This window comes from Streptomyces sp. NPDC093795 (genome assembly GCF_044764665.1).
Lineage (GTDB): Bacteria > Actinomycetota > Actinomycetes > Streptomycetales > Streptomycetaceae > Streptomyces.
The window spans coordinates 397,123-619,497 of sequence record NZ_JBIWIO010000004.1; the positions used below are offsets into that span (position 1 = coordinate 397,123).

General features: G+C 72.2%; 203 protein-coding genes and 6 pseudogenes (1 of these 209 only partly in view). 96 read left to right on the forward strand and 113 right to left on the reverse strand.

The window, feature by feature from the left end; all coding sequences use genetic code 11:
* Positions 1–95 precede the first annotated feature (95 nt).
* The 3 genes from ACIRB7_RS13940 (at position 96) to ACIRB7_RS13950 (ending at position 3,235) form a co-directional block, all read left to right on the forward strand.
* Positions 96–968 carry a LysR family transcriptional regulator gene (locus tag ACIRB7_RS13940; protein ID WP_403597046.1) on the forward strand — a complete coding sequence of 291 codons (873 nt, stop codon included), beginning with the start codon at positions 96–98 and terminating at the stop codon, positions 966–968.
* On the forward strand, positions 965–1,879 hold the full coding sequence (locus tag ACIRB7_RS13945) for a serine hydrolase (protein ID WP_403597048.1): 915 nt from the start codon (positions 965–967) through the stop codon (positions 1,877–1,879). The genes ACIRB7_RS13940 and ACIRB7_RS13945 overlap by 4 nt, the downstream gene beginning before the upstream one ends.
* An 807-nt stretch (positions 1,880–2,686) precedes the next feature.
* Entirely contained in the window at positions 2,687–3,235 is a 549-nt protein-coding gene (locus tag ACIRB7_RS13950) for a tellurite resistance TerB family protein (RefSeq protein ID WP_403597051.1), read from the forward strand.
* A gap of 243 nt (positions 3,236–3,478) precedes the next feature.
* On the opposite strand, the gene mscL is transcribed toward ACIRB7_RS13950, so the two are convergent.
* The 3 genes from mscL to ACIRB7_RS13965 all read right to left on the reverse strand — a co-directional run bounded on the left by mscL (position 3,479) and on the right by ACIRB7_RS13965 (position 5,508).
* Positions 3,479–3,919 carry a large conductance mechanosensitive channel protein MscL gene (mscL, locus tag ACIRB7_RS13955; protein WP_403597054.1) on the reverse strand — a complete coding sequence of 147 codons (441 nt, stop codon included), beginning with the start codon at positions 3,917–3,919 and terminating at the stop codon, positions 3,479–3,481.
* 64 nt (positions 3,920–3,983) lie between these two features.
* Entirely contained in the window at positions 3,984–5,069 is a 1,086-nt protein-coding gene (locus tag ACIRB7_RS13960) for an aromatic acid exporter family protein (RefSeq protein ID WP_403597056.1), read from the reverse strand.
* Between the two features lie 82 nt (positions 5,070–5,151).
* A complete protein-coding gene (locus tag ACIRB7_RS13965; protein WP_403597059.1) occupies positions 5,152–5,508 on the reverse strand; it encodes an N-acetyltransferase in 357 nt (118 codons plus the stop codon).
* Positions 5,509–6,215: 707 nt separating this feature from the next.
* Between ACIRB7_RS13965 and ACIRB7_RS13970 the strand changes: the two genes are divergently transcribed.
* The gene (locus ACIRB7_RS13970) at positions 6,216–6,524 is read left to right on the forward strand and encodes a hypothetical protein (RefSeq protein ID WP_403597062.1); all 309 of its coding nucleotides are present in this window, start codon (positions 6,216–6,218) and stop codon (positions 6,522–6,524) included.
* 147 nt (positions 6,525–6,671) lie between these two features.
* A pseudogene (locus ACIRB7_RS13975) lies at positions 6,672–7,122 on the forward strand (amino acid permease); the annotation flags it as partial.
* Between the two features lie 7 nt (positions 7,123–7,129).
* Here ACIRB7_RS13975 and ACIRB7_RS13980 read toward each other — a convergent pair.
* On the reverse strand, positions 7,130–8,095 hold the full coding sequence (locus ACIRB7_RS13980) for a pirin family protein (protein WP_403597065.1): 966 nt from the start codon (positions 8,093–8,095) through the stop codon (positions 7,130–7,132).
* A gap of 154 nt (positions 8,096–8,249) precedes the next feature.
* Between ACIRB7_RS13980 and ACIRB7_RS13985 the strand changes: the two genes are divergently transcribed.
* From ACIRB7_RS13985 to ACIRB7_RS13995, 3 genes are all read left to right on the forward strand, one after another.
* A complete protein-coding gene (locus ACIRB7_RS13985) occupies positions 8,250–8,597 on the forward strand; it encodes a tetratricopeptide repeat protein (RefSeq protein ID WP_403597067.1) in 348 nt (115 codons plus the stop codon).
* A 377-nt stretch (positions 8,598–8,974) separates the two neighbouring features.
* Positions 8,975–9,157, forward strand: coding sequence for a hypothetical protein (locus tag ACIRB7_RS13990; protein WP_403597070.1), 183 nt, complete (start codon positions 8,975–8,977; stop codon positions 9,155–9,157).
* Between the two features lie 94 nt (positions 9,158–9,251).
* Complete coding sequence (locus tag ACIRB7_RS13995) at positions 9,252–9,869, forward strand: DUF305 domain-containing protein (protein WP_403597073.1); 618 nt, start codon at positions 9,252–9,254, stop codon at positions 9,867–9,869.
* Positions 9,870–9,984: 115 nt separating this feature from the next.
* Here the strand turns inward: ACIRB7_RS13995 and ACIRB7_RS14000 are convergent, their stop codons facing one another.
* A complete protein-coding gene (locus ACIRB7_RS14000) occupies positions 9,985–11,661 on the reverse strand; it encodes an amidohydrolase (protein ID WP_403597076.1) in 1,677 nt (558 codons plus the stop codon).
* Between the two features lie 70 nt (positions 11,662–11,731).
* On the reverse strand, positions 11,732–13,138 hold the full coding sequence (locus ACIRB7_RS14005) for a purine-cytosine permease family protein (RefSeq protein WP_403597079.1): 1,407 nt from the start codon (positions 13,136–13,138) through the stop codon (positions 11,732–11,734).
* Positions 13,139–13,285: 147 nt separating this feature from the next.
* Here ACIRB7_RS14005 and ACIRB7_RS14010 point away from each other — a divergent pair, with 147 nt between their 5' ends.
* Positions 13,286–13,930, forward strand: coding sequence for a TetR/AcrR family transcriptional regulator (locus tag ACIRB7_RS14010; protein ID WP_403597082.1), 645 nt, complete (start codon positions 13,286–13,288; stop codon positions 13,928–13,930).
* 7 nt (positions 13,931–13,937) lie between these two features.
* Here ACIRB7_RS14010 and ACIRB7_RS14015 read toward each other — a convergent pair whose 3' ends face one another.
* Positions 13,938–15,380, reverse strand: a complete 1,443-nt coding sequence (locus ACIRB7_RS14015) for a dihydrolipoyl dehydrogenase family protein (protein ID WP_403597084.1) — start codon at positions 15,378–15,380, stop codon at positions 13,938–13,940.
* A 116-nt stretch (positions 15,381–15,496) separates the two neighbouring features.
* Here ACIRB7_RS14015 and trxA point away from each other — a divergent pair, with 116 nt between their 5' ends.
* Positions 15,497–15,862 carry a thioredoxin gene (gene trxA / locus ACIRB7_RS14020; RefSeq protein WP_403597087.1) on the forward strand — a complete coding sequence of 122 codons (366 nt, stop codon included), beginning with the start codon at positions 15,497–15,499 and terminating at the stop codon, positions 15,860–15,862.
* Positions 15,863–15,911: 49 nt separating this feature from the next.
* On the opposite strand, the gene ACIRB7_RS14025 is transcribed toward trxA, so the two are convergent.
* Together ACIRB7_RS14025 and ACIRB7_RS14030 are read right to left on the reverse strand one after the other, a co-directional pair.
* On the reverse strand, positions 15,912–16,181 hold the full coding sequence (locus ACIRB7_RS14025) for a hypothetical protein (RefSeq protein ID WP_403597090.1): 270 nt from the start codon (positions 16,179–16,181) through the stop codon (positions 15,912–15,914).
* A gap of 17 nt (positions 16,182–16,198) precedes the next feature.
* The gene (locus ACIRB7_RS14030) at positions 16,199–17,233 is read right to left on the reverse strand and encodes a LacI family DNA-binding transcriptional regulator (protein ID WP_403597093.1); all 1,035 of its coding nucleotides are present in this window, start codon (positions 17,231–17,233) and stop codon (positions 16,199–16,201) included.
* 155 nt (positions 17,234–17,388) lie between these two features.
* Here ACIRB7_RS14030 and ACIRB7_RS14035 point away from each other — a divergent pair, with 155 nt between their 5' ends.
* The 4 genes from ACIRB7_RS14035 (at position 17,389) to ACIRB7_RS14050 (ending at position 21,165) form a co-directional block, all read left to right on the forward strand.
* Positions 17,389–18,675 (forward strand): MFS transporter, encoded by a 1,287-nt coding sequence (locus ACIRB7_RS14035; protein WP_403597096.1) that lies wholly within the window; start codon positions 17,389–17,391, stop codon positions 18,673–18,675.
* A 41-nt stretch (positions 18,676–18,716) separates the two neighbouring features.
* Complete coding sequence (locus ACIRB7_RS14040) at positions 18,717–19,424, forward strand: alpha/beta fold hydrolase (protein WP_403597099.1); 708 nt, start codon at positions 18,717–18,719, stop codon at positions 19,422–19,424.
* Positions 19,425–19,438: 14 nt separating this feature from the next.
* Positions 19,439–19,669, forward strand: a complete 231-nt coding sequence (locus ACIRB7_RS14045) for a hypothetical protein (RefSeq protein WP_403597102.1) — start codon at positions 19,439–19,441, stop codon at positions 19,667–19,669.
* A gap of 83 nt (positions 19,670–19,752) precedes the next feature.
* Positions 19,753–21,165 (forward strand): flotillin family protein, encoded by a 1,413-nt coding sequence (locus ACIRB7_RS14050; RefSeq protein ID WP_403597105.1) that lies wholly within the window; start codon positions 19,753–19,755, stop codon positions 21,163–21,165.
* 127 nt (positions 21,166–21,292) lie between these two features.
* Here ACIRB7_RS14050 and ACIRB7_RS14055 read toward each other — a convergent pair whose 3' ends face one another.
* Positions 21,293–21,463: a hypothetical protein gene (locus tag ACIRB7_RS14055; protein ID WP_403597108.1), complete on the reverse strand. Its 171-nt coding sequence runs from the start codon at positions 21,461–21,463 to the stop codon at positions 21,293–21,295.
* Between the two features lie 77 nt (positions 21,464–21,540).
* The gene (locus ACIRB7_RS14060) at positions 21,541–22,371 is read right to left on the reverse strand and encodes a TIGR02452 family protein (RefSeq protein WP_403597111.1); all 831 of its coding nucleotides are present in this window, start codon (positions 22,369–22,371) and stop codon (positions 21,541–21,543) included.
* Positions 22,372–22,609: 238 nt separating this feature from the next.
* On the opposite strand from ACIRB7_RS14060, the gene egtA reads away from it, so the two are divergent.
* From egtA to egtD, 4 genes are read left to right on the forward strand one after another with little or no spacing between them, the layout of a single operon-like run.
* Positions 22,610–23,869 carry an ergothioneine biosynthesis glutamate--cysteine ligase EgtA gene (egtA, locus tag ACIRB7_RS14065; RefSeq protein WP_403597114.1) on the forward strand — a complete coding sequence of 420 codons (1,260 nt, stop codon included), beginning with the start codon at positions 22,610–22,612 and terminating at the stop codon, positions 23,867–23,869.
* On the forward strand, positions 23,866–25,209 hold the full coding sequence (gene egtB / locus ACIRB7_RS14070; RefSeq protein WP_403597117.1) for an ergothioneine biosynthesis protein EgtB: 1,344 nt from the start codon (positions 23,866–23,868) through the stop codon (positions 25,207–25,209). Before egtA ends, egtB begins: the two co-directional genes overlap by 4 nt.
* Positions 25,209–25,961, forward strand: a complete 753-nt coding sequence (gene egtC, locus ACIRB7_RS14075; protein ID WP_403597120.1) for an ergothioneine biosynthesis protein EgtC — start codon at positions 25,209–25,211, stop codon at positions 25,959–25,961. The genes egtB and egtC overlap by 1 nt, the downstream gene beginning before the upstream one ends.
* Entirely contained in the window at positions 25,958–26,923 is a 966-nt protein-coding gene (egtD, locus tag ACIRB7_RS14080; protein WP_403597122.1) for an L-histidine N(alpha)-methyltransferase, read from the forward strand. The genes egtC and egtD overlap by 4 nt, the downstream gene beginning before the upstream one ends.
* Here the strand turns inward: egtD and ACIRB7_RS14085 are convergent.
* The 3 genes from ACIRB7_RS14085 to ACIRB7_RS14095 all read right to left on the reverse strand — a co-directional run bounded on the left by ACIRB7_RS14085 (position 26,818) and on the right by ACIRB7_RS14095 (position 30,119).
* Entirely contained in the window at positions 26,818–27,849 is a 1,032-nt protein-coding gene (locus tag ACIRB7_RS14085) for a lysophospholipid acyltransferase family protein (protein WP_403597125.1), read from the reverse strand. The two genes, egtD and ACIRB7_RS14085, sit on opposite strands and share 106 nt — an antisense overlap.
* The gene (locus ACIRB7_RS14090) at positions 27,846–28,733 is read right to left on the reverse strand and encodes a GNAT family N-acetyltransferase (RefSeq protein WP_403597127.1); all 888 of its coding nucleotides are present in this window, start codon (positions 28,731–28,733) and stop codon (positions 27,846–27,848) included. The genes ACIRB7_RS14085 and ACIRB7_RS14090 overlap by 4 nt, the downstream gene beginning before the upstream one ends.
* 135 nt (positions 28,734–28,868) lie before the next feature.
* The gene (locus ACIRB7_RS14095; RefSeq protein WP_403597130.1) at positions 28,869–30,119 is read right to left on the reverse strand and encodes an extracellular solute-binding protein; all 1,251 of its coding nucleotides are present in this window, start codon (positions 30,117–30,119) and stop codon (positions 28,869–28,871) included.
* 304 nt (positions 30,120–30,423) lie between these two features.
* Here ACIRB7_RS14095 and ACIRB7_RS14100 point away from each other — a divergent pair, with 304 nt between their 5' ends.
* Positions 30,424–30,639 carry a dodecin gene (locus tag ACIRB7_RS14100; protein WP_189833900.1) on the forward strand — a complete coding sequence of 72 codons (216 nt, stop codon included), beginning with the start codon at positions 30,424–30,426 and terminating at the stop codon, positions 30,637–30,639.
* Positions 30,640–30,678: 39 nt separating this feature from the next.
* On the opposite strand, the gene ACIRB7_RS14105 is transcribed toward ACIRB7_RS14100, so the two are convergent.
* The gene (locus ACIRB7_RS14105) at positions 30,679–31,167 is read right to left on the reverse strand and encodes a hypothetical protein (RefSeq protein WP_403597133.1); all 489 of its coding nucleotides are present in this window, start codon (positions 31,165–31,167) and stop codon (positions 30,679–30,681) included.
* 303 nt (positions 31,168–31,470) lie between these two features.
* On the opposite strand from ACIRB7_RS14105, the gene ACIRB7_RS14110 reads away from it, so the two are divergent.
* Positions 31,471–32,490, forward strand: coding sequence for an MsnO8 family LLM class oxidoreductase (locus ACIRB7_RS14110; RefSeq protein WP_403597136.1), 1,020 nt, complete (start codon positions 31,471–31,473; stop codon positions 32,488–32,490).
* A gap of 69 nt (positions 32,491–32,559) precedes the next feature.
* Positions 32,560–34,926, forward strand: a complete 2,367-nt coding sequence (locus ACIRB7_RS14115; RefSeq protein WP_403597139.1) for an ATP-binding cassette domain-containing protein — start codon at positions 32,560–32,562, stop codon at positions 34,924–34,926.
* Positions 34,927–34,947: 21 nt separating this feature from the next.
* On the opposite strand, the gene ACIRB7_RS14120 is transcribed toward ACIRB7_RS14115, so the two are convergent.
* Both ACIRB7_RS14120 and ACIRB7_RS14125 read right to left on the reverse strand, forming a co-directional pair.
* A complete protein-coding gene (locus ACIRB7_RS14120) occupies positions 34,948–35,775 on the reverse strand; it encodes a tyrosinase family protein (protein ID WP_403597141.1) in 828 nt (275 codons plus the stop codon).
* Positions 35,776–35,798: 23 nt separating this feature from the next.
* Positions 35,799–36,203 carry a tyrosinase cofactor gene (locus ACIRB7_RS14125; protein WP_403597144.1) on the reverse strand — a complete coding sequence of 135 codons (405 nt, stop codon included), beginning with the start codon at positions 36,201–36,203 and terminating at the stop codon, positions 35,799–35,801.
* A gap of 347 nt (positions 36,204–36,550) precedes the next feature.
* Here ACIRB7_RS14125 and ACIRB7_RS14130 point away from each other — a divergent pair.
* Positions 36,551–38,221, forward strand: a pseudogene (locus ACIRB7_RS14130) (protein kinase); the annotation flags it as partial.
* A 238-nt stretch (positions 38,222–38,459) separates the two neighbouring features.
* Positions 38,460–38,744, forward strand: a complete 285-nt coding sequence (locus ACIRB7_RS14135) for a hypothetical protein (protein WP_403597147.1) — start codon at positions 38,460–38,462, stop codon at positions 38,742–38,744.
* Between the two features lie 11 nt (positions 38,745–38,755).
* On the opposite strand, the gene ACIRB7_RS14140 is transcribed toward ACIRB7_RS14135, so the two are convergent.
* Genes ACIRB7_RS14140 through ACIRB7_RS14150 form a run of 3 tightly spaced genes read right to left on the reverse strand, consistent with a single transcriptional unit; the run spans position 38,756 to position 42,172 of the window.
* Positions 38,756–39,502 carry a succinate dehydrogenase/fumarate reductase iron-sulfur subunit gene (locus ACIRB7_RS14140; RefSeq protein WP_403597150.1) on the reverse strand — a complete coding sequence of 249 codons (747 nt, stop codon included), beginning with the start codon at positions 39,500–39,502 and terminating at the stop codon, positions 38,756–38,758.
* Positions 39,499–41,445 carry a fumarate reductase/succinate dehydrogenase flavoprotein subunit gene (locus tag ACIRB7_RS14145; RefSeq protein ID WP_403597152.1) on the reverse strand — a complete coding sequence of 649 codons (1,947 nt, stop codon included), beginning with the start codon at positions 41,443–41,445 and terminating at the stop codon, positions 39,499–39,501. Before ACIRB7_RS14145 ends, ACIRB7_RS14140 begins: the two co-directional genes overlap by 4 nt.
* Before the next feature lies 1 nt (position 41,446).
* Positions 41,447–42,172, reverse strand: coding sequence for a succinate dehydrogenase (locus tag ACIRB7_RS14150; protein ID WP_403597155.1), 726 nt, complete (start codon positions 42,170–42,172; stop codon positions 41,447–41,449).
* 96 nt (positions 42,173–42,268) lie between these two features.
* Between ACIRB7_RS14150 and ACIRB7_RS14155 the strand changes: the two genes are divergently transcribed.
* Together ACIRB7_RS14155 and ACIRB7_RS14160 are read left to right on the forward strand one after the other, a co-directional pair.
* The gene (locus tag ACIRB7_RS14155) at positions 42,269–43,225 is read left to right on the forward strand and encodes a LysR family transcriptional regulator (RefSeq protein WP_403597158.1); all 957 of its coding nucleotides are present in this window, start codon (positions 42,269–42,271) and stop codon (positions 43,223–43,225) included.
* Positions 43,226–43,277: 52 nt separating this feature from the next.
* Positions 43,278–45,455, forward strand: coding sequence for a hypothetical protein (locus ACIRB7_RS14160; RefSeq protein WP_403597161.1), 2,178 nt, complete (start codon positions 43,278–43,280; stop codon positions 45,453–45,455).
* A 139-nt stretch (positions 45,456–45,594) separates the two neighbouring features.
* Here the strand turns inward: ACIRB7_RS14160 and ACIRB7_RS14165 are convergent, their stop codons facing one another.
* Entirely contained in the window at positions 45,595–47,808 is a 2,214-nt protein-coding gene (locus ACIRB7_RS14165; RefSeq protein WP_403597164.1) for a putative bifunctional diguanylate cyclase/phosphodiesterase, read from the reverse strand.
* Positions 47,805–48,617: an SAM-dependent methyltransferase gene (locus ACIRB7_RS14170; RefSeq protein WP_403597167.1), complete on the reverse strand. Its 813-nt coding sequence runs from the start codon at positions 48,615–48,617 to the stop codon at positions 47,805–47,807. The genes ACIRB7_RS14165 and ACIRB7_RS14170 overlap by 4 nt, the downstream gene beginning before the upstream one ends.
* A gap of 540 nt (positions 48,618–49,157) precedes the next feature.
* On the opposite strand from ACIRB7_RS14170, the gene ACIRB7_RS14175 reads away from it, so the two are divergent.
* The 3 genes from ACIRB7_RS14175 (at position 49,158) to ACIRB7_RS14185 (ending at position 51,251) form a co-directional block, all read left to right on the forward strand.
* On the forward strand, positions 49,158–49,745 hold the full coding sequence (locus ACIRB7_RS14175; protein WP_403597170.1) for a hypothetical protein: 588 nt from the start codon (positions 49,158–49,160) through the stop codon (positions 49,743–49,745).
* 18 nt (positions 49,746–49,763) lie between these two features.
* A complete protein-coding gene (locus tag ACIRB7_RS14180; protein WP_403597173.1) occupies positions 49,764–50,528 on the forward strand; it encodes a hypothetical protein in 765 nt (254 codons plus the stop codon).
* Between the two features lie 168 nt (positions 50,529–50,696).
* On the forward strand, positions 50,697–51,251 hold the full coding sequence (locus ACIRB7_RS14185) for a hypothetical protein (protein WP_351213891.1): 555 nt from the start codon (positions 50,697–50,699) through the stop codon (positions 51,249–51,251).
* Between the two features lie 127 nt (positions 51,252–51,378).
* Here the strand turns inward: ACIRB7_RS14185 and ACIRB7_RS14190 are convergent, their stop codons facing one another.
* Positions 51,379–51,864, reverse strand: coding sequence for a hypothetical protein (locus tag ACIRB7_RS14190; protein WP_351213893.1), 486 nt, complete (start codon positions 51,862–51,864; stop codon positions 51,379–51,381).
* Between the two features lie 425 nt (positions 51,865–52,289).
* Between ACIRB7_RS14190 and ACIRB7_RS14195 the strand changes: the two genes are divergently transcribed.
* Entirely contained in the window at positions 52,290–52,952 is a 663-nt protein-coding gene (locus ACIRB7_RS14195) for a class F sortase (protein ID WP_403597177.1), read from the forward strand.
* Between the two features lie 63 nt (positions 52,953–53,015).
* Here the strand turns inward: ACIRB7_RS14195 and ACIRB7_RS14200 are convergent, their stop codons facing one another.
* The gene (locus ACIRB7_RS14200) at positions 53,016–53,942 is read right to left on the reverse strand and encodes a polysaccharide deacetylase family protein (RefSeq protein WP_403597697.1); all 927 of its coding nucleotides are present in this window, start codon (positions 53,940–53,942) and stop codon (positions 53,016–53,018) included.
* A 67-nt stretch (positions 53,943–54,009) separates the two neighbouring features.
* Complete coding sequence (locus ACIRB7_RS14205; RefSeq protein WP_403597179.1) at positions 54,010–55,227, reverse strand: CapA family protein; 1,218 nt, start codon at positions 55,225–55,227, stop codon at positions 54,010–54,012.
* A gap of 270 nt (positions 55,228–55,497) precedes the next feature.
* Between ACIRB7_RS14205 and ACIRB7_RS14210 the strand changes: the two genes are divergently transcribed.
* The 3 genes from ACIRB7_RS14210 to ACIRB7_RS14220 all read left to right on the forward strand — a co-directional run bounded on the left by ACIRB7_RS14210 (position 55,498) and on the right by ACIRB7_RS14220 (position 57,233).
* On the forward strand, positions 55,498–56,058 hold the full coding sequence (locus ACIRB7_RS14210) for a sigma-70 family RNA polymerase sigma factor (RefSeq protein ID WP_403597182.1): 561 nt from the start codon (positions 55,498–55,500) through the stop codon (positions 56,056–56,058).
* Between the two features lie 4 nt (positions 56,059–56,062).
* Positions 56,063–56,494, forward strand: coding sequence for a PaaI family thioesterase (locus ACIRB7_RS14215; protein WP_403597185.1), 432 nt, complete (start codon positions 56,063–56,065; stop codon positions 56,492–56,494).
* A 232-nt stretch (positions 56,495–56,726) separates the two neighbouring features.
* Positions 56,727–57,233 carry a hypothetical protein gene (locus ACIRB7_RS14220; RefSeq protein ID WP_403597188.1) on the forward strand — a complete coding sequence of 169 codons (507 nt, stop codon included), beginning with the start codon at positions 56,727–56,729 and terminating at the stop codon, positions 57,231–57,233.
* A 17-nt stretch (positions 57,234–57,250) separates the two neighbouring features.
* Here the strand turns inward: ACIRB7_RS14220 and ACIRB7_RS14225 are convergent, their stop codons facing one another.
* The 5 genes from ACIRB7_RS14225 to ACIRB7_RS14245 all read right to left on the reverse strand — a co-directional run bounded on the left by ACIRB7_RS14225 (position 57,251) and on the right by ACIRB7_RS14245 (position 62,668).
* Positions 57,251–58,459 carry a histidine kinase gene (locus ACIRB7_RS14225; RefSeq protein ID WP_403597191.1) on the reverse strand — a complete coding sequence of 403 codons (1,209 nt, stop codon included), beginning with the start codon at positions 58,457–58,459 and terminating at the stop codon, positions 57,251–57,253.
* Between the two features lie 204 nt (positions 58,460–58,663).
* Positions 58,664–60,397 carry a cation acetate symporter gene (locus ACIRB7_RS14230; RefSeq protein ID WP_403597194.1) on the reverse strand — a complete coding sequence of 578 codons (1,734 nt, stop codon included), beginning with the start codon at positions 60,395–60,397 and terminating at the stop codon, positions 58,664–58,666.
* Positions 60,398–60,434: 37 nt separating this feature from the next.
* Positions 60,435–60,848: a hypothetical protein gene (locus tag ACIRB7_RS14235; protein WP_403597700.1), complete on the reverse strand. Its 414-nt coding sequence runs from the start codon at positions 60,846–60,848 to the stop codon at positions 60,435–60,437.
* Between the two features lie 147 nt (positions 60,849–60,995).
* On the reverse strand, positions 60,996–61,775 hold the full coding sequence (locus ACIRB7_RS14240) for a LytR/AlgR family response regulator transcription factor (RefSeq protein ID WP_403597196.1): 780 nt from the start codon (positions 61,773–61,775) through the stop codon (positions 60,996–60,998).
* A 20-nt stretch (positions 61,776–61,795) separates the two neighbouring features.
* On the reverse strand, positions 61,796–62,668 hold the full coding sequence (locus tag ACIRB7_RS14245) for an Fpg/Nei family DNA glycosylase (RefSeq protein WP_403597199.1): 873 nt from the start codon (positions 62,666–62,668) through the stop codon (positions 61,796–61,798).
* Positions 62,669–63,297: 629 nt separating this feature from the next.
* Here ACIRB7_RS14245 and ACIRB7_RS14250 point away from each other — a divergent pair.
* Both ACIRB7_RS14250 and ACIRB7_RS14255 read left to right on the forward strand, forming a co-directional pair.
* Positions 63,298–63,477: pseudogene (locus tag ACIRB7_RS14250) on the forward strand (histidine kinase dimerization/phospho-acceptor domain-containing protein); the annotation flags it as partial.
* A gap of 314 nt (positions 63,478–63,791) precedes the next feature.
* A pseudogene (locus ACIRB7_RS14255) lies at positions 63,792–64,013 on the forward strand (alpha/beta hydrolase); the annotation flags it as partial.
* A 24-nt stretch (positions 64,014–64,037) separates the two neighbouring features.
* Here the strand turns inward: ACIRB7_RS14255 and ACIRB7_RS14260 are convergent.
* The 3 genes from ACIRB7_RS14260 to ACIRB7_RS14270 all read right to left on the reverse strand — a co-directional run bounded on the left by ACIRB7_RS14260 (position 64,038) and on the right by ACIRB7_RS14270 (position 68,916).
* Positions 64,038–65,429 carry a wax ester/triacylglycerol synthase family O-acyltransferase gene (locus ACIRB7_RS14260; RefSeq protein ID WP_403597202.1) on the reverse strand — a complete coding sequence of 464 codons (1,392 nt, stop codon included), beginning with the start codon at positions 65,427–65,429 and terminating at the stop codon, positions 64,038–64,040.
* Positions 65,430–65,528: 99 nt separating this feature from the next.
* Positions 65,529–67,628, reverse strand: a complete 2,100-nt coding sequence (locus ACIRB7_RS14265) for a SpoIIE family protein phosphatase (RefSeq protein WP_403597205.1) — start codon at positions 67,626–67,628, stop codon at positions 65,529–65,531.
* A 49-nt stretch (positions 67,629–67,677) separates the two neighbouring features.
* On the reverse strand, positions 67,678–68,916 hold the full coding sequence (locus ACIRB7_RS14270; RefSeq protein WP_403597208.1) for a DUF6777 domain-containing protein: 1,239 nt from the start codon (positions 68,914–68,916) through the stop codon (positions 67,678–67,680).
* A 363-nt stretch (positions 68,917–69,279) separates the two neighbouring features.
* Here ACIRB7_RS14270 and ACIRB7_RS14275 point away from each other — a divergent pair, with 363 nt between their 5' ends.
* Genes ACIRB7_RS14275 through ACIRB7_RS14285 form a run of 3 tightly spaced genes read left to right on the forward strand, consistent with a single transcriptional unit; the run spans position 69,280 to position 72,156 of the window.
* Positions 69,280–70,158 carry a YndJ family protein gene (locus tag ACIRB7_RS14275; RefSeq protein WP_403597703.1) on the forward strand — a complete coding sequence of 293 codons (879 nt, stop codon included), beginning with the start codon at positions 69,280–69,282 and terminating at the stop codon, positions 70,156–70,158.
* A complete protein-coding gene (locus tag ACIRB7_RS14280; protein WP_403597211.1) occupies positions 70,155–70,706 on the forward strand; it encodes a DUF1990 family protein in 552 nt (183 codons plus the stop codon). The genes ACIRB7_RS14275 and ACIRB7_RS14280 overlap by 4 nt, the downstream gene beginning before the upstream one ends.
* A 22-nt stretch (positions 70,707–70,728) precedes the next feature.
* Positions 70,729–72,156, forward strand: a complete 1,428-nt coding sequence (locus tag ACIRB7_RS14285) for a lipase maturation factor family protein (RefSeq protein ID WP_403597214.1) — start codon at positions 70,729–70,731, stop codon at positions 72,154–72,156.
* Positions 72,157–72,213: 57 nt separating this feature from the next.
* On the opposite strand, the gene ACIRB7_RS14290 is transcribed toward ACIRB7_RS14285, so the two are convergent.
* The 3 genes from ACIRB7_RS14290 to ACIRB7_RS14300 all read right to left on the reverse strand — a co-directional run bounded on the left by ACIRB7_RS14290 (position 72,214) and on the right by ACIRB7_RS14300 (position 74,939).
* Entirely contained in the window at positions 72,214–72,384 is a 171-nt protein-coding gene (locus ACIRB7_RS14290; RefSeq protein WP_198942251.1) for a hypothetical protein, read from the reverse strand.
* A 278-nt stretch (positions 72,385–72,662) separates the two neighbouring features.
* Positions 72,663–74,147 carry an SDR family NAD(P)-dependent oxidoreductase gene (locus ACIRB7_RS14295; RefSeq protein WP_403597217.1) on the reverse strand — a complete coding sequence of 495 codons (1,485 nt, stop codon included), beginning with the start codon at positions 74,145–74,147 and terminating at the stop codon, positions 72,663–72,665.
* A 78-nt stretch (positions 74,148–74,225) separates the two neighbouring features.
* Positions 74,226–74,939 carry a (2Fe-2S)-binding protein gene (locus tag ACIRB7_RS14300; protein WP_403597220.1) on the reverse strand — a complete coding sequence of 238 codons (714 nt, stop codon included), beginning with the start codon at positions 74,937–74,939 and terminating at the stop codon, positions 74,226–74,228.
* 389 nt (positions 74,940–75,328) lie between these two features.
* On the opposite strand from ACIRB7_RS14300, the gene ACIRB7_RS14305 reads away from it, so the two are divergent.
* Positions 75,329–76,312 (forward strand): DMT family transporter, encoded by a 984-nt coding sequence (locus ACIRB7_RS14305; RefSeq protein ID WP_403597222.1) that lies wholly within the window; start codon positions 75,329–75,331, stop codon positions 76,310–76,312.
* Here ACIRB7_RS14305 and ACIRB7_RS14310 read toward each other — a convergent pair.
* From ACIRB7_RS14310 to panD, 4 genes are all read right to left on the reverse strand, one after another.
* A complete protein-coding gene (locus tag ACIRB7_RS14310) occupies positions 76,193–77,662 on the reverse strand; it encodes a transglycosylase family protein (protein WP_403597225.1) in 1,470 nt (489 codons plus the stop codon). The two genes, ACIRB7_RS14305 and ACIRB7_RS14310, sit on opposite strands and share 120 nt — an antisense overlap.
* 393 nt (positions 77,663–78,055) lie before the next feature.
* Entirely contained in the window at positions 78,056–78,748 is a 693-nt protein-coding gene (locus tag ACIRB7_RS14315) for an arylsulfatase (protein ID WP_403597228.1), read from the reverse strand.
* Positions 78,742–79,086, reverse strand: coding sequence for a GNAT family N-acetyltransferase (locus ACIRB7_RS14320; protein WP_403597231.1), 345 nt, complete (start codon positions 79,084–79,086; stop codon positions 78,742–78,744). Before ACIRB7_RS14320 ends, ACIRB7_RS14315 begins: the two co-directional genes overlap by 7 nt.
* A gap of 28 nt (positions 79,087–79,114) precedes the next feature.
* A complete protein-coding gene (panD, locus tag ACIRB7_RS14325) occupies positions 79,115–79,552 on the reverse strand; it encodes an aspartate 1-decarboxylase (RefSeq protein WP_403597234.1) in 438 nt (145 codons plus the stop codon).
* 379 nt (positions 79,553–79,931) lie between these two features.
* On the opposite strand from panD, the gene ACIRB7_RS14330 reads away from it, so the two are divergent.
* Positions 79,932–80,808 (forward strand): IS5 family transposase gene (locus ACIRB7_RS14330; protein ID WP_403597237.1). Its coding sequence is split into 2 segments (ribosomal slippage): positions 79,932–80,513 and positions 80,515–80,808, totalling 876 coding nucleotides; the frame shifts between segments, so codons are not numbered across the junction.
* A gap of 132 nt (positions 80,809–80,940) precedes the next feature.
* On the opposite strand, the gene ACIRB7_RS14335 is transcribed toward ACIRB7_RS14330, so the two are convergent.
* The 3 genes from ACIRB7_RS14335 to ACIRB7_RS14345 form a co-directional block, all read right to left on the reverse strand.
* Entirely contained in the window at positions 80,941–81,273 is a 333-nt protein-coding gene (locus ACIRB7_RS14335) for a DUF4288 domain-containing protein (RefSeq protein WP_403597239.1), read from the reverse strand.
* Entirely contained in the window at positions 81,270–81,662 is a 393-nt protein-coding gene (locus ACIRB7_RS14340) for a helix-turn-helix domain-containing protein (RefSeq protein WP_403597241.1), read from the reverse strand. Before ACIRB7_RS14340 ends, ACIRB7_RS14335 begins: the two co-directional genes overlap by 4 nt.
* 159 nt (positions 81,663–81,821) lie before the next feature.
* Complete coding sequence (locus ACIRB7_RS14345; RefSeq protein WP_403597706.1) at positions 81,822–82,619, reverse strand: restriction endonuclease; 798 nt, start codon at positions 82,617–82,619, stop codon at positions 81,822–81,824.
* A gap of 1,600 nt (positions 82,620–84,219) precedes the next feature.
* Between ACIRB7_RS14345 and ACIRB7_RS14350 the strand changes: the two are divergent.
* Both ACIRB7_RS14350 and ACIRB7_RS14355 read left to right on the forward strand, forming a co-directional pair.
* Positions 84,220–84,375 (forward strand): annotated as a pseudogene (locus ACIRB7_RS14350) (ATP-binding protein); the annotation flags it as partial.
* Positions 84,376–84,792: 417 nt separating this feature from the next.
* Complete coding sequence (locus tag ACIRB7_RS14355) at positions 84,793–85,743, forward strand: alpha/beta hydrolase (protein ID WP_403597244.1); 951 nt, start codon at positions 84,793–84,795, stop codon at positions 85,741–85,743.
* A 165-nt stretch (positions 85,744–85,908) separates the two neighbouring features.
* Here the strand turns inward: ACIRB7_RS14355 and ACIRB7_RS14360 are convergent, their stop codons facing one another.
* Entirely contained in the window at positions 85,909–86,535 is a 627-nt protein-coding gene (locus ACIRB7_RS14360; protein WP_403597246.1) for an HAD family hydrolase, read from the reverse strand.
* 6 nt (positions 86,536–86,541) lie between these two features.
* Positions 86,542–87,300 carry a DeoR/GlpR family DNA-binding transcription regulator gene (locus ACIRB7_RS14365; protein WP_403597249.1) on the reverse strand — a complete coding sequence of 253 codons (759 nt, stop codon included), beginning with the start codon at positions 87,298–87,300 and terminating at the stop codon, positions 86,542–86,544.
* Between the two features lie 73 nt (positions 87,301–87,373).
* On the opposite strand from ACIRB7_RS14365, the gene ACIRB7_RS14370 reads away from it, so the two are divergent.
* The 3 genes and pseudogenes from ACIRB7_RS14370 (at position 87,374) to ACIRB7_RS14380 (ending at position 90,091) form a co-directional block, all read left to right on the forward strand.
* Complete coding sequence (locus ACIRB7_RS14370) at positions 87,374–88,657, forward strand: MFS transporter (RefSeq protein ID WP_403597251.1); 1,284 nt, start codon at positions 87,374–87,376, stop codon at positions 88,655–88,657.
* Positions 88,658–88,979: 322 nt separating this feature from the next.
* Positions 88,980–89,168, forward strand: a complete 189-nt coding sequence (locus ACIRB7_RS14375; protein WP_403597254.1) for a hypothetical protein — start codon at positions 88,980–88,982, stop codon at positions 89,166–89,168.
* 46 nt (positions 89,169–89,214) lie between these two features.
* Positions 89,215–90,091, forward strand: a pseudogene (locus ACIRB7_RS14380) (IS5 family transposase).
* Positions 90,092–90,116: 25 nt separating this feature from the next.
* On the opposite strand, the gene ACIRB7_RS14385 reads toward ACIRB7_RS14380, so the two are convergent.
* On the reverse strand, positions 90,117–90,458 hold the full coding sequence (locus ACIRB7_RS14385; RefSeq protein WP_403597257.1) for a DUF5713 family protein: 342 nt from the start codon (positions 90,456–90,458) through the stop codon (positions 90,117–90,119).
* 233 nt (positions 90,459–90,691) lie between these two features.
* Here ACIRB7_RS14385 and ACIRB7_RS14390 point away from each other — a divergent pair, with 233 nt between their 5' ends.
* From ACIRB7_RS14390 to ACIRB7_RS14405, 4 genes are all read left to right on the forward strand, one after another.
* Positions 90,692–91,021: a WD40 repeat domain-containing protein gene (locus tag ACIRB7_RS14390; protein ID WP_403597260.1), complete on the forward strand. Its 330-nt coding sequence runs from the start codon at positions 90,692–90,694 to the stop codon at positions 91,019–91,021.
* Between the two features lie 473 nt (positions 91,022–91,494).
* Positions 91,495–92,397 carry a PP2C family protein-serine/threonine phosphatase gene (locus tag ACIRB7_RS14395; protein ID WP_403597263.1) on the forward strand — a complete coding sequence of 301 codons (903 nt, stop codon included), beginning with the start codon at positions 91,495–91,497 and terminating at the stop codon, positions 92,395–92,397.
* Between the two features lie 57 nt (positions 92,398–92,454).
* Positions 92,455–93,474, forward strand: coding sequence for an MASE1 domain-containing protein (locus tag ACIRB7_RS14400; RefSeq protein ID WP_403597267.1), 1,020 nt, complete (start codon positions 92,455–92,457; stop codon positions 93,472–93,474).
* A 190-nt stretch (positions 93,475–93,664) separates the two neighbouring features.
* On the forward strand, positions 93,665–93,787 hold the full coding sequence (locus tag ACIRB7_RS14405) for a transposase (RefSeq protein WP_403597709.1): 123 nt from the start codon (positions 93,665–93,667) through the stop codon (positions 93,785–93,787).
* A gap of 150 nt (positions 93,788–93,937) precedes the next feature.
* On the opposite strand, the gene ACIRB7_RS14410 is transcribed toward ACIRB7_RS14405, so the two are convergent.
* Positions 93,938–94,927 (reverse strand): LysR family transcriptional regulator, encoded by a 990-nt coding sequence (locus ACIRB7_RS14410; RefSeq protein ID WP_403597270.1) that lies wholly within the window; start codon positions 94,925–94,927, stop codon positions 93,938–93,940.
* Positions 94,928–95,087: 160 nt separating this feature from the next.
* Between ACIRB7_RS14410 and ACIRB7_RS14415 the strand changes: the two genes are divergently transcribed.
* The 7 genes from ACIRB7_RS14415 to ACIRB7_RS14445 all read left to right on the forward strand — a co-directional run bounded on the left by ACIRB7_RS14415 (position 95,088) and on the right by ACIRB7_RS14445 (position 102,603).
* Entirely contained in the window at positions 95,088–95,588 is a 501-nt protein-coding gene (locus ACIRB7_RS14415) for a hypothetical protein (RefSeq protein ID WP_403597273.1), read from the forward strand.
* Positions 95,589–95,738: 150 nt separating this feature from the next.
* A complete protein-coding gene (locus tag ACIRB7_RS14420) occupies positions 95,739–96,965 on the forward strand; it encodes a hypothetical protein (protein ID WP_403597276.1) in 1,227 nt (408 codons plus the stop codon).
* A 29-nt stretch (positions 96,966–96,994) separates the two neighbouring features.
* Positions 96,995–97,492, forward strand: a complete 498-nt coding sequence (locus tag ACIRB7_RS14425; RefSeq protein ID WP_073813181.1) for a hypothetical protein — start codon at positions 96,995–96,997, stop codon at positions 97,490–97,492.
* Positions 97,493–98,657: 1,165 nt separating this feature from the next.
* A complete protein-coding gene (locus tag ACIRB7_RS14430) occupies positions 98,658–100,187 on the forward strand; it encodes a Re/Si-specific NAD(P)(+) transhydrogenase subunit alpha (RefSeq protein WP_403597279.1) in 1,530 nt (509 codons plus the stop codon).
* A gap of 1 nt (position 100,188) precedes the next feature.
* Entirely contained in the window at positions 100,189–101,607 is a 1,419-nt protein-coding gene (gene pntB / locus ACIRB7_RS14435) for a Re/Si-specific NAD(P)(+) transhydrogenase subunit beta (RefSeq protein ID WP_403597282.1), read from the forward strand.
* A gap of 69 nt (positions 101,608–101,676) precedes the next feature.
* Positions 101,677–101,967, forward strand: a complete 291-nt coding sequence (locus ACIRB7_RS14440; protein ID WP_403597284.1) for a hypothetical protein — start codon at positions 101,677–101,679, stop codon at positions 101,965–101,967.
* A 225-nt stretch (positions 101,968–102,192) separates the two neighbouring features.
* Positions 102,193–102,603 (forward strand): FAD-binding protein, encoded by a 411-nt coding sequence (locus ACIRB7_RS14445; protein WP_403597287.1) that lies wholly within the window; start codon positions 102,193–102,195, stop codon positions 102,601–102,603.
* On the opposite strand, the gene ACIRB7_RS14450 is transcribed toward ACIRB7_RS14445, so the two are convergent.
* The 3 genes from ACIRB7_RS14450 to ACIRB7_RS14460 are packed head-to-tail and all read right to left on the reverse strand — an operon-like array spanning position 102,548 to position 105,756.
* Entirely contained in the window at positions 102,548–103,738 is a 1,191-nt protein-coding gene (locus ACIRB7_RS14450) for an acetyl-CoA C-acetyltransferase (RefSeq protein WP_403597290.1), read from the reverse strand. The genes ACIRB7_RS14445 and ACIRB7_RS14450 overlap by 56 nt on opposite strands.
* Positions 103,739–103,786: 48 nt before the next feature.
* A complete protein-coding gene (locus ACIRB7_RS14455) occupies positions 103,787–104,590 on the reverse strand; it encodes an SDR family oxidoreductase (protein ID WP_403597292.1) in 804 nt (267 codons plus the stop codon).
* On the reverse strand, positions 104,587–105,756 hold the full coding sequence (locus tag ACIRB7_RS14460) for an acyl-CoA dehydrogenase family protein (RefSeq protein ID WP_403597295.1): 1,170 nt from the start codon (positions 105,754–105,756) through the stop codon (positions 104,587–104,589). The genes ACIRB7_RS14455 and ACIRB7_RS14460 overlap by 4 nt, the downstream gene beginning before the upstream one ends.
* Positions 105,757–105,896: 140 nt before the next feature.
* Between ACIRB7_RS14460 and ACIRB7_RS14465 the strand changes: the two genes are divergently transcribed.
* The 4 genes from ACIRB7_RS14465 to ACIRB7_RS14480 are packed head-to-tail and all read left to right on the forward strand — an operon-like array spanning position 105,897 to position 109,651.
* Positions 105,897–106,760 carry an enoyl-CoA hydratase gene (locus ACIRB7_RS14465; RefSeq protein ID WP_403597298.1) on the forward strand — a complete coding sequence of 288 codons (864 nt, stop codon included), beginning with the start codon at positions 105,897–105,899 and terminating at the stop codon, positions 106,758–106,760.
* 29 nt (positions 106,761–106,789) lie between these two features.
* On the forward strand, positions 106,790–107,971 hold the full coding sequence (locus tag ACIRB7_RS14470; protein WP_403597301.1) for an acyl-CoA dehydrogenase family protein: 1,182 nt from the start codon (positions 106,790–106,792) through the stop codon (positions 107,969–107,971).
* A gap of 37 nt (positions 107,972–108,008) precedes the next feature.
* A complete protein-coding gene (locus ACIRB7_RS14475; RefSeq protein WP_403597304.1) occupies positions 108,009–108,887 on the forward strand; it encodes a CoA transferase subunit A in 879 nt (292 codons plus the stop codon).
* Between the two features lie 2 nt (positions 108,888–108,889).
* Positions 108,890–109,651, forward strand: a complete 762-nt coding sequence (locus tag ACIRB7_RS14480) for a CoA-transferase subunit beta (protein WP_403597307.1) — start codon at positions 108,890–108,892, stop codon at positions 109,649–109,651.
* A gap of 48 nt (positions 109,652–109,699) precedes the next feature.
* Here ACIRB7_RS14480 and ACIRB7_RS14485 read toward each other — a convergent pair whose 3' ends face one another.
* The 13 genes from ACIRB7_RS14485 to rhaI form a co-directional block, all read right to left on the reverse strand.
* Positions 109,700–110,335 carry a TetR/AcrR family transcriptional regulator gene (locus ACIRB7_RS14485; RefSeq protein WP_403597310.1) on the reverse strand — a complete coding sequence of 212 codons (636 nt, stop codon included), beginning with the start codon at positions 110,333–110,335 and terminating at the stop codon, positions 109,700–109,702.
* Positions 110,336–110,539: 204 nt separating this feature from the next.
* Positions 110,540–111,331 (reverse strand): SDR family oxidoreductase, encoded by a 792-nt coding sequence (locus ACIRB7_RS14490; protein WP_403597313.1) that lies wholly within the window; start codon positions 111,329–111,331, stop codon positions 110,540–110,542.
* 90 nt (positions 111,332–111,421) lie between these two features.
* Entirely contained in the window at positions 111,422–112,306 is an 885-nt protein-coding gene (locus ACIRB7_RS14495; RefSeq protein WP_403597316.1) for an SDR family oxidoreductase, read from the reverse strand.
* A gap of 21 nt (positions 112,307–112,327) precedes the next feature.
* Positions 112,328–113,356, reverse strand: coding sequence for an acyl-CoA dehydrogenase family protein (locus ACIRB7_RS14500; RefSeq protein WP_403597318.1), 1,029 nt, complete (start codon positions 113,354–113,356; stop codon positions 112,328–112,330).
* A 4-nt stretch (positions 113,357–113,360) separates the two neighbouring features.
* Positions 113,361–114,497: an acyl-CoA dehydrogenase family protein gene (locus ACIRB7_RS14505; RefSeq protein WP_403597321.1), complete on the reverse strand. Its 1,137-nt coding sequence runs from the start codon at positions 114,495–114,497 to the stop codon at positions 113,361–113,363.
* Between the two features lies 1 nt (position 114,498).
* A complete protein-coding gene (locus ACIRB7_RS14510) occupies positions 114,499–115,272 on the reverse strand; it encodes an enoyl-CoA hydratase family protein (RefSeq protein WP_403597324.1) in 774 nt (257 codons plus the stop codon).
* A gap of 52 nt (positions 115,273–115,324) precedes the next feature.
* Positions 115,325–116,440 carry an NAD(P)H-dependent flavin oxidoreductase gene (locus ACIRB7_RS14515; protein ID WP_403597327.1) on the reverse strand — a complete coding sequence of 372 codons (1,116 nt, stop codon included), beginning with the start codon at positions 116,438–116,440 and terminating at the stop codon, positions 115,325–115,327.
* Positions 116,441–116,645: 205 nt separating this feature from the next.
* Complete coding sequence (locus ACIRB7_RS14520) at positions 116,646–117,308, reverse strand: lactate utilization protein C (protein ID WP_403597330.1); 663 nt, start codon at positions 117,306–117,308, stop codon at positions 116,646–116,648.
* Entirely contained in the window at positions 117,305–118,783 is a 1,479-nt protein-coding gene (locus tag ACIRB7_RS14525) for a lactate utilization protein B (protein WP_403597333.1), read from the reverse strand. The genes ACIRB7_RS14520 and ACIRB7_RS14525 overlap by 4 nt, the downstream gene beginning before the upstream one ends.
* Entirely contained in the window at positions 118,780–119,535 is a 756-nt protein-coding gene (locus ACIRB7_RS14530; protein WP_403597336.1) for a (Fe-S)-binding protein, read from the reverse strand. Before ACIRB7_RS14530 ends, ACIRB7_RS14525 begins: the two co-directional genes overlap by 4 nt.
* Before the next feature lie 85 nt (positions 119,536–119,620).
* Complete coding sequence (locus ACIRB7_RS14535; protein WP_403597339.1) at positions 119,621–121,066, reverse strand: rhamnulokinase family protein; 1,446 nt, start codon at positions 121,064–121,066, stop codon at positions 119,621–119,623.
* On the reverse strand, positions 121,063–123,108 hold the full coding sequence (locus ACIRB7_RS14540; protein ID WP_403597342.1) for a bifunctional aldolase/short-chain dehydrogenase: 2,046 nt from the start codon (positions 123,106–123,108) through the stop codon (positions 121,063–121,065). Before ACIRB7_RS14540 ends, ACIRB7_RS14535 begins: the two co-directional genes overlap by 4 nt.
* 51 nt (positions 123,109–123,159) lie before the next feature.
* A complete protein-coding gene (gene rhaI, locus ACIRB7_RS14545) occupies positions 123,160–124,320 on the reverse strand; it encodes an L-rhamnose isomerase (RefSeq protein ID WP_403597344.1) in 1,161 nt (386 codons plus the stop codon).
* Positions 124,321–124,570: 250 nt separating this feature from the next.
* Here rhaI and ACIRB7_RS14550 point away from each other — a divergent pair, with 250 nt between their 5' ends.
* On the forward strand, positions 124,571–124,891 hold the full coding sequence (locus tag ACIRB7_RS14550; RefSeq protein WP_403597347.1) for an L-rhamnose mutarotase: 321 nt from the start codon (positions 124,571–124,573) through the stop codon (positions 124,889–124,891).
* A gap of 99 nt (positions 124,892–124,990) precedes the next feature.
* Entirely contained in the window at positions 124,991–126,016 is a 1,026-nt protein-coding gene (locus ACIRB7_RS14555) for a LacI family DNA-binding transcriptional regulator (RefSeq protein WP_403597350.1), read from the forward strand.
* 76 nt (positions 126,017–126,092) lie between these two features.
* Here ACIRB7_RS14555 and ACIRB7_RS14560 read toward each other — a convergent pair whose 3' ends face one another.
* The 5 genes from ACIRB7_RS14560 to ACIRB7_RS14580 form a co-directional block, all read right to left on the reverse strand.
* Positions 126,093–126,773: a class I SAM-dependent methyltransferase gene (locus tag ACIRB7_RS14560; RefSeq protein ID WP_403597353.1), complete on the reverse strand. Its 681-nt coding sequence runs from the start codon at positions 126,771–126,773 to the stop codon at positions 126,093–126,095.
* Between the two features lie 83 nt (positions 126,774–126,856).
* Positions 126,857–127,210: a PRC-barrel domain-containing protein gene (locus tag ACIRB7_RS14565; protein WP_403597356.1), complete on the reverse strand. Its 354-nt coding sequence runs from the start codon at positions 127,208–127,210 to the stop codon at positions 126,857–126,859.
* Between the two features lie 205 nt (positions 127,211–127,415).
* Positions 127,416–127,697 carry a hypothetical protein gene (locus ACIRB7_RS14570; protein WP_351214052.1) on the reverse strand — a complete coding sequence of 94 codons (282 nt, stop codon included), beginning with the start codon at positions 127,695–127,697 and terminating at the stop codon, positions 127,416–127,418.
* 157 nt (positions 127,698–127,854) lie between these two features.
* A complete protein-coding gene (locus ACIRB7_RS14575) occupies positions 127,855–128,739 on the reverse strand; it encodes an alpha/beta fold hydrolase (RefSeq protein WP_403597360.1) in 885 nt (294 codons plus the stop codon).
* Between the two features lie 98 nt (positions 128,740–128,837).
* A complete protein-coding gene (locus ACIRB7_RS14580) occupies positions 128,838–129,842 on the reverse strand; it encodes an NADP-dependent oxidoreductase (protein ID WP_403597363.1) in 1,005 nt (334 codons plus the stop codon).
* A gap of 148 nt (positions 129,843–129,990) precedes the next feature.
* On the opposite strand from ACIRB7_RS14580, the gene ACIRB7_RS14585 reads away from it, so the two are divergent.
* On the forward strand, positions 129,991–130,551 hold the full coding sequence (locus ACIRB7_RS14585) for a TetR/AcrR family transcriptional regulator (RefSeq protein ID WP_403597366.1): 561 nt from the start codon (positions 129,991–129,993) through the stop codon (positions 130,549–130,551).
* A gap of 182 nt (positions 130,552–130,733) precedes the next feature.
* Positions 130,734–131,705, forward strand: coding sequence for an acetylxylan esterase (locus ACIRB7_RS14590; protein ID WP_403597369.1), 972 nt, complete (start codon positions 130,734–130,736; stop codon positions 131,703–131,705).
* 71 nt (positions 131,706–131,776) lie between these two features.
* Here the strand turns inward: ACIRB7_RS14590 and opcA are convergent, their stop codons facing one another.
* A complete protein-coding gene (gene opcA, locus ACIRB7_RS14595; protein ID WP_403597372.1) occupies positions 131,777–132,688 on the reverse strand; it encodes a glucose-6-phosphate dehydrogenase assembly protein OpcA in 912 nt (303 codons plus the stop codon).
* A gap of 83 nt (positions 132,689–132,771) precedes the next feature.
* On the reverse strand, positions 132,772–133,305 hold the full coding sequence (locus ACIRB7_RS14600) for a DoxX family protein (RefSeq protein ID WP_403597374.1): 534 nt from the start codon (positions 133,303–133,305) through the stop codon (positions 132,772–132,774).
* Between the two features lie 194 nt (positions 133,306–133,499).
* Here ACIRB7_RS14600 and ACIRB7_RS14605 point away from each other — a divergent pair, with 194 nt between their 5' ends.
* Entirely contained in the window at positions 133,500–134,102 is a 603-nt protein-coding gene (locus tag ACIRB7_RS14605; protein WP_403597377.1) for an HdeD family acid-resistance protein, read from the forward strand.
* Positions 134,103–134,247: 145 nt separating this feature from the next.
* The gene (locus ACIRB7_RS14610) at positions 134,248–134,670 is read left to right on the forward strand and encodes a DUF350 domain-containing protein (RefSeq protein ID WP_403597380.1); all 423 of its coding nucleotides are present in this window, start codon (positions 134,248–134,250) and stop codon (positions 134,668–134,670) included.
* 60 nt (positions 134,671–134,730) lie between these two features.
* Here the strand turns inward: ACIRB7_RS14610 and ACIRB7_RS14615 are convergent, their stop codons facing one another.
* The 4 genes from ACIRB7_RS14615 to ACIRB7_RS14630 are packed head-to-tail and all read right to left on the reverse strand — an operon-like array spanning position 134,731 to position 138,966.
* Entirely contained in the window at positions 134,731–135,210 is a 480-nt protein-coding gene (locus ACIRB7_RS14615; protein ID WP_403597383.1) for a hypothetical protein, read from the reverse strand.
* On the reverse strand, positions 135,207–136,643 hold the full coding sequence (locus ACIRB7_RS14620) for a WGR domain-containing protein (RefSeq protein WP_403597386.1): 1,437 nt from the start codon (positions 136,641–136,643) through the stop codon (positions 135,207–135,209). Before ACIRB7_RS14620 ends, ACIRB7_RS14615 begins: the two co-directional genes overlap by 4 nt.
* A 53-nt stretch (positions 136,644–136,696) precedes the next feature.
* Entirely contained in the window at positions 136,697–137,449 is a 753-nt protein-coding gene (locus ACIRB7_RS14625; RefSeq protein WP_403597389.1) for an ABC transporter ATP-binding protein, read from the reverse strand.
* Between the two features lie 44 nt (positions 137,450–137,493).
* Positions 137,494–138,966: an ABC transporter permease gene (locus ACIRB7_RS14630; protein WP_403597392.1), complete on the reverse strand. Its 1,473-nt coding sequence runs from the start codon at positions 138,964–138,966 to the stop codon at positions 137,494–137,496.
* Positions 138,967–139,167: 201 nt separating this feature from the next.
* Between ACIRB7_RS14630 and ACIRB7_RS14635 the strand changes: the two genes are divergently transcribed.
* Both ACIRB7_RS14635 and ACIRB7_RS14640 read left to right on the forward strand, forming a co-directional pair.
* The gene (locus tag ACIRB7_RS14635) at positions 139,168–139,503 is read left to right on the forward strand and encodes an MBL fold metallo-hydrolase (protein ID WP_403597711.1); all 336 of its coding nucleotides are present in this window, start codon (positions 139,168–139,170) and stop codon (positions 139,501–139,503) included.
* Positions 139,504–139,664: 161 nt separating this feature from the next.
* Positions 139,665–140,261, forward strand: a complete 597-nt coding sequence (locus ACIRB7_RS14640; RefSeq protein WP_403597394.1) for a DUF1349 domain-containing protein — start codon at positions 139,665–139,667, stop codon at positions 140,259–140,261.
* A 51-nt stretch (positions 140,262–140,312) separates the two neighbouring features.
* Here the strand turns inward: ACIRB7_RS14640 and ACIRB7_RS14645 are convergent, their stop codons facing one another.
* The 4 genes from ACIRB7_RS14645 to ACIRB7_RS14660 are packed head-to-tail and all read right to left on the reverse strand — an operon-like array spanning position 140,313 to position 144,521.
* On the reverse strand, positions 140,313–141,338 hold the full coding sequence (locus tag ACIRB7_RS14645; protein WP_403597397.1) for a LacI family DNA-binding transcriptional regulator: 1,026 nt from the start codon (positions 141,336–141,338) through the stop codon (positions 140,313–140,315).
* A 29-nt stretch (positions 141,339–141,367) separates the two neighbouring features.
* Positions 141,368–142,282 (reverse strand): carbohydrate ABC transporter permease, encoded by a 915-nt coding sequence (locus ACIRB7_RS14650; RefSeq protein ID WP_403597399.1) that lies wholly within the window; start codon positions 142,280–142,282, stop codon positions 141,368–141,370.
* Positions 142,279–143,211: a carbohydrate ABC transporter permease gene (locus ACIRB7_RS14655; protein ID WP_403597402.1), complete on the reverse strand. Its 933-nt coding sequence runs from the start codon at positions 143,209–143,211 to the stop codon at positions 142,279–142,281. Before ACIRB7_RS14655 ends, ACIRB7_RS14650 begins: the two co-directional genes overlap by 4 nt.
* Positions 143,208–144,521, reverse strand: coding sequence for an ABC transporter substrate-binding protein (locus ACIRB7_RS14660; RefSeq protein WP_403597405.1), 1,314 nt, complete (start codon positions 144,519–144,521; stop codon positions 143,208–143,210). The genes ACIRB7_RS14655 and ACIRB7_RS14660 overlap by 4 nt, the downstream gene beginning before the upstream one ends.
* A 206-nt stretch (positions 144,522–144,727) precedes the next feature.
* On the opposite strand from ACIRB7_RS14660, the gene ACIRB7_RS14665 reads away from it, so the two are divergent.
* Together ACIRB7_RS14665 and ACIRB7_RS14670 are read left to right on the forward strand one after the other, a co-directional pair.
* Positions 144,728–146,755 (forward strand): beta-galactosidase, encoded by a 2,028-nt coding sequence (locus ACIRB7_RS14665; protein WP_403597408.1) that lies wholly within the window; start codon positions 144,728–144,730, stop codon positions 146,753–146,755.
* A gap of 262 nt (positions 146,756–147,017) precedes the next feature.
* Entirely contained in the window at positions 147,018–148,616 is a 1,599-nt protein-coding gene (locus ACIRB7_RS14670; protein WP_403597411.1) for an arabinogalactan endo-beta-1,4-galactanase, read from the forward strand.
* Positions 148,617–148,720: 104 nt separating this feature from the next.
* Here ACIRB7_RS14670 and dgoD read toward each other — a convergent pair whose 3' ends face one another.
* The 5 genes from dgoD to ACIRB7_RS14695 form a co-directional block, all read right to left on the reverse strand.
* Entirely contained in the window at positions 148,721–149,866 is a 1,146-nt protein-coding gene (dgoD, locus tag ACIRB7_RS14675; protein ID WP_403597413.1) for a galactonate dehydratase, read from the reverse strand.
* A complete protein-coding gene (locus ACIRB7_RS14680; RefSeq protein WP_403597416.1) occupies positions 149,863–150,615 on the reverse strand; it encodes an SDR family NAD(P)-dependent oxidoreductase in 753 nt (250 codons plus the stop codon). The genes dgoD and ACIRB7_RS14680 overlap by 4 nt, the downstream gene beginning before the upstream one ends.
* Before the next feature lie 169 nt (positions 150,616–150,784).
* Complete coding sequence (locus tag ACIRB7_RS14685; protein WP_403597419.1) at positions 150,785–151,744, reverse strand: sugar kinase; 960 nt, start codon at positions 151,742–151,744, stop codon at positions 150,785–150,787.
* Positions 151,741–152,415, reverse strand: a complete 675-nt coding sequence (locus ACIRB7_RS14690; RefSeq protein ID WP_403597422.1) for a bifunctional 4-hydroxy-2-oxoglutarate aldolase/2-dehydro-3-deoxy-phosphogluconate aldolase — start codon at positions 152,413–152,415, stop codon at positions 151,741–151,743. The genes ACIRB7_RS14685 and ACIRB7_RS14690 overlap by 4 nt, the downstream gene beginning before the upstream one ends.
* Positions 152,416–152,556: 141 nt before the next feature.
* The gene (locus ACIRB7_RS14695) at positions 152,557–153,462 is read right to left on the reverse strand and encodes an SMP-30/gluconolactonase/LRE family protein (protein WP_403597425.1); all 906 of its coding nucleotides are present in this window, start codon (positions 153,460–153,462) and stop codon (positions 152,557–152,559) included.
* Between the two features lie 157 nt (positions 153,463–153,619).
* On the opposite strand from ACIRB7_RS14695, the gene ACIRB7_RS14700 reads away from it, so the two are divergent.
* Positions 153,620–154,882, forward strand: a complete 1,263-nt coding sequence (locus ACIRB7_RS14700) for an ROK family protein (RefSeq protein WP_403597428.1) — start codon at positions 153,620–153,622, stop codon at positions 154,880–154,882.
* A gap of 160 nt (positions 154,883–155,042) precedes the next feature.
* Here ACIRB7_RS14700 and ACIRB7_RS14705 read toward each other — a convergent pair whose 3' ends face one another.
* Complete coding sequence (locus ACIRB7_RS14705; RefSeq protein ID WP_403597431.1) at positions 155,043–155,813, reverse strand: IclR family transcriptional regulator; 771 nt, start codon at positions 155,811–155,813, stop codon at positions 155,043–155,045.
* A 254-nt stretch (positions 155,814–156,067) separates the two neighbouring features.
* Between ACIRB7_RS14705 and ACIRB7_RS14710 the strand changes: the two genes are divergently transcribed.
* Complete coding sequence (locus ACIRB7_RS14710; RefSeq protein ID WP_403597434.1) at positions 156,068–157,096, forward strand: LacI family DNA-binding transcriptional regulator; 1,029 nt, start codon at positions 156,068–156,070, stop codon at positions 157,094–157,096.
* 29 nt (positions 157,097–157,125) lie between these two features.
* Here the strand turns inward: ACIRB7_RS14710 and ACIRB7_RS14715 are convergent, their stop codons facing one another.
* From ACIRB7_RS14715 to ACIRB7_RS14740, 6 genes are all read right to left on the reverse strand, one after another.
* The gene (locus ACIRB7_RS14715) at positions 157,126–159,471 is read right to left on the reverse strand and encodes a glycosyl hydrolase family 95 catalytic domain-containing protein (RefSeq protein ID WP_403597437.1); all 2,346 of its coding nucleotides are present in this window, start codon (positions 159,469–159,471) and stop codon (positions 157,126–157,128) included.
* A gap of 38 nt (positions 159,472–159,509) precedes the next feature.
* Positions 159,510–160,427, reverse strand: coding sequence for a carbohydrate ABC transporter permease (locus tag ACIRB7_RS14720; protein ID WP_403597440.1), 918 nt, complete (start codon positions 160,425–160,427; stop codon positions 159,510–159,512).
* Positions 160,424–161,470 (reverse strand): ABC transporter permease, encoded by a 1,047-nt coding sequence (locus tag ACIRB7_RS14725; protein ID WP_403597443.1) that lies wholly within the window; start codon positions 161,468–161,470, stop codon positions 160,424–160,426. Before ACIRB7_RS14725 ends, ACIRB7_RS14720 begins: the two co-directional genes overlap by 4 nt.
* 2 nt (positions 161,471–161,472) lie before the next feature.
* Positions 161,473–163,173, reverse strand: coding sequence for a Tat pathway signal sequence domain protein (locus ACIRB7_RS14730; protein WP_403597446.1), 1,701 nt, complete (start codon positions 163,171–163,173; stop codon positions 161,473–161,475).
* A 470-nt stretch (positions 163,174–163,643) separates the two neighbouring features.
* Positions 163,644–164,840: a Cmx/CmrA family chloramphenicol efflux MFS transporter gene (locus ACIRB7_RS14735; RefSeq protein WP_403597448.1), complete on the reverse strand. Its 1,197-nt coding sequence runs from the start codon at positions 164,838–164,840 to the stop codon at positions 163,644–163,646.
* A 342-nt stretch (positions 164,841–165,182) separates the two neighbouring features.
* Positions 165,183–165,641 (reverse strand): pyridoxamine 5'-phosphate oxidase family protein, encoded by a 459-nt coding sequence (locus ACIRB7_RS14740; protein WP_403597451.1) that lies wholly within the window; start codon positions 165,639–165,641, stop codon positions 165,183–165,185.
* 131 nt (positions 165,642–165,772) lie between these two features.
* On the opposite strand from ACIRB7_RS14740, the gene ACIRB7_RS14745 reads away from it, so the two are divergent.
* The 12 genes from ACIRB7_RS14745 to ACIRB7_RS14800 all read left to right on the forward strand — a co-directional run bounded on the left by ACIRB7_RS14745 (position 165,773) and on the right by ACIRB7_RS14800 (position 179,382).
* Entirely contained in the window at positions 165,773–166,423 is a 651-nt protein-coding gene (locus ACIRB7_RS14745; RefSeq protein ID WP_403597453.1) for a GntR family transcriptional regulator, read from the forward strand.
* Between the two features lie 11 nt (positions 166,424–166,434).
* Positions 166,435–167,343 (forward strand): dihydrodipicolinate synthase family protein, encoded by a 909-nt coding sequence (locus ACIRB7_RS14750; RefSeq protein WP_403597456.1) that lies wholly within the window; start codon positions 166,435–166,437, stop codon positions 167,341–167,343.
* Complete coding sequence (gene araD / locus ACIRB7_RS14755) at positions 167,340–169,088, forward strand: L-arabinonate dehydratase (protein WP_403597459.1); 1,749 nt, start codon at positions 167,340–167,342, stop codon at positions 169,086–169,088. The genes ACIRB7_RS14750 and araD overlap by 4 nt, the downstream gene beginning before the upstream one ends.
* 158 nt (positions 169,089–169,246) lie before the next feature.
* Positions 169,247–170,185: a sugar ABC transporter permease gene (locus ACIRB7_RS14760; RefSeq protein ID WP_351214116.1), complete on the forward strand. Its 939-nt coding sequence runs from the start codon at positions 169,247–169,249 to the stop codon at positions 170,183–170,185.
* A 35-nt stretch (positions 170,186–170,220) separates the two neighbouring features.
* Positions 170,221–171,102, forward strand: coding sequence for a carbohydrate ABC transporter permease (locus ACIRB7_RS14765; RefSeq protein WP_403597713.1), 882 nt, complete (start codon positions 170,221–170,223; stop codon positions 171,100–171,102).
* 26 nt (positions 171,103–171,128) lie between these two features.
* Positions 171,129–172,292, forward strand: coding sequence for a Gfo/Idh/MocA family protein (locus ACIRB7_RS14770; protein WP_403597463.1), 1,164 nt, complete (start codon positions 171,129–171,131; stop codon positions 172,290–172,292).
* The gene (locus tag ACIRB7_RS14775) at positions 172,289–173,134 is read left to right on the forward strand and encodes a PmoA family protein (RefSeq protein WP_403597466.1); all 846 of its coding nucleotides are present in this window, start codon (positions 172,289–172,291) and stop codon (positions 173,132–173,134) included. The genes ACIRB7_RS14770 and ACIRB7_RS14775 overlap by 4 nt, the downstream gene beginning before the upstream one ends.
* Complete coding sequence (locus ACIRB7_RS14780; protein WP_403597469.1) at positions 173,131–174,672, forward strand: family 43 glycosylhydrolase; 1,542 nt, start codon at positions 173,131–173,133, stop codon at positions 174,670–174,672. Before ACIRB7_RS14775 ends, ACIRB7_RS14780 begins: the two co-directional genes overlap by 4 nt.
* An 85-nt stretch (positions 174,673–174,757) precedes the next feature.
* Positions 174,758–176,095 (forward strand): ABC transporter substrate-binding protein, encoded by a 1,338-nt coding sequence (locus ACIRB7_RS14785; protein WP_403597472.1) that lies wholly within the window; start codon positions 174,758–174,760, stop codon positions 176,093–176,095.
* Entirely contained in the window at positions 176,092–176,898 is an 807-nt protein-coding gene (locus tag ACIRB7_RS14790) for a rhamnogalacturonan acetylesterase (RefSeq protein WP_403597475.1), read from the forward strand. Before ACIRB7_RS14785 ends, ACIRB7_RS14790 begins: the two co-directional genes overlap by 4 nt.
* Entirely contained in the window at positions 176,895–178,220 is a 1,326-nt protein-coding gene (locus ACIRB7_RS14795) for a polysaccharide lyase family 1 protein (RefSeq protein WP_403597478.1), read from the forward strand. Before ACIRB7_RS14790 ends, ACIRB7_RS14795 begins: the two co-directional genes overlap by 4 nt.
* A gap of 25 nt (positions 178,221–178,245) precedes the next feature.
* A complete protein-coding gene (locus ACIRB7_RS14800) occupies positions 178,246–179,382 on the forward strand; it encodes a pectinesterase family protein (protein WP_403597481.1) in 1,137 nt (378 codons plus the stop codon).
* Between the two features lie 68 nt (positions 179,383–179,450).
* On the opposite strand, the gene ACIRB7_RS14805 is transcribed toward ACIRB7_RS14800, so the two are convergent.
* From ACIRB7_RS14805 to ACIRB7_RS14820, 4 genes are all read right to left on the reverse strand, one after another.
* Positions 179,451–180,971: a carboxylesterase/lipase family protein gene (locus tag ACIRB7_RS14805; protein WP_403597484.1), complete on the reverse strand. Its 1,521-nt coding sequence runs from the start codon at positions 180,969–180,971 to the stop codon at positions 179,451–179,453.
* Positions 180,972–181,077: 106 nt separating this feature from the next.
* Positions 181,078–182,793, reverse strand: a complete 1,716-nt coding sequence (locus ACIRB7_RS14810; protein ID WP_403597486.1) for a rhamnogalacturonan lyase B N-terminal domain-containing protein — start codon at positions 182,791–182,793, stop codon at positions 181,078–181,080.
* A gap of 98 nt (positions 182,794–182,891) precedes the next feature.
* Complete coding sequence (locus tag ACIRB7_RS14815; RefSeq protein ID WP_403597489.1) at positions 182,892–183,566, reverse strand: permease prefix domain 1-containing protein; 675 nt, start codon at positions 183,564–183,566, stop codon at positions 182,892–182,894.
* Positions 183,563–183,907, reverse strand: a complete 345-nt coding sequence (locus ACIRB7_RS14820) for a PadR family transcriptional regulator (RefSeq protein ID WP_403597491.1) — start codon at positions 183,905–183,907, stop codon at positions 183,563–183,565. The genes ACIRB7_RS14815 and ACIRB7_RS14820 overlap by 4 nt, the downstream gene beginning before the upstream one ends.
* Positions 183,908–184,004: 97 nt before the next feature.
* On the opposite strand from ACIRB7_RS14820, the gene ACIRB7_RS14825 reads away from it, so the two are divergent.
* Entirely contained in the window at positions 184,005–184,484 is a 480-nt protein-coding gene (locus tag ACIRB7_RS14825; protein ID WP_403597494.1) for a DUF2269 family protein, read from the forward strand.
* A gap of 27 nt (positions 184,485–184,511) precedes the next feature.
* Here ACIRB7_RS14825 and ACIRB7_RS14830 read toward each other — a convergent pair whose 3' ends face one another.
* The 3 genes from ACIRB7_RS14830 to ACIRB7_RS14840 are packed head-to-tail and all read right to left on the reverse strand — an operon-like array spanning position 184,512 to position 186,845.
* Positions 184,512–185,183 carry a hypothetical protein gene (locus ACIRB7_RS14830; RefSeq protein WP_403597497.1) on the reverse strand — a complete coding sequence of 224 codons (672 nt, stop codon included), beginning with the start codon at positions 185,181–185,183 and terminating at the stop codon, positions 184,512–184,514.
* Positions 185,183–185,722, reverse strand: coding sequence for a SigE family RNA polymerase sigma factor (locus ACIRB7_RS14835; RefSeq protein ID WP_403597499.1), 540 nt, complete (start codon positions 185,720–185,722; stop codon positions 185,183–185,185). The genes ACIRB7_RS14830 and ACIRB7_RS14835 overlap by 1 nt, the downstream gene beginning before the upstream one ends.
* Positions 185,703–186,845 carry a LacI family DNA-binding transcriptional regulator gene (locus ACIRB7_RS14840; protein ID WP_403597502.1) on the reverse strand — a complete coding sequence of 381 codons (1,143 nt, stop codon included), beginning with the start codon at positions 186,843–186,845 and terminating at the stop codon, positions 185,703–185,705. The genes ACIRB7_RS14835 and ACIRB7_RS14840 overlap by 20 nt, the downstream gene beginning before the upstream one ends.
* Before the next feature lie 246 nt (positions 186,846–187,091).
* Between ACIRB7_RS14840 and ACIRB7_RS14845 the strand changes: the two genes are divergently transcribed.
* Positions 187,092–189,962 (forward strand): glycoside hydrolase family 2 TIM barrel-domain containing protein, encoded by a 2,871-nt coding sequence (locus ACIRB7_RS14845; protein ID WP_403597505.1) that lies wholly within the window; start codon positions 187,092–187,094, stop codon positions 189,960–189,962.
* Between the two features lie 43 nt (positions 189,963–190,005).
* On the opposite strand, the gene ACIRB7_RS14850 is transcribed toward ACIRB7_RS14845, so the two are convergent.
* From ACIRB7_RS14850 to ACIRB7_RS14885, 8 genes are all read right to left on the reverse strand, one after another.
* On the reverse strand, positions 190,006–191,064 hold the full coding sequence (locus ACIRB7_RS14850; RefSeq protein ID WP_403597508.1) for a rhamnogalacturonan acetylesterase: 1,059 nt from the start codon (positions 191,062–191,064) through the stop codon (positions 190,006–190,008).
* Between the two features lie 17 nt (positions 191,065–191,081).
* Positions 191,082–193,814 (reverse strand): Tat pathway signal sequence domain protein, encoded by a 2,733-nt coding sequence (locus ACIRB7_RS14855; protein ID WP_403597511.1) that lies wholly within the window; start codon positions 193,812–193,814, stop codon positions 191,082–191,084.
* A 149-nt stretch (positions 193,815–193,963) separates the two neighbouring features.
* Positions 193,964–194,554 (reverse strand): hypothetical protein, encoded by a 591-nt coding sequence (locus ACIRB7_RS14860; protein ID WP_403597514.1) that lies wholly within the window; start codon positions 194,552–194,554, stop codon positions 193,964–193,966.
* The gene (locus ACIRB7_RS14865) at positions 194,551–195,480 is read right to left on the reverse strand and encodes a carbohydrate ABC transporter permease (RefSeq protein WP_403597517.1); all 930 of its coding nucleotides are present in this window, start codon (positions 195,478–195,480) and stop codon (positions 194,551–194,553) included. The genes ACIRB7_RS14860 and ACIRB7_RS14865 overlap by 4 nt, the downstream gene beginning before the upstream one ends.
* Entirely contained in the window at positions 195,477–196,508 is a 1,032-nt protein-coding gene (locus tag ACIRB7_RS14870) for an ABC transporter permease subunit (RefSeq protein WP_403597520.1), read from the reverse strand. The genes ACIRB7_RS14865 and ACIRB7_RS14870 overlap by 4 nt, the downstream gene beginning before the upstream one ends.
* Entirely contained in the window at positions 196,508–197,758 is a 1,251-nt protein-coding gene (locus ACIRB7_RS14875; protein ID WP_403597523.1) for an ABC transporter substrate-binding protein, read from the reverse strand. Before ACIRB7_RS14875 ends, ACIRB7_RS14870 begins: the two co-directional genes overlap by 1 nt.
* Positions 197,759–197,951: 193 nt before the next feature.
* The gene (locus ACIRB7_RS14880; protein ID WP_403597716.1) at positions 197,952–199,454 is read right to left on the reverse strand and encodes an alpha-N-arabinofuranosidase; all 1,503 of its coding nucleotides are present in this window, start codon (positions 199,452–199,454) and stop codon (positions 197,952–197,954) included.
* A gap of 237 nt (positions 199,455–199,691) precedes the next feature.
* The gene (locus ACIRB7_RS14885; protein WP_403597526.1) at positions 199,692–202,616 is read right to left on the reverse strand and encodes a glycoside hydrolase family 48 protein; all 2,925 of its coding nucleotides are present in this window, start codon (positions 202,614–202,616) and stop codon (positions 199,692–199,694) included.
* Between the two features lie 275 nt (positions 202,617–202,891).
* Here ACIRB7_RS14885 and ACIRB7_RS14890 point away from each other — a divergent pair, with 275 nt between their 5' ends.
* The 3 genes from ACIRB7_RS14890 (at position 202,892) to ACIRB7_RS14900 (ending at position 207,163) form a co-directional block, all read left to right on the forward strand.
* Positions 202,892–204,457: a cellulase family glycosylhydrolase gene (locus ACIRB7_RS14890; RefSeq protein ID WP_403597529.1), complete on the forward strand. Its 1,566-nt coding sequence runs from the start codon at positions 202,892–202,894 to the stop codon at positions 204,455–204,457.
* A 17-nt stretch (positions 204,458–204,474) separates the two neighbouring features.
* The gene (locus ACIRB7_RS14895; RefSeq protein WP_403597532.1) at positions 204,475–206,223 is read left to right on the forward strand and encodes a glycoside hydrolase family 6 protein; all 1,749 of its coding nucleotides are present in this window, start codon (positions 204,475–204,477) and stop codon (positions 206,221–206,223) included.
* 190 nt (positions 206,224–206,413) lie between these two features.
* Positions 206,414–207,163, forward strand: coding sequence for a D-Ala-D-Ala carboxypeptidase family metallohydrolase (locus ACIRB7_RS14900; protein WP_403597535.1), 750 nt, complete (start codon positions 206,414–206,416; stop codon positions 207,161–207,163).
* 112 nt (positions 207,164–207,275) lie between these two features.
* On the opposite strand, the gene ACIRB7_RS14905 is transcribed toward ACIRB7_RS14900, so the two are convergent.
* Positions 207,276–208,316 carry a LacI family DNA-binding transcriptional regulator gene (locus tag ACIRB7_RS14905; protein WP_403597538.1) on the reverse strand — a complete coding sequence of 347 codons (1,041 nt, stop codon included), beginning with the start codon at positions 208,314–208,316 and terminating at the stop codon, positions 207,276–207,278.
* 370 nt (positions 208,317–208,686) lie between these two features.
* On the opposite strand from ACIRB7_RS14905, the gene ACIRB7_RS14910 reads away from it, so the two are divergent.
* From ACIRB7_RS14910 to ACIRB7_RS14925, 4 genes are all read left to right on the forward strand, one after another.
* Positions 208,687–210,036 (forward strand): ABC transporter substrate-binding protein, encoded by a 1,350-nt coding sequence (locus ACIRB7_RS14910; protein WP_403597541.1) that lies wholly within the window; start codon positions 208,687–208,689, stop codon positions 210,034–210,036.
* A gap of 98 nt (positions 210,037–210,134) precedes the next feature.
* Entirely contained in the window at positions 210,135–211,136 is a 1,002-nt protein-coding gene (locus tag ACIRB7_RS14915; protein ID WP_403597544.1) for a carbohydrate ABC transporter permease, read from the forward strand.
* A 4-nt stretch (positions 211,137–211,140) separates the two neighbouring features.
* Entirely contained in the window at positions 211,141–212,067 is a 927-nt protein-coding gene (locus tag ACIRB7_RS14920) for a carbohydrate ABC transporter permease (RefSeq protein ID WP_403597547.1), read from the forward strand.
* 106 nt (positions 212,068–212,173) lie between these two features.
* The gene (locus tag ACIRB7_RS14925; RefSeq protein ID WP_403597550.1) at positions 212,174–213,607 is read left to right on the forward strand and encodes a GH1 family beta-glucosidase; all 1,434 of its coding nucleotides are present in this window, start codon (positions 212,174–212,176) and stop codon (positions 213,605–213,607) included.
* A 67-nt stretch (positions 213,608–213,674) separates the two neighbouring features.
* On the opposite strand, the gene ACIRB7_RS14930 is transcribed toward ACIRB7_RS14925, so the two are convergent.
* The gene (locus tag ACIRB7_RS14930) at positions 213,675–214,145 is read right to left on the reverse strand and encodes a hypothetical protein (RefSeq protein ID WP_403597553.1); all 471 of its coding nucleotides are present in this window, start codon (positions 214,143–214,145) and stop codon (positions 213,675–213,677) included.
* A 166-nt stretch (positions 214,146–214,311) separates the two neighbouring features.
* On the reverse strand, positions 214,312–214,977 hold the full coding sequence (locus ACIRB7_RS14935; RefSeq protein WP_403597555.1) for an IclR family transcriptional regulator: 666 nt from the start codon (positions 214,975–214,977) through the stop codon (positions 214,312–214,314).
* A 215-nt stretch (positions 214,978–215,192) separates the two neighbouring features.
* Here ACIRB7_RS14935 and ACIRB7_RS14940 point away from each other — a divergent pair, with 215 nt between their 5' ends.
* The gene (locus tag ACIRB7_RS14940; protein ID WP_403597558.1) at positions 215,193–216,140 is read left to right on the forward strand and encodes a glycerophosphodiester phosphodiesterase; all 948 of its coding nucleotides are present in this window, start codon (positions 215,193–215,195) and stop codon (positions 216,138–216,140) included.
* Between the two features lie 39 nt (positions 216,141–216,179).
* Here ACIRB7_RS14940 and ACIRB7_RS14945 read toward each other — a convergent pair whose 3' ends face one another.
* From ACIRB7_RS14945 to ACIRB7_RS14960, 4 genes are read right to left on the reverse strand one after another with little or no spacing between them, the layout of a single operon-like run.
* The gene (locus ACIRB7_RS14945) at positions 216,180–217,238 is read right to left on the reverse strand and encodes a CU044_5270 family protein (RefSeq protein ID WP_403597561.1); all 1,059 of its coding nucleotides are present in this window, start codon (positions 217,236–217,238) and stop codon (positions 216,180–216,182) included.
* Positions 217,235–217,921, reverse strand: a complete 687-nt coding sequence (locus ACIRB7_RS14950) for an RNA polymerase sigma factor (RefSeq protein ID WP_403597564.1) — start codon at positions 217,919–217,921, stop codon at positions 217,235–217,237. The genes ACIRB7_RS14945 and ACIRB7_RS14950 overlap by 4 nt, the downstream gene beginning before the upstream one ends.
* A 45-nt stretch (positions 217,922–217,966) precedes the next feature.
* On the reverse strand, positions 217,967–218,470 hold the full coding sequence (locus ACIRB7_RS14955; RefSeq protein ID WP_403597567.1) for an HD domain-containing protein: 504 nt from the start codon (positions 218,468–218,470) through the stop codon (positions 217,967–217,969).
* Positions 218,471–218,502: 32 nt separating this feature from the next.
* Positions 218,503–219,207: a DUF2470 domain-containing protein gene (locus tag ACIRB7_RS14960; protein ID WP_403597570.1), complete on the reverse strand. Its 705-nt coding sequence runs from the start codon at positions 219,205–219,207 to the stop codon at positions 218,503–218,505.
* A 178-nt stretch (positions 219,208–219,385) separates the two neighbouring features.
* Between ACIRB7_RS14960 and ACIRB7_RS14965 the strand changes: the two genes are divergently transcribed.
* Both ACIRB7_RS14965 and ACIRB7_RS14970 read left to right on the forward strand, forming a co-directional pair.
* Positions 219,386–220,717, forward strand: a complete 1,332-nt coding sequence (locus ACIRB7_RS14965; RefSeq protein ID WP_403597573.1) for a hypothetical protein — start codon at positions 219,386–219,388, stop codon at positions 220,715–220,717.
* A gap of 92 nt (positions 220,718–220,809) precedes the next feature.
* Positions 220,810–221,277, forward strand: a complete 468-nt coding sequence (locus ACIRB7_RS14970; RefSeq protein WP_403597576.1) for a hypothetical protein — start codon at positions 220,810–220,812, stop codon at positions 221,275–221,277.
* A 6-nt stretch (positions 221,278–221,283) separates the two neighbouring features.
* On the opposite strand, the gene ACIRB7_RS14975 is transcribed toward ACIRB7_RS14970, so the two are convergent.
* Positions 221,284–221,559 (reverse strand): hypothetical protein, encoded by a 276-nt coding sequence (locus ACIRB7_RS14975; RefSeq protein WP_403597719.1) that lies wholly within the window; start codon positions 221,557–221,559, stop codon positions 221,284–221,286.
* A 140-nt stretch (positions 221,560–221,699) separates the two neighbouring features.
* Here ACIRB7_RS14975 and ACIRB7_RS14980 point away from each other — a divergent pair, with 140 nt between their 5' ends.
* Positions 221,700–222,375, forward strand: the 5' portion of a protein-coding gene (locus tag ACIRB7_RS14980; RefSeq protein WP_403597578.1) for a methylmalonyl-CoA mutase family protein. 1,136 nt of this gene lie beyond the right edge of the window; the window shows 676 of its 1,812 coding nt (coding positions 1–676); the start codon lies at positions 221,700–221,702; its stop codon lies off the right edge, out of view.

Below are 222,375 nucleotides of genomic sequence, written 5' to 3' on the forward strand. Positions count from 1 at the left end.
GCCAGGAGTCAAGCCCGCGGCTGACCGCATGTCGAATACGATCTCGGCATCCGCATGATTCGGAAGTCGTATCAGTGCACGCCAGGAGGTACCGAGTGCTGACGGAACGGCATCTGGAAATCTTCATCGCACTGGCGGAGGAGGAACATTTCGGGGCCGCGGCCCAGCGGGTCGGCATCACCCAGCCGCCTCTGTCACAGGGCCTGCGCCGACTGGAGACCCTGCTCGGTGTACGTCTGTTCGATCGCGACAGAGGAGTGTCCCTCACCGAGGAGGGAAACCAGCTGCTTCCGCACGCCCGCAGGGCACTGGCCGCGCTCGCAGAACTCCGTGAGACCGGGGCCCGCGAACAGGCCGACGGACGTCGGCTGCGGCTCGGGCTGGCTCCCGAAGTGCCCACGACCCTCGCGGCCGACGTGGCAGCAGCGCCGGTCCGGGCAGGCGAACGGACGCGGATCGGCATGGTGACGGCGTCGACAGCCGCGCTGCTCAGCGACGTCGCTGCCGGGCGGCTGGACATCGCCGTGATCCGGCATCCCTCCGTACTGCACGGTCTCGCCGCCGGCCGTGTGATCCTTCTGCCGACCTGGATCCTCGCCCCCGCCGATCGGGGGGAGGCACGTGACGCACCGGCGTCACGCCTGCCCGTGGCCGTACGTCCCCGCGCCGAAGCCCCCGCGGCCCACGACCTGTTCATCGACACCCTGGCCAGCCGCGGCCGACGGGTGGAAACCGTGGTGGTCTCCGATGAGCGTGCCGCACTCGCACTCGTCGCGGCAGGTCAGGCAGTCCTCGTCACAGCGGACGACGCGCTCGCGGCCTCCGGCGTCGAGCGGCGAACGGCGACGGACCCACCGCTTCCCCTACGCCTGCGAGTGACCTGGGACCCGCGTCGGCCGGGGGCGGAGGAGACGGCCAGGACAGCGCAACTGCTGGAGGACGCGCTGACCCGGACGGTGACACCGTGAGCGCGGCGCGCCGCGGCAGCGGCGTGGAACGCGGCATCCGCAGCATGTTCGACGACGCGGGCGTCCGCGGCTGGCTGCACGTGGCAGATCTACACCGTCCGTCGGCCCAGGTGACCATCGACGCCGACGAACAGCTGCCCATGGGCTCGGTCTACAAGGTGCCTGTGATGGTCGCCTTCTGCCGGCTTGCGGACGCGGGCCTGATCGACCCGCGTCGCAGACTGACACTGGAGCCCGACGAGCGCGTACCCGGCCCGACCGGCATCTCCGTCCTGCACGACGCCGTCACCATGTCGCTGCGCGACATGGTGGTGCTGATGATGACCATCTCCGACAACACCTCGGCCGACGCCGTTCTCCAAGCGGTCGGCCCGGACGTCGTCGACGCAGTGTGCCGCGACCTGGGCATGCCCGACACCCATATCCACGGGGGCGTCGTCAACACGTTCAACCGGCTGATCGCCGAGACAGGAACCCGCTCGCTGGACGCGGCTCTGGCGCACGTGGCGAGCAACAACACCGCCGTCCCACCGGGCGTGTACGACCCCGCGTTCAAGGCCTCCTCCACACCGGCGGACATGGCACGGCTCCTGCGAGCGATCTGGACCGGTCAGGCCGCCTCCGACGACCGCTGCGCGTTCATGCGGAAGGTGATGCGCCAACAGCCGTGGACACACCGACTCGGCTCCGGATTCCCCTACGACGACGTCACCGTCTACGGGAAGACCGGCACCTACGGTGCACTGCGTCATGAGGCGGGCGTCGTCGAACTCGCTGACGGCAGCGCCTACACGGCCGTCGTCTTCACCCAGGCTGCCCGGTCCGACAGCAAGCTCCCGCGCGCCGACGCGGTGATCGGGGCCGCGGCCCGGGCGGCCGTGGAGGAACTGCGGGGCCGCCAGGACACCTGACGGGAACCCCAGCCGTACGAACCGCGGCAAGGGCTCGAAGCGTCCGGCCGACACGGTTGCCGTAGGAGCGACGTTCGGCCATCGGCGGGGTGACGAGCGGTCGATCCGGGCCACTTCTGGGTGCGAATGCGCGGGCACCAGCGGCTGAGTCGAGGTGACGCGACCGCCGGGTACGCCCGTGGGAAGTACCACGGCCTACAACCCCCCTCCTGTACGTGTTCCGTCTGGAGTGGGAAGGCGGAACGCAGGGCGGCGGTTCGCGAGGGCGCCTCGTCCCGTCGCACTCACCCGAGCCTGACGGCTGCTCGGACAGAGACGGACGGGGGCACACCGGCGGGCGGGAACCCGTCGGCGGGTTGGGAGACCTCGGCGGCGGGCTCGATGACCTTCTTCACCCCGAGCGCCGCGCGCAGCCCTCGTCGCGAAAACCGGGCGCATTCGGACATCCAGCACAGCCACGTCCGGGCGGCGGGCAAGCGGCACGGGCACGATCTCGGGCTCGGTCCGACGCTGGCCACAGCCCCGTGACCCGCCGAGGTGAACAGTCCCCAGGCCGTACCGCAGCAGGGCGTTGTCGTCGGCGATCACCACACGCACGGCAGCTCCACATCCGTCGCGGTCGGACTCTCGGTGGAGTCGACCTGGCAGCGGTTCCCAGGAAACGACAGTGATCCCCTACTGCCTTGAAGCCCGCAGGGGATGGGCCAGCTCATTTTGCGGAACCTTTGCCTGGAGGCAGCCGTTGGTCAGGTGAACGCGCGAGCGGGATCTCGACCGATGACTCAGAGGAATACCGAGGTGGCCTCAATGGCTATGTGGGACCGACTCAAGGACCAGGCCAAGAATCTGCAGCAGGCCCAGCGCGGGGGCGGTGCAACCCACGGGCCGAGCCGCGCCGCAGGGTCCGGCGGTGGTGCACGCGCCCAGCTGGTGAGCGCACTGAAGGCGCAGCTCGGCTCCCTCAAGACCGAGCTGAAGAGCGGCGCGTACCGGGACGCGAGCATGGCGATGTGCGCGCTGGTCGCGGCCGCGGACGGGCATGTGGATCCGGCCGAGCGGCAGCACGTCGAGTCGATGATCCTCAACAACGAGGTGCTGCAGAACTTCCCGCCGGAGCAGTTGCGCCAGCGCTTCAACAAGCATGTCGACCAGCTGACTCACAACTTCCAGCAGGGAAAGGCCGAGGCGATGCAGGACATCGCCAAGACCGCCAAAAAGCCGACCGAAGCGAGGGCGGTGATCCAGACCGGCATCGTCATCGCCGGGGCCGACGGCGACTTCTCCCAGGCCGAGCAAATGATCATCCAGGATGCCTGCACAGCGCTGGGGTTGTCTCCCTCCGAGTTCCAGCTCTGATCCGCCCTCGGTCCGGACCCCAGGAGGCTGACGCAGGGTCACATCAGGAGGCCGGACGGCCGGCATGCCGTCCGGTGGCCAGAAGGGCGACCGTCGCCTGAATCGCCATGTCGGACGTCAAAGCTGCCGCGCTGCCCCGCGGTGACCAGTGGCCATCGCCGTGATGGTCGGCGCGTGCATCCCGCTCCGCAGGCTCTTCCGCCGCGACGGGTGGCTACGGCTCCGAACCTTGAGACGCTGCTGTCACGCACCGGTCCTGGTTGCCGCGGTCTGTGCGGGCAGGGTCGGGAGCGTGCTGGTGCAGGATGCGCAGCGGCGTGCCTGCGTGGGTACGGGGCTGAGGCATTCGGGGCATTCGCGCTTGGGTGCCTGGACGTCGTGGTTGGGGGCGAAGCGCTCGTGCAGCTTGTTCACCGGCAGCACCACGAGAAAGTACAGGGCGACGGCGACGAGGACGAAGCTGATCGTGGCGTTGATGAACGCCCCGTAGGCGAAGTCTGTCCCTCCGACGGTGAACGCCTTGCGGCCGAGGTCGCCGGTGGCCCCGGAGGCCAGTCCGACCAGTGGGGTCAAGAATGCCCGTACGAAGCCGTTCACCACGGCTGTGAAGGCTGCGCCGATGACGATGCCGACCGCCAGGTCGACGACATTGCCACGCAGGATGAAACTGCGGAAACCTTTCACTTGCCACTCCTCCGTCTTACGTCACTCACCTGGCAGTTCGCCCGAGGGCCTTGCCGGTGACGTCCTACCGTCTGGGGCAGTTGATCTCGTCCAGGATGCGGATGGCCTCGGTGAGTGCCGTGCCGTAGACCGGCCACTCGCCAGGAGCATCAAGCCGGCCCTTCCGCACCACCGCCGTCGCGTCCTGGTAGCGGCGTCTGGCATCCTCGACGCAGTCGCGAAGCCTGTCGGCATCCTCCGGGCCCCGGGGCGGATCGAGACACTCCAGTGCGGCGGCGGCACCGTGCAGCAGCTCCGCGTAGATAGCCGGGACCTTGTCCGCCGCCGGGGCACGTTGGGCGTGGGCCAGGGCGCGGGCGATGGACCGGATATGTGTAGCGAGGCGCTCGATCATGCTGATCGCCTCATGACAGCGCTGCAGCGATTCCTCGGCGCTGCTCCACGGGCGGCGGGGGTTGAGCCTGGTGTTCTCCTGCTCCTTGTCCACAGCCGCGCGTACCCGCACCGCTCGGGCGGCCAGCTCGTCGCACCGGCCGGCCCAGTCCCCCGGCGAGTCCCCCTCGTCCGTTCGTCCTTCCGCCGTGCGGGCCAGGGCCCTCAGAAGCCTCTGGGCACGAGCGGCCAGGTCTTGGGTCACGTCCTGAGCCGTGTCCGGGTGGGGCGAGGGAGCAACGGCGAAATGAGCAGCCAATCCACAGCACACGCCGATGGCCGCAGCCGCCACCAGGTCTCCGATGTAGTCGATTTCGCCACCGCCGCCCGCGAAGGCGAACAGGGCTACCACAGGGACCTGGGCTCCCTGGCGGCCCAGAAGCTGAAGCCGTGCTCCTATCAGGCCGATGAAGGTGAGCACCCCCACGCTCCAGGCATGAACGCCGACCGTGCTGCCGAAGGCCGCCGCACCCGCGGTCCCCAGCGCCATGGCAGCCAGGTACTGCGCCGAGTCCCACAGGGACCGGTAGACCGTGGACTGCAACGCCAGCAATGCGGTGAACGTGGCGAAAGCCGTGACCGTCAACGGCAGCAGCCACGCCGACACCCACCAAGCGGCCGCGGCGGCAGCGGCTCCTTTGACTTGCAGCAGCAGCCCGTCCCGCTTCTCACCGGGCTCCCGCACCGCGCGGCACACGGACCGCCACCGGGTGTCCACCTGACGCCGACTCCATACAACGGCCGCACCGGCCCAGCGCAGGACTCCGTCCCCGTTCCGCCCCCGAGCAGGCCGCCCCTGCTCAACCTCCGGCATGGGCAACGTCGGCGGGCAACCCGTGGGGGCAGTTCCCCCCGGCGGACGCCTCGCGGACACGCATCCGCCGCAGCAGATCACGAGTGAGGCGACGGTCGACCGTGGTGCGCCAGGTGACGCCGGGATACCGGGAGCGCAGATGCGAAAGAGCTCTGGTCCCCAGCCCGCTGTCGCGGAAGGATTCGTCGAGGTCCACATGGGTGATCACGCCCTCGCCGCAGCGTCCGCAGGCCTGATAGGTCACCCGCCCGACCACCTTGCGGATGTGTACCAGCAGCAAACAGTCCTGCCCCGCCCCCTCCGGTGCGGGAGAGGGCAGCAGTTCGATGTCGCGATAGGCCATGAGCCGACGATGCCACCTCCCCCAGCGCCGTCCAGGGCGCCGGTGCCTTCCCTCGGCCCGCCGGTGCGACGGGCCGGCCCTCAGTCCGGGCGACCTGCCGTGCGCCGTACTCATGACAAACGTTCGGATTGCCTGCATGCATGAGCACGTGCCCCGATACCAGCGACCAATTCCGCCCTGCCGAGAACGCTGCGTCAGGTCAGGCCCTCAGAGGGAAGAACAGGGCGGGACATCCCACGCCCCACCACGCCGGACAACAAGGCCGGCCCACCCCGAACACGAGGGGTGGGCCGGAGCTGTTCCGGTTCCCCGACGCTGCGTCGAATCCGCCGCTGACGGGAGCGTCACGTATGCGGTCGTCCTGGGCGGCGCATCTGCTCGCCCAGCTCATCGGTGGCGTCCTGGCCCACCTCGCGTAGCCCCTGCGCGAGGTCCTGTCCGGCGCTCGAGGCCTGATCCTTGGTGGTCTGGGCCGCGTCCTGTGCCGTGGAGTCGACCGCCTCCACTGCTTCGGCGGCCGGCTCGCGCAGCTCTCCTCCCTATCCGTCGCACACCCCCCGACCCACGGGCGATGCCCGCACAACCAAGGGTGTCAGCGGAACATCGGTGGGCGGAGCGAGCCGGAATCGTGCTCATTCAAAGGGGGAACGCTTCGACGTCAACAGATCGGGCACCCGTTCGACTGACCGAGCAACGGGAGGTACGCCATGGCACGCGCCAGGCAGTACGCCGTCGCCGCTTCCGGGCAGTGGACGGACGAGGAGGAAGGCAGGCGCCGCCTGCCCGCCGGAGAGGTGCATGCCTGGGAGCCCGGCATGAACCAGACCGTGTGCGGTCTCTCCCTCAGCCGCTCTCAGCTCGGACGCTTCCCGCACATCACCTGGACGGACACCTTCCCGGAGTCCGGCGGTGCGGCGGATCGCGTCCAGCGCCAGTGTCCGCGCTGCGCCTCCGTCGCCGGGCGTCGCGGCAGCGATGCCCGCCCTCGGTGGCACCGCATCGACCCCAGACCCTGAGCCCCTCGCGCAGAGGCGGGTGTCCACGACGAAACGGTGCCTCCTCCACGCGGATCGCGCCTCCCGGCTCCCGGACGGTGTACCGCTTGAAGAGTGACGTGCTGGTGGGAGGGTGTGCTTCCAGCTACCCAAGGGATATGAGTCGACATGTCGACAAGTAGAGCCGCACCCCCGATGGCCGTGACGGAGGCTTCTCTTCCACGAGCCCTCACCACTCCCCTGCTCTCTTTCTTCATCTTGGGGAGACGTCCTCGGCGCCGGCGTCTACGTCTTGGTCGGCCAGGTCGCCGCTGATGCGGGCGGCGCCGTGTGGGTGCCGCTCGTCGTCGCCCTCCTGTTGGCTCTGCTGACCGCCGCCTCCTACGCCGAGCCGGCGACGAAGCACCCCAGGGTGGGCGGAGCTTCCCACTACGCCACACGGGCGTTCGGTCCGGTCGTCGGCTTCGTCGCCGGATTCCGCATGCTCGCCGCGGAGATCGTCTCGGTCGCGGCACTCGCCCGAGGCTTCGGCGGCGCCTACCTTTCGGCGCTCGTCACGCTTCCCGTGGGACTGGTCGCCGTGGCTTTCCTCATCGCTCTCGCCCTGGTCAACGGAAAACCCCAGCTCAGCGCACCCTCCCCCGCGCCTTCAGCTGGGCGGTGGGGACCTCCGGGGCTTCCAGCCGGTCGCCGTCGTACCCCTTCACCTCGCCGAAGCGGTCGCCCCGCGTCCACTGCTCGCGGGCCTCGCGGATCTCCTCGTCCGTGCGGCCCACGAAGTTCCACCACATGACGATCTCCTCCTCGAACGGCTCGCCGCCGAGGAGCATCAGGCCGGCGTCCGAGGCCGCGCGGAGGGGGAGTTCGGTGCGGCCGCAGCCGAGGTAGAGCATCGAGCCGGGGAGGACCGGGACGCCGTCGACGTGGGCCTCGCCGGACATCGCCAGGACCGCGTACTCGAAGTCGGGGTCCAGGGGAAGACTCGTCTCCGTGCCGGCCGTGAGGGCGAGGTCGGCTCCGACCAGCGGGGTGTACGTGGTGCCCGGCGAGGCGGCCCCGTCGAGTGCGCCGAGGATCACCGTGGCCGTGAGGCCCGGGGCCGTGACCCGGGGCAGGTCGGCGTGGTGCTGGAAGTGCGGCTCCACGTGACGGTGGGCGTCGGGGAGGGCGACCCAGAGCTGGGCCCCGTGCAGAAGGCGGGCGTGCTCCTTGGGGCTCTCCTCCGAGTGGGAGATGGCCCGTCCCGAGGTCATCAGGCCCAGTTCGCGCGGCCGGATGGTCTGGAGACTGCCGGTGGAGTCCCGGTGCAGGACCTCGCCCTCATGGAGCCAGCTGACGGTCTGGAGCCCCATGTGCGGATGCGGCGGGACCTGCATCCCCGGTTCGTCGGCGATGTCGTCGGGGCCGTAGTGGTCGACGAAGGCCCAGGCTCCGACCATCCGCCGGCCCAGGTTGGGAAGCAGGCGACGAACCTCGGTCGACTCTCCGAGCCGGACGCGCCGGGGACTGAGGAGTTCCCGTACCGGCTCGGCGACGACGAAGCCGCGGCCGCCGCACGCGGTCAGCGTGGCCTGACGATCAAGATTGCTCATGTCGCTCAACCTATTCCTGTCCGGGTTCCGGGGTGCGTGGCGCCTCCCGGGGAGACGAGGCCGATTGTAGTGGAATGCTCAACTACCTTGTCTTGTTGACCTGGTCGGCCACCCCACAGGGTGGCAGATCCAGGGCTCCGGAAGGGGAGAGCAAGTGAGCGACACGTACTACGAGTTCGGAACGGCCGGGGAGCGCTGGGACCGCGCGCGGTTCTTCTTCGACGCGAAGGAGTACGGAACCGCCGTCCGCATCTTGCGCGGCCTGGTCGCCGAGCACCCGGAGCAGACGGCCCAGCGGCTCCTCCTCGCCCGGGCCTACTACCACTCCGCCCAGCTCTCCCGGGCCGAGACCGAACTGCGGGCCGTCCTGGAGCGCGACCCTGTCGAGCACTACGCCCGGCTGATGCTCGGCCGCACGCTGGAACGCCTCGGACGCGCGGACGAGGCCGCGCCGCATCTGCGGATGGCCGCAGCCATGGCCGGCGAGACACCGCCGTCCTGAGACCGCCGCCCTGACGCGGCCGCCCTGACGCGGAGCTGATACCCCTGGGCGGTATATTGCTCCGTCAGGAGGTCCTGGCTGTGCGTAACCATCGAGCAGAACGCGGCAGACGAGCGGAAGGCGCCCTTGCGCACCTTCTGCTCGTCGTCGTGCTCGCGCTCGGTGTGTTCCTGATGCACTCCGTCGGCCATCCCGAGGGTTCCGGCGGGAGCGGGGGCCGGAGCGGGGGTCGGGGTGGGGAGACGAACGCCCCCGCCTTCAACGCCTCCGCGCACGACGCCCATGACGCCCGTGACGCCCGTGATGCCCACCGCCCCCCTGGCGCTCCCGGTGGCGGGAGTTCCGATTCCCCGCACGAACCCGGCACCGGGATGGACATGACCACCCTGTGCGTGGCCGTCCTCGCCGGCCTGCTGCTCGCGGGGCTCGTGCGGGCCGCACTGCGGCGCCGTCCCCACTGGCTCGCCCTCCTCCTCGCCCGGCTCGCGCCCGCGCTGGGTCCGCACGCGCCCCCGCCACGCCCTCCCGACCTCGCCCGACTGTCCGTCCTGCGGATCTAGGCCGTTCCGCCGCCGCGGGCGCTTCGCGCTGCCCGTGGACGCCTTCGGCCTGCCCTTTTCCGTACGTACGAACATCACACGAGGTACCACGCTCATGCATGCCTTCACCCGTCGCACCACCCGCACGTCCACCCTCGTCGGCGCCGCCGTCGCAGCCGGGCTCCTTCTCTCCGCCTGCGGCTCGGACCCCAGCGGTACGTCCGCCTCCGCCTCCGGGTCCCCCAGCGCCACCGCCGCCGCCCCCGGCGCCTTCAACGACGCGGACGTCATGTTCGCGCAGATGATGATCCCCCACCACGAGCAGGCCCTGGAGATGGCGAAGCTCGCCGAGGGCCGGGCCCAGGACCCGGAGGTCAAGAAGCTGGTCACCGCGATCGAACAGGCCCAGGACCCGGAGATCCAGAAGATGAGGGCCTGGCTGAAGGGCTGGGGCAAGCCCGAGTCGGCCGGTCACGGCGGTTCCGGTGGCGGACACGGCATGGCCGGGATGATGTCCGACCAGGACATGAAGGACCTGGCCGCCGCCAAGGGCCGGGACTTCGACCGCACGTTCGCCGAGCTGATGATCGCCCATCACGACGGCGCCGTCGCCATGGCGAAGGACGAGCAGAAGAACGGCCGCAACGTCATGGCCAAGTCGCTCGCCGATGACGTCGTACGGAGCCAGTCCGCCGAGGTCACCGCCCTGCGGAAGATCCTCGACCGGCTCTGATCCGGCGCCGCCCTGCGGTGGAGCCGGGGCGGACCTGCGGTGGAGCCGGGGCGGGCCTGCGGCGGACCCGGAACAGCCCCGGGGCGGTCCCGCCGCCCCGGGATCACCGCCCCGCTCAGCGCTCCACCACCACCTCCCCACCCACCACGACCGTCTCCGCCACCGTCCCCGGGATCTCCTCGGGGGCGATGCGGAGGATGTCGCGGGAGAGGACGACGAAGTCCGCCAGCTTGCCGACCGTCAGCGAACCCCGTTCGTGCTCCAGGAAGTTGGCGTACGCCGAGCCCATCGTGTAGCCCTCGACGGCCGTGGCGACATCGATCGTCTCGCCCGCCGTCCAGGCCTCCCCTCCCCCGGGCGGTCGGCGGGTCACCGCGGCGTGGATGCCGACCATCGGGTCCATCTCGGCGACGTTCCAGTCGCTGGAGAGGGCCAGGACCGCGCCGGCCGCGCGCAGGCTGCGCAGGGGCCAGGCCTTGTGCCAGCGGTCGGGGCCGACGTTCTCCGCCCAGTCCTGGCCGGGGCCCGCGATGTCCGGGGCCGCGTGCCTCGGCTGCATGCACGCCACGACGCCCAGCGCGGCGAAGCGCGGGGTGTCGGCCGGGTCGAGGCACTCGACGTGCACGATCTGGTGGCGCGCGTCGCGCGGTCCGTTGGCGGCACGGGCCCGCTCGACGGCGTCGAGCACGGTACGGATGCCCCGGTCGCCGGTGGCGTGGACGAAGCACTGGAAGCCCCGCGCGTCGAGGCGCGTGAGCAGTTCGGCGAACTCCTCGGGCGGGTAGAAGGTGTCACCGCGGTGGTGGGAGCAGCCCGCGTACGGCTCCAGGAGAGCGGCGGTACGGGGTTCCACGACATCGTCGATGTACAGCTTGAGCGGGCCGACCCGCAGCCGGTCGTCGGCGTACGCGCCGGCCGCCGCCTCGAAGTCGTCCAGGTCCGCGTCGGTCGTGCCGCGCGGGTGGAAGAGCGCGGCGACGATCCGGGAGCGCAGGCGGCCCTCGGCCCGGGCGCGGTCGAAGAGGGCGAGGTCGTCGAGGGAGTTCTGGGGTTCGACGACGGTGGTGATGCCGAAACCGATGGCGTCGTCGAGGCTCTTGGCGAACCGGCCGTACTGGCGGTCCTGCGACGCCCAGGGGAGGCCGAGTTCGCGCAGGGCCCGGTGGCCGTCTCGGGAGAGGCCCTTGATGGCGAAGTCCTTGACGAATCCGGTCGGTTCGCCGGTCGCCGGGTCGGCGACCGCCCGGCCGAAGGGGAGGTCCGTGTGGTCGCGGTCGACGCCGAGGCGCTTGAGGGCGGCGGTGTTGAGCCAGGCGGTGTGGACGTCGTAGCTGAGGACGAGGGCGGGGGTGTCACCGGTGGCCGGATCGAGGTCGGCGGCGGAGGGCATGCGCCCGCCGGGGACGGCGGAGTAGTCGAAGGCCTCGGCCTCGATCCACTCGGCGTCCGGGTGCGCGGTGTGCCAGGCGCGGATACGGGCGTGGATCTCGTCGAGGCTGCGCGCGCCGGCGAGCTGGACGCAGGCGTCGTCCGAGCCGAGGCGGACGTGGTTGTGGGCGTCGACGAAGCCGGGGAGGACGAGCCGGCCGCCGGCGTCGAGGACCCGGGTGCCGGGGCCGGTCCAGGCCGCGGCCCCGGCGTCGGAGCCGATCCAGACGATGCGCCCGGCACGGACAGCGAGCGCCTGCGCCTCGGGGAGCGCGGGATCGACAGTGTGGATCCGGGCTCCGATGAGGACCAGCTCGGCGGGAGCGGGAGCAGTAGGGGCGGCGGCGGGGGTTGCGCTGTTCATGCGAGGTGGCTCCGTGACGTACGTACGAGGGTGATGGGGGCGGGCAGCATCCCGGGGGCGGAGTGGGGGCTCAGGCGCCCACCGGCCTGACCCGGCCCCGTGCGAGGAGCACGTACACCAGCGCCGAGACCACCGCGCCGAGCAGCGTCAGGTCCGCGCCGCCCAGTGGGGCGACCAGTGGGCCCGTCCACAGTTCGGAGTCGCAGGTGAGGGCCGAGAAGAGGAGGCCGGAGAGGAGCGCCGTCAGGCCGGCCGGGTGCCAGCCGGAGCGGTACCCGTAGGCCCCGCCGGTGCTCGCGTGCAGTGCGGCGGAGTCGTACGTACAGCGGCGGAGCACCATGTCGGCGAGGAAGACCCCGCCCCAGGGGGCGAAGACGATGATCAGGAGGGAGAGGAAGGAGAGGAGCGAGGTGGTGAAGTCGGTGAGGAAGAGGGCGCCGAGGGAGCCGGCGGCGGTCACGGCGGCGCTGATGACGATGGCGCGGGCCCGGCTCCAGGGGATGCCGAGCACCTGGAGGTTCAGGCTCGACGAGTAGAGCGTGATGATCGAGTTGGTGACGGAGCCGCCGAGGACCAGGGCGAGGAAGAGCGGCTGGAACCAGCCGGGCAGCAGGCTCTCGGTGCCCGCGACGGCGTCGGTCATGTCGGTCTGGGTCGCGGCGGCCACTCCCGCGATGCCGAGGGCGACGGAGGAGACGAAGCCCCCGAGGGCTCCGCTCCAGGTCACGGCCTTGAGGGAGGTGGTACGTGGCAGGTAGCGGGTGTAGTCGGCGGGCATCGGGAGGTACGAGAAGGGGCCCGCGAGCATGACGACGAAGGCGAGGCTCCAGCCGGAGGCGCCGGGCGCGGCGGCGGGGGCGGAGGTGTCGGCGCCGGGCAGGACGAGGACGAGCAGCGCGGCGAAGCCGGCGGCGAGGACGTAGGCCATCCAGCGTTCGGCGAACTGGACGGTCGCGTGGCCCCACAGGGCGACGGCGAAGGTCAGCGCGAGGGTGACGGCGAGGGCGAGGGCCCGGGAGGCGTGCCCGCCGTTCCAGCCGAGGTCGGCGAAGAACGCTTCGAGGGCGAGGGTGCCGACCACCGTGTTGACGATGGTGTAGCCGATGCTGACGATCCAGTTCAGCAGCCCGGCGGGCCAGTTGCCGCGCCGGCCGAAGGCGGCTCGGGAGATGACGAGGGTGGCGGTGCCGGTGCGCACGCCGCTGAGTCCCGCCGCGCCGATGGCGAGGAAGGAGAGGCCGCTGATGACGACGACGGCGGTGGCCTGCCAGAAGGAGAGCCCGAAGGCGACGGCGAGGGCGCCGTTGATGACGTAGGTGAAGGTGAGGTTGGAGCCGAACCAGAGCCAGAAGACGTCCTTGGCGCTTCCGTGCCGTTCGGCGTCGGGGATGGGGTCGATGCCGTGCTCCTCGACCTGGAACACCTCGTCCCGCCCTGTAGTCCCGCTGGTCACGGGCGTCGTCTCGTGTCCGAGCACACCGCACTCCTGTCTTGAATGCTGTTCTAAGTGTTAGAACGGCATTCAAGATGTGCGATAGGTTCAGGCCACGTCAAGACCTGCGAAGGTTGCGATTAAGGTCGACCTGTCGGTGATGGCGGAGCGAGCAGGACGGGGACAGCGGCGGTGGCAGGGGTGGCACGACGGCGGGACGGGCACGTCACCCAGGAACGGATGCTGGAGGAGGCCATGGCGGCGATCGCCGAGAACGGCCTCGCCTCCCTCACCATGTCGGCGCTCGCGGAGCGACTCGGCACGAGCGGCGGCCACATCCTGTACTACTTCGGCAGCAAGGACCTGCTGCTGCTCGCCGCCCTGCGGTGGAGCGAGGCGGCGCTCGCCGAGGAGCGCCGCGCGCTGCTCGCCCGGCGGATCACGGCCGAGCGCAAGCTCGACCAGTTCCTCCGGCTCTATCTGCCGCGCGGCCCGCGCGATCCGCGCTGGACCCTGTGGATCGAGCTCTGGGCCCGCACCCCCGGCAACGGCGCGCTGCGCGAGGCCCAGGAGGAGCTCGACCGGGGCTGGCAGGAGGACCTGGAGGCACTGTTCGCGGCGGGCGTCGCACGACGCCGGTTCGCCCCGCTCGAAGCGGGCGCCCGCGCCTCCGAACTCCTGGCCCTGCTCGACGGGTTGAGCACCCGGGTCGTCCTGGGCCAGGAGTCCGGCCGCGATCCGCGGCCCGCCCTGGAGGTGGCGCGCTCGGCCGCACGGGCGCTCGTCCCCCCGTACGCCTCCGAGGACCTCGACAGCCCTTCAGGCATGGCGATGTGACGGTACGTCAGCCCCGGTAGGCCTCAAGGAGGCGCAACCACGCCTCGCTCAGCGTCGGGTACGAGGGGACGGCGTGCCACAGGCGGGCGATCGGGACCTCGCTGACGACCGCGACCGTCGCCGAGTGGATCAGCTCCCCGATGCCGGGACCGACGAAGGACACCCCCAGGACGACCTCCCGGTCCAGGTCGACGACCATCCGGGCGTGCCCGCGGTACCCCTGGGCGTAGAGCCCGGCTCCGGCCACCTGCCCCATGTCCAGGTCCACGGCCCGGACCCGGTACCCGGCCTGTTCGGCCTCGGCCAGGCTGAGGCCGACGGCGGCCGCCTCGGGGTCGCTGAACACCACCTGCGGTACGGCGGCGTGGTCGGCGGTGGCGGCGTGCGCGCCCCAACTCCCGTCGTCCAACGGCTCGGTGCCCCGCGCGCGGGCGGCGATCGCGGCCCCGGCGATCCGGGCCTGGTACTTGCCCTGGTGGGTCAGGAGCGCCCGGTGGTTGACGTCCCCGACGGCGTAGAGCCAGTCGCTGCCGGTGACCTTGAGGCTGTCGTCGACGTCGAGCCAGGAGCCCGGCTTCAGGCCGATCGCCTCCAGGCCGATGTCCTCGGTGCGCGGGGCCCGGCCGGTCGCGAAGAGGACCTCGTCGGCCTCGACGTGGTCGCCGCCCTCCAGGACCACGGTGACCGGTCCCGTACCCCCGTCGCGTACCACCGCGCTGACCGCGGCGCCGGTACGGATGTCCGCGCCGCGCGTGGTGAGGGCGGCGGCGACGTGCTCGCCGACGAAGGGTTCCATCCGGGGCAGCAGGCCTCCGCCCCGTACGAGCATCGTGACCTTCGCGCCGAGGGCCTGCCAGGCGGTGGCCATCTCCACGCCCACCACTCCCCCGCCGACGACGGCGAGGCGCTCGGGCACCCGGTCGGCGCTGGTCGCCTCACGGCTGGTCCAGGGCCTGGCGCCGGGCAGGCCGGGCAGCTCGGGGAGGACGGCGCGGCTGCCGGTGCAGACGGCGACCGCGTGCCGGGCGGCGAGGACGTGCCGCTCCCCCTCGGGCCCGGCGACCTCGATCCTGCGCGGGCCGAGGAGTCGGCCGTGGCCCCGGAAGACCCGTACGCCGATGGAGTCGAGCCAGTCCACCTGGCCGTCGTCCTTCCAGTGGCCGACGACCTCGTCCCGGTGCGCGAGGACCTCAAGGGCGTCCAGCGGGCCGTAGACCGACTCGCGCAGTCCGGCGACCTTCCGGGCGTCGGAGCGGGCGATGGCGGGGCGGAGGAGCGCCTTGCTGGGCATGCAGGCCCAGTACGAGCACTCGCCGCCGATCAGCTCGCTCTCGACGATCGCGGCGCTGAGGCCGGCGGCCCGCACCCGGTCGACGACGTTCTCCCCCACCGGGCCCGCGCCGAGGACCACCACGTCGTACTCGTGCTCGTCTTCCACCGTTCGCGTCATGGGTCCCAGTCTGGCGCAGCGGGCCGGAATAGCGCGGCTCGATACGCCGTTGTGCCGGGCGAGTCCCCAGGGGACCGTGAGGACACCGCCAGGAGACCCCCGAGAGGCAGGAAAGCATGAGCACCGTAGCGCTCACCAAGGACAACTTCGACGAGATCGTCAGTGGCAACGAATTCGTCCTGATCGACTTCTGGGCTTCGTGGTGCGGTCCCTGCCGTCAGTTCGGCCCGGTCTTCGAGGCGGCCTCGGAGCGCCACCAGGACCTGGTCTTCGCGAAGGTGGACACCGAGGCGCAGCAGGAGCTGGCCGCCGCGTTCGAGATCCGCTCGATCCCGACGCTGATGATCGTGCGCGACAACGTGGCCGTGTTCGCGCAGCCGGGCGCGCTGCCGGAGGCCGCCCTCGAGGACGTCATCGGGCAGGCGCGCAAGCTGGACATGGACGAGGTCCGCAAGTCCGTCGAGGACGCCAAGGGGAAGTGACCCCTCACGAGGGGGTACGGGAGAGTCTCCCGTACCCCCCTCTCGCGGGTCAGTCGCGGGCCGGGGGGCGTACGAGCGCCGTCAGGCCGTAGTCGAGTTCGCGTCCGTCGACGAGCAGCGCCTCGACCGTCCGCGTCTCGGGGTCGATGTCGGCCATGACGCCGTGCCCTTCGTAGATCGGATAGCCCGACTCGCCGCGCCGTCCGGTCGCCTCGACGACGGCCGAGCGGATGGCGCTGTCCGTCACGGAGGCGTCGCCCCGGTCCTCGACGTGCGCGGGTACAAGGAGGATCTCGAATCGCTTCGGAACTGTGCTCATGAATCGACGCTAAGCGTTCAGCTGGACTCCCGCCGGACGACCCGCGAGGCCAGCAGGGCCCGGCTGAGGGGCGGGGCCGCCGGTTCGCGTACGGCACGGTCGACCAGCTCGGCCAGCTCGCGCCCCAGCACCATGTCGATCTGTACGGTGCTGAGCCGGGGCCGGAGGAGTCGGCCGAGGAGCAGGTCGTCGGCGCCGATGACGGCGGTCTCGGAGGGTACGGCGACGCCCGCGTCCTGGAGCGCCCGCATCAGGAGCATCGCGTACTCGTCGTTGTAGGCGAAGACGCCGTCGAGGCCCAGCTCGCGCCAGCGCCCGGCGAGCGCGTCCGCCGACTCCTCCTCGTACCGCAGCGGCAGGGGTACGACGGAGGCGTCCGTGCCCGCGACGGCGCGCCGGGCGCCTTCGAGGCGGGGGCCGGCGAACATCGCGAGTCCCGGCTCCTCGGGCATGACGACGCCGATCCTGCGGCGGCCGGTCTCCACCAGGTGGGCGGTGGCGACCTCGCCGACGCGCCCCTGGTCCATGACGAGGGCGTGGGTGCCCTCGACGCCCTCGGTGCCGAGCGTGATGACCGCCCGCGCGCCGGAGCGTTTCAGGATCTCGACGCCCTGGCCGGTGAGCTGGATCTCGCCGAGCGAGACGACGGCCACCGGCCGGAGTTCGGCCCAGGCGCGGGCGGCCTCCTCGGCCTCCAGGCCGACGCTGCCGTACTGGACGACGGTGTAGTCGAGGCGCCGCAGCGCCCACTGGAAGTCGTTGAAGAACTGGCTGTACAGCGGCCCTACGGGGACGTGGGAGGTCGGCAGCAGCACCATCCGGCTGTGGCCGGCGCGCAGACTGCGGGCGGCGGCGTGCGGGACGTACCCCAGCTCCTCGGCCGCCTCGCGCACCCGGCGGCGGGTGGGTTCGCTGATGCGGACGGCCGAGGTGTTGTTCAGGACGTACGAGACGGTGGCCCGGGAGACGCCCGCGAGGCGGGCGACATCGGCGCTGGTGGGGACCGCGCGCCCGGCGGGGCGTCCGGAGGAGTGTTCGGTTGGCTGGCTCATCGCTCCGGCATCTTTCCAGAACGATCCGGCACGAGGTCTGGCGGATGGCCGGAATCGAGTGTTAGACAGTGCTCACACGCGTCACTGACACGTGTAACTCTACCGCTCGATCCGCTTCTCGCCCCTTCGTGGGGCGATCTCCCCAGGAGGGCACCGTGGCCCTTTCCTCCCCCGGCACCGACGCGTCCGGCCCCGACGCGTCCGGCGCCGACGCCTCCGGCACCCGCCCCACCGGATCGCCCGCGGCGGCCCGGCCCACACGCGGACTGCTCCCGCTGCTCCTCGCCGGGAACACCGCGATGTACGCCCTGTACGTCGGCGTCCCCGGCATGCTCCTCGCGCTCCAGATCGAGGACATCGACCCCGCCGACAAGGTGGCCAACTTCGGCCTCGTCTCCGGCATATCCGCGATCTTCGCCACCGTCTTCAACCCCGTCGCGGGCGCCCTCTCCGACCGTTCGGGCCGCCGCAATCCGTGGATCCTCGCCGGCGGACTCCTCGCTCTTCCCGTGATGCTGCTCCTCGGCAGCGTGGACACGGTCCTGCTCGTCACCATCGCCTGGTGTCTCGGCCAGGCCGTCATGAACGTCTACCAGGCCGCCCTGACCTCCGTGGTGCCCGACCGGGTGCCCCTGGCCGCCCGGGGCAAAGCCTCCGCGGCCGTCGGCCTCGGGCTCCCCGTCGGCTCGACGATCGGCGCCCTCGTCGGCGCGGCCTTCTCCGAGGACTACCGCACCGGCTACCTCGTCCTCGGCGCGGTCGTCGCGGCCACCGCCGTGCTCTTCACGACCTGCGCCCGTGAGCAGCGGATGCCGGCCAAGGCCCCGCTGCCGGTGAGGGAGCAGCTCGCGGCCTTCGGCAGCGCCCTCAAGGACCACGACTTCCGGTGGGCGTTCATCGGCCGCGCCCTCCTCGTCCTCGGCTACTTCGCGGTGGCCGGATTCCAGCTGTACATCCTCAAGGACCACACCGACCTGCCCGCCGGGCTCGGCGCCGAGGAGGCCGTGGCGGTCCTCATGCCGCTCAACGCGGTCGCCATGGTGGTCTCCACCGTGCTCGGCGGCTGGCTCTCGGACCGGTACGACCGCCGCAAGCTCTTCGTGGGCGCCTCCGCGGCGCTCGCCGCCGTGGCCCTGCTCATCCCGGCCGTCTCGACGAGCTGGACGGCGATGCTGGCGTTCTCCGTCGTCAACGGGCTCGGCTTCGGCTGCTACATGGCCGTCGACACCGCCCTGGTGACCATGGTCCTGCCGAAGGCCGAGGACGCGGCCCGTGACATGGGTGTCCTCAACGTCGCCAACGCGGGCCCGCAGATCGTCGCCCCCTTCGTGGCCTCGCTCGTCGTCTCGCTCAGTGGCGGGTACACGGCGCTGTTCCTGGTCGCGGCCGTACTGTCGGTACTCGGCGCGCTCGCCGTGCGCCCCATCCGCAGCGTGCGCTGACCCCGTCGGCGTCCGCAGAGAACCGTCAGAAGGGCGGCGCCGTGCGTCTGCACACGACCACCTGGGGGTCCGGCGACCGGATCGCCCTCCTCGTCCACGGCATCATGTCCGACCACCGCACCTGGCGGCGGGTCGGACCGGCGCTCGCGGAGCGCGGCTACCGGGTGATCGCGGTGGATCTGCGGGGGCACGGGAGGAGCGGGCGGGCCGCGGGGCCGGAGGAGTACGGGCCGGACGACTACGCCGACGATCTCGTCGAAAACCTTCCGGTCGGAGCCGAGTTGGCCGTCGGACACTCGCTCGGCGGGCTCGTCCTGGCCCGCGCCCTCGAACGGCTGAAGCCGGACCGCGCGGTCTACTCCGACCCCGCCTGGCACCTCGGCGAGGGCCCCGACGGCTACCGGGCCGAGCTCTTCGTCCGGGGCAAGTCGATGACCAGGGAGCAGATCCGGGGGTTCAACCCGCACTGGTCGGACGAGGACCTCGACACCGAGATGGCGTCGGTACGGGACTGGGACGAGCGGTCGGCGTACGGCCTGGTCGACTTCGTGGGGGCCGACCTGTGGCCGGCCCGCGCCGGGGTTCCCTCGCTCGTCGCCCTCGCCGACCCGAGCATGCTGGTCTCCCCCGCCTCGGCCCGGATGCTGGAGGGCCGCGGCTTCACCGTCCGCACGGTGGCGAAGTCGGGGCACACCATCCACCGGGACGACTTCGACGGGTTCATGTCCGCGCTGAGCGACTGGATCTGACGTACCGTTCAGGCATGGAAGACGCGTCGATGGACTCCTCGATGGTGGGACTGCTCGGCCGGGTGACCGGCACGATCGGGCCCGGTCTCGTCGGTGAGGTGATCGTCCGGATCCGGGGCGGTGCCGAGCACTTCCTCGCCCATCCGGCGGCCCCGAAGGAGCGGATCGATGTCGGAACGGTCGTGATGGTCATGGAACATCTCCCTCCGCGCACCGTCTATGTCACAGCCGCGTACGACAGTTGACCAAACCGTTGAGTGGCGCCCGTCACAGGCGCACACTCCCTTCACCGGGTCCGTGTCGGCTCCGGTGAAGGGGGACCCAGTCCATGGGCATCGGCATTCTGGCGGGCGTCGTCGTCGGCGCCTTCGCCGTTCTCATCGGTGTGTTCAAAATGATGTGGCGCGTCGCTGAACCCAACGAGGCGCTGATCATCTCCGGTTCCAACCACAAGAACGAGGGCCTCGGCGCGGGTATGGGGTTCCGTATCGTCACCGGCCGCGGCACGCTCGTCATGCCCGGAGTGCAGGCGGTGCGCAAGCTCTCGCTCGACCTCAACGAGACACAGCTGTCCGTCGAATGCGTCACCCACCAGGGCATTCCGCTCAAGGTCCGCGGTGTGGTGATCTTCAAGGTCGGTGACGACTTCGTGTCGATCGCCAACGCCGCACGCCGCTTCCTCGATCAGCAGAAGCTGATGTCGGAGCGGGTGCACATCGTCTTCGCCGGTCATCTCCGCGCCATCGTCGGCGGATTGACCGTGGAGGACATGATCCGTGACCGGGAGAAGCTGACCGGGCAGGCCCGTTCGGCCTGTGGCACGGAGATGGAGAAGCTCGGTCTGATCGTCGACTCGCTGCAGATCCACGAGATCGAGGACCCGACCGGGTACATCAAGAACCTGGCCGCCCCGCACGCGGCCGCCGTCCAGCGGGACGCGCGGATCGCGCAGGCCGAGGCGAACCGGCGGGCCACCGAGGCCGAGCAGCAGGCCGCGGCGCGCATGTCGGAGGCGACCCGCGACAGCGAGATCCTCCAGGCGGGTTACCAGGCCGAGCGGGACCAGGCGTCCGCGAAGGCCCGGCAGGCCGGACCGCTGGCCGAGGCCGCCTCGCGCCAGGAGGTCGTCGTCCAGGAGACCCGGGTCGCCGAGCTGGAGGGGCACCGCAAGGAGCAGCAGCTCCAGGCGGAGGTCCGCAAGCCCGCCGACGCGATGGCGTACGAGACCCGGACGCTGGCCGAGGCCGAGCGTGACGCCCGGATCTCGGCGGCCGAGGCCGAGGCGAAGGAGACGGAGCTGGCGAGCGCGGCCCTGGCCACCGCGACCCGGTTGACGGGTGAGGCCGAGGCGGCGGCGCAGCACGCCAAGGGGCTCGCGGCCGCCGAGGCGACGCGGGCGCACGGCCTGGCGGAGGCCGAGGCGATCAAGGCGCGTGCGGCGGCGCTCGCGGAGAACCAGGAGGCCGTGGTCGCCCAGCAGTTGGCCGAGAAGTGGCCGGAGATCGTCTCCGCGGGCGCGTCGGCGTTCGGGAACGTGGACCAGATGGTGCTGCTCAACGGCGCCGACGGGATGGCGGACGTGTTCGCCAAGGCGCTGACCATGGGCGGCACCGGGCTCGGTCTGGCCCGGCAGCTGCTCACCACGATGAACCCGGGCGCTCAGGAGCGGTTGGGGGCGGTGCCGTCACCACGCGCGTCGGAGGAGAGCGTGGAGATCACGGTCTCCTCCGACGAGAAGTAGTCGCGCCACCCAGCGCGCCCAGCACGGCTCGTAAGTCCAGCACTCGCCGCACGTCCAGCGCGTCCCTACAGGCCGGGCCCGGTGCCGTCACGACGGCGCCGGGCCCCGGTCGTGCGCTCAGGTGGCCTCAGTTGTGGCCGAACTTGCGTTCCTTGCGGTGCGACGTGTGCTCGACGAGGGGCATCGACGGCTCTCTCGCGGGGGCCGTCGCGGACTTCTCCTTCGTGGCCGCGTCGATGCGGTGTTCATGGCCGCCGGTACGGGCTCCCCGGTTCGTCCGGGTCTGTTTCTTGCCCACGATCGTGCCTCCCGTGACGGGTCTCGGACTGCGGTCCGTATCCCTTCAGCGTGGCACGGGGGCAGGTGGGCCGCATGTCAGAGCGGGCGGCCGAGGACGCGGGCGAAGGCGGCGAGCGTCGGCGCGCCCGACGCCCGGTCCAGTACGGCGAAGACGGCCTCCTCGAAGTGGCCGGCGAAGCGTCCGTCCCCGGTGAGCAGCGCCTTGAACGCGCCGGCGACCTGCTCCGGGTCGTTCTGGAAGACCCCGCAGCCCCAGGCGCCGAGCACGAGCCGCCGGTAGCCCGCCGCGGCCGCCGTCTCCAGGACGCGCTCGGCGCGGGACGCGAGGGCGGCGGGCAGGCGGTGGGCGAGTTCGGGGGTGCGGCGGCGGACGACGCCCGCGTTGGGGGCGGGCGAGGTGAGGAAGCCGACGGTGAAGGGTTCGGCGAGGAGGGCCCCGCGGTCGTCGCGGAAGACCGGCACCCGGGGCGAGTGGATGACCCGGTCGGTGTAGAAGACGTCCCTTTCCTCGCGGTGGTGGGCGTAGTAGGCGGGGGCGCGCAGCAGTGTGGCGTGGAGGGCGGAGGAGCGGCAGAGCGCCTCCTCCTGGGCCTGGGCGCCGTTGAGGTAGCCGCCGCCGGGGTTCCGAGCGGAGGCGAAGTTCAGGACGGCGACGGGGCGGGTGGCGTCGGCGCCGGTCATCCTGCGGGCGGCCACCAGGCTGCTCTCGCCGGTGACGTCGATGACAGGGGTGCGGTCGGTGTCGGGGGCGACGGTGACGGGTCCGGGGCCGTGGAGGCGGGTCCCGGCCAGCGCGGCGGTCAGGTCGTCGGTGAGGGAGACGGTCCGGCCGTCGGGAGCCTGGTATCGACCGGCGGCCACGATCTCCTCGGTCTGCCGCGCGATCGCGCGCAGTCGTGCACTCATGCCGCCCAGCTTGATCGTTTCGCCCCGTTCGGCACAACGGGATTTCCCGGATCGGGAGCGCGTCTCCCGGCACGCCGTGGGGCAGGCGGTTTCGGACGGGCGGGGTCCGACGGGCCGGGGGCGCTCTTGCACGCCGCTCGGCGGTGGCTTTAGGTGGAGACAGCGAGGAGACAGGACGAGACAGCGACTCTCCGGGACCGGCCCCGTCGACCGGTCCCGATGACCAGGAGGTGTACGGATGTCGTCGAGCGGCATACCGCGCGGTGGGCCCCCTCTCACCGAGCGTGAGGCGGAGGATCTGCTGCGATGTATCTGCTTCAAGACCGGCCCGCCCCGCACCGTGGGGGTGGAGCTGGAATGGCTCGTGCACGAGCTGCGTGACCCCCGGCTTCCGGTACGGCCGCCGAGGCTCGCGGCGGCGATCGACAGCCTGCGGTCCCTGCCGCTGGTGTCGTCGCTCACCTTCGAACCCGGCGGGCAGCTGGAGCTCAGCTCGCGCCCGGCCGGATCGCTCATGGAATGTCTCGACTCCCTCGCCTCGGACCTGCGCGCGGTGCGGTCGGCCCTCGAACCGCTCGGTCTGACCCTCAGCGGCTACGGGGTGGACCCGTGGCACGCGCCGCGCGGCCGGGTGCTCCACGAGCCGCGGTACGACGCCATGGAGGCCGTCCTCGACCGGACGGGTCCGGCCGGGCGGGCGATGATGTGCGAATCGGCGTCGGTGCAGATCTGTCTGGACGCCGGCGTCGAGGAGCCGGGCCCGCTGGGCTACCACCGGAGATGGCAGCTCGCGCATCTCGTGGGCGCGGTGCTCGTGGCCGCGTTCGCCAACTCCCCCGTACACGGCGGCCGTCGTACCGGATGGCGCTCGACGCGACAGGCGCTGTGGACGGACCTCGACCCGCTGCGGGCGCTCGCGCCCCCGCCGGACGGGGAACCGCGCGCGGAGTGGGCCGCGCACGTCCTGGACACGCCGGTGATGTGCGTACGGGCCGACGAGGGGCCGTGGACGGTGCCGGAGGGGCTGACCTTCCGTGACTGGCTGCGCACGGGCCTGCCCCGGCCGGCCGACGCCGACGACCTGCGCTATCACATGACGACGCTCTTCCCGCCGGTGCGGCCTCGCGGTCATCTGGAGCTGCGGATGGTCGACGCGCAGCCGGGACGGGACGGCTGGATGGTGCCGGTGGCGGTGACGACGGCGGTGTTCGACGACCCGGAGGCGGCGGAGAGCGTGTACCGGGCGGTGAAGCCGCTCGCGGAGCGGGCCGGTGCCGGTCCCGCCCCGCGCAATCCGCTCTGGCTGGCGGCCGCCCGCGACGGTCTCGCCGATCCCGAGCTGCACGCCGCCGCCCGCGCGGTGTTCTCGGCCGCCCTGGAGGCGCTGCCCCGGATCGGGGCGAACGAGGAGCTGCGGCGGCAGGTCGCCGCCTTCCACGAGCGGTACGTGATCCCCGGGAGCTGCCCGGCCGACGACTTCGAGGTGGTGGCGTCATGACGGTCACGGGTACGGGGACGGGGACGGGGACGGATCTCGATCCGGAGGCCCTGCGGCGGCGGGCACTCGGCGCCCTGACGGCCGCGCGGGAGCGCACGGCGCTGCTCACCTCCTGTGTCGGGGACGGTGACCTCACCGCCCAGCACTCGCCGTTGATGTCTCCGCTGGTCTGGGACCTGGCGCACATCGGCAACCAGGAGGAGCAGTGGCTGTGGCGGGCGGTGGCGGGCCGTGAGGCGCTGCGGCCCGAGATCGACTCGCTGTACGACGCCTTCGAGCATCCGCGCGCCACCCGTCCTTCGCTGCCGCTGCTCTCGCCGGGCGAGGCCCGCGCCTACGCGGCGGACGTACGGCTCCGGGTCCTCGACGTCCTTGAGCGCACCCCGTTCGAGGGGCGGCCGCTGCTCGACGCCGCGTTCGCCTTCGGGATGGTCGCCCAGCACGAACAGCAGCACGACGAGACGATGCTGATCACCCATCAGCTGCGGAAGGGACCTGTCGCCCTGACCGCTCCCCCGCCGCCGGTCCGGACGGCCGGCCCGCTGCCCCCCGAAGTCCTCGTCCCCGGCGGCCCGTTCACCATGGGTACGTCGGACGAGCCGTGGGCCCTGGACAACGAACGTCCGGCGCACCCCCGGTCCGTGGCCGCCTTCCACATCGACACGACACCCGTCACCATCGGCGCCTATCTGGCGTTCATGGCCGACGGCGGGTACACGGACGCGCGCTGGTGGCGGGCCGAGGGGTGGGTGCAGATCCGGGAGCACGGCATCGTGGCGCCGCTGTTCTGGCGCCAGGACGGCGGGCAGTGGCTGCGCCGCCGGTTCGGGGTGACGGAGCCGGTGCCGGAGGAGGAGCCCGTCCTGCATGTGAGCTGGTACGAGGCGGACGCCTACGCGCGCTGGGCGGGGCGGCGGCTGCCGACCGAGGCCGAGTGGGAGAAGGCCGCCCGGTGGGACCCGGTCTCCGGGCGTTCGCGCCGCTACCCGTGGGGGGACGCGGACCCGGGCCCCGAGCACGCCAACCTCGGGCAGCGGCATCTGCGGCCGGCGGCGGCGGGCAGCTACCCGGAGGGCGCCTCGCCGCTCGGCGTACGGCAGCTGATCGGTGACGTGTGGGAGTGGACGGCGAGCGACTTCCTGCCGTACCCGGGCTTCACGGCCTTCCCGTACAAGGAGTACTCGGAGGTGTTCTTCGGGCCGGAGCACAAGGTGCTGCGCGGCGGTTCGTTCGCCGTGGACCCGGTCGCCTGCCGGGGCACCTTCCGCAACTGGGACCTGCCGGTGCGGCGCCAGATCTTCTCCGGTTTCCGTACGGCACGCAGCGCGGAGCTCGACTGATGTGCCGTCATGTCGCCTACCTGGGCGAGCCGGTGGCGCTCGGCGAGCTGCTCGTCCGGCCGGAGCACGCCCTGCTGCGCCAGTCGTGGGAGCCCCGTACCCAGAGCAGCGGTGTGGTGAACGCCGACGGCTTCGGGGTGGGCTGGTACGCCGAGGGGGATCCGGTGCCCGCCCGGTACCGGCGGGCGGCCCCCATCTGGGGCGACCTGTCGTTCGCGGACCTCGCCCGGGTGGTGCGCTCAGGGGCACTGCTCGGGGCGGTCCGGGGGGCGACACTGCCGGGCGCGGACGGGGAGGCCGCGGCGGCGCCGTTCGGCGCCGGGCCCTGGCTGTTCAGCCACAACGGCGCCGTCGAGGGCTGGCCCGACTCCCTTGTGGGGCTCGCCGGTTCGCTGTCGGCCGGTGAACTGCTCCGGGTCGAGGCGCGCACCGACTCGGCGCTGCTCTGGGCGCTCGTACTGCACCGGCTGCGGGCCGGTGACGCGCCGGGTCCCGCCCTGGCGGACACGGTCCGGGAGGCCGCCGCGGCGGCCCCGGGATCCCGGCTGAACCTCCTGGTCACCGACGGTGTCCAGATCGCCGCGACCACCTGGGGGAACGGCCTCTGGTACCTGAAGGGCCCCGACCGGGTGGTCGTGGCCTCCGAACCGTACGACGACGACGCCCGGTGGCGGGAGGTGCCCGAGCACACGCTCGTGACCGCCACCCGCGCCGATGTCACCCTCACCCCGCTCAAGGAGCCGTCCGCGTGAGCCCGTTCCAGCTGACCCGTACCCTCGCCCCCGACGCCGCCGGCGCCGATCTGCGTGCCGACGTCCTCCACGGCCTGACCCGCTCCGTCAAGGAGCTGCCGCCGAAGTGGTTCTACGACGCCAGGGGCAGCGAGCTCTTCGAGGAGATCACGCGGCTGCCCGAGTACTACCCGACGCGGGCCGAGCGGGAGATCCTGAAGGAGCGGGCGCCGGAGATCGCCGCCGCCACCGGGGCCAGGACCCTGGTGGAGCTGGGTTCCGGTTCCTCCGAGAAGACACGGTTCCTGATCGACGCGCTGCTGCCCGGCCTCGACGACTACGTACCCGTGGACGTGAGCGAGTCTGCGCTGACCGGGGCGGCCGAGTCCTTGCTGGCCGAGCGGCCGGAGCTGAAGGTGCACGCTCTGGTCGCGGACTTCACCAGAGGTCTCGCCCTGCCCGGGTCGCCGGGGCCACGCCTGGTGGCCTTCCTCGGCGGCACCATCGGCAACCTGCTGCCGAGCGAGCGGCGGACGTTCCTGCGTTCGGTGCGGGCGATGCTCACGCCGGGCGACGCGCTGCTGCTCGGCACGGACCTGGTGAAGGACGAGGCGACGCTCGTGGCCGCGTACGACGACTCGGCGGGAGTGACGGCCGCGTTCAACAAGAACGTCCTCTCGGTGATCGACCGTGAGCTGGGCGCGGACTTCGACCCGGACGCCTTCGACCACGTGGCGGTGTGGGACGGCGAGCGGGAGTGGATCGAGATGCGGCTGCGGGCCCGCCGCGCGCTCACCGTGAAGATCCCCGAACTGGACCTCGTGGTGCCCTTCGCGGCGGGCGAGGAGATGCGGACGGAGGTGTCCGCGAAGTTCCGTCAGGCGGGTGTACGGGCCGAGCTGGCGGAGGAGGGCCTCGACCTGGAGCGCTGGTGGACCGACAGTGAGGGCAGGTTCGCGCTGTCGTTGGCGACGGCGCGCTGAGAGACGACCTGCTGAGCCGCGGCCCGCCGAGTGACGGGCTGAGGAGTGGCGGGCCGTTGAGTGACGGGCTGATGAGCGAGGGCGCGCTGGGTGACGGGCAGCGGAGTAACGGCCCGCTGCGTGACGGTCTGCTCGGCGGCGGCCGCCAGGGCGCGGCGGTCCGGGTGCCGGAGAACCGGGAGGGGCTCCGGCATCCGGACGACGGCGGTGAGGTGGCGGGTCGTGACGACCCGCCACAGGGAGGCGCCGAGCAGGTCGTCCCCGACGTACGCGGCGGAGTCCGTGGGCCGGTAGTCGATCCGTACCGGCTGCACGGCGCATCCGGCGTCCAGGGCGGCCTGGAACGCGGCCGGCCGGAAGCGTCCGCCGGCCCGCCCGCACCAGGTGGAGCCCTCGGGGAAGACGATCACCCGGCCGCCGCCCGCGAGCACCACGGTCATGGCGTGGACGGTGCCGGGCAGGGCCCTGAGGCCGTCCCGGTCGATGAAGAGGGTGCCGCCGAGCGCGGCCAGCGTGCCGAGGACGGGCCAGCGGCGCACCTCCGCCTTGGCGACCATGCGGCCGGGGAGTACGGCCGCGATCAGCGGGATGTCGAGCCAGGAGACGTGGTTGGCGACGACGAGGAGCGGGCCGGTGGCGGCGGGCGCTCCCTCGTACCGGACGCGCACGCCGAAGGCGCGGACCACCGCCCGCAGCCAGTGCCGGACGAGGGCGAGCCGGTGGGCGGCGGGGAGGAGGCCGGTGGCGGGGGCGAGCAGGAGACCGAGGAGGACGGTGACGAGGCCGGCGGCCAGCCGGACCGAGGCCCGGACGGCCCCGGCGGCGGCCGCCCCGGCCCGGTGGAAGGTCTCCGGGTGGGCGGCGCAGTGGCCCGGGGTGCAGGGCGCCGTGGGGAGCCACGGCGAGAGGGCCGTGGTCCCGTTCACCGTGCCGGGGCGAGCGAGAGGAAGTGCTTGAGGTAGCGCGGGTTGGTCCGGCGCAGGGACAGCAGGACGTAGAGGTCGGCGACGCCGAAGGCGGGGTCGTGCGCGGGGGCGCCGCACACCCAGGCGCCGAGCCGGATGTAGCCGCGAAGCAGCGGCGGGAGCTCGGTGCGGCCCTCGGGGCGGGTGATGCCGTCGGGGCTCCAGAGCTTGTGCGGGGTGACCCAGTACTCCTCGGGGGCGAGGTGCTTGGCCTTGACGGTGTCCCAGGTGGCGGCGGCGAGGGTGCCGCCGTCGGCGATCGGGAGGGAGCAGCAGCCGGCGAGCCAGTTGTGGCCGGTGCGGGTCATGTAGCGGGCGAGGCCGGCCCAGATGAGGGCGATGACGGCGCCGTTGCGGTGGGCGGGGTGGACGCAGGAACGGCCGACCTCCACCAGGTCGTGCCGGAGGGGGGCGAGCCGGGTGAGGTCGAACTCGCTCTCGGAGTAGAGGCGTCCGGCGACGGCGGCCCGGTCGGGCGGCAGGATGCGGTAGGTGCCGACGACCTCGCCGGTGCCCTCCTCCCGTACGAGGAGGTGGTCGCAGTACGCGTCGAACGCGTCGGTGTCGAGGCCGGGCTCGGGGCCGTCGAGCTGCGCGCCGAGTTCGCCGGCGAACACCTGGTGGCGCAGCCGCTGGGCGGCGCGCACGTCCTCCTGGCGCGTGGCGATCTCGACGACGTACCGGGGCGTGGGCTCCTCGGCGAGGGAGGCGGGCTGCTCGGCGACGGGCTGCGGCTGGGCGGGGAGGTGAAGCTGGGCGGGGGCCTGCGGCTGGGCGGGGACCTGAAGCCGGGCGTCGGGTTGCGGCTGGGTGGGGACGGCGAGCGTGGGGGTCAGTGCGGCCATGTCGGGCTCCTCCGGCGTACGGAAGGGGAAGGGGCGGAGCGGGCCGTGAGCGGTGGCCCGGCTCCTTACTTCTTCCGTGACCGGCTGGATTCGACGTGACCGTCCGGAGGACCGCGGGTGTGGACACGCTGAATGCTATTCGGCGAGGGTGTCCGTGATCGCGGCCGAGGCCCGCTTCGCCGCCTGCGCCGGGTCCTCGCCCTGGAGGACGGCCGTCATGTACGGCTTGATGGGGTTGTCGGCCTCGACGTTCGCCCACTGCGGGGAGTTGGGGGTGGCGCGGCCGCGCGCGGCGCCCTCGGCCATGACGGAGGTGGCCTCCTGGCCCGCGACGACGGAGGCGAGCCCCTTCTTGTTGGGCACGTAGCCCATGGTCCTGGCGAGTTCGGTCTGCCACTTCTCGCCGGCCAGCGCCTTGACGACGTCGATGGCGGCACCTCGGTCGGGGGCGTTCTCCGGGATGATGAGGTCGGAGCCGCCGGTGAAGACGGCACAGGGCTGACCGGCCTTCTTGCCCGGGATCGGGAAGTAGCCCAGCTTGCCGTCGAGCTCCGGGTTGGCCTTGAGGATCGCGGCGACGGCGCTGGGCGTGGCGATGACCTGGGCCACGTCGCCCCGGGCGAAGACCTCGGCCTGCGGCGGGTTCTGCTCGTCGGCGTTCTTGGGGCCCTCGCCGAGGGACTGGAGCTCCTTGTAGAAGGCCATTCCGCGCTGGGCCTCGGGGCTGCCGAGGGCTCCGGTCCACTCGCCGCCCTTGTCGACGGCGAGTTCGCCACCTTCCTCCCAGATGAAGCCGGAGAGGGTGTACCAGTCCTGGCCTGCGAGGTAGATGCCCTGGGAGCGGCCGCGGTCGAGCTTCTCGGTGGCGGCGAGCCATTCGGCGCGGTCGGCCGGCGGCCCGCTGATCCCGGCCTCCCGGAAGAGGCTCTTGTTGTAGATGACGATGCGGTTCGCCGCGTACCAGGGAACGCCGTACTGGGATCCGCCGATCCTGCCGGGCTCGGCGAGGCCGGGCAGCCAGTCCTCGCTGCCGAGGTCGCGGACGGACTCCAGGGTGAGGTCGAACAGCTTCTCGGTGTCGGCGTACTGGGCGACCTGGGTGTTGCCGACCTCGATGACGTCGGGTCCGCCCCCGCCCTGGATCGCCTCGGTGACCTTCTTCCCGATGCCGGTCCACTCCTGGATGGTGACCTCGAGTTCGACGCCGTCGTGCTCCTCCTCGTACGCCTCGGTGAAGCGGGTGAGGAAGTCCTCGCTGACGCTGTCCCGCATGAGCCAGATGTCGACGGTCTTCGTCCGGCCGCCGCTGCCGGGCAGCATCCCGCAGCCGGCGAGGGCGAGCGCGGTGACGGCTGCCAGGGGGCAGGCGAGATGGCGGTTCTTCACGTGGGTCACCTTCTGCGGTTCAGCACAGGGTCGTGCGGCATGGGGGCTGACCCGGCATGGGGGGACCGAACGGGTTGTTCGCGCGGGTATGTGGCCTGGATTCTGGTCTGGACCAACGGGATGGTCAAGTCCTTGACCATCCCGTTCCGCACCTCCGTCGACCCATCTATTCCCTTACCGTCGGTAAGTACCGGTCGGTCACCTCGCGTCGACGGATCCGTCGGCCGCCCGGCCCCCGCCGTGTCGCGCGGCGACGCGGCCTGGGGCACGGTGGAGGGAACGCAGCGAGAGGAGTCCGGCCCCCATGTCGAACCACACGTACCGCGTCACCGAGATCGTCGGCACGTCCACCGAGGGCGTCGACGAGGCCATCCGCAACGGCATCAACCGCGCGTCCCAGACGCTGAGGGGCCTCGACTGGTTCGAGGTGACACAGGTCCGCGGCCATATCGTCGACGGCGCGATCGAGCACTACCAGGTCGGGCTGAAGGTCGGGTTCCGCCTGGAGGACGAGGCCTGAGCGCGAGGCCTGAGAGGCCGGGCCGGCGTACGCCTCCGATCAGGTCCGGCCCTCCTTCTCCTGGGCGTCCCTCAGCTCCTGCGACGGGGTCGCCCACAGGGCGCGTACGACACGGAACCCGGCCGTCTCGGCCGCGTCGCAGACCAGCGGGTCGTCGTCGACGAGCATCCTGACCGGGCGGTCGGCGCCGAGCCGGCGCAGGATCTCCACCTTGGTCACCCGGGCGGGACGGAAGTCGCGGTGACGACGCATGTGCAACGGCCCCTCCGGGAGCGCGTGCGCGGCCAGCCAGTCCAGAGTGTCCCGGCGGCAGCGCTCCGGGCGTCCGGTGAGGTAGACGATGTCGCACTCCTCCGCCGCCTCGCGGCACAGCGCGATGCCGGCGTCGAGCGGCGGATCGTCGGGCGCCGCCGCGAAGAAGGCGTCCCAGTCCTTGGGGCGCCGCTCCAGGAAGTGCTGGCGGTGCGCGGTGGCGGCGAGCGTGTTGTCGAGGTCGAAGACGGCCAGGGGCCGGTGGTCGGCTGTCACGGCCCCAGCGTAGGAGCCGCGGCGACGGAGGCGCGTCGGCGGTCCCACGGGGCTCGCGCGGTGCGGTCCCGTGACGCACGCGCGGTGCGGCCCCGGCGCGCCCGAGCAGCGTGGTCCGTGGCGCCCGCACGGTGCGGTCCCGTGGCATCCCGCGCGAGGCGGCTCCGTGGCGCACGCGCGGTTCGGTCCCGCGGGCGCACGCCCGGTGCGGCCCCGTCGCCCACCCCCGGTGCGCCCCGTGGCCCACGCGCGCCGCACGTCCCGCTTCGGGAATCCCTCCCCGCCCCCGGCGTTGAACCCCTTGTGAACACCTTTCCCGACGGCATCCGCTTCTCCGTCCTCGACCGCTCCCGCACCCGGGAGGGCGAGGGCGTCCCCCAGGCGCTGCGCGACACCGTGCGCCTCGCGCGGGAGGTCGAGGCCCTCGGCTACCACCGCTTCTGGGTGTCGGAGCACCACAGCGTGCCCGGGGTCGCCGGCTCCGCGCCGACGGTCCTCGCCGCCGCCGTGGCCGCCGCCACCTCCGGCATCCGCGTCGGCACGGGCGGGGTGATGCTCCCCAACCACCAGCCCCTCGTCGTGGCCGAGCAGTTCGGCGTCCTGGAGTCCCTCTTCCCCGGCCGGATCGACATGGGCGTCGGCCGCTCGGTCGGCTTCACCGACGGCATCCGCCGGGCCCTCGGGCGGGACAAGGACGACGCGGACCGTTTCGGGGAGCAGCTGACGGAACTCCTCGGCTGGTTCACCGGCGAGCAGACCGCGCATCCGCAGGTGCACGCCCGGCCCGCGGAGGGCCTGCGGGTGCCGCCCTTCGTCCTGGCGACCGGCGAGGGCGCGGCGATCGCCGCGGCGGCGGGGCTGCCGCTGGTCATCGGCGACCTGCGGGGGCGCGACCGGCTGCTCGCCGCCGTCGACACGTACCGTTCCGGTTTCCGCCCCTCCCCGTGGGCCGCCGAGCCGTACGTGATCGTCGCCGGGACGGTCGCGGTGGCCGCGACGGAGGCGGAGGCCCGGCGGCTGCTGGTCCCGGAGGCCTGGTCCCTCGCGTACTCCCGCACCCAGGGGGTCTTCCCGCCGCTCGTCCCACCCGAGCGGGTCGAGGGGCTGACGATGACGAAGAAGCAGCGCGGCTTCTACGAGTCGGGGCTGCGCGGCCATGTGCACGGCACGGAGGAGCAGGTGGCGGAGGCGCTGGGCCAGGCCGTGAGGGAGACCGGGGCACAGGAGGTCCTCGTCACCACGAGCACGTACGACCGGGCGGCGCTGAGCGAGTCGTACCGGAGACTGGCCCACGCGGTGGGCCTGGAGCTCCGGGCGGCCTGACCACAGCACCGCCCGCCCCCACCCGCCCCCCGATCAGGGCAAACCTGCCCCATTGGATAAAATCATCCCATGCAGGAGACCCTCCACGATCCGTACGTCCGTGTCCGCGGTGCCCGTGAGCACAATCTCGCCGGGGTCGACGTCGACATCCCCCGTGACGCGCTCGTCGTCTTCACCGGTGTCTCCGGCTCCGGCAAGTCGTCCCTGGCCTTCGGAACGATCTACGCGGAGGCGCAGCGGCGCTACTTCGAGTCGGTGGCCCCGTACGCGCGGCGGCTGATCCACCAGGTGGGGGCGCCGGCGGTCGGGGAGATCACCGGGCTGCCTCCGGCCGTCTCCCTCGAACAGCGCAGGTCCTCGCCGAACGCCCGCTCCTCCGTCGGCACCGTGACCACCCTCTCCAACTCGCTGCGCATGCTGTTCTCGCGGGCCGGTCACTACCCGGAGGGCGCCGAGCGGCTCGACTCCGACGCCTTCTCCCCCAACACGGCGGCGGGCGCCTGCCCTTCGTGCCAGGGTCTCGGCCGCGTCCATGACACGAGCGAGGAACTCCTCGTGCCCGACCCCGATCTGTCGATCCGTCAGGGCGCCATCGCCGCCTGGCCGGGCGCCTGGCAGGGCAAGAACCTACGGGACGTCCTCGACACCCTCGGATACGACGTCGACCGGCCGTGGCGCGAACTCGACGCGAAGGACCGGGAGTGGATCCTCTTCACGGACGAGCAGCCGGTCGTCACCGTCCATCCGGTACGGGACGCCGACCGTATCCAACGCCCTTACCAGGGCACGTACATGAGCGCACGGCGCTACGTCCTGCGGACCTTCTCCGACTCGAAGAGCCCGACCCTGCGCACCAAGGCGGAGCGTTTCCTCACCAGCTCCCCCTGCCCGGCCTGCGGCGGCGGCCGGCTGCGTCCCGAGGCGCTCGCGGTGACCTTCGCGGGCCGGACCATCGCCGATCTCGCCTCCCTGCCGCTGACCGCCCTGTCCGAGCTCCTCACGAAAACGGCCACGGAGGACGCCACGGAGGGTACGGCAACCGCGCGCGTCCTCACCGACGATCTCGTCGCCCGGATCGCGACGGTGACCGAACTCGGCCTGGGCTACCTCAGTCCGGACCGTGCCACCCCCACCCTCTCCAACGGCGAACTCCAGCGGCTGCGCCTCGCCACCCAGCTGCGCTCGGGGCTCTTCGGTGTCGTGTACGTCCTCGACGAGCCGTCGGCGGGACTGCACCCGGCCGACACCGAGGCCCTGCTCGTGGTCCTCGACCGGCTCAAGGCCTCCGGGAACTCCGTCTTCGTCGTCGAGCACCACCTCGATGTCATCCGGCACGCCGACTGGCTGGTGGACGTCGGTCCGCACGCCGGGGTCCACGGCGGACGGGTGCTGCACAGCGGCCCGCCGGACGGGCTCGCGGACGTCGAGGCGTCCGCGACCCGGCGTTACCTCTTCGACCGGGCGCCCGCACCGGCTCGGGAGGTGCGGGAGCCGGCCGGGTGGCTGCGCACGGGGCCGGTCACCCGGCACAACCTGCGGGCGGTCGACGCGGCCTTCCCGGTCGGCGTCCTGACCGCCGTCACGGGCGTCTCCGGCTCCGGGAAGTCCACGCTCGTCGGCGCGCTGACCGAGGAACTCTCCGGCGTGGAGAGGCTCGTGACGGTCGATCAGCGTCCGATCGGCCGGACTCCGCGCTCCAACCTCGCCACGTACACGGGTCTCTTCGACGTCGTGCGCAAGCTGTTCACGGAGACCGAGGAGGCGCGGGCGCGCGGCTACAAGGCGGGGCGCTTCTCCTTCAACGTGCCGGGCGGCCGCTGCGAGACCTGTCAGGGCGAGGGCTTCGTGTCGGTGGAGCTGCTCTTCCTGCCCAGTACGTACGCGCCCTGTCCCGACTGCCACGGCGCCCGCTACAACCCCGAGACCCTGGAGGTGCGGCTGCGGGGGCTCACCATCGCCGAGGTCCTTGACCTGACCGTCGAGTCCGCCGCCGCGTTCTTCGACGACACCCCGGCCGCCGCCCGGAGCCTGCGCACCCTGCTCGACGTGGGCCTCGGGTACCTGCGGCTCGGACAGCCGGCGACCGAGCTGTCCGGCGGCGAGGCGCAGCGCATCAAGCTCGCCTCGGAGCTCCAGCGGCCGCACCGCTCCCCCACCCTGTACGTGCTCGACGAGCCGACGACCGGGCTGCACCCGGCGGACGTCGAGGTCCTGATGCGCCAGCTCCACGGCCTCGTGGACGCCGGGCACTCGGTCATCGTCGTCGAGCACGACATGGACGTCGTCGCCACCGCCGACTGGGTCGTCGACCTCGGGCCGGGCGGCGGCGACGAGGGTGGCCGGATCGTGGCGGCGGGGCCCCCGGACCGGGTGGCGCGGGCGGCGGACAGCCGCACCGCGCCGTATCTGGCCCGGTCACTGGAGGGCGCCTCGTAGTTCAGGCCGGGTCAGGCCGGATCAGGCCGCCGTGTCGAAGGTGTAGTGGCGGGTGTGGTCCAGCATGTCCGCCGGGGTCACGTCGTTCCACGGGCGCATGGTGTCGCCGAGGTCGACGACGTTCGCGGTGCCCGCTGCCGGCAGGTACGTGGACCGGGGGTGGAGGGCCTGCCAGTCGGCCCACAGCTTGTCGACGAAGGCGTGGTGCAGCCAGAACACGGGGTCGTTGGGGGAGACTCCGGTGCCCATCTGGCCGCCGACCCAGACGTGGACGCGGTTGTGGAGGTTCACTCCGCGCCAGCCTTCCAGGTGGTTGCGGAAGCCGTCGGACGAGCTGTTCCAGGGGGCGGTGTCGTACGTCTCCATGGCGAGGACGGAGTCGACCTCCGCGCGGGTGGGGAGCCGTCGGCCGCCGGCGCCGAGGTCGCGCCGGAGGTAGTCGCGCCCGTCGACCCGGACGCTGATCGTCCAGCGGTTGCCGCTCCGGGCGAACGGGCCGTCCGTGACCTGGCCGTCGCGGACGCGCCCGGTGCCGCCGAGGAAGTCGGGCGCCCAGAGCGAGGAGCGGGCGGTGCGGTCGGCCGTCCAGTCCCAGTAGGGCAGGGTGACGGTCGGGTCGACGGACCGCAGCGCCTCCTCGAACTCGATGAGGAAGCGCCGGTGCCAGGGCAGGAACGACGGCGACCGGTGGCCGACGCGGTCGCCGGTGTCGGTGTCGCTCATGATGAAGGCGTTGTGCGTGGTGACGAAGGTGTCGTACCGCCCGGAGCGCTTGAGCTCCAGGAGGGCATCGACGAAGCGCCGCTTCTCGTCGGCGGTGAGGGTGGCCTGGTTCTTGCGTACGGTCATGACGGTGTGCTGCTCCTGGTCGGTCAGGCGAGGGTGAGGGGTACGAGCGGGGCGCCCTGGAGTTCGCGGACGGCCGCGCGGGCCAGCGCCTTGGGCGTGGTGACCGGCTCGTAGTGGTTGATCACGCTGATCCAGGTGCCGTCGGCGTTCCGCATGACGTGCAGTTCCTGACCGTCGATCGTCACGGCGTAGCCGCCTCCGTGGTGTCCCCCTTCCTGTCCCCCGTGGTGACCGCCCCCGTGCGAGGGTCCGCCCTTGATGCGGCGGCCCTGGTAGACCTCGTCGAAGGAGGCGGGGTCGGGACCGGCCGCCGGGGCGGCGGCGCGGGGAGCGGCGGCCGCGGCCGGCCCTGTCCGGGCGAGGACGGCGACGGCGCCCGCGGCGCCTGCCGCGACGCCGAGAGCCCGGCGGCGGGTGATGCTGGACATGGAACCCCCAAGTGGTCTGTGCGACCGGGGGTTTGGTCATATGCCCCCGGCAGGGGTCATCAGTACCCGGGGGTATCGGCGCGGCGGAAATCGCTGGCGGCCGGTTGGCTGCGAAGTGGTCAACTTGCCACGTAAAGTACAGATTTGAACGGAGTTGATCTTCCCGTCCGGCCGGACCACGGCACCTCGGAGCGAAGATTCTACGGAGAAGATGATCTTTTCGTGGAGGATCTTTCGAACCGGGGTGCGAAGTGTGGCGGCGCCCACGTGGGAATTCTGTCCTGATCCGCACTCCGCCGCGCGCCCGGTACGCTCTCTCGCACACGAGACCGGGGGACGGGGACGACGTGGCACTGCGGGACAGCGATCCACGCCGGATCGGCGGTTACGAGCTCCTCGACCGGCTGGGAGCCGGCGGCATGGGCACGGTCTTCCTGGCGCAGGCCGAATCGGGGCGGGCCGTGGCGCTGAAGATCGTGCACGAACAGTTCGCCGCCGACGCGGAGTTCCGTACCCGCTTCCGGCAGGAGGTACGGGCGGCCCGCCGGGTCAGCGGAGCCTTCACCGCCCCCGTGGTCGACGCGGACCCCGACGCGGAGCGGCCGTGGATGGCGACGGCCTACGTCCCCGGGCACACCCTGCGCGACCGGGTCGAGTCCGAAGGGCCGCTCTCCGGGGCGGAGTTGCGTCTCGTCGCGGTGGGACTCGTCGAAGCTCTCCGGGAGCTGCACCAGGTGCGGGTGATCCACCGCGACCTCAAGCCCGACAACGTCCTCCTGACGGAGGACGGGCCCCGCGTCATCGACTTCGGTATCTCCCGCGCGCCCGACCACCAGACCCTGACCGTCACCGGCCGCATCCTCGGCACGCCGCCCTTCATGTCCCCTGAACAGCTCTCGGCCCCGCACCGGGTGACGGCGGCGTCGGACGTCTTCTCGCTGGGCGCGGTGCTGGTGTACGCGACGACGGGCCGGGGCCCGTTCGACGGCGGCAGCCCGTACATGACGGCGTACAACGTGGTCCACGAGCCACCGGACGTGGCGGAACTCTCGGGGACGGTACGGGAGATCGTGCAGTGGTGCCTGGCGAAGGAACCGGCGGAGAGGCCGGGGCCCGAGGACCTGCTTGCGGCGTTCCGGTCGGCGCCGGAGGAGGAGTGGGGGGCGCGTCCGGGGCGGCGTGCCACCGTGGAACCCCCTGTGCCCACGGAGGCCCCGCGCACCCGTCGGCGGATCCCCCGACGCCCCTTACTGGTGGCCCTGGCCACGGCGGTGGCGCTGGTGGCGGGCGCCGGAGCATACGTGCTGTGGCCGGACGGGACACGCCCCAGGTCTCCGGAGGGCGCCGGCGCGTCCGCGTCGGCCTCCACGCCGCCGGGGACGGGCACGGTGCCGAACGCCGCCGTGCTGGCGGACGCGACCTCGTACAGCCCCGTGTACGGCGGGGATTCCGGCAATGCGCACACCTACGCCGACTCGCCCGACCGCCGGCCGCAGGGCTGGCGGCCGTGGGCCGCCGGCTCGGACGGAGGGGCGTGCGTCTTCGCGGCCGCCTCGCTGATCTGTGTGGCCCCGGGTGACACGTCGGGGCGCTCGGACGTGTCCCGGATCGACGCCGCCACCGGGCGGACCCTTTGGTCGAAGCAGGCCGATGTGGAGCACGACGGCGCACCCGCGGTCGTCGGGGAGACGATCGCCGTCTCGTCCGTCGGCGGGGTGCTGGCCTTCGCGCTGTCCGACGGGCGCACCGTGTGGGAGCGGGAGGACGAGGACACCATCGGTCAACTCACCACCGACGGCCGGAACATCTACGGTACGGGCCAGGACGGAACGGTCATCGCCCTCGACGCCTCGACCGGAGAGCCGCGCTGGCGGCGGCCCGGAGTCTCCCGCGGGACCGGCTACCCGCGTGTCCGGGTCTCGGGCGACCTGGTGCACGTGCTCTCCGTCGAGGAGGGCCGGGGAGACGCCTGGCACGTCTTGAGCCTCCGCACGACCGACGGCGGGACCGCCGCCACGACGAAGCTCACCCGTCCCTGCGCGCCCTGGAGCCTCTCTGTCGTGCCGTCGGACGCCGGGGACGGCTTCGGTCTCCTCGTCTGCCGTACCTCCCGCGGCGACGGATACCTCATGCAGTGGGCCAGGGCCGACGCCGCCTACCTGGATCTCGCGGTACCGCACATCGCCTCGTTGACGGCCTCCACCCGGGGCGTGTACGGGGTGATCTCGACCCCCGGGGCGGTCGACCGAGTTCGACGTGCAGCGGGAAGGCGGCGTCCCCTGGCAGGTGCCGTTGGGCTTCGCCTGCGACGCCGTGGCCCTGCCACCGATCGTGACCGGCCGCCGAGCCTATGTGGTCTGCGACGACTCAGGCGTCGTGGTCGACCTGACCCGTCACCTGGTGGTGAGCCGGTTCGGATTGCCCTCCCCGGCCTCCCAGGCGGGCAGCATGAACGCAGGGGCGATCGTGGCGGGTGGCCTGCTCTACGTCCAGACGCAGCAGGGCTGGGTATCCGTCGACCCGTACGCCGGACCTGTCTGACCGCCCCGCCCCTACCCCTTCACCTTCCTCCGCGCCCGCAGCCACTCCCTGTTCATCGCCGTGATCGACGGCAGCGGGATCCCCTTCGGGCAGGCCGTCGCGCACTCCCCCGTCAGGGTGCAGCCGCCGAAGCCCTCCGCGTCCATCTGGGCGACCATGTCGAGGACCCTGGTCTCGCGTTCGGGGGAGCCCTGGGGCAGCACGTTCAGGTGGTTGATCTTGGCCGACGTGAAGAGCATCGCCGAGCCGTTGGGGCAGGCCGCCACGCACGCGCCGCAGCCGATGCACTCCGCGTGCTCGAAGGCGGAGTCCGCGTCCGCCTTGGGGACCGGGGTGGCGTGGGCCTCGGGGGCCGCGCCCGTGGGCGCGGTGATGTAGCCGCCGGCCTGGATGACCCGGTCGAAGGCGGAGCGGTCGACGACCAGGTCCTTGACGACGGGGAAGGCGGAGGCGCGCCAGGGCTCGACGTCGATGGTGTCGCCGTCGCGGAAGGAACGCATGTGGAGCTGGCAGGTGGTGGTGCGTTCGGGGCCGTGGGCCTCGCCGTCGATGACGAGGCTGCACGCGCCGCAGATGCCCTCGCGGCAGTCGTGGTCGAAGGCCACGGGGTCCTCGCCGCGCAGGATGAGGTCCTCGTTGAGGGTGTCGAGCATCTCGAGGAACGACATGTCGGCGGAGATGCCGTCCACGTCGTAGGTGGACATGGCGCCGGGGGTGGCGGCGTCGCGCTGGCGCCAGACGCGCAGGGTGAGCCTCATGCGTAGCTCCGCTGGGTGGGGTGGACGTACTCGAAGGTGAGGTCCTCCTTGTGGAGGACGGGTGCGTCGTCGGTGCCCCGGAACTCCCAGGCCGCCGCGTATGCGAACTCCTCGTCTCGGCGGGCGGCTTCGCCGTCCGGCGTCCGGTGCTCCTCGCGGAAGTGGCCGCCGCACGACTCGGCCCGGTGGAGCGCGTCGAGGCACATCAGCTCGGCGAGTTCGAGGTAGTCGACGATGCGGTTGGCCTTCTCCAGGGACTGGTTGAACTCCGTGCCCGTCCCGGGGACCTTGATACGGCTCCAGAACTCCTCGCGGATCTCGGGGATGCGTCGCAGGGCTTTCCTGAGGCCCTCGTCCGTGCGGGCCATCCCGCAGTACTCCCACATGAGTTCGCCGAGTTCGCGGTGGAAGGAGTCGGGGGTCCGGTCGCCGTTCACGGAGAGGAGGAGGTGGAGCCGGTCCTCGGTCTCGGCGAGCACCTCCCGTACCGCCGGGTGGTCGTCGGTGACCGGTTCGGCGTGCGGGTGGCGGGCGAGGTAGTCGTTGATGGTGGCGGGAAGGACGAAGTAGCCGTCGGCGAGGCCCTGCATGAGGGCGGAGGCGCCGAGCCGGTTGGCCCCGTGGTCGGAGAAGTTGGCCTCGCCGATGGCGAAGAGGCCGGGAACGGTGGTCTGGAGGTCGTAGTCGACCCAGAGTCCGCCCATCGTGTAGTGGACGGCGGGGTAGATCCGCATGGGGACCTCGTACGGGTTCTCCGCGGTGATCCGCTCGTACATGTCGAAGAGGTTGCCGTACTTCTCCTCGACCGCCGTCCGGCCCATGCGGCGGATCGCGTCGGCGAAGTCGAGGTAGACGCCCTGGCCGCCGGGGCCGACGCCACGGCCCTCGTCGCAGACGTTCTTCGCGGCGCGGGAGGCGATGTCACGGGGGACGAGGTTGCCGAAGGAGGGGTAGATCCGCTCCAGGTAGTAGTCGCGCTCGTCCTCGGGGATGTCGGCGGCGGGGCGGGTGTCGCCCTTGGCCTTGGGGACCCAGATGCGGCCGTCGTTGCGCAGCGACTCGCTCATCAGGGTCAGCTTGGACTGGTGGTCGCCGGTGCGCGGGATGCAGGTGGGGTGGATCTGGGTGAAGCAGGGGTTGGCGAAGTACGCGCCGCGCCGGTGGGCCCGCCAGACGGCGGTGGCGTTGGAGTTCATCGCGTTGGTGGAGAGGTAGAAGACGTTGCCGTAGCCGCCGCTGGCGAGGACGACGGCGTCCGCGTAGTGGGTGGAGATCTCGCCGGTGATCAGGTCGCGGGCGACGATGCCGCGGGCCCGCCCGTCGACGACGACCAGGTCGAGCATCTCCGTACGGGCGTGCATCTCGACGTTTCCGGCGGCGATCTGCCGGGACAGTGCCTGGTAGGCGCCGAGAAGGAGCTGCTGGCCGGTCTGGCCCCGGGCGTAGAACGTACGGGACACCTGGACGCCGCCGAAGGAACGGGTGTCGAGGAGTCCGCCGTACTCGCGGGCGAAGGGAACGCCCTGGGCGACGCACTGGTCGATGATCTCGACGGAGATCTGCGCGAGGCGGTGGACGTTCGACTCGCGGGCGCGGAAGTCGCCGCCCTTGACGGTGTCGTAGAAGAGGCGGTGGATGGAGTCGCCGTCGTTGCGGTAGTTCTTGGCGGCGTTGATGCCGCCCTGGGCGGCGATGGAGTGGGCGCGGCGCGGGGAGTCCTGGAAGCAGAACTGGACGACGTGGTAGCCCTGTTCGGCGAGGGTGGCGCCGGCGGAGCCGCCGGCGAGGCCGGTGCCGACGACGATGATCCGGTGCTTGCGGCGGTTGGCGGGGTTGACCAGCTTGGCCTGGAAGCGGCGGGTGTCCCAGCGTTCGGCGACGGGTCCCGCGGGGGCCTTGTGGTCGACGACCGGCTCACCGGTCGAATAGTCGAGGAAGCTCATGTCAGCCCACCACTCCGGTCATGACGGCTACGGGTACGGAGATGAAGCCCACGGTCAGGCCGAGCGCGAGGCCGTTCGCGAGGACCCTGAGAAGGCGTTCGCGGCGGGCGCTGCCGACGCCGAGGGTCTGGGCGGCGCTCCAGAAGCCGTGGCGGACGTGGAGGCCGACGGCGAGCATGGCGACGATGTAGATGACGTTGCCGTACCAGGTGGAGAAGGTGTCGACGACGTTCTGGTACGGCTTGCCCTCCTCGAAGCCGCCGGGGTGGACGGTGCCGGTGGTCAGGTCGAGGACGTGCCAGACGATGAAGAGGGCGAGGATGATCCCGCCCCAGCGCATGGTGCGGGTGGCGTAGGAGGCGCGCCGGCGGCGGTGGACGTACGCGGTGGGGCGGGCCTTCAGGTCGCGGCGGCTGAGCTGGTACGCGCAGACGGCGTGGGCCACGACGGCGGTGAGGAGCACGATCCGGACGAGCCAGAGCGCCCACTCGTGGTGCAGGACGGGAGCGCCCATGACCCGCAGCCAGTGGCCGTAGGCGTTGAACTCCTCGGGACCGAAGAAGACCTTGAGGTTGCCTGCGACGTGCGCGACGAGGTAGCCGAGCATGAGCAGCCCGCTGACTGCCATGACCGTCTTCTTGCCGAGGGTCGATGACAGGAATCCGCGTGACGGGGTGGGGGACGGCGGGCGGCCCGTCGTCCGGTCCCTCGGGGGTGCCAGAGCCATGCCCATGACGCTAGGGCCGGAGGGCCCGAGAGGTCCAAGACATGGTCCGGCTGATCTCGATAGGCGCTGCCTATTCATCTCGCCTACGCTGGGCTCATGCAGTTCCAGCAGCTCCTCTACTTCGTGGCCGTCGCCGAGACCCGTCACTTCACCCGGGCCGCCGAGCGCGTCCATGTCTCGCAGCCCTCGCTCTCCCAGCAGATCAAGTCCCTGGAACAGGAGTTGGGCGCCGAGCTGTTCAGCCGCGCCCGGGGCAACATCACGCTCACCGACGCGGGTGAGGCCCTGCTGCCGCTCGCGCGCCGGATCCTCGCCGACACCGAGACGGCGCGGATCGAGGTGCAGGAGCTGGCCCAGCTGAAGCGGGGCCGGGTGCGGCTCGGCGCGACCCCGAGCCTGTGCACCGGGCTCCTTCCGGACGTACTGCGGGCCTTCCACGACCTGCACCCCGGGATCGAGCTCCTGATCGAGGAGGGCGGCTCGCACGATCTCGTACGGGAGCTGGCACGCGGGGCGCTCGACCTGGCGCTCGTGGTGCTGCCGCTGCCGACCCCGTCGCCGGCCCTGACGACGGTCGAGCTGCTCCGGGAGGACCTGGTGGTCGTCTCATCCGCCTCGGCTCCGGCGCCGCGCCGCCCGGTGCGGGTCACGGACCTCAGGGACCAGCCGCTCGTGATGTTCCGGCACGGCTACGACCTGCGGGAACTGACCGTGGCGGCCTGCCGGGCGGAGGGGTTCGAGCCGACGTTCACGGTCGAGGGCGGCGAGCTGGACGCGGTGCTCGGTTTCGTACGGGCCGGGCTCGGGCTCGCGGTCGTCCCCGCGATGGTGGCGGCGCGGGCGGGCCGGGACCTGAGGGTGACCGCACTCGCCCGGCCGGGCCTGCGCCGGACGATCGCCCTGGCCCACCGCAGCGACGTGGCTCCCCCGAGGGCGGCGCGGGAACTCCAGCGGATGCTGCTCGCCTCGCGTCGGGGCGGCCCGGACCGGGCGGTGGACGTCGACCGAGCCGGTCGTAGCCCCGGCCCGTCCGCTCCTCCTGACTGCTCCTGAATCCCGGTAAATCCGCGTGCGACATGTCGTCGGCGGCTGCGAGCATGCACCCATGGTCCACGCTCTCGAACGCCTGGTCGTCCGGCACACCTACCGTCTCCCCTCCCCCACCGGTCCGGCCGGTGACGGGGCCGCCGCCGCGCGCCGGTTCGACGCCGCACTGATGACGGCCGGGTTCAAGCTCTCGGCCGGGCTTCTGGAGCGTCTGTCGGGGCTCGCCGAGGCGACCGTCGTCGGGACCGCCGTCCGTACCCTCGCCACCGTCCGCGAACTCGTCGGCGACCACGTACGGCACAACGTCTACTTCGTCGACTTCCCGGCCAACGTGCCGGACACGCTCGACTTCTGGCGGGAGTGCGTGGCCGAGGCGCTCGCCGACGATGGCACCCGCGCCGGCGTGGTCGACCAGCTGCGCGCCGACGTCCTCGACCTGCTGACCCTCCCCTCGTACGGCACCTACCGCCACACGTACGATGAGATGCTCGCCGCGCACGACGAGCTGATCGCGGCGGCCGGCGACCGGCTGACCGTGCTGCACCTCGGCGCGGACGCGGACGCCGAGGTCACCGCGCTCTATCTGGCCCTGGCCGGCGGCACGACCCCGCTCGGCGAGGAGCACCTGCGCGATCTGGCGGAGCTGGCCGAGCACGCCGCGGACGGCCCCCAGCCCGAGGAGATCCCGGTCCGGGAGAACCGCGCCGTCGTCAACCAGGCCCGGCTGCGGGTGGGCGCCACGCCGCTGTTCGACACCGTGACCGACGTCCTGCGGCTGGCCTGCGCCCTCGCGGACGGCGATGTCACCCTGCGCGAGCCCACCCGGTTCCGCGCGCTCTCCCGCCCCCACCGCCGTGCCCTGCTCGCGGGACTCGACGCGGTCGTGGCCGCGACCCCGGCGAAGCTGTCGGACGTGTCCGCGCACGGGGAGATGTGGAAGCGGCTCGGTGAGCGGCTGCACCCCCACGAGTACCCGCACTGGCCGCACGCCGCCGAGGTGTTCGCCGTGGCGCGCGGCGAGCGGAAGGTGCCGTCGTTCGACAGCCGCGTGGAGGAGCTGCTCGCCCGGGGCGAGGTCGCGGGCGCGGCGGAGCTGCTGGCCTCCCACGCTCCGGGGCGCCTGTTCCGGGCCCTGGACCGGCTTCTGCGCGGCGCGAGCGGGGGCAAGGAGCGGGAGGCGGTCCTCGCGGCCGTCGAGCGGGCCGCGCCCGAGGTGTCGGGCCGGGTCGTCCTGTCGGTGCGCGAGCACGTCCAGAACCGCGCCGGCGTGAGCGGCGGGGAGCGCCGGGTGTTCGTGAACCGGGAGGCCAAGGCGTGGGTCGCCGACGACACGCGTCCGCCGCTTGAGGACGCCGACCGGGAGCGGCTCATCGCGGTCCTCGATGCCGAGACCCGGCGCCGACTCCCGCTTCCGGGAAGCCTGTTGATCGACCCCGACGTCCTGGACGTGGCGCTGCCGCTGAGCGGCCGCGCGGCCTCGGCGGGGCTCGGCGTGCTACCGCGCGGATCGGTCTCGCCGGTCGAGGGGGAACTGCTGCGCTTCTTCACGTACTGGCGCCAGGCGCAGCGGACGACGGACCTCGATCTGTCGGCACTGGTCCTGGACGAGGCCTACGCGACGGTGACGTGGCTGTCGTACACGGCCCTGACCGACGTCGAGGGCCGGCACTCGGGTGACATCACCGAAGCGCCGGACGGGGCCTCGGAGTTCATCGACCTGCGGCTCGGCGCGGTACGGGGCACGTACATCGTCCCGCAGGTGCACGTCTTCTCGGGTGAGGGCTTCGACGAGGTGGCGGAGGGCTTCTTCGGCTTCATGCTCCGCGAGGGCGAGCAGCGGGGCCGGCCTTTCGAGCCGCGTACCGTGCGGATGAAGTCGGACCTGCGGGGCCCCGGCCGGGTGGCGCTGCCGCTCGCCTTCCGGCGGGACGCCGAGGGCCGCTGGCACGCGCACCGGCTGCACCTGTACCTGAGGGGAGCACCCTCGGCGAACCAGGTCGAGGGGCACCGGGTGACGATCGCGGTCGTGATGCGTGGTCTGATGGCACGCACCCATCTGACGGTCCGTCACTTGGTGGCGCTGATGGAGCAGTCGGGGGCCGAGACGACGTGGTGGGACGGCCGGACGGTGCCGGACGCCCCGGTCACGTACATCGGTCTGGAGCAGCCGGAGGGACTCGCCCCCGGTTCGCGGGTGTTCACCCCGGAAAATCTCCGCGACCTGCTGCCCGCCTGAATGCTACGGTCGTTCCGGGGCGAGGCCATGGAGAGGCTTCCTTCTACCACTCCTTGAAATAGCCTCTCCGCTTTCCTCCCCCGAACCTCTTCCCGGCCTCCCCGTTCCCGCGGGGAGGCCGGTTTCGTCGGTCCGGATCTCAGACCGCGTCCGCGAGGAGCAGCGAGTGGATGCGGTCCGGGGCGCCGGGGCGGGCGTAGTACCAGCCCTGGGCCGTGTCGCAGCCGAGGTCGCGGAGCTGGCGGGCCTGGGTGCCGGTCTCCACGCCCTCGACGGTGACGGCGAGTTCCAGGCTGTGGGCCAGGGAGACGATCCCCTCGACGATCTTGATGTCGACCGGGTCCACCGGGTGCTGCTGCATGCCCCGGGTGAAGGAACGGTCGAGCTTGAGGACGCTCACGGGCAGCCGGCGCAGGTTGGCGAGGTTCGAGTAGCCGGTGCCGAAGTCGTCGAGGGCTATGTCCACGCCCATCTCGGCGAGCTGCCGCAGCGGCTTGAGCAGGTCCTCGTCGGCGCCGATGAGCGCCGATTCGGTCACCTCCAGGCAGAGTGCGCCCGGGTCGAGGCCGGACCGTTCCAGGACGTCGACGGTGTCGGCGACCAGGCGCGGGTGGTGCAGCTGGGTCGGGGAGAGATTGACGTTGATCCGCAGCGGGCCGCCGTCGGCGTGCCGGGTCTGCCAGAACCGGGCCTGGCGGACGGCCTCCTGGAGCACCCAGCGGCCGAGCGGCACGATGAGGCCGGTGTCCTCGGCGAGCGGTATGAAGCGGTCGGGGCCGAGTACTCCGTGCTGCGGGTGGCACCAGCGTACGAGCGCTTCGGCGCCGTGCACGCTGCCGTCGTCGAGGTGGACGAGCGGCTGGTACTCGATGAAGAACTCGCCGCGTTCCAGGGCGGTCGGCAGGGCCGTGGTGAGGCCGTGCCGGGTGATGGCGCGGGCGTCGGCCTCCGGGTCGGCGAGTTCGAAACGGTTGCCGCCCGCCGACTTGGCCCGGTACATGGTGATGTCGGCGCTCCGCAGCACCTCGGCGGGGGTGCGCTCGCCCGACGGGCCCTCGACGACGCCGAGGCTGCCACGGACGGTCAGTTCGCGGCCGTCGATGCGGAGCGGGGTGGAGAGGGCCGTGAGGATGCGGTCGGCGAGTTCGGTGACGTCCCGTTCGCCGACGCCGCCGGTGGTGAGGGCGACGAACTCGTCCCCGCCGAGCCGGGCCACCATCTCGCCGGAGCCGGTGACGCAGCTCTGGAGCCGGTCGGCGACCTCGACGAGGAGCCGGTCGCCGGTGGAGTGGCCGAGGCTGTCGTTGATGACCTTGAAGCCGTCGAGGTCCAGGTAGCAGAGGCCGAAGCGGGCGTTGTCGCCGGGCGCGAGGGCCTTCTCCAGGCGCTCGAAGAACAGGGTCCGGTTGGGCAGCCCCGTGAGCGCGTCGTGGGTGGCCTCGTACCGCAGCCGCAGATGGAGCAGGCGCCGCTCGGTGGTGTCCTCCATGAGGGCCAGCTGGTACTGGGGCTCGCCCTCGGCGTCCCGGAGGAGGGAGACGGTGAGGTTGGTCCACAGAACCGTTCCGTCACCGCGGTAGTACGGCTTCTCGACCCGGTAGTGCTCCCGGTCGCCGCGGACCAGCTCGTCGTACAGCTTCCAGACGTGGGGTCCGTCCTCGGGGTGGACCCACTCGCTGACGTTCCGGCTGCGCACCTGGCCCTCCATGCCGCCGAACATGCGGGTGAGGGTCTCGTTCACCTCCAGGACGTTGCCGTCGAGGTCGGCGATGCCGATCCCTATGGCCGCCCCGTCGAAGACCGCGCGGAAGCGGCTCTCGGTGGCGTGCAGGGCGATCTCGGCGGCGCTGCGGGCGGCGAGGGCGGAGCGGGCGATGGCCTCCTGCTCGGCGCGGGTCCGCTCGCGCAGGGCCCCCGCGTAGCCGGTGGCCATGGCGTGCTGGAGGCGGGCGCAGCGGGCCCGGAGCTCCTCGGTCGGCAGGGCCGCCTCCGTACCCGTACCCGTGCCCGGACCCGGACCCGTCCCTGTCCCCGTCCCCGTACCGCAGTAGAGCACCAGGTACGAGTCGACGACGCCGAGGCTGCGGCCGAGCGCGTCCGGGTCGGTGCAGTGGGCGGCGACGAGGGCGGCGCCGGCGCGCTGGGCCGGGGTCGTGTCGAAGGGCCGGGCGTGCAGTGCGTCGCACAGGGTGCGGGCCAGCGGCAGCAGGTGCCCCTCGAACTCGGCGCGGGTCAGGGAGGTGGCGGTCACCGGGAAGATCGCGCGGCTCCAGATGGTGACGAACCGCCTGAGTCTGTCCTCCGGGCCGTCGGCTTCCGCGACGGCGCCGGACGGCTGCGACGGGACCTTCACGCCTTGCGCCCCACCCCTGCGAAACCGGAGAAGGCGTAGGGATCCTCCTCCTCGACCGGGCTGTCCGGTCGCCAGTGGGGCATCGGGACGAGGCCGGGCTCGATCAGTTCGGTGCCCTCGAAGAAGCGGTTGATGTCGTCGCGCGACCGCATCACCAGGGGGCTGCGGATGTTCCGGTAGACGCCGACGGTGCCGCCCGCCTGTTCCTCGGAGAGCGGGATGCCCTCGTACGAGGCGTGGGTGAGGACGACGAGGCTGCCGGGCGCGAGGGCGCCGAGCAGTTCGGTGACGGCCTCGTACGGCCGGTCCTCGTCCTCCAGGAAGTGCAGGACGGCGACGAGGAGCAGCGCCACCGGCCGGTCCAGGTCGAGGAGTCGGGTCACCTCGGGGCTGTACAGGATGTCGGCCGGCTTGCGCAGGTCGGCGGCGACGACCGCGGCGCCCTCGTCGCCCTCCAGGACGGCGCGGCTGTGGGCCACGGCGACGGGGTCGTGGTCGACGTAGACGACACGGGCGGCGGGGTCGGCGGCCCGGGCGACCTCGTGGACGTTGCCGAAGGTGGGTATGCCGGAGCCGATGTCCAGGAACTGGGTGACGTCGTTGTCAACGGCGTGGCGGACGGCGCGCCGCATGAAGGCACGGTTCGCCTGCATCACCTTGGGCAGGCCAGGCATGAACTCCATGGCCTTGCGCGCCGCTTCCCGGTCCACTTCGAAATTGTGCGAGCCGCCCAGATAGAAGTCATACATACGGGACACGCTCGGCACCGAAATGTCGATACCCGGCGGAGCCCAGGCGGGACGCTCCATCAATGTCTCCAACAAGTCGCCATGGGGGATGCGGCCATGTGTTCGCGGCCGGTGTTCGAGGTGAGGCTACTGATCGCCCGCCGGGAGAGCGAGTAGAAACGGAAATTCGCGGTCCGTTCTTGGTCACACGCCATCGGCACGCGCTCTCGGAACGGAGAGTTCACGCCTTCAGACCGTGCATATTCACGTGCATCTGACTGTGCGTCGGCTCTCCGGGCGGCGGTGGTTCTCTCTGCTGGGCGCTCAGGTCCCGCCCGTACCTCGGTCGTTGTCGCCGTCGGGGCCCGCCGCCGGTGCAGGATGCCCCCTTCATCGTCCCCAGCGACAGGGCGACAACCGGACAGATATCGCTCCGGCGGCCGGAACGCCGGAAGTCGGCCGACTTCCGGCTGCGCGGCGCGCGTCGCCACCCGGGTTACGCGCCGCATCGGCCTCCCGGGTGGCGAAACGTCAAAGCGGCGCCTCTCGGGATGCCCACCATCCGGCGAATCCCGCCGGATTCCGCCCCGGCGCGGCGCGTCAGTGATCAAGCTCGACGGTGTGTCTCTGTACGGATCACTCCTCGCGCGGCCGCTGGCGGCCCTGGCACTCGTGTGGCTGCTCGCCACACCCGTGCCGGCCGCCGCCGACTCCTGCGCCTATGCCACCACCGGCCCCGACGGGTCGAACACCTCGGTGGCGGTCATCGGGCCGGGCGCCTGCTCGCCCAAGCCCACCCCGCCCCCACCACCGCCACCCTCACCGCGGCCCACCACACCCGCGCCCCGGCCGACGGCCGAGCCGCCGCCCCCGCCGGTCCCGGCGCCGCCCCCGCCTCCCGTACGGACGACGACTCCGCCGACTCCCCCGGTCACCACGCCGGCGCCGCGCCCCGAGCCGGCGTCGCCCGTACCGCCCGTCACGGAGCGGCCGGAGCGCCCTCCGGCGTCCACGCCGCCACCGCCCGCGCCCGCTCCCCCGCCCACCGTGCGGCCGCGGCCGCCGGCCGCGGGGCCGGTCGCGCTGCCCCACTACCGCCGCACCGCGCGGCCCCAGCCGAAGGGCAGCACGTCCGTCGTCACCATGACGCTGGTGATCATCGCCCCCGCGGTCCTCGCGACCGCCATCCTGCGCCCCCGCTCCCGCTGACCCCCGCCGGAGGAATCCATGTCTGAATGGCTTGTTCTCGCCCTTGCGATGGCCGCCGCGTGCGCCGTCGTCCTCACGATCGTCGTCATCAACAACCGCCGGATCACCGATGACGACGATCCCAGCGAAACCCCTGACGTCATCGAGTACATGACGATGATGATCGGCGTGATCTACGCGATCGTCCTCGGTCTGGCCATCGCCGGCGTCTGGGAGGCCCGCGGGGCCGCCCAGGAGACGGTGCGGCAGGAGGCGCAGGCGATGCACGAGATCTCGGCCCGTGTCGAGGTGTACCCGGAGGACGTCCGGGCCCGTATCCGGGCCGACGTCGACGCGTACGTCAGTTACGTGGTCCAGGACGAGTGGACCTACATGGCCGAGGAGGGCTCCCTGAGCGAGAAGGGCACCGCGCTCCTGGACCGGGTCCGGCGCAGCGTCACCGACTACCAGCCGGCCAACGACTTCGAGGGGCAGGCCTACCAGCCCCTGGTGGACCAGGTGGCGGTGGCCGACGACGCCCGGGGGGCCCGGGGCCAGAGCGCGGGGGCGACCATGCCGGGGGTGGTGTGGTTCGGCCTGATCATCGGAGCCCTGGTGACGGTCGGCCTGATCTTCACGCTGCAGATCCGCAGGACCGGGCGGGAACTGCTGCTCGCCGGGCTCTTCAGTGTCCTGATCGCGTTCCTGCTGTTCCTCATCTGGGACTTCGACGCGCCGTTCGGCCGCGGCATCTCGGCCACCGCCGCGCCGTTCACCGACCTGTTCCCGCAGCTCACACCATGAGGCGAGGGGTCGGCGTGGGGCCACACGGGGGACACGCGTGCCCCATTCGCACGTCTGGGATCGCGGTTGTGGTAGTGCGCTTCTAGCGTTTCGGACATCGAGGTGTACGCACGGTCTTCTGCGGAAACCCCCTTCCGCGGCTGCTCCTCGGGACCCGGAGGATTCACCATGCGCGCGATACGTGCCGCGTCCACTGCCTTGCTGGGGGCGGCCGCCCTCGCCCTGGCCGCCCCCACCGCCGTCGCGGCGGACGGTGCCCCCGCAAGCGACCCGCGGGCACTGCGGGCCAAGGCACCGGGCGATTTCGTCGTGTCGCCCACGCTCGTCGCCCCCGGCGGCCGGGTGACGCTGAGCGCCCCCGGCTGCGCCAGTACGGCGACGGCCTCGGCCGGCATCTTCGACACCGTGACCATCGCGCCGAACTCCGCCGCGACCGCCGTCGTGGACTGGGACGCCCGGCGCGGCGCCGTGTACACGGTGTCGTTCAACTGCACCGGCGGAGTACAGGACACCGTCGATCTGACGATCAGCGGCATCCCCACCGCCACCCCGACCATCAGCTCCACCGTGCTCACTCCCCCTCGCGGGGTGCAGGGCGGTCTCGGCGGCTCGCAGGGCGGGCTCGAACCGGTCGAGCTGGCCGGCGGAGCGGCGCTCGTCCTGGCCGCGACCGCGGGTGGCGTGTACGTGTTCCGTCGCCGCGCCGCCGCCCGTCGCCACTGAGCGGGTGTCGTGGACCGGACCGGAGCGGTGCCCGGCGTCCCCGGACGCCCGTCGCCCCCGGGTCCCGGCAGGGACTCGGGGGCGACGGCGTGGCGGGTGTGGCGGGCCGACCGGGAGGTTCGGCCGGTCAGACCCCCGCACCGGTCATACGGCGACGGCGGGCGATGAACAGTCCGCCGCCGAGGGCGGCCGCGGCGACCAGGCTGCCGCCGACGGCCATCTCGGTGGAGCTGGGCGCCAGCGAGCCGCCGAGGCCACCCGCCGCGCCGCGGCCCGCGAGGACGCGGAACGGGTGCGTGACCACCCTGGAGTTGTCGCTGCACTTGACGGCGAGGTTGTAGCTGCCGGGCGTGGCGTTGTTGTGGACGCGGGCGATGGCGCTGGAGAGCCCGTTGGAGTTCACCGAGAGGTTGGTCGTGGGGAAGGCGTTGGACGTGACGGTGCCACCGTGACCGCAGCCCTTGGCGGTGATCGTGATCGTCGACCCCGCGTGGACGTCGTAGGGGTTGACCTGGACATTGCTCGGCCCGTTGGTGGCGACGGCGAGGGGAGCCGCGAGCCCGACCGCAGCGATTGCGGTGGCGGTCACCGCCAGAGTGCGTGCAGCACGCATGGTTGAACCTCCAGTGGAAGACGCCCCAAAGCGGTGCTCCGGGAGTTTCGACGAGTACGCCTTCCATGACGAACCATCACAAAAGCTGTCCAACCGTGCATTTCGGCACTGGTCCACCTCGGTGAGGCGACACGCCCGGGATCGGCCCCCTGGACGTGACAGAACCGCAGGTCAGAGCTGACCGGGGTGCTTATCTGACGATTACTCGGATGGGTCAGCCGCTTGTCACCCGCCTGTCGCCCGTCCGCCGCCCCGGGCTCGCTCGGGCGCGCTCCGTCGCGCCCTCTGCCCGAGGGGTCCCGGGGGTGCCCGGTCCACCCCGCTCCGGCACCCGTCCGGCGGCGGCCCCCACCCGTTCGCACCGTCCGGGGCGACGGCTCGGCCGGCCGCCCTTACCGTTTCGACGACGCCACGAAGGGAGAACCATGCCCCCGAAGGACTTCCGCGTCTTCGAGCGCAGGAGACGCCAACCCTGGGGCGTCCTGGCCCTCGCCATGCTGTCCGGGATCGCGATGATGCGCAACGGAGTGGACGTCGCGCTCGGGCCTCCGCAACCCGCCGCCGCGGCGCGGCCGGTGGCGCGTCCCGTCGTACCGCCGCCGCCCGGCGCGAGTGAGGGACTTGAGCCGCTGACCTTCGCCCCGGCCTCCCGGATCAAGATCCCGGCGATCCGGGTGGCGGCGCCCATCATGGACGTGGGCCTGGAGCCGAACGGCTGGGTCGCGGCACCGCCGCCCGAGGACGCCAACCTCGCCGGCTGGTACCAGAACGGCATCTCCCCCGGCCAGCGCGGCACCGCGGTGGTCGTCGGCCACGTCGACAACGCGCAGGGCCCCGCGGTCTTCTACGGCCTGGGGTCGCTGGAGAAGGGCCAGCACATCGAGGTCGAGCGGTACGACGGCCGGGTGGCGGTCTTCGAGATCTACGGCGTCGAGGTGTACGCGAAGGACGACTTCCCGGGCGTGCAGGTCTACTCCGACACCGGCGAGCCCGAGCTGCGGGTGATCACCTGCGGCGGCGGCTACACGCGCGCGCGTGGCTACGACGGGAACGTCGTGGTGTACGCCCGTATGGTCGGCTCCCGCTAGCCGGCCCACGGGGAAGGGCCCCGGCACCCCGAGGTGCCGGGGCCCTTCCCCGTGCCGTGCCGGTCAGCGCCGGGGCACGGTGATGTGGTAGCCGGCGTCGAGGAGTTCGGGCAGATAGCGGCGGAGCGCGGCCACGCTCTGGGCCCGGTCGCCACCGGCGTCGTGGGAGAGGACGATCGCGCCGGGGGCGGCGCCGTCGAGGACCCGGCGGACGATGGTGTCGGCGCCGGGTTCCTTCCAGTCCAGGGTGTCGACGGTCCAGGCGAGCGGCTCCATGCCGAGTTCGGCGCCGATCTCGAAGGAGTGCCGGTTCCAGGCCCCGTAGGGCGCGCGGTACCAGAGCGGGGCCGTGCCGAGGGTCCGTTCGACGACCTCGCTCGTGGAGCCGAGCTCGTCGCGGATCCGGGAGGGCCGCAGCTTGGGGATGAGGGGGTGGGACCAGGAGTGGTTGCCGATGACGTGCCCGTCCTCGGCCATCTCCCGCAGCAGATCGGGGTTCTCGACGGCCATCTCGCCGCAGACGAAGAACATCGCCCGGCAGTCGTACATGCGCAGGGTCCGCAGGATGCCGGGGGTGTAGCGGGGGTCCGGGCCGTCGTCGAAGCTCAGGACCATCGAGCGGCCGACCCCGGACATGCTGAGGAAGGGCCGCTGGCGCACCGGCGGCACCGCGCGCCGGAAGGACGGGGGCGCGTACGCGGTCATCGGCTGGAGCCGGTACGCGCTGGGGCGCAGCTGGGCGGCCTGGGCCTGCGGCCCCGCGGCGGGTCCCGCTCCGGCGCCTCCCCGGCCCGCCCGGCCCGCGTGCGGGGCCGGGGGTGCGGCGCGGGTGGTCCGCTGGGGCGCGGCGAGCCGGTCCGCGGCGAGGACCCCGACGGTGGCGGTGGCCCCGAGGGCGGCGGCGAGCCGCAGCACCGCACGCCGCCCATTGGGCATCTGATCCTTTTTCATGACTAATGGTTCGTACGGATGAGGGCCCGCGCGGCTCATCGACACCGGTCGCCCGCCGGAAAACACCCGATGAGCCGATCGTCGCGCGGGCCCACGGCCGTACGGGTTACTTCCCCATCACCAGGCCGTCCTGCTCGGCGCCGCGGCTCAGCACCACCTGCCGGATCGTGTCGCGGACGCCGGTGCGGTGCGGGTCGGAGCCGTCCGCGGCGCCGAGGTTGACCACCCGGCCGCGCCCGGTGTCGAACCACTGCGGGACGAACTCGGCCCTGGTGACCTCCCAGCGTCCGCCGGGGGTCCTGGGCGGCGCGAAGGTGAAGCGGCCGATGCTGCCCTGGTTGCCCCGGGGGTCGTAGGCGCCCTGGTGGTTGATCATGTCACCGGCGATCTGGTCGCCCATCCCGTAGACGATCCAGGTGCCGTTGACCTTCTCGTACGCCTGCGGGACGTGTGCGTGTGTGCCGATGACGAGATCGATGTCGGGGCGGCCGCCGGTCCGGGAGGCGGTGAGCGCGCGGCCGAGGGAGAGCTGCCGCTGGTCGGGTTCGGTCTGCCACTCGGTGCCCCAATGGACGCTGACCACGACCACGTCGGCGCCGGCCGCGCGGGCGGCGCGGGCGTCGGCGATCACCTTCCGCTCGTCGAGCAGGTTGACCGCCCAGGGCTGCCCCTCGGGCAGGGGGTAGCCGTTGGTGTCGTAGGTGTAGGCCAACTGGGCGACGGTGGCACCGCCCGCCTTCAGCAGGGTGGGCCGGGACGCCTCCTCGGCGGTACGGGCCGATCCGGCGTGCCGGACGCCCGCCTTGTCGAGGGCGTCGAGGGTGCGGCCGAGGCCCGCCGCGCCGTCGTCGAGGGTGTGGTTGGAGGCGGTGGAGCAGGAGTCGTACCCGGTGGCCGCGAGCGCGGTGGCGACCTCGGGCGGCGACTTGAAGGCGGGGTACCCGGTGTAGGGGCCGCCGTCCTTCCCGTACACCGTCTCCATGTGGCAGATGGCGAGGTCGGCCTTGGAGACGACGGACTTCACCCCGGAGAGCATGGGCGCGAAGTCGTAGCCGGCGCCGCCCGCGTCCTGGGCCGCGCGGCGGATGATCGAGGCGTGCGGGAGGACGTCACCGGAGGCGACGAGGGTGAATCCGGCGGGTGCGGAGGCACCACCGGGTGCGGCGGAGGGGACGGCGGGCCGTACGTTCCCCGGTCGTCCGGCCGTCGCCTCGGGGGTGGCGGCGCCGTCGGCCGGGCCGCTCCCGTCGGTGCAGCCGGTCGCCGCCGCGAGCAGGGCGGCGGCGAGCGCCACCACCCCCGCGGGCCTGGTGCGTGAGGTCATGACGGCACTCCACCCAATTCGTCAGATGAACAGCTGTTCTGACGAATTGATCTCGCGGGAAAGCCGCAGTCAAGGGTCAAGGCCGCATCAGGGCAGGAACCCCGCTGAAACGGACGCAGCGCCTCCGGTCGATCGCCGTCCGACCGTTCGCCGTGCCATTCACCGCTCGGTGCGACCGTTCGTCGCACACCGGTGTCCGTTCTCTGTCCCTCGTCGCCCGGATGCGTTCGTATACGCCCCGGACGACGAGCCGCGGGAGAGGCGGGCAGCATGACGACGGCGACCACCGACGAACGAACCCTTGAGGAGCTCCAGCGGGACCACGGACCCGCGCTGCTCTCCTTCCTGCTCGGCCTCACCTACGGGGACCGCCAGCGGGCCGAGGACCTCGCCCAGGAGACCCTGGTACGGGCCTGGCTCCACCCCGAGGCCTTCGACGGCCCCTACGAGTCGATGCGCCCCTGGCTCTTCACCGTGGCCCGTCGCCTCGCCATCGACGCCCGGCGCTCACGCCTCGCCCGGCCCGCCGAGATCGGCGACGGCGTCCTCGCGGTGACGCCGGACCCCGCCGACGCCACCGCGTCGGCCGAGGCCGCGCTCGACGTACGGGCGGCCGTGCGCGGGTTGAGCCCCGAGCACCGCGCGGTGCTCGTCCGGCTCTACTTCCACGGACTCACCGTCAACGAGGCCGCCGTGGACCTCGGCATCCCCGCCGGGACCGTCAAGTCCCGCTCCCACTACGCGCTCCGGCAGCTCGGCCGGTCGCTGCCCGGCTACCGGCCCCACCACCGCACGGCCGTTGCCCGGCCCCGCGCCGGGGCCTCACAATGACGCCGTGACACTGACACTCGCCGCCGCCGAACAGATCCTCGCCGACAACTTCGCCCCCTGGGTGCTCGATCTGGGACTCACCGTCGAATCCGTGACCTCCGACGGAACCGGCGGCACCGACGGGGCCGTCCTCCGGCTCCCGTGGTCGGACCGGCTCGCCCGGGAGGGCGGCGGGCTCTCCGGCCAGGCCCTGATGGCCGCGGCCGACACGGCGACGGTGATCGCGGTCGCCGCGGCCCGGGGCGGGTTCGTGCCGATGACCACCGTCCAGCAGTCCATCAGCTTCCAGCGGGCGGTCGTCGGCTCCGACGTCCTGGTGCGGGCCCGGCTCACCAAGGCGGGGAAGCGGATGGCCTTCGCCGACATCACCATGACGGCCGAGGGCACGGAGGAGACAGCGGCCCACGCGACGGCGGTGTACGCGCTCCTCGGCTGAGCCGCCCCCGCCCCCGGCCGTCCCCCCTTCTCGCCCGCCCCGCGACACCTCTCCCGTCCCGTACGCCTCCCGAGGCATCGGAAATCCCACCGGTACCGATCCGGCCGGAAAACGTATCCGAAACCACACGGGCGAGTTGAGCAAAGCGGGACCCGCGGGCGCCCTTCGCGGAGGAAGCTCTCCCCGGGCCCCGCACATCCGGGTCCCCCATGTCCGGGAGAAGGTGGGAGCGTTGCTGCCCGAGAGCACGAACGGCGCCGGTGGCACGAGTGGCGGCGGCCTCGCCGTCCCGATGGCCTGGCTGTGCGCCGAGTACCTGGCCGACGAGGTGCTGAGGGCCGCCGCACTCGTGGCCCCCGGCTCACTGGAGTACCGGGCGGGCCTCCAGGCGCTCGCCCTCACCGTCCACCTCTCGGAGGAGCCGGACGGACCGGCGGGCGCGTGGGGCGCCGGCCGGATCGACGAATGGCTGCGCCACACGGCGTACGACCGGCCGTGGCCGCCCTGGGTCGAGGAGCGGCTCGCCGCGCGGCGCGCGGGCGGCGGCGACGGCCCCGACCTGGCGCTCGCGGAGTCCGCCTGGCGGCGGCTGCGGGACACCTGGGTGCGCGCCGCCGACCTCGACGGCCGGACCGGCGGCGACCCCGGGGAGCACCCGGTCGACGAGGACGCTCAGATCTGGCTGCCCGCCTGGAAGCTGGGCCTGCCGCTGGCCCACCTCTCGCTGCACCTGCACTGATCGGGGGCGGAACCCGGTCAGAGTGCCGAACGGTGCACCCCCGGGCGGTACTTGGGGATGCGTACCGTCACCTTCATCCCGGCGCCGACGCCGGTCTCGATGACGAGCCCGTACTCCGTCCCGTACACCTGGCGCAGCCGCTCGTCCACGTTCGAGAGACCGATGCCGGAGCCGGCCGGGTGCTCTCCGCGCAGGACCGCGCGCAGCAGCTCCGGGTCCATGCCGATGCCGTCGTCCTCTACGGTCACCACGGCCTCCGCGCCCGCGTCCCGGGCGGCGATGGTGACCCGGCAGCCCCGCTCCCGGTCCTGGAGGCCGTGCTTCACCGCGTTCTCGACCAGCGGCTGGAGACAGAGGAACGGCAGGGTCACCGGCAGCACCTCCGGGGCGATCTGCAGCGTGACCTTGAGCCGGTTCCCGAAGCGCGCCCCGGCGAGGGCCAAGTACTGCTCGATGGACCGCAGTTCGTCGGCCAGCTGGGCGAACTCGCCGTGCTTGCGGAAGGAGTAACGGGTGAAGTCGGCGAACTCGAGGAGGAGTTCCCTGGCGCGCTCGGGATCGGTGCGGACGAACGAGGCGATGGCCGCGAGGGAGTTGAAGATGAAGTGCGGGGAGATCTGGGCGCGCAGCGCGCGGATCTCGGCCTCCACGATCCGGGTCCGTGAGCGGTCGAGTTCGGCCAGCTCCAGCTGGACGGAGGCCCAGCGGGCCACCTCGGTCGCCGCCCGCACCAGGACGGCCGACTCCCGCGAGCCGTAGGCGACGAGCGCGCCGAGCACCCCGTCCTCCCCGGTGAGCGGGGCGATCACCGCCCAGCGCAGCGGGCAGGCAGGGTCGGCGCAGCCGGTGTGCACGGACCGGCTGCGGCCGGACTCCAGGGTCTCGGCGGCCTGTTCCGGGACGTGGGCGCGGTGGTGGTCCTCGCCCGGGCCGTCCCAGGCGAGGACGGCGCCGCGGTCGGTGAGGCAGAGCGCCTCCGTGCCGAGCAGCGAGCGGAGGGTGCCCGCCGCCTTGCGGGCGGTCTCCTCGGTGAGTCCGGCGCGCAGCGGCGGGGCGGCGAGCGAGGCGGTGTGCAGGGTGTGGAAGGTGGCCCGCTCGACGGGCGTGCCCAGATCGGGGTCGGCGGCGCGGCCGCCGCGCCGGGCGGTGAACCGCCCGAGGACGAAGCCCGCGGCGAGCAGGACAGCTCCAGCGGCGGCCGCGGCGGCGAGGGCGAAACCGGTCATCGGGGTGCCTTCGGGACGGGGACGGTGACGGTCATCGGCGAGCCTCCCGAACGGGATCGGTGACGCTCATCGGCGGGCCTCCCGACGGCAACGGTGACGGTCATCGGCGAGCCTCCCGAACGGGATCGGTGGCGCTCATCGGCGGGCCTCCCGACGGCAACGGTGACGGTCATCGGCGAGCCTCCCGAGCGGGATCGGTGGCGCTCATCGGCGGGCCTCCTGGCCGGGGACGGTGCCGGTGAACTCCTCCGGCAGGTGGAGCCGCGCCAGGATCGCCGGGGTCCCGGGCGGCACCCGGCGGGGTGTCGCGAGCGAGACGAGGATCATGCTGAGGAAGCCGAGCGGCACCGACCAGACGGCCGGCCAGGCCATCAGGGTGTGCGGCCAGCCCTCGGGGGCGAGTCCGGCGCGGGTCGCCATCACGGCCGCGAGGGCGGAGCCGCCGCCGAGCAGCAGCCCGGCCATGGCACCGGGCGGGGTGAGCCGCCGCCACCAGATGCCGAGGACGAGCAGGGGGCAGAAGGAGGAGGCGGAGACGGCGAAGGCGAGGCCGACCGCGTCGGCGACCGGCACCTTCGACGCGACCACCCCGACGGCCAGCGGGACGGCGGTGGCGAGCAGGGTCGCGAGGCGGAAGTGCCGTACGCCTCGGGAGGGCAGCACGTCCTGGGTGAGGACCCCTGCGACGGACATGGTGAGACCGGAGGCGGTGGAGAGGAAGGCCGCGAAGGCGCCGCCCGCCAGGAGCGCCCCGAGGAGGTCGCCGAGGAGACCGCCGAGGATCCGGTCGGGCAGGACGAGCAGGGCGGCGTCGGCGGAGCCGGTGAGGGCGAGTTCGGGGGCGTAGATCCGGCCGAGTGCCCCGTACAGCGGCGGCAGCAGGTAGAAGGCGCCGACGAGACCGAGGACGACGAGGGTGGTGCGGCGGGCGGCCCGGCCGTGGGGGCTGGTGTAGAAGCGGACGGCGACGTGCGGAAGGCCCATGGTGCCGAGGAAGGTCGCGAGGATCAGTCCGTACGTGGCGTACAGCTGGTGCCCGTCGCGTCCGCCGGCCAGGGGCTGCGACCAGCCGAGGGGGTCGCTGCCGCTCGCGACCCTCTCCGGCAGGGGCGCGCCCGGCGGGAAGGCGAGGGTGGTGCCGCCGAGGACGTGGTGGGTGCCGGCGGTGAGGGTCACGGTCCGCTGCTCGTACGGGACGGAGTCGACGCGTCCTGTGACGGTGAGGGTGAGCGGGGCGTCGAGGTCGATGCGTACCGTGTCGGCGACCGTGACGACGGTGTGGTCCCGGAGGACGGCGGGGGCGTCGAAGCGGGCCCTGGGCGCCCCGTCGCCGTACCAGGCGGCGAGCAGGAAGAGGACGGGCACGAGGAGGGCGGTGAGCTTCAGCCAGTACTGGAAGGCCTGGACGAAGGTGATGCTGCGCATCCCGCCCGCGGCGACCGCCCCCGTGACGACGAGCGCGACGAGCAGCCCGCCGACCCAGTCGGGGGCTCCGGTGAGGATCTCCAGGGTGAGTCCGGCGCCTTGGAGCTGCGGCAGCAGGTAGAGCCAGCCGATACCGACGACGAAGAGGCTGGCGAGCCGGCGGGCCTGGGGTGATTCGAGACGGGCCTCGGCGAAGTCGGACAGGGTGTACGCCCCCGAGCGGCGGAGCGGGGCGGCGACGAGGACGAGCAGGACGAGGTATCCGGCGGTGTAGCCGACGGGGTACCAGAGCATGGCGGGGCCCTGGACGAGGACGAGGCCCGCGATGCCGAGGAAGGAGGCGGCGGAGAGGTACTCGCCGCTGATCGCGGCGGCGTTGAGGCCCGGCCGTACGGTGCGCGAGGCGACGTAGAAGTCGGAGGTGGTGCGGGAGATCCGCAGGCCGAGGGCGCCGATGAGGACGGTGGCGAGGACGACGGCGGTGACGGCCGCGACGGCGTAGGTCTGGTTCACGCGGGGTGCTGCGCCATTCCCGGAGTGCTCACTGGCTTCACCGTTCGACGAGGCCGGTGAAGTCGCGCTCGTTGCGTTCGGCGCGCCGCACGTACCAGTGGGCGATCCCCCAGACGACGGGGTACACCCCGACGCCGAGGGCGACCCAGACGAAGGCCTCGGGCGCGGGCAGCGCGAGCAGCAGCGGCAGCGAGCCGACGAGCAGGGCGAGGGCCCCGAGGGCGGTGAGGGCGGCGCGCAGCTGGCTGCGCATCAGGGAGCGGACGTAGGTGTAGCCGAGGGTGGTCTGTTCGTCGATCTCGGAGCGGGCCGGGGGATGGACGGGCCGCCGCCTCGCGGGGCCGGGGACGGCCCCGGCGCCGTGGGCGGAGGCGTACGTGACGGTCTCGCGGCGAGGTCTGCGCTGGGAGTCCCCCCGGCCGGAGGCCGGGGGAGGTCGGTGCTCGGACATCGGGGGCCGCTCCGGCATCGGGGTCCGCTCAGGCATCGGGATCCCCTCCGGCCTCTCTCGACGACTTCCGACAGCTTGTCCGGGCGGTGGGCCCGGGACGCGTGGAGTCTACGCAGCGCTCTCCGACCGCGACAGGTGTACGGAGGCTCAGCCTCCGGCTCGCCTCATCAGCAGGTCCCGCAGGTCGCGGGCGTGCCGACGGCTGACCGCCAGGTCGGTGTCGCCGACCCGCACGGAGGTGGCGCCGCCGTCGAGCCGGAGCTCGTCGATCCGGGCGAGGGCCACCAGATGGCTGCGGTGGATACGGACGAATCCCCGGGCCGCCCAGCGTTCCTCGAGGGTGGAGATCGGGATACGGACGAGGTGGCTGCCGTGGTCGGTGTGGAGGCGGGCGTAGTCGCCGTGCGCCTCGACGTACGCGATGTCGTCGACGGAGACGAAGCGGGTGATCCCGCCCAGTTCGACGGGGATCTGCTCGGGCACGGCGGAGGCGGCGGGCGCGGCCTGGGAGACGGGGGTGGCGGGTGCGACGGTGGCGTGCACCAGGTCGTGGACCCGGCGGACGGCCTCGGCGAGCCGCTCGCGGCGGACGGGCTTGAGGGCGTAGTCGACGGCCTTCAGGTCGAAGGCCTGCAACGCGAAACCCTCATGGGCGGTGACGAAGACGACGAGCGGCGGCCGGGCGAAGCCGGCGAGCAGCCGGGCCACGTCGAGCCCGGTGAGGCCGGGCATGTGGATGTCGAGGAAGACGACGTCGACGGCGTCGTCGCCGTCGGGCCCGGTCTCCAGGGCGCGGCCGATCCTCCGGAGGGCGGCGGTGGCGTCGCCCGCTCCTTCGGCGCTCCGCACGCGGGGGTCGGCGCGCAGCAGGTAGAGCAGTTCCCCGAGGGCGGGTTCCTCGTCGTCGACGGCCAGTACGCGCAGCATGCGGCGGAGTGTAACTCCCGCTATTTGAGGAACTTCGACAGGCGGCGGTCGGCGAGCGGCTTGCCGCCGGTCTGGCACGTCGGGCAGTACTGGAGGGAGGAGTCGCTGAAGGAGACCTCGCGGATGGTGTCCCCGCACACCGGGCAGGGCTCGCCCGTGCGGCCGTGGACGCGCAGACCGCTCTTCTTCTCGGCCTTGAGCTTGCCGGCGGCGAGGCCGTGGGAGCGTTCGACGGCCTCGAGGAGCGTGGTCCGCATCGCCGTGTACAGGGAGGCCGTCTCCTCAGGTCCGAGGTTCTGGACGGGTTTGAAGGGGGACATCTTCGCGGCGTGGAGGATCTCGTCGCTGTACGCGTTGCCGATGCCCGCGATGAGGCTCTGGTCACGCAGGGCGCCCTTGATCTGGCGGCGTTCGCCGGCGAGCAGCGCGGCGAACTCCTCCTGACCGAAGTCGTCGGCGAGCGGATCCGGGCCGAGCCGTGCGACGCCCGGCACCTGCTGGGGGTCGTGGACCAGGTGGACGGCGAGCCGTTTGGTCGTGCCGGCCTCGGTGAGGTCGAAGCCGTCGCCGCCGGTGAGCGCGGTCCGCAGGGCCAGCGGGCCCTTGCCGGGCTTGGGCGGCCCCGAGGGCAGCGGGTCCTGCCAGCGGAGCCAGCCCGCGCGGGCCAGGTGGAAGAGGAGGTGGAGTTCGCCCGCCGGGCCCTCGGTGGTGAGGTCGAGGAACTTCCCGTGCCGTCCGATCGCGGTGACCTCGGCACCCTCGACGGCGCCGAGGGGAGGAGCGTACGTCTTGAGGACGCTGATCGCGACGGGCAGCACGCGGGCGATCTCCTTGCCCACCAGGTGGGTGTCGAGGAAGCCGCGCAGCGCTTCCACCTCGGGGAGTTCGGGCATGGCTCCAGCCTGCCGCACGGCCGGTGGGGTCGCGCGCCGGGCGTCGTGGGGGGCCGGGAGGCGGGGTCGCGCGCCGGGCGTCGCGGGGGGGGGGCCCGGTCGGCGGGGACGCGCGCCGGGCGTCGCGGGCATGGCCCCGGTCGGCGTTCTCCGGAAGCTCGACCACTCGATGGGCGTGGACGCCGGTTGGGCCCTCGGTCTCCTGGAGACCGACGAGAACGGGCGGCTGGCCACCGACGTCCTGGCGGACACGGTGAACACCGGCTGCCCGCCGCTGACCGTGCTGCTCGTGACCAGCACCGGCCCTGGCGAGCCGGGCGGCCTGACCGTCCAGCACGCACCGGCCGCGCCGTGCCTGACGGTGAGCCCCGACGTCGTCCTGGAGGCCGGGCGCGCGGCGGCGCGGACCGAGGAGGCCCGGGGCTTCGACCGGCGCACGACGGCCGGTGAGGCGGTGCGGGTGTTCGCGCTGCCGTTCTACCCGCCGGAGGCCGCCGAGGACGACGGGCCGCAGGGCGTCCTGGTGACCATGGCCGACGCGACGGCCCAGCGGGACGACCACCGGCGGCTCGTGTGGGTGGTGACGGTCGGCTGCGCGGTGCTCGTGCTGCTGTCCGCCGCCGTCGGGCATGTCCTGTTTTTCGGGACGGGCGGTCCGGCCCGCGCTCACCGCGTTCGGCCAGCAGGAGGCGTTTCTCGCGGACGCGGCGCACGATCTGCGCACCCCGGCCGCCTCGCTCCGGACGCTCGCGGAGACGGCCCTGCGCGGCGAGACGGACAGCACGGACGTGCACCGGCGCACCCTGCGTCTGGCGGAGGGCATGGGCCGGCTCGTCGACGGGCTGCTCACCCGGGCCAGGCTCATGTCCGGTACGGCCACGGTGGCGCGCCAGCCGCTGCGTCTGGACCAGTTGGTGGAGGCCGTCGTCCACGAGGCCGACGAGGCCGCTCCCGCGGAGGGCCATCGCGTCCGGGTCGAGGCCGAGGACACGGTCGTGGTCGCCGACCCCGACCTGGTGCGCCGGGCCGTCGGCAACCTGCTGGGCAACGCGCTCGCGCACGGCCATGCCCCGGGCGTCCCTGCGGACGTACGGATCACGGTGACCCGGGACGGCGCGCTACCCCCGGTGTCCCGCCGGTCCTCGTCGTGGGCACGGCGGGCGACCCGGCGACGCCGTACGGGGAGGCGGTCGGTCTGGCCCGTCAGTTCCCCGGCGGCATGCTGCTGTCCTTCGACTCCCCCGGCCACACCGGCTACGGCCGCAACGCCTGCGTCGACGAGAAGGTCGAGGAGTATCTGATCGCCCTCACGAAGGTGCGTCCCGGCACCACCTGCACGGCCTGACGGGCGAGCGTGACCGGCAGAGCCCTAGACCGGCGGGTCCAGGAGGTCGAGTTCGGCCGTGAGCGCGGCGGCGAGGGCGTCGAGGTCGGGGACGGCCTCGCCGTCGGCGACGAGGCCGATGTGGACCTGGCCGCCGTACGGGGACATGGCGACGGCGAGGGACTGGCCGCGGGCGAGCGGGGCCATGGGGAAGAGGGCCCGCAGCGGGGCGCCGCCGAGCGAGAGCGCCGAGCGGGGCAGCGGCACCTGGGTCACCAGGACGTCGAAGAGGAGTCGGGCGGCCCCTGAGGCGAGGGGCGCGCCGAAGCGGTGGGCGAGCGGGTGCAGCTGGTCGGCGAGGAGGGCGACGGCGCCGGCGCCCCTGAAGGGTCCGGCGGCCTTGTTGCGGTCCATGGCGCGGCGGACGGCGGCGAGTCGGGCGGCCGGGTCGGCTTCGGTGACGGGCAGGTCGACGAGGTAGCCGGAGAGGCTGTTGCCGGGTCCGGGCGGGGCTCCGGGGCGGCGCCGGGAGACGGGGACGAGGGCCCGGGGGTCGGCTTCGGGTAGGGGCAGGTCGCGTCCGTCGAACCAGCGGCGGAGGGCTCCGGCGACGACGGCGAGGAGGACGTCGTTGGCGGTGCCGCCCGTGCCGCGGCGGACCCGGTGGACGCGGTCGAGGGCCAGGGTCACGGTGGCGACGCGGCGGGTCCCGCTGGACTCGGCGGCGAGCGCGGCCGTGGGACGGCCGTCGAGGAGGCCGGCGCGGACGACGGAGGAGCCGACGACCGAGGCGCCGACCTCGACGGCCCGGCCGAGGTCGCCGAGCCGGTCCCTGGCCATGCCGAGGAGCCGTCCGGGGCCGGGGAGCCAGGAGCGCGGCGGTACGGGACGGGGGCGGCGCGCGGGGCGGCCGCCCGCGGCGATCTCGTCGAAGATCCCGGCGCCGATGGCGACGGCCCGCATGCCGTCGGCGAGGGCGTGGTGGAGTTTGACGAGGACGGCGAAGGAGCCGTCGGGGGCGCCGCTGAGCAGGTACATCTCCCACGGCGGCAGGCCGCGGGCGACGGGGCGTTCCATGAGTTCGGCGGCGAGCCGGGCGGTCTCGGCGGGGAAGTCGGCGCCGGGGACGGTGAGCTCGTGGACGTGGTGGCGGACGTCGAAGTCGGGGTCGGCGCTCCAGGCGGCGCCGCCGACGGGGATCAGGACGTCGCGGACGCGCATGCGGAGCCGGGGGATCGCGGCGGCGCGGCGGGCGAGGAGGTCCAGGACGTCCAGGGGCTCCCGGCCGGGGCTCCCGTCCGAAGGCCCTGGGACGGTGCGGCCGGCTTCCGGGGGCACGGGGCCGAAGTGGGCGAGGGCCCCGAGGTGCAGGGGGTGGGCGGTGGATTCCAGGTGCCAGAAGGCCAGGTCAAGCGGTGCCAGTAGCTCGCTGCTCACGGGTGTCCTCATGTCCTGCGCGGAGAGGCGGGAGAGCGAAGTCAATCGCGTACCGACAGTTACGGTCAAGTACGATCAGTTCACGCTCGGTTAACAGTCTCAGTCCTCCAAGGCGAACTCGCACCACACACACTTGCCGCCGCCCCGCGACTCCACCCCCCAGACGTCGGAGAGCTGGTCGACCAGGAAGAGGCCGCGCCCGGACACGCCCGCCTCCCCCGCCTCGCGGCGCCGGGGCAGCGCGCTCGAACGGTCCTCCACCTCCACCCGGAGCCGTCGCCCGGGTCCGCCGAGGACCCGCAGGGTCACGATCGCCCCGCCGTCGGTGTGCATCAGCGCGTTGGTCATCAACTCGTCGGCGACCAGCTCGATCTCGTCCGCGCGCTCCCCCGCCCCCCAGGCCCGTACGGCGGCCCTGATCATGTGCCGGGCCGAGCTCAGCGCCTCCGGGTCGTTCTGGGCCACGTGCTGCCGGAACCGGCCGGCTCCCTGGGCGCCGGCCGCGCCGTGGCGCCGGAGCAGCAGGATCGCGACGTCGTCCTCGCCACCCCGGTCGGCGACCACCTCGCACAGGTGATCGGCGAGTTCCTGGAGGTCGGCGGGCCCGCGCCGGACGAGCGAGGAGAGCCACTGGAGGCCCTCGTCGAGGTCGGCGCCTGGCTTCTCGACCAGGCCGTCGGTGTAGAGCATCAGGGTCTGTCCGGGGTCCAGTTCCAGGGCGGTCACGGGATAGTCGAGCCGGCCGAACTCCGCGGACAGGCCGAGCGGCAGCCCGCCCTCCACCGGGAGCCTGCGGCTGCTGCCGTCGATCTCCCTGAGCAGCGGGTCGACATGGCCGGCGCGGACCACCTGGACGACCCCGGTGCCGAGGTCGACCTCCGCGTACGTGCAGGTCGCGAAGCGATCGGTGTCCAGCTCGTGCAGGAAGACGGAGGCGCGGGCCATCACCGTCGCCGGGGTGTGTCCCTCGGCGGCGTACGCGCGCAGCACGATCCGCAGCTGGCCCATGACGGCCGCCGCGTGGGTGTCGTGCCCCTGTACGTCTCCGATGACGGCGCCGACCCGCCCGCCGGGCAGCGGGATGATGTCGTACCAGTCGCCGCCGATGTCCCGGCCGAGGCGGGCCGAACGGTAGCGGACCGCGGTCTGGGCGCCGGGCACCTCGGGGATCCGGCGCGGCAGCATCGCCTGCTGGAGGCCCTCGGCGAGGTCGTGCTCCTGCTCGTAGAGCATGGCCCGCTGGAGGCTCTGGGCGATGCTGCTGCCGAGGGCGACGAGCAGGGTCCGCTCGTCCTCGCTGAAGCCGGTCTTGTCGCTGTAGAGCAGCCCGAGCGCGCCGATGGGCCGGGCCTGGGCGATGAGCGGCAGATAGGCGGCGGCGGTGATGCCGAGTCCGCTGATGTGGGGCCAGAGCACCGGGAAGGAGCGGGCGAAGTCCCCTGCGGAGTCGATGAACCGGGGGCGCAGGGTGCGGATCACCTCGCTCATCGGGTACGGCTCGTCCACCCGGGTGAAGCGGGTGCCCGGCACGAAGGCGCCGTCGGGTCCTTCGGCGACGAGATGGATGCGGCCGGATTCGAGGAGGCCCATGACGAGGCTCGCGGCGCCGAAGTGTTCGAGCGCGTGGGAGTCGTTGAGCAGGTCGATGACGTCCTGCACGGTCCGCGCGTAGGCGAGGGCCGCGGTGGTGCCCTCCACGACGCCGGCACGTCGGCGCCGTCCCTCGTCGAGCCCGAGCCGGGCGGCGGACTCGGTGAGTTCGTGGGTGGCGTCGCGGACGACGCCGACGATGCGCACGGGGCGGCCGGTGTCGTCGCGGTGGACGAGTCCCTGGGTGTGGGTCCACTGGTGGCCGCCGTCGCGGCGGCGGATGCGGAAGTACGCGCCGTACTGCTCGCTGCCGTCCTTGAGCGCCTGGGCGACCAGGGTGTCGAGTCGGCGGCCCTCGTCCGGCAGGACCCGTGAGCCGAGCGTCTCGGGGCGGTCGTCGTAGTCGGCGCGGTCCATGTCGAAGACGTCGAGGGCCGCCTCGTCCATGACCATCGTGCCGGCGACGAGGTCCCAGTCGAAGCCGCCCATGCGGAAGGCCGAGCCGTAGGCGGCCAGGATGTCGGCTCCGGCGGTAGCCCCGGCGGTCCGCCCCTCCTCCGCACGGCGGAGCCGCTCGACCGCCTCCCCGCCCCCGCTGACCGCGTTCATGGGGCCACGCTAGGCGCAGCCCCGCCCGTGCGCACCATGAAGATCCGTTTCACCCTTCGTAGGTCTCCGGCTGCTCCGGGACCGGGTCGGTCGGGAAGAGGTCCTCGGGCGGCAGCTCGCCGTCGGGAAGCTCGCCGTCGGGCACGGGGGGCGGCTCGCCCGGCGGCTCGGCGTTCGGGTCGGGGAAGGGTTCCGTGTCGGGGTCGGTGTACGGGTCGGGGTAGGGCTGCGCGTCGGGCTCGGCGTTCGGGTCGGGGTACGGCTCCGTGTCGGGTACGGGGTACGGGTCGGGGTCCGCGGGGCTCGGCGCCGTGTCCGTACCACCGGTTCCCGAGGCGTCGGGGCTGGCGGGGCTCTCCGGAGCCGGAGGGACGGCCTCCCGGGAAGGAGCCTCAGGGGATGCCGGGTCCGGGGCGCTGGGGTCGGGGGTGGCCGGGTCGGGCGCGCCGGAGTCGGTCAGGCGGCACTCGTCGGGGTCGCAGTCCGGTTCCACGGCGGGCTTGCGGTCCGCGTCCCCGTCACTGCCGGTGCGCCGCTCGATCCAGCTGCGGTCGGCTGCGTTGACGATGACCAGACTGGTGACGACGGTGGTCGTCGGCCGGACGACGATCACGCGGTCGGGGTCGAAGCCGTCCCAGGGGTCGCCCTTGTGGACGCCGCCGGTGGCCTTGGTCGGCGTGCGCAGCGGGTTGCCGCAGGCGCAGCGGACGCGCGGTGCGCCGTACTGGTCGACGAGGACCGCGGTGCCGGTCTGCAGGACGGACTGGTAGGCGTCGGCCTTGCCCTGGCGGTAGCCGTGGTTGGTGACCCGGGTGTCCGCGCGGAGTACGACCGGGGTGAGCCCGCGCAGCCAGTCGCCGACGTTGGTCTCGGGGATGCCGGCGGCTTCGGCGAAGGCGCGTGTCCTGTTCTGGTCGGCGGCGAGGTGGGAGACCTGCTGTTCGACGTCGCAGCTGCCCTCCGCGCGCGTGCCGCCGTAGAGCCCGGGGGTGGAGCCGGTGACCTCGCGGACCCGTTCGGCCCCGGGGTCGGGCTCCGGGCCCCGGGAGGACGACCGCGCGGTGACCCGGGCGGTCGACGCGGTGAAGGGGTCGGGGCCCTGCGCGGCGAGCGGCTGGAGGAAGACGTCGTGCGCCGAACCGGCGGCGGCAGGTTCGGCTCCGCCGCGCGCGCCTTCCCATGCCGCGGAGCAGCCGGTGAGGAGCAGGGAGGCGACGACTGCGGCGAGGGCCGGGGTCGCGGCGGCCCGGGGCGTCATGGCGCGGGGGGTCGCGGCGGTCTGGGGCACGGCGCTCCGGGGCGCGGCGGCCCGGGAGGTCGCGGCGCCCGGGGACGCGGCGGCGGGGGGCGCAGCCCCCAGCGTCGCAGCGCCCGGGGTCGCCGCCTCGGGGGTCGCCTGGGGAGCTGTGGGGGTCCGCCACGTCCGGCAGGGGGCTGAGCGCACCTGGTTCTCCCGCTTTCTCTCCCCCGGGCCACGGCGCCCGGTTCCGGCCAGTCCCTCATGTCTGTCGCAGTGCACGGACCGCCGCAAGCGGAGGGCGGCCGACCGGGTCTCCCGCCACGACCACCCACTTGAACGTGTTCAAGAAAGGCTCTACGCTCGGACTCGCCAGTTGAACACGTTCAAGTCGGGTGGTGGCACATGACCGCACTGTCGGTCCTCGTGGGTACGGTCGTGACCATCGGCATGCTCTGGGTGGTCCCGACCGGGCTCGCCCTCCTCGACGGCCCCCGGCCCCCGGGGTGGGACCCGCTCCGGCGCGCCTGGCCGCTGTTCGCGGTCCCCGGGGCGCTCTCCCTGTGGCTGCCCCGCTCCGGACTCGCGACCGCGCTCGCCGCCGTCTACGCCCTCGCCACCCTGGCGCTCGCGCTCCAGGCCCCGGCCCGCCTGTTCCTGACCCGCTCCCTGCGGCCCGGCGAGGTCGCCGTCCTCACCGCCCTGGTCGCCCCGTCCGTCGCCGGTCTCGCGCTCGTCGCCGAGCGGGCCTCGTACCCGCTGTTCGGCTTCGGCCTGGACATCCTCGCGCTGACCGTCCCGCACTTCCATTTCGCGGGCTTCGCCGCCGCCCTGGTCGCCGGGCTCCTCTGCCGCGTCTGCGACGGCCCCGCCGCCCGCTTCGCCGCGCTCAGCGTCCCCGCCGGCACCCTGCTCGTCCTGCTCGGCTACTTCATCGACGACTGGGCCGAACTCGCCGGGGCCGTCGTCCTGACGGCCGGCATGACCACGGTCGCCGTACTGACCCTGCGCGAGCGCCGCGAGACCGCGGCCGACCGCCTCACCCGCGCGCTGCTCGCCGTCTCCGCCCTGGTCCTCTTCGTCACCATGCTGCTCGCCCTGAGCTGGGCCGTCGGCGAGGCCACCGGACTGCCTCACCTCGACCTGACCTGGACGGCCGCGACCCACGGCCTGGGCAACGCTCTCGGCTTCACCGTCTGCGCGCTGCTCGCCCGCCGCCGCCTCACCCCGGACCGCGGCGCCCCCTCCGCCCCCTCCCCCACGACCCGCCCGCGAACGGAGCTTCCGGCATGACCCGCCTCCTGAACAGCCTGTCCCGGCGCGAGCGCCCCCGCCCGGCCCTCACCTACCCCGAGGTCGGCGCCACCCGCACCCCGGCGGCGCTCCCCGAGGGCTACCACCACCTCCGGCACACCGAGGCCGTCGGACACGGCCGCGCGGCCTTCGAGGCCGCGGGCGCCGCCGTCACCACCTGGCGGATGCACCGCGCCACCGGCGCGCGTGTCGTCGCCGACGCCGACCGCGCCGGACCGGGCACCGCCGTCGAGGTGTCGGCGGGCATCGGTCCTTTGCGCATCCGCGTCCCTTGCACGGTGATCTGGACGGCGTACGAGAAGGACCGCATCGGCTTCGCCTACGGCACCCTCACCGGGCATCCGGAATGCGGCGAGGAGTCCTTCATGGTCGACCTCGACCCCGACGGCACGGTCCGGTTCACTGTCACCGCCTTCAGCCGCCCCGCCGCCTGGTACACCCGGCTCGGCGGCCCGCTGGTCCCACCGCTCCAGCACGCGTACGCGCGTCACCTGGGCCGGACCCTCCGGCGTCTCGTCAGGACGTGATCCGGGGCCGATACTGGAAGCGATGGAGTGGTTCACCGCACCCGAGCACTGGCTGAGCCGGATCGTCTTCCAGCGGGGCCTCGCCGGGCTGTACTGCGTCGCGTTCCTGTCGGCCGCCCTCCAGTTCCGGGCGCTGATCGGGGAGCGCGGCATGCTCCCCGTACCGGAGTACGTGCGCGCGACCCGGCCCCGGCAGACCCCCTCGCTCTTCCACTGGCGCTACTCCGACCGTCTCTTCGCGACCGTCGCCTGGACCGGCGCCGCGCTCGCCCTCGCGCTCGTGGCGGGCGCCGGGGACGCGGTGCCCCTGCCGGTGTCGATGCTGCTGTGGCTGCTGCTCTGGGGCCTCTACCTGTCGATCGTGAACGTGGGCCAGACCTGGTACTCCTTCGGCTGGGAGTCGCTCCTCCTGGAGACCGGGTTCCTGGCTGTCTTCCTCGGCAACGACGACACGGGACCACCCGTCCTCGTCCTGTTCCTGCTGCTCTGGCTGCTCTTCCGGGTCGAGTTCGGCGCCGGGCTCATCAAGATCCGCGGCGACCGCTGCTGGCGCGACCTGACCTGCCTCTACCACCACCACGAGACCCAGCCGATGCCCGGCCCGCTGAGCTGGTTCTTCCACCATCTGCCGCGCCCCCTGCACCGGGTCGAGGTGGCGGCCAACCACGTCGTCCAGCTGTTCGTGCCGTTCCTGCTCTTCACCCCGCAGCCGGTCGCCACGATCGCGGCCGGCCTGATGATCGCGACCCAGCTGTGGCTGGTGCTCTCCGGCAACTTCGCCTGGCTGAACTGGATCACCATCGTGATCGCCCTCTCCGCCGTGGATGCCTCCCCGCTCACCGGCGACCACCCGCAGCCGGATCCGCCGCTCTGGTACGTGGTGCTGGTCGTCGCGGTGACCGTCTTCGTCCTGGTACGGAGCTACCGCCCGGCGCGGAACCTGCTCTCCCGGCACCAGGCGATGAACCGCTCGTACGACCCGTTCCACCTGGTCAACACGTACGGAGCGTTCGGCACGGTCGGCCGGGTCCGGGACGAGATCGTCGTCGAGGGCACCGACGACCCGGCACCGCACCCGGGCACGGAGTGGCGGGAGTACGGCTTCAAGGGCAAGCCCGGTGATCCGCGCCGGCTGCCCCGGCAGTTCGCCCCGTACCACCTGCGGCTCGACTGGCTGATGTGGTTCGCGGCGCTCAGCCCCGGGTACGCGCGCGCGTGGTTCGGTCCGTTCGTGGAACGGCTGCTCGACGGCGACCGGGACACCCTGCGGCTGCTGGCCCACAACCCCTTCCCCGAGGCCCCGCCGGCCTTCGTCCGCGCCCGGCTGTACCGCTACCGCTACACGACCTGGCGCGAGCTCCGTGAGACCGGGGCCTGGTGGCACCGGACGCTCGTACGGGAGTACCTGCCGCCGACCCGGCTGCGGGAGCGGGCACACAGGCCCGGGTGAACGCGCCGGTGCCCCCGGCCGCGAACGGCCGGGGGCACCGGGAGGTGAAGCAGGGGCTCAGTCGATGCCGGGCAGGATGTGGGGCTCCGCGAGGTCGTCCTCGTAGCCCGCGAGTCGGATCGGGGCCGCGTGGGCCCACACTTCGAGGCTCCCCAGCTCGCCGTTCTTGCGTGGCCGGTCGTTGCGTTCGGCCGGTCGCGGTTCCTGCTTCGTCAGTTCGGGTGTCACCGCGCACTCCTCTGTGTCGCGTACCTGTAGGACAAGTGCCGGTCGGTCGCGGTGGCGCCGTTCGTCGGGCGGGACCGCGGCCTTGGTGGAAGGCCTGTCCCTGGTCGACCGTGAGGATGGTGTGTATCCCCGGTGGCCGACCGTGAACATCAGAGTAACCAAATGAGCGCGTCCGCGCTCTACCGGGCTCCAAAGTGTGACGCGATCGGGTGAAGTGAACCGAAAGAGCGCCCCACCGGCCGGTGGGGCGCTCTTGTCAGGACGGCGGGAACCGCTTCCTACCAGTTGGCGCGGGCGTAGTCCTTGAGGAAGCAGCCGTAGAGGTCCTCGCCCTCCTCGCCGCGCACGATCGGGTCGTACACGCGGGCCGCGCCGTCGACCAGGTCCAGCGGGGCGTGGAAGCCCTCCTCGGCGAGGCGCAGCTTGTCGAAGTGCGGGCGCTCGTCGGTGATCCAACCGGTGTCGACGGAGGTCATGAGGATGCCGTCGGTCTCGAACATCTCCTGACCGCTGGTCCGCGTCACCATGTTCATCGCGGCCTTCGCGGCATTGGTGTTCGGGTGTCCCGCGCCCTTGTAGCCGCGGCTGAAGACACCCTCCATCGCGGACACGTTCACCACGTAGGAACGACCGCTGGCCGCCTTCTTCGCGGCCTCTGCCATCACCGGCCGCAACGCGCTGATCAGGATGAACGGCGCCGTGTAGTTGCACAGCTGCGTTTCGAGCAGCTCCACGGGGGAGATCTGCTCGATGCTCTGCACCCAGGTGTTGCTCTCGACGACGTCCGGCACCAGGCCACCCGCGTCGATGGCGGTGCCGTCGAGATGCCGGGCGATGCTGGCGTTGCCCGCGACGAGCGCGAGGTCCGCGACCTGCTGCGCGTCGAGGCCGCTCACCCCCGCGGGCAGCGACGCGCCGCCCACCAGCTCGCCGACCGCGCCGGAGTTGAACGCGCCGATGACGTGATGGGCGGGAAGCTCACCGGCCGGCAGCGGCGCGCTCTCGCCGTCGACCAGGGCGGCGTACGCGGACGGCAGTCGGCGCACGGTCTGCGTCGCGTTGTTGATGAGGATGTCCAGCGGCCCGGCCGCGGCCATCTGGTCGGCGAGGGCCACCGCCTGGGCGGGGTCGCGCAGGTCGATGCCGACGACCTCCAGACGGTGCATCCAGTCCGCGGAGTCGTCCATCGCCTTGAAGCGGCGGATGGCGTCCTTGGGGAAGCGGGTGGTGATGGTGGTGTGGGCGCCGTCGCGCAGCAGCCGCAGCGCGATGTACATGCCGATCTTGGCCCGGCCGCCGGTGAGCAGGGCGCGCTTGCCGGAGAGGTCGGCGCGGGCCTCGCGCTTGGCCCGGTTCTGGGCGGCGCATCCCTGGCAGAGCTGGTGGTAGAAGTAGTCGACCTCGACGAAGCGCGTCTTGCACACGTAGCAGGAGCGCGGGCGCTGGAGTATCCCGGCGATCCGGCCCTCCTCGGTGACGGAGGAGGGCAGGATGCCCTCGGTCTCGTCGTCGATGCGCTGCGCGGAACCCGTCGCGGTCGCCTCGGTGACCGCCTTGTCGTTGGCGGTCTTGGCGGCCCTGCGCTCCTGGCGGCGGCGCTGCTTCACGGTCCGGTAGATCCCGGCGGTGGCGCGCCGGACGAGGATCGCGTCCGGGTGGTCGACGTCCAGCTTGTCGAGCTCGTCGAGGACGCTGAGGCAGACGGCCAGGCGCTCGGGGTCGACGCCCGGCCCGTAGTCCTGGGTTTCTTCGGTCACCGTCATGGCCTTCGGGTTCCTCGTTCGCTCGTGCGTCGCCGTTCGCGGGCGTGCCGCCGTTCGTGGGCTTTCGAAAGGGCAACTTTACGGAGCGGGGGGCCGCGCCTCCAAACCCGTTCGGGGGGCGTGGTCGAAGACACAGTCGCCGCACAGTCCCGCGCCGGGGCAGCGGTAGTAGAGACAGCAACTGGCGCGGCGCAGCCGGGGGCCGCGGACCGTGCCGTCGAGGTCGGGGTGGTCGAGGAGCCCGGAGACCAGTGCGGCGGCCCGTTCGGCCACGTCCGGGCGGCCGCGGGCGGCCGCCCAGCGGGTCAGTTCGCGCAGGGCCCCGGCGAGGGCGGAGCCCGCGTTGCCCCAGAGCAGGCGCGGCGAGACGCGCCCGTCGCGGCGCAGTGCCGCGTGCAGCGGCACCAGGTGGGCCTCCTGGACGGCCGCCCTGAGCTCGTCCACGGTGGCGGGGCGGGTCGCGGAGCCGGCCCACCACAGGTCGTCGGGGGAGGTCAGTGCCCCGTCCCAGTACAGCTCGGCGGGGGCGAGGTCCGGGAAGCGGCCGTGGAGGGCGGCAGGGCCGAGGGCGGTGGACCAGAGCCGGGCCGCGAGCCCGAGGTGGGCGACGGAGGCCCCGACGCGCCGCTCGGGGGCGCCGAGCCGGGCGGCGACCCGGTCCACGCGCGCGTGGAGGGGGCCGTCCTCCCCCGCGTACAGCAGGGCGAGCGGGCGGTGCGCGCCGCCGCTCTCCGGCGGGGAGGTTCGCAGGGCGAAGAATCCGCCCACCGATCCGCTCTCGACTAGATCCATCCGAGGTCCCCCCTGGTTCGGTTCCGGCGCGGTCCGGTCTGGTCCGGCCTCCGGTCGGTCTGGTCCGGCCGGCCCGGTCGGTCCGGTCCGGTCGGCCCGGTCGGTCCGGTCCCGCCGGTCCGGTACGGTCCCGCCGGCCCGGTCGGTCCGGTCCCGCCGGTCTGGTCCGGGCCCGTCGGCTCGGTTCCGGCGTGACGATTCACGCCCACCGTAACCGCCCTCGGACAGACGCCCGACACGGCTCGAAAAGGACCCTTTGCACCCGTTCCGACCTGCGGTGGCGTACGTCTCCAGGCGTACGCGGCGGCCTCGTACTGCGTCGGCGGTATCCCCGAAGACGTCCCCTGGTACGACGACGCGATCGGCCGGGAAGGAGGATCGTGGAAGGCATGAGTCCCCTCCTGCTGTCCGTCCTCCTGGCCCTGGTCTCGGCGGTCGCCTACGCGGCCGCGGCGATCGTGCAGGAGCGGGTCGCGGCCTCCGCCACCGGGCCGCGCTACGCGCCGCTGCGCAGCCGCGCCTGGTGGGGGTCCGTCCTGCTCAACGGCGTCGGCGCGACTCTGCACGTCGCGGCCCTCGCGTACGGACCGCTCAGCCTGGTGCAGCCGCTGGGGGCCCTCACGATCGTGTTCGCGCTGCCCATGGCGGCCCTCTTCGTCGGCCGCAGGGCCGGCCGGCGGGCCTGGCGCGGCGCCCTGATGGCGACGGTGGGCCTGGCCGGGCTGCTCAGCCTCACCAGCGGCGCCGAGGCACGGTCCCTGGCCGACGGGGACCGGTGGCTGCTCACGGTCTGCACCCTCGGCCTGGTGGGCCTCCTGTTCATGGCCGCGCACCTGGTGGGCAGGTCGGTGCTGCGCAGTGTGGTCCTCGCCGCGGCGGCGGGTGTCTCCTTCGGTATGGCCTCGGTCTTCACGAAGGCGGTCGCGGAGGTGTGGACCTCCGGCGCGCCGCTCGCCGAATGGACCGGTCTGCTGGTCCTCTCGGCCTTCGCGGTGACGGGCCTGCTCCTCTCCCAGGCCTCGTACCGGGGCGCCGGGCTCGCCGCCCCGCTGGCCACCGTCACGGTGGTCAACCCGGTGGTCGCCGCCGCCGTGGGCCTGACGCTGTTCGGCGAGAGCTTCCGCTACGGCACGGCGGGCACCGTCGCCGCGCTGATCTGCGGCGCGGTCGCCGCGAGCGGCCTGGTCCAGCTCACGCTGGACCGGATGACGGTGCCGGCCGATTCGCCGACGGAGTCAGAGGGTTCGAAGGGTTCAGAGGGTGACGCCCCGGGCCCTGAGGTAGGCCAGGGGGTCGATGTCGGAGCCGTACCCGGGACCCGTCCGCACCTCGAAGTGGAGGTGCGGTCCCGAGCTGTTGCCGGTCGATCCTGAGCGCCCGATGCGCTGACCCGCGTGGACCCGCTGGCCCTCGCGGACGGTGAGCGCGGAGAGGTGGGCGTACTGGCTGTAGCGGCCGTCGTCGTGGCGGAGCACGATCTGGTAGCCGTACGCGCCACCCCACCCGGCGGAGACGATCCGTCCGGCGGCCACGGCCTTGACCGAGGTGCCGGTGGGCACGGGGAAGTCGACACCGGTGTGGTAGCCGCTGGACCAGGAGGAGCCGCGGGTGCCGTAGCGGGTGCCGATACCGGCGGAGATCGGGGCGGAGTAGCGGTCCTCCTGCGCCGCGGGGGGCCGCGGCCGGGAGGCGGGCTTCGCGCTGGGCTTGGCACTCGGCTTCGCGGCGGGCCTGGTGACGGGCTTCGCCGCGGGCCTGGCGCTGGGCTTCACACTCGGCTTGGCCGCGGGCTTGGCACTCGGCTTCGCGGTCGGTCCCGACGCAGGCTTCGCGGCGGGCCTGGTCACGGGCTTCGCGACCGGCTTCGTGACCGGCTTCGTCGCCGACTGGGCGACGGGCCGGGTGCGGGGTACCGGGACCTGCGTGGCGGGCTTCGCCGGCGGCGTCGTGGCCGCGGGGGGCTTCGGAGCCGCGGACTTCCTCGGGGGCGTGGTCCGAGGCAGGGTCGGGGCCTGCGGCGCGGCGGTCCTCGGCGCGGCGATGCGCAGCGTCAGACGCTGGCCCGGGTGGATGAGGTCGGGGTCGTCGCCGACGACGGGCCGGTTGGTCGCGTACAGCCGCTGCCAGCCGCCCTGGAGCCGCTCCTCGCGGGCGATCTTCGACAGGGAGTCGCCGGGTGTGACCGTGTACATCTCGCGGACGGTCGGCACGGCGGTGGGGCCGACGTTCCTCGCGGGCTGCTCGGGTAAGGCGCGCTGGCCCGGCAGGGAGGCGGTCCTCACCTCGTTCCCGCCGCCCGCCGCCTTCGTGGTCGTAGCGCCGGGGGTGAGGTCCGGCGCGTCCCCGCCGCGGGCGAGGCCCGCGCGGGGCGCGCAGGACGGCCAGGCCCCGGGCCCCTGGCCCTTCAGAACGCGCTCGGCGATGGCGATCTGCTGGTCCTTGGAGGCGAGGTCGGCGCGCGGCGCGTAGTGCGTGCCGCCGTACCGCTCCCAGGTGGACTGGCTGAACTGGAGCCCGCCGAAGTAGCCGTTGCCCGTGTTGATCCGCCAGTTGGAGCTGGACTCGCAGGCCGCGACCTTCTCCCAGACATCGAGCGAGGCGGCCTGCACCGCGCCCGCCCCGATGAGCGGCAGCGCCATTCCGGCGCCTCCCGCGGTAACGGTGAGCGAGGCACGGTTGATCCGGCTCGGCTGGTGGCGGCGGTGACGTCCGCGTACGGCCATGGGCCCCCCTTGAACACAGCAGCAGCCGCCCAAGTTAGGGGTGGCGCACGCTCCGTGACAAGGGATACGCGAAAGCTCAAGCTCCTTTCGTCACCTTCGTGTTGACGCCGGACGCCGGCCGGCGGGGCCCGGCTGGGGCTGAGGCTCCGGTTCCGGTACGGGTCCGCCGGGCTGAGGAGCCGGGCCGGGCTCGGGGCTCGGAGGCACCGGGACCGGGTTCGGCGGGGGCACGGGCGGCGGTACCGGCGGGGGCACGGGCGGCGGGACCGGAGAGGGGGGCGGGCCGCCGGGGTAGGGGGGATGGGTCATGACGGGCCTCTCTGTCGACGGGTTCGTCCGTCTCCAGGGTGGCCCGACCGGCCCCGCCACGCCCGCCGGGTCCCCTCCTTCGGGTCAGCGCGCGTCGCGGTCCCCGGCTGTGGCGGTCCGCGCGGCGGCCACCGCCGCGGCCGCCGCGGCAAGGCCCGGACGAGGGCTGGCCAGGACGGGCCGCCGGGTGGTCATCCGATCGACGGCGTCCGCCATGGACGCCTGGGCGAGCACGACGACACTGTCGTCCGTCCCGGTCCACGGCGCGCGGTCCACGGCCGCCGCCACGGCGTCGAGGTAGCCGTCCCGGTCCCCCGCCTCGAACAACTCCCAGGCCTCGTCGACCACCGCGGTGGCGATGAGCGAGGCCTTCGGTCCGGACTCCTCCGCGATGAGGGCGACGGTGGGCTCCACGGTGGAGCGCAGGGCGGCCACCACGATGATCCGGGGGAAGCGGGCGGCCTCGGCGGCCATCGGCCGGTCCACGCGGAGCACGGGCACGCCGAGGCGGCCCGCCTGCCGCTCGGCGACCGCACCGATCGTGGAGCAGGTGCAGAGGACGGCGTCGGCGCCGTCCTCGACGGCCGCCGCGAGCACGGCCGCCACGGACCCGGCGACCGCCTCGGGCCCCGCCTCCCGGGCCCGTACGAGCAACTCCTCGTCGACGAGGTGGCGCAGGGCGAGCCCGGGGTGGTGCAGGTCCCGCAGCCCGTCGAAGACGGGGACGTGGACCGGCGAGGTGTGCAGCAGGGCCAGGGTGCCGGCCGGGGTCACCACAGCTCCGGGGTGGCCTTCAGCTGGAGCTTCGCCGCGCGGACCACCTCGGCCGGAGGGACCGGGGCCTCGTCGGGGTGCCGCTCGGCCCACTTGGCGGCGTACGGGCAGAGCGGCACGACGGGAACGCCCTCGTCGGCGGCGATCGTGTAGAACTCGCGCACGAGCGCTCCCGCGATCCCCTTGCCCTCGTTGCCCTCCTCGACGACCGTGTGCACGGCCACGAGGGCGTGGGGTTCGGCGTCCAGGACGAAGTAGACGACGACCCCGACGAAGGCATCGCCCTCGAACGCCTCCAGGCGCCCGTTCGCCCGGTCGTCACGGATCTTCAGCTCGGCCACGCGGCGGCTCTCCCTCGACTCGGACGGATCAGCTCTGTACGGATACGGGCGCGGGGACGGCGTGCGGCGCGCGCACCGTGTCGCTACCGGGGACCGGGGCGGACGCGTCGGCCCCGAGCTCGACGATGCGGTTGTCGCCGTCGACGTGCACGACGCGCGGAACGAACGTCCGGGCCTCCGCGTCCTCGACCTGCGCGTAACTGATGAGGATGACGAGGTCACCGGGGTGCACGAGGTGCGCGGCGGCGCCGTTGATCCCGATGACTCCGGAGCCGCGCTCGCCCTCGATGACGTAGGTCTCGAGCCGGGCCCCGTTGTCGATGTCGACGATGTGCACCAGCTCACCGGGAAGGAGGTCGGCCGCCTCCATCAGATCCGCGTCGACGGTGACCGAACCCACGTAGTGCAGGTCCGCCTGGGTCACGGTCGCGCGGTGGATCTTGGACTTGAATATCGTTCGTAGCATCGAAGTACTCCTGGACATAGGCTCCCTGCCTGCGTTTTTGCAGGTCAAGGGCTGTTTCCACACCTTACAACGAGTCGCAAGTCCAGGCAGCTGTCCCCAGGTTTTTCAGGACTCATGCTGACCACTTGCTGACTTCCCTGACGCATCATCAGGCAGTGCCGGGGAGCTTCACCCGCCCTCAGGACCCACCACGACGACTTCACAAGCCTACGCAGCTATCGCCCACGAGCCCCCGTGATCACCGTCACCCCGACGGATCGGCGACGACTCCCGCTCCCTGCACCCGCCAGGGCCCCGCCATCGCAGGGACCCTCGAAACGGCGCGGCGACCTAGGCCGTGTATCGAAAGTGGATCTTGGGTTGCGGATGATCACGGTCCATGGGTCGGGGAGATCTCACGAACGAGCAGTGGGCGGTGTCGGAGCCGCTGTTGCCGAAGGGCACCAAGATGGGGAGGCCGCCTGTCTGGTCTCGGCGGCAGTTGATCGACGGCATACGATTTCGGGTCCGGACCGGTGTTCCGTGGCGGGACGTGCCCGTCGAGTACGGGCCGGGGGGCCGGGTCTACGACCTGTTCCGCCGGTGGCAGCGAAACGGCACCTGGCACCGGATCCTGACCCGGCTCCAGTCCCTGGCCGACGCGAGAGGCGCGATCACGTGGGACCTGAGCGTCGACTCCACGGTCTGTCGTGCCCATCAGCATGCGGCCGGGGCCCGCATGCGAGGTGACCTTCAGAAGGAACCACCGGGCGGCATCTTCACCGAGCCGGAGGACCACGGGTTGGGCCGGTCGCGCGGCGGGTTCACCACCAAGCTGCACCTGACTGTCGAGCAGGGCCAGAAACCCATGTCGATCGCGGTGACCGCCGGACAGCGCGGGGACTCACCGCAGTTCGAACCGGTGCTGGAGAAGGTCCGTGTGCCCCGCCTCGGGCCGGGCCGACCACGTGTTCGTCCCGAAACACGTGCGGGCGGACAAGGCGTACGCCTCCCGCAGAATCCGCGCCTACCTGCGTCACCGTGGGATCCGCTGCACCATCCCGGACAAGGCCGATCAGGCGCGCAACCGCCAGAAGCTCGGCTCCCGCGGTGGCCGGCCACCGCGTTTCGACCCAGTCGACTACCGCGAGCGTCACGCGGTCGAGTGCGGGACCAACCGCCTCAAGAGGCACCGTACTGTCGCCACGCGATACGACAAGCTCGCCGTCCGATACGAGGCGACCGTCCTCGTCGCAGCCGTCAACGAGTGGCTGTGACCCTCCCCGTCGCATGGTGGATCCACGTTCCACATCTCCGACAGATCGCTGCCGTAGAGGACAAAGACGAAAGGTGGGCAGTCGAACGGCGGCGACCATGCCCTGTTGCCGGGCCGAGCACCATGAACGACATCACTCACTGATCTGAGTGTGTGCTGGTCCCGAGTCGTAGCGGTTGAGAAACTCCTCCGCCGGGAGATCGAGCGCATGCAGTTTGGAGAACACCTCCGTACCTGCGACCACCTCCTCGTCGCCGTCGGCGATCCTGTACGCCTGCACAAAGTCGAAGACTTCGAGGTCGTTCTCCTCGGTATACTCGGCCGACTCTCGCTCGGCCAGTTCGATGGCCTCCTCGAGGGACCGTGCCCGGAACAGCACGACACGCTCCTCGTAGGGCCGATTTTCCCAGGTCAGCCACCTGTAGAAAGTTCTGGCGCTGTACCACGCCTTCGGCTCTTGCTTCATTGCCGGTTCGTCATCCCCTCGCGCCAAAAGGTGATCGTCACAAAGAAAGATCTACTTTCGCAACAGGCCCTGCTGATCTTTTCGTTAGTTTCGTGGGGTTGGCGGGTGGATGGCCAGGCCCGTGTGGGTGAGGAAGGACCAGGGCAATTGCGGGTCGCATGTTTCCACCGCCGCACGCTCTCCTCGCTGACGTCCAGCATCCGCGCGATCTCGGCACCCGAGCGCCCCTGCTCGAACAACTCGGCCGCCCGCACACGCCGGGCCTCGGCCAACTGCGGCCGCGTCAAAGGAGGAACAACAGACGAAGGGTTGAAAGACCAACATTGCATCACTCCCGCCCTCAAGGGGGCCTGGAGCCCTGTCAGCTGGCCCACGGCGGTGCCACGCATTCCGCTCGCCGACCTTCCGCCTACTGTGAAGCCGGCCCCGGGACTGGCGAGCTCGCGTATTGAGACCCCCTGCGCTCCACCGGACAGGTCCCCTGGTCGGTCGCGCTGAGCAGCGAGTCCGGCGTTCCTGAACTGGCCCGGCCGGGCTGTCCGGGCTGTTCAGTCGGATGGCTGGGTGTGGGTGGTGGATTCGGGGGCATGCGGGGATCGAGCGCATGGGACCGCTCTGGATATGCAGAGCCTGCCGTACTCCCCCCCTTCCGGCGGGCTCTTGGGTGGATGAACGGCCCGTACCGGATGACGGTGCGGGCCGTTCGGCGTGCGGGCCCGTGGCGCCGGGCGAAAGAAGGCCATGTGCCGGGCGGCGCCGGATCGCGGAGCGGCTGACCCCGCCCGCCGCCACGGCCCACCGCCTTCCCCGCATACTCTGCCGTTGGGAACGAGGACGACGACGTCGCCCTTGTGCACCGGCCGGCCGGTGCCGTTGAGCACCTGCAGATCCGGCGTACCCACCGCGGAGCCGGCCAGGCCGGCCTTGCGGTGCTTGCACTGAATCACCCAACGCCGCCCGTACGGGTCGGTCGCCTTCACGTCCGCGCCGTTGTCCCCGGCACCGCCGACCTGCACGGCATCCGCGCACCCATCGCGCCGCATCAGATCCCGCACCGCGTGCTCGAACTGCCGGTGATGCAAAGTGTCCAGCTGCGCCAGCGCATAGCGCAGCCCCTGAGACCTCACTCGTTCCCACCGAGCCGCACGCCGCCGCTGAACCGTCCAGGCCGCCACGGCCCCGCCCACCAGCAGCACCAGAACGACCGGAACCCACGGGTGAGCGGCCACGAAACGCACCACACCCATAAGCAGCATCCACGCCAGAATCAGTCCACCGACCACCAGGACCAACTGCTCGCCGCCGGACGTCTTGCGTGAGCGCCGCCTGCTCGTACGGCGCCGCACGGGCCGACGCCGGCTCACCTTCCGCTCCCGTCGCGCTCCCACTTGATCGGGTAGGAGACCGTTGGCTGGGGACGGGGAGCGGGCTTGTCCCACCCGGGCCACCGGATCGGATAGGAGACCGTCGGTGCCGGAGAAGGCGCCGGCCTGTCCCAGCCGGGGAACTTGATCGGATAGGCCACCCCCGAGGTTGGCCGGGGCGCGGGTAACCGCTCCGTCCCCGCTCCACCACCGGCAGAAGTACCCGACGAACCCCCGAACACGAACACGGCCGCCACGATCCCGATGGCCAGCGCGGTCTGCCTACTCGTCCCCGCCGGCGCCCGCCAATGAGACCGTACCGACGTCCCGTCCCGCCTGAGATACCCCTTGATGAACGGCAAAACCGACACCCCTCCCCGATCGACAACGCGCTCTCCCGCGCGACCGACCAATGTAGAGCGCCCCACTGACAGTGCGTTACTTGATTCAAACCGAAAGTGATCTTGTCGCCTGTGGCCTTGACTCGGTTGGCTTCCCAAGGGTGGCGGCGAACTGGGTGCGCGGAGAAGTTGATGCCGACCGCTTCTGTGCGATTCTGAGGGTCTCCTCTTCCCGGCGAGGCCGCACCCCTGTGGGCTTCAGTGGCTTGGTATGCCGGTCTGAAGATTGGCCTGTTCGGGCTACCCGTGATGACTTGGTCGCACTAAGCTACGTGGGCTCCGGTCGGCACGAAACGGGTGCGAGCGTTGGCCACGCCCACGTGGTGGGTCGGCGGTACCCCGTCGTCTTCGCCCCGCGGAACATCAAGCGCGTGTACCTGGGGACGAAGGTTGCGGTCCGCAGAGGGCGCAAGCGCAGGCAGGGCTACGTGCGCAACGCGCAGCGGATGGCGGTCCTGGCCTTCGCGGCTGGCGCCCTGGCGACGGCGGGGCTGGTCATTAGCCCCTGACGGCCGTCAGCGTTCGCATGCGGGAGCCCTCCGCCTTCTTGCGCTCCCGCTGCGCCAGGCTCCGTGTCGCCGGGCCCCGCTCCGCCGCCGAGAACCTCCCTTCTGGACCCTCCACATGCCCGTGCACACCTGCCCGGTTACCCGGATTGTCCTGGTGGAGCCCAGGTTCACCATCCCGCGCAGCCGGTAACCCCGCGCACCTTCGGGCCCCGGAGTAGGGCTCCGGGAACAACCCGTCCCCGGGGCCCCTCCTCCCGGCCACCCTTCGACGCTTGGCTCTTCGGGGCTCAGTGCTTTTCGGTACTGACCGGGCTCGCGGGGAGGTTCTCCGAGACCGGGCAGCCCCAGGCCGCGCCCGGCCAAGGAGAGGGCGGCTTCGCGGTTCCCGGGTGACCGCTCCTTTTCCTGCTTCGGTGCTGGTGGGTGTTCAGTACAGGGTGGGCTGTTCGTGCTCGGATAGATTGAGATGCGCGATCTGGCCGGTGGGAAGGACGTCGGCGAGTTCGCGTGCTTCCTGGGCGCTGCAGGTCGGGACCCCTCAGCCAGTGCTCAACCACGGGAGCCGCCCACGCGCAGCGGTGTCGCTCTTGTCGGTCCGGTCCTCTCCCCGGAGGGGGCGTGTGAGAGGCGCGGCGTGAGCCGCCACAGGGCCTATTCGGCAACTCCCGCATCGACGAGTCCCACATGCTCATCGCCTTGGACACCGAGGCTGCCATGAAGGGCTACCGGGTCCGCTACACGCTGGCCACAAAGCTGGTGAACGAACTGGTCGAAGCCGCTGACGAGAATCAGCTGAACAAGACGATCGTCCGTTCCGGCCACGTCGACCGGTACGAGGACGCGTGCGCCGTCGGCACCGTCCCGCGCCGAGGTGGGGTGACCGATCAACCTGGCGGCTGTCTTGCCGGTGGCCGCGTTCCACAGCACACGATCCCGTTGTCAGTTCCCGTGGCGAGGGTGCGGCTGTCGGGGCACCTCTGCCGTGTGCTCGGTGTGGGTGGCGCTCACTGTGCCGGTTGCGACGTCCCACAGACCCGACGGCCACTCCCTCCCGCGGATCTGCCTCCCTCCGTGCGACCACCGCCTCGGGGATGCCGTCGCGTAGGCTCGGGCCAGGGACCAAGCAGGGCAGCCGGTGGACATCGCCGGTCCTCAACGCGCCTGCGGCTGAACGGTGTCGACGCGCCGCACCGCCGAGCGCCGTGCCTGGGTCTCCCATTGTGAGCCGACCGGACGGGAGAGACCGTGGTTTTCGATCCGCAGTTGCAAGCCCAGTACGACCGGCGTGCCGCCGAAGGAGCCAGGCCGCTGTACGAGATGACATTGGCCGAGGCGAGGGCGGCCGACCTGGCCGCCGTCCGGTCGGGCGCGGGCACCCCCGAGCCCGTGCGGGAGGTGTTCGACGAGCTGATACCGGGTCCCGCCGGGACACTGCCGGTCCGCTTCTACCGGCCCGGGGCGGGCCGCGGGCCCCTCCCGGTGCTGGTCTACTTCTTCGGTGGCGGCTGGAGCCTGGGCAGCATCGAGACGAGTGACGCCATCTGCCGCAGCCTGGCTAACGCCGCCGGCTGCCTCACCGTCGCGGTGGGGTACCGCCTGGCACCGGAGAACAAGTTCCCCGCTGCGGTCCACGACTGCTTCGCGGGCCTGCGCTGGGCCGCGGAGAACGCCGTACGCCTCGGCGGCGACCCCACGCGCATCGCCGTCGGCGGTGACAGCGCAGGTGGCAACCTCGCCGCCGCGACGACCCTCATGGCGCGGGACGCGGGCGGCCCCGCCATCCGGGCCCAACTGCTCGTCTACCCCAACACGGACTACTTCGCGGACACGCCGTCACGCCGCGAGAACACCGATCCGCTGCTGTTCAACGACAAGTCCGTGCAGTGGTACTGGGACAATTACCTGACCTTGTCGGAGGAGGGCAACGACCCTCTCGCGTCACCGCTCCGCGCGCCCAGCCACGCGGGCCTGCCCCGGGCGCTCGTCATCACCGCCGAGTACGACCCGCTGCGCGACGAGGGCGAGCAGTACGCCCGACGCCTGAGTGACAGCGGCGTCGAGGCCGAGTGCGTGCGCTACCCGGGTGTGACGCACGGTTTCTTCGCCATGGCGGGCACCCTCGATGCGGGGAGCCGCGCGGTGGAACAGGCAGCGGCGTTCCTGTGCACCGCGTTCGACGGCGCCGCCACGACATGAAGACCCTGCGCGTCCCCGAACCGAGCACTCGGGCGCGACGGGCTGGTCGGTGGGCAGCGCCGCGGGCAGCGCCAGGGGGAAGCGGACACGTGCCCCCGGTGATCCGTGGCCGGTCACGTCGGCCGCCGATGGCCGGTGGCCGGTCGTCTCCGGCAGGGCGACCGGCTACGCGGCCGCGCTGACCCCGTGCTCCCGTAGCGCCGTGCGCAGGTCGGCCGCGCCGGTGAACAGCACGCCGTGCAGCCCGGCGGCGTGTGCCGCGGCCACATTCTCCTCCCTGTCGTCCACGAAGAGGACGTCCCGCGGTGGTGCGGCGAGTGCCCGCAGGCACCACGCGTAGGCGGCAGGATCCGGTTTGGCGTGACCGGTCCGGCAGGAGAACGCACGTACGTCGAAGTGCTGTAGCCAGGCGGCGTGATGTTGTTCGTAGTGGTTGGCCAGTTCGGGCGGGATGTTGGAGAGCAGGGCGAGGCGCGGTCCGGTTGCGGCGAGTTCGCCGACGAGCGCCACCATCTCCTCGTCGACCGCGCTCCAGCTCGCCAGGTCGGCGTCGATGAGCGCCCCGACGCGTGTGGCGTCGAAGCGTGTGCCCAGCACGGTGCCCACCTCGCGCCAGTAGGCCGGACCGGTCAGGTCGCCCCGGTCGTACGGTGGGCGCAGCCTCCAGTACGCGTCCCAGAAGGGCGGCGCGGGCGTGCCCGCCGTGGCGACGAGAGCCGCTTGCGCCTCCAGGGGCTGGGGCAGCGCGATGACGCCGAACAGGTCGAACAGGACGGTTCCGCGAGACGTCATGGCGGGTCACACCTTCCGTACGGTGACGCCGGCCGCGGCCAGCGCGTCGGTCGCTGCGGCCGGTGCCGTCACGTCGGTGACGACGGCGTGGAGCGCGGTGGGCGGCGCGACGAACGCCAGCGCCGTGCGGGAGAACTTGGCCGCCTCGGCGACCGCGACGGTGCGCCGTGCCGACGCCATCGCCGCCCGTTTCACAGCCGCGTCGGCGAGGTCGTAGGCGGTCAGGCCATCGTCGGCGGTGAGGCCGCAGCAGCCGATGACGGCCGTGTCGAAGCGGACCGCCGCGAGTGACGCCTCCGTGAGGGGCCCGGTCAGTGCCAGCTCGCCAGGCCTCGGCTCACCGCCCGGCACGAGCAGCCGCACGGACGGGACGCCCGTCAGCGCGTTGGCGGCGTGTAGCGACAGCGGCATCACGGTGACACGACGGCCGCGAAGCGCCTTCGCGACCTCCAGGCACGTCGTCCCGCTGTCGAGGACGACGGATTCCCCGTCGGCGATGAGGGCGGCGACGTCGGCGGCGATCCGGCGCTTGACCTCCTCGCCCTCCTGCGCCCGCAGTCCGAACGGCGGCTCCTCGCCCCGCAGCAGCAGACTGCGCGCACCGCCGCGGAACCGTTCGAGCACTCCCTGATCGGCCAGGATCTCCAGATCGCGCCGCACCGTCATCTCGGAGCAACCGGTGAGCCCGGCCAGCTCCGCCACGCTCAGCTCGTGCGCCTCCCGCAGGGCATCGGCGATCCGGCGGTGTCGTTCTGTGGTTCCCATGCGCACATTGCACACAAATCGAGTGCGATAGTCAATATATCAAACATAGTTATTGTTCATTATGCTCGCAGCCATGAACAGAACCCTGCGGGCCGCCCGCCTCGCCACGTTCGCTTTCTTCGCCTTGAACGGCTTCGTGATGGGCATGTGGATCGTGCACATCCCCGCGGTCGAGTCCCACACCGGGATCAGCCACGCCGTCCTGGGATGGCTGCTGTTGCTGCTGGGCGGCGGCGCGTTCGCCGGGATGCAATTATGCGGCCGTCTCACTGACCGCCTCGGCGCCCGCAGGGTGGTTCCAGCGGGCGCAGCGCTGTGCAGCGCTGCGGTGGTGGCGCCCGCCCTGGCGGCCGACGCGCCCGGGCTCGGGGTCGCGCTGTTCCTGCTGGGCTTCGGCAACGGCTGCCTCGACGTCAGCATGAACACCCACGCCGTCCAGGTGGAGCGCGCCTACGGCCGGCCGGTCATGTCCGCGTTCCACGCGATGTTCTCGCTGGGCGGCGTGCTCGCCGCACTCGTCGGCGCCCGGCTGATCACCTGGGGCTGGGACCTCGGCGCGACCCTGGCCGCCGCCGCCGCGACCGGCCTCCTGGTGACCCTCGTCGCCACACCCGCACTGCTCGGCCCGCCCCGGGGCGCCGGGAAGGACACCGGCACCACGGGGGAGCAGGACACCGCCGCCGAGAGAGCGGCGGTCGGCGGCCGCACGACGGGCCGGGGCGCACGCCCGGCCGGCCGGCGGCGGACGCCCCGGCGGGTGTGGGCCCTGGCCACACTGGCCCTCCTGCTGATGCTCTGCGAGGGCGTCGCCAACGACTGGAGCGTGCTGCACCTGGAGGACGTGCTGGGCGCGCCCCCCGCCACCGCCGCCCTCGCCTACGGCGCCTTCGCCACCGCCATGACGGTGGGCCGCCTGCTCACCGACCGGGTCGCTGCCCGTACTGGCCCGGTGTTCGTCGTCCGCTACGGCGCCGCCGCCGCGGGCGCCGGGCTGACCGTCGCTGCGCTGTCCCCGTGGGTGGCGCCCGCGCTTGTGGGCTGGGCCGTGTTCGGGCTGGGACTGTCCGGCTGCGTACCCCAGCTCTTCAGCGCCGCAGGCCACACCGACGAGGACGCGGCCGGCGCCCACGTCTCCCGCGTGGCGGGCCTGGGCTACCTCGGCATGCTGGCAGGGCCCGCCGTCATCGGCCCGCTGACCCACCTCGTACCGCTGAATCTCGCACTGCTGCTCCCGGTGGCGCTCTGCGCGGTGGCCGCCGTGGCGGCGGGCGTGCTCCGCCCCGACCCGCGACCCGGGGCCGGGGCGACCACCCGGCCGGCGTCCGACGGGCCGACGGTCGGCACGAGTACGGCCTGAAACCGGCATTGCAGGCCTCTCTCGACCGTCACATCCACCAAAGGCGTCCTCGTGTCGTCGTACACGCGAACGTGGCTCTGGCAAGATTTTCGTAGCCGGAGATCATCTCGGTGACACGGTCAACCGGTCCGCAGCGCGGGCAGCCTATGGCTGTGCTCTGTTGAAATGACCTCACTTCTACCGCAGTTGGCTGATGTGCTGGTCGTGTCGGTTGATGCCTCTGACGCTGGTGTGGTGGTTCGCGCCCGGAACCGGCAGAGTTGGAAGGCTTGACGCCGACCGTGCGATGCAGTGCCATGAACGTGGAGGTAGGGGGTGCAGGGTGACCGACGAGGACAGCGACGCTGAGGGCCGGGGTGACGATCGTCCGCAGGGCCAGCGTCATTCAGATCTGCCTGACCGATTCTGGCTGTGGCTGCTCGTCCTGATCGTGCTGGTTCTCTTCGTCATCGGTTTCGCGTGCGAGGGCACCGGGCCTGGCACCCCGGACGGCTACACCGGCTGGCATTAGGCCGTGTGTCGAAAGTGGATCTTGGGGCTATGAATGATCACGGTTCATGGGTCGGGGAGATCTCACGGACGAGCAGTGGGCGGTGCTGGAACCGCTGTTGCCGAAGGGGGCCAGGTCGGGGCGGCCGCCTGTCTGGCCTCGGCGACAGTTGATCGACGGCATACGGTTCCGGGTCCGGACCGGTGTTCCGTGGCGGGACGTCCCGGTCGAGTACGGGCCATGGAACCGGGTCTATGACCTGTTCCGCCGGTGACAGCGGGACGGCACCTGGCAGCGGATCCTCACCCGGCTCCAGTCCCTGGCCGACGCGAAGGGGGCGATCACGTGGGTCCTGAGCGTCGACTCCACGGTGTGCCGCGCCCATCAGCACGCGGCCGGGGCCCGCAAGGAGAGCCACCTGCAGAAGGAACCACCGGGCGGCGTCTTCACCGAGCCCCGTGATCACGGGGCTGGGACGCTCGCGCGGCGGGTTCACCACCAAGCTCAACCTGGCCGTCGAGCAAGGTCAGAAGCCCATGTCGATCGTGATCACGGCAGGACAGCGCGGAGACTCGCCGCAGTTCGAACCCGTGCTGGAGAAGGTCCGCGTACCCCGCATCGGGCCGGGCCGGCCACGCGTCCGGCCCGACCGGGTGCGGGCCGACAAGGCGTGCGCCTCCCGCAGGAACCGCGCCTACCTGCGCCGACGCGGGATGCGCTGCACCGTCCCGGACAAGGCCGACCAGGCGCGCAACCGCCGGAAGCTCGGTTCCCGCGGCGGCCGGCCGCCGTACTTCGACCCGGTCGACTACCGCGAACGCCATGCGGTCGAGTGCGGGATCAACCGCCTCAAGAGACATCGCGCCGTCGCCACCCGGTATGACAAGCTCGCCGTCCGCTACGAGGCAACCGCGCTCGTCGCGTCCATCAACGAGTGGCTTTGAACGGAGGTAACCCTCCCGTCCTGGTTCACCAGTCCCGGCCGGCGGTCAGCTCCTCTGCATCCGCTTCCGTGAACCCGTATGCCGACGCGACGAAGCAGAACTCGTCACAGATCCACTCCCGCGCCACCGTCTCGATCTCACTCCCGGCCGCCACGAACTCCCTGTCCAGCAGGTTGAACTCCTCCGTCGAAGCCTGGGTGAGTGCATACAAGCTCTGCAGGTCCGACGGCCGCTCGGCCTCGATGCGCTCGCACAGCCGCAGCAGGATCGCCTTCCCCTGGTCAACTACGTGATCAGGGAAGTACGAGTCGTCGTACATCTGCCGCAGGAACGCGTGTCCCGTTACCTGCTGGTTTGTGATCGGCATGGCACCTCTCTACCTCCGTGAAGAGCTGACGGGCTGATCATGCACAGCACCACTGACAACGGCGCCCCCCCATGGACGCCAGACCTCCGACACTGCGCGTGCCGCACCGTCTCCAGCCGCGCCGGTGACCGCGCCGCCGTGATCGGCTCGGGGGCGGCATCACGCTGTGGGACGGGCGGCTGCGCACGCCGCTCGGGCTGCTGTCCGACGGCCTGTCCAAGGGGATGCCGGGCGTGCCGGAGGAGACCACCGCCGTGGCCTTCTCGCCCGATGGCTCCGTCCTCGCCGCGGCCGGGTCGTACGGCACCGTGCGGCTGTGGGACGTGGCCTCCCAGCAGCCACTGGGCACCGCTCTGCCCGGTGCGGGGGACGCCGTCCTGTCGCTCGCGTTCGGCGCGGACGGCCACACCCTGCACGCGGCGGGGGCGCGCGTCCCCGCCCAGACGTACGACATCGACCCGGCTCGGGCGGCCACCGAGGTGTGCCGCCGCGCCAGAGGGACGCTCTCGCCCGCCGAGTGGCGGACGTACCTGTCCGGCATCCCCTACCGGAAGGTGTGCTGAGCGGCGCCCGCGAGACCGGCCGGCGTGCCCGGCAGCGCGCCGAGCAGGCCGACGGCCGCGCCGGCTGCGAGAAGGACCGGCGCAGAACGCTTCGCGCCCGGGGGACGAGGGTGTGGTTCGTGGTCATGCCCGGCCTCCTTGGGGCCGCCCGGTGCCTTGCCGCCAGGTCAGGCAGGCACCGGGCGGCGGGGCGGCGGGGACCGCCCGGCGAGTCGCGCGGCGCCGGCCTGCTCGGTCCGGACGGAGGTCAGGGGCGGGGCGATGCCTTCGATCTCGCCGAACCGCTGTTCGTTTCCGGCGGTGTGGGGTGGCCCCGCTGGGATCCGCCGCATTCTCCGCCGATGAGATGCGGACGCCGCCCCCTCCGGGCAGAGTGGGGAAGGACCTGTTCGTACCGAGGTGGTCCCCTGTGGTCCCGCGTGCTGGAGACGGGACGGACTGATGCGAGGATTGTCGTGACGTCGGAGTGATCGATGTTCCGCAGACGGCCGGCCGACAGCAGCGAGGACCTTCTGGTCCGGCTCGGGTCGCTGACCGCCAGGGCGCGGGAGTTGGCCGAGACGCAGCGTTCCCGTGTCGAGTTCGCCGTGGCCCTGCAGCGCGACATGCTGCCATCGGACCTGCCCAGTTTTCCGGGCGCCCGGCTGGCCGTCCGCTATGAGCCCGCCAACCACGGGCTCAACGTCGGCGGTGACTGGTACGACGCCTTCTCCCTGCCCGGCGGGCAGATCGGCATGTCCATCGGTGACGTGCAGGGGCACAACATCGAGGCCGCCGCCTTCATGGGACAGGTCCGCGTGGCACTGCGCGCGCTGGCCTCCGTCACCGGAGACCCGGGAGAGCTGCTCGGGCTCACCAACGACCTGCTGATCTCTCTGGGCGCCGACCTCTTCGCCACCTGCACCTTCCTGCGGCTCGACCCCGCTGCCGGCACCCTGGAGTGCGCCCGGGCCGGTCACATCCCCCACATCTGGGCCACCTCCGACGGCCGCTCCGGCATCGACGACAGCGAGGGCGGGCCTCCGCTCGGTGTGCTCCGGGGCGTCGACTACCCGGCCACGCGCCACCGGCTCACCGCCGACGGTGTCTTCGTCCTCCTGACCGACGGGGTGGTGGAGGGGCCCTCGCTCCACGTGGACGAGGGTCTGGACCGGGTGACGAGGCTCGCCGGGATCACCGCCGTCGCCGGGTTGGACGTCGACGCGCTCGCCACCGCCGTCATGAAGCTGGCGGCCACGGTGGGGCACGAGGACGACGCGGCCGTCCTGGTCGTCGGCCATGACGGCGGTCCGGCCCGGTCGGCGGCGGAGGAGCGGGGAGAGGGTGCTCGCCTCGGGCCGGGTCGGTCCTCGGACCTGCCCGGGCCCGTGCCGTAAGGCGGCGCCCGACACGCAGGGGTCCTTGCGCCGTCGTGGCGGCCCGGCCGGTGTCTGATGGCTGACGTGTTGGATACTCGGCAGTTCCGGCCCTCTACGGAGGCGGCTCTGATGTCGCTGGCCGTGACGGTTTGCTACTACGCGGCCGGACGACTCGGCCTGATGGGCCGCCTCGTCGTCGAAGGCGTGGTGTTCACCCCCATCTGGCCGCCCACCGGCGTCGCCGTCGCCGCCCTGCTGCTGCTCGGCGCGCGGGTCTGGCCCGGGATCGCCCTCGGCTCCTTCCTCGTCATCGCCTCGCTCACCGCTCCGGGGCCCACCACAGTGGTCACCGTGGTGAGCAACACCGTCGCGCCGCTCTGCGCCTTCCTGCTGCTGAGACGGGCGGGCTTCCGGCGCGACATGGCGCGGCTGCGGGACGGACTCTCCCTGGTCTTCCTCGGCGGGTTCGGCGCCATGCTGATCAGTGCGACCGCGGGGGTCGGGCTGCAGGTGGTGAAGGGCTCCCTGGACAAGAGCGAGTTCTGGCCCGTCTGGCTGGCCTGGTGGGTGGGCGACACGATGGGGGTGCTGCTCGTCGCCCCGCTCCTGCTCGTCCTCGCGGGGCCGGCCGGACGGTTCCGGGTACGGCGCTGGAAGGAGGCGGCCTTTCTGGGGCTGACGACCCTGGTCCTCATGCCCATGGCCGTGCTCAGCCCGATGAGCATGCTCTTCCTCGTCTTCCCCCTGCTGATCTGGGCAGCGCTCCGCTTCCAGCTCGCCGGAAGCATGCTGTGCGCGCTCTTCGCCTCCGTGCTCACCACCTTCGAGGCGACCTCCGGGCGGGGCGCGTTCCTCCACCTGACGGACGTCGAGATCATGGCCAAGCTCCAGGCCTTCAACGGTTCCGCCGCCCTGACCGCCCTGCTTCTCGCCTCCGTCATCACCGAGCAGCATGCGACCCGCCGGTCGGTACGCCGCGCCTGCCAGGAACTGGCGGAGGTCCTGGAGCACCTCGCGGCGGGCGAGCCCTCACCGGGTCCACACGGCACCCCCGAGAGCCGGGCAGCCCCACCCGGCGGCCACCGGGATCCGTGACACCCGCGCCGGAGCCGTCAGGTGGTGGTGTGGCGGTCGGAGACGAGACCGGCGATGGCCCGGTAGATGTCGGACAGAACTTCGCGCCGGTGGGTCCAGCGAGTCAGCTGTTTCCAGCATGTGTGGTCGGCGAGCGCCTGCTCGACGGTGATGCACCCGGCAGCGGGCCGACCAGCGCCTGGCCGCGAGAATCCGCGAGGTCCATACGGAGTCCGGCGGCGCTTACGGCTCCCCGCGGGTCACCGCCGAGTTCAAGGACACCGGCCTGCACGTCAACGAGAAGCGCGCCCTCACCGCCACCCGGAACACCTGAACAGCCACGTCGGACCAGCCTGGGGGCCACAGCCTGCTCGGCCGTGGCCCCACCCGCCCCGAGACCTCGTCGGCCGACCCGCCGACGACCGGCCACACACGGGGGGGCCGGGACCCCGCGCCCGGAGTAGCCGCGACCTGTGACGTGAAGTCAGTCCTCGGCCTGGCTCCTGCCCCGGACAGCCCCCCGGCCCCGCGCCGAGGCCACGTGTCCAGCAGCTGCGACTACGGCCTCGATGAGCGGTTCCGTGCGGTTTTCCCTCAGCCAGGCGAGGCCCGCCGTCGACGGGGGCAGATCCGTGACCTCGACGTAGCGGATGCCGGGGCGTGGGAAGAGGTCGCGCGCGGCGGCCGGCAGGAAACACATGCCCTTGCCCTGGGCCACGAGGTGCAGAAGGCCCTCCAGATCCGAGGCGACGGGTCCGTAGCGGACCGGGGTGCCGTCGGGTCGCGGGTCGACGGCCCAGAAGTCCCACCAGAGCCGTGGCACCTGCGGCGGAACGTCGATCACCGGGTGGCGCGCCAGCTCGGCGAGGGTGATCCGGTCGCGGTCCGCGAGCGGGTCGCTCGCAGAGAGACAGGCCAACCGCGGTTCCGTGGCCAGGTGTTGCACCTCGACGCCGGGCGGGACCGGTGGACGGAGGAAGGCAACGTCGATGTCATGGCGGAACAGTGCGTCGAAGTGGTCGGCGAAGTGGAGGCTGCGCACGTCGACCTGGACCAACGGGTGCCGTTCGTGGAGCAGACGCAGCACGGCATGCGTATAGGGCATCGCCGCTTCCGCGCCGATGGTGCCGACGACGAGCCGTCCGGAGAGCCTGCGCGCCTGGGTCGAAGCGCTGCGGCTCAGTCGGTCCATGGCCGCCACCACGCTGCGCGCGTCCGCCAACAGCACCCGGCCCTGCGGGGTAAGCGTCACGGCCCGGCTCGAACGGTCGAACAGCCGCACCCCGAGGCGTCTTTCCAGGTCTCTGATCTGCTGGCTCAGCGCCGACTGCGTGATGAACAGCCGGGCGGCGGCGCGCGAGAAGTGGAGTTCCTCCGCGAGGACGACGAACAGCCGGAGTTGATGGGCGCTCGGCGTCCGCGGGTCGGGGCCCGTCGGCGCGGCGCCACCAGCGGCCGTTTCGCCAGTAACCATGATGAATCCCTTATCGATCCTCTTTCATGTCGCATGGCCACAAGCGATGACATGAACAGAGTGCGAGTGGAAGGCTCGGCTCTCAAGCGACGCCCCGCGACAACTCCATGGTTCCGCAGGGCTGTCCGACCATTGCTTTCTCGACAACGGGGGCCGAAACATGTCTGTGAGACGAGCGGTGGCGATGCTCGCCGCCCTCCTGGCCGTGCTGTTCAGCGCCGGCGCCGTTCAGGCGTCGTCGCCGCAGGCCGGCACGACCACCGGCGCGGTGCGGAGCGCGCCGCCTGCTGCCGAGGCCGCGCCCCTCGCGGCCCAGGCGTCGTGCACCGCCCGCAACGTCAGCCACTACGACGCGTACACGGGCCGCACCTGGACGCGTGACTGGGTGTGCGGCAATCGTGCCGGAGCCCCGCTGCGCGGGTGCGGCAGCTTCATCCCCGCGTGCCCGGTGATCGGCTGGATCGACACCTCGACGAGCTGGTTCGTGTGCTGGGCCAGCGGCCCCGCGCACAGCGGCGGCAACAACATCTGGTACTACACCATGGGTGACCGCATCGCTCCCGGTCAGGAGGGCAATCACGGGTGGGGCTTCATCCCCGCCGTCGACGTGTGGACGTCGATAGATCCCTGGCCCGGCATGACGGAGTGCAACATCCCGTAGGCCGCCGGGAGTCGTCCGCCCGGCCCGCTCCGGTGGAGCCCCTCGCGTCCCGCCAGGGGCTCCGCGCCGGGGTCCCGCCGCCCTCCCGTCCGCCGCCCCTCTCCGAGACCGGGCAGCGCGCCCTCACACCGAGCGAGGACCCCTCACGTCATGCTCCGCATCGCCAGGCACTCCCGCACCACCGCTCGCCGTACACCTCGGCGCCTGCTCGCCGCGACCGCGGCCTTCCTCTCCCTCTCCTTCACCGGCGCGGCGCTCCCGCACTCCGTCGCGGCCGCGACGGAACCGACGGGTGACACCGTGTCGGCCACGCCCGCGAGCCCCCAGGTGCCCGCGGGGGTCACGGCAGGCGTGGCCGTGTTCGACCGGCAGACCGGGACGTTCACCGAACAGCTCGCCCCGGCCGCCACGTTCCGGTCCGCGTCGGTCGTCAAGCTCCTGCTCGCCCTCGACTTCCTGTGGAACCGCAGCCCCGACACCATCCCGGCCGCCGACCGCACGCGGCTGGACGTCATGCTCCGCAGCAGTCAGGACGCCGCCGCCAATTACTACTGGTCGGCCTACGGCGGGCCGGCGATCGTCGAGCGCATGGTCACGCGGCTCGGGCTCGCCGACACCGCTCCCCCACCGGCAGGCTACGAGGGGTACTGGGGCTACACGGCCATGTCGGCCCGCGACACCGTGAAGACCTACCGGCACATCCTGGAGTCCGCTCCCGCGCCGGTTCGTGACTTCATCATGGAGCGTCTGCGCCGGTCGACCCGGTGCGCCTCGGACTCCTTCGACCAGCATTTCGGCATCGCCGCCGCGTTCGACCGCCCGTGGGCCGTGAAACAGGGCTGGTCGGGGAAGTACGCGAAGGGGAACTGCGGCTCCGTAAGCGCCACTGCGGCTGGTGGCGTCGACGCCTCGGCCCCCGCGTCCGCCGGTGCGGGGGACGCCGGCGTCGACCTGAGCCGACCGGCGCTGCACACGACCGGCACCGTCGGAGCCGGTGACCGTTCGATCGTGGCCGTCCTCACACTGCACCAGGACGGCACGTCGTACGGAAAGGCGTACACCGACCTCGGCCGGCTGACCCGTTCCCTGAACGTTCCCGGCGGCACCGCGCCGAAGGGGAAGTGGTACGGGACGTGGGGTCAGGACGTCGCCGTCCGGTCGGAACCGGCCGTCGGGGACAACCTGCTGACCCGGCTCCCGGCCGGCGTGGAGGTGCTGGTGGGCTGCCAGAAGAAGGGGCAGCTCGTCTCCGTCCCGCCGTACACGAACGACTGGTGGGCGTATCTGCCGCAGTACGGGGGCTACGTCACCAACATCTACATCAGCCATCCGGACGACCAGTTGCCGGACGTACCGCTGTGCACGAGTCAGAAGTGAGCCCGGGGATTCCCGGAGAAGGAGTGACGATGTCGCGTACCTGGCGTTCCACCCTCGGTGTGGTCGGTGCCCTCCTGTGGGTGCTGGTGTCCGCCTTCGCGGCGGGCCCGGCCCATGCGGCGGCCTCGGACGGGCCTCGCGAGGGCGGCGGCCACACCATGGTCATGCCGCCGGCGCCCCGGGGCGAGGGGCCGTCCTCGCGTGCCGTGGCGGCCGTATCACCGACGGTCTCGCCCTGGGCGGACTACGTGCACACGACGTCGGGCAGCCCCGTCACGTGCGCGTCGGGGAATCTCTGCACCGGGGTCTGGGACCCGGTGGTGGGCAAGTACAAGGTCTTCTTCCTCTACCGCTGCCACCAGTACTCCCTGTCCCACTGGAACGGCGTGGGCCAGGTGGTGAACAACCAGGTCGGCGCCGCCGCGTTCTTCTACGGCCAGAACGGCCAGGTGCTGGACGTCGTCCTGCCGGAGCCCACGCCCTTCACGTACGACTGGACGCCCGTGTGGTCCATCCGGAACTGCTGAGCGGCGCGCGTCGACACCGTCCGGGAACCGGGCGGCTCCGCCCGGTGGTCGTGGTCGCCTTCGGCGGCCTCGGTCACCGGGCGGCCTGCGTGACCACCCGGGACGGACCGGCCCAGGCCGACGGCGGGGCGGTCCGGCTCCGGGGCGCGCACGGCGTGCATGGAGGAGTTCGAACGGAAGGGGCGGGGCGATCCCGCCTTCCTCCGCTCCCGCCTCGCCCGGCGGACCGACGCCGACAACGGCACGCGAGGCGTCTACGCCTTGATCACCGAGGACACGAAGGTGCGGCCCGCCCAAGGGCGCCGAAGCGGTCGGCGGCGGCCCGCTGCCGGTGTGGGCGAGCCCCACCGAGGCGGTGGCCCAGCTCCCGGCCGGGCGCCCGACACGCCTCGGCTCGACCGCTCCGTACACCGCAGGGCCGAGGGCCGGTCGGTGGAGGCACCCATCTGGACCGGACCCGGCGCCGTCACTCGAGGGAGGCGTATGGCGACGTCCTCACCTTCGGGATGTTCGGACCGGGAGAGCGCGATGCGGGGGACATCCACCGCCTCCTTCGGAAGCCGCACTCGGCACTGGGCGCCGCTCGTGATCGGGTGGCGGAACGCCATGCCGCCGCCTACCGCGGTGGGAAGGCCCAGGAAGACTGCTCCTGATCGGGGCGGCGGCACTCCTCGACTCCGACTTTCGACGCCGTCGGCCCGGGCGGTTCCGGCTCCCCTGGCAGGAGACCTGGGAAGAGCTCTGCGAGGAAGCCCTGGACGCACAGGAGGGGAAGGACTCCCTCTCGGGCACGGCACGTTACAACTACCGGTCCGGCTTCGACCGGTGGTGCGAGAGGTGGCTCCATACCCTGATGCGTCTCACTCCTGCCGAGCAGAACGACCACGCCTCTCCGGTAGCGGCACGATGGGCGCGTGCATACGACGCCCTGGAGCGGGCGATCAAGCGCGATCTGGTGAAACAACTCGTGCGCTGGGCTCGTCACACGATCCTTCCAGCCGTCCGCCGCAGTTACATCCGGTGTATGGCATGAGTCACAACTGGCGCGCTTCCGATCGGGGTCGCCGCCGACGATTCTGAGGGACGACAGAACTCACCTCGGCGTCCAGATCCATGACGGCCGTGACGGGCCGTGACGGCCCGCGCAGTGAAACGGAGAACGTTCGTGATTGTCGGAGTCCTCAAGGAAGCGCGGGCGGGTGAGAGTCGCGTCGCGGCCACGCCGGCCACGATCGAACGGATCCGCACACTGGGATACGACGTGGTGGTCGACCCGGGCGCGGGGGTCGCGGCCGGGTTCACCGACAGCGCCTACGAGGCCGCCGGCGCGACCGTCGGTGACGCGGTGGCGGCGGACGTGGTGCTCGGGGTCAACGCCCCGACCCCGGCGCAGCTGGACCGGGTCCGGCCGGAGGCGACGGTGATCGCTCTGTTCGCGCCGGCCTTCGACCCGGCGATGGTCGAGGACCTCGGCCGGCGTCCGTTCACGGCGCTTTCGATGGACGCCGTGCCGCGCATCAGCCGGGCCCAGTCGATGGACGTGCTGTCGTCGATGGCGAACATCGCCGGCTACCGGGCCGTCATCGAGGCCGCGCACGAGTTCGGGCGCTTCTTCACCGGCCAGGTGACCGCGGCCGGCAAGGTGCCCCCGGCGAAGGTGCTCGTCGCGGGCGCCGGCGTCGCCGGTCTGGCGGCGATCGGCGCGTCCGGCTCGCTCGGCGCGATCGTACGGGCGACCGACCCGCGGCCGGAGGTGGCCGACCAGGTCCGCTCCCTGGGCGGCGAGTACCTGTCGATCGAGTCCCCGGAGGTCGAGGTCTCCAAGACGGGCTACGCCAAGGAGATGGGGGAGGACTACAAGGCGCGCGAGGTCGAGCTGTACGCCGCGCAGTGCCGCGAGGTGGACATCGTCATCACCACCGCGCTGATCCCGGGCCGTCCCGCGCCGACGCTGATCACCGCGGAGATGGTGGCGAGCATGAGGCCGGGGTCGGTGATCGTCGACATGGCGGCCGCCAACGGCGGCAACGTCGAGGGCACCGTGAAGGGTGAGAAGACCGTCACGGAGAACGGTGTGACGATCATCGGCTACACCGACCTCGCGGGCCGGCTGGCGGCCCAGGCCTCGCAGCTGTACGGCACGAACCTGGTGAACCTGCTGAAGCTGATGACGCCCGGCAAGGACGGGACGCTGGTCCTGGACTGGGACGACCCGGTGCAGCGCTCGATCACCGTCGTACGCGCCGGTGAGTCGGCGTGGCCTCCCCCGCCGGTCCAGGTCTCCGCGGCCCCGGCCCCCGCGCCCGCGGCGGCCGCGACGGCGCAGGCGAAGCCGAAGAAGGCCCCGGCGACGGCGAAGCAGAGGTTCGGCGGCGTGGCCCTCGGCGCGCTGGCACTGTTCCTCGCCGCCGCTTTCGCCCCGGCGGCGCTGCTGCCCCACGTGACGGTCTTCGTGCTCGCGATCGTGATCGGCTACTACGTGATCGGACACGTGCACCACGCGCTGCACACGCCGCTGATGTCGGTGACGAACGCGATCTCCGGGATCATCGTCGTCGGCGCACTCCTCCAGATCGGCCACACGAGCACGGCGGTCACGGTGCTGTCGTCCGTGGCGATCCTTCTGGCCAGTATCAACGTCTTCGGCGGCTTCGCGGTGACGCGTCGCATGCTCGCCATGTTCAATCGGAGCTGACATGTCTGCGACCATCGCCGCCCAGGCGGCCTACCTCGTTGCCGCGCTGCTGTTCATCCTCGCGCTGGCAGGACTCTCCAAGCACGAAACGGCGCGGCTCGGCAACGCCTTCGGCATGCTCGGCATGGGCGTCGCGCTCGTCGCGACCATCGTGCTCGCGTGGGACGGCGACATCAGCACCGCCGGCCTCGGTCTGATGGCCGTCGCGATGCTGATCGGAGCGCTGATCGGTCTGCAGCGGGCCCGCGGCGTCGAGATGACCGGCATGCCCGAACTCATCGCGCTGCTGCACTCCTTCGTCGGTCTGGCCGCCGTCCTCGTCAGCTGGAACGGCTTCCTGAACGTCGAGTACGACCCGGACGGCCACGAGGCGAAGGGCCTGGACGCGCTCGGCACACTGGGCATCCACCACGCCGAGGTGTTCATCGGCCTGTTCATCGGCGCGGTCACCTTCACCGGCTCGGTCGTGGCCTACCTGAAGCTCGCCGCGAAGATGGACTCCAAGCCGCTCGTGCTGCCGGGCAAGAACGCCCTGAACCTCGGCTCGCTGGTCCTGTTCCTCGCCCTGACCGTGTGGTTCGTCATCACGCCGGAGCTGTGGCTGCTCATCGCCGTGACGGTTCTGGCCCTCGCCCTCGGCTGGCACCTGGTGGCGTCGATCGGCGGCGGCGACATGCCGGTCGTCGTCTCGATGCTCAACAGCTACTCCGGCTGGGCGGCCGCGGCCTCGGGCTTCCTGCTCGGCAACGATCTGCTGATCATCACCGGCGCGCTCGTCGGCTCCTCGGGTGCCTACCTCAGCTACATCATGTGCAAGGCGATGAACCGCTCGTTCCTCTCCGTGATCGCCGGCGGCTTCGGCATCGAAGCGCCGTCGGGATCGGACGTCGACTACGGCGAGCACCAGGAGACCACCGCCCAGAGCGCCGCCGAACTCCTGAGCTCGGCCCGCTCGGTGATCATCACTCCCGGATACGGGATGGCCGTCGCCCAGGCCCAGTACCCGGTCGCGGAACTCACCTCGAAGCTGCGCGCCAAGGGCGTCGACGTACGGTTCGGCATCCACCCCGTCGCCGGCCGCCTGCCCGGTCACATGAACGTCCTGCTGGCCGAGGCGAAGGTGCCGTACGACATCGTCCTGGAGATGGACGAGATCAACGACGACTTCGCCACGACCGACGTCGTCCTCGTGATCGGCGCCAACGACACGGTCAACCCGGCCGGAGCGGAGGACCCCGCCAGCCCGCTCGCCGGCATGCCGGTGCTCACCGTCTGGAACGCCGGCAAGGTCATCGTCTTCAAGCGCTCGATGGCCTCCGGATACGCCGGCGTGCAGAACCCGCTGTTCTTCCGTGAGAACACCGCGATGCTCTTCGGCGACGCGAAGACCCGGGTCGAGGACATCGTCGGCGCCCTTTGAGAAAGGCCGCTCGCGGACCCGGCCGCCCGGACGGGCGGGCGACCGGGTCCTTGGATACGTTCCGAGCCCGTGATCACGGCCTGCATCGAATTGAAGGTGCCGTACCTCGACTTCGACGACGACGTCGAGAGCACCCAGCACGCCCTCGGCCTCGCCGACAAGGCCCAGGAAGCGGGCATTCCGCTCTGCATCGGCTGCGGCGCCTCGCCGGGCATGAGCAACGTCCTGGCCGTCGACGCCGCGAACGAACTCGACACCGTCGAGGACATCGAGATGTTCTGGACGGTCGGCGACGAGCGGCCGGCGTCGGTCGGGCGGTGCTCCAGCACCTCATGCACATCGCCGCCGGCGAGTGTCTGACGTGGGAGAACGGCGGACCGGTCGTCCACGAGTCGAACGTCGAGACCGGTTCGGCGCCGATGGACGGCGGTCTGGGCGAGACCCTGCTGTACGAGACGGCCCACCCGGAGCCCGTCACCATGGCCCGCCGTATCCCGAGGCGCAGCGGATCCGCTGCCTCGGCGGCATGGACCCGGCCCCCGTCAACGGGCTCGTCAAGGGCCTCGGACAGGCCATCGAGTCGGGGTGGCGCCGCCGGCACCCAGTGCGGAGCACGTCGCGCCCGCGGGGCCCGCACTCCGTCATCGCTCAAGTCCCGTCATCGGCGGCGGCATCGGTGGCCTGGCCGCTGCCCTCGCGGTCGCCCGGGTCGGCCACCGGGTGAGGCTGGTGGAGCGTGCCGTCCGCTTCGGCGAGATCGGGGCTGGTCTGCAGCTGGCTCCGAACGCCTCGACGGCCCTGGAAGAGCTCGGCGTCCTCGACGCCGTGCGGCGCTCCGCCGTCGACCTGCGCGGCGACGCCTGCCGCAGCCGCTTCGAGCACCCGTACTCGAGCGGATCGGTCGGCTCGAGGTGGGTGCGGACGGCTCCCGGGCCACTCCCTACGACTCCCGGCCGGGGCGCCGCCGTAGCTGAGTGCTTCCGAGGCGTTCGATGATCGTGACGTTGGCCTGGCCGCCGCCCTCGCACATGGTCTGGAGCCCGAAGCGGCCGCCGGTACGCTCCAGTTCGTTCAGGAGTGTGGTCATCAGCCGGGTGCCGGTGGCGCCGATCGGATGGCCCAGGGCGATGGCCCCGCCGTTGACGTTGACCTTGGCCGGGTCCACGTCGATCTCCTTCGCCCAGGCGAGGACCACGGAGGCGAAGGCCTCGTTCATCTCGAACAGGTCGATGTCGTCGAGGGTCAGGCCGGACTTGCGCAGTGCATGGCGGGTTGCCTCGATCGGCCCGGTCAGCATCCACACCGGGTCGTCGGCGCGCACCGAGAGGTGGTGGATCCGGGCGCGCGGGGTCAGGCCGTGGTCGCGTACGGCCTGCGCGGAGGCGATCAGCATCGCCGAGGCCGCGTCGGAGTTCTGGGCGGCGAGCGCGGCGGTGATCCGGCCGCCTTCGGTGAGGGGCTTGAGCGCGGCCATCTTCTCCGGTGACGTGTCGCGGCGCGGGCACTCGTCGGTGTCGACGTCCCCGTACGGCGTGATCTCGTTCTTGAACCGTCCGGCGTCGATCGCGGCGGCGGCCCGCAGGTGGCTGCGGTAGGCGTACTCCTCCATCTCCTCGCGGGTGAGCCGCCACTTCTCTGCGATCATCTCGGCGGCTCGGAACTGCGACACCTCCTGCGTGCCGTACCGCCGGATCCAGCCCGGCGACTCGGCGAACGGCGTGCTGAATCCGTACGCCTGGCCCACGGTCATCGCGGCCGATATCGGGATCGCCGACATGTTCTGCACCCCGCCGGCGACGATGAGTTCTGCGGTGCCCGACATGACGCCCTGGGCCGCGAAGTGCACCGCCTGCTGGCTGGATCCGCACTGCCGGTCGATGGACACACCGGGCACGTGGTCGGGCAGTCCGGCGACGAGCCACGCGGTGCGCGCGATGTCTCCGGCCTGCGAGCCGATCGTGTCGCAGCAGCCCAGGATGACGTCGTCGACGGCGCCGGGGTCGAGGTCCGTACGGCGGATCAGGGCGCCGACGGCGTGCGCCGCGAGGTCCGCAGAGTGCACGGCGGACAGGGAACCGCCGCGCCGCCCGACCGGGGTGCGTACGGCGTCGACGATGTAGGCCTCGGCCATGCCGGTCCTCTTCTTCCTGGTCGTCCGGTGGTCACTGAGCTGCACTGCTCACGGGTGCCTGCTGCTCACCGACACCACCTCGCCGGTCATGTACGAGGAGTAGTCGGCGGCCAGGAAGACCATCACGTTGGCCACCTCCCAGGGTTCGGCGGCCCGGCCGAAGGCTTCCTGGTTCTTGAGTCCGTCGAGGAACTCCTCGGTGGTCACCTTGGCGAGGAAGGGGTGCATGGCCAGGCTCGGGGCCACCGCGTTGACACGGATCCCGTGCGGGGCGAGGTCCATCGCTGCGCAGCGGGTCAGCGCCATCACTCCGGCCTTGGCCGCCGCGTAGTGCGCCTGGCCCTCCTGCGCGCGCCAGCCGACCACCGAGGCGTTGTTCACGATGACGCCCTCGCGGCCGGCGGCGACCATTCTGTTCCCGGCGGCGCGGACACAGCGGAAGGTGCCGGTGAGGGTGATGTCGAGGACCCGGGACCATTCCTCGTCCGTCAGCTCCAGGACCGAGCGGGTGCCGCCGAGGCCGGCGTTGTTGATCATCACGTCGACGCCGCCGAACGGTTCGGCCGCGTCGAGGAGCGCCCCCACCTGTTCCTCCTTCGTCACGTCGCAGACCACCGACGCCACCCGCTCCGGCCCGAACTCCTTGGCGAGGGTCTCGTGGGCCTCGGCGAGGCGCCGCTCGTGTACGTCGCCGAGGACCACGGCGCGCGCCTGCTCCTCCAGGCAGCGCCGCACCACCGCGGCGCCGATGCCGGCTCCCGCCGCGGCGGTCACCACCACGGTCCGGTCCTTCAGCAGTCCGTGTCCGGGCACATAGGCCGGCGGCCGCGCCGCCCTGGCGTTCGGGTTCACGGCTTGGGCTCCTTCGGCAGGCCGAGTACGCGCTCGGCGATGATGTTGCGCTGGATCTCGTCCGAGCCGCCGTAGATCGTGTCGGCCCGGCTGAACAGGAACAGGCGCTGGAAGTCGTCGAGGTCGTACGGTGCTCCGGCGGCCACCAGGGAGGAGGCGCCTGCCACCTCCATCGCCAGCTCGCCCAGTGAGCGGTGCCACGTCCCCCGGAGGAGCTTGGCGATGGATGCCCGCGGCCCCTGGGTGCCCGCACCGTCGAGCATGCGGAGGGCGTTGAGCCGGATCACCTCAAGACCCATGTGCGCCCGGGTGATGCGGTCCTGGATCTCGGGGTCCTCGATGGCGCCGTTGCGGCGGGCGAGGGCGACCACCGCCTCCAGTTCCCGGGCGAAGCCGATCTGCTGCCCGAGCGTGGAGACGCCGCGCTCGAAGCCGAGGGTGGCCATGGCGACCTTCCAGCCGTCCCCGGGTGCGCCGACGACCAGGTCTGCGTCGGTCCTGGCTCCGTCGAAGTACACCTCGTTGAACTCCGAGGTGCCGGTGAGCTGGGTGATGGGCCGCACCTCGACTCCCTCCTGCCGCATGGGGACCAGGAGGTAGGACAGCCCGGCGTGCCGCGCCGAGCCCGGTTCGGTGCGGGCGAGGACGAAGCACCAGTCGGCCAGGTGTGCCAGCGAGGTCCACACCTTCTGCCCGTCGATCACCCACCGGCCGTCCTCCGCCGGGCGCGCCCTGGTGGACACGGCGGCGAGGTCGGAGCCGGCGCCCGGCTCCGAGTAGCCCTGGCACCAGAGTTCCTCGACCGCGCGGATCCTGGGCAGGAACCGGGCCTTCTGTTCCGGGGTGCCGAAGGCGATCAGGGTGGGGCCGAGGAGTTCCTCGCCGAGGTGGTTGACCCGGGCGGGGCCGCCGGCCCGTGCGTACTCCTCGTGGAAGATCACCTGCCGGGCGAGGCCGAGTCCGCGGCCTCCGTGCTCCTCGGGCCAGCCGACGCACGTCCAGCCGTGGGCGGCCAGATGCCGGTCCCAGGCGAGGCGTTCGTCGTACGCCTCGTGTTCACGGCCGGCCCCTCCCAGGCCCCGGAGGGCGGCGAAGTCGCCGTGGAGGTGCGTCTCCAGCCAGTCCCGCACCTCCCGGCGGAACACCTCGTCCTTCGTCGATCGCATCTGATCCACGGTCACCTCTCGAAGGATCCGCCGGCAGTCCGGTGCTGGTCGGGAGACGGGGCATGGCCTAGAGTAACCCACCAAGCACTTGTTTGGGTACGGTGTGTGTCGGACCGTGACGTGATCGCGAAGGAGCTGGCATGTCCCCTGTCGAGATGGACGAGGAGTCCGTCGTCACGTACGAAGTACGCGGCTCCGTCGCGGTCGTGACACTGAACCGGCCCCGGTACCGCAACGCGCAGAACTCGAAGATGACGTACGCGCTTGACGCCGCGTTCAGTCGCGCGGTCGACGACGACGACGTGAAGGTCATCGTCCTGGCCGGCAACGGCGAGCACTTCAGCGGCGGTCACGACATCGGTACGCCCGGCCGTGACATCGACCAGACCTTCGAGCGCAAGGCCGTCATCTGGTGGGACCACACCGACAAGCAGGGCGTCGACGCGCGCATCGCCCGCGAGTCCGAGGTGTACCTGGGCATGTGCCGGCGCTGGCGGGAGATCCCGAAGCCGGTCATCGCGATGGTGCAGGGCGCGTGCATCGCGGGCGGTCTCATGCTCGCCTGGTGCTGTGACTTCATCGTCGCCGCCGAGGACGCGTTCTTCGCCGACCCCGTCGTACGCATGGGCATCCCGGGCGTCGAGTACTTCGCCCACCCGTGGGTGATGAATCCGCGCGCGGCGAAGGAGTTCCTGTACACCGGGGACCGTTTCGACGCGGAGCGCGCGCTGCGGCTCGGGATGGTCAACCACGTCGTGCCGCGCGAGGACCTGGAGTCGGCGACCTTCGCGCTGGCGGAGCGGATCAGCGCGATGCCCCGCTTCGGCCTCGCGCTCACCAAGAAGGCGGTCAACCAGGCCGAGGACCTGCAGGGCATGCGCTCGGGCATGGACTCGGTCTTCGGCCTGCACCACGCCGCCCACTCCCACAACGCGGAGGTCGGCGCCGACTCCCTGGCCGGGATGGACGCCCGCGCCATGCGCGACGCCGCCGCGAAGGCCTGAGGCCCGGTCCGCCGGGGGAAGGAGATCCGATGACGTTCACGGCTCGACCGAGCGAGGAGCAGCACGAACTCTCCTCGACCGTACGGAACCTCCTCGCGCGGCGCAGCGACAGCGCCGCGGTCCGCGCGGCGGCCGAGTCGGAGCTCGGGTACGACCCGGAGCTGTGGCGGACCGTGTGCGAGCAGGTCGGCGCGGCGGCCCTGGCCATTCCCGAGGAGTACGGCGGCGCGGGCTTCACACTCGTCGAAACCCATGTCGTCCTGGAGGAGTTGGGGGCGGCGCTGACCCCGAGTCCGCTGCTCGGATCGGGTGTGCTGGCCGCGCAGGCGCTGCTCCTCTCGGGCGACGAGGCCGCCTGCCGCCGTCTGCTTCCGGGCCTGGCGGAGGGCACGCGCACGGCGGCCGTGTGCTGGGCGGGCGAGGACGGCCGCTGGCACACCGACCGCGCGGCGGTACGCGCCGACGCCGACGACACCGACGCCGACGCCCTCGACGCCGCGGGCGGGACCGAGGCCGGCTGGGCCCTGTCCGGTACGGCCACCCTGGTCCTCGACGGCGTCGGCGCGGACACGCTCCTGGCCGTCGCGACCCACGGGACAGGGCAGGTCGGCCTGTTCGAGGTGGACCCGGCCCACGCTGGCGTCCACCGCGCCGCCACCCCCGCCATGGACACCACGCTGCGCTTCGCCCGAGTGGAGTTCGCGGGCGCACGGGCCGTTCCCGTCACGCTCGACGCGAGCGCGCTGCTCCCCGCCCTTCACGACATCGCCGCCGTCGCCGTGACGGCGCTCCAGGTCGGCGCGGCCCGGCGCGGCCTGGACATGACCGTCGCGTACGCGGGGCAGCGCGAGCAGTTCGGGCGTCCGATCGGCTCGTTCCAGGCGCTGAAGCACCGCATGGCCGACATGCTGGTCGCCGTGGAGACGGCCCGCTCGGCGTCCTGGGCGGCGGCCCACTCGGCGGCCCACCGCACACCCCGACTCCCCCACGACGCCGCTCTGGCGAAGGCCTGGTGCTCCGAGGCGCTCCACCTCGTCGCCTCGGAGACCGTCCAGTTGCACGGCGGCATCGCGATCACCTGGGAGCACGACGCCCAGATGGTGTTCAAGCGCGCCCACGCCACGTCCCAGTTGTTCGGCCAGCCCCATGAACACCGGCGCCGGCTCTTCCGCCTGCTGGAACAGGCGGCCGACGGCCACCCGGCCTCCTGACGGCGCCCGACCGAACCACTCGTGAGAGGAAGACCGTATGGGCGACAAGTCGATGCGCGTGGAGGACTTCGCCGCGACGATCGAATCCGGCATGACGATCGGGATCGGCGGCTGGGGCTCGCGGCGCAAGCCGATGGCCCTCGTGCGCGCGCTGCTGCGCAGCGACGTCACGGATCTGACCGTCGTCTCGTTCGGCGGCCCGGACGTCGGGCTGCTGTGCGCCGCGGGGAAGGTCCGCAAGCTCGTCTACGGATTCGTGTCGCTCGACAGCATCGCGCTCGACCCGCACTTCCGCGCCGTGCGGGAGCGCGGCGGCGTGGAGACCGCGGAGTACGACGAGGGCATGTTCGTGACGGGGCTGCGGGCGGCGGCCCAGCGACTGGCCTTCCTGCCGACGCGCGCCGGGCTCGGCTCCGACGTCCTCACCATGAACCCGGACCTGGTGACGATTCCCTCCCCGTACAGCGACGAGGAGTACGTCGCCATGAAGGCGCTGCGGCTCGATGTCGCTCTGGTGCACGTGAACCGTGCCGACGCCGCCGGCAACGCCCAGTACCTGGGCCCCGACCCGTACTTCGACGACCTGTACGCGATGGCCGCCGACCGCTGCTACGTCAGCTGCGAGCGGATCGTGCCCACCGAGGACCTGCTCGGCGGAGGGCCGGCCCAGTCACTGCTGATCAGCCGGCTCTTCGTCGACGGCGTCATCGAGACCCCGCGCGGCGCCCACTTCACGTCCTGCGCTCCGGACTACGGCCGGGACGAGGCGTTCCAGCGGTACTACGCGTCCACGGCCGCGGACGCCGACGCGTGGGAGCTCTTCCGCAAGCAGTACCTGGCGGGTGGCGAGGACGAGTACCTGGCGGCCGTGGACCGGTTCCACGCGTCGCGCGACGGCGAGCGGGAGGGAAAGTGACCATGGAGATCACCAGGGCCGAAGTGTGTGCGGCGGCCTGCGCCGACGTCTGGCGCGACGCCGGCGAGGTACTCGCGCACGCGGTGGGCACGATTCCCGCGATCGGGGCCAGGCTCGCCCGGCTGACGACGAGCCCGGACCTCGTCCTCTCCGACGGGGAGGCGTACTTCGTCAGCGAGCCGCCGCCGCTGGGGCGGAGCGCCGCCGACGGGGGAAGCGCCGTGGTGGAGAGCTGGGTGCCGTACCGGCGGGTGTTCGACATCGTCGGGAGCGGCCGCCGCCAGAGCATGATGGGCGCCAGCCAGATCGACCGGTACGGCAACCAGAACATCTCGCTCATCGGCGACTGGCGCCGCCCCGCGCGGCAGCTCATCGGCGTCCGCGGCGCGCCGGGCAACACGGCCAACCACCGCACCGACTACTGGGTGGCCCGGCACTCCCCGAAGGTCTTCGTCGAGAAGGTCGACGTGGTGTGCGGGGTGGGTAACGACCGGGCCCGCGCCCAGCGCGGCCAGGCACTGCGCTTCCACCACCTGGGCGTGGTCGTCACCAACCTGGCCGTACTGGACTACGGGCAGGACGGCCGGCTCCGCATCCGCTCGACGCACCCCGGCGTCACCGTCGACGAGGTCCGGCAGAGCACCGGCTTCGACCTCGACGCGACCGGAGCGACGGAGACCCGGCTGCCGAGCGAGGAGGAGCTGCGCCTCGTCCGCGAGGTCATCGACCCGCACGGCACCCGTGACCGGGAGGTACCCGCCTGAGAACCGGCACCTGAGCAGCCGGTCCCGATCACCCGCCGACCGGGGCCGCTACGTGGCGAGCAGACCGGTGTGCAGCACCCTGAGGTACTGCGCCGCCAGGGTCTCGGGGCGGTACTTTCCGCCGGGCCGGTACCAGCGCACCGCCGACCAGACGGTGTCGCGGATGAACAGGTAGTTCAGCTTCACGTCGATGTCGTCCGGGAAGACGCCGGACTTCTGCCCGGCGGTGAGGGCGCCCAGCCAGATCCGCTCGATCTTCTTGCTGAACTCGTCGACGTACTCGAAGCCGGGCAGTCCGCTCAGCGACCCCGACTCGTTCTGGTACAGGGCGACGGCTTCGGGCCTCTCGTGGATCGTGGTGAAGGAGTGCTGGATGAGGCCGTCGAGGACCTCCCTGGGCCCCTCCCCCTCCTTCTCGATCTCCTGGAACCGTTCGAAGAGGCTGCCGAGGAAGTCCCGCAGGATCTCGTCGAGCATCTCCTCCTTGGAGCGGAAGTGGTGGTACAGGCTGCCGGAGAGGATGCCCGCCTCGTCGGCGATGTCCCGGACGGTGGTCGCGGCGAATCCGTGCGAGGCGAACTGGCCCGCGGCGATCCTGAGCAGCTCGGCACGTCGGCCCGAGGCGGCGTTCCCACGCGCTCGGGGTGTGCGGACCTCTGCCCGGCCGAGCCGTCGTGTCGCCATGTCGTCCGTCCCTTCGGGTGGGGCCGGCGCCCCTCACAAGCAAGTGCTTGATCGATCTTGCCACAGCGCACGGCCGGCGGCGTCAAGGGCCGGCTCCCCGCGCCTCGAGGGTCAGCCGAGCCGTTCGCCTCGAGGGTCAGCCGAGCCGTTCGATGATGACTGCTTCGGGCACGACGGGCTCCGTTTCCTCGGTGACGCGCGGGTTCATCGCTGACGCGTGGGAACCCGCAACGACGCGCTGTTCGGGGTGTGTTGGAGAAAGGCCGGCCACTCGCCGCCGCCGTCGACGTTCAGGACGGCGCCGGTGACGTGGGAGGCGAGCGGTGAGGCGAGCAGGACGCAGGCCGAGCCGATCTCCTCGGGCCGGGCGAGGACGCCACGCGGGATGGTGGCCGCGACCCGGGCGACCTGTTCTGCGTCGCCGTAGTGGTCCTCCGATCCCGGGGTCGCCACCAGGCCGCAGCTGACCGCGTTGACCCGCACCCGCGGGGCCCATTCGACGGCGAGGCTGGTGGTGAGGCTCTCCAGGGCCGCCTTCGCCGCGCCGTACACGGCTGTTCCGGGGCTCGGCCTGCGCGCGCTGATGGAGGTGATGTTGAGGACCACTCCCCCGTCGTCCTGGGCGTTCATGACCGGGTGGACCGCGCCGCACACGTGCACCGGCCCCAGGAAGTTGAGCTCGGTGATCCTGCGGTGGAAGTTCGCGGAGGCGTCCACGAACCCGACGAACGGCGCGCCGCCCGCGTTGTTCACGGCGACGTCGATCCGCCCGTGCCGGTCCACCACGTCGCCGACCCAGCGGGCGACCTGGTCCGCGTCGCGGACGTCGACCTGACTGAAGCGAGCGGCCCCACCACCCGGCGGCGGGGCGGTGCGACCGCAGATCTCCACCTGGGCCCCTGCCCGCAGGAACATCTCCACGATCCCGGCGCCGACGCCGCGAGCGCCTCCCGTGACCAGGACGACCTTCCCTGACATGTCTATCCGCAGCGACATGCCGCTCCTTCCGTGTCGTCGTGCCGGAGCCCTCACTGTAGCCACCGAAAACAAGCAAGCGCTGGGTTGAATCACGGAGGCGCGTCCCGGTCAGGCGCCGTAGACCGGCGCCGGCACCGGGGCCTTGGCCAGGAGGTCGCGTACCGCGGGGCCGACCTCGCGCGGGTCCCAGCGGCGCTCACGCACCGCCCTCGGACCGTGCTGCCAGCCGTCGGCGACGGAGATCGTGCCGCCCTCGGACTCGAAGACCCGGCCGGTGACGTCGCCGGACTCGGCGGAGACCAGCCAGACCACGAGCGGCGAGACGTTGCCGGGATGCATGGCGTCGAAGCCGGACTCGGGGACGCGCATCTTGTCGGCGAACGCCTCGACCGCCTCCGTCATGGGCGTGCGGGCGGAGGGCGCGATGGCGTTCACGGTGACGCCGTACCGTGCCGTCTCCGAGGCGGCGATGACGGTCAGGGCGACGATGCCGGCCTTGGCGGCGCCGTAGTTCCCCTGCCCGACACTGCCCATGAGGCCGGCCCCGGAACTGGTGTTGACGACGCGGGCGGCGACCGGGCTCCCCTGCTTGGCCCGCTCACGCCAGTAGGCGAGGGCGTGGCGCAGCGGCGCCGCGTGCCCCTTGAGGTCCACCTTCATGACCAGGTCCCACTCGGCCTCGGTCATGGAGACCAGCATCCGGTCGCGGTTCAGACCCGCGTTGTTCACCAGGGCGTCCAGCGTGCCGTACACCGCGACGGCACGTCCGACGAGTCCTTCGGCGTACGCCCAGTCGCTGACGTCGCCCGGGTCGGCGACGGCGGTGCCGCCGACCGCCCGGATCTCCTCGGCGACGGCACGGGCCGCCGCCTCCCCGAGGTCGTTGACGACGACCCTCGCTCCCTCGGCGGCCAGCGCCAGGGCGTGCTCGCGGCCGAGGCCCTGACCCGCGCCGGTCACGACGACGACCCGGCCCTCGCAGATTCCCGTCACTTCCACGGTCCTTTCGTTTCGTCACGGAGTCGGAGTCAGGCCGAGCCGGCGCGCTATCCGTTCGCGGTGGTACGCGGGGCCGCCCCAGTCGGCGGCGAGCGCCCAGGCCCGCTTGGCGTACAGGTGGAGGTCGTACTCGGTGGTGTATCCGATGGCGCCGTGGCACTGGATCGCCGTCCGGGCGACCTGGCGGGCGGCATCGGAGGCGAGCACCTTCGCCATCGACGTACGGAGCTCCGCGTCGGGGGCACCGGTCGCCTGCGCCCAGCCGGCGGCGAGGACGGCGGGGCGGGCGAAGCGCACCGCCGTCCCGGCATCGGCGAGGGCGTGCTTGACCGCCTGGAACGAGCCCACCGGCACCCCGAACTGATGCCGCTCCCGCACGTACCCGACGGTCAGTTCGAGCATCCGTCCGGCGAGTCCCACGAGGAGGCCGGAGGTGGCCAGGACACCGCGCCGCCAGGGGACGTCCAGAGCCTCCTCCCCCGCGAGGACCAGGCCGCCGGCGGGCGGGGCGGTGACGCGGCCCAGATGGCGTGAACCGTCGACGGCGGCGAGCGGCTCGACGCGCACCTCGCCTCGCTCGTACAGGCGCGCCTGACCTCCGACGCGTACGACGATCAGGTCGGCGCGGGCGGCGAAGGGCACGGCCGCGCCTTCGGTGAGGCCGACGGCGAGGAGCGCTGTTCCGTCCACGACGGCATCGAGGTACGAGGTGGCCCCCGCGGCGGCGAGCAACGGAGCCCCGACGGCGACCACCTCCGCGGCCGGCACCGGCAGGCCACTGCGGCCCAGGGTCTCCATCAGCGGCGGCAGGGCCCGCTCGTCGAGGCCGAGGCCGAAGCCGTCGATGGTCTGGGGAACGAGCGCGCCGGTGATCCCGACCTGGGCGAGGGTGCGCCACACCGCGCCGACCCGGTCGCCCGGACCCCCGTGCGGCGCGGCGCCCGGCCAGCCGGCCCGGACCACCTCCGCGTCCACCTCGCGGTCCAGCACCTCCCCGGCCGCCTCGGCCAGCGCGGTGTCCTGCTCCGCTACGGCGAACCGCATCGCGTCACCTCCTGGGCAGGCCGAGCAGCCGCTCGGCGACGATGTTGCGCTGGATCTCGTTGGTGCCGGCGTAGAGGGGGCCGGCGAGGGAGAACAGGAAGCCCCTGCTCCAGCCGTCCTCCAACTCCATTTCGGATCCGAGCAGTTCGATGGCCGTCTCGTGCAGACGGATGTCCATGCCCGACCAGAAGAGCTTGTTGAGGCTGGACTCGGCTCCGACCGCGCGGCCCTCGGTGATCGCGGTGACCTGCTCCAGGGTGAACAGCTCGTACGCCTGGGCGTCGATCCACGCCTGTACGAGGCGGTCCCGGTGCGCGGCGGCGGCGCCGGGGGTGCTGCGGGCCAGGTCCAGGAGCCGGTCGGCGGTGTGCAGGAAGCGGCCGGGCGAGCGCAGGGTGAGGCCGCGTTCGGAACCGGTGGTGGCCATGGCCACCCGCCAGCCCTGACCGACGCCGCCGAGTACGTCCGCGTCCGGTACGAAGACCTCGTCGAGGAAGACCTCGGCGAACCCCTCGTCGCCGTCGAGGCGTTCGAAGCCGCGGACGGTGACGCCGGGGGCGTCCAGCGGAAGCAGGAAGTACGTCAGTCCGTGGTGGCGTCCGGCCTCGGGATCCGTGCGGAACAGCCCGAACAGGTGCGTGCAGAAGGCGCCGCGGGTGGTCCACGTCTTCTGCCCGCTGAGCCGCCAGCCGCCCGCGGCCTCGTCGCGGACCGCGCGGCTGCGAATGCCGGCGAGGTCGCTGCCCGCGCCCGGCTCGGACCAGCCCTGCGCCCACAGGTCCTGGGCGGCGGCCATGCGCGGCAGAAGTCTCTTCTGCTGTTCGGGGGTTCCGTACGTGAAGAGGGTCGGGGCGAGCAGGAAGATGCCGTTCTGGGTGACGCGGGCGGGCGCCCCGGCCCGGTAGTACTCCTCCTCGAAGATCAGCCACTGCCACAGGGTGGCGTTCCGGCCGCCGAACTCCTCGGGCCAGGAGACCACCGACCACCGGGCGTCGAACAGCTTCCGCTCCCACTCCAGACAGGCGGCGAAGCCCGCGCGGGTGTCGCCGGAGGGCAGGGGCTCGCGCGGCACGTGCGCCGCGAGCCACTGCCGGGCCTCCTGCCGGAACGCCTCCTCCTCGGGGCTCCAGGTCAGGTCCACGTCACTCCCCGTCCCCTACGCGCTCCCCCGTACGTCCGAAGGCGCCGCGGACCTCGCGGGCGACTCCGGAGAGGGCGATCTCGAAGGTGAAGCCCTGCTCGTACCGGTAGCTGCGCTTCACGTCCCACGGGTCGATGCCGTTGAAGGCCTCCTTGGCGGCCCGCATCACCTTCGGGTTCTTCGCCGCGATGCCGGCCGCGATCTCGAGGGCCCGGTCGCGCAGCCGCTCGCCGGGGACGACCTCCAGGACCGAGCCGAAGGCGTGGAGTTCGGCGGCGCTCGCGGTCGCGCAGGTGTACATCATGGCCCGCGCCTTGTGCTGCGGGACGAGACGGGAGAGGTGGGTGGCGGCGCCCAGGGCGCCCCGGTCGATCTCGGGCAGTCCGAACTTGGCGTCCTCGGCGGCGATCACGATGTCCGCGTTGCCGACGAGGCCGATGCCGCCGCCCAGGCAGAAACCGTGGACCGCGACCACGACGGGTACGGGGCAGTCGTAGACGGCGGCGAAGGCGGCGAAGCAGGCCCGGTTGACCCCGACGAGCGCGGCGTGGGTGGCGTCGGCCTGGAGTTCCTTGAGGTCGGCCCCGGCGTTGAAGCCCCGTCCTCCGGCGCGGAGTACGACAACCCGGACATCCGGATCGCGACCCAGCCGTGCGATCTTCTCGGCGAGTCGGAACCAGTCCTCGACCGGGAGTGCGTTGACGGGCGGGCGGTCGACGACGATCTCGGCGATGCCGCGCCCGTCGACGGTGGTCGTGAGCGTGTCTGTGCCCATGCGTTCTCCCTAGGGTGTCGTGGACGGAGCCCAGGAGGACTCGAAGCGCCGGTCAGGCGGGCTTCGCCGCCGCCCGGGGCGCGGCGAGTCGGGTGAGTACGGCGCCGGCTTCGGCCACGATGCGCTCGATCAGTTCCTGGCAGCTGGGCAGGTCGTCGATGACGCCGACGACCTGGCCGGAGGCCAGCGTGCCGACGTCCGTGCGGCCCTCGGTCATGCTGGCGCGCAGCAGCATCGGGGTGTTGGCCGCCATGAGCACCTGGGACCACCCGAGGTCGTGCCGGCGGCGCATGGCGAGGCCCTCGCGCACCATGTCCCGCCAGGAGATGCCGGAGACCCGCTGGAAGGCGACGGCGTGCTTGAGGGAGCGGCCCGCGCGGCCGAGTGCCTTCTGTCGCAGCAGCCGCTCCACCGGGTCGGTGCGCAGCAGCCGCTGCGGGATGCCGTCGAGGACGGTGGTGACGACGGTGCCGTCGACACCGCGCCGCAGGTACTCGGCCTTCACCGCGTCCGGCACCGTGCTGTCGCTGGTGAGGAGGAACCGCGTACCCATCGCGATGCCGACGGCACCCTGCGCGAGCGCCGCGACGAGGCCCCGGCCGTCATGGAAGCCGCCGGCCGCGATGACCGGGATGTCGACGGCGTCGACCACCTGCGGCAACAGGATCGACGTGGGCACCGGGCCGGTGTGGCCGCCCCCCTCGCCTCCCTGGACGACGACCGCGTCCACGCCCCACGCCTGGACCTTCTCGGCGTGGCGACGAGCGCCGACGGAGGGGATGACGACAAGCCCGGCGTCCTTCAGGCGGCGGATCACCCGCTCGTTCGGGGCGAGGGCGAAGGACGCGATCCGGACGCCCTCCTGGACGAGGAGTTCGCCCCGCTCCAGTACGTCGGAGGCGTCGCCGCGCATGTTGACGCCGAACGGCGCGTCGGTGCGCTCCTTGACGGCGCGGACGGCGGTACGGGTCTGCTCCAGGGTCAGGGTGGCACCGGCCAGGATGCCGAGCCCGCCCGCGGCCGCCGTGGCCGCCGTCAGTTCGGGCCCGGACACGTAGCCCATACCGGTCTGCACGATCGGGTACCTGACCCCGACCAGGTCGCACAGCGCGGTGCGCAGGGCCGGGTGGGTCGCGGGGTGGGCCGCGGGCTGGGTCATCGCAGTCATGCCGGGATCCTCCGGAGGCTCGACGGTCCGGGGCTCGACTGCGACTGCTGCCGGGCCCGGCACCTCGGCACACTACCAAGCACTTGCTTGGTTCTCAATGGCGTGTCGGCACCTGCCCGTCGCAGTCGCCTCACGGCCGTACGACAGGACGCCGGAGGAAGGCCTCGGCGCCGGTGCGTTCAGTCCTGCCGGATCCGCCCTGCGGTCACGCGGCCGTGGAGCGTGGACCGGTCACCAGGACGACCTCCAGGGTGCGCGGCCCGTGGACGCCTTCGACGCGGTCGAGTTCGATGTCGCTGGTGGCCGACGGGCCGGAGATCCAGGTCGAAGGGCGGGTCGGGTCGAGGCGTTCGAGGGCCTCGGGGAGGGAGGACACCACCTGGTCCGGGACGCGCACCACGCAGATGTGGTGGTCGGGGACCAGCGTGATGCGACGGCGGCCCTGACCGGGGCCGGCGTCGAGCACGAGGGTGCCCGTCTCGGCGACGGCCACTGCACAGGCGGTGATCACGCTGTCGATCCGGTCGAGTTCGTGCGGCGTGGTGTCCGCCCGGTCCTGGACCCGCACGACGTCGGTCGCCGAGAGCCAGCCGGGATCCAGGCCCGGCGGGACGAGCACCGTCGTCGCGCCCCGGGCGGCCAGCGTCACGGCGACCGTCCTCGGCAGCTCGTCGGCCGTGCAACGGTGCACGATCGCCCGGTAGTCCGCCAGGTTCTCCGCGAGGAGATCCACCGTCTGCCCGACGTCCAGGTCACCGTGGACGCGTAGATAGGAACGGTCGACGGCCTGCTCGTACGGCGTGTCGTCGGGCGGTACGTCGGCGAGCGCGCTCCGCACCCGGCCGAGGATCAGATCCCTGCTGCTCATTTCCCGTCCTTCTTTCCGCCGTCGGTGCGCTGCCACCAGTCACGGAACGGCTCCGCCGGCACCGGCGGCAGGTCCCGCGTCGCGCTCCACGCCTTGCCGGGACCCGGCAGCGTCCGTGGATGCAGCTTCCGCGTGCGTGAGGCGAGCCGCTGTCCGGCCCGCAGCACACCCGGTCGGCCGAGCGCCCAGCGCGCCGCCCGCATGGCCGCACGCTCGGCCGCGTGCCCCTTGGCCGGCTTCAGGACGACCGTGTCGCCCTCGCGGGTCACCGGTCCGCCCTGGGCGATCCGCTCCCGGAGATGCACCAGGACCTCGGGGATGTCGATGGCGACGGGGCAGACGTCGTAGCAGGCGCCGCAGAGGGAGGAGGCGTACGGCAGCGAGGCGTCGACCTCGCTCTGCGTGCCCCGGAGCTGGGGGCTCAGGATCGCGCCGATGGGGCCCGGGTAGACCGAGCCGTACGCGTGACCTCCGGCCCGCTCGTACACCGGGCAGACGTTGAGACAGGCCGAGCAGCGGATGCAGCGCAGGGCCTGGCGGCCCACCTCGTCCGCGAGGGTGTCGGTGCGGCCGTTGTCGAGGAGGACGAGGTGGAAGTCGCCGGGGCCGTCGCCCTCGCTCGTCCCCGTCCACATGCTCGTGTACGGGTTCATCCGCTCGGCGGTCGAGGAGCGGGGCAGGGTCTGGAGGAACACCTCCAGGTCGCGCCAGGTCGGGACGATCTTCTCGATGCCGACGACCGAGATCAGCGTCTCGGGGAGCGTCAGGCACATCCGCCCGTTGCCCTCGGACTCCACGACGACGAGCGTGCCGGTCTCGGCGACCATGAAGTTGGCGCCCGACACGGCGACCTTGGCCCGGAGGAACTTGTCCCGCAGGTGCAGTCGCGCGGCGTCGGCGAGCTCGGCGGGGCTGTCGGTGAGGCCTGCGGGTGCGGGCCGGCCCCACTCGCTCATCTCGCGGGCGAAGATGTCGCGGATCTCTCCGCGGTTGCGGTGGATCGCGGGGACGAGGATGTGCGAGGGCCGGTCCTTGCCCAACTGGACGATGAGCTCGGCGAGGTCGGTCTCGTAGGCGGCGATGCCCTCGGCTTCGAGAGCCTCGTTGAGGCCGATCTCCTGGGTGGCCATGGACTTGACCTTGACGACCTCGGTCTCGCCGGTGGCCTTGACCAGGTCGGCGACGATCCTGTTGGCCTCGTCCGCGTCCGCCGCCCAGTGCACGGTGCCGCCCGCGGCCGTCACCGACCCCTCCAACTGGACCAGATAGCGGTCGAGATGGCGGAGGGTGTGGTCCTTGATCTGCTTGCCGGCGTCGCGCAGCTGAGCCCAGTCGTCGAGCTCGGCGACGGCGACCGCGCGCTTGTCGCGGATGGTGTGGGTCGCGTGGCGGAGGTTGCCCCGCAGGGTGGGGTTGTCGACCGCGTCGTGCGCCGCCTTCGGGAAGGCCGGCATCCCGACGAACGTACCGCTCACAGCAGGGGCTCCTTCTCCGTGCTCGCCAGGATCTCCGCGATGTGGACGGGCCGCATGCCCACCTTCAGCCGCGACATCGTTCCACCGATGTGCATCAGGCACGAGTTGTCGGCGGCGCACAGCACCTCGGCACCCGTCGACTCGGCACTGCGCACCTTGTCCGCGCCCATGGCGGCCGAGACGTCGGGGTTCTTCACCGCGAAGGTCCCGCCGAAGCCGCAGCACTCCTCCGCTCCGGGCAGTTCCGCCAGTTCGAGGCCCTTGACGGCCTGGAGCAGCCGGTACGGCCGGTCGGCGAGCCCCAGGCCGCGCAGGCCGTGGCAGGTCGGGTGATAGGTGACCTTGTGCGGGTAGTACGCGCCGACGTCCGTCACACCGAGCACGTCCACCAGGAACTCGGTGAGCTCGTACGTCTTCGGCACGACCGGCGCGAGGGTGCGGGCGAGCCTGTCGCCGCGGCCTTCCGCGCGGGCGCGCTCGCCCATGCGGGGGTACAGCTCGCGGACCATGGCGCCGCAGGACCCGGACGGGGTCACGATCGCGTCGTAGCCGGCGAAGACCTCGGCGTAGCGCAGCGCGAGGGGTTCGGCCTGGTGCCGGTAGCCGGTGTTGTAGTGGGCCTGTCCGCAGCAGGTCTGGCCCGCGGGGAAGTCGACGTCCACGCCCAGACGGGACAGGAGCCTCACCACGGCCCGGCCGGTGTCCGGATAGAGCGTGTCGTTGACACAGGTCAGGAACAGAGCGACACGCATCGCGGCTCCTTCTTCTCGTTGTGCGGGGACCGGGTGGGCACGGTTGTCAGGTTCCGTGCCCACCCGGGGTTTCGGGGAGTGGCCGTCAGCCGGCGATCCGTCGGGCCGCCGCGTCCCACTCTGCCCGGTCGCCCCGGGGTTCGTAGACGGTCAGCGGCTGCGTGCGGGCCAGCAGGCCGCGCATCGAGGCGAGGTCCCCGACCACGCCGTGGGCGCGGGCCTGGACCAGGACGTTGCCGAGGACCGCGGATTCGGCCGGTCCGGCGACGACCGGCAGCCCGCAGGCGTCGGCGGTCAGCCGGCACAACAGCTCGTTGCGGGCTCCGCCTCCCACCACATGGACGACGTCGACGGACCGTCCGGACAGCCGCTGCGCGTCCTCGATCGCCTCGCGGTGGGCGAGGGCGAGGGAGTCGAGGATGCACCGGGCGATCTCGGCCGGCGTGTCCGGAACGGGCTGACCGGTGGCGCGGCACGCCGCCTGGATGCGCCGGGGCATCCCGCCGGGGGCCAGGAACGCCGGGTCGGCCGCGTCCACCACCGAACGCAGGCCCGGCACCCGGGCGGCTTCGCGCAGCAGCGGGACGACCTCCGCCAGGTCCCAGTCACGCATGCACTCCTGGAGCAGCCACAGACCCATGATGTTGCGCAGGTAGCGGACCGTGCCGTCGATGCCCAGCTCGTTGGTGAAGTTGGCGGCGCGGCTCGCCTCGGTGAGCACGGGTGCGTCCAGCTCCAGGCCGGCCAGGGACCAGGTGCCCGTGCAGATGTACGCGAAGTTCCGCTGGGTCGCGGGGACCGCGGCCACCGCGGAGGCCGTGTCGTGCGACCCCACTGCGGTCACCGGTACGTGACCCTGGAGCCCCGTCTGATCCAGCACCTCCGGGCTCAGCAGCCCCGCCGGATCGCCCGGCTGCCGCAGCGGGGCGAACAGCTCCAGGTCGATGCCGAGGCGAGCGGCCGTGTCGTGGGACCAGTCGCGCGTCCGGGGGTCGACGAGCTGGGTGGTGGAGGCGTTGGTCAGCTCGGTGCCCTGCTCACCGGTGAGCCAGTACGAGATCAGGTCGGGAATCAGCAACAGCCGCTCGGCGCAGGCAAGTTGATGTGACTCACGGGCCGCCGTGAGCTGGTACAGGGTGTTGAACGGGGCGTACTGGATGCCGGTCGCCGCGTACAGCTCGGCGGCCGGCACGGTCGTCCACACCTTCTCCGCGACGCCCTCCGTGCGGGTGTCCCGGTAGTGCACCGGGTTGCCGAGCAGCGCCCCGTCGGCGTCGAGAAGCCCGTAGTCGACGGCCCAGCTGTCGATGCCGACGGAGTCGACCTGGCCGGCCGCGCGCAGGCCGTCGAGCACACCCGCGTAAAGCCCGAGGATGTCCCACCGCAGGCCCTCGGGCAGGCGGACCGGCCGGTTGGGGAAGCGGTGCGCAACGGAGAGGTGGAGGGTGTCGGGGCCGACGTGGCCGACCATGACGCGTCCGCTGGACGCGCCCAGGTCGACCGCGGCGAACCCCTTCGTACGATCGTTCATCGCAGGAAGGCGGCGGCGACACCGGCGTCCACCGGGATGTGCAGGCCGGTGGTGTGGGTCAGCTCGCCGCCGGTCAGCGCGAACACGGCGTTGGCGACGTGCTGGGGCAGCACCTCGCGCTTGAGGATGGTGCGCTGGGCGTAGAACTCACCGAGCTTCTCCTCCTCGATGCCGTACGTCGCCGCCCGCTGCGCGCCCCAGCCGGCGGCGAAGATGCCCGAGCCGCGCACGACCCCGTCCGGGTTGACGCCGTTGACGCGGATGCCGTGCCCGCCCAGCTCGGCGGCGAGGAGCCGCACCTGGTGGGCCTGGTCGGCCTTGGTCGCGGAGTAGGCGATGTTGTTCGGTCCTGCGAACACCGCGTTCTTCGACGCGATGTAGACGATGTCGCCGCCGAGCCCCTGCTCGATCATGACGCGGGCCGCTTCGCGGGAGACGAGGAACGAGCCGCGGGCCATGATGTCGTGCTGGAGGTCCCAGTCGCGCGCCGAGGTCTCCAGGAGCGGCTTGGAGATGGAGATGCCCGCGTTGTTCACGACCAGGTCGACACCGCCGAAGGCCAGCGCGGCCGCCTTGAACGCGTCGGCGATCTGCTCCTCCGAGGTGACGTCCACGGTCACGGCCACGGCCTTGTCGGGCCCGCCGAGCTCCTCCGCGACGGCCGCCGCGTTCTCTGCATGGAGGTCGGCGACGACGACACAGGCGCCCTCGGCGACGAGCCGCTGGGCGATGGCCTTGCCGATACCGCTTCCGGCACCGGTCACAAGCGCGACACGGGTCGCGAGCGCCTTGGGCTTCGGCATCCGCTGGAGCTTGGCCTCCTCAAGGGCCCAGTACTCGATGCGGAACTTCTCCGACTCCTCGATCGGCGCGTACGTCGACACCGCCTCGGCGCCCCGCATCACGTTGATCGCGTTGAGGTAGAACTCACCCGCCACGCGCGCGGTCTGCTTGTCCTTGCCGAAGGAGAACATGCCCACGCCGGGGACGAGGACGACGGCCGGGTCGGCGCCGCGGATCGCGGGCGAGTCGGCGTCCGCGTGCCGGTCGTAGTACGCCTGGTACTCCTCGCGGTATTCGGCGTGCAGCACGTGCAGCCGCGCGACGACCTCGTCGACCGGGACGGTCGGCGGAAGGTCGAGCACTAGCGGCCTGACCTTGGTCCGCAGGAAGTGGTCGGGGCAGGAGGTGCCGAGGGCGGCGAGCCGGGGGTGCTCCGCGCGGGCCACGAAGTCGAGGACGGCGACGGAGTCGTCGAAGTGACCCACCTGCGGCCGGTCCTGCGAGGCGATGGCGCGGATGTGGGGCGCGAGGGCGGCGGCCCGCTCACGCCGCTCGGCCTCGGGCAGCGCCTCGTACCCGTCGAGGAGGGGACCGAAGGGCTCGGGGCGGCCGCGCTCGGCGAGGAAGCTCTCCGCGGTCCGGATGATGAGCAGCGAGTTGCGCTCGCACTCCTCGGCCGTGTCGCCCCAGGCGGTGACGCCGTGTCCGCCGAGGATGCAGCCGATGGCCTGCGGGTTGTCCTTCTTCACGGCCGCGATGTCGAGGCCGAGCTGGAACCCGGGGCGCCGCCACGGCACCCACACGACGGTGTCGCCGAAGCACTCGGCGGTCAGCTTCTCCCCGTCGGCCGCGCAGGCGAGCGCGATCCCGGAGTCGGGGTGCAGATGATCCACGTGGGCGGCGTCGACCAGGCCGTGCATGGCGGTGTCGATGGACGGAGCGGCCCCGCCCCTGCCGTGCAGGCAGTAGTCGAACGCCGCGACCATCTCGTCCTCGCGCTCGACGCCCGGATAGACGTCGGCGAGGGAACGCAGCCGGTCGAGGCGGAGCACGGCGAGGCCGGCCTCCGTGAGGGTGCCGAGGTCGCCGCCCGAGCCCTTGACCCACATCAGCTCGACGTCTCCGCCGGTCACGGGGTCGGGCTCGGTGCCCTTGGCGGACGTGTTGCCGCCGGCGTAGTTGGTGTTGCGGGGATCGGCGCCGAGGCGGTGGGAGCGGGCGAGCAGAGCGGCCGCTTCGGGGTGGAGAGAGGGAGACATGTGCGTGTCCTTGCGGGTCGGTGAGGAGGGGCGTCTCGTACGGTCCGGGGCTCAGGCACCCCAGCCGGCCTGGTCACCGCCGACCCGCTCGGCGGCGATCCGCTCCTGCCATCCGGAGCGGCGGTACGCGGCGATCGGGTCCGCGTCGATGCCCATCTCTTCGCGGACCTCGGCGAGCAGGGGCCGTACGTCGGTGTTGTAGGCGTCCATGAGCACGGCGTTCGCGGCCAGTACGTCACCCTCCCGCTGCGCCGCGGAGAGCGCGTCCCGGTCGACGAGCAGGGCCTTGGCCGTCGCCTCCTGCACGTTCATCACCGACCGGATGATCGCCGGGATCTTGGCCTCGATGTTGTGGCACTGGTCGAGCATGAACGCGACGTCGGAGCCGAGTCCGCCGCCCCGGATCACCTCGTACATGATCCGGAACAGCTGGAACGGGTCGGCGGAGCCCACCATCAGGTCGTCGTCGGCGTAGAACCGCGAGTTGAAGTCGAACGCGCCGAGCTTGTTCTCCCGCAGCAGCGTGGCGACGATGAACTCGATGTTGGTGCCGGGCGCGTGGTGGCCGGTGTCGACGACGACCTGAGCCTTGTCACCGAGCTTGAGGCAGTGGGCGTAGGCCGTGCCCCAGTCCGGCACGTCGGTGGTGTAGAAGGCCGGCTCGAAGAACTTGTACTCGAGCAGCATCCGCTGGTCGTCACCGAGACGCTCGTAGACCTCGGCGAGGCCCTCGGCGAGCCGGTCCTGCCGCTCGCGGATGTCGTCCTGGCCGGGGTAGTTCGTACCGTCGGCGAACCAGAGCTTCAGGTCCCGCGAGCCGGTCGCGTCCAGGATGTCGACGCACTCGAGCAGGTGATCGACGGCCTTGCGGCGCACCGCCGTGTCGGGGTGGCAGATGCTGCCCAGCTTGTAGGCGTCGTCCTGGAAGGTGTTGGAGTTGATCGCTCCCAGCTTCACCCCGCGATCGACGGCGTACTTCGCGAGCGCCGTGTAGTCGTCGACCTTGTCCCAGGGGATGTGCAGGGAGACGGTCGGGGCCACGCCTGTGAGCTCGTGCACCGTGCCGGCGTCGGCCAGCTTCTCCTGGGGGGTGCGGGGCACGCCCTCCTGGGCGAAGACCTTGAAACGGGTCCCCGAGTTCCCGTACGCCCACGACGGCGTCTCGACGGCCTGGGTCTTGAGCGCGGTCTTCACCGCGGCGAGGTCGGTCACTTCGGGGCTCCTACGGCTTCGGCACGGCGATCGGCTGTTCTGAAACGATTCAGCAGGAACCTAGGAGCCTTGCCTCGGAGTGTCAACCCGGCCAACGCCGTCGACCGACGGTGATGCCACGGTGACTGCGATCAGTTGAGAACCGCGTCAAGCAGACCATTGACGGGATGCGACCTCCACGCTTAATGTCCCGGGAACTGCTTTGAAACCTTTCATGATGCTCATGCGGCTTTCCCGGAGAGACGGTTCCGTGCAGCGTGTCTGCTTCCTGCTCAAGGTCCGCCAGGACCGGCTCGCCGAATACCGCGAGCGCCACGCCGCCGTCTGGCCCGAGATGCTCGACGCCCTCTCGGCGAGCGGCTGGCACAACTACTCGCTCTTCCTCAGCGAGGACGGCCTGCTCGTCGGCTATCTGGAGACGGAGGACTTCGCCGCGGCCGTGGCCGCCATGGAGGCCACCGAGGTCAACGCCCGCTGGCAGGCCGAGATGGCAGGCCTCTTCGAAGCCCTGGACGGGCAGCGGCCCGACGAGGCCATGAAACCCCTGACAGAGGTGTTCCACCTCTCCTGACCTCAGCACCACGCGTGCCCCGGCGTCGCGGCGGAGGGGACGGACACCGCGGGTAACCTGAAGACACCGTGGCTCTACATACCGGGAGGTCCCCGTCCGATGACCCAGTCAGTGGGTATCAAGGACATCGCACGCGCCGCCGGCGTGTCCGTGGGCACGGTCTCCAATGTGATCAACCGGCCGGAATCGGTCTCCCCCCGGACCCTGGCCCGTGTCCGGGCGGAGATAGACCGGCTCGGATACGTCCGCAGCGAGTCCGCCCGGCAGTTGCGTGCCGGCAGCAGCCGCATGGTGGGGCTGCTCGTCCACGACATGGGCAACCCGTTCTTCGTGGACATCGCGCGCGGCGCGGAGCGCGCGGCACGCGCCGCGGGGCTCGGCGTCATGGTGTGCAACACCGCCCAGAGCCCGGCCGAGGAGGCCGAGTACCTGGGGCTCTTCGCCGAGCAGCGCGTACGCGGGGTGCTTCTCACCCCGGCCGACGCCAGCGGCCGCACCATCGAGGACTTCCGCCGCCACAAGATCCCCTTCGTCCTCGTGGACCGCGTGGCCGCTGGCAGCTCCGAGTGCTCGGTCTCCGTCGACGACGTCGCCGGTGGGGCCCTCGCCGTGCACCACCTGATCGACGCCGGACACCGCTCGATCGCCTACATCAGCGGCCCGCCCGACCTCAACCAGGTGCGTGACCGGCGCAGCGGCGCCCTCACGGCCCTCACCGCGGCCGGACTCGGCCACGACGTCCTCCGCGAGCTCCCCACCGAGCGCCTCGACGTCTCCGCAGGCCGCGACGCCGGCGCCCGGCTGCTCGGCCTCGCCGACCGGCCGACCGCCGTGTTCTGCGCCAACGACCTGCTCGCCCTCGGGGTCCTGCAAGCCATGTACGACGCCGGGATGAACGTCCCCGACGACATGGCGATCGTCGGCTACGACGACATCGAGTTCGCCGCCGCCGCGACCGTCCCCCTCACCTCGGTCCGCCAGCCCGCCGTCACCATGGGCGCCCTGGCGGCCGAGCTTCTCCTGAGAGAGATCGAGGCGGAAGGCGACGCGACCGCGCACGAACACCGCCGGGTCGTACTCCAGCCCGAGCTGGTGGTACGGCGCTCCAGCCTGCCGACACGGTGAACGGGCGCCGCTCCTGACCGTCTCCGCGTCCCCGCCGAGGGCATGACAGCGACCCGGTACGCCTCCACGGGAGGGTTCAGCGCAGTCGGCGGGCGCGGAGTACGACGTCGTCGGTGTGGTGGGCGCCGGCGCCTCCGTCGGGTGCCACCCGGGGCCGCTGCTCGTCCACCTCCACCACCCAGTCGTCGTCGAGGAGCGCCGTGACCATCGAGGGCCAGACGTAGTCCGCGGGGTCGAAGCCGCTCTCGTCCGCCTGGTGGGTGTCCATGCCCGCGTGGTGGACGAGCAGCAGGACGCCGCCGACGGCGACGGCAGCGAGCAGCGCACGCTCGGCCGCTGCGTCGGGGGTGCGCAGCAGCGCCGGGTACTGCGCGGAGACCAGGTCGAAGGAGGCCGGCGGGAGCGCCGCGTCCGTCAGGGTGGCGTGGACCCAGCGGACGTCCACGCCGGCGTCCCGCGCGTGCCCGGCCGCTCGGTCCAGGGCCACGCCCGAGACTTCGAGCGCCGTCACGTCCCAGCCGCCGCGTGCGAGCCAGACGGCGTCCGCTCCCTCGCCGCAGCCGACGTCGAGCACCCGGCCCGGGGTGAGCCCGGCGACCTCGGCCACGAGCGCGCCGTTGGGCTGTCCGCTCCAGAGTTGCTGCCGGTCGGCGTACCGGTTGTCCCACTCGGCCCGCACCGCGGGGTCTCCGACGTATCCGTCGGCGGGCGGGGCGGTGTCGTGCGCGGGCGATCCCGCTGCGATGTCGTCGGTCATGGGCCCACCGTCGCCCACCGGGCCGCGGTCACGCCACCGCTGTTGCCGGTCCGGCAAAACGGCGTCCGGAGGCCGCACCCGGGCTACATGTGCGGCATCCCGTAGTACCTGGCGAACTGCTCGAGATAGCCGGGGTCGCGGGGCTGCTTCGCCCGCTCGAACTCGGGCGCGTCCTTGATCTGGTCCTTCGTGCGGTCGACGTGGACCGTTTCGTCTTCGCGGTCGACGCGCCGGATGACGCTGGCGGGGAGCAGCACGTGCTTGCCGAAGATCCATACGCCGGTGTCGACGACGAGGTAGCCGGTCCCCGCCTCGTCGGTGTGCTCGTCGACCTTGCCGATGCTCCCGTCGGTGGCCTCGACCTTGAACCCGATCAGATCGGTCCCCGTCTCGTAGCCGGAATCCGTGCGGTAGCCCCAGATCTCTTCGCTCTTCATGACTCGCTCTCCTCGTCTCCTCGCTCGCCGGGCGCTGTCGTGCCACTCAGCCTGCCCCGCCCCCGATGCGGCTGTGCGCGCGGCGCTCCGGCGACTCGCCTGCAAGGCGTAGCGGCGCGGCGGGGCGCGGCCTCGCCTGGGAGATGCAGCGGCGCGGCGGGGCCCGGCCTCGCCTGCGAGGCGTAGCGGCGCGCCGGCGCGCGGTTCACTCGCCGGACACGCCCAGGAGGCGGCGGGTGCGGTTGCTCGCCCCGCTGAGGGTGAGCGGGATGCCCAGGCTCGTGCACATGCGGTGGGCGCGGGCGAGGGTGCTGAGGGTGGCGGGGGTGGGGTCGGCGCTGGGGACGGCGATGACCACCCGGGCGGGCCGGTGCGCCTGGACCAGGGCCTGGATCTGGAGGGCGCCGGCGGCCCGGTTGGTGACGTCCAGGTCGCGATGGAGGGTCACCGTCAGGACCTCGTGACGTACGGCATGGCTGATGAGCATGGTGACCCTCCGCGCAGGACGAGGAAGACCCACGTCCGGACACGGGGTGGGCGGTTCGTCCGAGGATGCCATGGGGATCGGCCCGACGGCGTTCTCGTGGCGTCGGCGGCGTGGGGTGTCCGGCCGGACGGGGACAGCAGCCCTGACGAAACGGGGGTCAGGCGTGGGGCCGCGCTTCGAGGAATTCGTGGGCCCTGGCCACGAACGCGTCGTGGAACTGGAAGATCCCGCCGTGTCCGGCGTCCGGGTAGAGCGGGACGAGTTCGCCTCGGGGCAGCCGTGCCGCGAGGTCGAGGGTGTTCTCGCTCGGCACCATCCGGTCGCTTTCGCCGTTGGCCACCAGGACGGGCTGGTGGATGCGGGACAGGTCGGCCGGTGCCTGTCGGCCCCATCGGTGGATGGCCTTGAGCTGGGCACGGAACGAGGTCGGCGAGATGGCTTTGTCGCGGTCGTCCGTGCGCTCCTTCAGGCGTTCCAGGAAGGCGCGTGCTTCGCGTCGGCCGTGCTCGGTGTCGGTGAAGAAGAGGAACTGCTTGGGGTCCTTGCGGGTCAGGAAACCCTTCAGGGTGTCCTGGAGGGTGAGTGCCGTGACCTTGTCGATGCCGGGTCCTCCGGCGGGGCCCGTGCCCGCGAGGACGACCCTGCGCACCAGCTGCGGTTCCTCGGCCGCGATGACCTGGGCGATGAAGCCGCCCATCGACAGGCCGAGCAGGTCGACCCGGTCGAAGCCGAGGGCGCGAATGAAGAGCACCGCGTCGTGGGCCATCGCCTCGATGGTGTCGGGGGTGGAGCCGCCTGACGCGCCGACGCCGCGGTTGTCGAAGGTGATCACCCGGCGCCGGGCGGCGAGTCCGTCGATGACGCGGGGATCCCAGTTGTCCAGGACCGCGGCCAGGTGGTGGAGCAGGATCAGCGGTACGCCGTCCCCTTCCGGGCCGAGCTGCCGGTAGACGAAGTCGACGCCGTTCACGGACACCGAACGGGTAGGCACGTGCTTGTACGACGACGGGGCGGGCGTGGGGTAACTGCGCGGTGCGCTCATGATCGGTTCCTGTGGGGGTGTGGAAGGTAGGGGTGGTGGGGGCGGGGCTCTCGCTGCCCGGGGCCGGTCGGTCGGGTGGCGGGGCGGGGGTCTGGCCCTCACGCCATCGCGATGACGACCTTGCCGGCCTTGGCGCGGCCCTTCTCGGCGTACTCCATGGCCTCGCGGGTCTGGTCGAAGGGGAAGACGCGGTCGACGACGGGGCGGATCTCTCCGGCGTCGATGAGCCGGGTGAGTGCGCGCAGCTGGTCTCCGCCGGCCTTCATGAACAAGAAGGAGTAGGTCACGCCCTGGCGCTTGGCTTGGCGTCGGGTCTTGAAGCTCAGGGCGTTCATCACCTGCCGCAGGACCGGGTTCGCGCCGAGCTCGCGGGCGAAGTCCGCGTCGGGCGGCCCGGCGACGCTGATGACCTTCCCGCCGGGCTTGAGGACCCGCAGGGACTTCTCCAGGGTCTCGCCGCCGAGGGTGTCCAGGACGACGTCGTAGCCGTCCAGGACCTCCTCGAAGTCCTGGGTGCGGTAGTCGACGACGATGTCGGCGCCGAGTTCCTTGACCAGAGCGGCGTTGGCCGCGCTCGCGGTGGTGGCCACGTGTGCGCCCAGCTGCCGGGCGAGCTGGAGGGCGATGGTGCCCACCCCGCCGGAGCCCGCGTGGATCAGGACCTTCTGGCCCGGCCGGACCTGTGCCCGCTCCACCAGCGCCTGCCAGGAAGTGAGGGCGACCAGGGGAAGGGAGGCGGCCTCCGCCATGGTGAGGGTGGCCGGCTTGGGAGCCAGGTCGTCCTGGTGAACGGCGATGAGTTCGGCGAACGTGCCGATGCGGTCCTTGTCGGGCCGGGCGTAGACCTCGTCACCCACCGCGAAGCCGGTGACGGCCGAGCCGACCCGGACCACCTCTCCGGCGAAGTCGTTGCCCAGGACGAGGGGCAGACGGTACGGCAGGATCATCTTGAAGTCGCCATCGCGGATCTTGAAGTCCAGCGGGTTGACGCTCGCCGCGTGGATCTTGACCAGGACGTCGTCGGCACCCGGCTCAGGTTCGGGCATCTCGGCGGCGCGCACCGCGGACTGGTCACCGTACTTCTCGATCAGATAGGCCTTCATCGTCGTCTCCGTTTCTCGCCCGCGCCGGGACGGGGTCTCCGCTCGCTCCGGGCTTGCCCCGGTACGGCCCGCAAAATAGATGATGGCTGACATCTAAAATCCAGTCCAGGATAGATTTCAATCGACATCCAATCGAGAGGGGTGGCTGATGGGCCGCGTGTCGCAGGCACAAGCACAGGACAACCGCCGACGGGTCGTGGAAACCGCCTCCCGGCTCTTTCGGGAGCAGGGCAGCCACGTCAGCGTCGCCGATCTCATGAAGGCGTCCGGCCTGACCCACGGCGGCTTCTACAAGCAGTTCGCCTCCAAGGAGGCACTCATCGACGAGGCCACCACCCACGCGTTCGGCGAACTCGCCCAGCACCACAAGGACGGACTCGATCAGTACGCCGGGCAGCGCGACGCCGCCCAGCGCGCGCTGATCGACACCTACCTCTCCGCCGAGCACCGCGACAGCGCGGCAGACGGGTGCCCCGCCGCCGCACTCGCCACCGACATGGCCCGCGACGGCGGAGAAAGCGAGGCCCGCCGCGTCTACACCCAGGGCGTACGCGACTTCGCCCAGCACCTCGCCACCGACGACCAGGACGGCATCACCCGGCTGTGCACCATGCTCGGCGCCCTCGTCCTGGCCCGTGCCACCAACGGCACCCCGCTCTCCGACGAAATCCTCACCGCCGCACGCGAGGCACTGACAGCCGGCAACTGACCAAAGATGGCCTACGGCCACAAGACTGCCCGGCTGACCCCGGCGTTCCCGAATCCCGACTGCCGCATGATCAACCCCCGCAGGACTTACGCCGACGCCCACTAAGGTGGGGAAGGCCGGGGTGACCGGTCGGGATTTCGAACGCGACCTTCCCTCAACGGGCGACTCACCAGGCGGTACGCATGACTCAGTTCGACCTGCCCCTCGACCGACTCCGCACGTACCGGAGCGCGTCCGTGGAGCCCAAGGACTTCGACGCCTTCTGGGCGGAGACCCTCCGTGAGGCGCGCGGGCACGAGCTCGGCGCACGGTTCGAGGCCGTCCCGACGGGGCTCTCCACGGTGGAGGCGTTCGACGTCACCTTCGCCGGTTTCGACGGGCAGCCGGTCAAGGGATGGTTCGTCCTGCCCGCCGGCACGACCGAACCGCTGCCGGTCGTGGTGGAGTTCCTGGGGTACGGCGGTGGGCGCGGCCTTCCGCACACCCATCTGCTCTGGGCCTCGGCCGGGTTCGCGCACTTCGTGATGGACACGCGCGGGCAGGGCAGCGGCTGGGCGACCGGTGACACCCCGGACCCGGTGGGCAGCGGGCCGGCGTTCCCCGGCTTCATGACGCGCGGCGTCGAGGACCCGTACACCTACTACTACCGGCGGCTCTTCACCGACGCCGTCCGCGCCGTGGAGGCCGCCCGCTCGCATCCGCTGGTGGACGCGGCCCGTACGGCGGTGACCGGTGTCAGCCAGGGTGGCGGGATCACGCTGGCCGTGGCGGGGCTCGTGCCGGACCTGGTCGCCGTGGCGCCGGACGTGCCGTTCCTGTGCGACTTCCCGCGCGCGACGACAGTCACGGACCGCACCCCGTACCGCGAGATAGGCAACTACCTGAAGATGCACCGCGGCCGGGTCGAGCAGGTCCAGGAGACGCTGGCCTATTTCGACGGGGTCCACTTCACGGCCCGCGCCACGGCCCCGGCCCTGTTCTCGACGGCTCTGGAGGACCTGACGTGCCCGCCGTCGACGGTGTTCGCGGCCTTCAACGCGTATGCCGGGGACGAGAAGGCGATCGAGGTGTACGACTTCAACGACCACGAGGGCGGCGGCGTCTTCCAGCAGGCGGCCCAACTCCGCTGGCTGCCGGGGAAGCTGCGCGGCTGACCGCGAGGTGCCGCAGCAGCTCGCGGCGCCGCAGAAGCCGGTGTCACGCGCGGCCGCCGCAGAAGCCGGTGTCAGGCGCGGCCGCGCAGTGCGGCCGCGTACGCCTCGTCGGGGTCGAGACGGCGGAGTTCCTCGGCGATCAGCTCGGCGGTGGTCCGCACCTTGAGGGCGAGGACCCGGCTGGGCTGGCCGGGGACCGAGAGCCTGGCCACCGGGCTCTCGGGCCGGTCGATGCGGATCTCGCCGTCCGCGGTACCCATGCGGACGGCCGTGACGACGGGGCCGTCGGTGACGACGCGGTCGACGGGAACGCCGAGCCGGACCTCGAACCAGCGGGCGAGGAGTTCCGCGCTCGGGTTCTCCGCCTCGCTCTCGACGGCGGCGGAGGTCACGGTCAGCGGGGCCTGGTCGAGCGCGGCGGCCAGCATCGAACGCCAGGGGGTGAGCCTGGTCCAGGCGAGGTCCGTGTCCCCGGGGGCGTAGGAGGCCGCCCTGGCATCCAGGGCGGCGAGGGGATCCTCCACCGCGTACATGTCGGTGATGCGGCGCTGCGCGAGTGAGCCCAGCGGGTCCCGGGAGGGCACGTCCGGGGCGTCGACGGGCCACCAGATGACGACGGGCGCGTCGGGCAGGAGCAGCGGCAGGACCACGGAGTCGGCCCGGGCGGCGAGTTCGCCGTGGAACCGGAGCAGGACCGTCTCGCCCGAACCCGCGTCGGAGCCGAGGCGGACCTCGGCGTCGAGCCGGGTCACGAGTCGCTCGCGTGGCGAGCGCGCGTGGCGCTTGATGACCACGAGGGTGCGGGAGGGGTGCTCCCGGGAGGCTTCGTTGGCGGCCCTGACCGCGTCGTAGGCGTTCTCCTCGTCGGTGACGACGACAAGGGTGAGCACAGCGCCGACGGCGGGCGTGCCGACGGCCCTGCGGCCTTGAAGAATCGCCTTGTTGATCCTGCTGGAGTCGGTGTCCGTCAGATCGATCTTCATGCGCGGCGGCCGTCCCTTCCTCTGCGGCGAGCCTAACCCTCCCCCACGGCGGACGCGTTGCGGGCCCCCGGGCGCCGGTGCCGCTACCCGAATTCCTGATCCGGCTCGTCGGCGGCCTGGCCCTCGGCACGGCGGCCGACCACGGCCGCGGCGGCGAGAGCGGTGCCGAGGAAGGCGACGGCCACCACCCAGGGGCGGTCGAGGACGTGCCCGGAGGCGTGGTCGACGGAGTACCGGCCGGCGCCCGTGACGCCGATCGCGGCGGCGACGAAGCCGAGGAACGCCGGGTACTCGTAACCGCCACCCTGGGCGAAGAAGCCCGCCGGGGCGTGGACGGAGACGGCACCCGCCATGGCGCCGGCGGCCGCGGCGCCGGCCGCCGGGGTGGCGAGGCCGAGGGCGAGCAGCGCTCCGCCGCCGGCCTCGCCGAGGCCGGCGGCGACGGCGCTCTGCCGGCCGGGCCGGAAGCCCATGGCCTCCATTGCCTGGGTGGTGCCCTCGATCCCGCCGCCGCCGAACCAGCCGAGGAGTTTCTGGGTGCCGTGTGCGGCGAGCACGGCGCCGGTGCCGACCCTCAGCACGAGGAGGCCGAGATCGCGTCGGTTGGGGTGGCCCATGGGTGTCTCCATTGCGGGGAGGACGGACACGTACGTCTCCACTGTCGTCGCCCTTTCCGGTCCGCGCCTGCCGTGATGCCGGGCGAATACTCCGCTTGAGTCACGCTTTGCGGCATTTGTTCACTATGGGTTTAGTGGGGAGGGCGCTACGCATGACCGCCGAGTCCACCGCCACGAAAGGACGGACACCGTCCATGACACAGACTCATGACCGCCCGCCACAGCAGGACGTACCGCCCGGCCCGCTGGGCGCGCTCGCCGGAGCCGCCTGGCAGGCGCTGCTCGTGGCCGGAATCGCGGCGCTGGTCCTCGGCGTCCTCGTGCTGGTCTGGCCCGGCGCCTCGCTGTTCGTGGCCGGGGTGCTCTTCGGCCTCTTCCTGCTGTTCAGCGGTGTGATGCAGCTGGTCGCGGCCTTCGGTACGCACGCGAGCACCGCGCCGCGGGTCATGGCCTTCATCAGCGGCGCCCTGTCGATCCTGCTCGGCCTGCTCTGCTTCCGTGGAGCGATGCAGTCGATCCTGCTGCTGGCTCTCTGGATCGGCATCGGCTGGCTGTTCCGCGGCATCACCCAGATCATGGCGGCGGCCTCCGATCCGGCGATGCCGGCGCGCGGCTGGCAGGTCTTCCTGGGCGCCGTCAACGCGCTCGCCGGGGTGGTGCTCATCGTCTCCCCGCTGGAGTCCGCCGCGGTGCTCGCGCTCCTCGGCGGCATCTGGCTCGTCGCCGTCGGCGCGGTCGAGATCGTGACGGCCTTCCAGGTGCGCTCGCGCGCCGAACACCTGCCGCCGGGAGCCTGACGAGGCGGTCCGCCCGGCCCCGCGTCCCGCCCGCCGTCCGCCCGATACCCGGGCGGGCGGCGAGCGCTGTTGACGCGTGCGCTACATTTTGCCGGTCCTTGACCACCGATCCCCCGTGATCGTGACCTTGCGGAGCCGGCACACCATGAGCGACATCGTCAACGGCCTCGGCCGGGCCGGCGCCTACGGCGCCCTCGGCGTGGTCCTGCTGATCCTCGGCATCGTGCTCGTGGACCTGCTGACCCCCGGGAAGCTCGGGCGCCAGATCTGGGAGGACCGCAATCGCAACGCGGCCATGCTGCTGAGCTCGGCGCTCCTCGGTATCGGTGGCATCGTCTTCACCTCGATCTGGACGACGTACGACGACTTCGGCAAGGGCCTCGTCTCGACGGCCGCCTTCGGGCTCCTCGGCCTGGCGATGATGGCCGTGGCGTTCCTGGTCGTGGACCTGGTCACGCCGGGGAAGCTGGGTGCCACCCTGGTCGACCCCGAGCCGCACCCGGCGGTCTGGGTGACCGCCTCGTGCAACATCGCGGTCTCGGCGATCGTCTCCGCCTCGATCGCCTGACGCCAGCGCCTGACGCCGACGCCGGACGCCTGAGGCCGGACGCCCGGTTCCTTTCCGGGTTCAGCTCCCCAGCGGTTCCACCTCCAGGAAGCGCCGCCCGCGCGGCCCTTTGTAGAGCAGGGCCTCCCAGCCGAGCCGTGCCAGGGCCGGAACGCACGCGCCGAGGGCCGCCGCCTCCTCCTGTGCGGCGCCCGAGCCCGCCGGGCCCAGCCACTCCACCACGGCCGTGCCCGGCCGGTCCCCCTCGCGGACCCGGTAGCCGGTGGTGATCCTCGCTCCCGAGGCGTCCATGGACGACGGGACGAGGCCGCCGTACTCCAGCGCGAGGGCCACGGCGCGGACCGGCTGCCGGCGCTCCCAGTCGGCGGGCACCGCCCTCGGGTCACCGCCCTGGCGCAGGGTGAGACGCCTGATCTGGAGCAGCCCGTCGAGGGCGGCCCGGATCTCCCGGGACCGCTGCTCGGCGTCGGCCGGTGGCAGCGGCGGTCCGTCGCCGGTGGCCGCGTCGAAGGTGCCGCCGCCCGCGGGCCCCGCCGTCACAGCAGCCGCCGGATGTCGCCGCGGACCCGGTAGAACCCACCCGCCGCGGTGTGCAGGGCATCGACCACGTAGCGCGCGCCGGGCTCCCGGATCGCCCTCGGGAACTGCACGTTCCACGCGGAGTCGTAGCCCTGGGAGACGACTCTCACCCGGGTCCTGCCCGACTCGTTCACACACTCCACGACGATCGAGCCGGCCGGGGCGGCGCTGACGGTGCTCACGGCGGTCACGGTCGTCGCCGGCTCGTACACCGGCAGGGCGGCGGCGAGCTTGATGTCCCGGGCGACCGGCACCGTGCCCTCCTGGGCGGCCCCGATCGCCGCCTCGCTCGCGTCCACGCACACCAGTGAACCATCCGTGGTCACCAGGTAGAGCCGCTCGTCGCGGTACTGCATGGAGAGCGCCGAACCCCCTCCCGTGCCCAGCTTCCACAGCCGGGTGCCGTCCTCCGCGAAGCAGTAGACGGAGGAGGCCGAGTCGGCGGCGAAGACGAACCTTCCGCCGGGCGAGGTGGCACACGAGTACACGGGGCTGTCGCAGGCGTAGACCGCCTCGACGCGTCCGTCCTTCTTCGCGAGCCGCTGGACCTTCCTGCGTGCCGTGCCCGCGTAGACCGCGGTGTCCTCCTGCCAGCCGAAGAGGACCCCGCCCTCGGTGGCCGTGTGCCACAGTTCGCCGCCGCCGTCCGGCGCGTGGGCGGCGACGCCCCGGCTGTCCCCGTAGTAGACGGCATCGCCGTCGGCGCGGACCATCCAGGCCTGCTCGCCCTGGCCGCCGCGCGCCCACTGGTGCTCGTCCTCGTGGTCGATGACGGTGAGCCGGCCCGAGCGGTCGGCGACGTGCAGGACGCCCTCATGGATGTCGAGCCAGAAGATGTCGACGTCGGTGGCGATGTCGTACGCGGCGAAGGGCAGCTTGGACGACAGGTCGTACACCTTGCCGTCGTCACAGCCCGCGTAGATCCAGAAGTCGTCGGCGACCAGGCACTTGACGCCGTCCGGCAGGCTGAACCGGGCCTGCACCTCGCCGGAGCGGTCGAGCGTGAAGACGTCCCCCGCCTGGTTGCCGACCCAGCAGCGCTCCTCGTCGACGTGGATGCCGAAGGCGGCCGACCCGGTCCTGAAGCGCCAGAGCACGGGGGCGACGGCGCGCGCGGTGGACGGCGCGGAGGTCACCTCACGGCGCGTCACGGAGCGGGCGGCGCGCTGGCCGCGCACGGCCGGCGCGTATCCCTTGCGGACCTTCTCGCCCAGCTTCCGCGCCGCGGCGGCCTGCGCCTTCGCCTGCGTCGGGAACGTGGAGTGCTGCGTCTGGCCCGCGGAGCCGATCCGGCCGTAACGGACCGACACCGCCAGGTCGTCCACGGTCACTTCGTAGAACTTGTGGGCACCGCCGCTGTCCTGCGACAGCTCCAGATAGGTCGTCGTCGTCATGGTGAAAACGGTAGGGGCACCCACTGACAACGGCCCCCGGTCCCGGCGGTCGGTCAGGCCTCGACCGGGTCCGGCGACGCCGCCGGGCGGCTCTCCGGCGGGCGGCTCTGCGGCGGGCCGCTCTCCGCCAGGCGGTTCTCCTTGAGCGTGATCCGGCCCTTGCGGATCGTGGCGAGGCGGGGCGCCCGGCGGGCGATGGCGCTGTCGTGGGTCACCATGACGAAGGTCAGACCCTGCTCCTTCCAGAGCCCTTCGAGCAGGTCGACGATCTCGTCGCGCATCGACTCGTCGAGGTTTCCGGTGGGTTCGTCGGCGAGCAGCACCTTCGGTCGCTTCACCAGGGCGCGGGCGATCGCCACGCGCTGCTGCTGGCCGCCGGAGAGCTCGGAGGGCAGATGGCCGAGGCGTTCGCCGAGGCCGACCGACTCCAGGGCCTCCGCGGCGCGCCCGCGGCGCTCGGACGGACGGATGCCGAGCGGGACGAGCGCGGTCTCCACGTTCTCCTGGGCGGTGAGGGTGGGGATGAGGTTGAAGCTCTGGAAGACGAAGCCGATGTTCTGGCCGCGTACGGCCGTCAGCCGGCGCTCGGAGAGCGCCGCGAGGTCGGTTCCGTCGAGCAGGACCCGGCCGGAGGTGGGACGGTCGAGGCCGCCGAGCATCTGGAGGAGGGTGGACTTGCCGCCGCCCGTGGGACCCTGGATGACCAGCCGGTCCCCCTGGGCGAGGGTGAGGTCGATCCCGGCGAGCGCGTCGACTCTCGTCTGCCCCCGCCGGTACTGCTTGGTGACGCCGATGAGTTCGTACACGGTGTGACTCCTGTGGTACGTGGGTGAGTTGGGCGGCCGGGTGGCTACGCGACGCGGCGCAGGGCGTCGGCCGGGCGGAGGCGTGAGGCGCGCCAGGCGCCGAAGGCGCCCGCGACGAGGCCGCCGCCGAGGGCGAGGAGGACGGCGAGGCCCACGGTGGTGAGGGAGACCGGGGCGGTGAGGGCGATGTCGACGGTCTTGCCGGCTGCGGTGCCGGCGGGACCGCCGCCGAAGATCACGCCGCCACGACCGCCACCGCCGAACGCGCCTCCGCCGGCGCCGAGTTCCGCGGAGAGGGTCGGGCCCGCGACGGTCACGGCGTACGCTCCGGCCAGGCCGACCGCGATGCCGAGGGCGCCGCCGATGACACCGTTGACGAGGGCCTCGCCGACCACCTGTCGGGTGACCCGGCCGCTCGTCCAGCCGAGTGCCTTGAGCGTGCCGAACTCGCGGACCCGCCGGGTGACGGCGGAGGAGGTGAGCAGTCCCGCGACGAGGACGGCGGCGAGCAGCACGGCGTACGAGAGCCACCTGCCGACGTTCGAGGCGAGGTCGGAGGCGGTGTCGAGCGAGCCGGAGACCGTCTGCGCGAGGTCGGCCGAGGTGGTGACGGTGGTGCCGGTGACGTTCTTCTGGATGGCGGCCTTGACCGCGTCGATCCGGGTCGAGTCGGTCGCCTTCACATAGATCGTGGTGATCTTCGCCGCGGAGGCGGAGAGCGTCTGCGCCTGCTTCAGCGGCAGGTAGACCTGGGCGGCGGACTGGCCACGGTCGGCGGTCGCGATGCCGACGATCTCGAACTTCACGCCCTTGACGGTCAGTTCGCCGCCGACGGCGAGCCCCTGCTGTTGGGCGTAGGCGCTGTCGAGGACGGCGACCTTCGCGTCGGTCTCGGTGGTCTTGAAGGTACGGCCCTGGGAGACCGTGGAGGTGGTGAGGGGGCCGAGGTCGGGCGCGGTGACGTCGGTGCCGTAGAGGGTGAAGGAGTCGACGTCGAAGGCCGCGCCGCCGCCGGTGACGGTGTCGCCGGGCCCGGAGCCGCCGCCGCTGCCGCCGGCTTCGTCGCCCGGCTGGGCCGGCTGGGGCTGGCCGCGCTGGATCCGGCCCCGCTCGAACTCGCCGTTGATCTTCAGGTTGACGAGGCTGAGCCCGCCCACCGCCCGGTCGACGCCGGGCTGTCGGCCGACCGTGGCGACGGTCGAGTCCGCGAGGGTCTGGAAGCCCTGGACCATCAGCCGGTCACTGCTCTGCTCCTCGCCGTCCTCCTTGCCCTGGAACTCGAACCGGGGCCGCTGCGCCCGCGCACCCTCCTCGGGCCGTTCCTGCGCCTTGGTCACCGTCAGGTCCGTACCGAGCCCGTAAAGCGATTCAAGGACCTTGCCCTGGGCCCGGTTCATGCCGGAGGAGACGGAGTTGACGACGATGACCAGCGCGATCCCGAGCGCGAGCCCGGAGGCGACGACGAGCGCCGCCCTTCTGCGGCGGCGCAGTTCGCGCCGGAGGTAGGTGAAGAACATGGGCGTGAAGCTAGGGGCGGCGTGTGATGACGGGATAAGGCCCGCGTGAGAGGGGGATGAGAGCGCGCGATCTCCTGGTCGGGCGCGGCCCTCCGGGTGCTCTCGAACCCCTGGGCGCGCACGGCCTCCTGGTGACAGAGTCGCCCCCATGACGCAGAGCGGCAGCACGGACAGCTGCACGAGGTCGAGGGGAGGCACCGGCTGCGCCCCGGTGTCACGCTGCTGCCGACCCCCGGGCACACCCCGGGTCACCAGTCCGTCCTGGTCGAACGGCCGGACGGCCGGGACGTCCTGGTCACCGGCGACCTCCTCGTGCACGCCGTCCAACTCGCCGCCCCGGGCGTGGCCTACGCCCACGAACGCGACCCGGCCACCGCCCGCGCCTCCCGCGAGGAACTACTCGCCCGCGCCGCCGACAGCGGGGCGGTCCTCGCGACGGCCCATCTGACCCGGCCGTTCGTCGGGCCCCCGGCGGACCCCGCCGGAGAGGCGCCCGTCGGCCGGGCGCCTGCCGCTGAGGCCCCGTCAGGCGGATAACCGCCGTCGAGGACGACGGCGGCGGGGGTGAGGAGGTGTCCACGGCACCCGCCATCGAAGTCCGGTCGGAGCGGAGAACGGCGGCTTGGACTTTCGTACCGGTTCGTGGATCTTTGTCCGGACCCGTAGCGGGCCGTCGATCCGCTCGCGATCATTGCGCTATGAACGACGAGATCTCGCTCCCGCTCGCCATGGAGTGGCTGACCGCCCCCGAGGCGTGGTCCCTCTCCGAAGGTGTCCTGTCGGTCACGGCCGCCCCGCGTACGGACGTCTTCACCGACCCGGTCGGTGGGGACGTCCGACGTGACGCCGCCGTGGCCCTGACCCATCCGCCGGAAGGCGACTGGCAGCTCTCGGCGCGGCTCCGTGTCGGGTTCCGGTCCGCCTGGGACGCGGGTGCGCTCGTCGTGTGGGCGGACGACGACCACTGGGGCAAGCTCACCTTCGAGCAGGCGCACGACGGCGTTCCGAGCGTCTACTCGGTCGTGACGCGCGGCCGGTCCGACGACGCGCTCGCCGGCCCCGTGACGGGGGACGCGCTGTGGCTGCGTATCAGCCGGGTCGGGGAGGGTTTCGCCTTCCACGTGTCGGAGGACGGCGGCTTCTGGCGCCTGGTGCGGCAGTTCGACCTGGGCGGCGTCCGTGCCGTACGGGTCGGCATCGTGGCGCAGTCACCCGTCGGCGAGGGCTGCCGCGTCGACTTCGACGCGTTCCGTCTCGCCCCCACGACTCTGGCGCACCTCTTCGACGGTCGGTGAACCGTCGGCGCGCGGCCCGCGCGGCACGGTGGGCGCGCGGGCCGGGTGGCCCTAGGCCGAGTCGCGGCGGACGAGTTCCGTCGGCAGGATCACCGCCGACGGGTCCTCGCCCGCTATCCGGCCCAGGAGCATCCGCACCATCTCGGCGCTGATCCGGTCCCAGGGTTGGCGGATGGTGGTGAGCGAGGGGCGGGAGGAGAGGGCGGCCGGGGAGTCGTCGAAGCCGCCCACGGCGATGTCCTCGGGGACCCTGCGGTCCGCGCGGGCGAGCGCGTCGAGGACGCCCTGCGCCATCAGGTCGGAGGCGACGAACACGGCGTCGATGTCCGGGGCGTGCTCCAGGAGGGCGCGGGCCGCGTCCTCGCCGCTGGCCCTGCTGTAGTCGCCGGCGGCGATCAGCGTCTCGTCGACGGGCAGTCCGCACTCGGCGAGCGTCTCGCGGTAGCCGGCGAGGCGCTCCACCCCGCCGGGGGTGTCGAGCGGTCCGGTGACGGTGGCGATCCGCCGCCGCCCGGACGCGTACAGATGACGGACCATGTCGCGGGCGCCGTCGCGGTCGTCGGCCGCGACGTAGCCGATCTTGGCGGTCTGGCCGAGCGGTTTGCCGCAGGCGACGACGGGCACGCCGGCCTCGTGCAGCCGGGCCACCACGGGGTCGCCGGAGTGGCTGGAGACGAGGAGGACTCCGTCGACGTGACCGGCCTCGATGTAGCGGAGGTTGCGGCGGCGCTCGTCCTCGGTGCCCGCGATCATCAGGAGCAGCGGGATGTCCTGGGCCGCGAGCGCCTGGGTGCAGGCGCGGAGCAGCACGTTGAAGTTGGGGTCCTCGAAGAAGCGCTCCTGCGGCTCGGTGAGGAGGAAGGCGACGGAGTCGGACTTGCCGGTGATCAGCGAGCGGGCGTGCCGGTTGACGACGTATCCCGTTCTTCGGATCGCGGCGTCGACGGCCGCCTTCGCCGTCGGGCTGACGTAGTGGCCGCCGTTGAGGACACGGGAGACGGTGCCGCGCGAGACGCCGGCCTCGCGGGCCACGTCGTGGATGGTCGCCGGGCGGCGCCTGCTCGCTGCTGTGCTCATGCTGTGTGTTTCTCCTCGATCCCCTGTGCTCAGGACTTTACGGCGCCGGAGAGCAGATCGAGGCTCCAGAAGCGCTGGATGACGAGGAAGAGCGCGATGAGCGGGGCGATGGCGAGCAGCGCGCCCGTGATGACCAGGGTGTAGAGCGCGGGCTGGCTGGCACCCTGCTTGAGGAGGGTGAACAGGCCCACGGTCATGGGGAACTTCTCGTCGTCGCCGAGCATGATGAAGGGCAGCAGGAAGTTGTTCCAGATGGCGACGAACTGGAAGAGGAAGATCGTCACCAGGCCCGGGGACATCATCGGGACGCCGATCCTGAGGAAGATCCTCCACTCGCCGGCGCCGTCCATGCGGCCGGCCTCGACGAGTTCCATGGGGATGGCGGCCTGGGCGTAGATGCGGCCGAGGTAGACGCCGTACGGGGAGAGGACCAGCGGCAGCATCACCGAGGCGTACGTGTCCGTCAGGTCGGCCTCTGCCATCAGCAGGTACTGCGGGATGGCGAGGATGACCGGGGGCATGAGGACGCCCGCCAGCATGATGTTGAAGAACGCCTCGCGGCCGCGGAATCGGTAGACGGCGAGGGCGTAGCCGGCGAAGGCGGAGACCACGGTGGACAGGATGGCGCCGAGACCGGCGTAGACCACCGAGTTGCCCATCCAGCGCCAGTAGATGCCGTCGCGGTATCCGGTGAGGTCACCGACGTTGTCGGCGAAGCCGCTGCCGGGCAGGAAGGTGAAGGTGGAGAAGAGCTCGTCGTCGGCCTTGGTGGCGGCGACGAGGACCCAGGCGACGGGCAGCAGGCAGTAGAGGGCGCCGAGGACGAGCGCGGCCGTCGGCAGCAGGGCGGTGCGGCGGGGGCGCGGGGGGCCCTGGGAGGTGCCGGGGGTGGACCCGGCGGCGGGGGCTTTCTTGCGCAGCGGCGGGGAGGCGAGCCCGGTCATCGGGTGGTTCCTTGCGTGGTGCGGCGGTTGGAGATCCTGAGGAGGGCGAAGGAGAGCGCGAAGGTGGCGAGGGCGAGCACGACGGCGGTGGCCGAGGCGGCGTAGATGTTCCCGCCGGTGAAGGCGTCGCTGTAGACCTTCATCAGCGGGCTCCAGGTGGACGGGATGCCGTTGGTGAGCGGCTTGAGCGTCATGGGCTCGTTGAAGACCTGGAGGGTCGCGATGATCGAGAAGAAGAAGGTGAGCACCAGCGAGGGCACCACCATCGGGATCTTGATGCGGAGCGCGATCTGGAGCTCCGAGCAGCCGTCGAGCTTGGCCGCCTCGAACACCTCGGCGGGCAGGGAGCGCAGCGCGGTGTAGATGACGATCATGTTGAAGCCGGTGCCACCCCAGATCGCGATGTTGGACATCGCCAGGTAGAGCGGTCCGCCGTCCATGAGGTCGGGCTGCGGGAGGCCGGCCTTGTCGAGGAGGTAGTGGAAGGGGCTGACGTCGGGGAGGTAGAGGAAGCCCCAGAGGACGGCCGCGATGACGCCGGGGACGGCGTACGGGAGGAAGATCGCGAGCCGCGCGAAGGAGCGGGCCCGGACGCGCTCGGAGTCGAGCAGGAGCGCGAAGAAGAGGGCGAGGCCGAGCATGACGGGCACGACGATGGCGCCGTAGCCGAGGACGCGGAGGGCGCTCGCGAGGAGTTCGGAGTCGGAGAGGGCGGAGGCGTAGTTCTCCAGGCCGGCCCAGACCTCGGACTTGGCGCCCTTGCCGAGGCCGAGTCCCTTGATCTCGACCTTGTGGAAGCTGAGCCAGACGGCGTAGCCGATGGGGAGGGCGAAGAAGAGGGCGAAGAGGACGGCGGCGGGGAGGAGGAAGCCGTACGGGGCCGCCTTGACCCCGTACGACCGGCGCGCGCCCTTGGGGGGCTGCGTCACTTGGCGACCTCGAAGCCCTGCTTCTGCAGGTCCGCGACGGTGGCGCCCTGCATCGCGGTCAGGGCCTCCGGGAAGCCCTTCTTCGCCTTGGCGGCCTTGCCGAACTGGTCCTTGAAGGAGGTGTAGGCGACGTTCACGTTGGGGCCCCAGGCGGCCGGTGCGGTGGTCTTCGCGATCGCGGCGGCGCTGGTGTAGAAGTCGGGCTGGTTGGCGAAGTAGTCGGGGGCCTTGGCGAGGGCGCCGCTGGTCTGGGCGGCGGTGGCCGCCGGGTAGACGCCGCTCTCCTTGACGAGGGCGGCGAGGGCCTTCGGGTCGGTGTTCAGCCAGGTGGCGAACCGGGCGGCGGCTTCCTTGTACTTCGAGTCGGTGGTGACGGCGGTGGAGGAGCCGCCCCAACTGCCGGTGACGTTGTCGCCCTTGGTCCACTGCGGGAGGGGGGCCATGGCCCACTTGCCCTTGGTGTCCGGGGCGGCGGTGGTCAGGGTGCCGGGGGCCCAGACGGCGCTGACCCAGGCGATCTGCTCGCCGGTGTTGAGGGCCTTGTTCCAGGCGGGGGTGTACATCGGCTGGTTGTCGACGGCGCCCTCGGCGACCAGGCCGCCCCAGAAGTCGGTGACCTTCTTGGTGGCGGCGTCGTCGATGCCGACCTTCCAGGTGTCGCCCTCGAAGGTCCACCACTTGGCGCCGGCCTGCTGGGAGAGGCCGGCGAAGAGGCCCGAGTCGTTGGCGGAGAAGGTGGTGAGGGACTTCTTCGGCGCCTTCTTCTTCAGTTCGCGGGCGGTCTCGGCGAACTCGTCCCAGGTGGTGGGGACGGTCAGGCCGTACTGCTTGAAGAGGTCCTCGCGGTAGAAGAACATCAGCGGCCCGGAGTCCTGCGGCAGGGCGTAGACGGCCTCGCTGCCGAAGGTGGTCTGCTGCCAGATGCCGGGGGCGAACTTGTCCTTGGCGCCCTGGGTCTCGCGGGCGATGTCGGCGAGGGCGTCGTTGCTGACGAGGGTCGGCAGGGCCTGGTACTCGGCCTGGACCAGGTCGGGGGCCTTGTGGGCCTTCGCCGCGGTGATGATCTTGGTGACGAGGTCGTCCCCGGAGGCCTGCTTCTGCACCGTGACCTGGATGTCGGGGTGCTCGGCGTTCCAGAGGGCCGCGACCTTGTCCATGCCGGGCGCCCAGGCCCAGTAGGTGAGCTCGACCGGGTCGGACCCGGCGCCGGCCTTGTCGCCGGAGTCGGAGGATCCACAGGCGGTGAGCGCGGTGGCGCCGAGGAGGACGGCGGTGGCGGCGGCGAGGCTGCGGCGCGTGATGTGGGGCATGGGGTACTTCTCCCTGACCGAAAGGGGCCTCTCTCGCAGACGGAGAGGCCGGCCATGCATCTGTGAGCGTTCACAGTAGAGAAACGTTCCGGACACTTGTCAATGGTTGTTCCTGTGCGCTTATGTTGCGTTGCCACATCGAGACCGGGTGTGTGCACGTTCCCAGCACACTAGGCTTCCCTCGTTCGACGTTTCAGGAGAGACTCATGCCGCAGACCACTCCCAAGGGCCTGCACCGGCTCGCGTTCGGCGGGGATTACAACCCCGAACAATGGCCGGAAAGCGTCTGGCAGGAGGACGTCCGGCTCATGCGTGAGGCCGGCGTCACCATGGTGAGCGTCGGGATCTTCTCCTGGGCCCTCCTCGAACCGGAGCCGGGCCGTTACGACTTCGGCTGGCTCGACCGGCTCCTCGATCTGCTCCACGAGCACGGCGTCCGGGTCGACCTCGGCACGCCGACCGTGGCGCCGCCCGCCTGGTTCTACCGCGCCCACCCGGAGGCCCTGCCCGTCACCGCCGAGGGCCTCCGCCACTCGTACGGCTCACGCGGGGCGATCTGCCACAGCTCCACCGCCTACCGCACGGCCGCCGCGGGCATCACCACCGAGCTGGCCCGCCGCTACGGCAGCCACCCCGCGCTCGCGCTCTGGCACGTCCACAACGAGTACGGCGTCCCCGTCAGCGCCTGCTACTGCGACAGCTGCGCCGCCCACTTCCGCCGCTGGCTCCACGAGACGTACGGCTCGGTGGAGGCCGTCAACGAGGCCTGGGGCACCGCCTTCTGGGGCCAGCGGTACGGCTCGTACGAGGAGATCGACCCGCCGAGGCTCACCCCCACCGTCGGCAACCCGGCGCAGCAGCTCGACTACCGCCGCTTCGCCGACGCCACCATCCGCGAGAACTTCCGGACGGAACGGGACATCCTCCACGATCTCGCGCCCGGCCTCCCCGTCACCACCAACTTCATGACCGCCCTCAGCCAGTGCGACTCCCTCGACTACTGGGCCTGGGGCCGCGAGGTCGACCTCGTCACCAACGACCACTACCTCATCACCGACGGCCGGCGCACCCACGTCAACCTCGCCATGGCCGCCGACCTCACCCGCTCCGTCGCCGGCGGCGCCCCCTGGCTGCTCCTCGAGCACTCCACCTCCGGGGTGAACTGGCAGGCCCGCAACCCGGCCAAGCGCCCCGGCGAGATGGCCCGCAACTCCCTCGCCCATGTCGCCCGCGGCTCCGAGGGCGCCATGTTCTTCCAGTGGCGCCAGTCCCGGCGCGGCGCCGAGAAGTTCCACTCCGCGATGGTCCCGCACGGCGGCGCCGACACCCGGATCTGGCGTGAGGTCGTCGCCCTCGGAGCCGACCTCGACGCACTCGCCGAGGTACGCGGCACCCGGACCGTCGCCGACGTCGCCGTGCTCTGGGACTGGCACTCCTGGTGGGCGCAGAACCTGGAATGGCGCCCCAACGCGGCCCACGACGCCCGCGAGCGCGCCGACAGCTTCTACGAGACCCTCTACGACCGGCACCTCACCGTCGACTTCGCCCACCCCGAGTCCGACCTCTCGGCCTACCCGCTGGTCGTCGTCCCCGCGCTCTACCTCACCACCGAGGCCGCCGGCCAGAACCTCCGCGAGTACGTCGAGAACGGCGGCACCCTCGTCGTCTCGTACTTCTCCGGAATCGTCGACGAGCACGACGCCGTCCACCCCGGCGCCTACCCCGGCGCCCTGCGGGACGTGCTCGGCCTCACCGTGGAGGAGTGGTCCCCGCTCCTCGACGACCAGCGCGTACGGATCGCGGGGCCGGACGGCGCCACGCTCACCGGCGACGTGTGGACGGAGTTCGTCCGGCCCCGCGGCGCCGAGACCGTGTGGACGTACGCGGACGGGCCGGCCGCCGGCGGCCCCGCCGTCACCCGGCACCGGCTCGGCCGGGGCACCGCCTGGTACGTCTCCACCCGGCTCGACGCGGCCTCGCTCGACGCGATCGTCGCCGCCGCCTGCGAGGACGCCGGGGTCGCCCCGCGCACCGCGCTGCCGCGTGACGTCGAGGTCGTGCGCCGCGCCGGGGAGGGCGGCGCGGAGTACGTCTTCGTCCTGAACCACTCCGGCGAGGAGGTCGAGGTGCCGCTGGACGGCACGGGCACGGAACTCCTCGCCGACGGCGCGCCGACGGCGGGCAAGCTCACCGTCCCGGCCGGCGCCACCAGGGTCGTACGCCTGGACGGCTGACGCCGCCGAACCCTGCCGCCGGGTGCCGTGCCGACCACGCACGTCACCGCCCAGCCGGTGCCGTGCCGACCGCGCCCGGTCGGTAGGGCGCCTCCCCCACCCGGCCCCGCCGGGTCCCCGAACTCCCCGGGGGCGGCTGCGCACGCAGCGCCGCCCCCGGGCGAGCAGCACCACCCGCACCACCGCATGACCCGCGCCACCCGCACCACCCGTGAGGAACCGCACCACTGTTCATATCCGCCGCCGTCGAAGGGACTCGACGATGCACCCCACCACGCACCCCACCACCAGAAGCCGCTTCCGGCTTCGTGCCGCGGCCGTCGCCGCGGCGCTCGCCGCCCTGCTCCTGACCCCGCTGCCCGCGGCCACGCGGGCCGAGGCCGCCGCCACGCTCACCAACGCCGGGTTCGAGACCGGCGCCGCCGGGACCGCCACCCCGGCCGGCTGGTCCACCTACTCGGCGGCCGGCCAGATCGCCGCCTCGTTCACCGAGGCCGGAGGCCACAGCGGCGGCTACCGCCTCACCCACTGGTCCTCCGCCGCGTACAAGGTGGAGACGTACCAGTACCTCTCCGGGCTCACCGACGGCACGTACACGCTGAGCGCCTGGGTGCGCTCGGGCGGCGGCCAGAACGCGGCCTATCTGGCCCTGCGCAACTGCGGCTCCGCCGAACAGCGCACCGACCTGCCCGTGACCTCGAACGGTGCCTGGATACGGCTCGTCACCTCGGTCAAGGTGACCGGCGGCGCCTGCACGGTCAGCGTCAACTCGGATGCCAAGGCCGGTAATTGGCTGAACGTCGACGATCTCACCTTCACCTCCGGGTCCACCGGTCTCACCGTGAAGGGCGTCGACCTCTCCACGCTCAAGAAGAGCCAGGACCTCGACGGTACGTACCGCACCGCCGCCGGCGTCACCGGTGACCCGGTCGCGATCCTGAAGAACGCGGGCGCCACCTACGGCCGCCTCAAGGTGTGGGTGAACCCGGCCGACGGCTACAACGACAAGGCCCGCGTCCTCGCCACCGCCCAGCGGATCAAGGCCCAGGGCATGAAGCTGCTCGTCGACTTCCACTACTCCGACATCTGGGCCGACCCGGGCGCCCAGACGAAGCCCGCCGCCTGGCAGGGCCACTCGTACGCGCAGCTCAGGACCGACGTGTACAACCACACGTACGACGTCCTGAACGCCCTCAAGGCGCAGGGCACCACGGCCGACATGGTCCAGATCGGCAACGAGATCAACACCGGCATGCTCTGGCCCGAGGGCTCGACGAGCAACTGGTCCCAGCTCGCGGGGCTGCTCAACTCCGGGATCTCGGCCGCCAAGGCGGTCTCCTCCGGCACACAGATCGCGCTGCACCTCGCGCACGGCGGCGACAACGCCCTGTACCGCACGTGGTTCGACAACGCGAAGGCGCAGGGCGTGAGTTACGACGTGATCGCGCTCTCCTTCTACGGCTACTGGCACGGCGCCCTGTCCTCGCTCCAGACCAACCTGGACGACATCTCGGCCCGTTACGGCAAGAAGGTCCTCGTCGTGGAGACGGCGTACCCGTTCCGGCTGGACAGCGAGGACGCGCACGAGAACATCATCGACCTGTCGTCCGAGCTGGTCTCCGGCTACCCGGCGAGCCCGGCCGGGCAGTCGGCCTGGCTGCGGGACATCATGAACGTCGTCGAGGCCGTTCCGAACGGCCGCGGCCTCGGGGTCGTGTACTGGGAGCCGACCTGGACCGCCGTCACGGGCAACGGCTGGGACCCGGCCGACCCCTCCTCCGGCAACGGCTGGGAGAACCAGGCCCTGTTCGACTACGACAGCAAGCTGCTGCCGGCGGCGAGCTGGCTCGCCCACCGCTGATCACCGCAGATCAGCTCTGATCGGCGCACCTCGCTGATCGCCGCACCATGGGAAGGGGGCGGGGCGGGCTCGTGACCGAGCCCGCCCCCTTCCCCACGTCGTGACTACCACTCGGCGAGCGAGCCGTCGTCCCGGCGCCAGGCCGGGTTGCGCCAGCGGTGCCCCACCTCGGCCGCCCGCTCGACCGCCTTCTCGTCGACCTCGATGCCGAGACCCGGTCCGGTGGGCAGGCCCACGTGCCCGTCCTCGTACCGGAAGACCGAGGGGTCGACCAGGTAGTCGAGCAGGTCGGAGCCGGTGTTGTAGTGGATGCCGAGGCTCTGCTCCTGGATCAGCAGGTTCGGCGCGGCGAAGCCGACCTGGAGGCAGGAGGCGAGCGCGATCGGACCCAGCGGGCAGTGCGGGGCGAGGGAGACGTCGTACGCCTCCGCCATCGCGGCGATCCTGCGCACCTCCGAGATGCCGCCGGCGTGCGAGAGGTCCGGCTGCGCGACCGCGATGCCCTGGTCGAGAACCTTCTTGAAGTCCCAGCGGGAGTAGAGGCGTTCGCCGGTCGCGATCGGGATGGAGGTGGAGCGGACGATGTCGCCGATGTGGTCGCTCATCTCCGGGACGACCGGCTCCTCCACGAAGAAGGGCAGGTACGGCTCCAGGAGCGGCAGCACCCGGCGCGCCATGGGGGCGGTGAGCCGGCCGTGGAAGTCGATGGCGATGTCGAACTCGTCGCCGACGGCCTCGCGGATCGAGGCGACCCGGTCCACGATGGCCTGCGTGGCGGCGGGGGTGTCGATGAGCCGCAGCTGCGCCGAGGCGTTCATCTTGATCGCGGTGAAGCCCTCGTTCTTGCGGGCCAGGGCCTCGGAGGCGACCTCGTCGGGGCGGTCGCCGCCGATCCAGCTGTACACGCGCGCGCGGTCGCGGACGTTGCCGCCGAGCAGCTGCCAGACGGGGACGCCGAGGGCCTTGCCGGTGATGTCCCACAGGGCCTGGTCGATGCCGGCGATGGCGCTGGAGAGGATCGGGCCGCCCCGGTAGAAGCCGCCCTTGGTGAGGACCTGCCAGTGGTCCTCGATCTTCATCGGGTCCTGCCCGATGAGGTAGTCGGAGAGCTCCTCGACGGCGGCGGCCACGGTGTGGGCGCGGCCCTCGACGACGGGCTCGCCCCAGCCGGTGATGCCTTCGTCGGTGTCGATGCGCAGGAAGCACCAGCGCGGGGCGACGAGGTAGGTGCGCAGGGAGGTGATCTTCACTTGGAGTCCTTCTTCACGGTCCAGCCGCCGTCGACGACCAGGTTGGTTCCGGTGATGTAGGCGGCGTCGGCGGAGGCGAGGAAGGCGACCGCGGCGGCGACCTCCTCGGGACGGCCGAGCCGCGCGAGGGCGGTGGCTTCGGCGGAGAGCCGGCGTCCTTCCTCGTCGACGTCGTTCCAGACCTCGGTGAGGATGGGGCCCGGCAGGACGGAGTTGAAGCGCACGTCGGGCCCGTACTCGACGGCCAGCTGGCGGACCAGGGCGCACATGCCGCCCTTGGCGGCGGCGTACGCGGCGTAACCGGGAAGCCCGAAGTCGGCGTGCACGCTGGAGGTGGCGACGAGGCTGCCGCGCTCGGCGCGCAGGTCGTCGAGGAATGTGCGGGTGGCGAGGTACAGGGCCCGCAGGTTGATGGCCATCTCCCGGTCCCAGAGGGCGACGGGGAGTTCGTGGGCGGCGGCCGAGGTGTGGATGAAGGCGTTGCTGTGGAAGATGCTCACCGGGCCGAAGCGGGCGTGGGTCTCGGCGCACAGGGCGGTCCAGTCCTCCTCGGAGGCGACGTCGCAGTGCACGAAGGCGGCCTGGCCCCCGTCGGCGCGGATCGCGGCGGCGACGGCTTCGCCGGCCGCGTCGGCGATGTCGGAGACGATCACGGACGCGCCCTCGGCGGCGAGCCGGGCGGCGCTGGCCGCCCCGATGCCGGAGGCCGCGCCGGTGACGACGGCGGTCTGTCCGGAGAAACGGTTCATGGCAGTGGGTTCCTGGTGTTTCCGGGTGCGGATACGGGAGGGAGGGCGCCCTCGCCGCCCGGGGTACGGGCCCGGCGGCGTGGCGCCGGGCGGGGCGGTGTCCGGCGGGGGGTGTCCGGCAGGGCGGTGTCGGGCGGGGCGGTGTCCGGCGGAGTGGCGTCCCGGCGGGTCAGCGGCTGATGTCCTGGGCCGTGAGCAGGCCGAGTTCGGCTCGGCGCGGGAGGCCTTCCCAGTCGCCGGGGACCGAGACGGCGAAGGCCCCGCAGAGCGCGGCGAGGTGCAGGCACTCCTCGACCGGGGAGCCGTCGAGGACGGCCGCGAGGTAGCCGGAGACGAAGGCGTCACCCGCGCCGACGGGGTCGACGGCGCTGACGGGGACGGCGTGCCGGACGTGGAGCGCGTCGTCGCCGGTGGCGACGAGGGCTCCCTGCGCGCCGAGTTTCAGCACGGCCTGACCCGGTCCGAGCCGGGTGAGGGCACGGGCCATCCGCTCCGGTGTCTCCTCGGGCACGAAGAGGGAGGCCTCCTCGGGTCCGGCGAAGACGATGTCGGCGTACGGGAGGAGACCGGACAGCGCCCGTGCGGCGTCGGCGCGGCTCCAGAGGCGTTCGCGGTGGTTGACGTCGAAGGAGACGGTGACCCCCGCGGCGCGGGCGACCGTGACGGCGCGTTCGACCGCGGCGCGCGCGGTGGCGCTCAACGCCGGGGTGATGCCCGTGACATGGAGCACCCGCGCGCCGCTGATCTGCTCCTCGTCGAGGTCCTCGGGCGCGAGGCGGGATCCGGCGAGCCCGGCCCGGTAGTAGCTGACGCGGAGCCGGTCGGCGGTGCGGCGCTCGCGGAGCATCAGGCCGGTGGGCGCCCCCGCGTCCGTACGGGCGGCGGAGACGTCGACGCCCTCGGCGCGGAGGCCGGAGAGGACCATCGCGCCCGCCGCGTCGTCGCCGACCCGGCCGGTCCAGGCGGCCGTGTGGCCGAGGCGGCTGACGCCGATGGCGACGGTCGCCTCGGCGCCCGCCCAGCCGAGCCGGAGGGGGGTGCCCGTGGCGAGCGGTCCCGGCACGATCGCGGCGGCCACCGCCATGGCCTCGCCGAGGGTGACGAGGGCGGGCGGGTGTGCGGCCGTCATCGGCGTATCCCGTCGAGGAAGGCGGCGGCGCGGTCGGCGAGGGCGGCGAGCGAGCCGCCCTCGCAGGCGTCCCCGACGAGGGGGCTGCCGACGCCGAGCGCGGTGGCGCCTGCGGCGAGGTAGGCGGGGGCGTCGGCGGCGCCGATCCCGCCGGTCGGGACGAGCGGGACGTCGGGCAGCGGGGCGCGGACGGCGCGGAGGTACTCCGGTCCTCCGGCGGCGGCGGGGAACAGCTTCACCAGGGTGGCGCCCGCCCGCCAGGCGGTGAGGATCTCGGTGGGGGTGTACGCGCCGGGGAGCACGGGGACGCCCAGGCGGATGCCTTCCGCGATGACCTCGGTGGAGGTGGTCGGGGTGATGAGGTAGGTGGCTCCGGCCTCGACGGCGGCCTGCGCCTCGGCGGGTGTGGTGACCGTGCCGGCGCCGAGCGCGAGTCCGGGCGGCGCGTCGGCGGCGTACTCGCGCAGGGAGTCGAGCACACCGGGGGTGGTGAGGGTGAACTCGGCGGCGCGGACGCCGGACGCCACCAGGGTGTCGGTGACCTCGGCGAAGCGGGTGGCGGAGGTGGAGCGGAGGATCGCGATGACGGGAGCGGCGGCGAGGGCGGCCCGGAGGGCGGCGTGAGGGGCGGATCCCTCGTACCGGGCGGCTGTCGGGTCTGGGGTGCTCATGGTGCTGCTTCTTCCTGTGGTGCGGGGAGGGTGCGGCTCAGCGGCCGGCGTACGGGGAGCGGGGTGCGGCGTGCAGGGCCCGGGCCGGGCGGCTCAGCGGTCGGCGTACGGCTGGTGGGACAGGCCCCGGGAGGTGCGGGCTCAGCGGTCGGCGTACGGCGGGGTGGGGAGACCGCGGGCGCCGGGGCGGCAGGCGAAGAGGCGGCCGGCTTCCGGTTCCGCGCGGCGGCGGTCCTCGTCGAGGCCCTCGGTCGCCGTGGTGATGACGAGGACGTCGAGGTCGGGTCCGGCGAAGGCGCAGCTCGTCACGTGCGAGGCGGGCACGTCCACGCGCGCGTGGAGGTCGCCTTCGGGGGTGAAGGCGAGGACTTCGCCGCCTCCCCACACGGCGACCCAGACACGTCCCTCGCTGTCGACGGTGAGGCCGTCGGGGACACCGCGGTCGAGGACGGCGAAGGGCCGGCGGTCGCTCAGGGTGCCGGTCACCGTGTCGTAGGCGAAGACGTCGACGCGGCCGGTGGGGCTGTCGGCGTAGTAGAGGAGGGTGCCGTCGGGGCTCCAGCCGAGGCCGTTGGAGATGGTGACGGAGTCGACGAGGGTGACGAGGCCTTCGCCGTCGAGACGGTAGAGGGCGCCCGCGCCGGGGCTCTCGTCGTACGCCATGGTCCCGGCGAGGAGCCGGCCCGCGGGGTCGACGGCGGCGTCGTTCATCCGGCGCGGCAGGCCGTCCTCGGGGAGCGCGGGCGCGGCGAGTTCGACGGCCTCGGTGACCGGCCGGTCCTGCTCCAGGTGCAGGAAGGAGGTGCCGGCTGCGGCGAGCAGGGCTCCTGAGGCGCAGGGCAGGGCGGCGCCGACGGGACGGTCGAACCGGAGCGTGGCGACGGAGCCGAGGTCCGGCCGGCCCTGCTCGTCGGTGAGCGCGGCCCGGTGGACGAGGCCCTCGGGGATGTCCACCCAGAGCAGTTCCTGGCGCCGGTCGTCCCAGACGGGCCCTTCCGTCAGTCGTCCTGGCAGGGGGGAGCAGGGTACGGCCCTGAGGTGCTGCATCTGGCCTCCTCGGTCGGCGGGTGGTGGTGCGGCAGACGAAAAGTTACGGGTTCGTCTAACGGTTGTAAATATCCCGCCCCTCGCTTCTTCCAACCCTTTGAATAAGATCGCGGCAGCGGGAGCCCACTCGGGGCCGTACAAGCGGAGGACACCAACCATGCTCAAGCGGACGTCGCAGGACATTCGCCGCCTCAACCGCTTCGAGGTCCTGCGGCGCTTCTACGCGGGCGCCGACGCCGTCAGCCGTCAGGACCTCGCGGCCGCGACCGGCCTCTCCTTCGCCACCGTCGCCAATCTGACCTCCGAGCTCCTGGAGGCAGGCGTCCTCGTCGAGGCGGGCCACGAGGACTCCAGCGGCGGCCGTCCCCGCGCACGGCTGGCGGTCAACGCCGGCCGGGGTGCGCTGATCGGCGTCGACATCGCCGAGACCTGCGTCCAGGCGGAGCTCTTCGACCTGGCCCTGGAGGTCCGGCACTCCGTCGAACGTCCGCTCCCCCCGGGCGACGTCCGGCCCGCCGACGTGGTCGAGCAGCTCGCCGACTGCGTCGAGGAACTGCTGCGGGTCTCGGCCGTGCCCCGCGCGCGCGTGCTCGGCGTGGGCGTCAGCGTGCCGGGCATGGTGGAGCACGAGGGCGGGGTCTCCTCCTTCTCCCCGTACTGGTCCTGGCACGAGGTGCCTCTGCGCGCCCTCCTCGACGAACGTCTCGGGCTTCCCCTCCGGCTCGACAACCCGCTACGGGCCAGCACCGTGGCCGAGCTGTGGTTCGGCGCGGGGCGGGAGGTGGACGACCTGGTCGTGCTCACCCTGCGGGCCGGGGTCGGCGCCGGGATCGCGATCGGCGGCCAGCTCTACCGGGGGTTCACCAACAGCGCGGGCGAGTGGGGCCACACCTGTCTCGCGATCGACGGCCGGCTCTGCACCTGCGGCAACCGGGGCTGTGTGGAGGCGTACGTCAGCACCCGGGGCATCGCCCAGACCTGGCGCGAGCTGGCGCCCGGCGACGAGCGGGCGACGGGCCCCGACGACGCGGCCACGGTCGCCGCCCTGGCGCGCGCGGCGGACGAGCGGGACCCGACGGCCGCCGAGGTCATCGACCGGACCGGGCGCTACCTGGGCGCGGCGACGGCGAACCTGGTCAATCTGCTCAACCCCCGGGTCCTCGTCCTCGGCAACCAGGTCGTCGACCTGCTCGGAGAACGCCTGCTGACCGCCACGTACGAGGCGGTCACCCGGCACGCGCTGCCGCTGCCGCACCGGGCCGCGTCCCTGCGGCGCAGCGCGGTCCCGCACAACGCGGTGACGCGCGGCGCGGCCGCCTTCGCCCTGGAGGGCTTCCTCGACGACCGCGAGGTCTTCGGCCCGGTCAGCCGGATGCGCCAGCCCAGGGAGCGCAGGGACGGCAGACGCGCGGGGGCCTGAAGCCGGCCGGGCGAGCGGGAACGGAACACACCGGACGGCACGGCAGCCGGGGCCGGCCGGACAGCCCGGCGGCCGGCCGGCTCAGGCCGGCGCGGGCCGCCGAGCGACCGGACAGCCAGGGCCGATACGGTCCCTCGGACCGCCGGACCGCCCCGGTCGTTCAGCGGGTGGGGCGGTGGCCGAGGCGCTGGGACAGGTCGTTCGCGCCCTTCACCGCGAGGGCGGTGAGTTCGTTCTCCCCGTCCTCCGTCCAGCGGTGCACCGGCACCGAGATGGAGAGCGCGGCGACGACGCGGCCGGAGCGGTCCCGGACCGGCGCGGCGACGCAGCTGACGTCGGGGTTGGACTCCTGCTGCTCCACGGCGACGCCGAGGATCCGGATCTCCGAGAGCGCGGCGCGCAACGCGTCCGGGTCGGTGAGGCTGCGGGGCGTCATGGCCACCAGCTCGCGCCCCTCCAGGCGTTCGTCGAGCTCGGCCTCGGCGAGGGTGGCGAGCAGCATCTTGCCGACGGCGGTGCAGTGGGCGGGCAGCCGGCGCCCGGTCGCGGAGACCATCCGCACCGCGTGGCTGGAGTCGACCTTGGCGATGTAGATGACGTCCGTGTCCTCCAGGACGGCCACGTGGACGGTCTCGCCGCAGGTGTCGGCCACGTCGCGGGCGACCTGGTGACCCTCGGCCGCGAGGTCGAGCTGCTCGGCGTAACGGCTGCCGAGCTGGTACGTGCGGACGCCGAGCCGGTAGCGGCCGGGCTGTCCCGTGACCGGGACGAGGTAGTGGCGTGCGGTGAGGGTGCTGACCAGCTCATGGGTGGTCGTGCGCGGCAGCTGGAGTCTGCGGGTGATCTCGGGGGCGGACAGGGTCCCGTCGCCCTCCAGGAAGAGCTCCAGTACGTCGAATGCCCTGGTCACCGCCGGAACGAGTCGCCCCATGGCCCCCACCTCACCTCTGACCGTTCGAAATCCCGTCCCACGATCGAAATCGCGAACAGAGACTAGCGGCGCGCCTCGGACCGGGGCAACGGATTCGACCGGGGCCGCCTTCCGTCGAAGCGCTTCGACCTTCTTCCGTCGTCTCTCTGGACACGTCAACCTGCCCGCGTTACCGTCTCGCTGAGGTGCCGAAGTGATCATTCGACACACGTCGTCGAAGCGATTCACCTCAGCCACGGCCCGGGGGAGAACGGATGGTCACGCTTGCCGAAGTCGCCCGGCACGCCGGGGTGTCGGCCAGCACGGTGAGCTACGTGCTCAGCGGCAAGCGGCCCATCTCGGACGACACCCGGGAGCGGGTGCGGGCCAGTATCGACCGGCTCGGCTACCAGCCGCACGCCGGCGCCCGCGCGCTCGCCAGCAGCCGTTCGCGGATCATCGCGCTCATGGTGCCGCTGCGCACCGACATGTACGTGCCGGTGATGCTGGAGATCGCGGTCGCCGTCGCCACCGCCGCCCGTGCCCACGGCTACGACGTCCTGCTCCTCACCGGGGAGGAGGGCCCGTCGGCGCTGCGCCGGGTCAGCGGCAGCGGGCTCGCGGAGGCGGTGATCCTGATGGACGTCCAGCTCGACGACGAGCGGCTGCCGGTCCTGCGCGCGGAGGGTCCCCCTGCCGTCCTGGTCGGCCTGCCCGCCGACCCCTCCGGACTGAACTGCGTCGACCTGGACTTCGCTGCGGCCGGAGCGCTCTGCGTGGAGCATCTGGCCGGTCTCGGACACCGGGAGATCGCGGTGATCGGCGAGTCCCCCGGTGTCTACGCACGGCACACGGGCTTCGCCGAGCGGACCCTGCGCGGGCTGCGCGACCGGGCGGCCGCGCGCGGCGTCCGCGTGCTGCACCGGCCGTGCGAGGGCGGTCATGACGCCGTGGCCGGCGTGCTCACGCGGATCCTCGACGAACGGCCGGCGACCAGTGCCTTCGTCGTGCAGAACGAGACGGCGGTCGAGCCGCTGCTCGCACTGCTGCGACGCATGGGCAGGGCCGTACCGGAGGACGTGTCGGTGGTCGCGGTCTGCGCCGACCAGGTCGCCGCCCAGGCCTCGGTGGCGCTGAGTTCGGTGGCGATCCCGGCGCAGGAGCTGGGCCGCAGGGCGGTGGAGCGGCTCGTGGCCCGCCTGACCCGGCCGGAGGGGGCGGACACCGTCGGGGTCGAACTCCTCACGCCCGAACTGACCGTACGGGACAGCTCGGGGCCGCCACCGCGCGGGCAGCGAATCTGACGGCCCACGCCACGCGGTCCGCCCTGGCCTCAGGAGCTGACGGTCCGCGACGCCACACGTCCTGAGGAGGCGACGGTCCGCTCCTCCCCCGCGCGCAGCACCAGCCGGGTCGCCCCCGCCGGGGTCCTGAGGTCGATCTCCGCGTCCCGGTCGGGGCGGAGGACGGCGTGGTACGCCCCCGGCGTCCAGGTCAGGTCGAGGCGGGTGCCGAACCGGGTCCGCACGCCCGTGAGCCGGCCGCGCGGGCAGGCGGCGGGCCGCGCGGGCAACAGGACGAGCCGTCCCGGTGTGGACTGCACGAGGGCTTCGACGAGGAGCGCGGGCAGGGCGTGTGCGGCGTCGGCGTTGTAGACGTCGCGGGCCGGATAGTGCGCGCTCATCAGGGAGTCGTGGAAGTAGTCGCCGGTGAGCACGCGCGCGAGGGCGCCGCCCGTGCGGGCCGCGTCGCCCAGGCGGGCGGCGATCAGGCCGTGGTGGAGGTGCCCGTGGGCGGAGTCGTTCTCGCTGCCCCGGAGTTCGAGGGCTCGCCGGGCGGCCCTGGCGAGGTCGGGAGTGTCGTACGGGTTGATCTCGTCCAGCGGCCAGACGGGGTAGAGGTGGCTGAGGTGCCGGTGATCGTAACGGTCGCCCAGTCCGGGCCAGGCCCATTCGGCGAGCGCTCCGTCGTCGTTGACCCGGTATTCCGGGAGCCGGGCGGCGAGGGCCCGCAGGCGGGCGGCGTCCCGCGCCGGTGCACGGTCGGCGGCGGCGTGCAGGGCGTGCCGTGCGGCGGCGATGTCCATGGTGGCGTTCACCGCGCCGCTCCCGCTCCAGCCGCGCGGCCGGTTCTCCGGGGAGTAGGAGGGGACGACGGCGATCCGCCCGTCGGGGCCGGTGCGGGTGAGGAAGTCCTCGTAGAAGAGGGCGAGTTCGGCGAGAGCCGCCGAGGTCCTCGGGTCGCGCCGGCCGCTCACCTCCTCGTCGTCGAGGAGCGGCTTGAGGAGCCAGTCGGCGCCCGCCGTCCACAGCTGGAGGGGGTATTCCCGGCTGAAGTGGTACGTGTGCCCCGAGGCGCCGTCCGTGTGGGAGGGGGCGACGATGCCCCGGGCGCCGAAGATCGCCCGTGCGTTGTCCCGCCAGTCCTCCAGCTGACCGTGGACGAGGGAGGCGTGGGCCTCCGTCACCTCGGGGAGGTCGGCGGCGACGGCGGACGCGGTCTGGAGGTTGAGGTTGGCGTCGGTGGTGAACGCCCCCGACCAGGCCGTGTCCCAGTCCCCCGTCCAGAGACCCGTGAGCCGGGGCGGATGCGTACCGGAGGAGGAGAGCAGGTGGTAGCGGCCCGCGGCGAAGAGGCGTTCCAGGAGGGCGGTGCTTCCGGGGCGGCGGAGGAGGGCCGAGCCGGGGAGGGCCCGTTCGGCCTCGTCCGCGCCGAGGTCGAGGGTGACACGCCGGTAGGCGGCACCGTGGAGGACGGTGTGGCGGGCGAGGAGCCGGGCGTACCGGGAGGCGGGATCGACGGGCCCCCCGCCGCCGGTCGGGGAGGCGGGATCGACGGGCCCCCCGCCGCCGGTCGGGGAGGCGGGATCGACGGGCCCCCCGCCGCCGGTCAAGGCCCGCAGGGCTTCCGTCTCCCGGGCCGTGTCGAGGTCTCCCGCGTGGGCCCGTACCCGGGTGAGGAGCAGCAGTCGCCCCGCGCCTTCGACGCGGATGCCGGCGGCGGTGACCGTGGTGCGTCCGGTGTCGGTGAGCAGGAGGGTGAGGCCGGTGTAGCCGAGCGGGCTGCCCGGGTAGCGGGCCCGGAGGGTGAGGACGGTCTCCCCGCGGGCGGTGGCGACGCCACGGCCCGCCCCGAGGTCGGCGGGGACACCGGGCAGCCGGTGGTCGAGCTCGATCTCGACAACGGGTCCCGGCGCGGTGACGTACTGGACGAGGACGTCGTCGGCGCGCGAGACGAAGACCTCTCCCCGCCGGTCCCCGCGCACGCAGGAGACGACCCCGGTGGTGAAGTCCACGGACCGGCGCACGGGGAGGCCCGGCGTGCCGGGCGCGCACCGGACCCGGGTCAGGAACCCGGGGTGGAAGGGGCGCACCCAGCGCAGCGGCCGTCCGTCCGTGAATTTTTCGGCGGCCGTCGGGTCCCCCGCGAGCAGGGCGTCCTGGAGGGCGGGGAGCGCGGCGGCGAGCCGGGGCGGCGCGGTCGCGGCGGGCGGGTTGTTCGGCCGTACGAGGGTGTGGTGGGTGACGATCACCCGGTCGTCCTCGGGGTCCCCGAGGACGAGGGCGCCGTGCCGGCCGTTCCCGGCGAGGAAGGCGTCCTCCCAGCGGGAGGCGGGCGCGGGTTCCCAGGTGCCGTGGACGGGCGCTCGCCCGCGGGTCACGTCGTCGGGGCTCGGCATCTGGACTCTCCGTAAGGGATGGGGACTTCGGCGGGTGCTCAGCCCTTGACGGCGCCGGTGAGCATGCCCTTCCTGAAGTGCTTCTGGACGAAGGGCGAGAGGACGGCGACGGGGAGCAGGGCGAGGACCATGACGGCCATCTGGACGGCGAGCCCGGAGAGGTTCCCCGCCTTGACGGCCTGGCCGAGGCCGACGGGGATCTCCTGTTTCTGCGCGAGCTGGATGAGGACGTTCTGCAGCGGCATCATGTTCTGGTCGCTGAGGTAGATGGAGGCGTTGAACCAGGCGCTCCAGTAACCGACCGCGTAGAAGAGGGTGATGACGGCGATGACCGCCCGGGACAGCGGCATCACGATCTGCCAGAGGATCCGCAGGTCCCCGGCGCCGTCGATGCGGGCGCTGTCGACGAGCTCGGGCGAGACGCCCATGAAGAAGCCGCGCAGCACGAGGATGTTGAAGACGCTGACGGCGCTCGGGAGGATCAGCGCGAGATAGGTGTCGGTCAGGCCGAGGGTCTGCACCAGGAGGTACGTGGGGATGAGGCCGGCGCCGAAGAACATGGTGGCCATCAGGGTCAGCAGGATGGCGCGGTGGCCGAGCGAGCCGGGCCGGGAGAGACCGTACGCGCAGAGGATCGACACGGCCATCGAGAAGAGCGTGCCGGTCAGGGTGACGAGGACGCTGACGACGGCGGCGCGGGTGACCTGGCCGCCGCTGAGGAGTTCCTGGTAGGCGATGAAGGTGATGTCCCTGGGGACGACCACCAGACCGCCGGTCTCCGTGATCGTCTTCTTGGAGGAGAGGCTGGTGACGACCACGATCCAGAGGGGGAAGAGGACCGCGAGGCAGGCGAGGGCCAGGACCGCGCCCTTGGCCGCGAGCCCGGCCCTGCCGGGCGGCTCCTCCCAGACGGGCCGGGCGGGCGCCGCCCACCGGGACGTGAGGCGCTGGGTCATTTCCGGTACACCCCCTGCTCGCCCATGAGGTGGGCCGCTTTGTTCGCCGAGAGGACGAGGACGAGGCCGACGATTCCCTTGACCAGTCCTGCGGCGGCCGCGTAGCTGAAGTCCTGGCTGCGCAGGCCGGTCCACCACACGAAGGTGTCGAGGACCTCGGCCGCCCCCGGCCCGACGGCGTCGCGCTGGAGCAGCAGCTGTTCGAAGCCGACGGTCAGGGCGTCGCCCACGCGGAGGACGAGCAGCAGCGCGATGACGGGTCGCAGGGCGGGCAGGGTGACGTGCCACATGCGGCGCCACCGGTTCGCGCCGTCCATGGCGGCGGCCTCGTACAGGTCCTGGTTGACGGCGGCGAGCGCGGCGAGGAAGACGATGACGCCCCAGCCCGCGTCCTTCCAGATGCCCTCGGCTGTGACGAGGAACTTGAAGATCGCCGGGTCGGTCATCAGGTCGAAGCCCTCGTAACCGTGCTGTCTGAGAGTCTGCGCGATGATGCCGGCGCCGCCCAGGATCTGCTGGAAGACCGTGATGACGAGCACCCAGGAGAAGAAGTGCGGCAGGTAGAGGACGGCTTGGACGACCGCCCTGACCCGGGGCCGCAGGACGCTGTTGACGAGCAGGGCGAGCGCGATGGGCACCGGGAAGAAGAGCACCAGCTGGAGGACGAAGAGGACGAGGGTGTTCTCGACGGCGTGCCAGAACCCCGGGTCGGAGAAGACCCGTTCGAACTGGGCGAGCCCGACCCAGGGGCTCTCCAGCATGGCGGTGACGCCGTTGGTCGAGACGTACGGGTCGTAGTCCTGGAAGGCGACCACGTTCCCGAGGATCGGGACGTAGTGGAAGACCAGGACGAGCGCGAGCGCCGGGACGGTCATGAGGAGGAGGGTCCGGTCACGCCGGAGCCGCCGGCCGAGGGGGACGCGCGCGTCCGTACGGTTCCGGCGGCGGTCACGGCGGTCGCGGCGGCGGCCACCGCGCGGGGCCCGGCCGGCGGTGGCCCGCGCGGCCGGTCCCGCCTCCTTCTTGGTGTCGAGCGTGGTCACGGTCAGCTCGCCGCGGAGCCGTTGGTGTCGAGGAGCTTCTTGTACCAGTCGCGCAGCTGGTCGCCGCCCTTCGTCTTCCATTCGGAGACGGCCTGCTGCATGTCGGAGACCTTCTTGCGGCCGCGGACGATGTCCTTCTCCAGCTGCTCGAAGTCGTTCATGAGACCGGTCCACCGGGACGGCTCGGTGACCGTCATGCCGTAGAAGGAGGACTTGGAGGTGACGGCGCCCATGCGCTGCTGCCACTCGATCATGGCCCGGGTGACGTCGGGGGTGTCGGGGTGGGCGACGTAGGGGGCGGGGCTCGCGACGAACATCCAGGAGCTGCTGACCTCCTGGTTGCCCTTGTCGGTCTTGACCGGCAGGCCGTCCTTGACGGTGTGGTGGACGCCCTCGACGCCGTAGTCGGTGAGCATCCGCTCCTTGGTGCCGTAGGGGGCGGCGGTGAAGTCGGCGATGGCGAGGACGTCCTCGATCACCGCCTTGGAGCTGCCCTTCCTGACGAAGGCCCAGATGTTGGCGGGGTTGGTGGCCCACAGCTTCGGCAGGCCGCCGGCGTGACCCGGTATGTCCATGGCGGCCATGGCGAACGACGGGTTCTGCGCGGCCTGTTCGGAGGACTTGGCGTACCAGTGGGAGAGGTCGTTGTTGTAGATCAGGCACTGGCCGGCGGTGAAGCGGTTGCCGGTGTCGCCCTGGTTCTGGGTCTTCTCGTCGGGGTGGACGACTCCGGCGTCGTAGAGCTTGCGGGTCCACTCCAGGGCTTCGAGGTACTCGGGGGTCTCGATGCGGTTGATCAGCTTGCCGTCGGCAAGGTTCCAGCCGAGCGCCTTGTCGCTGCCGGGCAGCACGCCGAACATGTTGTACGCGGTCCAGGTCATGTCGCCGCAGGCCCACACCTTCGCCTTGGCGCTGGTGATCTCCTTGGCGAGGGCGAGGAACTCGTCGGCGCTCTTGGGGAGTTGCCAGCCCTTCGCGTCGAAGAGGTCCTTGCGGTAGAAGGGCGCGATGTTGGTGACGTAGGAGGCCGGCATGGGCAGGCCGCGCAGCTTGCCGCCGAAGAGCGAGCGCTGCCAGGCGTCGGTGGGGATCGCCGCGAGGTTGGGGTAGGCCTTGACCTTGTCGCCGGAGAGGTACGGGCCGAGGTCCTCGAACTTGGCGTCGATGGCGCTGGGGATCTTGCCGCCGAGGTTCCAGCCGGGGACGACGACCACGTCGGGGATCTCGCTGGAGGCCAGGACGGCGCCGAGCTTCTGGTCGTAGACGTTGCCGTCCTGGTTCTGCCAGGTGGCCCGGACGCCGATGGCCTCGTTCATGGCCATGTAGTACGGGTTGCCGGGGGCGGGCGGGGGTCCCCAGAAGGGGGCCATGATGGTGACGGCGCCGCCCTTGCCCCGCTTCGTGGCGACGGAGGCCTTGAGCTCGGCGCTCGGAAGAGCACGGGTGAAGCCGGCCGCCGAGCCGTTCTTCGGTGCGATGTCCGGGGTGACGACGGTGCTCGGGACGAAGGCGGGGAGGAGCTTCGCCGCGTCCTTGCCGGTGGTGGTGCCGTCCTTCTTCCCGTTCTCCGTCCCGCCTCCGCAGGCCGCGAGCAGCGGTGCGCCGCCCGCGACCGCGGCGGCGGCGACGGCGGTGGAGGCGAGGAAGCCCCTCCGGCTCTGGGTGGATCTCCGGGAGCCCGTGGAGACGGCGTTCGGCGTCATTGCGTCAACCCTTCATGGCACGCGCCAGGACAAACGGCGACCGCGGGGGTGCCGGCCGGCTGCGGTGGTGGAGGTGGTGCGGGCGGGGCGGACCCCCGGCGCCGTCGACGAACCTGTCGAAGCGCTTCGATATTGCTGCGAGGTTAAGTGAACGTCACAGGCGCGGCAAGGGTCGCTCCCAAGAAACCCCGGGCAGTTCGCGAGAAGTTCGCGCTGCCCAAGTGGCGCAAGGGGAAGGCAACATGACTGTCGCTCACACCTTGACAGGGTCACTTTGCGGCCGGACCATCGAAGCGCTTCGCCGCGTGCGGAAGGGGTGACGGGGTCCACGGCGGCGGCACCTCCTGTGCTTCGGAAGACGGGTGGCTACGTCTCTGTCGCCACCGAGGCCGAGAAGGTTGCCGCCACGGGGAACCCGCCGAGGGGACGTGGTCCGCCGAGAGGACGTGGCCGCCGCCCCCGCCTGTCGGTCAGCCGGCCTCGCGGCGGGCCGGGACGGCGGCGGGGGCGACGGGCAGTGCGACGGCGACGAGCGCGGCACCCGCCCAGAACGGCCCCAGGGGCCCGGCCGCCGTGCCGAGGGTGGCGGCGGCGAGCAGAGGACCCACGGTGGCGCCGACGTTGAGGGCGGCGGTGGCGTAGGCCCCGGCCATGGTGGGGGCGCCCGCCGCCGCGTACAGGGCCCGGGCGATCAGGGTGCCGCCGAGCGCGAACGACAGCGTGCCCTGCACGAGGACCAGCCCGAGCAGGGCGGCGGGGCGCTCCGCGAGCAGAGCCACGGCGGGCCAGCCGAGCAGCAGCAGCGGACCCGCGACGGCGAGGACCAGGCCGGGCCGCCGGTCGGAGAGCCGCCCGGCGGCCGTGACCCCGGCGAAGGACCCCGCGCCGAAGAGGACCAGGGCGACCGGCACCCAGGACGCGGGGAGACCGGCGGGGCCGGTGACGACGGGGGCGAGGAAGGTGAAGGCGCCGAAGGTCGCGGCGTTCACCAGGGCGCCGGCCAGCAGGACCAGGAGGAGCCGCGGGTTCCTCAGCCGCGCGAACTCGGCTCGCAGCGCGGGCCGTTCGTCGGTACGACGCACGCCGACGACTCCCCGGCCGCCGTTCCCCTCCCGCCGTACCGAGCGGCCGGGGACGCCCCGCAGGACGCCGAGCGCGGCGGGCACGCACAGCGCGGCGACGGCCCAGAACGCGGCGCGCCAGCCGAAGAGAGAGCCGAGCAGCGCGCCGCCCGGCACGCCCACGACCGTGGCGACGGTCGTCCCCGACAGCAGGACTGCGAGCGCGCGGCCCTTGCGCTCCGCCGGTACCAGCGCGGCGGCGGTGGTCAGGGCGAGGGCGAGGAAGCCCGCGTTGGCGAGGGCGGCGACGACCCGGGTGGCGAGCAGGAGCGGGAAGCTGGTGGTGACCGCGCCGACGACATGGGCGGCGAGGAACGTCAGGACGAAGCCGAGCAGTCCGGCCCGCCCCGCCCGGTCCCTGGCGAGCGCGGCCGTCAGCGGGGCGCCGACGACCATGCCGACCGCGAAGGCCGAGGTGAGCACGCCGGACGCGCCGACGCTCACGCCGAGGTCGCGGGAGATGTCGGGCAACAGCCCGGCGAGCATGAACTCGGAGGTGCCCATGGCGAAGACGGCCAGGGCGAGCAGGTACAACGGAAGAGGCATCGAGGGTGGCTCCGGGGTGAGGAGGGGTACGAGAACGACGTCTCGTCACCACGGTCAGCACCCCCGGGGACACCGGAACACCAGAACACCGGAGCGCACCGGACCACGCCGGAGCACGCCCGTCCGGCCACGCGAGGCGGCGGAAGGGCGGCACGGACCACCGGCTCAGCGGCCGGGGTCACAGCTAACGCCTTACGGCTCAGGCGTAAACGGGTTCAACCGTTCAGGAGTTCAGGGGGCTGACGGTGTGACCGAAAGCCCCCACCCTGGATGCTTCGGGGCTCGACATGCCGGGGACACTACCCGCCCCTGACCACCCCTCGCACCCCGTTTCCCACGGCCTCAGACCACCCAGACCCCGTCCCGCATGAGGTGGCGCCCGACCAGCTCGGGCTCCTCGATCCAGGCCTCCACCGCGGTGGGCCTGACCCGGAACCAGGCGTACGCGGGGCCCGAACCGCGGGGATCCCACCCGCACTTCGCCGCGAACCCCTCGATCGCCGGCGTCGGTACGTCCTCCACGGCGAGGGTCGTCACCTCGCCGTCGAGCAGCACGACGTCCCGGGTGTCCCCGAGCGCGAGCCGGGTCCGCCCTCCGGCGGCGAGGTTGCGTCCGGTGGGGTTGGTGAGCCGGGTGCAGAGCCAGATGTCCGCCCCGTCCCAGTGGAAGGCCAGCGGGACGAGGTACGGCGTCCCGTCGCCGGCCGCCGAGGCCACCCAGATGTCCACCTCGTCCGTCAGGCGTGCGAGGACGTCCTTCTTGCGCTGTTCGGGGCCACGTACCGTCCGCGTGTTCGTCATGACCCCGACCCTAAGTCGTAGAAAACGCTTGCACGAAGCATTGACGAAACACGAACGCCGCCCTAGCTTCATGCCCGTTGAACTTCGTACGTCATATATGAGACGCGATACATGAGATCTGAGAGCGCGCCATGTCCTTCGCCCCCAGTCCCATCCCCTCCCGCACCCAGTACGTCCTGGAAGCGATCAAGCACGACATCCTCACCGGAGGGCTCAGACCCGGCCAAGCGCTCGTGGAGGCCGAACTCGCCGCACGTTTCGGGGTGTCGAAGACCCCGGTCCGCGAGGCGCTCAAGACTCTCGCGGGCAGCGGACTCGTGATGATGAGCCAGTACAAGGGCGTCACGGTCCGGATGGTCGACGCGGACATGGCCCGCGCCGTCTACGACGTACGGCTGCTCCTGGAGCCCGAGGCGGTGCGCCGGGCCGTCGCCTCCCGCGCCCCGCTCGACACCGCCCACGAGGCCCTGCGGCGGGCGGCCGGCGCCGAGGACCCGGCCGAACGGTCCCTGGCGAACCGGGACTTCCACCGCGCGCTCTATCTGCCCTGCGGCAATCCGCTGCTCGGCCGCATGCTCGACGAGGTCCGCGACCAGGCCGCGCTCGTCTCCACGGTCGCCTGGGCCGCCGTCCCCTCCTGGGAGCGCGAGGCCGCGGAGCACGAGGAAATCCTGCGGCTCGCCGCCGCGGGTGACGTCGACGGGGCCGGCCGGGCCGTACACGACCACATCGCCTCGTTCGTCGAGCGCGCCTTCCCCCACTCCCCCCTGGACAGCGAATGAGCGGGCAGCACGTGACCATGGAATTCGAGACCCTGAGGGCCGCCCTCGCCGACGTCGTGGCCATCCCGGTCACGCCGTTCGCCGAGGACGGCTCCGTGGACACCGTCACGCACCGGGCGCTGCTTCGCCGGCTGCTCGACGGCGGGGTCCGCACCCTCACCCCGAACGGCAACACCGGGGAGTTCTACGCCCTGACCCCCGATGAGCGCCGCTCCCTCACCGAGGTGACCGTGGAGGAGGCCGGCGACCGGGCCGTGATCCTGGTCGGCGTCGGCCACGACGTACCGACGGCGGTGGAGGCCGCCCGGCACGCCCGTGCCACCGGCGCCGGGATGGTGATGGTGCACCAGCCGGTCCACCCGTACGTCTCCGAGAGCGGCTGGGTCGACTACCACCGGGCCATCGCCGAGGCCGTACCGGAGCTCGGTGTCGTCCCCTACATCCGCAACCCGCTGCTGAGCGGGGCCCGGCTCGCCGAGCTCGGTGCCGCCTGCCCCAACGTCATCGGGGTGAAGTACGCGGTCCCCGACGCGGCCCGGTTCGCCGGCTTCGCCCGGGACGCGGGCCTCGACCGGTTCGTGTGGGTGGCGGGCCTCGCCGAGCCGTACGCCCCCGCCTACTTCGCGAGCGGCGCCACCGGTTTCACCTCCGGCCTGGTCAACGTCTCCCCCGCGGTCTCCCTGGAGATGCTGGGCGCCCTGCGGGCGGGCGACTACCAGGCCGCCATGAAGGTGTGGGAGCGGATCCGCCGCTTCGAGGAGCTGCGCGCGGCGAACGGCAGCGCCGACAACGTGACCGTCGTCAAGGAGGCCCTGGCCTCCCTCGGGCTCTGCCGCCGCGCCGTCCGCCCGCCGAGCCGGGAACTCCCGGAGTCCGAGCGGGCCGAGGTCGCCGCGATAGCCGCCGGCTGGTCGGCATGAGCGGGACGGAGCAGGGGCCCACCGAAGGGCGTCGCCCCGAGGAGCTCCGCAGTCACCAGTGGTACGGCACGGACGGGCTGCGTTCGTTCAGCCATCGCGCCCGCACCCGGCAGCTCGGCTATCTGCCCGAGGAGCACCTCGGCAAGCCGGTGATCGCCATCCTCAACACCTGGTCCGACATCAATCCCTGCCACGTCCATCTGCGCGACCGCGCCCAGGCCGTGAAGCGGGGAGTGTGGCAGGCCGGCGGCTTCCCGCTCGAGTTCCCGGTCTCGACCCTGTCGGAGACCTTCCAGAAGCCGACGCCCATGCTCTACCGCAATCTGCTCGCCCTGGAGACCGAGGAGCTGTTGCGGTCCTACCCGGTCGACGGGGCCGTGCTGATGGGCGGCTGCGACAAGACGACCCCGGCGCTCCTCATGGGCGCGGCCTCGGTCGACCTGCCGACGGTGTTCGTGCCGGCCGGTCCGATGCTGCCGGGGCACTGGCGGGGGGAGACCCTCGGTTCCGGTACGGACATGTGGAAGTACTGGGACGAGAAGCGGGCCGGGCTCATCGGCGACTGCGAGATGGCGGAGCTGGAGAGCGGTCTCGCCCGCTCCCCCGGCCACTGCATGACGATGGGCACGGCGTCCACGCTGACCGCCGCCGCCGAGACCCTGGGCGTGACCGTGCCGGGCGCCTCGTCGGTGCCGGCGGTGGACTCGGGGCACGACCGGATGGCGGCGGCCTCGGGGCTGCGGATCGTGGAACTCGTACGGTCGGATCTGCGTCTTTCACGGCTCCTGACGAGGGAGGCGTACGAGGACGCGGTCGCCGCGGTGCTCGCGCTCGGCGGCTCGACCAACGCGGTCATCCATCTGATCGCGATGGCGGGGCGCTCGGGGGTGAAGCTGACGCTCGACGACTTCGACCGGATCGCGCGGACGGTGCCGGTGCTCGCGAACCTGCGACCCGGCGGGAAGTACCTGATGGAGGACTTCCACTTCGCGGGCGGGATGACGGCGTTCCTCTCCCGGCTGACCGACGTCCTGCACCTGGACCGGCCCACGGTCTCCCACGCCACGTTGCGGGAGCAGCTCGACGGCGCCCTCGTGCACGACGACGAGGTGATCCGCGTCCGGTCGAGGCCGCTGGCCCCCGAGGGCGGGGTGGCGGTGCTGCGCGGCAACCTCTGTCCCGACGGCGCGGTCATCAAGCACATCGCGGCCGAGCCGCGGTTGCTCAAGCACACCGGTCCGGCGGTGGTCTTCGACGACTACCGGACGATGCAGCGGACGATCGACGATCCGGCGCTCGGCATCACGGCCGAGCACGTGCTCGTGCTGCGTGGCGCGGGCCCCAAGGGCGGGCCCGGGATGCCGGAGTACGGCATGCTGCCCATCCCCCGGTACCTCCTGGAGCAGGGGGTACGGGACATGGTGCGGATCTCCGACGCCCGGATGAGCGGGACGAGCTACGGGGCGTGTGTGCTGCACGTGGCGCCCGAGTCCCATGTCGGCGGACCCCTTGCCCTCGTCCGTACGGGCGATACGATCACCCTCGACGTCGCGGCACGCTCCCTCCACCTGCACGTCGCGGACGAGGAGCTGGACAGCCGCCGGGCCGCATGGACACCCCCGCCGGCCCGGTACGAGCGCGGCTACGGCGCGCTCTACATGGAGCAGATCTCCCAGGCCGACACCGGCTGCGACTTCGAGTTCCTGGCCCGGCCGGGCGACACCCCCGATCCGTACGCGGGCTGAAATCCACTCCCGGAAACCCACCGGCTCGAACCGGAAACCCCATCAGCCGTACCTGCCCCACCAGCTCCACCCGTCCCACCGCGCCCGCAGCCCGTCCGACCTGTCCGAAATCTCGAACGTCGTTCGCGAAGCGCTTCACCGAGAACGGAGCCGCCGTCATGGCCTCAGCTGTGACCCCACCGCCCCAAGCAGTCACGGCACGGGGGCGCCGCCGCACGGGAGCGGCCCCCCGCCGACTGCCGTACCTGCTCATCGCCCCCGCCGGGCTGCTGATGCTGGGCTTCATCGCCTATCCGGTGCTCAGCGTCTTCTACTACAGCCTCCAGCACTACAACCCCACGAAGCCCTGGCGGAACGGCTTCGCCGGCCTGGAGAACTTCACCCGGATCTTCACCGAGGACCCGCATTTCTGGGGGACGCTGACCTTCAGCCTGAAGTGGGTCGTCGTCGAGGTGACGCTCCAGCTCCTCTTCGGTCTCGCGCTCGCCCTGATCGTGAACCAGACGTTCGTCGGCCGCGCCCTGGGCCGGGCCCTGGTCTTCTCGCCGTGGGCCGTCTCGGGCGTGCTCACCTCCGCGATCTGGGTACTGCTCTACAACTCCCAGACGGGCATCAGCCGTTATCTGGCGGACATGGGCCTCGGTACGTACGGCACGTCCTGGCTGTCCGACACGGCCACCGTGTTCCCCGCGGCGATCGTCGCCGACCTCTGGCGCGGGGTGCCCTTCTTCGCCATCCTCATCCTGGCCGACCTCCAGTCCGTACCGAAGGACCTGTACGAGGCGGCCGAGGTCGACGGGGCGGGCCGGGTCCGCCAGTTCGTCCACATCACCCTGCCCCACATCCGGGACGCGATCGTCCTCTCCACCCTGCTGCGCGCGGTGTGGGAGTTCAACAACGTCGACCTGCTGTACACGCTGACCGGCGGCGGCCCCGCGGGTGTGACGACCACGCTGCCGCTCTACATCGCCGAGACCAGCGTCGAGGCCCACAACTTCGGCTACGCCTCCGCCCTCACCACGGTGGCGTTCGTGATTCTTCTCTTCTGCTCCATGGTCTACCTGCGCCTGAGCAAGTTCGGAGGCGACGGAAAGTGACAACCGAGTCCACCCTCAGCCCGGCCCCGGCCGGCGTGACCCCGCGGCGGGCCGCGCAGCCGCCCGACCGGACCCCGCCCGCCGCCGCCCGCTCCAAGCACCGGGCCTGGGACGAGGTGCCCCGCTGGCAGATCTACCTGCCCCTGGGGATCTACCTCCTCTTCACCCTGATCCCCTTCTACTGGATCCTGCTCTTCGCGGTCCGTCCCACCGGGTCCACCTCGCTGCTGCCCTGGCCGATGACGAGCGCGCACTTCGAGAAGGTGTGGAACGAGCGCAGCTTCGGCGTCTTCTTCCAGAACAGCCTGCTCATCGGGGTCGCGGTGCTCATCAGCACCACCCTCGTCGCCCTCGCCGGCGGCTACGCGCTGGCCCGCTTCGACTTCCGGATCAAGAAGGGCTTCATGCTGGCCCTGCTCTGCTCCCAGTTCGTGCCGGGCGCCCTGCTCCTCGTCCCGCTGTTCCAGATCTTCGCCGAGCTGCAGATGATCAACTCCCTGGGCAGTGTGATCATCGCCGAGACCGTCTTCCAGCTGCCGCTGTCGATGATCCTCATCAGCGGCTTCATCAGGAACGTGCCGTACTCCCTGGAGGAGGCGGCCTGGGTCGACGGCTGCAACCGTTTCCGCGCCTTCCTGATCGTCGTCCTTCCGCTGCTGAGGCCCGGTCTCGTCGCCGTCGGCTCCTTCGCCTTCGTGCACGCCTGGAACCACTTCCTCTTCGCCCTGATGTTCCTCAGCAGCCAGGACAAGCAGACGATCCCGGTCGGCCTGAACACCCTCATGGGCGCCGACAGCGTCGACCTCGGGGCACTCGCCGCGGGCGGGGTCATCGCCGCCGTCCCCGTCGTCATCGTCTTCGGGTTCATCCAGAAGTGGCTGGTCACCGGATTCAGCGCCGGGGCGGTGAAGGGATGAGCGGCGACCACGTGAACCAGGGAGACATGAACACCGCACGCACTCCGCTGCCCGTCGTCCTCGCGGGCGCCCGCGGCCACGGCCGCAGCCACCTCCTCAACATCCGCCGCCTGGAGGAGCGGGGCCTCGTACGCCTCGCCGGGGTGTGCGAGCTGCGGCCGCTCGACGCGGACGAGCTCGACGGCATCGGGGAGCCGGAGCAGTCCGCCGACTTCGAGGCGCTGCTCGCCTCGACCGGCGCCCGGATCGCCGTGCTCAGCACCCCCATCCAGACCCACACGGACATGACCCTCGCCGCCGCCCGGCACGGGGCGCACATCCTCCTGGAGAAGCCCCCCGCCCCGTCGTTCGCGGAGTTCCGCAGGATGACCGAGGGGGTCGAGGCGGCCGGGGTGGCCTGCCAGATCGGTTTCCAGTCGCTCGGCTCGCACGCGGTGCCCGCGATCCGCCGGCTGGTCGAGGAGGGCGCGATCGGCGAACTCCTCGGGGTCGGCGCGGCCGGGGCCTGGGTCCGCGACGAGGCGTACTTCCGGCGCGCCCCCTGGGCGGGACACCGGCGGCTCGGCGGGGTCGACGTCGTCGACGGGGCGCTCACCAACCCCCTCGCGCACGCCGTCGCCACGGCGCTCGCGCTGTCCGGCTCGACCCGGGCGGAGGACGTCGAGCACATCGAGACGGAGCTGCTGCACGCCCACGCCATCGAGTCCGACGACACCTCCGCGGTACGGGTGGTGACCTCGGCGGGCACCCAGGTCACGGTCGCGGCGACGCTGTGCGCCGAGACGTCCTCGGAGCCGTACGTGATCGTCCACGGCAGTCAGGGCCGGATCACCTTCTGGTACCGGCAGGACCGGGTCCTCGTACAGCGTGCCGGGCACGGCCCGGTGGAGACCGAATACGGCCGTACCGACCTCCTGGAGAACCTCGTCGCGCACCTCACCGACGGCGAGGCGCTGTGCGTGCCGCCTGCGGAGACCGGCGCGTTCATGCGGGTCGTCGAGGCCGTACGGACGGCCCCCGACCCGCTGGCGATCCCGGCCGCGCACTGGCACACCGAACCCGGCGAGAGCGCGCCGCGCCGGGTCGTCGACGGCGTCGACACGCTGGTGGACGCCAGCGCCGACGGGCTGAGGCTGTTCTCCGAACTCGGAGCCGCCTGGGCGCCGTCGACCCGGGCGGAGGTCCGATGACCGCCGAGACCCCGACGGTCCTGCGCTGCGCGGGCCGTCCCGTCGCCCGCTACACCACCCGGCCCGATCTCGCGCTCGACCACTCCCCCCGGCCGTACCTCCACCCCGTCACCACCCTCGGCGGGCGGGCGGTGACCGAGACGGTGCCCGAGGACCACCCGCACCACCTGGGGGCGGGCGTCGCGGTGCCCGATGTCGCGGGCCACAACTTCTGGGGCGGACGCACCTTCGTCCGCGACCGCGGCTCCGTGGCGCTCGACAACCACGGGGTGCAGCGGCACGACGGGTTCAAGCTGCGCGACCCGGACGGTTTCGTGGAGGAGCTGAGCTGGACGGCCGGCGGCGGGCGGCTCCTGCGCGAGCACCGGACGGTGGCGGCCGTCCCGCTCACCGGCTCCGCCTGGGCGCTCGACCTCACGTTCTCCCTCACCAACACCTCGGGCCGTGACCTGTCGATCGGCAGCCCGGCGACGAACGGCCGGCTCGGCGCGGCGTACGGCGGCTTCTTCTGGCGCGCGCCGAAGGAGGCGGCGGCGCCCGTGGTGTTCGGGTCGGACGCGGACGGCGAGGAGGCGGTGCACGGGGTCCGCTCCGACTGGGTGGCGCTGGCCGGCGAGGGCTGGACGCTGGTGTTCGCCGGGGCGACCGCGCGGACCCGTGAGGACCCGTGGTTCGTCCGCGCCGCCGAGTACCCGGGGGTCGGCTCCTCCCTCGCCCACGGCGAACGGCTCGCGGTGGCGGACGGGGAGACCTTCGTACGGCGGGTGGTGACCGTCGTCGCCGACGGCCGCCTCGACCGGGACGGGGCCGCGGCCCTGGTCCGCAAGGCGGTGGCGTCGTGAGCGCGGCGACCGTCACCGGTGACCTGGGCGACGGTACGTACCGCAACCCGGTCCTGGCGGCCGACTGGTCCGACCCGGACGTGCTGCGGGTGGGCGAGGACTACTACCTGACCGCGTCCAGCTTCGGCCGCGCCCCGGGTCTGCCGCTGCTGCACTCCAGGGACCTGGTCAACTGGACGCTCGTCGGCCACGCTCTTGAGCGGCTCGAGCCGGCCGCCGCGTTCACGGAGCCCCGGCACGACCGGGGGGTGTGGGCGCCCTCGTTCCGCCACCACGGCGGGCGGTTCTGGATCTTCTGGGGCGACCCCGACCACGGGATCTTCCAGGTCAACGCCCCTTCCGTGCGCGGCCCGTGGACGGCGCCGCACCTGGTGAAGGCGGGCCGGGGTCTGATCGACGCCTGCCCGCTGTGGGACGAGGAGTCGGGCGAGGCGTACCTCGTCCACGCCTTCGCCAAGTCCCGCGCCGGGTTCAACAACCGGCTCGTCGGACACCGGATGAGCCCGGACGGGACGAAGGTGCTCGACGAGGGCCGGGTCCTCGTCGACGCCGACCGGATACCCGGCTGGTTCACCCTGGAGGGCCCGAAGCTGTACCGGCACGACGGCCGGTTCTGGATCCTCGCGCCCGCCGGGGGCGTGGCCACCGGCTGGCAGGGGGCGTTCCGGTCGCGGTCGTTCTTCGGCCCGTACGAGGAGCGGATCGTCCTCGCGCAGGGCGACACCGACGTCAACGGCCCCCACCAGGGCGGCTGGGTGCGCACCCAGCGCGGCGAGGACTGGTTCCTGCACTTCCAGCAGGCGGGCGCGCACGGCAGGATCGTCCACCTCCAGCCGATGCGCTGGGGCGCGGACGGCTGGCCGGTGCTCGGTGACGGCGGCGCTCCGGTCCGGGTGCATCGCAAGCCGGACCTGCCCGAACAGCCGCCCGCGCGGCCGGCCGTGGACGACACGTTCCCCGGCGGGCGGTTCGGCCGCCAGTGGCAGTGGACCGCCAACCCGGTGGAGGGCTGGGCCAGTCAGCACGCCGGTGACGGACTGCGGCTCGGCTGTGTGCGTACGGACCGCCTCGACGATCTGCGGAGCGTGCCGCACGTATTGACCCAGCGGCTGCCGGCCGGGGCCCTCGTGGTCGAGGTCGGGCTGCGGCTGGACTCCGCGGCGCCCGGGGCCCGCGCGGGGCTCGTCGTCCTCGGCGACGCGTACGCGTGGATCGGTCTGGAGCGGGCCCTGGACGGCGCGGTCCGTCTGGTGCACCGTTTCGCCCCGGGCAGCGCCGACCGGGAACGGGACGCGGCGCACGCGCTGCCCGTGTCCGGTGAGCGGGTCCTGCTGCGGATCGAGGTCACGGCGGACGCGCGCTGCCGCTTCTCGTACGCCTCCGACCGCTCCGGAGACCCGGTCCGTCTCGGGCCGGAGTTCGCCGCCACGCCCTGGCGCTGGGTCGGTGCGCTGCTCGGCCTGTTCGCCGGGGCACCGGAGGGCGCGGGACAGGCCGGGACGGCCGTGTTCTCCGCCTTCCGCGTCACCCCCGCCTGAACGGCCCCTGTACCCCCTGCACTCCCCCACATCCCGTTCCATCCCCCGCAAGTCCCCGCAACACCCCGAGAGAAGAGAGCCGACGATGACCATCTTCCCCGGCGGACGGCGCAGAGCCGCCCTCGCCCTCGCCCTGTCCGGTGTCCTCGCCCTGACCGCCACCGCCTGCGGTGACGACGGCGGCGGCGCGGGCGGCAAGGGCACCGAGGGATCGGGCAAGGGAAAGATCACCTTCTGGGACAACAACGGCGGTGTCCGCACCGACGTCTGGAAGGAGATCATCGCGGACTTCGAGAAGGCGAACCCCGACATCGACGTCGAGTACGTCGGGATCGCCTCCAAGGAGGTCCAGTCCAAGTACGACACCGCGATCCAGGGCGGTGGCCTGCCGGACGTGGGCGGCGTCGGCGCGGCGATGCTCGCGGGAATCGCCGCGCAGAACGCCCTGGAGCCGCTGGACGCCCGTGTCGAGGCGAGCTCGCTCAAGGGCAAGCTGAACACCGCCATGGTCACGAGCGTCACGGCGGCGGGCGGTCAGGACAAGCTCTTCACCGTCCCCACCTCCGCCAGCAACGGCGTCCTCTACTACCGCACCGACCTGTTCAAGGCGGCGGGGCTGCCGGCGCCCACCACCTGGTCGAAGTTCTACGCGGCGGCCGAGAAGCTGACCGCCGCCGACAAGAACCGCTTCGGCTACACGATCCGCGGCGGGGCGGGCTCGATCGCGCAGGCCCTGGACGCCATGTACGGCCAGAGCGGCATCACCAGCTTCTGGAACGGCGAGAAGACCACCGTCAACGACCCGAAGAACGTGGCGGCCCTGGAGAAGTACGCCGGCCTGTTCAAGAGGACCACCCCGGCCGCCGACGTCAACAACGACTTCACCAAGATGGTCGCCCAGTGGGACAGCGGCGAGATCGGCATGCTGAACCACAACCTGGGTTCCTACCAGGACCATGTGAAGGCGCTCGGCACGGACAAGTTCCGCGGCATCCCGAACCCGACGCTCGACGACGGGACCCGGGTGCAGGTCTCCAACCCGGTCGACGGTCTCGGCCTGTTCTCCACGAGCAAGAACAAGGCCGCCGCCTGGAAGTTCATCGAGTTCGCGGCCTCGCACTCCTCCAACAGCAAGTGGAACAAGTCGGCCGGCGCCATCCCCGCCAACACGGACGCCGCCAAGGACCCGTGGCTCCAGGAGTCCGAGCCGACCAAGCTGGGCGCCGATGTCCTCTTCAGCGGCGAGGCCACCATCGTGGAGCTGCCGTACTACCTGCCGGACTGGAACAGCATCTCCAAGGCCGAGAACGAGTCCGGCTTCCAGAAGGTGCTGCTCGGCACGTCCACGGCCAAGGCGTTCCTCGACCACCTGGCCGAGCAGCTGAACGCGGCGCAGGCCGAGTGGCAGCAGCAGAACCCGTGAGCGTAGGCCGCCGCGCGGTGGTCACGGCCGGGGCGGGCCTCGCGCTCGCCCTGGCCGGGGCTCCCCCGGCCCGTTCCCAAGGACACCCCCGTATGCGCACCCTCTTCCTCGCGGGCGACTCCACGGCCGCCCAGAAGTACGCCGACGCCGCGCCCGAGACCGGCTGGGGCATGGCCCTCCCCTTCTTCCTGCACCGGGGCGTACGGGTCGCCAACCACGCCGTCAACGGGCGCAGCACCAAGAGCTTCCTCGACGAAGGGCGCCTCGACGCGATCCTGACGGCGATACGGCCCGGCGATCTGCTCCTGGTCCAGTTCGGCCACAACGACCAGAAGGTCGCCGACCCCACCCGCTACACCGAACCGTGGACGACCTACCAGGACAACCTGCGGGTCTTCGTCGAGGGCGCGCGCTCCCGGGGCGCCCTCCCGGTGCTCGCCACCTCCGTGGAGCGGCGCAAGTTCGACGTCGACGCCACCGCGCTGCGGACCCTCGGCGCGTATCCGGCGGCGATGCGGGAGACCGCCCGCGCGTCGGACGTCCCGCTCCTCGACGTCGAGGCCCTGTCGCTCGCGCTGTGGCAGCGGCTCGGCCCCGAGGCCACGAAGACGTACTTCAACTGGACCGCGACCGAGCAGGACAACACCCACTTCAACCCGCCGGGCGCGATCGAGGTGGCCCGTCTGGTCGCCGCCGAGCTGCTCCGCACCCATGTCCTCGCGCCGCGTGAGACGCGCCGCCTGGACGACGAGATCCCCACCGACCTGATCACCTGGCCCGATGCCGAGGAGAGCCGTCCATGAACCGACGCAAGCAGCTGGGAGTGGTGGCCGCGACCGCTCTCGCCCTGACGGTCACCGCCCCCGTGGCCGGTGCGCACTCCGGCCCTCAGCACGCGGGTCCCGCGCACTCCGGTCACCGCCCGGGCTCCGACCCGGCCCGGGCGACCCTGCCGGCCGGTGACGGCTGGGCGTCCGCGGGGACCGGCACCACGGGTGGCGCCGCCGCCGACGCCTCCCGGGTCTTCACCGTCACCACCTGGGAGGAGTTCCGGGCCGCGCTCGCCGTGCCCGGCACCGAGCCGAGGATCGTCAGGGTGGTGGGCACGCTGAACGCCACCGCCGCCGGCTGCGCCGCCTTCGAGGCTCCCGGCTACGACTTCGCCCGCTACCTCGCCGACTACGACCCGGCCGTCTGGGGGTACGAGAACGAGGTCAGCGGCCCGCAGGAGGAGCTGCGGGCCGCGTCCGCGACGGCCCAGGGCCAGGCCATCAAGGTCAAGGTGCCGTCGAACACCACGATCGTCGGCGTCGGCAGGCACGCCGGGATCACCGGCGGCAGCCTCCAGGTACAGGCCGTCGACAACGTCGTGATCCGCGACCTCACCCTGGAGAGCCCGCTCGACTGCTTCCCGCAGTGGGACCCGACGGACGGCGCGACCGGGGCGTGGAACTCCGAGTACGACAGCCTCGTCGTGTACGGCTCCACCCATGTGTGGATCGACCACAACACGTTCACCGACGGCGCCCACCCGGACAGTTCGCTGCCCTCGTACTACGGGGAGGTGTACCAGCAGCACGACGGCGAGCTCGACGTGGTGCGGGGCGCGGACCTCGTCACGGTCTCCTGGAACGTCTTCACGGACCACGACAAGACCCTGATGATCGGCAACAGCGACAGCGCGGGCGCCACCGACCGGGGGAAGCTGCGGGTCACCCTCCACCACAACCTCTTCAAGAACGTGATCGAGCGGGCGCCCCGGGTCCGGTTCGGTCAGGTCGACGCGTACAACAACCACTTCGTGGTGCCGAATGCGACCTACGCGTACAGCCTCGGCATCGGGCAGGAGTCCCAGCTCGTCGCCGAGAAGAACGCGTTCACGCTGGCCGAGGGGGTGCCGGCCGGGAAGATCCTGAAGAAGTGGAAGGACGCGCCCGTCACCACCACCGGCAACTACGTGAACGGCAGGCCGGTGGACCTCCTCGCCGTCCACAACACGCAGGTCCCCGAGGAGCTGCTGCGGGCCGACGCGGGCTGGACGCCCGTCCTGCGCACCCGGGTCGACCACCCGAGGGCCGTGCCCTGGCTCGTCGGTCTCGGCGCGGGCGCCGGCCGTTCCCGCTGAGCTTCCCCACTCCAGGAGGACCCGTATGCCCTCGCACTCCACCGGAGCCGTCCCGGGACGCCGCTCCCTGCTCCTCGGCGGCGCCGGAGCCGCGCTCGCCCTCGCTCTGCCTGCGGCACCCGCCGCGGCCTCGCCCCAGCCGCCCCGCCGCCCCTTCGGCCGGTTCGGTTCGCCCGCCGACCGGCTCACCGGGCGGACGCTGTACGTGCACCCCGGCGGTCTCGGCGACCACACCACGGTCCAGGCGGCGGTCACCGCCGCCGACGGGCCCGGCTGGACCCTGGTGCTCGCCCCCGGCACGTACCGGGAGACGGTCGCCGTCGGTGCCTCCCGTACCGGCATGACCTGGATCGGCGCGAGCGGGGACCCCCGGGACGTCGTCGTGGTGTACGCCAACGCCGCCGGGACGCCCCGGCCGGAGGGCGGCACGTACGGCACCTCCGGCTCCGCCACGACCACCGTCCAGGCCGACGGCTTCACCGCACAGGGAGTCACCTTCGCCAACGACTTCCTCCGCACGGCCCTGCCCGGGAACCCCGGCACCCAGGCCGTCGCCCTCAAGGTGCAGGGCGATCGGTCGGCGTTCTTCCACTGCCGTTTCCTCGGTCACCAGGACACCCTGTACGCCGACTCCATGGCACTGTCCGCGTTCGCCCGCCAGTACTTCGCGCACTGCTACGTGGAGGGTGACGTCGACTTCGTCTTCGGCCGGGCCACCGCCGTCTTCGAGCACTGCCACTTCCGGACGCTGCTCCGCCCGGACCTGGCGTCGGCGCCGCACGGCTTCGTGTTCGCCCCGTCCACGGCCCGGGCGAACCCGTACGGGTTCCTCGCCGCCCGCTGCCGGGTCAGCAGCTCGGCCCCGGACGGCTACTACAAGCTGGCACGGCCGTGGGTCCCGAGTTCGGACCTGACGGCCTGGCCGTCGCTCGTGGTCCGGGACAGCGTCCTCGGCGCGGGGGTCGACCCCGTCACCCCGTACGCGAACATGCGGGAGGCCCATCCCTGGCAGGCGCAGCGTTTCGCCGAGTACCGCAACACCGGTCCGGGCGCCCGGATCACCGTCCCGGAGAACCGGCCCCAGCTCGCGGCCGCCGAGGCGGCCACCGCGACGGCGGCGGCGTACCTGGGCGACTGGACCCCCCGGCGGCCCTGCCCCTGACGCGGCCCTGCCCCTGACGGGACCATGTGACCACCGGGCCTCTGTGCGGGGGCCCGGTGGTTTCCCGTTCACGGACGCAGGAGCGGGAAGCGGGCCTCGGCCCACAGGGCGCGGGGAGCGGCGGGGACGTCGGCGGCGGGAGTGTCGGCCGTGCTCCATGTCCTGGCGTGGGTGGCGGAGTCGTCGACCGCCGGCCAGCCAGGGTCTCCGGTGGCGGCGAAGTCGGCCCACGCGCGCACCATGCGGTCGGCGAGCTCGTGGTCCTCGGGGGTGGGGGCGCCGCCGATGAGGAAGGCGAGGTTCTCGTCGTCGACGTTGCCGAAGGCGAAGGGGATGTCCGCGCAGTGCCAGGCCCGGACGCCGCCGTGCGGGCCGGCGCGCCGGCGGTCGAAGCGGGCGAGGAACGCCCGGCCGCCGGCGCGGGCGTGAACCTCGGCGAGCCGGTGGGCGTACTCCGCGAACAGGAGGTCGCCGAAGACGGCGAGGTAGAGGTCGAGCACCGGCGCTCCGGGCAGCGCGGCCTGATAGCCGGCCACCAGGCCGTCGGGGAGCCCGAAGTCATCGGCGAAGCGGGCCAGTTGTTCGCCGGTGGTGACCTTCGCGCTGCTGCCCACGGCGTCGAGCAGCCGGTACTCCTCCGTGGTGTGGCAGACCAGCAGGTCCACTCCCCCGGCCCGTCCCTCGGCCATTCCGGTGAGGGGGTCGGTGGGCAGGACGTCGCCGTCGAGGACGGGGGCGTAGAGCGAGGGATCGTAGTGCCGGGACCCGGACGCGGGGTCCTGTCGATAGGCGTCGACCACCTGGTCGGACGCGAGGACCAGGGCCTGCGGGGTCGCCGCCGCGAGCCCTTCGGGCGTGGCGGGGCAGCCGACCGCGGCGGCCACCTCGCGGGTGGTCGCGGCGGCGACGTCGAGCGGGTAGCAGGGGCTGGCGGGGCTGTGGGCGATGGCCCGGTGGAAGAGGCCGCGGGCGCGGTCCATCACCATGAGGCAGGCGACCGATGCGGCCCCTGAGGACTGGCCGGCGAGCGTGACGTTGCCGGGGTCGCCGCCGAACGCGGCGATGTTCTCCCGCACCCAGCGCAGGGCCGCGACCTGGTCGAGCAGGCCCCGGTTGTCGGGGTGGGCGGTGGCCCCGTCGGCGGGGGCAGGACCGTCGGCGGGGACGTGGCCGAAACCCTCGAAGCCGATGCGGTGGTTGAGGGTGACCACGACCAGACCGGCACGGGCGAGCGCGGCGCCGTCGAAGTCGGGCTGTGCCGAGGAACCGAAGGTGTAGGCGCCGCCGTGGATCCAGACCAGGACGGGCAGGCCGCCTCCGTCGGGGACCGGAGTCCAGATGTTGACGGTGAGGATGTCCTCGTCGCCCGGCGACCACACCGGCGCGCCGGGCAGCTCCGCCGACTGCGGGGCGACGGGGCCGAAGGCCGTACAGTCCCGGACGCCCGTCCACGCGGTGGCCGGGGCGGGCTCCCGGAACCGGTGGGCGCCGAACGGCGGTGCGGCGTACGGGATGCCGAGCACGGCGACGACGTCCGCGGAGGCCCGGAAGCCCCGCACCGCACCGTGTGTCGTCTTGAAGATGTCCATGGACCGAGCGTGGCATAGGGGACCTGGACGGCGCCAACACCAAGATCATGACGATTCACGCAGTGACGATGTCAATGCGAGGGCTACCGGCTACCGGCTCCTGTGGTCAGGGCAGCAGGTCGACGCAGTCGATCGCGGTACCGGGGCTGAGGAAGCCGGTGCCGGAGGACCCGCTGACGACGTTCAGCCTGAGCACGTTGTACTGACTGGGGTCGGTCTTCCAGGCGCTCGCCGGGACGACGTACGTGAAGGTGTGGTTGTTGCCCCGGTACGAGCCGTTGGTCAGCGACCGGGTCGAGGGCTGGGCAGGCGGCGTGGGGACGGCGGAGGCCCAGTCGTTGACGGTCACCTGGGGGCGGCCGTTGAGGAAGGCCGTGGTGACCCCGATCCGCAGGGTGTGCGCGGCGGCGGCCTGGGCGGCGGTGAGCCGGAAGTACACGAGGACGCCGTCGTTGACGCCCTTCCACAGGTAGCAGGGGAAGGAGGCGGACACGTCTCCGCCGCCGAGGACGACGTTCCCGGTCCAGGGCGCGGCCCGGACGTCGGCGGGGTGGGCGTACGTCATGAGGGCGGCGTTCTTGAACGAGCCGGGGGTGCCGTCCCAGTCGCCGATCCGCCAGAGCGCGGGCGCGGTGCTCGGGTCGTTGGTGAGGGTGATCGTGTGCAGCGCGGTGGCGGCGCCGGCGGTGACGGTCACCGAGCTTGCGTGGACGGCGAGTTCACCCTTGTACACGGTGAGGGTGTACGTGCCGGGGAGCATCCCCCGGCAGGAGAAGGCGCCGGTGCCCGTGGCGGCACGGGCCCAGTACTGCGCGTCGGCGTTGGCGAAGCCGACGGTGTACGCGTGACCGGCCGCCATGCCCTGGAGCCCGACGCCCGCGACCCGGCCCCGGCCCGCGGCGCCGACCCAGCCGGGGATGCCGAGGCCGTCCACCCACGAGGTGTCGTGGTTCGCGGCGAAGAGTGCGGGGTCGGGGGTACCGCCGTCGGTGAAGGCGAGCAGATAGGGGCCCTGGAGACCGAAGCGCATCGGCTCGGTCTGGGACTGGTTGTAGTGGAGGATCTCGTACAGGCCGACGCCGAGTTCGTTGCTGTGGCGGAGCAGGGAGCGGTAGAAGGGCCCGCCCGACGCCTTCTCGTGGTTGGAGCGGACCATCCACAGGCCGACGCTCCCGGTGGTGTACCCGATGTGGTCGTAGTCCATGACGCGGAGGCCGGAGTAGTGCTTGGACCGGGTGTGTCCGTCGGCGCGCTGCCAGACGTCCCCGGCCTCGATGACGGTGTCGGCGCCCTCGACCCAGGAGTCGGGCTGCTCGTTGGGGAAGATGCCGGGCTTGACGCGGGCGATGAAGCGGGTGGCCGTGAAGGACGTGTCGGCCTTGTCGGTCCACAGGTAGACGTTGTTGCGTCCGGAGCGCGCGGCCAGGTAGTGGCGGAGCGTGCCGTGGACGACGGTGACGAGGACGGTGGAGCCGGTCTGCCTGAGGGTGACGGTGGAGGCGCCGAGGCCGGACTCGACGTGCGAGTGCTTGCCGCCGTACCCCTCGTACTCCTTGCCCTTGTAGACGAGGGAGGTGAGGTCCCCGGTCGACTTGGAGACCTTGAGGACGAGTCCGGCGCCGGTGTCGATGACGTACTGGGTGCCGTCGTCGCTCCAGCCGAACCCGGCGGCCGATGCGGTGCCGGGCGCGAGGCCCGCGGTGGCGGCGAGGGCGGTGCCGGCGACGGCGGCCCCGAGGAGGCTGCGGCGGCGGAGGGGGTGAGGGGCGGGGTGCACGGAGGGAGACGGGGCGGGGTGCGCGGAGGTGTCGTACGAGCTCATCGGCGTGCGGCTCCTTCGGTACGGGGGTACGGGGCGGCTCCCGGTTGTCACTGGGTCGCCACCGGCCGAAGAAGGGTTGCCCGCCTGCCGGAGAAGAGTTACGCGGGCAGGCGGGCGCACCGGCGGCAGGCGCGGGCCGAGGAGGCGACCGCGGCGTGGGAGGCGGCCGCGAGGACGCCGGCGCAGGCGAGCAGGGGCCAGTTCACGGCCAGGGCGGCGGCGGTGGCGAGCGCGAGCGTCGTGACCGCCATGGCGACGCCGGCGGTGGTTCCGGTCCAGGCGACCACGAGCGGCAGTCGGCGCGGCGTGGGCAGCCGGCGGGCGAGGGTGCCGGTGGCGGCCAGGGTCGCGACGGCGAGCAGGGTGGCGGCGATCGCGACGCCTGCCGCGTTCACGGCCAGGAGCTGAGCGGCGCGGGGGACCAGCCCACCGGCCGGTTCGGGGACGGGGGTCGCCGCCAGGTACCAGCAGGCGATCAGGAAGGGGGCGGTGAGGGCGACGGACCGGGCGGTGTGCCGGGCCTGGGCGAGGGTCAGTTCTCGCTGACAGCCGGGCACGAGCTCGTCCACGGTCCCGAACTCCCGTACCGCCGCTCGGAACGCGTGGCGGTGGGACAGCCCCCGGTCGGCGTGGGCGTCGGTCGTGTCCAGGAGGCCGCCGCGGATCTCCTCGACCAGCCGGGCCTTGGCGGCCGGCGGTCCGTGGAGGGCGGCCGCGAGGTCCGCGACGTACTCCCGGGCGGGGTCGGTGGCGTCCTGGCCGCCGGCGCTCATGTGGCGAGCCCGGGCGGCGGCGTGACGGGGTTGAGGACCGAGCCGATGGCGGCCGTGAACTCGTTCCACGCCGTCCGTTCTCCGGCCAGCGTGCGGCGGCCCGCTTCGGTCAGCTCGTACGCCCGTCGGCGCCGCTCGCCCGAGGACTGCCAGCTGCTGCTCAGGAGGCCGGTCCGCTCGAGCCGGTTGAGGGCCGGATAGATCGTGCCCGTGCGCAGTTCGAGCACGCCGCCGCTGCGGTTCTGCACCGCGGTGATGATCGCGTAGCCGTGCAGCGGCCCCTGTTCGAGCACCGCGAGCAACAGTCCGTCCAGGTGCCCTCGCACCGCGTCCGCCTTCATAGGAGGCAGCCTACCCAAAGGACAGGTAGGCAGTGTATGTATTGGCGCTGTACGTATTGGCAGACAACATATCGAGCCGAGCCGGAGGCTTCTCGCCGTGACCAAGTTCCTGCTGTCCGTCCACGTCCTCGTGGCGATCCTCACCGTGGGGTCGATCGCCGTGGCCGCGTCGATGTTCCCGCGCCACGCGCTGAGGGCCTGCCGCGGCGGGACGCCGGACGGCCGCCCCGAGGGCATCGGGACGGCCGTCCTCCTGCACCGCGTCTGCTCCGTCTACGCCGTCGCGGGGGTCGTCGTGCCGGTGTTCGGGATCGCCACGGGCGCCCAGCTCGGCGTCCTGACCGACGCCTGGCTGATCGCCTCGCTCGTCCTGACCACGATCGCCGCGGCGCTCCTCGGGCTCGCCGTCCTGCCCGGCCAGCGGCGCCTGCTCGCCCTGGCCGAGGGCCCGTCGACCGAGGAGGAGGCGCGACCCGTGGCGTCCCGTCTCGCGATGCTCACCGGTGTCTTCAACGTCCTCTGGGCGGTCGTCGTCGTCCTGATGATCGTCCGACCGGGCTCCACGACGGGGGCGTGACGGCCCGCGCCGTCCGCGCCCCGCCGGTCACTTCGCGGAGGCCGCCCCGAAGTCGCCCCGCAGGGTGGACCGGCCGCCGTCGGGGCCGGTCAGGACGACGGTGTACGTGTCGGCCGAGGCGTCCCGTACCCCTTCGGCGTGGTTGTACTGGCCCGCGAAGACATGGGCGCCCGGCGGGACCGTACGGCCCGGCTTCAGGGTCCAGCGGTAGACCAGGGCCCGGGTCTCCTCGGTCACCGTCTCGGTGAAGTCCTCGGCGGGGCGGGTGCGCCAGTGGCCCGTGCTCACCACACCGCGGGTGCGGGCGACCCGCAGTTCGACGGTGAGCCCGCCGACGGGCGTGTCCGTCGTCAGGGCGAGATCGCTCTGCGCCCACCAGCGGTTGCTGCCGGGGTCGATCGAGGCGGTGACCCGCGCCGTCGGGCCGGGCGCGGGCACCGTGGTGGCGGGCCCGGCCGGCCGCTCCCCCAGGGTGGTCGCCGCGAGACCGCCGAGGCCGACCACCGCGGCGACGGCCGCGGTCACGGCCACGACCGCCGTCCAGCGGCGGCCGCTCCACCGGCCCGCCGGCCGGGGCGGCCGGGTCGCCGGGCCGGGCGCGGCGAGGCCGCGTTCCACCCGGGCGAGGATGCGGGCGTGGTCGGGCCGGTGCGCGAGCGCCGCATCGCGCAGCTCGCGGCGGAGCCGTGTCTCGTCCATCAGCGCCTTCCCGCGGCGAGTTCGGTGGCGGCCCGGGGGCCGAGCAACCGCTGGAGTTCCGCCATGCCCTTGGCGGTCTGGCTCTTGACCGTACCGACCGAGACGCCGAGGGCGAGGGCGGTGTCGCGTTCGGAGAGGTCGAAGGCGTGCCGGAGGACGACACAGGCACGCTTGCGGAACGGCAGGGCGCGCAGCGCCACCCGGACGTCGACGACGGCGGGGACGTCGGGGTCCTCGGTGTGGTCGGGCCGCCGGTCCCAGAAGGCGGCGATCCGGCGCCGCTCGCGCACGGTGCCCCGGATCCGGGTGCGGACGAGGTTGGCGACGACGCCCCGGGCGTAGGCGGCAGGGTGGTCGGCGGCGCGGACCCGGTCCCAGCGGTGCCAGAGGGCGAGCATGGCGTCGGCGGCCAGGTCGTCGGCTGCGTCGGTCTCGCCGGTCAGCAGATGGGCGAGGCGGGCGAGTTCGGCGTAGTGGCGCTCGAAGAAGGCACGGAACTCCGCCGCGCTGTCGCCGGATTCAGTGTCCGTCGAGACCACGACGGTCCTCGGTGAAGGGAGTGCGGGGAGAGGAGGCGGGGCCCGTGCTGGCGCGCGCGGTGAGCCGGGGCGCGATGAGCTCCGTACCCCCCGGGCCGTACCCCGAGAGCCGTCGGACGAGCCGCTCGACGGCCAGCCGCCCCATCTCCCGTGCGGGTACGGCGACGGCGGTGAGCGGTACGGAGGCGTGGACCGCGACCTGGTCGGGGCAGATGGCGACGACGGAGACGTCCTCGGGGACGGCGCGGCGCCGGTGGCGCAGGAACGCGAGCAGCGGTTCGACGGCGGCCTCGTTCTGGACGACGAGGCCCGTGGTGCCGGGCCGTTCCTCGAAGATCCGGGTGACGGCGGCGGCGACGGCCGCGTAGGTGCCTTCGACGGGCCGGTGGAGCAGCCCGACGCCGTGGGCTTCGGCGGCGGCGCGCAGTCCGGTGAGCGTGCGGGCGGCGAAGCCCGTACCCCGTTCGTACACGGCGGGCGGTTCGCCGAGGACGGCGATCCGGGTGTGGCCGAGGCCGGCGAGGTGGTCGACGCAGCGGGCTCCGGCGGCCTCGAAGTCGAGGTCGACGCAGTCGAGTCCGGCGGCGTCGGAAGCTTCGGCGGTGTCGGAGGCTTCGGCGGTGTCGGAGGCTTCGGCGGTGTCGGAGGCTTCGGCGGTGTCGGAGGCCACGCCCGTTTCGCCGGGGAGTCCGATGAGGACGGAGGGCCGCTCGGCCTCCCGGAGGCAGGGGAGCCGGGGGTCGTCGATCCCGACGTCCATGACGATCATGGCGTCGGCGATGGCGCTGCCCTCGACGCGGCGGACGGCCTCGGGGCCTTCCTCGCCGGTGAGCAGCAGGACGTCGTAGCCGTGGGCGCGGGCCGTGGTGGTGACGGCCATCGCGATCTCCATCAGGACCGGCACGTAGAGGCCGGTGCGGAGCGGCATCATCAGGGCGAGGATGCCGGTCCGGCTGCTGGCCAGCGCGCGGGCGCCGGCGTGCGGCCGGTAGCCGAGGGCGTCGATGCTGTGCTGGATCCGCTCGCGGGTGGGCGCGGATATGGAGCGTTTGCCGCTCAGCACATAGCTGACGGTGCTGGCCGAGACCCCGGCGTGGCGGGCGACATCGGCGAGGGTGACCACGTGCGCGCTCCTCGGCTGTTCCCGGTGTTCCGGGCGTCCGGTGCCCGTCGGTGATGCGGACCCCGACCCTAAGCGGCCGCTCGTCGGACTGTCCAGGCGGGCCGTGAAGAGTCCAAGGGTCCGGTGCCCGGGCGGGGTTGTGCGGGGGCGTCCCGCGCGATGGGATGAACATCGGGCGGCAAGCGCTTTCGGCGCTCTGGATCGTCCCTCTCTCTCCTTGCTCCCACCCTCTCCGACAGGAGGACCATGTCCGCCCTGCCCTGGTACGAAGACGTCTCCCCCGGCCGCGGCACGCTCCCGCCCCGCGCCTGGTACGCCCGCTCCGACGCCCCCGCCCTCTCCCTGAACGGCGACTGGGCCTTCCGCCTCTCCCCCACCGCCGGCGCCGAGGACGAGTCCTTCGCCGCCGCGGACTTCGACGCGAGCGGCTGGGAAACAGTCGCGGTGCCGGGCCACTGGGTGCTCCAGGGCAAGGAGTTCGGCGGCCCCGCCTACACAAACGTGCTCTACCCCTTTCCCGTCGACCCGCCCCGCGTCCCCGCCGAGAACCCGACCGGCGACCATCTGCGCCGCTTCGACCTGCCCGCCGACTGGCCGGCGGAGGGTGGGGCGGTGCTCCGCCTCGACGGCGTCGAGTCCTGCGCCCGGGTCTGGCTCAACGGCACGGAGCTGGGCGACTTCAAGGGCTCCCGGCTCGCCCACGAGTTCGCCGTCGGGCACCTCCTGAAGGCACGGGACAACGTCCTCGCCCTCCGCGTCCACCAGTGGTCCTCCGGCTCCTACCTGGAGGACCAGGACCAGTGGTGGCTTCCGGGCGTCTTCCGTGACGTGACGCTGCTGCACCGGCCGGAGGGCGCCCCCGGCGACTTCTTCGTCCACGCCTCGTACGACCACACCTCGGGCACGGGCGGCCTGCGTGTCGACTGCGACGTGCCGGGCCGGGTGCGCGTGCCGGAGCTGGGGCTCGACCTCGCGACCGGCGAGAGCGCCACCGTCCCGGTCGAGCCGTGGAGCGCCGAGGTCCCCCGTCTGTACGAGGGCGAACTCACGGCCGGCGGCGAGCGGATCCCGCTGCGGATCGGCTTCCGCTCGGTGTACGTCGAGGACGGCGTCCTCAGGGTCAACGGGCGCCGGATCCTCTTCCGGGGCGTGAACCGGCACGAGTTCCATCCGGAGCGCGGGCGCGCCCTCGACATCGCGACCATGCGTGAGGACGTCGAGCTGATGAAGCGGCACAACATCAACGCCGTCCGCACCTCCCACTACCCGCCGCACCCCGCGTTCCTCGACCTCTGCGACACGTACGGGCTCTGGGTGATCGACGAGGGCGACCTGGAGACCCACGGCTTCGAGGAGCTGGCGTGGCGGGGCAACCCGGTCGACGACGCGCGCTGGACCCCCTCCCTGCTCGACCGGGCCGCCCGGCTCGTCGAACGGGACAAGAACCACCCCTCGGTCGTCCTGTGGTCGCTGGGCAACGAGTGCGGCACCGGCGCGGGACTGACCGCGATGGCGGAGTGGATCCGCGACCGCGACCCCTCCCGGCTCGTGCACTACGAGGGCGACCGCTCCTGCGCGGACACCGACGTCTACTCGCGGATGTACCCGTCGCACGCGGAGGTCGAGGAGATCGGCCGGCGCGCCGACGAGGGCCCCGAGGCCCGGAGCCGACTGCCCTTCGTCCTCTGCGAGTACGCGCATGCCATGGGCAACGGTCCCGGCGGGCTCGTCGAGTACCAGCGGCTCTTCGAGACGTACGAGCGCTGCCAGGGCGGCTTCGTCTGGGAGTGGATCGACCACGGTCTCGTCCACCCCGCCCACGGGATCGGCTACGGCGGGGACTTCGGTGAGGAGCTGCACGACGGGAGCTTCGTCTGCGACGGGCTGCTCTTCCCCGACCGGACGCCCTCCCCGGGGCTCGTCGAGTACAAGAAGGTGATCGAGCCGGTCCGGATCGCTCCCGGGGAGGAGCCGGGCACGGTCGCGGTGAGCAACGGTCACGATGTCTCCGATCTCGCCCATCTCGCCTTCACCTGGTCCCTGCTGGCCGACGGCGAGACCTTCGCCGAGGGCCCGCTCGACGTGCCCGCGCTCGCCGCCGGTCAGAGCGCGCGGGTCGCTCTGCCGGAGCCGCCCGTGGTTCCGGACGGCGCGGAGGCGGTGTGGACCGTACGGGCCGTCCTCGCCCACGACACCGCCTGGGCGCCGGCCGGGCACGAGGTGGCCTGGGGGCAGATTCCGGCCACCACCGTCCCGGCTCCCCGCCTCCGTGCCCTCACCGGCGCCGCCCCGGTCCCGGCTGCGGACCGGATCACCCTGGGCCCCGGTGTCTTCGACGCCCGCACGGGCGAGCCGCTCGCCCTCGGCGCCCTGCCCGTCACCGGGCTCCGGCTCGACGTCTGGCGGGCGCCGACCGACAACGACGAGGGCGCGCCCTGGCAGCCCGACGTCCGGTACGGGCCGCTCTGGCGCGAGCTCGGCCTGCACCGGATGCGGCACCGCACCGACGAGGTGAGTGCCGGGGACACCCTGACCGTACGGTCGCGGGTGGCGCCCGCGGCCCGGGACTTCGGCCTGGGCGTCACGTACCGCTGGACCTCGGACGGCACGGCGCTGCGCCTCGACGTCGAGGTGGTCCCCGAGGGCGGGTGGACGGTGCCGCTCCCCCGGCTCGGGGTCCGGCTCGGTCTGCCCGTCGCCCTCGACCGGGTGGTCTGGTACGGGGGCGGGCCCGGTGAGGCGTACCCGGACACGAGGGCGGCCGCCCGGCTCGGCCGCTGGGAGTCGACCGTCGCCGGGCTCCAGACGCCGTACGTGCGCCCGCAGGAGAACGGGGCCCGGATCGACACGCGGTGGCTGGAACTCTCCGACGGGAACGAGGGGGTGCGGATCGGGGGCGAGCCGGCCTTCTGGTTCACCGCCCGCCGCTGGACCACCGAGCAGCTGGACGCGGCGGCGCACGGCCCCGACCTGGTGCCGGGGGACACGCTGTGGCTGAACCTGGACCACGCACAGCACGGCATCGGCTCCCAGTCCTGCGGACCGGGCGTGCTGCCCGCGTACCGGCTGGAAGCGGCCCCGGCCGCCTTCTCCCTGGCCTTCACCCCGCTCGGCTGACCTTCTCCCGGGCGGGGTGCGGCGCCACGGCCCGTCGTCGGCTCTAGCGGAGGAGCGGGGCCGGGACGATGCCCCGGGCCCGCAGTTCGCCGGCGACCAGGGCCGCGTACTCCGTGGCGCCGCGGACCGAGGTGTGGGTGTTGTCCCGCTTCTCCGTCGTCAGGTACAGCGCTTTGGACGCCTCGGGCCCCAGCTGCTCGACCCGTGCCCTGGTGAGGGCGGTGAGGTCGATCAGCGGGGTGCCGAGGGAGCCGGCGAGGGCGCGGATCTCGGCGGGGTGGTCCACGCCGAGGCCGTTGACGAGCAGGGCGGTGCCGTTGTTCAGCGTGCCGTCGGTGTTGAACCAGCGGCGGACGATCGGGGTGACGAGGACCGGTTCGCCGCCCCGGGCCCGTACCCGCTCGACCAGCGTCGTCAGGTTGGCGCGGTAGGTGGCCGCGTCCGTCTGCTTGTCGTTGTGGGCGAGCTGGACGAGGACGGGGTCGCCGGGCCGGATCGCGCTCTCGACCCGGTCGAAGAGGGCGGGGTTCGCCAGGAAGGTGACGGTGCTCTCGCCGGAGTCGGCGTGGTTGGCGACCGCGATCCCCTGCTTCAGATGGACCGGAAGCAGCTGTCCCCAACCGGTGTACGGGTCGCCCGGCTGGTCGCAGACCGTCGAGTCCCCGACGAGGAAGATCCGGCGGGCCCGGGGGGCGGGGGTGATCCGGAGCGAGGTCACGCGGGGGGCGGAGCCGCCGAGGACCAGGTCGAGGCCGGGGCTTCCGGTGGGCCCGGTGGGCTCGCCCTCCGGGTCGCGTACGTCCACGGTGAACGAGCGCCGGACCCGCTGCCCGGCCCCCGTGGAGGTCTCGGCAAGCAGTGCCCGCCGGGTCTCCCCTGTGACCGCGGTGGACCCCGCCTCGTCACCGCCGAGGACCACGGAGACCTCGTACGTGCCGGGTGCCACGTCGAAGTGGCAGGTGAGGGTCCCGTCGGCGGCGGGCGCGCAGTGGTCGAGGCCCTGGCCGTAGGGGCCCTGGTGGCCGTCGGCGTGCGCGGCGGGCGCGGCGGCGAGGGTGCCGAGCAGGGTCGCCGTGGCGGCGAGGAGTGCTGTCCTTCGCATGGTGCTCCTTCCGGGGCTCACCTGGGCAGGTGGTCGCCGACGAGGGCGAGGTTCTGGATGGCGGCCAGGCCGTAGAGGGCCGTGGTGTTGGTGCTGATCCACAGGTGCTCGTAGCCCGGTTCGAGGGCGGCGGAGCCCTGGACGGGGGTCTTGTCCCAGACCATGGCGGCGGTGTAGCCGTCGCTCTTGTCGAACTTGGCCCAGGCGCGCTGGGCGAGCTTGGTGTCGTTCAGCTGGGCGGCGGCGTAGGCGTCCTGGCGGGAGTGGCCCTGGAAGAGGAGGAGGGTGCCGAAGTTCTTGCCGTAGCGGGCGGCCTGTTCGGTCTTGGAGGCGTTGAAGTAGCGGCAGTAGTCGAGCCAGGCCGTCTTGAACTCCGGCAGGTCGACGAGGTCGATGAGTTCGGCGCACATCTCGACGAGGCCGAACATCGCGGAGAGGTGGGAGACGCCGACGACGGGTTCGGTGGCGACGGCGAAGCGGCCGGTGTCGAGGTCGTACAGGCCGGTGCCCTGGACGAAGCCGTTGGGCTGGGCGGCGATCGTCTCCATGGTGGACCGCAGCCGTGCCTCGGCCTTCGCGGCCTTGGGGCCGCCGCGCTCCCACTCGGTGAGCCAGGCGGCGGCGAGGCCGCTCCAGTCGGTGCCGAAGCCGATGGAGAGGGCGTGGCGGTCGGGGGTGTAGGGCTCGGTGCGGATCTTGCGGATGGGGTCGAGGACGAGGAAGGTCTCGTCGGAGTCGACGAGGTCGTGCATGAGGTCGCCGACGCGTTCGTCGGCGGTGAGGAAGTAGTAGGGCCTGCGGTAGACGGCGGTGGAGATGCGCTGCTGCTTGGCGCTGCAGGCGAAGTGCTGGACGCCGTGGCGGGTGCCGAGGCCGGCCCACCGGCCGAGGTGGTAGACGTCGACCTCGCCGGTGTGGCGCGTCATGGCCTCGGCGAAGCGGAAGATGTCGGCGCGGCCGGAGCGCAGGTAGGCGTACCAGAGCCACAGGTCGGGCGAGAGTTCGGAGTTGTCCCAGGCGTAGCCGCCGACGTCGTACCGCCACTGGTGCCGGTCCTCGTCGTAGGTGTGCATGATGTCGCCGTAGTCCCAGAAGCCGTACCAGCGGCGCTGCTCGGCCTGGTCCTTGTAGTAGGTGAAGAGGTAGTCGAGGTGGTCCTCGATCTTCGCCTTGGCGGGGGTGGAGCGGTCGACGGGCGAGAACAGTCCGCCGAACACGCGGGCGCGGACGAGGTCCTCGGGGCCGACGGCCAGCTGCGGCGGGGTGCGGACGGCGGCGGACTGCTCGACGAGGGCGGCGGCGGTGGGGGTGGCGGCGTTGGCCCAGAACATCAGCTCGCTGGTGCGGGCGATGCCGTAGGGGGTGCCGAAGCCGGGTTCGTAGTCCTCGTAGGTGATGTTGAGGCCTTCGAGCTGCTCGGGGAAGGCGTCCTGGCCCATGCCGTCGTGGTAGAAGCGCAGGTCCATGGGCTGGGCCTCGGGCGACCAGAGCCAGAGGGTGACCTCGGCCTCGTCGCCGGCCGCGTTCCTGATGTCGAGCTGGGCGGGGTGCTTCTGCCAGAAGTCCCGCAGCCCGAAGGAGAGTCCGCCGGTGACGCCGCCGACGTAGCCGAAGCCGCTCGCGCGGCGGCCGCCGCCGGCGGGGATCCAGCCGTGGCCGGGCTTGGTGCGCTTGCGGAGGGCGAAGCCGTCGGCGGAGAGCTGGGAGAGGGTGTAGTCGCCCCAGGTGGGGACGTACTGCATGCGGGTGGTGACGCGCTGGTCCCAGGTGGCGGGGTCGGGCAGCTTCTCGCCCTTGACCTGCGCGGTGCGGACGGCGGCGCCGGGGTCGCGGCGCAGTCCTGTGATGCCCTGGACGGCCTCGGTGAGGAATCCGGCGCCCTCGCCGGCGATCCGGACGTGCCGGTCGTAGGCGGCGTCGCGCATGGGGACGGTGAAGCGGACGCCGAGGCCGCGGATGAAGTCCTTCTGCTGGTCGCCGTCGTAGGTGATCGTGTGGACCATGCGGAAGGACTCGGAGCCCGCGTAGAAGTAGAGGCGCACGGAGAACGGCAGCCAACTGCGGCTGCCCTTGCGGTGCTTGCCGTCGACGCGGACCACGGCCCGGACGGGGCCGGCCTGTTCGACGACGGCGCCGGAGATCTCGCCGTCGAACCGCTCCCACTTGGCGTTGCCCTGGTCGCCGTCGTCGAGGTCGCTCTGCCGGAGCAGGACGAGCCGGCCGTCGGTGGCGATCTTCACGCCGTCGCGGGTGACGGACTCGACGAGCTTCCCGCCGTCCTTGGAGACGACGGCCCGTACGGTGCCGGTGTCGACGGTGATGCGGCGGCCGGTCTCGGTGACGGAGACGGTCTTCGCCGGGGTGGCGGGGGTGCCGGGCGCCAGGGTGAAGCGTTCGGTCCCGGCGGCGTCGGGCCCGACGGCGTGCGCGGTCCACTTGAGGGAGCCGTCGGGCCAGCGGGCGGTGGTCCAGGTCTGTACGGCGACGGGCGCGCCGTCCGCGGTGGTGAGCGCGAAGGCCTGGTCGCCGGGGTGGGCTCCCTTGGGCCAGGCGGCGCCGAACGTCGAGCCGCCGGCGGCGCCGAGCCCGCCGGGCTCCAGCCAGGTGACGGTCGCGGGCCGCCCCTCCTCCGCCACCGGGGCGGCCGGGGCCGCCTGCGCCTGTTCGCGGCCGAGGGCCCAGCTGAACTGGGCCGCTGCCCCGGCCACGGCGGCGGCCTTGAGGAGGGAACGGCGGGGTATCGAGGACACGGGAACTCCTTTCATGGGCATGCCTGTGGGCACGCCCGCGGAAGCGGGGGGGGCAGGCGGGCGCCGGAAAGCGGCGCCGGGGCCCTCGGGACGGGAGCCCCGTCACGGCCGGGGCCGGGCACGGGGTCCGGACCCCGCGGGCGGGTGGATCAGACGGCTGCCGGGGCCGCCCGGCGCCGCTCGGCCGCCAGGGCCGAGGCGACGAGGATGCCGATGGCCGGCAGGGCCAGTGGTGCGGAGAACCAGGCCGACGCGGCGATCACCGCGAGACCGCAGACGACGAGCAGGGAACCGGCCGGGTCGCGCAGCGTGCGGCGGGCGGCAGGGCCGAGCAGGTCACGCCAGCGCAGGCCTGGGCGCCAGGCCGTGGCCGCTCGCAGGAGGGTGACCGTCAGCCAGAGCGCCGCGAGGATCGCGAGGGTCCCCGCCGCCCGCCCACCGGGCACGGGCAGCGCCCGTACGAACGCGAGGTCGGCGCCCATCAGAGCGAGCGCGGCACCGTAGCCGAGCCCCGCCGACCAGCCACCGCCCCGCAGGGCCGCGCGCAGGTCGGCGGCGAAGAACCGCAGTCCGGCCTGCTCGTCGCCCGTCCAGCGCCGCAGGTGCGCCGCGCCGGCCGCGAGCGCCGCCGGGAGCGTCACCAGCGGGAGCGCGGCGACGGCGATCCACACCCCCACCAGGAGGCATTCGGCGAAGACCCCGAACCGGGCCAGGAAGCGGCTCTGCGGACGGGCGCTCATCCCTTGAGGCCCGAGGTGGCCATGCCGTCGATGAGGTACCGCTGGAAGGCGACGAAGAAGGCCACCACCGGGAGCAGCGCCACGAGCGACATCGCGATCATGCCTCCGTAGTTGGCGAGGCCGTCCTGGTCGACGAACATCTTCAGTCCGAGCGAGACCGTGTACTTCTCGGGTTCGTTGAGGTAGATCAGCGGGCCCATGAAGTCGTTCCACGCGTTGATGAACGTGAAGATCGCGCTGGTGATGAGCGCCGGCCGGCACAGCGGAAGGACGATCGACCAATAGGTCCGCCAATGCCCGCAGCCGTCGAGGCGCGCGGCCTCGTCCAGCTCCTTGGGCAGCCCCCGCATGAACTGGAGCATCAGGAAGACGAAGAAGGCGTCCGTCGCCAGGTACTTGCCGAGCAGCAACGGCGTGTAGGTGTTGATGAGTTCGAGCTTCTGGAACAGCACGTACTGGGGGATCAGCAGCACGTGGTACGGCAGCAGCAGGGTGCCGATCATCAGGGTGAAGAGCACTCCGCGTCCGGCGAAACCGATCTTGGCGAAGGCGTACGCGGAGAGCGAGCTGGAGATCAGCACGCCCACCACCGAACCGACGGCCAGGAAGAGGGAGTTGCCGAAGAAGGTGGAGATGGGGATGTCGGCGATGCCGTCGGCGAGCCGCTGGTAGTTGTCGGTGATGGGGTCGGTGGGGAAGAGCTTCAGGCTGCCGACGATCTCGTCGCTCGGCTTGAAGGAGCCGCCGATCACCCACACCACGGGATAGAGGATGACGGCGAGGACGGCCAGGGACCCGAGGTGCCAGGCGATCGAACCCGCCGTGAGCTTCTTCCCGTTCCGGGTGCCGGTCGTCCCCGTTCCGGTCGTCTCCGGTCCGGTCGTCCGTGGTCCGGTCGTCCGTGCGTCGGTGCGTGCGAGGCTCATCGGGCCCCCTCCTCGTAGTGCACCCAGCGCCGCTGGGACCAGAACAGCACCGCCGTGACCAGGCCGACGGCGAGCAGCAGCATCCAGGCCATCGCCGAGGCGAGACCCATCCGGCTGTTCTCGAAGCCCTGGATGTACAGGTAGCAGGTGTAGACGAGCGTGCCGTCGGCCGGCCCGCAGGCGTTGCCCTGGCTGCCGATGATGTAGGCGGAGCCGAAGATCTGGAAGGAGTGGATGGTCTCCAGGAGCACGTTGAAGAAGAGCACCGGGGAGATCATCGGCAGGGTGATGTGCCAGAACCTCCGCCACGGGCTCGCCCCGTCGACCTGTGCCGCCTCGTACAGCTCGCGGGGCACCTGCTTGAGCCCCGCCAGGAAGATGACCATGGGGGCGCCGAACTGCCAGACGGTGAGCGCGACCAGGGCGTAGATGATGCGGTCGGGGTCGCCGATCCAGCCGCCGGCCTCCATGCCGAAGACCTGCTGCGCCCGGTCGACGGCCGCGCCGTCGGAGAAGATGGCGCGCCAGACGATGGCGATGGAGACGCTGGCCCCGATGAGCGAGGGCGCGTAGAACGCGGCCCGGTAGAAGCCCTGCCCCCACCGGCTCTGGTTGAGCAGCAGGGCGACGCCGAGCGCGGCGGCCAGCTTCAGCGGGGTGCCGATCACCACGTACCAGCCGGTGATCTCGACCGAGGTGCGCCAGCGGGCGTCGCCGAACATCTCGGTGAAGTTGTCGAGGCCGATCCACTTCGGGGCGTCGAACAGGTTGTAGTCGGTGAAGGCGAAGTACAGGGAGGCCACCATGGGCCCCGCGGTGAGCAGGAGGAAGCCCGCTATCCAGGGGGACATGAAGAGGTAGCCGGCGAGGTTCTCGCGGCGGGCCCTGTGGGGGCGGACGGTGCGGCCCGGCACCCCGGGCGGGCGCCCGCCGGACGGGGAGCCCGCGGGTGCGGTCTCCCCCTCCGGGCGGCGCGCCCGCTCGGGCCGCGGTGCGGGATTCGGTGCGGAGGTCACGGCGGCGCCCATCAGGAGGAGAGCGCCGTCTTCGCCTCGGTGAAGTACTGCTTCACCGCGTCCGCCACCGGCCGCTCGCCCAGTGACATCTCCTCGGCGAGCCGCATGAACGCCGCCTCGCAGACGTCGGCGCCTGCCGGGTGCGGGGTGATCGGCTCCAGGACGCGGGACTCGACGAGCTGCTTCTCGTAGGCGGCGATCTGCTTGCCGACCTCGTCGGAGGGCACGTACGCGTCGTTCTGGGCGGTGGTGGCCGGGACGCCCCGGTCGTAGCCCATGATCTTCCCGACCTCCGGGTCGTGGACCATGAAGTCGATGAACTGGGCGGCTTCCTTGGGGTGCTTGGTGCGCTTGGAGGCGCTGAGCATGAGGGAGCCGAGGTACTGGCCGGTCTTGCGGCCGTCCGTGGTGGGGATGGGGGCGAGGCCGTACTGGCTCTTGCCCTCGGAGGTGTAGCGGACGGCGAAGTTGTCCCAGGTGAACTCGCAGCCCGCGAGTTCGGCGGTCACCGCCGACTTGGGCTTGACCGGGATGGTCTTCTTCGGGTCGGCGTAGACGCCGGACTTCACCCGCGTGACGGCCTTGCTCCACCAGTCCGTCAGGTCCGCCTCGGTGAAGCCGAGGCCCGAGGTGGTGAAGAAGGCCTTGCCCTGCTGGCGCAGGTAGAGGTCGTACAGGTACATGATCCCGTACGGACCGGCGTCGCCCGCCCGGCCCTGCTTCTCCTGGATCTTGGCGAGGGCCGCGTGGTACTCGTCCCAGGTCCAGCCCGGCTTCGGGGTGACCCCGGCCTTGGTGAAGACGGCCCGGTCGATGACGAGGGCCATCGAGTTGCTGCCGACGGGGACGCCGAGCAGCTTGCCGTCGACCTCGCCGAACTTCTCCAGGCCGGCCCGGAAGCCGTCGAGGCGGAGGTTCCCCGCCGCGGCCTGCTCGCGCAGGTCGAGGAGGACGTTCTTCGCGTCGTACTTGCGCAGGAAGCCGATGGCGTTCTGGAAGACGTCCGGCGCGTTGCCGCCGGACGCCTGGGTGTTGAACTTCTTCCAGAAGTCGGCGTAGGGCTGGAAGTCGGTCTTGATCTTGATCTTCGGGAACTTCTTCTCGAAGAGCGCGATCGACTGGTTGATCCGCTTGGCCCGGTCCTCCGAGCCCCACCAGCTGTACCGAATCGTGACGGTGCCGTCTCCGGAGCCCGAGCCGGTGCCGCAGCCCGCCGCGGTCAGGCCGAGAGCCGCCAACGAGCCGCCGGCGACCTTCAGCATGCTCCGACGGTCAACAGTGCCTTGCGTACGCACAGTTCGTCCTCCGCGCGTTAATGGAACGTTTCAGGAAAGCGCTTGCTGGGACAAAGTAGGGTTGTCCGCCAGCCACGTCAACGCTTCCGACCGGATCTCTCGAAGCGCTTCACACGAGGAGTCGCGGCGGTTCTTGTGAAAGGATTCAACAGAGGGCCGGTCAGAGCAGCCTGACGACGTTCCAGGACATCGGCTCCAGGACGGCCCGCAGCGTCCCGTCCACGAGCGTCGCGCCCTCCCCCGCGTGCGGCACGACCCGCTCCGGCTCGTCGAGCGTGTTGCGCGCCTCCGGGTCCGCGTCGGCGAGGACGCTGTGCTCGACGACCCGGCTCAGATCGAGACCGCGCAGCGCGACCGTGAGCGGCAGCGACGCGTTCCGGCCACGGTTGACGGCGAAGACGGTCACACCGCCGTCCTCGGCGCGCACGGCCGTGGCGTGCAGCAGCGGCACGTCCCCGTACCGCTCCGTGGGGTACGTCGGCGCGTCGACGCGCACGTCGAGGACGGTCCCCCGGCCGTACCGCGAGGCCTGCGCGAAGGGGAAGAAGGTGGTCTGGCGCCAGGCGGGGCCGCCGGGCTCGGTCATGATCGGGGCGATCACGTTGACGAGCTGGGCGAGACAGGCCACGGCGACCCGGTCGGCGTGGCGGAGCAGGGTGATCAGGAGCGTGCCGAAGACGACGGCGTCGGTGACGGTGTAGACGTCCTCCAGGAGCCGCGGGGCCTCCTGCCAGTCCTCCACCGGGTGCGGGTTGGGCCGGCGCTGGTACCAGACGTTCCACTCGTCGAAGGAGAGGGTGAGCTTCTTCGGCGACTTCAGCCGGGCGCCGACGTGGTCGCAGGTGGCGACGACCTCCTCGATGAAGGCCTCCATGTCGACGGCGGAGGCGAGGAAGGAGTCGCGGTCGCCGTCCACCTCCTCGTAGTAGGCGTGCAGCGAGACGTGGTCGACGACCTCGTACGTCTCCGCGAGGACGGTCGCCTCCCAGGTGGCGAAGGTCGGCAGGCCGCGCGCCGAGCTGCCGCAGGCGACGAGTTCGAGACCGGGGTCGAGCCGGCGCAGGGCGCGGGCGGTCTGCGCGGCCAGCCGGCCGTACTCCTCCGCGGTCTTCTGCCCGGTCTGCCAGGTGCCGTCCAGCTCGTTGCCCAGACACCAGAGGCGGATGCCGAACGGGTCCTTGTCGCCGTGGGCGATGCGCCGGTCGGAGAGTGCGGTGCCGCCGGGGTGGTTGGCGTACTCGACGAGGTCCATCGCCTCGGTGATCCCCCGGGTCCCGAGGTTGAGCGCCATCATGGGCTCCGCCTGGGGACCGACCTTCCGCAGGAAGGCGATGAACTCGCTCAGGCCGAACCGGTTGGTCTCGGTGGACCGCCAGGCGACGTCGAGGCGGCGCGGGCGCTCGTCGACGGGGCCGACGCCGTCCTCCCAGCGGTGGCCGGAGACGAAGTTGCCGCCGGGGTAGCGGACCGCGGTGACGCCCAGCTCGCGCACGAGCTCCAGGACGTCGGTGCGCAGCCCGTCCTCGTCGGCGGCGGGGTGCCCGGGCTCGTGGATCCCGGTGTAGACGCAGCGCCCGAGGTGCTCGACGAAGGAGCCGAAGAGACGTGGGTCGACGGGACCGACGGTGAAGTCGGGGTCGAGGGTGAAGCGGGCGGTGGGCACGGCGGATTCGGGGTGCGGCACGGGAGTCCCTCTCGTTCGATGCGGTTGATGTGGTCGATACGGCGCTTGCGTCGCGTGCGTTCGATATTTCGACCAGTGGCCGTACGTCCGAACGCGAACGTAGGAGCCGAGTCGACGGTCGTCAATGGACCCCTGGAACGCCCGAAGACCGGGCGGGCCCCTCGCGGGGTCCGCCCGGTCTCGTCGTACGCGGAGCGTCTCTGTGCGGGGCGGCTGCTATTCGAGCAGCTCCGCGTACGAGCCCATGGCCAGGGCGATGTCCGCCTGGGCCCAGAACCGGTGGTACGTGAAGACGGGCGCGGCGCCGCCCGCCAGGTAGGCCTCGATCTTCGGCCAGGCCGGGTCGTCCTGGTAGAAGGTGCGGATCGAGGCGAAGGTGGAGGAGTTGTTCACCGTGTCGCCGTTCGGCATGGTGCCGGTCCAGCCGCTCGGCACGTACACCGGGTCGTCGAATCGGTTGTAGTCGGCGCGGGTCTCCTCGACGGCGATGCCCAGCGGGTCCTGGTGGTGGTCCCACATGCCGTCGAGCAGGGCCTTGGCGACCCGCTTGGCCTCCGCGTGGCCGGACTTGGCCGCGTAGTAGGTGAGGGTCTTGGCGTAGGCGGCGGCCACGCCGACGTCGTTGGTGTAGTCGGCGACGGTGACGTGCAGTCCGGCGTTGGCGCCGGGGTTCGCCGCGTTCCAGGTGTCGGGCTTGCCGGACCACTGGAGGGTGGAGGGGATGCGGTAGGTGCCGTCCGGGTTGATCGTGGTCTTGGACAGCGCCCAGGAGACCCACTTGTCGAGGACGGTCTTCGCCCCGGCGTCACCGGTCTGCTGGTAGTACTCGGCGACCCGCTCCATCGACCAGGCCTGGAAGCCGAACCACTGGTTGGACGCGGGGTCGTGGTAGACGGGCTTCTCGTCGTAGTACAGGCCGTGGAAGGTGGGGGTGCCGGCCGGCGGGGTGGCGTAGCGGCCCTGCCAGCTGTTGGTGGCGCCGCCCGCGATGGCGCCCTCGTCGGACTGGAGCCAGCGGTAGAACTCCAGCTGCCGGTCGAGGCTGGTCGCCCAGTCCGCCTGGCCCGTGGCCGACTTGGGCTTGAGCGGGGCGTACTCACTGAGCGCGTAGGCGGCGAGGGGGTTCTGGTAGCCGCCGTGGGCGTGGCTGGAGCCGATGCGCCAGGACCAGCCGGCCGAGGTGTCGGTGGCGCCGCCCCAGGCGTAGTACCAGGACATCAGGTAGTGCGCGCTGTCCTTGCCGGTGCCGGCCGGGCAGGCGGTCGGGCCGACGCAGTTCCCGGCCTTCTTGAAGTACTTGTCGAACATCGCGTACCGCAGGTAGTCGCCCATCTTGGCGGCCTTGCCGACGGTCGCGGAGACCTGCGTGCCCTTGCCCTGCTGCTTGGCCCAGAGGTCGGCCCAGTAGGCGGCCTGGACGGCGCGGGCGTCGGCGTCGGGGGCGTTGGTGAACTTCCACTGCTTGGCGTAGGAGGCGTCACCTGTGAAGAGGTCCAGGTAGCCGTTCCTGCCGCCGTAGGAGAAGTTGTCGCAGGTCGGGTGGGTGACGGTCTCCCAGACGGACTCCTGCGGGCCGCGCTGGAAGGTGTTGATGTACGAGGGGCCTGTCGCCGTCGGTCCCGCGGAGCACTTCCCGGGCTCGTTGCCGAAGCCGTAGACGTTGTCGACGTCCTGGATCCAGTGCATGCCGTAGATGTCGTCGGTGCCGTAGGCGCTCTTGAGCTCGGCGGCGATCGGGTCGGAGCCGGAGGTCACACCGGAGTCGAGCCGGGCCGGGTACTGCGAGGGCAGGTCCCACTCGGGGGCGTACGTCGCCGGCTTGGAGGCGTTGTAGGAGCCGGTGGTGGGCGTGTCGGCGTGGGTGGGGATCATGAATTTCTCCATGGTGTCCCAGGCGCCGTTGAACTTGGTCCAGTCGCCGGTGATCTTGCCGTACATGGCCTGGAGCCAGATGAGGTAGCTGTACGCCTCCGAGGTCGTCTCGTGCCCGTGGTCGGGGGCCTCGACGATCAGGGTCTCGACCGAGTGGTACGGGATGCCCTCGGGCGAGAAGTAGCCGTTGGCCGGGTTGGTGATCTTCCCGTGGAGGTCGAGGAAGCGGGCGTCGTACGTGGAGTTCGCGGCCAGCTGGGCGACGGTGACCTCGGCCTTGGTGTGGCCGGGGGCGGTCGCGGTGAAGACGGCCGAGCCGGTGCCGGTGGCCGCGGCGGCGACGGTCACCTTCTGCGCGGTGTTCCAGTTCGCCGGGGTGAAGGTGAGCGCGGCCGGGGTCGCGGTGAGCTGGGTGTTGCCGGAGGTACGGGCGACGCTCACCGTGACGTTCGAGGCGGGGGCGGTCGACAGCTTCAGGTCGAAGGTGCCGGTGGCGCCCTGGCGTACCCCGAGCTGGCTCGGGGAGGCGACGAGCGCGGCTCCGGCGGCGACGGTGATGCCGACGGGGGCCGACTCGGCGGAGGCGCCGAGACTGTCGTAGGCCTTGGCGTAGAGGGAGTGGGCGCCGGCGGCGAGGCCGGTCGCGCTGTACGTGAAGGGCGCGGTGGTGTCGGTGCCGAGGAGCGTGGTGTCGCTGTAGAACTCCACCTTGTTCACGGTCGCGCTGTCGGCCGCTGCCGCGGTGGCGGCGAGCGGCACCGCGTCGCCCCGGGTGTAGACGGCTCCGGCGGTGGGGCTGGTCAGGACGGCGACCGGGGGCTGGTGGGCGCCGGTGCAGGGGGTGCCGTTGACCGCGAAGGCGGTCGGGGCGGCGTTGGCCCCGCTGTAGGTGAACTGGGCGCCGGTGGTGACGGCCGCGCCGGCGGCGACGGTGCCGTTCCAGGACGCGTTGGTCACCGTGACGTTCTTGCCGGTCTGGGACCAGGTGCCGCTCCAGCCGTTGGTGAGCTTCTGGTCACCGGCGTAGGAGTAGGTCAGCGACCAGCCGTTGAGGGCCGTGGTGGCCCGGTTGGTGAGCGTGAGTTCGGCGGTGAAGCCCGAACCCCAGTCGTTCGTCCGGTAGTCGACGCTGCACTGGACGGCGGTGGCCTGGGCGGTGGCCTGGCCGGTGGTGGCGCCGACGGCGAGCAGGCCGAGGGGGAGGGAGAGCGCCGCGGCGAGGGCGGTCAGCGGCCGGCGTGGGCTCGTTCTCGGTCGTAGGCGTGGCATGCGGGTGGTTCTCCTCGCGGCTCGGAAGGTCGGGGGAGCGAAGAGCTGAAACGTTCGACAGTCAAGCTTTGAACCAGTGGGAGCGCTCCCACTGTGCAGTTGGGGCGCTACGCCGTCAAGATGTGTGAGGAAGTCGAAGCCAAAAGCCGGGGAATTTACCCAACTCCTCTTTTGCTTGGCGCCGGTTGACGCTACGGTCTGCCCCGACCCAGTGGGAGCGCTTCCATCCCAGTCGGCACCCCGTCAGGGTGTGCCCTCGCTGCGAGGACTCGCTCATGCGACATCCCCCACGTCTGTCCGCGCTGCTCGCAGGAGCAGCGCTCACGATGGCGAGCACCGCGCTCGCCCTCATGGGTACGGCCTCAGGAGCCGCGGCCGCACCCGTCTGCACGGTGGAGTACTCGGTCTCGAACCAATGGGCCGGGGGCTTCCAAGGTGCCGTCACCGTCACCAACGACAGTGCCGCGCTGAACGGCTGGAGCCTCGGTTTCGGCTTCCCGGCCGGCCAGGTCGTCAGTCAGGGCTGGGGCGGCAAGTGGTCCCAGTCCGGGGCGAACGTCTCGGTCGTGAACGAGAGCTGGAACGCCGCGCTCGGCACGGGCGCGAAGGTGACGGCCGGCTTCATCGCCTCGTGGACGGGGACCAACACGGCCCCCACCGCGTTCACGCTCAACGGCACGCCCTGCGCCACGAACGGAACCACTCCGACCCCGACCCCGACCACCCCGACCACTCCTCCGACCGTCCCGCCCACCACTCCCCCGACCACTCCTCCGACGACCCCTCCGACCACTCCCCCGACCAGTCCACCGCCGACTCCGGTCTCCGGCGCGCCCGAACTGAGCGTCGTCGGCAACAAGTTCGTCGACCAGAACGGCGCGGTGCGTCGCCTGCTCGGCGTCAACCGTTCCGGCGGCGAGTTCATGTGCGTCCAGGGCTACGGCATCTGGGACGGCCCCGTCGACGACGCCTCGGTCAGGGCGATCGCCGACTGGAAGGCCAACACGGTCCGCATCCCCCTCAACGAGGAGTGCTGGCTCGGCCTGGACAACATCAAGCCCGAGTACGGGGGCGCGAACTACGCCAACGCGGTGAAGGACCTGGTGACCAAGGTCCTCGCCCACGGCATGACCCCGGTCCTCGAGCTGCACTGGACGCACGGCCAGTACACCGGCAACTCCTCGGGCTGCCCCGACGTGCACGCCACCTGCCAGAAGCCGATGCCGAACGCCCAGTACACCCCGGCGTTCTGGACCTCGGTGGCGAACACCTTCAAGAACGACGAGCGGGTCGTCTTCGACCTGTTCAACGAGCCCTACCCGGACCGGGCGACCTCCACCGCGGCACAGGCCTGGTCCTGCTGGCGCGACGGCGGCACCTGCCCCGGCATCGGCTACCAGGTCGCCGGCATGCAGGACCTCCTGGACGCGGTCCGCGCGACGGGGGCGAAGAACCTCGTCCTCGTCCCGGGCATCGCGTACTCCAACGACCTGAGCCAGTGGCTCCAGCACCGCCCCGTGGACCCGGCGGCGAATCTGGGCGCCGCCTGGCACGTCTACAACTTCAACACCTGTTCCAGCGAGACCTGCTGGAACGACACCCTCGCCCCGGTAGCCGCACAGGTACCTCTGCTCGCGGGCGAGATCGGTGAGAACACCTGCGGACACGCGTTCATCGACCGCGTCATGAAGTGGTTCGACGACCGCGGACTCTCGTACCTGGGCTGGACCTGGAACACCTGGAACTGCAACTCGGGTCCCGCGCTGATCAGTTCGTACGACGGCACTCCCACCGCATTCGGCATCGGGCTGCGCGACCATCTGCGCGCCCTCACCTCCTGAAGGGAATCCCCACCCGCATGAGCCGCACTCCTCGCACCAGTCGCACCGCCCTCCTGGCGGCCCTCGGCCTCATCACGGCCACCGGCGCCACCGCCACCGTCTTCGGCACCGCCACCGCCGGCGCCGCCGCCCCCGGCTGCAAGGTCGACTACCAGATCACCAACCAGTGGAGCACCGGATTCGGCTCCAACGTGACCGTCACCAACACCGGTGACCCGGTCTCCGCCTGGACCCTGGAGTGGTCCTACGCCGGGAACCAGCAGGTCACCCAGGGCTGGAACGCCACCATCACCCAGTCCGGCGCCGCCGTCACCGCGAAGAACGTCTCCTACAACGGGACCCTGACGACCGGCGGTTCGACCTCCTTCGGCTTCAACGGCACGTACAGCGGCACCAACGCCGTGCCCGCCACCTTCAAGCTGAACGGTGTCACCTGCAACGGGGCCACCGAGCCCCCGACCACCCCGCCCACCACTCCCCCGACCACGCCTCCGACGACCCCGCCGCCGGCCGGCAGCAAGGTCGACAACCCGTACGCCGGCGCCAAGGTGTACGTGAACCCCGACTGGAGCGCGAAGGCCGCCGCAGAGCCCGGTGGCAGCAGGATCGCCAACCAGCCCACCGGCGTATGGATGGACCGCATCGCCGCCGTCAACGGCACCCCCGGCGCCAGGGGCCTGCGCGCCCACCTCGACGAGGCCCTGAGGCAGAAGGGCACCGGAGAGCTCGTCGTCCAGCTGGTCATCTACAACCTGCCGGGCCGCGACTGCGCGGCGCTCGCCTCCAACGGCGAGCTCGGCCCCACGGAGATCGGCCGCTACAAGACCGAGTACATCGACCCGATCGCCGCGATCCTCGCCGACCCCAAGTACGCGGGCCTGCGGATCGTCAACGCGGTCGAGATCGACTCGCTGCCGAACCTGGTCACCAACGTCTCCGGCCGTCCGACGGCCACCGCCAACTGTGACGTCATGAAGGCCAACGGCAACTACATCACCGGTGTCGGCTACGCCCTCAACAAGCTGGGCTCGATCGGCAACGTCTACAACTACGTCGACGCCGGTCACCACGGCTGGCTGGGCTGGGACAGCAACTTCGGCCCGTCCGCCGAGCTGTTCAAGACGGCCGCCACGGCCGAGGGCTCCACGGTCGACAAGGTGCACGGCTTCATCGTCAACACCGCCAACTACAGCGCCCTGAAGGAGGACCACTTCAAGATCGGGGACTCCGTCAACGGCACCTCGGTGCGCACGTCGAAGTGGATCGACTGGAACCAGTACACCGACGAGCTGTCGTACGCCCAGGCGATGCGCGACAAGCTGGTCTCGATCGGCTTCAACAGCAACCTCGGCATGCTGGTCGACACCTCCCGCAACGGCTGGGGCGGCACCCAGCGGCCCACCGGCCCGGGGGCGCTGACCAGCGTCGACACGTACGTCAACGGAGGCAAGTACGACCGCCGCATCCACCTCGGCAACTGGTGCAACCAGTCCGGTGCCGGTCTCGGTGAACGGCCCCAGGCGGCGCCCGCCGCGGGCATCGACGCGTACGTCTGGATGAAGCCCCCGGGCGAGTCCGACGGCGCCTCCAAGGAGATCCCGAACACCGAGGGCAAGGGCTTCGACCGGATGTGCGACCCGACGTACACGGGCAACGCCCGTAACGGGAACAGCATGTCGGGCGCGCTGCCGGACTCCCCGCTCGCGGGCGCCTGGTTCTCCGCCCAGTTCCAGGAGCTCATGAAGAACGCCCACCCGGCGCTGTAGGCGGACCGGGGTACACGGGCCCACGCGGTGCCGCATCCGTCCGGCGGGACGGATGCGGCACCGTCGCGCGTCGGCGGCCCGTCATTGGTCGGACAACTGGCGGTGCCCCGACACGGTTGACGCGCGTCGACCCGAGCGTCCACTCTGCCCGTGGCAGGTGCACATCAATCGACTGATGGAGGCCCGCACGATGCACGGACGCGCTCTCAGTTCACTCCTTCCGAGGTTTCTGCTCACCTTCGCCTTGCTGGTCACAGGCCTGGCGGGCGTCGTCGCCACCGCCGGGACCGCCCGGGCGGACGGCTGCTACACCTGGTCGCGCACCCTGTCCCAGGGAGCTTCCGGCGCCGATGTGACCCAACTCCAGATCCGGGTGGCCGGATACCCCGGTTACGCCGGCGTGCTCGCGATCGACGGGTCCTACGGGCCCGCCACCGTCGCCGCCGTGAAGCGGTTCCAGACCGCGTACGGCCTCGTCGCCGACGGCGTCGCCGGACCCGCGACGTTCTCGAAGATCTACGCCCTCCAGGACGACGACTGCACGCCGATCCACTTCTCCTACGCCGAACTCAACAACTGCAACAGCACCTGGGCGGGAGGCGCGGTGACCGCGGCCACCGCCAAGTCCAACGCCCTGCGCACCATGTGGAAGCTGGAGGCGCTCCGGCACGCCCTCGGCGACGAGCCCCTCCGGGTCACCAGCGGCTTCCGGAGCCACGCCTGCAACGACGCGGTCGGCGGCGCCTCGTCGAGCCGCCACCTGTACGGCGACGCGGCCGACCTCGGCGCGGGCCCGCACACGCTGTGCCGGCTCGCCCAGCAGGCCAGGAACCACGGCTTCAACGGCATCCTCGGCCCCGGCTACCCGGGCCACGGCGACCACACCCACCTCGACCACCGCGACACCCGCTACTGGTCCGCCTCGAGCTGCGGCATCTGACCGGGCCCTGAGGGCCGGCCGCCGAGCGCGCCGGACGGATCGCGAGCCGTCGCCCGGACACACGGCCTGATCGACGGCCACCCCTGGGTGGGCCCGGACCCCGGGCCCACCCTCAGCAGGACTCCCGGACGATCAGCTCCGTCGGCAGTACGTGCCGGCGGGGCTCCTGCGGGGTCGCCGCGCTCTCCGGGTTCGCCGCGATCTCCTGGATCAGCATCCGCGCCATCGTGCGGCCCATCTCCTCGATGGGCTGGCGCACGCTCGTCAGCGGCGGATCCATCAGCCGCGCCACCGCCGAGTCGTCGACGCCGACCAGGGCCACGTCCTCGGGCACCCGGCGCCCCGCCTCCCGCAGCGCCCCGCGCGCCCCCGCCGCCATCACGTCGGACGCGGCGAAGACGGCGTCCAGATCCGGCCTGCGGTCGAGGAGCAGCCGCATGGCCCGCCGGCCGCCCTCCTCGGTGAAGTCCCCCGTCGACACCAGCGCCTCGTCCGGCCCGATCCCGGCCTCCGCGAGTCCCGCCCGGTAGCCGCCGAGCCGGGCGCGTGCCACGTACATGTCCAGCGGCCCGGTGACGGTCGCGATCCTGCTCCGGCCGCGACCCACGAGGTGCGCGACGGCCGCCCGTCCGGCCCCGATGTTGTCGGAGTCGACGTACGGCACGGGTTCGGCCTCCGCCCGGCGTCCGTTCATGACGACCGGGAGGCCCAGCTCCCTGATCCGGTCGGGCAGCGGGTCGTCGCCGTGGACGGAGGCGAGCAGCACGCCGTCGACGCGCTGGGCGGCGAGATACTGCTCGAAGCGCTGCCGCTCCTGCTCGCTGCGGACCAGCGTGAGCAGCAACTGCTTGTCGGCCTCGGCGAGTTCGGCGCTGACCCCGCGGATGAGGTCGAGGAAGTAGGGCTCGGCGAAGAGTCGGGCCTCGGCCTCGGGGATGACGAGCGCGATCGCGTCCGTACGGCTGCCGGCCAGGGCGCGGGCGGCCTGGTTGGGTACGTAGCCGAGTTCGGCGACGGCTCGGGCGACGGCCGTCCTGGTCTGCTCGCTCACCCGGGGGGAGCCGTTGATCACCCGGGAGACCGTGCCCCGGCCGACCCCTGCCCTGGCGGCCACCTGCTCCAGGGTGGGTCTGCCGCTCTGCCGTCCGCTCACAACTCCCGAACTCCCTTCGTAGGACAACGCGCAGCTCACCACAGGCCCGCCGGGAACGAAAGCAGCGATGGGAGCGCTCCCACCGTAGTCCACTACAGCGCCCCCGCGCCACGCGCATGCGTTCAGGAGATGACACGAACACCCGTGCCCCACACCGCGAAACCCCCGGAAAACCTTCCGGTAACGAATCCGCGTTCATGTCTTGACACCCGTACCCGTCAGGCAGCAACCTTCCGGCAACGACGTGGGAGCGCTCCCATCCGGGACGCGTACAGCCTTGCATCAGGTCCTGGCGGGCGCCGCCGAGCCGCGATCAGCCGGCCGGGCCTCTTGGCGCACAACGAGCACCACCTTGGACGAGGAGAGTGGAATGCGCACTTCCAGCAGCAGACGCGGACGCCGTGCGGCGATCGCGGCGGTCGCCACCGTCGTGACCGGCACGATCCTGCTCACCGGTTGCGGCAGCGACGACGACAGCGGCAAGGGCGGCAGCGGCACCAAGGCCGGCGAGAAGATCACGCTGCGGATCGGGACCTTCGGTTCCTTCGGCTACGACAACAAGACCGGCGCCAAGCTCTACGCCGAGTACGAGCGGCTCCACCCGAACATCAAGATCGAGGAGTCGAACGTCTCCGACGGTCAGAAGTACTGGGACACCCTGAAGCTGCGCCTCTCCCAGAACAGCGGTGTCGCCGACATCCAGGCCGTCGAGGTCGGCTACATCGCCGAGGCGACCGGCCCGGCCATGGCCGGCAAGTGGGTCGACCTGGGCAAGGAGGGCGGCGCCAAGACCGAGAACTTCCTCGACTGGAAGGTCAAGCAGGCGACGACCGGCGACGGCAAGCTCGTCGCCCTCGGCACCGACATCGGCCCCATGGCCATCTGCTACAACAAGGACCTCTTCGCCAAGGCCAAGCTGCCCACCGAGCGCGACGCCGTCGCCAAGCTGTGGTCCGGCGACTGGGCCAAGTTCATCGAGACCGGTGAGAAGTACAAGGCGGCGGCGCCCGCGGGCACCGCCTTCCACGACTCGGCGAGCGGCCTGTTCAACGCCGTCGTCTCCAGCGACCCCGTGCAGTACGCCAACACCAGCGGCGAGCTCGACTGGGAGAACAGCCCCGGGGTGAAGAAGGCCTGGGACACCGCCGTCAAGGCCGCCCAGGGCGGCCTCACCGCCAAGCTGCGCCAGTTCGACGAGAAGGGCACCTGGAACGCGGCCTTCAAGAACGGCAAGTTCGCCACCGTCGCCTGCCCCAGCTGGATGACCGGCATCATCAAGGACCAGGCGGGCCCCGCCAACCAGGGCAAGTGGGACATCGCCGCACCGCCGGTCGCCGGCAACTGGGGCGGCTCCTTCCTCGCCGTGCCCAAAGCCGGCAAGCACACCAAGGAGGCCGCCGAGCTCGCCGCCTGGCTGACCGCGCCCGAGCAGCACGCCAAGGTGTTCGCGGTCAACGGCAACATCCCCTCGTCCAAGGACACGCTCGCCTCCTCGGCGGTCCAGGAGGCGAAGCTGCCGTACTTCGGTGACACCCCGGTCGGCAAGATCTTCTCCAGCGCGGCGGCCGGGATCACCCCCGCCGTGATCAGCCGCTACGACGGCCAGGTGAAGACCTTCCTCACCGACAACGGCATCCTCGACATCGAGCAGCGCGGCACCGACCCGGCCAAGGCCTGGGAGAACGTCAAGAAGCTGGTCGACGACAAGATCGACCAGTAGCGGGGGCGCCTGCCGGTCCGCCGCCGCCGCTCGCGGGTGGCGGCGGCGGACCGGCACGTCCGCACCACCGCACGCATCGACCTGGAAGGACGCCCCTCGTGGCCACCTCCGTTCGGGCGAGGCCGGACGGCTCCCCGCCGCCCGCACCGCCCTCCTCCCCCGGCCCGCGCGGCCGCCGCTCCGCCCCGGGCGGCTGGCGCAGCACGCTCTACCGCTGGGACCTCAAGGCGATCCCGTACGTCTTCATCGCCCCCTTCTTCCTCACCTTCGCCGCCTTCGGGCTCTTCCCGCTGATCTACACCGGCTGGCTCTCGCTGAACCGGGTCGAGCTCGGCGGTGACCCGACCTGGAAGGGCTTCGAGAACTACACCGACCTCGCGACCAGCGAGTTCTTCTGGAACGCGCTCTTCAACACCTTCACCATCGGGGTGATCTCGACCGTCCCGCAGCTGCTCATGGCCCTCGGCCTCGCGCACCTGCTCAACTACAAGCTCCGCGGCCGGGGCTTCCTCCGGGTCGCGATCCTCGCCCCGTACGCCACCTCGATCGCGGCGGCGACCCTGGTCTTCGCCCAGCTGTTCAACACCGACTACGGGATGATCAACGGCGTCCTCGGCTGGGTCGGGTTCGATCCGGTGAACTGGGAGTCGTCCAAGTGGCCGGCGCAGATCGCGATCTCGGTGATCGTCACCTGGCGCTGGACCGGCTACAACGCGCTGATCTACTTGGCCGCCATGCAGGCCGTGCCGCAGGACCTGTACGAGGCGGCCTCGCTCGACGGGGCCTCGCGCTGGCGCCAGTTCATCAGCGTCACGATCCCCTCCATCCGGCCGACCATCCTCTTCACGATCGTCGTCTCCACCATCGGCGCCACCCAGCTCTTCGGTGAACCGATGCTCTTCGGCGGCAGCGTCGGCATCAGCGGCGGCAGCGGCAACCAGTTCCAGACCCTGAGCCTGCTGATGTACGAGAAGGGGTGGGTCACCGGCGCGCTGGGCCAGGCCTCGGCCATCGCCTGGGTCATGCTGCTGCTCCTGCTGCTCGTCGGCGGCGTCCAGGCGCTCGTCTCCCGCCACAACCGCAAGAAGCTGGGGGGCTGACCTCATGGCCCGCACACTCGACACGACACCGCCGGCCGAGGCCGAGGTCAAGGCCGACGCTCCGGCGGCGGCCCGGCCGGGGCGCCGCTTCCGGCAGTCGGCCGGCAAGCAGCACCACGCGGGACCGCTCACCTACGTCCTGCTCATCGGGGCCGCGTTCGTCTCGCTCTTCCCGCTGTACTGGAACGTGGTCGCCGCCTCGCACACCGGCGAGCGGGTCGTGGAGGCCCCGGCTCCGCTGCTGCCCGGCAACCGGCTCCTGGACAACCTCAGCTTCGCCTGGAACCAGGTCGACATGGGCGAGGCGCTGATCAACACCACGATCGTGGCGAGCCTGGTGGCGCTGTCCACCGTCCTGTTCTCCACGCTCGCCGGGTTCGCCTTCGCCAAGCTGCCGTTCCGGGGCCGGGGCATGATGCTCTCCCTGGTGGTCGCCACCATGACCATTCCGCCGCAGCTCAGCGTCATCCCGCTCTACCAGATCATCACCGACCTCGGCTGGTTCGACCAGCTCCAGTCGGTCGTCCTGCCCTCGCTCGTCGCCGCCTTCGGTGTGTTCTTCATGCGCCAGTTCCTGGTGGAGGCGCTGCCGATGGAGCTGGTGGAGGCGGCCAGGATGGACGGCGCGCACAGTCTCCGGATCATCTGGCACGTGGTCTTCCCGGTGGCGCGGCCCGCCATGGCCGTGCTCGGCATGCTCGTCTTCGTCCAGGCGTGGAACGACTTCTTCTGGCCGTTCATCGCCCTCACCCCGGACGGCAGTCCCACCCTCCAGGTGGCGCTCGCCGGACTGGGCGCGGGCAACCACACGGTGGACCACGCCGTGGTGCTGACCGGCGCCCTGATATCCACCGTGCCGCTGCTGCTCGTCTTCGCCTTCCTCGGCAAGCACATCGTGGGCGGCATCACGGCCGGCGCCGTCAAGAGCTGACCGCCCGCCGCCTCTCCGTACCGCCCGCTGCCTCTCCATACCGCCCGCTGCCTCTCCGTACCGCACGTCTCGAACGTACCCGTCACCGCGTTGGGAGCCCTCTCCTATGACCGCGTCCGAAACCCGGCCGCTCACCGCCACCCGCTCGTTCCCGTCCGACTTCCTCTGGGGCGCGGCCACCGCCGCGTACCAGATCGAGGGAGCGGCGGCGGAGGACGGCCGTACCCCGTCCATCTGGGACACCTTCTCGCACACCCCCGGCAAGGTCTTCGAGGGCCACACCGGCGATGTCGCCGTGGACCACTACCACCGGTTCCGCGAAGACGTCGGCATCATGTCCGAACTCGGCCTGAACGCCTACCGGTTCTCCGTCTCCTGGTCCCGGGTGCAGCCCACCGGCCGGGGACCCGCCGTCCAGAAGGGCCTGGACTTCTACCGGGCGCTCGTCGACGAGCTGCTCGCCGCCGGGATCGAGCCGGCCCTGACGCTCTACCACTGGGACCTGCCGCAGGAGCTCGAGGACGTGGGCGGCTGGCCCGCGCGGGCGACCGCCGAGCGGTTCGCCGAGTACGCGGGGATCGTCGCCGACGCGCTCGGCGACCGGGTGAACCGCTGGACCACGCTCAACGAGCCCTGGTGCAGCGCCTTCCTGGGGTACGGCTCCGGGGTGCACGCCCCGGGCCGCACCGACCCGGTGGCATCGCTGCGCGCCGCCCACCACCTCAACCTCGGGCACGGTCTCGCCGTCCAGGCCCTGCGGGCCTCGCTGCCCGAGGACCGGCAGATCTCGGTGTCGCTCAATCTGCACGAGGTGCGGCCGCTGACCTCCTCCGCCGAGGACCGGGACGCGGTCCGCCGGATCGACGCGGTCGGCAACCGGATCTGGCTGGGCCCGATGCTGGACGGCGCCTACCCCGAGGACCTGATCCTCGACACGGCGCGGCTGACCGACTGGTCCTTCGTCAAGGACGGGGACACCACGGCGATCCGTCAGCCGCTGGACCTGCTCGCGATCAACTTCTACGCGCCGACGGTCGTCTCGCAGGTGCCGGAGGGGTCGGAGAAGCCGCAGGACGACGGGCACGGGAACAGCGATCACTCGCCGTGGCCCGGCGCGGACTCGGTCGCCTTCCACCGGGCGCCGGGCGAGCGGACGGCGATGGGCTGGCCGGTCGACGCGAGCGCCCTGTACGACCTGCTGACCCGGGTGTCCGACGCGTACCCGCAGCTCCCGCTGGTGATCAGCGAGAACGGGGCGGCGTACGAGGACGTGGTCGCCCCGGACGGTTCGGTGCACGACCCGGAGCGCGCCGCGTACGTGCACGCGCATCTGGAGGCGGTGCACCGGGCGATGGACGAGGGCGTGGACGTACGCGGGTACTTCCTGTGGTCGCTGCTCGACAACTTCGAGTGGGCGTACGGCTACGCGAAGCGGTTCGGCGCGGTCCGGGTGGACTACGACACCCTGGAGCGGACGCCGAAGTCGAGCGCCCGCTGGTACGCGCGGGTGGCGCGCACGGGTGAGCTGCACGCCCCCTGATCCGGCGGACGGGAGAAGGCCGTGCCGGGTGAACCGGCACGGCCTTCCCTCATGGGGTGGGCGTCGGTCAGATGTCGACGACGCGGTAGCCGATCACGTAGACGCCGCCGGAGCCCTCGACGGTGCGCCACTGGGTCTCGGCGCCGACCTCGCTGCCGGTGACGAGGGTGGCGCCGAGCTTGTCGTCGCCGCCGAACGTGTCGACGTCCCACAGGGTCATCGTGCGGGCCTGCTCCTTGCCGAGGATGAGGGCCGCGTTGCCGTTGCCGTCGGCCATGGAGCGGACGTAACCGCTGCCCATGGTCTGGTACTTGATGCCGTTGCCGGGCCAGACCTTGACGGGGTTGCCGTTGGCGTCGGTGATCTTGAGGTACGCCTCGTCGTGGTCGCCCTCGCTGTTCTTCTGGCAGTGCAGTTCGAGCAGCTCGATCTTCACGTAGTCGATCGGCTCGGCCTGGGCGGTGCCGGCGAAGACGCCGACGCTGCCGAGTCCGAGGAGGGCGGTGGCGGCCGTTCGGACGAATCGGTTCTTGCGCATGTGGTCCCCCCACACATCGGGTCACTCGCGTGACAGTGGTTCCGGTCCGCCTCTTCTCGGCGGGGCCGGTGTGCCGTTCCCCTCGGCACGTCACCTACTGTGCCCGTCCGCCCGGCCCGGTTCTACGCGCGTTCCGCTGGACGGAACAACGCCGTTCGACGGCCGGTCAGAGCACGGGGGCGGCCGCCGGGACGGTGCTTCGCGGGCCGCCGCGGGCGAGGGCGCGGCTGATCGCGGCGCCCGCCTCGGCGACGCCACGCGCGAGCGTGTCGAGCGGCCGGCCGGCCGGGACCATGCCGGCGAGGGCCGCGACGGTACGCCCGTCCGGGGTGCGGACGGGCAGCGAGGCGCAGCACACCCCGTCCATCACGTCCTCCCGGTCGAGGATCGCACCGCCCCGGAGCGGCCCCCGCAGGGCCTTTCCGGCGGCGGTGTCGAGCCGGAACGCGAGGCCGTCCCGTACCGGGAACAGCGGTTCCAGGTCTCCCGGCACCGAACCGATCGTGATCGCCATGTCCTCGCGCAGCACGGCGAGGACCACGCTCGCGCCGGTGGCGGCCCGGAGCCGCTGGAGCGGCAGCCGGGCGGCGGGCCGGAGGCCGGGGTGCGGCTCCCAGGCCTGGCCGAGGCGGTACAGCTGGGGCCCGACCCGGTAGCGGTTGCCCCTGCGTTCGACGGCGCCGAGTGTGACGAGCTGGTCGAGGAGCCGGTGGACACTGCCCTTGGGCACCCCGCAGACCAGCGCCAGTTCGGTCACCCCGGCCTCGTCGCCGCTCCGGCGCAGGGCGTCGAGCAGCGCGAACGCCCCTTCGAGCACACCGCGACCGCGCACGGCCCGTTCCCGGCCGAGATCGTCGCCGCCCGCTCTGCCAGGTCCTCGTCCCCTACCGGTGTCCATGAGTCCCCCCGACTCCGCACGCCCGGCCGTGGGCCCCGACGGCACGGCTCCGGGCACGACCCCCACCATGCCGCAGAGGGGATGATTCCGGCGAGGGGCTCGCGTCGGCCGTCGTGTCGCGGGGGCAAGGCCCCCTATCGTGTCGGGATATGAGAGACCCTCAGCCGCTTGCCGCCCGGCCCCGTCGGCGCAGGACCGCCGGCCTGGTCGCCGTCGTACTGACCACCGCCGTGGCGGGCCTCACGACCGTGGTCGCCGTCGCCCCGCCGGCGACCGCGGTCGCCGCCCCGCCCTCGTGGTCCGCGCCCCGTCCGGCTCCGGAGGGCACGGTGGCGGCGAGCTCCTGGCTGCGCGCGCCGGGAGCGCCGCCGACGGTGATCGCCCACCGGGGTGCCTCCTCCGCCGCCCCCGAGAACACCCTGATCTCCGGCGAGGTGGCCCGGCGGGGCGGAGCCGTATGGATCGAGAACGACGTCCAGCCCAGCAAGGACGGTGTGCCGTACGTCCTCCACGACCGGACCGTGGACCGTACGACCGACGGCACGGGCCCGATCCGTTCCCTGACCTCCGCGCAGCTGGACGTCCTGGACGCCGGCTCCTGGTTCGCCCCGGCCTACGCGGGGACGCGGGTCCCGACCCTGGCCGCCCAGCTGGCGGACCTCCGGGAGCGGGGCGGGAACCTGCTCCTGGAGATCAAGGGCCAGCACAACCGTGCCGAGGTGGCCCGGATCGTCCATGAGGTCCGCAGCCAGGACATGACCGGCCGGGTCTTCGTCCAGAGCTTCGACGTCTCCTCCCTGCGGTACGCCCATGAGCTCGCCCCCGAGCTGCCGCTGGGCCTGCTGCGCGACACCCTGGACGCGGACCCGGTCGCGGTCGCGAAGGAGCTGGACCTCGCCTCGTACAACGTCTCGGACGGCGCGCTGTCCACCCGTCCGGGGCTTGTCCCCGAGCTGCACGCGGCGGGCGTGGCCGTCCACGTCTGGACGGTGGACAGGCCGGCCCGCTGGAAGGTCCTGGACGACCTCGGTGTGGACGGCATCATCACCAACCGGCCGACCGAGCTCGGCGGCTGGTCGGCGGGACGCACGGCCTGAGGGGCCCTCGGACCGGCGCTCCCGCCTCGGACCGTGCCCCTACGGCGTGACCTTGATGTCGTCGACGAAGGCCCTGACCATGATCGCGTGGGTGAAGACGACGGTGCCGGGCTTGATGAGGCCGCCCTCGCCGCCGGTGCCCTTCACCTGGACGGTGCGCTCCCCCAGGAAGGCGAGGGTCTTGCTGTCGAAGATCCATTCGGTGCGCGTGCCGCTGGTCTCGTCGAGCCGGGCGACCGCGACGCCCTTGCGGCCGGCGGCGTCGGTGGCGCTGTCCACCAGGACGACGCCGGGGATCTTCGCGGCGGCCCGGTAGAGCGCCGCCGTGAGCCGGGGGGTCGGCCAGCTCTCGGTCAGCAGGTCCCCGATGGTGGTGAAGGCCTGCTGGTCCCTGCCGTTGCCCTGTCCCTCGGTCTCCTCGTAGATCTTCCGCAGCAGGGCGTCGGGGTCCGTGGGGAGAGCGGCGAGGTAGTCGTGCGAGGGGGCGCCGAGGTGCGGCTTCGGCACCTGGCCCTTCTCGTCGGTGCCTTCAAGGGTGATGCCGTCGGGGCCGGTGGTGCCGGGCTCGATCAGCCAGCCCTTCAGGCCGTCGGGCGACCGCCAGGACTGCCGGGTGTGCAGGGGCCGGCTGACGAGGCTGCTCACGCCGTCGACGGTCTGCACGAACGTGGTCGCGGCCCGCGACTCGATGTAGACGTACTGGCCGGCGCGGCCCTTCGGGGCGTCCGCCCCGGCCGCGGCCAGCGAGATCCGGTCGAGGAGGCGGGGTGCGCCGTGGGCGTCGACGGTGCCGATGGTGGTGGTGAGGGCCGGTCCCGTGGCGAGTTCGTGAGGGCCGTCCTGGGCCCCGCCGGGGGTGAGGACGAGGACACCGACGGCGAGGGCGCCGGCGAGCGCGGTCGCGGCCGGCAGGAGGAACGCCTTCCGCAGGAAGGGGTTGCGGGGGGCGGCGGCGCGGCGGTCGTCGTGGATCTGGCTCATCAGGCGCTCCTTGTGGAACTGGTGGCGGCCCGGAGGAAGGTCGTGCTCCTCGGTCGCCCGGAGGTCTCCGTTCTCCTGCCGGTTCGCCGTACGGGGCTGGGTCGGGTCGGGGTTCATCGGATTCCTTCCTGCGCGGGCCGGACCGCGTTCACGCGATCACCTGTTGTCTGTCGGGTGCGGGGGGCGGGTTCCCGTTTTTCCCCTCCGAGTTCTCGGGCGTCGCGGGTGGGTTCCCGGGCTTCGCGGGCGAGTTCGGCCTCGGCACCGGTGCGGAGCCTGGCGCGAGCGCGGGAGAGCCGGGAGCGGACGGTGCCGACGGGTACGCGCAGGGCCTGGGCGACCTCGGTGTAGGCGAGGCCCTCCCAGAGGCAGAGCACGAGGACTTCGCGTTCGGTGCGGCGGAGCGTGCCGAGCGCCCGGAGGGTGGCCGCGATACGGCGCCGGTCGTCGATCCGGCCGGCGACCTCGGAGGCGTGGTCGGGCACCGAGGCCTCGGCCGGGCCGGCCTCGGCGTACGCGGCGGCGGCCGCCCGGTAGCGGCGGTTGCCCCGGCAGTGGTTGCGGGCGACGTTGGTGGCGACGCCGAGCAGCCAGGGCCGGAGCGAGCCCCCTTCGGGATCCACCTTCCGGCGCAGCCGCCAGGCCTCCAGGAAGGTGGCCGCCATCACGTCCTCGGCGACCGACCAGTCGCCGGTCAGCCGGAAGGCGTGGTTGTAGACGCTCCGGGCGTAGGAGTCGAAGAGTTCGGCGAAGGCCGAGGGGTCTCCGTCCCGGATGCGTGCGCGCGTGTCAGTGTTCACGTCTCTGGTCTGTCCGGCCCCCGGGGCGGGTTCCTGTGACCCCGGTCACCCCGGGGCGAGTTCGTCCAGGAGTTCGGGATTGACGACACGCAGGATCGTCGCGACGTGTTCGGGGTCGGCCGCCGCCCACAACACCTCCCGTGCCGCCCGGTACTTGGCGGCGAGCCGCGTCCGCCGTTCGGGTGGCAGCGCGGCGGCCCGGTCCCGGCGGCTGTTGTGCGCGTTGTCGGCGATCTTCACGAGGGTGGCGTCGGGGTCCTCCGTGACGCGGCGGATCATCTCCTCGTAGGAGGTGCCGGAGCGGTGGGTGACGGCCTCGACGACGGCGACGACCCGGTCGGGGATCCCGGCGGCGCGCAGTCCGTCCGCCGTCCACCCGGTGTCCTCGATGACGTCGTGGAGCAGCCCGGCCATGGCCAGGTGCGGGCCGAACGGTTCCAGGCCCGCGGCGACCGCGCGGACGTGCTCGACGTACGGGACGCCGATCTTGTCGGTCTGTCCGGCGTGCGCCCGGTCGGCGAGCGCGTCCACCTCGGCGAGAGTCTTCATCGCCCCATCATCGCGGGGCGCGGCCGCCGCGGTCAGGTCAGGAGCCGGTTGGGGTGGGAGGAGCGGCGGGCCGCGGCGAGGAGGGCGTGGATCCGGGGGCCGGCCTGGTCGATGTCGGTGACAGGGGTGGGGAAGGGCAGCCGGACGTCCTGGTGCCCTTCGGGGTGTTCGAGCCGCAGGGTGATGCCGTACCGGTCCAGGGCGACGGGGAGGGCGCGGACCATGTCCCGGTCGGGGCGCGGCCGGACGAGGCGCAGCAGCAGGGGCACGAGTTCGCCGTGGCTGTCGACGAGGTGGGTCAGCATGGACGCCTCGCAGGAGGCCATCGGGTCGATGTCGGTCGCGTGGAGCTCTTCGAGGGTGATGTACGTACGGCCCTCGGCGTCCTCCAGGAGGGCCTGACCGAACTCCATGCAGATGCTGGCGCTCGCCTCCGGTTCGTAGGGCGCGGCGAGGAGTCCGGTCAGGGTGACGCGCGCCCGCAGCCGTTCGCGTACGGGGGTGGGGGCGATGTCCGTGAACTCCAGGCGCACGGGGATCCGCGCCGACTGTCCGGCGTGGCTCTCCTCGGACGGGTCGTGCAGGTGGATGTGGCCCATCGGCCCGGTCCCGTCGAGGAGGTGGACCTCCTGGTGGACCCCGTCGGAGACGACGGTCATCGAGTGGGCGGCCGCGAGGATCGATCGCACGCGCTCGGCGGGGGTGGGCCGCGTGGCGCGGGGGTTGAAGGGTCGCATCCGAGTTCTCCCGGGACAGGTGACGGTGACTACTGGGCCAGCTACTTAGGTAAGCCTAAGCTAACTGATCCCTCGCGGGTACGGAAGGCGGGGCCACCACCTGACACGGCGTCCGACCCTCCGTGTGATGATCTGCTCTTCATCAAATGGATCCCTCGCGGATCCACGGGGAGAGAACATGGCTTACACGGACGCCAACGGCGTCGACCTGTCAGGCGTCACCGGCAGGCTCATCCAGACGGTCGACCTGGTGAAGAACCCGGCACCCCAGGCCATCGCCACCGACACGGTCAACGGGCATGTCTTCGTACTCCAGGTGGAGAGCGCGGCGACCATTCCCCAGGGCAACATGTACCTCAACCGCATCGACCGCCTGACCGGAAAGGTCACCGGCTCGATGCAGTTGAAGGGCTTCGGGCACGGGCTCTCGATGGGCGCCGAGCCCGTCGGCACCGACACCTACCTCTGGACCGAGGTCGGCCCGCTGCACACCACCATGAAGGACGGCGAGGTCAAGGCCACCTTCGGCAAGGCCGTCACCCGGTTCCGGTTCGAGCCCGGCACGGTCCTCGACGGGAACCTCATCCCGCAGCAGCGGAAGTTCACGCCGCCCGGCAGCACTTCGGGCACCGGTCCCTTCCTCGACCCGGTGAACAACCTGCTCGGCGTGATGTACCACAAGGACGGCAAGCGCCACTTCGACCGTTACGACCCGGCCGAGGCCGCCGCGGGCTCCTGGGTCCCGGTGGGCACCACCTTCGTCATGCCGTCCGGTGAGGACGTCACCCCCGACGTGCCGTCGCCCTATCCGCTCGAGAAGACGCTCGTCTCCCAGGGCTACACCGTGCTCGGGGACGTCCTCTACGCGTACCAGTGGGCGCCGTACGACAAGGTCAACCACCCGACGATCCCCAGCGCGTACCCGGGGATCGCCTTCCTCACCTCGTACTCGTGGACGACCGGCGCGCGCCTCGACCGGCAGGTCGTCACCAACGCCGACGGCCTCACCTGGCGCGAGCCCGAGGGCGTCGCCGTCGAGGTCGACCCCGCGACCGCGGAGGCCCGTCTCCTCTTCGGCTTCAGCAACACCGTCCCCGGCACCACGGGTTCGCGTGACGTCACGATCGGCTGGTACCCGACGAAGCCCGCGGTGGACGGGATCAAGGTGCTCGCGGACTGGGAGGACCTCGCCCTCGAAGCCGGCGTCTCCCCCGGCGCCCAGCCCCCGCGCGGACGGCTCATCGCCCTCGCCGGCACCACCTACCTCCAGTTGCGGGGCACCGTCACCTGCTCCCCCGGCCTGACCGACGACAGCAGGATCGGAACCCTCCCGCACCGGCTGCGCCCGACCCACCCGACCCGCCAGAACGTGCCCCGCAACAACAACACCGGCCGTTACGTGTGCCGGATCGAGGCGGACGTCACCGGAGCACTGTGGGCGTACGGCGCCACCAGCGACAACGCCACCACCTGGATCGACCTCGACTGCGTCACCGTCGCCTGGCGATGAACGACCTCCCGGCGCCCGTGATCACCGGCCGCCCCGGAGCCGCCGAGTCCGTCCCCCCACCGTCCCGCACCACCCGATCCGGAGGATCGAGCATGACCCAGCACACCACCAGCCGCCGCTCCCTGCTCGCCGCGGCGCTCGCCGCCCCCGCCGTCGCCGTCGGCGCTCCGCTGCTCACGGCCACCCCGGCCGCCGCCAACCCCGTGGACGGCTGCCAGACCGTCGTCGACTGGACGGCGATCATCCTGGACCCGGCCGTGGAGAACGTGGCCGGCGCGCCCGCCGAGGCCCGTGTCATACGGCTGGCCGGGACGGAGTTCCTCCAGCTGCGCGGCACGCTCACCTGCGCGTTCACCGCCGACGGCCGGCTCGGCACGCTGCCCGCCACCATCCGCCCGCCCAAGCTGACCCGTGGCGTCTGCCCCCGCAACAACAGCCAGGGCATCAACGCGATCCGTATCGAGGCCAACACGGCCGGCGCGGTCAACGTCTTCGGCCCGCAGTCGACGAACAAGGTGACCTGGATCCAGCTGGACAACTTCTCCTCCGTCCTGGGCTGAGACCGGTCAGGGCGCGTCGCCCGACCAGTCGTAGCGACCCGCGTCACCCGGACGCGGGTCGTAGAGCGAGCGGCCGTCGGCGCCGTACCGGCCGAGCTCCGTCTCCAGGGCGACACCGTCGGCCACGGCGGCCGGCGGCCGGTCGGTGACGTCGAGGAGCAGGCCGTCGAGCGGCCCGCCGACCAGCTCGGCGTAGACCCGGCCGGGCCGGGGGCCCGGTCTCGGGTCGTCGTGATCCTGGCCGTAGACCCGGCCTCTCAACAGCTCCTCGTCCCTGTCCATGTCCATGAGGACCAGCGTCCCAGCCACCACTGACAACGCCGGGAAAGACCCCCACCACACGGAACGCCGCAGGTCGACGAGAAGAAGGTCACAGTCGTACGCCCTCCTGCTCCTTTGACGATCTCCCCTAGCATCCGAGCATGACGGTCCTGCCTGACGACGGGCTCCCCCTGGCGTCCGAATTCCCCGACGCGCCACACGAGCAGTGGCAACACCTCGTGGCAGGTGTCCTGCGCAAGTCCGGCAAGGAGGTCTCGGGCGACGCCGCCGAGGACGCCCTGTCGACGCTCCTGGAGGACGGCCTCGACACCCGGCCCCTGTACACGGCGCGCGATGCCGCCCCCGACGCCGGACTCCCCGGCTTCGCCCCCTTCGTGCGCGGCGGCCGCGCCGAGGGCAACACCCCCGGCGGCTGGGACGTACGCCAGCGCCACCTCTCGGCCGACGGCGACGCCGTCCTCTCCGACCTGGAGAACGGCGTCACGTCCCTGTGGCTGGGCGTCGGCGGCACCGGCATCCCGGTCGCCTCCCTGGACAAGGTCCTCGACGGCGTCTACCTCGACCTCGCACCCATCGTCCTCGACGCGGGCGACGAGACGGAGTCGGCCGCCGAGCGGCTCTTCCGGCTGTACGAGGAGCGGGGCGTCGCCGCCGACGCGGCCCTGGGCAACCTGGGCGCGGACCCCCTGGGCCACGAGGCCCGCACCGGCCGCCCGGCGTACGACCTCGCGTCCGTCGCCGGTCTCGCGCGCCGCTGCGCCGACCGGTACCCGGGCCTTCGGGCCCTCACCGTCGACGCGCTGCCGTACCACGAGG

What these genes read in the sequence shown, in the direction of transcription:
- ACIRB7_RS14000 (WP_403597076.1), bottom strand. Translation starts at nt 11,661, where the DNA reads ATGAACAGCGCAACCCCCGCCGCCGCCCCTACTGCTCCCGCTCCCGCC.
- ACIRB7_RS14560 (WP_403597353.1), bottom strand. Translation starts at nt 126,773, where the DNA reads ATGACCGACGACATCGCAGCGGGATCGCCCGCGCACGACACCGCCCCG.
- ACIRB7_RS14860 (WP_403597514.1), bottom strand. Translation starts at nt 194,554, where the DNA reads ATGAGCGCCCGTCCGCAGAGCCGCTTCCTGGCCCGGTTCGGGGTCTTC.
- opcA (WP_403597372.1), bottom strand. Translation starts at nt 132,688, where the DNA reads ATGAAGATCGATCTGACGGACACCGACTCCAGCAGGATCAACAAGGCG.
- ACIRB7_RS14015 (WP_403597084.1), bottom strand. Translation starts at nt 15,380, where the DNA reads ATGACGCGAACGGTGGAAGACGAGCACGAGTACGACGTGGTGGTCCTC.
- ACIRB7_RS14975 (WP_403597719.1), bottom strand. Translation starts at nt 221,559, where the DNA reads ATGGACAGGGACGAGGAGCTGTTGAGAGGCCGGGTCTACGGCCAGGAT.
- ACIRB7_RS14645 (WP_403597397.1), bottom strand. Translation starts at nt 141,338, where the DNA reads ATGAGCACAGCAGCGAGCAGGCGCCGCCCGGCGACCATCCACGACGTG.
- ACIRB7_RS14600 (WP_403597374.1), bottom strand. Translation starts at nt 133,305, where the DNA reads ATGGGCCACCCCAACCGACGCGATCTCGGCCTCCTCGTGCTGAGGGTC.
- ACIRB7_RS14805 (WP_403597484.1), bottom strand. Translation starts at nt 180,971, where the DNA reads ATGGACATCTTCAAGACGACACACGGTGCGGTGCGGGGCTTCCGGGCC.
- ACIRB7_RS14665 (WP_403597408.1), top strand. Translation starts at nt 144,728, where the DNA reads ATGCCGCAGACCACTCCCAAGGGCCTGCACCGGCTCGCGTTCGGCGGG.
- ACIRB7_RS14285 (WP_403597214.1), top strand. Translation starts at nt 70,729, where the DNA reads ATGGAGTGGTTCACCGCACCCGAGCACTGGCTGAGCCGGATCGTCTTC.
- ACIRB7_RS14740 (WP_403597451.1), bottom strand. Translation starts at nt 165,641, where the DNA reads ATGACGAACACGCGGACGGTACGTGGCCCCGAACAGCGCAAGAAGGAC.
- ACIRB7_RS13970 (WP_403597062.1), top strand. Translation starts at nt 6,216, where the DNA reads ATGGCACGCGCCAGGCAGTACGCCGTCGCCGCTTCCGGGCAGTGGACG.
- ACIRB7_RS14475 (WP_403597304.1), top strand. Translation starts at nt 108,009, where the DNA reads ATGGGCGACAAGTCGATGCGCGTGGAGGACTTCGCCGCGACGATCGAA.
- ACIRB7_RS14305 (WP_403597222.1), top strand. Translation starts at nt 75,329, where the DNA reads ATGAGTCCCCTCCTGCTGTCCGTCCTCCTGGCCCTGGTCTCGGCGGTC.
- ACIRB7_RS14470 (WP_403597301.1), top strand. Translation starts at nt 106,790, where the DNA reads ATGACGTTCACGGCTCGACCGAGCGAGGAGCAGCACGAACTCTCCTCG.
- ACIRB7_RS14720 (WP_403597440.1), bottom strand. Translation starts at nt 160,427, where the DNA reads ATGACCCAGCGCCTCACGTCCCGGTGGGCGGCGCCCGCCCGGCCCGTC.
- ACIRB7_RS14745 (WP_403597453.1), top strand. Translation starts at nt 165,773, where the DNA reads ATGTCCTTCGCCCCCAGTCCCATCCCCTCCCGCACCCAGTACGTCCTG.
- ACIRB7_RS14555 (WP_403597350.1), top strand. Translation starts at nt 124,991, where the DNA reads ATGACCCAGTCAGTGGGTATCAAGGACATCGCACGCGCCGCCGGCGTG.
- ACIRB7_RS14890 (WP_403597529.1), top strand. Translation starts at nt 202,892, where the DNA reads ATGCGACATCCCCCACGTCTGTCCGCGCTGCTCGCAGGAGCAGCGCTC.
- ACIRB7_RS14565 (WP_403597356.1), bottom strand. Translation starts at nt 127,210, where the DNA reads ATGAAGAGCGAAGAGATCTGGGGCTACCGCACGGATTCCGGCTACGAG.
- ACIRB7_RS14240 (WP_403597196.1), bottom strand. Translation starts at nt 61,775, where the DNA reads ATGCTGCGCGTACTGGCCGTCGACGACGAGGAACCCGCCCTCGGGGAA.
- ACIRB7_RS14770 (WP_403597463.1), top strand. Translation starts at nt 171,129, where the DNA reads ATGAACACCGCACGCACTCCGCTGCCCGTCGTCCTCGCGGGCGCCCGC.
- ACIRB7_RS14535 (WP_403597339.1), bottom strand. Translation starts at nt 121,066, where the DNA reads ATGAACGATCGTACGAAGGGGTTCGCCGCGGTCGACCTGGGCGCGTCC.
- ACIRB7_RS14830 (WP_403597497.1), bottom strand. Translation starts at nt 185,183, where the DNA reads ATGGACGAGACACGGCTCCGCCGCGAGCTGCGCGATGCGGCGCTCGCG.
- ACIRB7_RS14200 (WP_403597697.1), bottom strand. Translation starts at nt 53,942, where the DNA reads ATGAGCCGCGCGGGCCCTCATCCGTACGAACCATTAGTCATGAAAAAG.
- ACIRB7_RS14395 (WP_403597263.1), top strand. Translation starts at nt 91,495, where the DNA reads ATGTTCCGCAGACGGCCGGCCGACAGCAGCGAGGACCTTCTGGTCCGG.
- ACIRB7_RS14575 (WP_403597360.1), bottom strand. Translation starts at nt 128,739, where the DNA reads ATGAGCGCACCGCGCAGTTACCCCACGCCCGCCCCGTCGTCGTACAAG.
- ACIRB7_RS14090 (WP_403597127.1), bottom strand. Translation starts at nt 28,733, where the DNA reads ATGGCCGCACTGACCCCCACGCTCGCCGTCCCCACCCAGCCGCAACCC.
- ACIRB7_RS14420 (WP_403597276.1), top strand. Translation starts at nt 95,739, where the DNA reads ATGCTCCGCATCGCCAGGCACTCCCGCACCACCGCTCGCCGTACACCT.
- ACIRB7_RS14155 (WP_403597158.1), top strand. Translation starts at nt 42,269, where the DNA reads ATGCAGTTCCAGCAGCTCCTCTACTTCGTGGCCGTCGCCGAGACCCGT.
- ACIRB7_RS14710 (WP_403597434.1), top strand. Translation starts at nt 156,068, where the DNA reads ATGGTCACGCTTGCCGAAGTCGCCCGGCACGCCGGGGTGTCGGCCAGC.
- ACIRB7_RS14170 (WP_403597167.1), bottom strand. Translation starts at nt 48,617, where the DNA reads ATGGAGCGTCCCGCCTGGGCTCCGCCGGGTATCGACATTTCGGTGCCG.
- ACIRB7_RS14480 (WP_403597307.1), top strand. Translation starts at nt 108,890, where the DNA reads ATGGAGATCACCAGGGCCGAAGTGTGTGCGGCGGCCTGCGCCGACGTC.
- ACIRB7_RS14965 (WP_403597573.1), top strand. Translation starts at nt 219,386, where the DNA reads ATGGCTTACACGGACGCCAACGGCGTCGACCTGTCAGGCGTCACCGGC.
- ACIRB7_RS14385 (WP_403597257.1), bottom strand. Translation starts at nt 90,458, where the DNA reads ATGCCGATCACAAACCAGCAGGTAACGGGACACGCGTTCCTGCGGCAG.
- ACIRB7_RS14735 (WP_403597448.1), bottom strand. Translation starts at nt 164,840, where the DNA reads ATGCCTCTTCCGTTGTACCTGCTCGCCCTGGCCGTCTTCGCCATGGGC.
- pntB (WP_403597282.1), top strand. Translation starts at nt 100,189, where the DNA reads ATGTCTGCGACCATCGCCGCCCAGGCGGCCTACCTCGTTGCCGCGCTG.
- egtA (WP_403597114.1), top strand. Translation starts at nt 22,610, where the DNA reads ATGTCGTCGAGCGGCATACCGCGCGGTGGGCCCCCTCTCACCGAGCGT.
- ACIRB7_RS14620 (WP_403597386.1), bottom strand. Translation starts at nt 136,643, where the DNA reads ATGACGACGACGACCTATCTGGAGCTGTCGCAGGACAGCGGCGGTGCC.
- ACIRB7_RS14930 (WP_403597553.1), bottom strand. Translation starts at nt 214,145, where the DNA reads ATGCGCAAGAACCGATTCGTCCGAACGGCCGCCACCGCCCTCCTCGGA.
- ACIRB7_RS14945 (WP_403597561.1), bottom strand. Translation starts at nt 217,238, where the DNA reads ATGAACCCCGACCCGACCCAGCCCCGTACGGCGAACCGGCAGGAGAAC.
- ACIRB7_RS14465 (WP_403597298.1), top strand. Translation starts at nt 105,897, where the DNA reads ATGTCCCCTGTCGAGATGGACGAGGAGTCCGTCGTCACGTACGAAGTA.
- ACIRB7_RS14425 (WP_073813181.1), top strand. Translation starts at nt 96,995, where the DNA reads ATGTCGCGTACCTGGCGTTCCACCCTCGGTGTGGTCGGTGCCCTCCTG.
- egtB (WP_403597117.1), top strand. Translation starts at nt 23,866, where the DNA reads ATGACGGTCACGGGTACGGGGACGGGGACGGGGACGGATCTCGATCCG.
- ACIRB7_RS14870 (WP_403597520.1), bottom strand. Translation starts at nt 196,508, where the DNA reads ATGGGCGCCGCCGTGACCTCCGCACCGAATCCCGCACCGCGGCCCGAG.
- ACIRB7_RS14485 (WP_403597310.1), bottom strand. Translation starts at nt 110,335, where the DNA reads ATGGCGACACGACGGCTCGGCCGGGCAGAGGTCCGCACACCCCGAGCG.
- ACIRB7_RS14310 (WP_403597225.1), bottom strand. Translation starts at nt 77,662, where the DNA reads ATGGCCGTACGCGGACGTCACCGCCGCCACCAGCCGAGCCGGATCAAC.
- ACIRB7_RS14370 (WP_403597251.1), top strand. Translation starts at nt 87,374, where the DNA reads ATGAACAGAACCCTGCGGGCCGCCCGCCTCGCCACGTTCGCTTTCTTC.
- ACIRB7_RS14450 (WP_403597290.1), bottom strand. Translation starts at nt 103,738, where the DNA reads ATGGCCGAGGCCTACATCGTCGACGCCGTACGCACCCCGGTCGGGCGG.
- ACIRB7_RS14150 (WP_403597155.1), bottom strand. Translation starts at nt 42,172, where the DNA reads ATGGCTCTGGCACCCCCGAGGGACCGGACGACGGGCCGCCCGCCGTCC.
- ACIRB7_RS14875 (WP_403597523.1), bottom strand. Translation starts at nt 197,758, where the DNA reads ATGCTGAAGGTCGCCGGCGGCTCGTTGGCGGCTCTCGGCCTGACCGCG.
- ACIRB7_RS14795 (WP_403597478.1), top strand. Translation starts at nt 176,895, where the DNA reads ATGAACCGACGCAAGCAGCTGGGAGTGGTGGCCGCGACCGCTCTCGCC.
- ACIRB7_RS14140 (WP_403597150.1), bottom strand. Translation starts at nt 39,502, where the DNA reads ATGAGGCTCACCCTGCGCGTCTGGCGCCAGCGCGACGCCGCCACCCCC.
- ACIRB7_RS14340 (WP_403597241.1), bottom strand. Translation starts at nt 81,662, where the DNA reads ATGCGTGGCACCGCCGTGGGCCAGCTGACAGGGCTCCAGGCCCCCTTG.
- ACIRB7_RS14265 (WP_403597205.1), bottom strand. Translation starts at nt 67,628, where the DNA reads ATGAACGCGGTCAGCGGGGGCGGGGAGGCGGTCGAGCGGCTCCGCCGT.
- ACIRB7_RS14815 (WP_403597489.1), bottom strand. Translation starts at nt 183,566, where the DNA reads ATGAGCGCCGGCGGCCAGGACGCCACCGACCCCGCCCGGGAGTACGTC.
- ACIRB7_RS14585 (WP_403597366.1), top strand. Translation starts at nt 129,991, where the DNA reads ATGGGCCGCGTGTCGCAGGCACAAGCACAGGACAACCGCCGACGGGTC.
- ACIRB7_RS14895 (WP_403597532.1), top strand. Translation starts at nt 204,475, where the DNA reads ATGAGCCGCACTCCTCGCACCAGTCGCACCGCCCTCCTGGCGGCCCTC.
- ACIRB7_RS14180 (WP_403597173.1), top strand. Translation starts at nt 49,764, where the DNA reads ATGTCTGAATGGCTTGTTCTCGCCCTTGCGATGGCCGCCGCGTGCGCC.
- ACIRB7_RS14605 (WP_403597377.1), top strand. Translation starts at nt 133,500, where the DNA reads ATGACACAGACTCATGACCGCCCGCCACAGCAGGACGTACCGCCCGGC.
- ACIRB7_RS14775 (WP_403597466.1), top strand. Translation starts at nt 172,289, where the DNA reads ATGACCGCCGAGACCCCGACGGTCCTGCGCTGCGCGGGCCGTCCCGTC.
- ACIRB7_RS14845 (WP_403597505.1), top strand. Translation starts at nt 187,092, where the DNA reads ATGTCCGCCCTGCCCTGGTACGAAGACGTCTCCCCCGGCCGCGGCACG.
- ACIRB7_RS14195 (WP_403597177.1), top strand. Translation starts at nt 52,290, where the DNA reads ATGCCCCCGAAGGACTTCCGCGTCTTCGAGCGCAGGAGACGCCAACCC.
- ACIRB7_RS14515 (WP_403597327.1), bottom strand. Translation starts at nt 116,440, where the DNA reads ATGACTGCGATGACCCAGCCCGCGGCCCACCCCGCGACCCACCCGGCC.
- ACIRB7_RS14050 (WP_403597105.1), top strand. Translation starts at nt 19,753, where the DNA reads ATGGGCATCGGCATTCTGGCGGGCGTCGTCGTCGGCGCCTTCGCCGTT.
- ACIRB7_RS14280 (WP_403597211.1), top strand. Translation starts at nt 70,155, where the DNA reads ATGACCCGCCTCCTGAACAGCCTGTCCCGGCGCGAGCGCCCCCGCCCG.
- ACIRB7_RS14820 (WP_403597491.1), bottom strand. Translation starts at nt 183,907, where the DNA reads ATGAAGGCGGACGCGGTGCGAGGGCACCTGGACGGACTGTTGCTCGCG.
- panD (WP_403597234.1), bottom strand. Translation starts at nt 79,552, where the DNA reads ATGCTACGAACGATATTCAAGTCCAAGATCCACCGCGCGACCGTGACC.
- ACIRB7_RS14580 (WP_403597363.1), bottom strand. Translation starts at nt 129,842, where the DNA reads ATGAAGGCCTATCTGATCGAGAAGTACGGTGACCAGTCCGCGGTGCGC.
- ACIRB7_RS14910 (WP_403597541.1), top strand. Translation starts at nt 208,687, where the DNA reads ATGCGCACTTCCAGCAGCAGACGCGGACGCCGTGCGGCGATCGCGGCG.
- ACIRB7_RS14400 (WP_403597267.1), top strand. Translation starts at nt 92,455, where the DNA reads ATGGCTGACGTGTTGGATACTCGGCAGTTCCGGCCCTCTACGGAGGCG.
- trxA (WP_403597087.1), top strand. Translation starts at nt 15,497, where the DNA reads ATGAGCACCGTAGCGCTCACCAAGGACAACTTCGACGAGATCGTCAGT.
- ACIRB7_RS14245 (WP_403597199.1), bottom strand. Translation starts at nt 62,668, where the DNA reads ATGCCCGAACTCCCCGAGGTGGAAGCGCTGCGCGGCTTCCTCGACACC.
- ACIRB7_RS14520 (WP_403597330.1), bottom strand. Translation starts at nt 117,308, where the DNA reads ATGAGCAGCAGGGATCTGATCCTCGGCCGGGTGCGGAGCGCGCTCGCC.
- ACIRB7_RS14460 (WP_403597295.1), bottom strand. Translation starts at nt 105,756, where the DNA reads ATGCGATCGACGAAGGACGAGGTGTTCCGCCGGGAGGTGCGGGACTGG.
- ACIRB7_RS14970 (WP_403597576.1), top strand. Translation starts at nt 220,810, where the DNA reads ATGACCCAGCACACCACCAGCCGCCGCTCCCTGCTCGCCGCGGCGCTC.
- ACIRB7_RS14785 (WP_403597472.1), top strand. Translation starts at nt 174,758, where the DNA reads ATGACCATCTTCCCCGGCGGACGGCGCAGAGCCGCCCTCGCCCTCGCC.
- ACIRB7_RS14570 (WP_351214052.1), bottom strand. Translation starts at nt 127,697, where the DNA reads ATGCTCATCAGCCATGCCGTACGTCACGAGGTCCTGACGGTGACCCTC.
- ACIRB7_RS14955 (WP_403597567.1), bottom strand. Translation starts at nt 218,470, where the DNA reads ATGAAGACTCTCGCCGAGGTGGACGCGCTCGCCGACCGGGCGCACGCC.
- ACIRB7_RS14295 (WP_403597217.1), bottom strand. Translation starts at nt 74,147, where the DNA reads ATGACGGTGACCGAAGAAACCCAGGACTACGGGCCGGGCGTCGACCCC.
- ACIRB7_RS14225 (WP_403597191.1), bottom strand. Translation starts at nt 58,459, where the DNA reads ATGACCGGTTTCGCCCTCGCCGCCGCGGCCGCCGCTGGAGCTGTCCTG.
- ACIRB7_RS14685 (WP_403597419.1), bottom strand. Translation starts at nt 151,744, where the DNA reads ATGACGGCCGCACACCCGCCCGCCCTCGTCACCCTCGGCGAGGCCATG.
- ACIRB7_RS14025 (WP_403597090.1), bottom strand. Translation starts at nt 16,181, where the DNA reads ATGAGCACAGTTCCGAAGCGATTCGAGATCCTCCTTGTACCCGCGCAC.
- ACIRB7_RS14235 (WP_403597700.1), bottom strand. Translation starts at nt 60,848, where the DNA reads ATGTCCGAGCACCGACCTCCCCCGGCCTCCGGCCGGGGGGACTCCCAG.
- ACIRB7_RS14410 (WP_403597270.1), bottom strand. Translation starts at nt 94,927, where the DNA reads ATGGTTACTGGCGAAACGGCCGCTGGTGGCGCCGCGCCGACGGGCCCC.
- ACIRB7_RS14900 (WP_403597535.1), top strand. Translation starts at nt 206,414, where the DNA reads ATGCACGGACGCGCTCTCAGTTCACTCCTTCCGAGGTTTCTGCTCACC.
- ACIRB7_RS14030 (WP_403597093.1), bottom strand. Translation starts at nt 17,233, where the DNA reads ATGAGCCAGCCAACCGAACACTCCTCCGGACGCCCCGCCGGGCGCGCG.
- ACIRB7_RS14800 (WP_403597481.1), top strand. Translation starts at nt 178,246, where the DNA reads ATGCCCTCGCACTCCACCGGAGCCGTCCCGGGACGCCGCTCCCTGCTC.
- ACIRB7_RS14490 (WP_403597313.1), bottom strand. Translation starts at nt 111,331, where the DNA reads ATGTCGCTGCGGATAGACATGTCAGGGAAGGTCGTCCTGGTCACGGGA.
- ACIRB7_RS14865 (WP_403597517.1), bottom strand. Translation starts at nt 195,480, where the DNA reads ATGAGCCTCGCACGCACCGACGCACGGACGACCGGACCACGGACGACC.
- ACIRB7_RS14125 (WP_403597144.1), bottom strand. Translation starts at nt 36,203, where the DNA reads ATGTCCAGCATCACCCGCCGCCGGGCTCTCGGCGTCGCGGCAGGCGCC.
- ACIRB7_RS14680 (WP_403597416.1), bottom strand. Translation starts at nt 150,615, where the DNA reads ATGAACCGTTTCTCCGGACAGACCGCCGTCGTCACCGGCGCGGCCTCC.
- ACIRB7_RS14145 (WP_403597152.1), bottom strand. Translation starts at nt 41,445, where the DNA reads ATGAGCTTCCTCGACTATTCGACCGGTGAGCCGGTCGTCGACCACAAG.
- ACIRB7_RS13965 (WP_403597059.1), bottom strand. Translation starts at nt 5,508, where the DNA reads ATGGCCTATCGCGACATCGAACTGCTGCCCTCTCCCGCACCGGAGGGG.
- ACIRB7_RS14705 (WP_403597431.1), bottom strand. Translation starts at nt 155,813, where the DNA reads ATGGGGCGACTCGTTCCGGCGGTGACCAGGGCATTCGACGTACTGGAG.
- ACIRB7_RS14365 (WP_403597249.1), bottom strand. Translation starts at nt 87,300, where the DNA reads ATGGGAACCACAGAACGACACCGCCGGATCGCCGATGCCCTGCGGGAG.
- ACIRB7_RS14610 (WP_403597380.1), top strand. Translation starts at nt 134,248, where the DNA reads ATGAGCGACATCGTCAACGGCCTCGGCCGGGCCGGCGCCTACGGCGCC.
- ACIRB7_RS14210 (WP_403597182.1), top strand. Translation starts at nt 55,498, where the DNA reads ATGACGACGGCGACCACCGACGAACGAACCCTTGAGGAGCTCCAGCGG.
- ACIRB7_RS14500 (WP_403597318.1), bottom strand. Translation starts at nt 113,356, where the DNA reads ATGCGGTTCGCCGTAGCGGAGCAGGACACCGCGCTGGCCGAGGCGGCC.
- ACIRB7_RS14205 (WP_403597179.1), bottom strand. Translation starts at nt 55,227, where the DNA reads ATGACCTCACGCACCAGGCCCGCGGGGGTGGTGGCGCTCGCCGCCGCC.
- ACIRB7_RS14120 (WP_403597141.1), bottom strand. Translation starts at nt 35,775, where the DNA reads ATGACCGTACGCAAGAACCAGGCCACCCTCACCGCCGACGAGAAGCGG.
- ACIRB7_RS14920 (WP_403597547.1), top strand. Translation starts at nt 211,141, where the DNA reads ATGGCCCGCACACTCGACACGACACCGCCGGCCGAGGCCGAGGTCAAG.
- ACIRB7_RS14925 (WP_403597550.1), top strand. Translation starts at nt 212,174, where the DNA reads ATGACCGCGTCCGAAACCCGGCCGCTCACCGCCACCCGCTCGTTCCCG.
- ACIRB7_RS14940 (WP_403597558.1), top strand. Translation starts at nt 215,193, where the DNA reads ATGAGAGACCCTCAGCCGCTTGCCGCCCGGCCCCGTCGGCGCAGGACC.
- ACIRB7_RS14650 (WP_403597399.1), bottom strand. Translation starts at nt 142,282, where the DNA reads ATGACCGGGCTCGCCTCCCCGCCGCTGCGCAAGAAAGCCCCCGCCGCC.
- ACIRB7_RS13980 (WP_403597065.1), bottom strand. Translation starts at nt 8,095, where the DNA reads ATGAGCAATCTTGATCGTCAGGCCACGCTGACCGCGTGCGGCGGCCGC.
- ACIRB7_RS14335 (WP_403597239.1), bottom strand. Translation starts at nt 81,273, where the DNA reads ATGAAGCAAGAGCCGAAGGCGTGGTACAGCGCCAGAACTTTCTACAGG.
- ACIRB7_RS13950 (WP_403597051.1), top strand. Translation starts at nt 2,687, where the DNA reads ATGGCTATGTGGGACCGACTCAAGGACCAGGCCAAGAATCTGCAGCAG.
- ACIRB7_RS14640 (WP_403597394.1), top strand. Translation starts at nt 139,665, where the DNA reads ATGAACGACGAGATCTCGCTCCCGCTCGCCATGGAGTGGCTGACCGCC.
- ACIRB7_RS14690 (WP_403597422.1), bottom strand. Translation starts at nt 152,415, where the DNA reads ATGAGCACCCCAGACCCGACAGCCGCCCGGTACGAGGGATCCGCCCCT.
- ACIRB7_RS14415 (WP_403597273.1), top strand. Translation starts at nt 95,088, where the DNA reads ATGTCTGTGAGACGAGCGGTGGCGATGCTCGCCGCCCTCCTGGCCGTG.
- ACIRB7_RS14670 (WP_403597411.1), top strand. Translation starts at nt 147,018, where the DNA reads ATGCACCCCACCACGCACCCCACCACCAGAAGCCGCTTCCGGCTTCGT.
- ACIRB7_RS14850 (WP_403597508.1), bottom strand. Translation starts at nt 191,064, where the DNA reads ATGCGAAGGACAGCACTCCTCGCCGCCACGGCGACCCTGCTCGGCACC.
- ACIRB7_RS14730 (WP_403597446.1), bottom strand. Translation starts at nt 163,173, where the DNA reads ATGACGCCGAACGCCGTCTCCACGGGCTCCCGGAGATCCACCCAGAGC.
- ACIRB7_RS14360 (WP_403597246.1), bottom strand. Translation starts at nt 86,535, where the DNA reads ATGACGTCTCGCGGAACCGTCCTGTTCGACCTGTTCGGCGTCATCGCG.
- ACIRB7_RS14695 (WP_403597425.1), bottom strand. Translation starts at nt 153,462, where the DNA reads ATGCAGCACCTCAGGGCCGTACCCTGCTCCCCCCTGCCAGGACGACTG.
- ACIRB7_RS14810 (WP_403597486.1), bottom strand. Translation starts at nt 182,793, where the DNA reads ATGAGCTCGTACGACACCTCCGCGCACCCCGCCCCGTCTCCCTCCGTG.
- ACIRB7_RS14190 (WP_351213893.1), bottom strand. Translation starts at nt 51,864, where the DNA reads ATGCGTGCTGCACGCACTCTGGCGGTGACCGCCACCGCAATCGCTGCG.
- ACIRB7_RS14540 (WP_403597342.1), bottom strand. Translation starts at nt 123,108, where the DNA reads ATGTCTCCCTCTCTCCACCCCGAAGCGGCCGCTCTGCTCGCCCGCTCC.
- ACIRB7_RS14300 (WP_403597220.1), bottom strand. Translation starts at nt 74,939, where the DNA reads ATGGATCTAGTCGAGAGCGGATCGGTGGGCGGATTCTTCGCCCTGCGA.
- egtC (WP_403597120.1), top strand. Translation starts at nt 25,209, where the DNA reads ATGTGCCGTCATGTCGCCTACCTGGGCGAGCCGGTGGCGCTCGGCGAG.
- ACIRB7_RS14115 (WP_403597139.1), top strand. Translation starts at nt 32,560, where the DNA reads ATGCAGGAGACCCTCCACGATCCGTACGTCCGTGTCCGCGGTGCCCGT.
- ACIRB7_RS13990 (WP_403597070.1), top strand. Translation starts at nt 8,975, where the DNA reads ATGACCACCCTGTGCGTGGCCGTCCTCGCCGGCCTGCTGCTCGCGGGG.
- ACIRB7_RS14060 (WP_403597111.1), bottom strand. Translation starts at nt 22,371, where the DNA reads ATGAGTGCACGACTGCGCGCGATCGCGCGGCAGACCGAGGAGATCGTG.
- ACIRB7_RS14715 (WP_403597437.1), bottom strand. Translation starts at nt 159,471, where the DNA reads ATGCCGAGCCCCGACGACGTGACCCGCGGGCGAGCGCCCGTCCACGGC.
- ACIRB7_RS14590 (WP_403597369.1), top strand. Translation starts at nt 130,734, where the DNA reads ATGACTCAGTTCGACCTGCCCCTCGACCGACTCCGCACGTACCGGAGC.
- ACIRB7_RS14660 (WP_403597405.1), bottom strand. Translation starts at nt 144,521, where the DNA reads ATGCCCCACATCACGCGCCGCAGCCTCGCCGCCGCCACCGCCGTCCTC.
- ACIRB7_RS14630 (WP_403597392.1), bottom strand. Translation starts at nt 138,966, where the DNA reads ATGTTCTTCACCTACCTCCGGCGCGAACTGCGCCGCCGCAGAAGGGCG.
- ACIRB7_RS14100 (WP_189833900.1), top strand. Translation starts at nt 30,424, where the DNA reads ATGTCGAACCACACGTACCGCGTCACCGAGATCGTCGGCACGTCCACC.
- ACIRB7_RS14185 (WP_351213891.1), top strand. Translation starts at nt 50,697, where the DNA reads ATGCGCGCGATACGTGCCGCGTCCACTGCCTTGCTGGGGGCGGCCGCC.
- ACIRB7_RS14960 (WP_403597570.1), bottom strand. Translation starts at nt 219,207, where the DNA reads ATGCGACCCTTCAACCCCCGCGCCACGCGGCCCACCCCCGCCGAGCGC.
- ACIRB7_RS14885 (WP_403597526.1), bottom strand. Translation starts at nt 202,616, where the DNA reads ATGCCACGCCTACGACCGAGAACGAGCCCACGCCGGCCGCTGACCGCC.
- ACIRB7_RS14760 (WP_351214116.1), top strand. Translation starts at nt 169,247, where the DNA reads ATGGCCTCAGCTGTGACCCCACCGCCCCAAGCAGTCACGGCACGGGGG.
- ACIRB7_RS14510 (WP_403597324.1), bottom strand. Translation starts at nt 115,272, where the DNA reads ATGGGCACAGACACGCTCACGACCACCGTCGACGGGCGCGGCATCGCC.
- araD (WP_403597459.1), top strand. Translation starts at nt 167,340, where the DNA reads ATGAGCGGGACGGAGCAGGGGCCCACCGAAGGGCGTCGCCCCGAGGAG.
- ACIRB7_RS14045 (WP_403597102.1), top strand. Translation starts at nt 19,439, where the DNA reads ATGGAAGACGCGTCGATGGACTCCTCGATGGTGGGACTGCTCGGCCGG.
- ACIRB7_RS13995 (WP_403597073.1), top strand. Translation starts at nt 9,252, where the DNA reads ATGCATGCCTTCACCCGTCGCACCACCCGCACGTCCACCCTCGTCGGC.
- ACIRB7_RS14530 (WP_403597336.1), bottom strand. Translation starts at nt 119,535, where the DNA reads ATGCGTGTCGCTCTGTTCCTGACCTGTGTCAACGACACGCTCTATCCG.
- ACIRB7_RS14160 (WP_403597161.1), top strand. Translation starts at nt 43,278, where the DNA reads ATGGTCCACGCTCTCGAACGCCTGGTCGTCCGGCACACCTACCGTCTC.
- ACIRB7_RS14700 (WP_403597428.1), top strand. Translation starts at nt 153,620, where the DNA reads ATGCTCAAGCGGACGTCGCAGGACATTCGCCGCCTCAACCGCTTCGAG.